Raw genomic sequence first — 165,398 nt, forward strand, 5'->3', positions numbered from 1 at the left:
TCCCAAATAGCTTTTCGAAGTTCTTTTTATTTAATTTTCTTTTGTCGCTTTCTTCTATAGGTAAACCTCTTTGCTTAGCCATTGATAATACTATTTTTTACCTGTTAATAACTTAAGTTTTACTTTTTATTTTGGGTGAATAACCGGCCCAAACGGCGAAATAATTGCTTTTCTTTTTCCCAGAAAAAAGCAAATTGCCCAAAAATAAAACCATATATCAAAAGGAATAACTGATATAATGGCAATACCAATAAAAGGTAAATAACCGTTTTCAAGAAACTCCCTTTACTGGCATCGAAGCCTAAAAAATCAAAAATGGGTTGCTTAATCAATAAAATGGTGAAGCCTGTACAAGCAAACACAACCAAAACCAGCACTACCTGCCAAAGACTTTTTAGCTGCCACTTGGTTTGAAGTTTTTTTAGAAAATTGGATTTGTTTGCTTGCGGCTCACCCATCTACATACTTTTAACTGAAGTCAAACAGGCCATTATTCAGGCATTGTAAGGCTTGATTTTTATGTTTACCGTCAACTAACAAGGACACATTGTGCTTGCTTCCTCCGTAAGAAACCATTCTTAACGGAAATTCTTCCACACTATCAATAATTTTATTGAGGACCTGTTTCTCTTCCATAATAGAATTACCAACAATGCAGATAATAGAGAGGTAATGATCAACTTCCACTTTTCCCAATTTCTGCAATTCAGCAGTAATTTCCTTTAAATGGGTGATATCATCAAGAGTTAATGAAATGGCCACCTCCGAAGTGGTAATCATATCAATTGATGTTTTGTATTTTTCAAATATCTCAAAAACCTTCCTTAAAAATCCATGTGCCAAAAGCATCCGACTGGATTTTATTTTAATGGCTGTAATGCCATCTTTGGCGGCTATTGCTTTAACACCTACCGTACCTTCCCCTTCTCCTGTAATGGTAGTCCCAGCTGCACTAGGCTCCATGGTATTGAGAAGTTTCACAGGTACATTGTGAGATTGGGCAGGCCATATAGAAGCCGGATGTAAGATTTTCGCACCAAAATAGGCCAACTCAGCCGCTTCATCAAAAGACAGTTGAGCAATTGGTCTGGTTTGGTCTACCACCCGAGGATCATTGTTATGCATCCCATCAATATCAGTCCATATCTCCACCACAGAGGCTGACAAAACTGAACCTATCAATGAGGCCGTATAATCACTTCCTCCTCTTTTAAGATTATCTACCTCATTCAGGTGATTTTTGCATATATAACCTTGGGTGATAAAAACAGTTTCATTGGAATAACTCGCCAATATGGCTTGAAGCTTTTCGCCAATCCTGCCGAGGTTGGGTTCATCATTTTCATCAATGCACATGAACTCAAGTGCGGGTAAGAATACTGCAGGAATTTCATTTTCCTGAAGCAAGGTATAAAACAGCTTGGTGGATAGTAATTCCCCCTGAGCCAAAATATCCTTATTAATGGCTTCATTAAAGGATATCTTAAGAATTATATTCAAAAACTCAAAATGCTCATTAATAATTTGCAAGGCCTTGGCCTTTCCTGCCTCTGAGCTCAATAAGTCTTGATGAAATTTAATGTAATGCTCATGAAGACTTTGAATTTTTTCCTTGGCTTCATCCTTTTTCCCTGCAGACAAAGATTCTCCTATCGCTACCAATGCATTGGTAGTGCCAGACAAGGCTGACAGCACCACAATTTTCCTTTCATCATCTACTGTGATCAGATCTTTTACCTGATGCATTCTTTCCGGCCTTCCTACAGAAGTACCGCCAAATTTCATGATTTTCATTAGAATACCAGATTTATGATATATGTTTTTATTAGCTGGCCTTAAAAGCCTAGCATTTTTATCGCCGTAATGGCCGCTTCATCTCCCTTATTACCATGTTTCCCTCCTGCTCTATCCAAAGCTTGCTGCTGATTTTCCGGTGTCAGAACACCGAAAATTACAGGCTTGTCATATTTCAAGCCAACTTGAGTAATTCCATTGGCTACCGCATCACAGATAAAATCAAAATGACGTGTTTCACCTTGAATTACACAGCCCAAACATATCACGGCATCTATTTCTTCGAGTTTTGCCAACCACTGTGCACCTAAAGGCAGCTCAAAGGATCCGGGAACGTTCTTTCTATATATATTCTCTTTTTTTGCACCATAGCCCAAAAGGGTTTCAACTGCTCCACTATAAAGCGAAGAAGTAATTTCATCATTCCATTCAGCCACCACCAGGGCAAAGGTCTTATCACTTATATCCTGAATATTTTCTTGGGTATGCTGACTTAAATTTTTTAATGAGGTAGCCATAAGTTTACTATTAATTCACAAAAAAAGAGTAAAACCAATCAGGTCTTACTCTTTCTTATCAATGATTTAATTCATATCAATTAGAAGCCAGACCTTGGAGGCGGGCTTTATGCTTTCGAGCTTCACTGTATTCATAAGCATTTGAATACTTCGTTTCTATTTCTTCGTAAGTAGCAATGGCTTCATCCAAATCACCTGCTTCTTCATAGGCAAGAGCCAATTTAGCTAAATATTTTGGCGTGAAAAACTCATTGACTTTATAATTGGCAGCATCTTTATAATAGTCGATGGCAGCATCTAACTCGCCAAGCTCCATATAAGCATCCCCAATTAATGAATAGGCATGCGCCTGTACCAAGAAGTCAGAAGATGAAAACTTTTTCAAGTGATCAGCTGCAGATTGAAATTCACCTTGAGATAGATAAATAGAGCCTACATAGAAATGAGCCAGATTAGACGCATCTGTTCCGCTGTATTCATCAATAATGGTGAGAAATCCGGGTTCCACACCATCCCCATTTAAAGCAAAGTCTAAACTATCCTGTTCGAAATAGTAAACCGCTTGAAACATTTCTCCTTGAGCCTTCTCATTTTGATTGGCTTTATGTATCTGAAACCCAACAATCCCGGCGATAATTAAAATTACCGCGCCAATGGCTCCACCAACAAATTTGGCGTTGTCCTTTAAGAAGGTCTCCCCTCTTCCAAGGCGGTCTGCAATCGCTTCCGGATTCTCAAGAAGCTCATTGGATGTATCAGTAGTCGGTTTCCCTTTTTTGGTCTTTTGAGTGGCCATCATTTTTAATTTTGAGTGGCAAATATAGATTATGTTTTAATGAATAACAAAACTATTGTGGCCTGAGCAGTAAAAAATGAATAAGTATGGTTAATCTTGGCAATATTTTTAACCCTTTTACCACGCTCTCACTTCCTTAGCATTGGTTGCCTTATTGTTTTGTCTTCCCAAAATACATCGATTTTAATCCTATTTTTACAGAAGGATTTCCTGAACTTTCTCAGGGAACATCGCAATCGCGAAAAAATCAGGCTGTTTGAGAGGTTTTATCATAGCATCACTATGGTGAAATTGAAATCAACAACGAAGCCCCTGATAGTGAAGCGATTTAAGCACGAAATAGAAGATTTACTGCCTATTTTGGGGTACCGCTGAAGAAGTCTCCTTTCTCAACCTGTCAATAAATAAAAATGCCCCACCTTCAACCATATTCGAAAGTGAGGCATTTGATTAATCTAGCTTATTAAGATTTCCAAGGCCCTGTAATGGCCAAGGTAATTCCCGGTCCTTGAATGTTTACAAAATAAGTTTTTCCGGAAGGTGAAAACACTCCTCCTGCCAACTCAGACTCAAAGCCTATATTCTCTGCCAAGTGATACAATTCTCCTTTCGGGGTAACACCTACTAGGAAAGGATGCTTGTGGTCTTCACATAAAATCACATCTCCCCAAGGAGCCACTGCCAGGTTATCACAATTTTTCAAAATCTCCCTGTCTTCAGACTCTACGAATAGGGTCAACTCTCCGGGGCTGTTTTTTTCCTCCGGTTTTCCTTCATCCGGACTTGGGGTGTAACGAAACACCTGACCTGCGCCAATTTTACCACCATTGGTACAGGCAAAGTAAACCTCCTTGTCTCCATACCATATACCCTCTCCTCTGGCAAAAACTGCGGCTCCTTTGTCAAATCCTTGGAAGCGAAGGTCATCTTCCGGGCTTTCCACATTTTCAATGTCAACCCAAGTCACTTTATGCTTTTTCATTAGCGGAAACTCAGGACCTTCACTGTCTTCCCAGTTTCTGGTATCCCTGCTTTTTTCACCCAAAATAACAAGGGCCTGCAATTTTCCTCCTTTATGAAGTTTGCCCGGATTATTAGGGATGTACCTGTAAAATATACTGTCTCCCCGGTCTTCTGTAAGGTAAACCACTCCTGAAGCAGGGTCTACAGCTACCGCCTCATGATTGAACCTACCCATAGCCTTAATAGGTAGTGGCTTGGCTCTTTTGATTTCCTCAGATGCCGGCACCTCAAATACATAGCCATGGTCTTTTTCCAAACGGCCCTCATAATCCCCTATTTTCAAGGTGCTTTCTTCACAAGTAAGCCAAGTACCCCATGGAGTAATTCCACCTGCACAGTTTCTGACGGTTCCCGCCAAGCTTATATATTGTTTTTCAAGTTCCCCGGTATTCTCATTGTATACAAAGGTTGAAGTACCTCCCAAGCCCGGTAATAAACCTTTCCCAAAATCATAAAAATCTTTGGAACTAATTTTATCCACCAACTCATTGTTTTTTCCAAAACCTGAGTTTTCTAATGAATCAGGGCTAAGTTCATGGTTTCGGACGACTATGGTACGACCATTTTTTCCTTGAAAAGCCCCCATACCATCTGATGCCCCGGGTAGATAAAACCCATCGTCCATTTTATCTCCCTTGGTTGTAAGAATTTTATATGAAAATCCTTCAGGCAAATTTAAAATACCAGCGGGATCTTTCTTTAATGGCCCATAGCCCAAGGTAGCCGGTGATGCAGTTTTACCCAAAACTTGATTGGGGTTAATAAACTGATACAACCCCATAAAGCCAAGTGTAGCCATTCCAGAGGTTTTAATAAATTTTCTTCGTGTGTCTTTGTTAGATGGATTCATATAAAATTTACAAATGGTTATTACTTACTATACGCTAAAATCCAGAATCATACCTCGTTTTTCAAAAAGGATTTCTCCCCTTACAATGGATAAGCAGTTTAATAAATATCAAAAGAAATACCTATCCTTTATCCTTTAACGGTCAAAATCAACCCCTTAGCTCAACCTAATAGAACTTTAGGGGCAATTGAGTACTCCTGACCTAGCAAATTTCTTGTAATCTAAATCTTTTACCATCACAAATATTCAAAATCTTCATTATGTATTTATTATTATTTACCCCCTGAAAAACACCTAAAATTTAACCATTTGACCATGTTTAATAGCGGCAGAAAAACCAGACAAACTAAATTATTAAATCCATTAGACAGGCAAGCCCCTTTAAAAATTACTAGCTAACTGAATCCAATATAAGTTTTCTAGGCCTCTCCTACCTTTTGGGCTTCCAATGGCTAGCAATTACCTTTGTATCTCAACCAACTAATTATGGCACAAATAAAAAATGATAAAAAAGAGGTTTTAATGGCTGCACTGCATCACTGTCAAAATCCATTTGTCATTGCACAGATCGAATACCTATTGGAAAGGGAGAAATTGCTTGCCCCCATAGGGGCAATTTCCGAAGAGTATTCCCTCTTGCTTCAAATAAAATCCTCCCGAGACACCTCATTGCAAACAAACCTCAAGGTTCGCTCAGTGAATCATTTGACCAGTTACCAAAATTGGATCGCCTGGCCAAAATTCATCGTCTCCTTCATCATGCTTATCATCTCCGCGGCCATCATCAACAACTTTTCTTACGAAGAAGGAACCTTACAGTATTCCAACTTTATTTCAGGAATGGCAATAATATACGCATGTCTGTGGACCTTTTACATTTTGGATGCCCTTGTCGTGCTGGTTTTGGCTTATACGGGCAAAGTAAAAATTGCTCAGAGTTCGTTGATTAGAAAACTATTTTGCTTGATTTTTCCGCCAATAGCTATTGGCCAGCGCAACTTGGTTGAACCGGAAAAAATATGGTTACCATTTTATAATTGGTCAAAGTGTAATGAGGGATTATACAATCACTTAAAAACACAATTCTCAATACCCATGATTATTATTGCTTTATTAATTATCCCGGTATTGCTAATTGAGTGGCAATTTTATGAAGAGGTTGAAAATTTTCTAAACACCGACCTTTCTTTACTGCTAGGTTTGATTCAAGGTTTTATCTGGTTTGCTTTTGCCTTTGAATTTTTGCTATTGATTGCGATCACGGATAACAAATTTTCCTATATCAAAAGAAACTGGATTGACTTACTAATCATACTACTTCCATTCGTTTCCTTTGTCAGGTCCATAAGACTGGTAAAGGTGGCCAAGATCACCCAACTTTCAAGAGGTTATAAACTTAGGGCTCTACTGATGAAAGCACGGGAGGGATTTATTTTTGCAAGCTTCTTTTCCAGAATAATGGCTGTAAAACCGGACTTTCAATTAAAAAAGCTAATGAAGAAATTAAATGAAAATCAAAAAGAAAGAGAAATAATTGAAGAAGACCTGGCCAAGTTGTGCAAAACGCTGATTGATAAAAAGCAGATCAATCCATAATTGATCTAATACGGAAATAAACTAATTTTAGGTATATTGTACCTCCTTTCAATTATCATAAAAACTTCAAATGTCACTTAAAACTATTCTCGGAATTCTCCTCTGTGGGATGCTTCTTTCAAACCTTCAAGCACAGGAAACCTTTGAAATTTCTCCCTCGGTAAAAAAAATAGTTTTCCTGGGAAACAGCATAACCTATTCAGGTCAATATGTGGATTATGTAGAAAGTTATTTGAGGCTTACATATCCTGATAGGGAATGGGATTTTATTAATGTAGGACTTCCGAGTGAAACAGTTTCTGGACTCTCAGAAGAAGGCCATGCCGGAGGGAAGTTCCCTAGACCGGACCTGCATGAAAGATTGGATAGGGTACTTAATGAATTGAAACCTGATTTGATTTTTTCTAATTATGGAATGAATGACGGGATCTATCTTCCTTTTGACAAGGAGCGATTTGAAGCCTATCAGAAGGGACAGAAAAAGCTACATGAGAAAGCAAAGGCCATTGGAGCAGACATCATCCACAGCACACCTCCTGTATACGATCCAAAGAAAGGGGCAGCTTATGCTAACGTTTTAGATATTTACGCTTCTTGGTTGCTTAGTCAGCAGTATACTGAAGACTGGAAAGTCATCGATATTCATTGGCCAATGAGAAAATATCTAGAGGGCCAAAGAAAAACAAACCCTTCTTTTGAACTGGCAAAGGACGGGGTGCATCCTGCCGATCTGGGACATTGGATAATGGCCAGTAACCTGTTGTTAGGTATTGGCGAAATAGATTACCTTACGGAGGATAAACCTTCGGATGTTTTTGAGAAATTCAATCATGGGTTAAAAGTGTTATCGCTTGTAAAAGAGAGACAAGCCATTACTAAAGATGCCCTATTGAATCATATTGGTCACAAGCGGCCGGGTATGAGAGAAGGGTTAGCGTGGGAGGAGGCCCAAATAAAAAGGAAAGCAATCCTTCAAAAAATCAACAAGCTTATTCGGGAAAAATAACCGGAAAAGTCTTGACAAATTTGAAGTGATATTGCCAGTATTTATTGTAGGGTTCACCCTAAGATGCTGAAACCAATACAAAGGATTGACAGACCATAAATTTGGGTTCGTGCTGTTTACCCTTAGGTTTAAAAGCTGCGAAATAAGGCAAAGACCTCCTGTAAATACCTGTATTAGACAATATAAGCGCATTACCTACCCCTTAGGTTATTAATCCATTTCCTTAAAATAGGTGTATAAAAAAAGCCGGTTGCGTAAGCAACCGGCTTCTCAAATATTTAAGTGCTCACTTACTATTTACCTTCGAGCGCATTTGCTCCCGCAACGATCTCAAGAATTTCGTTGGTAATAGCAGCTTGTCTGGTTCTATTATATACAAGTTTCAAATCTTTCAATAGATCTGCAGCATTATCTGTTGCTTTGCTCATGGCAGTCATCCTAGCGCCATGCTCGGAAGCATTGCTGTCAAGAATGGCCTTATAAAACTGAATTTTCAAGGAATTAGGCACCAACTCTTCAATGATATAATCCTTGGAAGGTTCAAAGATATAGTCCTGTTGAGATATATCCTTTTCCTCTTCTTCCATTTTAGCAATCGGTAAGAATTGTTCTTTCACAACAAGCTGGGTAGCTACGTTTTTGAACTGGTTATAGACCAAAATCACCTGATCGAAATCCCCATTCACAAAACTTTCCATAACATATTCAGCGGCTTCTTTAACAGGTTCGAAAGTAATGTTTTCAAACAATCCTGCATGATCTGAAACCAAAGTATAATCTTGTTTCTTAAAGAAATCATGGGCCTTTTTACCTACGGGCATCACCGTGATATTTTCGCCTTGATGCTCTTTGATTACAACATTCGTAGCTTTAATAATATTGGAATTAAAAGCACCACACAAACCTTTATCAGAAGTTATGGGTACGATTAAAAGATTGGCTACACTACGTTCCTGAGCATATACAATGTCAGACACTCCTTCAGCTCCTGAAGAAATATTATTTAGGATGGAAGTTAGCTTTTGAGAATAGGGTCTCATCTGCACAATTTTTTCTTGTGCCCTTCTCAGTTTAGCAGCCGCCACCATTTTCATAGCTTTGGTAATCTGCTGGGTAGAGCTTACCGAATTGATCCTTTCTTTTACTTCCTTTAGATTCGCCATAATTATTCTATATCCTTCTTATATACTGTTTAAGACCAGTGCTAATTAAGCTGAGTATTTCGGAGCCAACTCCTCAACAGCTTTTTTAAGCAAATCGCCTGCAGTATTTAGGTCTCCTTTATTGATCGCTGTAAGGGCTTCAGGGTATTGAGCGGTGATAAGATTGTAAAAATCTTTTTCAAAATCCCTAACTTTTCCTACAGGAACATTGTCTAGCAAGCCTCTGGAGGAAGCGTAGATGATTGCAACCTGAAGGTCTACTCGAACAGGAGAATATTGTCCTTGTTTTAGTATTTCCTGATTTCTTCTACCTCTTTCAATTGTTCTCTTGGTAGTAGGGTCAAGATCAGATCCAAACTTAGAGAAAGCCTCCAATTCACGGAATGCAGCTTGATCAAGCTTCAATGTACCCGCTACTTTTTTCATGGATTTGATTTGTGCATTACCACCTACCCTAGATACAGATATACCTACGTTAATGGCAGGACGGATACCTGAGTTAAATAGATTGGTTTCCAAGAAAATTTGTCCATCAGTAATGGAAATAACATTCGTAGGAATATAGGCAGAAACGTCACCAGCTTGCGTTTCAATGATAGGCAGGGCAGTTAATGATCCTCCTCCTTTTACCAAAGGTGCCAAGGAAGGTGGCAAGTCATTCATCTGCTTTGCAATTTCATCAGAAGAGTTAATCTTAGCTGCTCTCTCCAATAATCTGGAGTGAAGGTAGAATACATCACCAGGATAGGCTTCACGTCCCGGAGGTCTTCTAAGCAACAAAGAAACTTCACGGTAAGCTACTGCTTGTTTGGAAAGGTCATCATAAACCACCAAAGCAGGCTTTCCAGTATCTCTAAAAAATTCACCAATAGTGGCACCTGTAAAAGGAGCAAAGAATTGCATCGGCGCAGGATCTGCAGCAGAAGCACTTACAACTACTGTATAAGGAAGAGCACCACCTTTTTCAAGAGCGGCTACCACATTGGCAACTGTTGAGGCTTTCTGACCGATGGCTACATAAATACAGAATACAGGCTCACCTTTGTCGTAAAATTCTTTCTGGTTAAGGATGGTATCAATCGCAACAGCAGTTTTACCTGTTTGTCTGTCACCAATGATCAATTCACGTTGCCCTCTTCCGATTGGAATCATGGCATCAATAGATTTGATACCGGTTTGTAAAGGTTCAGTTACAGGTTGACGGTAGATTACACCGGGGGCTTTTCTTTCAAGAGGCATTTCGTAAAGGTCTCCTTCTAAAGCACCTTTTCCATCGATAGGAACACCTAAGGTATTGACAACCCTTCCTAACATACCATTACCTACATTAATGGAGGCAATCCTTTTGGTTCTTTTGACGGTATCTCCTTCTTTTACCGACTTAGCGTCTCCAAAGAGTACAGCACCAACATTGTCTTCTTCCAAATTGAGAACCATGGCTCTTAAACCATTCTCAAATTCGATCAACTCACCAGCTTGCGCTTTAGAGAGTCCGTAAATACGGGCTACACCGTCACCAACTTGGAGTACAGTACCCACTTCTTCCAATTCTGCTTGAGTCTTGGCTTCCGAGAGTTGCTCTTTCAATATTGCCGAAACTTCATCTGGTCTTACATCTGCCATTATTGTATAGTATTATTGATTACAGCTTAATTTCTTAATATTTTTTCTCATACAGGTTCTGGGTAAGGTCCAGATGCAACTGTTGTAATTTACTTTTGATTGATTCATCAAGTTGTTTGTCACCTATCTTAAGGACAAAACCACCTATTAAATTTGGATCAATCTTTTCAATGAGATTCACTTCATTTTTTCCGGAGACTTCTTTAACAATACCCTTAAAAGAGTTTCGCAATTCGTCATCCAATTGGATGGTGCTTACCACCTCAGCCGTTTGAATTCCCAGGTGATCATTGTATAACCTTAGAAATGCAGTAGCCATTTCAGGGAGAAATTCGGTACGACCTTTCTCTACCACTAAATCGAAAAATTTCAAAGTCAATGCAGAGGCATCTTTACCTATCAAAGACTTTAAAACCGCTAATTTTTTAACAGAACTTATGACAGGGCTTTTAACCATGTCTGAAAAAGATGAATCCCCAGCATTTAAGGATAAAATGGTTGTCATATCCGACTTTACCTGATCCAATTCTTTTTTCTCTACTGCAAGTTCCAGCAGTGATTTTGCGTAACGAGATGCTACTTTGTATGCTGACATTCCGAGTAGATTAGTTTAATTTAATATCTTTCACAAATTCTTCTACCAACTCTTTCTGAGAAGCTTCGGTAGCAAGATTTTGTCTCATCAATTTCTCAGCAACTTTTAAAGAAAGTTCAGCAACTTGAATTTTAACATCTGTCAATGCAGCCTGTTTTTCAGTTTCAATCACAGCTTTGGCCTCTTCGATCATTTTCGCTCCTGCTTTAGCTGCCTCTTCCTTGGATATCTCCATGGTTTGGGTGGCAAACTCATTGGCTGATCGCAATATCTCATCCCTTTCAACACGGGCTTCTTGCAATAAACGCTCATTGTCGGCTACTAGATTTTGCATTTCCAACCTTGCTTTTTCAGCCTCATTAAGGGATGCCTCAATGGTACTATCTCTCTCATCAAGTGCTGAGAGAATTGGCTTCCATGCAAATTTGGCTAAAATGAAAAATAAGATGGCAAAGGCTATTAGTTGCCAAATAATCAAACCTAATTCAGGACTAATCAAATCCATTTTGTGTATTTTTTTAAGCTAAAGATCAGTTTTGTTCAATAATTAAGAAAGGACCGGCCTAATGCCGGTCCAATTTTTTCTAGAAAGTAATATTACCATTAAGTGCAATAAGTAGACAAACTACTACAGCAAACAAGGAAACTACTTCAATAAGAGCAGCGATGATCAACATTGCAGTTTGAATTTTACCAGCTGCTTCAGGTTGACGTGCAATACCTTCCATGGCTTGCGCACCGATTTTACCAATACCCAGACCTGCGCCTATCGCAACAATTCCGGCACCGATACCCGCACCCATAAGTGCAAAACCGGCAGTCAATAATAATGAAGTTAACATACTCGTTTTTATTTAATTTAATTGAACAAAGAATTTCATAATTAATGCTCATGCCCATGCTCAGCTACAGCGGAACCGATATACATGGCAGAGAATAAAGTAAATACATAAGCTTGAATGGTAGCCACCAATAATTCTATCACATTGATAAATACTACCATAAATGTAGATGCCACGCCTACTGCGTAGGATTCAAATATGAAGATCAATCCAATAAAACTTAGGATAACAATATGACCTGCGGTTATCGCCACAAACAATCGAACAGTAAGTGCAATAGGTTTGGTGAACAAACCAATGATTTCTACAGGAACAATTACCAACAATAGTGGAAGCGGTACCCCAGGGGTAGCCACCACATGTTTCCAATACTCTTTATTACCATTAAAATTGGTAATGAAAAAAGTGATTATCGCCAAGGATAACGTTACAGCTATATTTCCTGTAAGGTTGGCTGCTCCCGGCACCAAACCCAATAAATTCCCAACCCATATAAAGAAAAATAGGGTCAAAAGATAAGGGGTAAATTTTTTGTATTTCGGGCCAATATTAGGCTTTGCAATTTCATCTCGGACAAAAAGAACAATTGGCTCAATAAAAGAAGCAATTCCTCTTGGTGCTTTGTTTGGATGCTTTTTGTAATATCCGGATGCAGACAATGTAAGGTATAGCGTCACGGCCAATATCAAAAACAACATGGCCACATTTTTTGTAATGCTAAGATCAATAAAAAACCTACTTTCATCAACTGCCTTAAGCTTATCATGGTCATCTATATAGTACCCATTGTGCTCAACACCGAAATGATGTGTTTCGGGATCTACAAATGAAGAAGAGGAATAAAACTCAATACCCCTGTCAGAAGAATAGATAATAACAGGAAGGGAGAGTGTTACATGTGTATGTCCTATGGTGGCAAAATGCCATTCATGGGAATCCTTAACATGATGCATGATGAAGCTTGTTTTATCTTCATCACCACCGGAGGCAGCCATTGCTGCTGCAGAAATTGTCAGTAAAATTACTGACAATAAGATACTTAACCTGGTTAATTTGCGGACCATCAAAACAATTTTTATTGCCTATTTCGAATGAAGGCGCAAATTAGTTATTAAGCCGTACATATCAAACAATAAGTACAACAAATAAATCACAAAGAAATCAACAACAAACCAAAGTAAATTTTCGTGACCTAGCCATAATATAAAAAAAACAAAGATAATACAGCAAAATAATCTAATTATGGTCATTCCCAAAATGACAGAAACACTAGTGAATGCTTCTAATTTCATCAATTTTTCAGCCAAAAATCCTGTAACTCCTGTGAGAACCGCAAAAAATAAAAGTATTGTATATATTAAGGTATGCAGCCATGGACCTGGAAAGACTTGTTCGATAAGCCAAATAATTGCCAAAAGAAACAATGAAAAAAAGACCAAGCCCAACAATGGGTTTTTAAATAATGTCTTCATCTGAATGAAATATATAGGAAGAGGTTATAAAGACAAATTTGCCCTTATTTATTTTTCTTAGGAGAAATAGACTTGAAGAGTTGATAAAAAGCAATGGCTGTAGAAAGAAAACAGCCCAATAACAGGTAAAGTGGGAATTCCATATTGCTCTTTAAATGTAGCTTATACCCCAAATAGCTACCAAGACCAATGATGGCACACATTTGAAAAGCCAGGCCGAAGTATTTAACATACACCGGAGGCTCAGTTTGAGGAGGCTTGTTTTTTGGTGTCCCCATCTTTTCTTTCCACTTTTAGTTGGTTATTGTTGCCCATATTGCATTTACCATTGAACTCAGCTCCATCCTCTATGATTAATTTTTTTGTATAAATATCACCATAGATCAGGGCTGATTTTTTTAGGTAAAGGGAATCTGAACAGTAAATATCTCCTTTGATCTCTCCGGAAATCTCCACATCTCCGGCCCTAACATCTCCATTAACCTTGGCCGACTCGCCAATGATAATTTTTTGTTGGGAATCTAAGGATCCATCCACAGTACCTTCTACTCGGATATTTCCTTGAGAACCTATATTGCCTACTATTACTGTTCCTAATGCCACAAGATTACTTGAAGTAACCAACTCTGTGGTATTTTTCTTATCGTCAGTATTTTTTGCCATAACTAATCAAATGTAATAAATTCTTGAGGATCTAGTGGATTTCCTCTGTACCACAGCTCAAGATGCAAGTGCTGCCCGGTAGTCTGTTCACCGGTGTTTCCTATTATGGATATTATTTCCCCACCACGAACAGGGTCTCCAATAGCTTTCAATATTACAGAATTATGTTTGTAAATAGAAATCAATTCATTCGAATGCTGTACTGCTACTACATGACCGGTTTCTAACGTCCAGCTAGAGAAAATCACGGTCCCATCAGCAATGGCTTTCACCGGCTCATTTTCGGCAGCAACTACATCCACGCCAAAATGATTTTGGCCGGAAGCAAAACCACTCGAAACCACTCCTTTAACAGGGGGGAAGAAATAGTTATCGGTAAAAGACCCACTACTTATCCTTCCAAAACTCGATTCCTCAAGAGGCAGGGATTCAAACTCCCCAATAATTTCCTTGGTAGCATCACTACTTTTATACAGGTCAATTTCTCCCCTATTTACCACTTGTTTGCTTGCTGTATCGGGAGCATCCGGTGTGTTGTTTTCAAATTCCCCGGAAATAACATTCTGAATATTTTTAACATATTGATCTTTGGCTTCAACCTCCATAATGAGTGAATCAATGGATTCAGACAAGGTATGAATTTTAACCATATTTTCTGTTTCTATATAAACAGGATCGAACCATCTGGCCAATAAGGTCTTTGATAAAAACAAAGATATCACAAAGCAGGTCATGAAAACTAGCACGAACAATAATCCTACCCTAACTTTCGTAATATTAAAGGAGGTAATGACCGAGAAGTCTTCCTCCTTTCTAATTACAATCAGGAACTTGGTTTCTATCCAGTCGTTTATTTTCTGTTTAAGGCTCAATTGACACTTGTTTAAGATATTTATTTTTTACAAAAATAGAATTTAATTCCTTTCGTTTAAATATTTATTCCAAAAGAACTAATTTGGACAAGAATTCAAACTCAAATACATTGCAAAGGGTCATTTTATTTTTCTTATTAATGATAAGCGTGAATTGGTTATCTTCTTGCTCTTCGCAAAAAGACACCTTTACAAATCGGTTGTACCATAACACAACGGCGAGATTCAATGCCTATTATTACGCCAAAGAGAAAATCTTAGAATTAGAAAAAGAAATAGAAAATGAACACCAAGAGGATTTCTCTCAAGTGTTGCCCGTATTTTATCCAATTGATAGCAGTACTATTTCAGCCAAAGAAGACCTTTTGAAGGAGGCTCGAGAAATGGCCTCCAAAGCCGTAGATTGGCATAAAATAAGCAAATGGGTAGACCCATCCTATTTCCTTATTGGTAAAGTCGACTATTATAAAGGCAAACATGAGGAGGCTCAAAACACTTTTAAATTCCTCAATGTCAATAGCTCTCAGGATGATGTAAGACATATCGCGTTGATACAACTGCTAAGGTCATTTATCGACCATGGTCAATATGAAGATGCGAGCTTTGTCATAGATTTTCTTTCAAAAGAAGAAAACATCTCCGATGAAAATAAGCAATACTTATACAAAACATTGGCTTATTATTATGAGGCCCGTGGAGAAATGGATTTGATGGCACCTTCTTTATTTAAATCCCTTGAATACACGTCCAGCAATTCAGAGGCTTCTAGGATAAATTTTATCTTGGCCCAACTGTATCAAAAGTCAGGTTTAGATGCTTTTGCCTATGAATACTATCAAAAAGCACTTTCCGGAAGTCCAAATTATGAAAGAACATTTTTTGCCCAGCTCTATTCCCAACAAGTTGCAGAATTAGAACGAAGCAAAGATCTAAAACGAGTTCGGGAATACTATGACGATCTTTACAAAGACAATAAAAACATCGATTTTAGGGATGTTATTCTATTTGAAAAAGGACGGTTTGAAAAAAAACAGGGCAATTTGGAGGAAGCTATCAGGCTCTACACCTTAGCGGCAAAAGAACAAGGGGAAAATGAACGTCAGAAAGGATATATTTACGAAGAACTCTCGAATGTTTACCTCAATGAAAAAGAGGATTTTCTGAAAACAAAATATTATCTGGACAGTGCCCTATCTAAGTTTAAGGAGACGGATAAAAATCATGGTATCCTTGCCGCCCGTAAAGTCATCTTTGATCAATATGCCACCAATTATGAATTGCTCACCTATAATGACAGCCTGATTCGGCTAAGCCAGCTCAGTACTGAAGAACAAGAGAAGTATGTTGATGATTTTCTGGCATTGGAGGAAGAAAGATTGATTAATGAGGCGAAAATGGCCGAAGAAAATAAGTCCCAAGGGATATTTGAAAACTTGCTTGCCTTTGGAGGGGGCGGAGGTTCTGGAGCTTCATTTTATTGGGACAATCCAGTAGCTATTCAAAGAGGAGCGTTGGAGTTCACCCAAATTTGGGGCAACAGGCCATTGTCAGACAATTGGAGAAGTAGTGACAGGGGGTTCCAAGAGGCTGCCAATTCAATTGAGAATAATATCGATGTCGAAGAGCCGATGGAGGATACAGAAGAAAACAGCTCAGCTACCATCACAGCAAAACTTCCTGACAAATCCTCCCTATTGAGCCAGATCCCCAATAGCCCTGACGCAAGAGAAAAAATGGTAAACCAAATGGAAGAGGCTTACTTCAACCTAGGGAAGTTACTCTATTTTGACCTCAAACAATCTGAAAAATCAATTGAATACTTAGAGGCCTTAATAAAAAAGTATCCGGAAACATTAAAAAAGCCTGAAGCCTATTATACCTTATTCTTAGCCAATCAAGATTTGAACAATAATGCGGATAAATATGCTCAATTATTGAATCAAGAATTCCCAAATTCCCAATTTACCAAATCCTTAAACAATCCCGATAAAGTCTCTGGCTCCCAAGCAAACCTGGCTTCTGGGGAAAATTATAAAGTTGCCTATCGTCTTTTTCAAGACAGAGCCTATGAAGAGGCTAAAGAAATTGTCAGAAAAACACTCGATGAATTCCCATTGACAAAAAATACGGATCGATTATTGTTATTGGATATTATGATCACCGGTCAATTAGAATCATTGGAAATTTATAAAAGTAGACTTCAAACATATTTACAGCAAACCAAGGAAGAAGAGCTCTTGGCCTTTGCTGAGAAATTGTTAAATGCAGTTAGTGAAGAAAGCGAAGAGGTGGCCGTTGAAAACTCTGAAGAGCCTGATGAAAATGAGCTCCCCTCTGACATTTCAGTGGTGAAACCTGAGCCTCCTGCAGCAGCTTCACCTTACAAAGAAGGCCTAAATCAGACCCATATTTTTATTTTACCAATGAATGCAACATTGGCTGAGAACGCCAATGATTTGACCGCTTCCCTAGAGAGTTTTCACAATGCCAATTTCGCCAATCAGAGGTTGAGAACTGGCACCATTTCACTTGGAAAGGACACAAGTATATTAATCATTAGTCCTTTTTCTAGTGCAGAAAAATCTTTAGGCTATAAAGAAGCCTTTTTAAATAGTTTTAATAATGAATCCTTAACTGAGGAAATAAAAAATAGTAGTTTTGTAATTTCAATTGGTAATTTCCAACAACTCAACAAAAGGAAAGACATTGAGGAATACAGGTCTTTCTATGAGAAAGCTTATTGACATCCAGTATGAGTAAAGTAAAAAATAAAAATTCCAAGCCTCTTTACGTTAAAATAATCAGGTACATGTGGCTTGCTTTCATTTTAGGATTGGCAGGATTTGTCTTGTTTGTAGTATCCGTAAACGCAAATTTCTTAGGTTTATTTGGAGAAATGCCCGAATTCGAATCACTAGAAAACCCCGATAGTGAATTGGCATCTGAACTATACTCTGCTGATGGGGTCTTATTGGGTAAATACTTTAGAGAAAACAGAACTCCGGTAACTTACAATGAGCTTTCTCCAAATATTATCAATGCATTAATCGCCACTGAGGATGTAAGGTTTGAAGACCATTCAGGGATAGACCCCAGAGCATTGGGTAGGGTATTTGTAAAATCCATCCTTTTGATGCAAAAAAATGCCGGAGGAGGAAGTACCCTCAGTCAGCAAACAGCCAAAAACCTATTTAAAACACGTTCCGGAGATTCTCAGGGACTTTTAAGTAAAGTACCAATACTGGGTATGGTCATCATCAAAACCAAAGAGTGGATTGTGGCTACAAAGTTAGAAAGTGCCTATACAAAAGATGAGATTTTGACCATGTACCTGAACACTTCAGACTTTGGTAGCAATGCATTCGGTATTAAAACTGCTGCAAAGACATTTTTCAATAAAGACACAAGAGACCTGAATATATTGGAATCCGCTACTTTGGTAGGTTTGCTAAAAGCCCCTTCCTATTATAGCCCTGTATATAATGCAGAAAATTCAACACGAAGGCGGAATACGGTAATGGCTCAAATGAAGAAAGTAGATTTAATCTCCCAATCTCAATTTGACTCTTTAAGCGCAACGCCTATGGCGTTGGAATACCAAGTAGAAAGTCATAATGAAGGTTTGGCCACCTATTTCAGAGAAGTAGTCAAAGCAGATTTACTCCAATGGACCAAGGAAAATCTACAGCCGGATGGAAACAACTATGACCTTTTTGGGGATGGCCTGAAGATTTACACCACAATTGACAGTAGACTGCAGAAATATGCAGAAGAATCTGTTCATGAACATATGTCGGAACTTCAGAAGAAATTTGAAGAAGAAATGGGTGATCGTGACCCTTGGATTGATAGTCGTCGAAGGGTAATTCCAAACTTTATTGAAAATGCTGTCAAAAGAACTCAGGCTTATCGAAACCTGAAAGCTAGATATGGAGACAACACGGACAGCATTGAATACAAACTCAATGAAAAGAAAAAAATGAAGGTCTTTTCTTATGAAGGAAATATAGATACATTAATGAGTACCATGGATTCCATGAGGTACTATAAGAAATTTCTTCAAACCGGTTTTGTATCCATGGACCCACACTCAGGCCACATCAAGGCTTGGGTTGGCGGTACGAACCATTCTCATTTTAAGTATGACCACGTCAAACAAGGAAAAAGACAACCCGGTTCTACTTTCAAACCTTTTGTGTATGCAGCAGCCATAGAAAACGGCTATGGACCTTGCTACACCGTGATTGATCAGCCGGTCGAAATCAATGTGCCCGATCAGCCCACTTGGAGGCCAAATAATGCAGATGGTAAATTTACTTATGAAAGAATGACCATCAGGTCTGCCATGTCTCAGTCGGTCAACTCAATTACGGCTTATATGATGAAAAAGCTAAGTCCTGAAGTAGTGGTAGAAACTGCTAAAAGAATTGGTATCACGAGTGAACTTGAGGCAGTACCTGCCTTGGCTCTAGGGACTGTAGATGTATCCATCATGGAAATGGTGGGAGCCTTCAGTACTTTTGTCAACAAGGGGGAGCACATCACCCCAATTTATATTGATAGAATAGAGGACAAAAATGGCAACGTACTGCACCAATTTATCCCTAGAAAAAGACCGGCAATGAGCGAAGAACATGCCTATATTATGGTTTATATGCTAAGAGGTGGAACCGAGGAAGAAGGAGGTACAAGCCAAGGCCTACCATGGAGCATAAGGGATGAAGGCAACGAAATAGGTGGGAAAACAGGTACGACTCAAAACGCCTCCGATGGATGGTACATGGGGATAACAAAAGACTTGGTCAGTGGCGTATGGGTAGGTGGAGATGACAGAGCCATACATTTCAGAAGCTGGATAAATGGCCAAGGTTCAAGAACTGCTCGGCCTATTTGGTCAAAATACATGAGCAAGGTATATGAAGACACAAGCCTAGGCATCACCAAAGGTCCATTTCCTAAACCGGAAAGACCTATTAGCATAGAAATTGATTGCTCAAAATATGATCTTGAAACGGAGGAATATCAAGAGTTTGACTATGATGCAACATCAACAGATTTCTAGGTTATACTCCTGATAAAATTTTGAGCATTTATTTTTTGCGTACAGCAAATAGATATAGGATTAATTGTAGAATAGAGGTATCAGGTAATGAAAAAATTTCAATTATTCATTACCTGATGCTTGCTACATAAAGGGTAACTCAAATGAGTAACAAATTGAATATTTGATTACCTCCAAACATATTTTAAGAGATCAAATAATAATTCCACTGTCTTTATGGACATGCTTTCCCCTTCATATTTACCGGAAAACCACAATCAATTGCCTGATTTACCCGGGGTTTACAGGTATTACAATGCGGAGGACAAGCTCATCTATGTGGGAAAAGCTAAAAACCTCAAAAAAAGAGTTGGTAGCTATTTTAGCAAAAGTGTAGGCATCAACCAAAAAACCAGAAAAATGGTGAGGGAAATCAGAAAGATTGAAATCACCATCGTTAATTCTGAATTTGATGCATTATTGTTAGAAAACAATTTGATCAAAAAAACCCAACCCAAATACAATATCCTTCTAAAGGATGATAAGACCTACCCTTACCTCCTCCTTACCAACGAGCCTTTCCCAAGGATATTTGCTACCAGAAGAGTGATACCCTCCAAGGGTACTTATTTTGGACCCTTTGCAAGCGTGAAGGCCATGAACAATGTATTAGAGCTTATTCACTCATTATTTACACTGAGAACATGTAGGCTAGATCTTTCCCCTGAAAAAATCAGCAACGCCAAATACAAAGTTTGCTTGGAATACCATTTAGGAAATTGCAAGGGCCCATGTGAAGGCTTACAAAAAGAAAAGGATTACCTGGCAGACATTGAACAAGCAAAAAACATTTTAAAAGGCAATCTGGGAATAGCAAAAACCTATTTTAAGGAGAAAATGACAGAAAGTGCTGCTGAAATGAATTATGAAGCAGCGCAAGGGTTTAAGGAAAAACTTGACTCATTAATAAATTACCAAGCCAAATCTCTTGTCATTAATCCAAACACTGACAGCCTGGATGTTTTTACCATTGTAAGCGAGGAAAAGTTTGCATTTGTAAACTACCTAAGGATAAAAAATGGAGCCATTACCTTAAGCAAAACGGTTGTGTTAAAAAAGAAATTGGACGAGCCGGATGAAGAGTTATTATTAACCGCTATCATAAGGTTAAGGGATCAGTTTCAAAGTGATGCAAAAGAGGTTTTGGTGAACCAAGAATTTAAAGAGAGTCCGGAGGGATTGTCTCTGGTTTTACCTAAAATAGGAGACAAGAGAAAACTTATAGAATTAAGTTTAAAGAATGCGCTCTATTATAAAAAAGAAAAGCTGTCTTTTGCGGATGAAGGTAAGGACAAGAAAAATAGGGTTATCCTTCAACTGAAAAAAGACCTTTCCTTAAACGAATTACCTACTCACATTGAGTGCTTTGATAATTCCAATATTCAGGGAACAAACCCTGTGGCCAGCATGGTGTGCTTTTTAAATGGTAAACCGGCAAAGAAAGAATACCGTCACTATCACATTAAAACGGTGGTAGGGCCGGATGACTTTGCCAGTATGGAAGAGGTAGTCTTCAGAAGGTATAAAAGGTTAGTTACTGAAGGAAAGCCTTTGCCTAAGTTGATTGTGATAGATGGAGGTAAAGGTCAGTTATCTTCCGCTGTATCTGCTTTGAGAGATCTGGAGCTTTATGGGAAGGTCCCCATCATAGGTATTGCAAAGCGTTTGGAAGAAATTTACTTCCCGGGTGATCAATACCCAATTTACATCGATAAAAAGTCTGAATCTTTGCGATTAATTCAAAGAATCAGAGATGAAGCCCACCGCTTTGCCATCACCTTTCATCGTGACCTTAGAAGCAAAGGGGCTTTGAACAGTAAGCTATTGGCCATTGAAGGAATTGGGGATCTAACTGCGCATAAGTTGTTGAAAGAATTCAAGTCCTATAAAAAAATTGAGGCTGCCTCTAAAGAGGAAATAATATCCACCATAGGCAAAGACAAAGGCCAGAGAGTATGGGAGGCCATGCACAAAAATTAAGAGCAGGCACATTGCTGTACCTGCTCTCTTTTTTTTGCGACAATGATTTTATTTTACCATTCCCAAAGGTTGTTTTCCCACTCTAGAAGTTCATACTCAAATTCAACTGATTTTAAATAAGCTTGAAGTTCCTGATTGGGATTATTTGAATCAATCATATCTACAATTAACTCATTTTCCGGGTTGGTATATTTCCTAACAACAGATCGAAAAAGCCTCATATCGAATGCCTGATTATAAGGTAAGTTTTTCGATATATTTTTGAAATTGGTCCACTCTCCATGTTCCTTGGTATCAAAATAATTGTAGAAATCCTTATACCTAATGAAGGCAATGGTCTTTTGCCCAACCCCATAATTGGTTTCATTAGGCATTACCAATTCAAGATATTTGATATCAAACCTTACCTCAGAGCGATGTTTGTCAAAAACAAAGTCTTCTCTAAAGTCAAGGTAATACAAATCCTTTACAAATATTGAATCCCCATTTTCTGCTGTCCAAAATCTAGTTTGAAAATCAGTAATGGAAAGTGGCTCTCTAAACTCTTCATCAGCGAATACTTCGATGGAATTGTCTACCACCGCATTGTAAATATTCATCATGACTCCATCTCTTTTAAGGCCACCTGTTCCATAAAACGGCAGGTTGTATTTCTCCCGAAGATCAATTCTTCTCCACACACCGATTTGGTACATTTTATCAGAATCCCTAATCGGATGTGCAGAATAAACAGTATCTGTATCAAAACCACCATCACCTACATTCATTCCAGGATTACCGGAATTAGGGATATTTTGGGAAAATCCCGGCAATGCAGAGAAACAACATGCAATAATGCCTATTGCCAGTAGCCCAATTACTTTCCTTAATTCTTTCATGATTTCTTTCATTTAAATAAAGAACGATTCACTTGCCCAAATATTATTTTATCGGAATTGGGAATACTTCGTTCACAGCACTTTTAATTTTGGTACCTCTAAAATTGGTTCTTGTCACTTCCTTAACAATTACCACCAAACGATCTCCAGATTGTGCTTGAGCAAGCAAATTCCTTACCGCTACATTTTGTCCTGAAATGGATACACTTTCCCTAGGCACGTCGTTTCGAACAAGCCTTACTTCACCGGCTGAAACTTCAAAGTTGGCATCTCTTGGCATTGTCCTACCAAATGTTGGTTCAGGAACTGCTCTAATCTGCAAATTTAACAAGCCATTGACAGGTGTTGAATTCTGCAGATCTATTTTTCTATCACCATTGTAAGGCATTATTGAAGGTTCCGGAACAGGTTTAATATCATAATCAACTGACCCGATTTTATTGCCTCCACTAGATACACCTATAACTACCTTTCCTGAAGCTCCCGGAATAATAGTAACATCCGAAGGTCTTGAACCTTTGACAGCTTGCCCACCTGATACAGAGAAGTTAGGTGCATAAGTATTGCCCAAAGCAGGAACCTCAATAACCAAATCATTGGCACATTCAGCATACAACTGATTCACCACTTCAGAGCTTACTTTGATCACCGGTTGGGCTACGAAATAATCATAATCTATAGTGAAAACACTATCTTCTCCACCAATAGGGACGGTAATCTCACCTTTAAGAGATCTTGCTGCCAAGCCTCTATCATCATAATTAGATGCCGGAGCTACCGGAAATTTAATTTGACCAAAGCCTTCCTCTACAGGAATTTCTCGTCCATCTGCAGTCATTTTTAACTCGGTGGATGAGGAAGAAGATGCCAAAAACATTTCAGCCTCAAAAGTAGTCCCTGCAGCCACAACATTTGAATTGGCCGCAATTCTTGCTTTCAACTTATCTGCTTCAAAGATAAAGGAGCCCAATGAATTGGTAATCGCTGTTAAGGCTTCACTTTCGATATTCAACACCTCATTTTGATGCTGGCTAATAATAGCTAAAACAGCACCAATAGGAGATTTGACATAATTTAAGTTTACATAATCCTTAAAATTTACATCAACATCATTTTTAAAAAGGTCTATCTCGTCAGCATTCTTTGCTATTCTTTCAAAGGACATATTGATATTCAATCCGGCCAATATTTGTTCAAGCTCTTCCGGAAAGTCATTCAGTTTCTCCTGCATGTCGTATCCCAGACGATTATTATTGAACAAATTACCCGGAATGTCTACATTTTTAAGCGCTGAAGATTTATAGTTGCCTTGATCATCAATGGCATTGGATTCTTCAATCAATTTCGTCTTTGCATCCTCAAGGTAACTTACCAATTCCGCACTCTTTTGACGAATTTCTTTGGCTGCTTCCACCTTAGGAATATCAACTTTGTTATTACCTTGTTGTTCTACCGTAGTAGAAATAATATTTACAGAAAACAGGTTTTTCTGAACATAATTTTTAGAAGTTCTTTCCAACCCATCGTTGATCAATACAAATTTTTGTAGGATTTGGTTACTTACTTGTAAAGCCAGCAGAGCGGTCAATACTAAGTACATCATCCCGATCATCCGCTGTCTTGGTGTTTCTTTACCACCCGCCATAAGCTATTTTACTTTATGAATATATATAAATAAAAATTTGATTGGAATTATGTGTTATTAACCTTTCATGGCTGTTAGCATACCACCATAAACATTGTTGAGGGATTTCACATTTTTGTTGAGTTTTGCCAACTCATTTTTAAATGTTTCTGTCTCTTTTCCTGCTTCTTGAATTCCTTCCATGGCTACACTTACATTAGAATAGAATTTACTGATCGTCTTGGCATGCATGTTAGAATCTTTCAATTCTTCTTCATAAACATTGTTTAAAGAAGCGAGGCTTTTGGTAACATTTACTAATTGGTCTCTGTAAGCCTTTGCTCCCTCAGATGCAGATGACATTTCAGCCAAAGCACTTGCCGTTTTGGTGTAGGACTCATTGATTTCGAGCATGGATTTAGATGCTTTTTTCACATTTTCAGCGTAATCATTTGTAGCAACCGCCGCATCCGAAAGCTTGCCTAATTTCTCTGTTGAACTAGCCAAGTTTTGCATGCCTTTTCCTAGACTTTCGATTAACTCAGGGCCTATTTTTGCTTTAGCTAACATTTCATCCAATTTCTGGGAAGTTTGATCAGTGCTTTGTACAGCAGTCCCTCCTCTTCTTACCGGGGTAGCTCCGGCGTTTTCACCTTCCAATTCAGGATATACTTTTGTCCAGTCTAATTCTTCATTTTTAGGTTCGAATGCAGAAAGAAAAAATATAAGTGCTTCGGTTGACAAACCAACACCAATCATTATTGAAGAAAAACGCCAGTCCAAAATTTTGAACATCGCACCAAGAATTACAATTGCGGCACCAATACCATAAATTTTAGGCATTATTGATCCGTAGAATTTATAAGCGAAAGTGTTGTTTTTTGTAGACATATTAAGTAAAAATAAAAATTTTAAACGGTTTGCTAGTATTTGATTTTAAGTGAGTATTAGTAATTATCGACGGCTCCTTTTGTTTGAATTTACATTCATGGAACCAGATCTTCCAATATAAGTCATCGAAGTTCTAAATCCAATATGAGCTGTCTGAACAAATTGGTATTCATAATTTCTTGAACTAGTTTCTAAAAAATACCCTACATCTTTCCATGATCCACCTCTCACTACTTTTCTGCTTTCTGTAGAATCAATATATGTAGGGTTCATATCCCAAATCAACGAATTTGCAGCAGGATAATAAGCATCTTCTACCCACTCAGCCACATTTCCTGCCATATTATAAAGTCCATATCCATTGGGTGCAAAGGCATCCACAGGAGCCGTATATGCAAAACCATCATCTATATAGTTCCCTCTTCCAGGCTTAAAGTTAGCCATTAAACAACCTCTTCTATTTTTAAGGTACGGACCACCCCAAGGATATTTTGCGATATCTTTACCTCCTTTTGAAGCGTATTCCCATTCTGCCTCTAAAGGCAAACGGAATTTAGGCATGTCAAATTCTGAGTCGTCATTGGCATTCATATGGTACGACTTCCATTCACAAAATTGCTTTGCCTGATCCCAACTTACACCTACTACAGGATAATCATCAAAAGCCGGGTGATCAAAATAATATTCCATCAGGGGATCTCCATAGTGATGTGTGAAACTTTGGGACCATATTGTGGTATCAGGCAACAGTTCTTCCAAAACAAATTCCGGAGGATTTGCTTGTGTAGTAGGAGTGCCTAATGCCAATTCACCCATTCTCACCGCATCGAGAAACTGTCTGTATTTGTTATTGGACACTTCATACTTGTCCATAAAAAACTCAGAGATAGTCACTTGTTTATTGGTAGAAGATCTGCTCACTCCTATGTCTTCATCTGCTTGCCCCATCCAGAACGTACCGGCTTTGATTGGAACCATTTCAAATGGCAGGGATTGCTGCCATCCGGATCTTTTAGGTACACCCGTTACCTCACCTCTTCTATTGAGCTTTTCACTAGCTGTACCCTTATTTCCAAAAAGGCCACAACTTTGAAGTAGTGTCATTATTAACAACCCTGATATCAGGGTCAAAAAGCTATGATTCATTTTTTTTAACATAAATGACAATAAAGTAACTACATTCATTTTCAACCATTTAAACAATCAACTAATTCGAAATTTAACAGATTTTATTAGAAAATAGCAAAGATTTCTTCAATAAAATTCTTAAAGTTAAAACCTATATCTCGGAGTCCTTTGAATAATTCTGTCAAATTGTTTCGATACCTGAGGTATATTATAGGTTAACATAAACTCATGGGATGATGGCTTTTTTGCCTGAACACCACCCACTACCAAGTCAAATGCATACCCCAATCTTAGGGAGTTGTCCTTTAACAAACTATACCCTACCAAAACTGATGCCGATTCTTCTAATCTATAAGCCATTCCTAGACTTATTTTTTTATTATATGTGCCTATAACGCTAAAGTCATACGAAAAATTATTCAAACCAACGGATTTAACCAACATACTAGGTTCAACACTAAACTGGGCAAAAGTGTTTATTTTGTAACCAGCCATCAAATAATTATGATTTTCAAGCTGATTGGCTAAACTACCACTACCAAAATCAAAAGCAGGCTCATTTAGATGCCTGCTACTTAATCCCAAATAAAAATTTCCTTGCTCGTATAATAGTCCAAAAGAAGCTTGAGGCTTCATTTGGTTTTCATCACCTGCAGATGGGATACTCGGATCAGGGTTAACGGGAGAAAATTCATCAAACCTTATTGTGCTAGAAAAAAATCCACCTGAGGCACCAACCCTTAAATTTCCCCTGCCCAACTTCAATCTATAAGCCAAAGATAGGTTAAACTCTTGGTTACTAAAAGGGCCAATTTGATCATTTACTACAACCAGCCCAAAACCCACCGGCAAGCTTTTTAACCTCCCCGAAAAGGAGATTAACTGGGTAGTAGGCGCTCCTCCTGCTCCTGAGCTCGTACTATAATTTAACCATTGACTTCTATGAAGTGCTGTTATAGAATATCCTTCTTCTCTACCTGCAAAAGCGGCATTATAAAACATGCCGTTGTTCATGTAATGCGTAAACTGCGCATCCTGCTGAGCACTGGCTTCCGGAAGTTCCAGAAAAAAAGCCATGCCGATCATCACACAAGTTAACAGGTAAATTCTTTTATTCATGCGTAAAAGATGTTTTGCTTTTCGAAATCTATTCTACACAATTAAACTGAATTTACCAGTAAAAAGATTAAAAGAAATCAGATTTTATTCGCTTTTTTTATATAAAGCTCTAAAGCACCGGTCATACTTGGGGCATTAGGTAAGGGGGCTTCTATGTCCATAATTAGGTTCATATCCTTTACCGCCTGCGCCGTGGTAGGCCCAAATGCCGCAATTCTGGTTTTCCCTTGTTCAAAATCCGGAAAATTCTGAAACAATGATTTGATACCTGAAGGGCTATAAAATGCTAAAATATCATATTTAATATCCTTAAGATCCGATAAATCTGCAGCCACAGTATGGTAGATGATGGCCTCAGTGAAATCTATATTGTTTTTGCTCAAAAATTCAGGAATATCGTCTTTCCTAATATCAGAACATGGAAATAAATATTTCTCTGATTTATGTTTCTTAAAGAAATCAAATAGATCTGCAGCAGTTCTTGTACCTACGAACAATTTTCTTTTCCGGATCACAATGTATTTCTGAAGATAATGAGCTGTTTGCTCTGAAATACAGAAATACTTCATGTCTGCAGGCATCTCAATTTTTAACTCCTGACATATTCCGAAAAAATGATCTATCGCATTCCTACTCGTGAAGATGACTGCAGTATGTTTTAAAATTTCAATCTTTTGCTTCCTGAAATCTTTTATTGAAACCGGCTGCACCTCTATAAAAGGCCTAAAGTCAATTTTGATCTTGTATTTTTCAGTTAACTGAAAATAAGGGGACCGCTTATCGGAAGGTTTAGGTTGTGAAACCAAGATGCTCCTAACTCGATTTAGTCTGTTTTTTGTTGCTTGCGTCATTTTTATTTTTTTTCCTTTATCCTAGGAGTAATTTACAAATAACCAAAAATGGGATCAATTCCGAGGTGCAAAGGTAAGAAAATAAATGATAATTATTAAATCCATTCTTTTTATACAACCATATTGCCAAGCCAATTAATCCCAAAGAATATATTAGGAAAAAAGTATAATACATATAAGAGAAATGCTCATACAAAGAAACCCAATTGTTCGCATACACCAGCACCAGCATACCTATGATGATGAAAAGTGCAAAGCCTCTAACTTTTAATAGGTAGAAAAAATGTGGGAAAGCTATTTTATTAAGGCTAAATAAGAAAGCTCCAGTTCCCAGCCAAATAAATTTAAAAAATGTGATGATGGTCAATAACAGTGAAAAGATAAGCCAAGCAAAGACTAATTTTTCAATACCACTATCGAGTCCCAGCCCAAAGAAATCGATCTCTAAACCATGTACCACCAGAATTACCAAAAGCCCTGTACTCATGTTAATCAATACCAGGTAAAACAATAACTCTGCTGAATAAATTTTTGAAAAACTTCCTGACTCCCAGATGTCTTCAATAGAAAATACACTTTTAGGGTTCCAGAAAATACCAAAAATGGAAGGGAAAAATGCCCTGAAAATGGCTATAAGAAAAAGTACGGCAATCAAGGCAATGAAGAAAAAGTCTCTGATTTCATCTTTTTTGCGTTTTTCTAAAACATTGGCTGTTTCTATTTTTTCAACTGAATTATTAAAATACCCTTTTTGCACAGAAAATTCTTCCGGAGAAATCCCGGGCTTAAATGCAATAACCTCCAATTTCCCCTCATCGTCCAGATAGGGAAGCACTGATTTATTATTGATGACCAATAAGGTATCATGCAAATAATGATCCCACAAAGCTTCATTGAAAAACAAGCTGCTACCTTCCGGTAAACGAATTTGCCATGAGGCATCCTGAAATTGATTGGCATCCACTTGTACAGCTATTGATTCATTGTGTTTGAACCAACCCTCTGACACATTTTCATGGAGAGCCGAATCATAATTCACCAAAACCTGGGCGATCGAATGGAAAGGTAAGCCAGACAATACCAATAAAAACAGTCCCTGAAACACGAATAAACGACCAAACCACCTCATTAAAAACGACCTGTAAAACCAAAATGAATTCTAGAATAATTGAAACCTAAAGGCTGACTACCGGCCTGGCCCATTGCGTACACGAATTTAAATATACCACCGCTAGTTTCCAAGTTTAATCCTCCACCAAAAGAAAAGGGCCATTCCTGTGGAGCATTTTCTACTTTATTTTCAACTTTCCCAAAGTCTGTGAACAACAAAAAATAAGAATAGGTACCAAAATAGAACCTGGGTTCTACATTGATATAGAGGTATCGATTACTGTAAAAATAATTCTCATTAAAACCCCTAATGGTCTGTAAACCTCCTAGCCGAAACAAGTCATTCAATAACAGGTTGGAATTGTCCATATCCCCGGCATTAAACCCAAGCTTTAACCCTAAATTTTGCCTCCACCTGTAATAGTAGGCAGCATTGGTTTGAATAAAATATTGCAGAGAGGTTTTCTCTATCCCTTGGTACAATTCAGGCGAAATTCCGGTATTCTCCAGCAATCGCTTATTACCTAAGCCGAAAGTGGTGGTAGATTGCCAGCCTTGCTTGGGCATTATTATATCATCTACGCTATGGATTGCAAATGTTGCCCCATAACTATTGTACCTAAAGTCGGCAATTTCTGGCAGCTTGGTGGCATTTTCATAGGCACTCACAGCCAATAAATCCCCTGCTTGTCTTTTTCCAAAAAAACTTAAATAAGCTGTAGGGCTTAATTGATAACCAATATTTAGTGAAAAAGCCCGATTTAAGAAAGTGGTGTCTTCTTTAAGCAAATTAAATGAGGCGCTTAAATCCAAATTAGTACCCAATACAAAAGGCTCTTTTGCCTCTACATTTAAATTCTGCGAATACTGACTCAATCGTTGCCAGTTGAGAGCGTAATCTCTTCCCCTGCCGGCTACATTATACAACTGCAAATCAAATTGCCCGGTCACCAACCATTTGTTGGCTTCAATCTCATTCGGCAACAGGCCAATAATGCCGTCTAAGGTATTAATTTTCCGATCATTGACAGGTAAGTAAACAGTCGCTTGCTCATTCTGAAAAGACAGCTCAGCGTTTCCCACAATACTGATATAAGGGATATTTTTAAGCGCTTTGGTGGCGTCCTCTACTTTCTTCTGGGAAAAGGGCTCACCGGGTCTTATGCCTAGTTTTTTCGCTAAATAAATCGGCTTTGTTTTAGAATTCCCGGTAATTTTTATTGTGTCAAAGCTTATAAATGGCCCTTTGTCCATACCAATTATCGCCGATATCCCATTTTCATTTTGCTGTATACTGTCAAGTTTTACAGCCATAAATGGGTAACCATTGTTTTGACCTATTTCTAGCAAATCGTGCATCAGCTTTTGCCAATCCTCAAAACTAAAAGGCCTGCCTCCTGTCAAATGAAAAGGGGAATTAAGCTCCCTTAATAACCAAGGCTCTAAGTTTCCATTACCCAATGCCAACCATCGGGTCTGTACACCTATCTCTATGGATAGCTGAATATCGCCTCCTTCCTTCAAGTCTATGTTGGCTTTCGGATAAAAGTATCCTTCTCGTTGCAAAGAATCCACTATAGCCCCTGTATAGCTAAGCATTTGCACACTATCAACAAAGGATTGGTTCATTTGCTTGATCTCCTTCCCTTCTCGAAGGAGATTTATATTAAGCCTATAGGCTGTATCTTGGGCCATTCCCTTGAAAAAAGCAAATGAGCAAACAGCAAAAAAAATATAGAAGGTACGTTTTACCAAACACCCCTCACCTTCATCTGGAGGGTATATACCGCTTCAGAAGCAGTGATAAATAGCGTTTTTCTATCACCTGCCCCAAAACAAACATTAGCTGTCCATTTTTCATCAACCGGTATATGCCCAATTTTATCCCCCTTGCTATTAAATATAGTGACTCCATCACCTGTAAGGTAAACATTGCCTCTATTGTCAATGGTCATCCCGTCTGAGCCCATCTCAACAAATACTTGTCTATTGGTCAGGTAACCATCCTCCTCAATGTCATACACATAGGTTTTTTTCGCGCCTATATCTGCAACATACAACTTTTTACCATCATAGGTTCCCACAATCCCATTTGGCTTGACAAGGTTTTCATCCACTCTAAAAAACTGTAGCCCATCTTTACCTAAGTAATACAAGTGATTGCCTCCTTGCTGAGATGCCGGATCTCTATCCCAATACTTCCTCTCGTACAGAGGGTCGGTAATATAAATCCCTCCCTTAGGGTTGGGGTTAATCCACAAATCGTTAGGACCATTTAATTTTTTTCCTTTGAAATTCTCGATCAAGACTTTGGTATTTCCTTCTTTGTCAAAAGACCAAAGCTGATTATCCATATCAGCACATGCCAGCAGTTCTCCTTCTCTATTGAAGTACATGCCATTGGCTCTCCCAGACTCATCAGTAAATTCAAGTATTTCTCCGGTACCGAATTTCCATTGGTAAATTTTATTATTAGGTTGGTCCGTAAAAAACACATTCCCTTCACGATCTACTGCAGGTCCCTCTGTAAATCCGAACCCATCAGCCACTTTAACTAATTCAACATTTTTTCCAACCAGACTTTTTTTAACATCCATCTGTGCGGAAACCTGGCTTGACAAAACAAAAGTAATTAAGCAAATCAACGGAAATATTCGATTCATATTCATTAAAGGTAATGGTTAGGGTTCTTTTTTTCTGAGCGTTACAAAAATAAGGCAATTATCACCAAAAACTAAAACCAAAGCCCATTTATCTTTACCTTTGCTACAGAGTTCTAAGTGAATAATCAGCAAAAGCAATCCGTTTTTGAACCCGAATTACAAAACAAAAATTACAACAACACGCTTCCATTTATTAAAAAGCGCATTTTAAGCCTCAAGGCCAAGCATTGCTCTACAATGTGTACCGGACTGCAAAGGCAATCATTACTTATTATCTAACCCTGTTTTATGTCGGGCATATACATTCATATCCCTTTTTGTTTGCAAGCATGTACCTATTGTGATTTCCACTTTAGCACCAATCGGTCAAATCAAAGCGAAATGGTAGACATGATTTGTTTGGAGTTGACCCAAAGAAAAAATTACCTAAACAACAAAGGACCTATTGAAACCATTTACTTTGGAGGAGGAACGCCATCCATTTTGTCTATCCCTCAATTGAAAAAAATTTGGGACACCATTTTAGACAATTTTGATTGTAAGATTCAGGAAGCTACCCTAGAAGCGAATCCTGACGATTTGGATGAGCACAGTTTAACTGAAATGCTTGCATTGGGAATTGACAGGTTAAGCATAGGCATACAGAGCTTTCATGATTCGGTCTTACAATTTTACAACAGGTCCCATAATGCCAAAGAATCCCTGGAAATCATTAAAAAAGCAAGACGGGCCGGTTTCAAAACTCTCTCCATGGATCTCATTTACGGTTTCCCGTCCAAAGACCATGGCCTTTGGGAAAAGGATTTGGCTACTACTCTGGAACAGGAACCTGACCACATCAGTAGTTACTGTCTCACAGTGGAACCTAAAACCGCCCTTGGAGTATGGGAAAAGAAAGGGGAGTTTAAGGAGGCTTCTGAAGACTTTCAGGCGGAACAATTCGAAATCTTACAAAAAACCCTAAATCAGGCGGGTTATATTCAATATGAAATTTCAAATTTTGCCAAAGAGAATGCTTTTTCTCTACACAATAGCAATTACTGGAAAGGCACACCTTACCTAGGGCTAGGTCCGGGAGCCCATTCTTATGATGGTGAGCATAGAGGACATAACCTTAGTCATAATGGGAAATACATCAAACTTCTCAAAAATGGTGAATCCCCCTTTCAAGAAGACTTTCTATCTCCTGAAGACAGGATCAACGAATATATCCTCACTTCTCTGCGTACCATGTGGGGCATCAATGCGCTCTGGTTAAAAAATCACCTTAATTATGAGCTCTTTATTAAAAAAGCTAAGGAGATCAAAACTTTCCAAGAACAGGGGGTGCTACAAATTAAAGGAGAATGCATTACCCTTACAGATAAAGGAAAACTTCTAGCAGATTACATTGCTTCAAAATTATTTATTTAACCTATTCCCACTATCTTTATTTTATGAAAAGATATTCACCTGATTCAACCAGAAGAAGAAGCACTACCCCACTGAAAGAAGTGTTTGAAGAACTGTTGGATGCCTACCGACTTAAGGATAAATTTTCAGAAAAAACAGTGATTCAGGAATGGGGCCAATTGATGGGTAAAACCGTAGCCTCTCGAACACAGAGCTTATCGGTAAAGCAAAAAATCCTCTATGTGAAGATCACCTCCGGTCCTTTGAAAAAAGAAATGATGATGAATAAATCAAAGGTTCTGACCTTAATCGAAGACAAATATGGCAAAGGTGTCATCAAAGACTTGGTCATTTTATAGGTTATTAAATACGCTTTTCACATGGACTTAAAAAGCCAAAAAAAGCTGATTCACAAATCAAACAGGATTTGCAAATCAGCTAAATCATCAATTACCAGGCCTTCGGGTTTCTCCTAAAAAATAGGCTGGATTAATTAAATATTATCTAAGGTATTCACCATCAACCTTTCTTAGTATTTGTAGTGGGTTTTCGTCTTTTAGTTCCTCAAGCAGCAATACTTCCGGCGTGTCTTGGTAAGCAATTGGCCTTGCAAAACGCTTGATGGCAAAACTTCCTACGGAGGTACTTCTGCTATCTGTGGTGGAAGGATAAGGTCCACCATGCTGCATGGCATGTCCCACCTCTACCCCGGTTGGCACCCCTTTGAATAACAAGCGACCGCACCGTTCTTCCAATAAATTGAGAAAAGTTTTATTTCCTGAAAGCTCAGTGGAAGTTCCCCATACGGTACATGTAAGCTGACCTTTTAATTGTACAGCTACTTCCTCTAACTCTGCTATTGAATCATAAACAACCATTATGGCAAATGGACCAAAAACCTCCTCCTGAAAGGCTTCTTCATTTAACCAATCACTCGCCTTAACTTTTGCAAGGGAAGGATTCCCTATAAGCAACTGATTGGCTTCTGTTGTTAGTAGCCATTCAAGTTTTTCTGAAATAGCGAGGTTTTTTAATGCCTCATGATAAGTCTTACAGATCCCTTCATGAAGCATCGGTGCTCCGGCAACTGTCTTTAACTGACTTATTACTTGGCTTGAAAAAGCTGCTTCATGTGATTTTGGTACAAATATTAGCCCCGGGTTGGTGCAAAATTGTCCGACCCCTAACACCAAAGAGTTGGCGTAAGCAGTCGCTGCTGATTCAAGGTTTTCACTTAAATAAGCCTCCAGCACAAATATAGGGTTCACGCTGCCCATCTCGGCATACACAGGAATGGGGATTTCTCTTTTGTTACAGGTATCAAAAAGTGCTTTACCACCTTTGAATGATCCGGTAAAAGCAACAGCTTTGGCCAAGGGATGAGCCGCCAATTCCTGTCCTGTATCAATTCCTCCTTCTATATGTTGAAAAGTTCCTTCAGGCATTTGGCAAATACCAACAGCAGTTTGAATGGCTTTGGCAACCATCCTTGACGTTTCCGGATGAGCCGGATGTGCCTTGTACAATACAGGGCAACCGGAGGCCAAGGCTGAGATGGTATCTCCACCGGCTGTGGAAAAAGCCAATGGAAAATTACTCGCCCCAAATACCACTACGGGGCCTAAAGGCCTAAGCATCCTACGAATATCCGGTTTTGGTACCGGTTTCCGTTCAGAATCTTCATGATCAATGACCGCCTCAACCCAACTCCCTTCTTTGACCAAGCCGGCAAATAACCTGATTTGCCCTACTGTCCTTCCAAGTTCTCCGGTAATCCGGCCTTCAGGAAGATTTGATTCTTTTGCAGCCATTGGGATAAGCTCTTCTTTCAAAAGCTCAATTTGATTGGCTATTTCTTCTAAAAATGTGGTCCTATCTCGGTTACTCTGTTGCTTTAATATCAAAAAAGCTTGCTGAGCCTCTTGAAAACTATTGGCGATCTTACTCATATGTTATTTTCTATTTTTTTTCTCTTTTAAAGACCTATACAAAGGATCTTACAAAATTTTACAGTTAGTGAAGTTAACAGTTATTAGTTATACAAGCAACTTATTCAAATACTAGGCTAAACCTGAGAAATGAACTCATAATTTTATATTTATTAGTGCTGCTTTGAATAATCGATCACCTCATCCCATACTCGGAAGATGTTTTTGTAGCAAATTTTCTCTATATCCTCCTTAGTGTAACCTCTTTTTAATAGCTCAGCAATTAAATTGGGATACATGGACACATCTTTGAGTCCTGTGGGTAAGGTGTCCCCCACCCCATCAAAATCTGACCCGAAGCCTATATGATCAATCCCCACAATATCCCGCACATGATCTATGTGATCAGCTACTTGGCTAACAGATGGATAAGCATCATTTTCATTGTTATATTTTTCAATATATGCCATTGCCACAAGGTCATCCTTTTCATAATTGTTTTCTTTCAGCCAGTGCGCTATATGCTCTCTTACTTTTCTATTGTTGTCCCCAAATGCACCATCGATGAAGTCACCTCCAAAATTTATCATTATGATTCCGCCATTCTGACCCAATTTGGAAATCATTTGATCATCCATATTTCTTTCAAACCCGGGTGTAAAATGACGTGCAGATGAATGGGAAGCAATCACAGGCACTTTTGAAGTTTCTATCACATCATAGAATGTATCATCAGAAACATGAGAAATATCAACCATTATCCCTAATTGGTTCATTTTCTTGACCACCTCCACACCAAAAGTGCTTAACCCACCATGGGTATAGGTTGTGTCATAAGAAGAGTCCCCTATCAAATTATCCTTTCCATGTGTCAGGGTAATGTAACGGATACCCTGATCATAAAAGTACTCGAGGTTTTGAAGTTCTCCTTCAAGTGGAGCTCCATTTTCCATACCTAGGGGAAGGGATATCTTTCCGGCCTCAAAATTACTGCGGATGTCTGCCGGGCTATAGGCCATTGAAAATTTTTCAGGCCAGTTTTCTGCTATTTTCTTAGTCATAAGAATAAGTGAGTCAGCCAATATTTTGGCTTCTCCACTACCTTGATACTTGGTGGAAATATAAATTGACATAAAAGGGGCATCTAGTCCACCCGCCTTGGATCGGGGATAATCAAAATCTCCCGATTTGGTATTTCTCGATACGTTCAAAATGTCTCCATCCGGCTTATAACCTTGGTGATGCATTCTATATGGTAAATCTACATGTCCATCAACAATGATGGTATTCCGTACCATCTCTCTGGCGACTTGTCCCCTTTCTTCATCAGAAAGCTGTTGATAATCTATTAATGAAGTATTGGAAGACGTACAGGATACAGTCATAACCAATAGCACATAAAACAAACAAGAAATCAAGGTTTTCATAGAATGATGAATAAAGGTTAATAGCATAATTTTTGCTCTAGATTAGCTAAAGGTAAGAATCAAAGATCTTTTTACTAAATACAAAAACGTTCATTTTTTAATGAACATTAAGTTTTCACCAAAAAATTATCGAAATTTGAAGTTCAACCAAAAACCACAACAATGAAACCAGTTAACAAATCTTTAATCTACAGTTTAGTTTTAAGTATACTCATCTTTTCGAGCTGTGGCTCTAAAAGCACGAGTACTGAAAATACAGAGACAAGTCAAGAAGAAGTGGTAGAACAAGAAGTTACAGCCTCTTTGGAAAAGGTTTGGGAAACCTCTACGGATCTTACCACCAATGAATCTGCCCACTATGAAGAAAGTGATGGTATGATATATGTGGCCAATATAGAAGGAGGACCTGCTGAAAAAGATGGTGTAGGTTCAATATCTAAGTTGAATACCAATGGAGAAATTATTGAAAGGAATTGGGTCAGTGGCTTAAATGCACCTAAAGGAATGACTGTAATGGGCAAATACCTTTATGTAACTGATGTTGACAGGCTATTAGAAATAGAGTTGGCCACAGGTAAAATCAACAAGTCTTATGAAGTGGACAATGCAGTATTCTTAAACGATGCAGACACAGACGGTGAGCGAGTTTATTTTACCGATATGAAAGCCAACAAGATCTTGTATTTGGAAAATGGTGAAATAAAAACATTTGCAGAAAACCAGCCTAATATTAATGGATTACGTATAGGAAATGGCAACACGCTTTACGGTCTTGATGCAGATGGGTTCAAAAAGTACAAGAGTGATGGAAGTTTTGAGATCCTCAATAATACGGTTACCGGTGGTGACGGTTTAATTGTTTTGGATGAAAACACATTCATTGCTAGTAAATGGGGTGGTGAGATTTACCTTATCAAAGATGGTGAGGCGGTAAAACTTCTCGATACCACTGCAGAGGAATCCAATACAGCAGACATAGGCTATATCCCTGCAGACAATTTAGTCATTGTCCCAACCTTTTTTAAGGATAAAGTTGTTGCTTATAAGCTTTCTTACTAATGATTGAACAATTGTTTTTGATGAAAGTGAATGAATATTCCGGTGCATTCGTTATATTATAGAATGATATTTCAGATTTAAACCCATAAAAAGGTTATGGTTTGCCGGTATTGTTAGTTAAATTGTAGAAAGGTGTTAATATTTGGGGAAATACCAATAAATTGGCATCATAATGCGAAAGCCTAATTTATGAAGAAGTCAGATAATATTAATTACGAACTTGAAAAAAATGCAGAAGTCATCAGCCAACTGAATGACTTTGTGATGGAGACTGTTGGGACCACCCTTATGGACCCGGATGATTGTTGGCAGCCAACTGATTTTCTTCCGGATATGACACAACCTGACGCTTTAGATCAGGTGAAAATACTAAGGGAGAGAGCTGCTGTTATTCCTGACACTATCATCACTTCTTTAATTGGTAATATGATTACGGAAGAAGCCCTGCCGAGTTATCAAACGTATTTCAATATGTTAGAAGGGGTGAATGAAGAAGGATCTCTTACCAGTGACAAAGGTTGGGTTCAGTGGACCAAAGCCTGGACAGCGGAAGAAAACCGACATGGAGACCTGTTAAATAAATACTTATACCTATCAGGTAGAGCTGACATGAGACAGGTAGAACAAACCATACATCGGTTGATTTACAATGGCTTTGACCCAAGGTCTGAAAAAGATCCTTATCAAGCGATTGTTTACACCTCCTTCCAGGAAAGAGCAACCAAGATCTCCCATGTTAATACAGGAAAACTTGCTGACAAAGCAGGAGATCATGTATTAGGAAAAATATGTAAACAAATTGCAGGTGATGAAGCTCGACATGAAAAAGCTTACAAAAGTTTCATGTCCGAGATAATGAAAATCGACCCTAATGGAGCCATTCTTGCCTTTGAAAAAATGATGCGGAAACAAATTGTTATGCCCGCAGTATTGATGGCCAAAGGTCACAACAACCCTTCTTTGTTTGATCAATTTTCTGCAATAACCCAGAAAGTTGGAATATACACAGGTTGGGATTATGCTAGGATAATTGACCATTTGGTAAAACTATGGGATATTGAAACAGCCACCGGACTCAACGATGTGGCCGCCAAGGCGCAAGAATATTTATCCGGATTGTCTTCCAGATACATGAGACTGGCAGATCGGATGAAAACACCTGACGAAATCAGTCTGGCGTGGATAAGTAAATAAAAGGGCTAAAAAAATATTTAAAAAATGCCCTTTTAAAGAATTAAGTAAAACGGAAGCTTAAAAAGTTGCTTAATCACCCATGACAAAGATACTCAATGCGCAAACGTCAAAAAATACCCCAAATGGGGTATTTTTTTTGCATTTTCACCTAAAAAACCATTTTCAATTACCTTATAAATTAATGCTAAACAATAATTAAACTTAATGGGCCTCACTGAATAGGGCTTTATGGAATTACTCTGTAGGTTTTTTCTTCATAGCCAATACGGCCATCATTAGCAATAGCCTCAATAACCAGTACATGTTCTCCAATCACATCTCCATTAAAAAATTCGACTGATGTACTACCCTCATCATCAACAGTAAGGTTAGCGTCCCAATGCACGAGCGACCGGAAATCAGGCCTTCGGTTCGTTAAGGAATCAGTACTGCTGTATTTTGGGGAGTAAAATTCTTTTACTGGAGAAATCACCTGCATTGAAGTATCAAGTGTTCCCGGCGCCGGTTTTTCTGATCCCAATATCCCAACTCCATCCTTGGTATATACGGAGATAATATGCCCCATATAAGGCGCATCTAAAGGATTGGTTTCAGGGAAAACCCTTAAGTATTGCTTTTTAAAAAATTTAGCGTGCTTTATTAATTCAACCTGCTCAACAATCCCCGGAGGCATATATGGTACCAATTCATATTGATCTTTTTCAAGCAATTCCCCATCTATTGCCAATAAGGTGGGTTCGTCTTTTCCTCCGATTATATGTGCCAACATAAACCCGTCAGGAAACTGTTCAACCCATACTTGATCTGAATAATTGAACATTAAAATACTATATAGACCATAAGACCATTTTTCTTCTTTTTCTCGAAGGATGGCTCCGGGAATAATTACATCCGGAAGCCCAAAACTTTTATGAGCTGCTTCCATTTCCGGAGACAAGAGATAATCTTCCACAACTACCTCCTCTAAATCGTTGAAACCATTAAGCATATCAAATCTTTGCTCAGCTTGAACCCTCTTTTTCCCTAACCGAACAACCTGATTAATCGAATGTTCCTCTTCTTTAGATAAGGAATAATTCTTTAAAAAAATTTTTGGCGTTTTAGCTGAATCTAAAGAGAAGGAGAAATTTCTATTCCTACCATTCTTCCCCATGGCTTTAAGCAATATTCTTATTCGCTTCCCATAAGCATCATCCATTTGAAAAAAGAAATTTCCAAGACTATCCGCGGTTTGGGAATATATGGTTGTTTCATTTCCAAAAGTGGCCAATGTCAAGTCCACATTGGAAGCTCCGTTTTTTTTACCTAATAGCGGTGGCATTACTACTCCCTTTAGACTTAGCCCTTGCTCCGGAATAAGGGCCACATTTTTTTTCCGTTGAACAGGGTATTTATAACTGCGCCATCCCTGGGTCAACATAAGCGCATCAAGGTCCTCAAGCCTATCTGAATTTTCTTCATTAAAATAATAACCTGGGTTTTCAATTTCCCCTTTTAATTCGGAACTCAGCAAAAAATAGGACAGAATATTCTCCGACTTTAACTTCCCAGCCTCACCATTAAAAACCATAATGGAAATATTGCTAGCCTCAGCAGCGGAATTATTTCCCGATATTTTAATATTTACATTGGTTGGTTCCCGCTGTTTGTAACTTTCTTGATCAAAATTCGAACTGACAATGAGTTTCTGTTCATGGTTGACATTATAAAACAAGCGTTCAACTATTGGTTGCCGATCGTGGTTTTCTACCTTAAAAGCAATAATACCCTCCGGCAACTGATGATCGGGTAAGCTTACTACAAGCTGTTTATTTTTCAATTTCCCGGCAATCAAGAAGTAATCTACCCCCCTACAACTAGCCTTTATGTACACACTATCTGTTAAGGAATTGGAGGTAAGTGCTAAACGAATTTTTTTATTATTTTTAAAGACGTTCAAAACTGCACCCTGAGCCATCACCCTTGGTAAAGAATATACCGCAAATGGTTCTTTAGCATTAGGTAGAAACACCTTAGCTTGGTACATGCTGAGACTATCCGCTTGAAGAAAAAAAACACCCATTCCGAGTGCATTGCTTTTAAAGTTAGTGACTTTTTTACCTTGCCTATCCACTACTACTCCTTCTACTTTAATTCCTTTCCCGTCCGGCCCAATTGCCTTCACGGCCACCCTACTACTGAGCCCATGAACCAATTGCCCACTTTCAGGAAAGAACTGCAGGTCTGGCAACTGATCATTTAAGAAAACCGTAGTGCTGTACTGTAGATTTTCGCCAATATCCATTGAGACAGAAACCCGAGATTGTTTTTTTGTAAGATCATAGTTTAAAGGATAATCCCCGTCTTTGTTCTTCTTCACAGAAATGGTATCTTGACCTTTGCCCCAATCCAGATAAACCTTGATCCTCCTGTCAGGGTTTTCTTCAGTCTCTTTAAACTTTAATAGTCCCTTTAATTTTAAAAACCCATTGTCTTCCGCAATTGTGAGATTATCTTCAGGATGCTTATTAGGATTCCCATTCACCGAAACCATGTTAACGTAGGAACTAAACATGAAATTTTCAGAAAAATTTGCATTCCATTTCGTATAAGCACGAATCAAATAACGACCAGCAGGGTAACTGTCTCCCAGCTCTAGGGCACCTTCCCCAATACCCTGTTTCAATTTCACCAACTTATGCAAAAGTATTTCTCCATTCATCCCTATTAAATCAACATACAGCAAACCACTAAGGCCTGATGGAACATTGCTTTTAGCATCTAAAACGATGGCTTTGAACCAAATGGGTTGGCCGGAAGCAAATACTTTTGACGAAAGCTGTAAATATATTTTTTCAGGGTTAGGTACTTTAGGAGGCTGTTCCTCCTGAGAATAAACAGCACAGTGGAGTGAAAGAAAAAAAACGAATAAAATTAATCCTATATGCTTATTAATAAACAGGCTAATGGGGCTTCCGGAAAAGCCTAAAGACCTATTTAACGAATTAAAAAATGAGGTTGTGGCCAAAACTTTACCTGTTTTTGAGTTATCGATTCCCTAGTATAAAGCATAACTGGTACACTATAAGTTATAATGTTAAAAATCTACTCAAATTAACTCGGTTTTCAAAATTCTATAAAAAAGAAGGAATCAACATTATTCCCTTAAGCGTTTAAACTTTCCTGTTAGACAATTCCCCTACATCAATTCGCTTCTTGATCATTCCCTGCCAAGGCTACTTTCAATTCAAAATAGGAATACTTTTCCCCAAAATGATCCTTCAGCTTTTTTAAGCCTTGACCGTCTAGTTTTTTGGCAGCTCCCCGTATATCTTCACAACTTTTTTCATCCAAAAAAGTGGCTTTTTTAATTTTATCTTCTTCAATTAACTGAACGATATGGCCTTCAATGGTGGTTTTGGCAAGGGATCTAAATTGTGCAATTTGAAAAATTGTCTTTCCTTGCTGGTACAACTCGAATGTCTCTTGCACAGATCCTGATGGGGCTCTTTTTAACTTTCGCTTGGGTGCCCCGACACTTTGGCCGGGTTTTATATCATGCTCATCAATGTGGGCATTGATCTCTTTGAGAAAGGTCTTCCCATATTTCTCTAATTTTAACTGTCCTATTCCTCCAATTCTAATTAATTCTTTTTCACTTCTTGGGTAACGCTGAGACATCTCAACTAGAGTTGCGTCAGAAAAAACAATGTAGGGAGGCACATTCTGTTGATCTGCCAAAACTTTGCGTACGTTTTTTAGTCTTTCAAACAAAGCTTCATCTTTTTTATTGCTTGGCTCTCGGAGGTTAAATACTTCCTCTTCCATGGCCAAGAGAAATTTTTCCTTGCGCTTCAATTTTTCCCAAGCCAAGTCACTGAGCTTTAAAATAGGCCTTTGAGGATCTTCTTGCAAAAGGTATCCCTCTGCAATTAACTGAAAACCTAATCTTTTCCAGAAATCATCACTTCTATCTTTTCCGATTCCATAAACGGATAATTCTTTTTGAGCGTTGGTGACTTTAGCAGATTGAGACCCTCTTAATACCAAAATAACATGACCCAACCCAAACTGTTGCCCCAAACGGACCACTGCAGAAAGTAGCATCTGAGAAAAAATAGTCATATCTGACTTATTATTTTTTTGAAAACAAACATCACAATTGCCACAATCCTGAGAATATTTTTCACCAAAATATCCAAGCAAATACTTTCTCCTACAGGATTTCGTTTGGCAAAACGCAACCATGGTGTCCATTTTTGCTTTCATGTGCCGGACATACTCCTCATTATCGGCACTTTCTATCATTCTCTTTAGGGTGATACTGTCTCCCAGACTATAAAACAGCAAGGCCTCTCCAGGTAGACCATCTCTACCTGCACGCCCGGTTTCTTGATAGTAGCTTTCAATATTTTGTGGCATATTGGTGTGCACTACAAAACGGACATTGGACTTGTCAATCCCCATCCCAAAAGCGATTGTAGCGACAATTATCTTCACCTCATCCTTAATAAATTTCTCCTGATTTTCTTGTCTATTTTCTTTACTGAGACCGGCATGGTAGGGCAAAGCAGAAAAACCATTGGCATTGAGCTTGGCTGCAGTGTTTTCCACAGATTTTCTGGAAAGACAATAGACTATTCCCGAATCATTGGGCCGGTGCTGTAGAAAATCTACCAATTTACCAAAACCATCAGATCTTAAGGTCACCCTGTAAGTAATGTTTGGCCTATCAAAAGACGAGATAAACCACTCCGGTTTGTTCAGGTGAAGTCTGGCTGCAATATCTTTACGGGTTTGCTTATCTGCCGTAGCCGTTAATGCCAAAAATGGGGTATCCGGAAAAGCCTTTCTCAAGGCACCCAATTTTAAATATTCCGGTCTAAAATCATGGCCCCATTGGGAAACACAATGCGCTTCATCAACAGCTACCAGAGAAAGGTTCATTTCTTTGAGGGCATTTACTAAGGGGTGGGTACCGGAAAACAATCGTTCAGGAGCAACATACAGTAACTTGATTCCTCCTTTCATGACCTGATCAGAAACATACCTTTGCTCACTAATATCCATGGTAGAGTTTAAAAATGCAGCCGGAATACCTATTTCATTCAGTGCGTCTACTTGATCCTTCATCAGGGCAATGAGTGGTGAAATAACCAAGGTAAGCCCTGGCAACACCATGGCAGGGACTTGATAGCAAACCGATTTACCCGCTCCGGTAGGCATTAATGCTATACAGTCTTTTTTCTCTATTACTTGGCGAATGACAGACTCCTGTTGCCCCCTAAATGAATCATATCCATAAAATTTTTTAAGTACATCTATTGGTTGCATGATGGAGGAATTTGCGCAAGTTGTAAAGAGAAAGATAAATTTAATACAATTAGGCGTCCTTTTCAACTTCCTCTCCATGCATTCAATGACAAGCCTTCATGCACTTTACAATGTTTTATTTATAATGCTTTAGGACTCATGTCAATAGACCTCACTACCTAAGACTTAGCTACAATTAAACAAGCCTAACATTTCATCAGCTTGAACATGAAACTTTAATCTCCAAATTATACTGATCCACCATTTATATACAAAAGGGAGCCTCCTGATTTAGAAAGCTCCCTTTGACTGATAAAAAATATAAATACAACCTAACAAAAATCGGGTGACAAACTATATCTTCATTATCTTCATTCGGTAAGCTTCTCCTTCATAAATCACTTCTAATACACCCATCCCTTTGCTTGCATTGTTTACTACTGTCAATAACCATTGATCTAACTCCATTCCCACTTCACCTTCAAAACTGGCAACTGAAGAGGTTTGTAAAAACCTTACATTTACAGGACCTGAAATTTTACCTGAAGCCAATTTAATATTCAAAGAAGACCCATCAGTAGGGTTGGGATAAGCTGTCAATAAGATAGGTTCTTCACCGGCTTCTTCACCTGAGGCTTTTATTGAAACTACATCACTAATCATTTGATTTCCATCAAAATCAATTTGTCTGATTCTATAATAGACCAAACCGGATATCTCACTTAATTCAGGATCTTCAAAAGTATATTTACTTATTGAGTTGGTCCATCCGGAACCGTTAATAGCAGCGATTTTTTCAAAATTCCCAATACCATTGATGGAACGTTCTACCTCAAAATGGCTATTCCCATCTTCTGAGGTGGTTTCCCACACCAATTTTGAAATATTGTTATTCGTCACTACTACATCAAAAGACTTCCAAACCACAGGTAGTGCAAAACAACCCATTCCGTAAAAGGAATTTCCACTTAAATTCACATGACTTGTATTTTCTTTAGTAGAGTTAGGGTAATCGCAAATAAACATGGCTCCATCATCTTTAGCCACCACTGTTGCTCCATTGGTAGCTGTAAATGTACTTCCCAACATTAGTTCACTGCTATTGTTTAGGTAAATCCTACCATTTGTCATGATGACCTCTTCATGGACAGTTCCCCTAGCATTGTCATTTAACTCAATATCAGCTCCCCCGCTAGTAAAATATTTCGATTCAAAAGAAAATTCTGCGTTGTCCTTCAAGGTCATGGATCCCCCTTGCCCCATTTCCACATCTCCTACCAACCTAATATTTGCATTGTCTTCTAAATTAATCGATCCACTACTCCCTGTTGAAGAAGTACCTCCTACCATTAACGTACTACTATTGAACATATTCAATTCTCCATTTCCGATCAGCATATTTCCTGAGACCGAAACCTCACCTGAAAAATCTTTAGAGCCAATGTTGATTTCGCCACCGGATGAATAATTAAGTTCATCCGTTTGAAATTGACCAAACACATTTAATGTACTTTTACTTCTGACATGCGTTTCTTCATTGACCACCAACATGGCCCCTTCTTCAATGGTAATTACCGGTTTATTGTCTCCTATTTCAAAATTGTTAATGGTCAATTTTGCATTATTTGGAACTATAATTTCAACCCCTCTATCAATATCAAATGTTCCATTAACTACCAATTCAGCTCCTTCAGCAAGGATAATTTCGGGTTCTGAGCCTCCCCCATTGATGGTAACATTATCTTCGAAAATTAATTTTCCGTTGGGACCAATTTCTAGGCTGGTAAAAACACCACTTCCAAAACCTGAAATATTGCCGCTATAGGTAACTTCATGATTGATCACAACGGTTACTTTACAACCCCAGCTCTTGGACACCGGAGGTTGCCCATCACTCACATTACTCCATTTTGAGCAGTTTGAAGAACTTTCCCAAGTATTATCTGCTTTCCATTCTCCATCTTTCACACTAACAAAGTCCTGTGAATAGGTATTTCCTGTCACCAAACCAAAAACGACGGTAAGGATAAATAAAGAAACTGTTTTAAGAAGCTGAGTAGAATTAAAAAAAACTTTCATAGCTGTTTGTTTTTATAACAGTATAAAAGTACTCAGGACTATTACCATTTAGTGACTTATTCGATAAACGCGATATATTCGGAGTTAAATGAAGCTAAACTGAAGATAAAAAAAATATAAAAATCAAAAAATCAACTCCGAAACACGAATATTTAGATATGAAAAACAAAAAAACCCGTATAAAACGGGTTTTTTGCAAGTGGCTAAACAGCCTCATATCTATTGAATTATAGGTCTAATTCCCTACTTAACTATTCATGCTTATCAAAAACTCAGCGTTATCTCTAGTACCTTTCATTCTTTGAAGTAAAAACTCCATGGCCTCCTGAGAAGTCATATCAGACATGATCTTACGTAGAATCCACACACGTTGCATTTCCTCTTTGTCCATCAATAAATCTTCTCTTCTGGTACCGGAACCAGGCACATCTATGGCAGGATAAATTCTTCTGTTTGAAAGCTTCCTATCCAAGGATAGCTCCATATTACCCGTTCCTTTAAATTCCTCAAAAATCACTTCATCCATTTTAGACCCTGTCTCCACAAGTGCTGTAGCGATTATGGTAAGTGATCCTCCATTTTCCACATTTCTGGCAGCACCAAAGAAACGTTTTGGTTTATGCAAGGCGTTGGCATCCACTCCACCGGACAAAATCTTGCCTGAGGAAGGTACTACCGTATTGTGTGCCCTGGCTAGCCTTGTAATAGAATCCAAGAGTATGACTACATCATGCCCACACTCTACCATTCTTTTGGCTTTTTCCAAGACCAAAGCAGCCACTTTTACATGTCTTTCGGCTTGTTCATCAAAAGTAGAAGAAATCACCTCAGCTTTTACAGATCGTGCCATATCTGTCACCTCTTCAGGTCTCTCGTCAATCAAAAGAATCATCAAATGAACTTCAGGATGGTTTTCAGCAATGGCATTGGCAATCCTTTGCAATAGCACTGTTTTACCTGTTTTAGGCTGCGCCACAATCATCCCTCTTTGACCTTTTCCAATTGGTGCAAAAAGATCGACTATCCTTGTAGATAAATTGTCGTGTGTAGTGGTTAGGCTCAAACGCTCCTCCGGAAACAAAGGGGTGAGGTATTCAAAAGGAATCCTATCTCGTATTTCATCAGTAGTCTTTCCATTGACAGTTCCTACCTTCAACAATGCAAAGTATTTTTCTCCTTCTTTTGGAGGCCTGATTTGACCCTGAATATTATCTCCAGTTTTAAGACCAAAAAGTTTTATTTGAGAAGGAGATACATAAATATCATCCGGTGATGCGAGGTAATTGTAATCCAAAGAACGTAGAAAACCATATCCATCAGACATTATTTCAAGTACTCCGGAATTTTCTATAATCCCATCAAAATCTTTAATGGTTACAGAGGGCTTTCTTTTAGGGTTATAAGGTTTTTCTGGAGTTGTTTGCTCTTCAGATACCTCTTTTGATGGCTTTCTTTTAGTAAATTCCTGCTCGTTGGATGCAGGAGATGTAGCCTCTTGGTTGGTTTTGGTATCTTCTATATCAACTACCGCCCTTCTCCTAGGCCTAAAGCTTCTGCCTTTATTGTCTTCTCCTTTAACTGGCTCGTTGGATTTTTTATTGTTGGATTTATCCTTTGCCGGTTTTTCGTTGCTTTCCTGTTTTTTTGCTTCAGGCTTGGCAACTCTTTCTTCAACTTTAGGAGACCTCTCTTCAGATTTCACAGGCCTTTCCTTAGGTTTTGGAGCTCTGGAAGGTTTTGTGCTTTTGTCCGAATCTTCAGTATTTTCTTTCTGAATCTTGGTTACATTTTGCCTCTTAAACTTTGGCTTCTCCTCACTTACTGGTTTGCTAGCCTTTTTATTGGTATCTGCTTCAGTTGTATCTTTTTTTACCTCCTCTTCTACTTTGGAAGGTTTTTTTCTTGGAAGAGATTTCTCTGGAGTAATAGCTTGTTGATCCAAGATGGCATAAACCAGATCTTCTTTTTTCAAAGATTTAAAGTTTTTTACCCCCAACTCCTCGGCGATCTCCTTTAATTCAGACAGTAGCCTGATTCTTAATTCTTCTATGTTATACATAAAAAACGCGTGAATGTAATTCTAAGACTGTGTAAATGATAAAATGGTATGTATCTTGATAAGTATAAAAAGGAATACAGACAATTCTGAAACTGCCAGGGTGGCAATCTTCTGCTTTTCGATCCTACAATATTACATCAATCACTAGTAATACGCAAATTTTTATGTAATTGTTATTAAATTAGTGAAAACCAAGCACCTCCGCATTAAGAAATATTTTACTGGCTTTCTGTTTTACTAATTCTTATTTTTATTGTTCCAATCATTTGCATGACTATGTCAGAAAGTAAACTTCATCCTTTACAAATTTTTGCCTACTCTTTAATTTCTATTGCCCTCTTTTTATATCTGATGAATATTGGTGCGTTTATATTGGTTCCTTTGGTCTGGGGTGTATTTTTTGCTTTCGCTTTATACCCTGTCAGCAAATGGCTTGAATCGCATTTATTACCAAGGTCATTTTCAATCGCCATAAGCATTGTAATTGTGACAGCCATTGGAGCGGCGGTTATTTATATTTTAGTAAATCAAATGGTGCTTTTACTATCTGATATCCCTGAAATGAATACTTTGTTACAGGAGAAGATGGATAAATATTGGGCTGAATTGCAAACCACTTTCGGAATTGACAATTACCTTATTAGGGAAAAGTTGCAATCCATTGAATGGTTTGCCGATGGCAATTTTAATGAAACCCTATTCAATACAGGTAGGTCCATCACTTTAATCGGAATCATCCCCCTTTATATTTTCTTATTGCTGTATTACCGAGATTTTTTTGTGGCTTTTTTGTTGAAAGTATCCTCAAAAAGAAATGAAGCTATTTTAAAATGGGTTGCAGATGCAGGTAAGGTGATTCATGCTTACTTAATTGGAATGGTAAAAGTGACCTTTTTTGTTGCCTTACTTTCAGGTATTTATTTTTATTTCTTTGGTATAAAATACTATTTACTTTTCGCTCTATTTATAGCCATTCTTAACTTAATACCCTATATAGGGGTGGCCATCAGCTCAATATTAGTAATTTTTTATGTCTTCCTGACTTCTGACACAATATTTGCCCCCGCTCTCACCTTGGCTGTACTTTGGGGCATACAACTTATTGAAAATAATTTAATCACACCATTGGTAGTAGGAGCGAAGGTTAAAGTAAATGTTTTGGCCGTTTTATTAGCAGTTCTGATTGGTGGGTCAGTTTGGGGAATTTCAGGCATGGTCTTATTTATTCCCATGGTAGGGGTGCTAAAAATCACATTTGATAGTATCCCTTCCCTTCAACCCTATGGCTATTTATTGGGTGATGATTTTCCGCAAGTTGATAAAGGCCCATCTATCTTTCAATACCTAAAACACAAATGGGCTAAAAAATAATTAGGCAACAGATTCAGATTTAACCTTTAAAGTCAGAATGCCTAGGCAGAAATACGCATCCAAACCATTTCTCCAAATTAAGGGGGATACTGCAGCAAAACCTTCAAAGGTATAGCTGCCAGCAACACCTCAAAATAAAGCCTATTTTTTTGAATAAGTTTACAAGAAGAATATAGAAGTTTTTTAGAGAGGATTTAAATTGCCTTATCCCGCTTAGAAATCAACCCATACTTCAATAAATAAAACAAGCCTCTAAGCCTTGGCCTTACCATACCTGGCAAACTAACAACCATTGATGCAAAAAACCTTCTACGCCTCAAATAACTTTTCGGCATACTAAATTGCCTCCGTTGACGAGATGAAACTGCACTCATATGTTAATGATTTAGAAGTTAAAAATAGACGCCAGAAGATTTTCTCCCAACTCAGTCGTATCACCAACCTATTAATAAAGAATAGGTTATTCTAATCTTTGAGTGGATTTCTACTTTTTATTTCTGATTTTCTTCCAATTACCACACTTCCCGTAAACATGAGACAGGCTTATTTTATTGATTTTAAAACCCTTTGCAACTTCTTAAAATCTGCCCCTATAATTAATTGTTTACCATTTAGGTCAAGGACAGGGATGGAAACATTGCCTCGAATTTTATGTTTTTTTAATTTATTAATCATCTCCAATTCTTTTTCCCGGTTTACATCTAGATCATAGAAAGTATATTGCATTCCAGCACTGTCTAAGTCATTCTTGAGTTGAATACAATGATTGCATTTTTCACTTCCGTAAATGATTATTTTATTCCCCGCCTGATGCTTGCATCCAAGGCTAATTACAATTACTATAATTAAAAAAAGATTTTTCATATATTACTTTCTGAAGTATTTAAACGTATAGCCAATACACCTGCCACCATAAATGAACCTCCAGCAAAAAGGATCGCATTAACAGGGTTGTCATTTAGCAAATTATGAATAATAGGACCAAAGGTTATGGTTTGAATAAACATAGGCACCACTATCATCATGTTAACAATCCCCATGTATACTCCTCGCCTTTCATTTGGAATAACTTTGGAGACAATGGAATAAGGGACGCCCATTATGGTTGCCCATCCGATCCCCAATAAAATCATGGGAAGAAGCAATAGAATTTCATCCTGAATAAAAGGAAGTACTAACATTGCAATACCTGTTAAAAAAAGACTAGACACATATACCAACTTATTACCGAACTTGGCAGCAAGTGGTACTAGAGCCAATGCAACAATCATGGTAACCAAATTATAAGTCCCGTTCATTAAGCCTGTTTGGGATAATGCCTGTTCAGACAAACGTTGTATGCCTTCAGCAAATTCTAAATCAGCCGGACTTACCACCGAGCCACTCATGCACAGCGCTTTGATCGTCTCAAATTTTAACATATCATTATTGCTAATTCCATATATAGAGGTTCTCAACATCGGTGTAATGAATTGCCAGTAAATAAATAAGGCATACCATTGAAATAAATAGACTACAGATAAGGTTTTTAACAATTTGGGCATATCGGCTATTGCCCCAATAATCTCTAAAATAGGAGCAGTTGCTTTTTTTATAAAAGGTATGTCATTGTTGCGTTTCAATATATCCAGCTCTTTTTCAGAGGGCGGGATTTCAGGGGTCTTGATTACTGACCAAATAATGGTACCCATTGAAGCAACTGCCCCTAGAAAGAAAGAATAATAAACCCAAGTTGGAATTCCTGAAACCATAGCGGAGGTAGGGTCACAAATTTCTGAAGCTATATCATGGTGAGAAAACCAGTCCTGAAACAGAAATATGGAAAAGTTGGCGACAGTAATTCCTGCCCCTACGAAAAGGCTTTGCATCTGAAAACCATAAGTCAGTTGCTCCTCAGGTAACTTATCCGCCACTAGCGCCCTGTAAGGTTCCATTGCAGTATTGTTTCCCACATCAAGTATCCAAAGTAAGCCTACGGCAAACCAAAGTTCTGAACTGTAGGGGAAAGCAAACAAACTAAGGCTTGCTATAATCGCACCTATCATAAAAAAAGGCTTTCTTCTCCCCCAACCTGGCACCCAGGTTTTGTCAGAAATGGCCCCTATTATAGGTTGGATGATCAGTCCCGTTACAGGACCTGCCAAATTCAATAATGGAAGTTGAGCATGGTCTGCTCCTAAAAATGAAAAAATAGGGTTAACAGCAGTTTGTTGAAGTCCGAAGCTAAACTGGATTCCGAAAAAACCCAGATTCATGTTCCAAATCTGCCAAAACGATAGTTTGAATTTATTGGTCATTGGTTTTTCTAGAATAGTTGAAGCATGGAATTTCCCGTACTATCTGAATAACTTATTCTTAAAATATTCTCCTCAAAATCAACATTAAGTGTTGATTTAAACTCATCCTTGACCCATGTTAGAATAAGTGCATCGGAATCACTTTTTTCAATAATAAAATCGCCTTCAAATGAAGGATGATTGTTCCTGAACTTCATTAGCTTTATCAGGGATTTAACTACATCCCTTTCCAAAGCCATCCTTATTTCCTCATTTTCATAATAGTGCCTATTAATATCACGCCCTACCTTAGTTTTTCTGAGCAGCTCCATGTCATTTTCTCCGGCAAGAAATCCCACATAATACACCTGAGGGATACCTGGGCAGAAAAATTGAATAGCCCTAGCTATCAGATAATCCTGATCATTTTTACCAAGGGCATCATAAAAGGAACAATTGACCTGATAAAGATCAAGGTTAGATGCTGCTTCTCCAGTTGCTTCAAGGCTCTGCCCATTGGCATTTTTATGAATACTCTGAACTAAAAGGTCCACATCTTCATCAGTTAGTAAACCTGGGTTACCATTACTCCCTGTAACATCTATCACTCCTATACCATCATGTGTATCCAATACTGTCACACAATTCCTCGGACTTATTTCCAGCCAGTTCTTTAACTCCGTAAATCTTCTACTTCTTATACTATGAAGCACCAAAGGGGGCAAGGCAAAATCATAGACAAAGTCAACTTTCTGTGCAATCTTAATCTGTTCTCGATAATAAGAATGAATTTCAACCAATACTTCCATTCCTAAACGCTTTGCTTTCCCTGCAAATTTATCGAGAAACTTATAGGTTTCTGGAAGCATGAAACAAGAAGTACCTGCCTTCTTAATTGCATATCCAGCTGCATCCAATCTAATCATCTTAATGCCTGCCTGACTAAATTTTTCAAGTATGGAATTCAGGTAGGCCTCACCCAATGGATGCAAAACATCTATATCCAACTGGTTACTTGTAAAAGTAGTCCATAAATTTATTGATTCCCCATTTGCAATTGTTTTTTTCGTAAATGGTATACTGGGTCTGGGCCTGTAAATAGCCTCAATATCCTCTACCGAAGCCCCCTCAGAGAATACTTTTTCTTTGGTCAGGAATAAATCAAAAAATGGGGAATCAACACCTTTTTCTTCCACATCCTTAAACTCCTTTGATTGAGCAGAAACGTGGTTTACTATAATGTCTGCCAATATACCAAAATCTGTACTCATTTTGGAAACATCCGTCCATGAACCAATCCTCTCGTCTACCCTTGTATGATCAATTGGGTCATACCCGGCATCTACACCGTCAATAGGAAAATAAAAAGGCAATAAATGAATCCCTCCAAATGCATCTTTAAATTCGTTCTTAATTAATTTATGGATTCCTTTTAATCCATTGTCTCCAAGCCTATTGGCATAGGTTATTAGTTGTATCTGGTTTTTCACGATCTAATTCATTAAATTGAAAAGGGCAGTCATTTCTGACCACCCCCCCAATCATATGCCTAAAATTTAAACTTAAGTGTAACAGAGGTTGTACGACCATTGATAGATCTAGCCCTTATCACATTTGTAGCTCCGTTTGTAATGGAACCTTCCTCTGACTCTGTCAATCCAAATGCATTAAACAAGTTATTGGAGTTAACACCAATCGAAAGCCCCTCTACTATATCATAGTAAGCAAAAGCATTCACTTGAGTATATCCCGGCATTACCAAATCGTTATTATCCTGAGCATACATATCGGTAGTACCTATAAGGTTAAACCCTACAGTACCCTTTTTAAAATTATAAGATGGCGTTAGGTAATAAATAAAATCTGCCTGCCTCCTTGGAGTATTCCCCTCTATTTCAGGATTTAATTTATCTTTTGAGATTTCAGCCTTTGTCCAAGTAACACTTCCTCTCACATCAAATTTCCCAAATCTTGCTGCTGTTTCAAGTTCTAGTCCTAAGGCTGTATACTCTCTGTCAAAGAACTGTTGAGTAGTTGCTTCAAAATTTTGTTCCTCGAGATTTGAATAAAAGGCTGTTCCGAAAACACCTATTTTAGGTGATTTATATTTAAAACCAGCTTCCATTTGCGTAACCATATCAGAATTTAATCCACCTACAGCAGATCCGTCAGCAGCTATTCCCGGGCCAAATAATAACCTATCAGCATTAGCCCTACCACCACGGCTATATCTTGCAAAAGTTGCCTGACTATCTGAGATTTTGTAATTCAAACCCAAAGAGTAAGAAAGGTAACTCCAATCGTAATTAATTGGGTTTGCATTTGCATTATCCACGGAGGATACACTTTGCTCAGGCACTGAAATCATCCCATCTCGATTCATATCTATAGCAGATTGTACAGCGCCTGCATAAGTACCAAAAGCGCTACCATAATCATACCTCAAACCCGCATCAAGAGATAGCTCCCCGAATTCAAAACTGGTATTTATGTAAGGTGCATTCACGTCATAAACTGCATCATAATTTCTAGTACAGCAATTATCCCAGAAAGGAACCCCATAAGCGGTAAGTCCATTTTCAGTATAAGTAGTATTACCATCTGCACTCGAAACGTTTAGTAAAGCTGCATTGGTGGAGTTAACTTCCATCAGGTAAGAATTCCACAACCAAGACATATTGATATGTTGGATACCTTTATAAAAACCAAAAGTAAAATTGACATTGTCCATTTCCTTTGACAGTTGTAAGTCATTGGAAAAGTTATTGAAATTATTGAAGTCCACATCAAAAAGGTGTATTCTCATAGCCAGTCCATTGCCATTTAATGCGGATGGATTACTTATTATATTTCCTGCATTTGGACCATTAGCATAACTTAAGACCGAATTATCACCTCCAATTGAGTTAGCCATCGACTGGGCATCAGTCACTTCTGAAGGAAAAGGGGACACAAAACGTCCTGTATTAAATTGCTGTCTGAATTTATTGACGATAGACCAATCATTGCCTAGGAAAAAGTTAAACTCACCTCCAATTGCAGTAGATATAGGATTCATCCCTTCCTGAAGACTACTCCTTCTCAAGTTCCCATCTGCTCCCATACTCAAATTAGTCATTAAATAAGGTGAATGAGGAGTTCCGGTAAGCGCGTTGAAATTATTAACATTCCCTAATACAGGAGAACTATTTGACCCTGTCACTTGCACTGGCATAGGAAGGTAACCAATAGACCTGTCGTTGAGATGCTTAAAATACAGTCTAACAAAACCTTTATCAAATTTCTTAGTAAAATTAGCTTTGATTTGCCCACCAGAATTTGCATTGTAGCCTGCATCCCTAGGGCCTTCTCCTTGTCTCCAAAACCCGCCTATGTGAAAGTTCATATCTTCTCCAATAGGAGCACCATATTCGAAGTCAGTCCTGAATGTATTGTAATCCAGCCCAGCTGTGGTTGCAACTGAACCACCTTCAACTTTACCTGATTTGCTTATAAAATTGATAACACCCGCAGGAGAATTACTTGCAAGTACTGATGCCGATCCTCCCCTTAGCGCCTCTATTCTGTCAATCGTATTATCGGCTCTTAAGAATATATCGGCGTTACCAAATGAAATATCACCAAACTGCATCACTGGAAGTCCATCTTCATGTAATTGTAAGAATTTAGCACCTCCTGTGGCGATAGGTATTCCTCGGACAGTAATATTTGCATTGCCTTCTCCACCTGTTGCCTCTGTTTTCACTCCAGGTAGATTTCTGAAAATTTCTGCAGTGGATCTTGGTGCTGCCTGATTAAATTGGTCTGTCCTTATAGAACTCACAGAAATACTTGATTCAATGGCGGTTTTAGGATCTGTATTTCCTGTTACTATGACTACATCCAAACCAACAAGGTCCGCACTCATCTGGAAATCTCTGGAAATATCACCTTGTCCTAAAACTACAGGTTCCTCAATAGTTGAAAACCCTAAAAAAGAAACCTTCAAGATATGCTCCCCTTCTAAATTTGTTTCCAAATTAAATTTCCCATCAAAGTCTGAAATTGCTCCAAGAGAAGTGCCTTCCAAACTTACAAGGGCGCCAATAATAGCTTCCCCGGTTTGCTGATCTGTAATGGTTCCAGATAGCTTGGTTGATATCTGAGCAAAGGCATTAAAATCATTTATAAAAAAAATTAATGCTCCTATGGCGATGATAAATGTTCTTTTAATATTATTTTGAATAATTGTCATGATTGGGTCATTATTTAAGTAATTGACTTGAATTAATTATCAAACTGATAAGTGAATAATACTCTGGCCAAATATTATTTATGCCTCAAACATGAAAAACATTCGGTTAATAGTCAATAGCAATAAAATATGTAATATTACGTAATCGATTACGTAACCGATTTCGGTTAAAAATTATTTTTAATTTATAATAATTCTAAATTAAAAACACCTAATCTGACATAAATCCTTTCAACAAATAACTCCAAAATTATGCCTAAAATACGTGTAACTTTAAAGACAATAGCCTCCAAATTAGGCATTTCTGTACCTACTGTTTCCCGAGCATTAAAAGATTATCCTGATATCAGTAAGGAGACAAAAACGGCAGTACTAAAGCTTGTAGATGAACTTCATTATATCCCCAACAACCTGGCACTCAACCTGCGCAAAAACAAATCAAATATTATAGGAGTAATCATTCCTGAAGTTGTGCACTTTTTCTTCTCCAGTGTTATTAAGGGAATAATGCAAACTGCCGAAAACCATGGATATTCAGTACTACTCACTCAATCCCAAGAACAACTAAAACTCGAAAAAAAACACGCAAAATTGCTATTTTCATCCCATGTTGATGGGTTATTGGTTTGCCTTTCGGATGAAACCAAATCTTTTGATCATTTTAAAATCTTTGAAGAGTTCAATATACCATTAGTATTGTTTGACAAAGTACTCGACACAGATACGATAAGCCATGTCATTATTAACGATAGGGAAGGTGCTTTTCAAGCCACCGAACATCTGATTCATCAGGGCTGCTCAAACATCCTTTTTCTCAAAGGACCGAAGGATCCTCTTAATACAATAGAGCGCTTTAATGGTTATAAAGATGCCTTAGAAAAATACAACATTCCTCTAGACTCTTCTAATATTAAGAGCTGTCCTCACATAACAAGACCTGAAGCCTACCATCTAGTAGAAAAAGTGATTAAAGAAGGCCAGCTTTTTGACGCAATCTTTGGTGTCAGTGACATTTTATCTATCGGTGCACTGGGTGCCTGCCAAGATAATGGGATTAAAGTCCCTGAAAAAGTTTGCATTATTGGTTTTAGTGATTCTGAAATGTGTGAAATTACAAGACCTCAATTAAGTTCAGTCTACCAACCTGGATTTGAAATTGGTGAAAAATCAACACTAAAGTTAATACAAGAAATCCAACATATCGAAAACGATGGAGAACAAAAAGCAGAACAAATCATTCTAAAGTCCTCATTGAAGATAAGGGAGTCAAGCAACAGGATCTTGAAAACATTTTGTTAGAAATGGTATCATCTATTCCTCTTTGCTCATCAGTAATTACTAATTCATATGCAATTGAACCTCACAATAAAATCTTTGAAGTAAAGCTTTATTTTAAGTTTATTTCTAAAAATTTACTAATCTAAAATTCATAATATTACTTCATCTTCAACAACAAGTCATCGAAAAAAGCCCGATCTACTGTAAACACAGTGCCATGTCTGGTACCTTCCGGAAAACTAACTTGATCCGAAACATCTGTCCAATTATTAAAATCCGGGGACATCACTGCCCCCATTTGATGCTTTCGGTATTTGTCAAAATAAACAATCCATTGACCATCCACCTGGGTCACAGTGGGGCCTTCTGCCCAATAATCACCTGTAATAGGTGGACCGGCTTTACTGTAGGGTCCGGTAAGCACATTGCTTGAAGCAATCCTGATATTTTTCTCCGCAGGTTCCCTGGTTTCATTTTTCACAAAGAGATAATACCGACCATCTTTCTTCTGAAGGGTACCATCAATCACATTAAATCCAGGTTCATAAAACAGCTTCGTTTCTGAAAAGGACTTGAAATCTTTTGTGGTTACATAGTATTGCCTATGATTATGAGCATCGTCCAGCTGAGATTGAGTCTCGGGATAAAGCCCCTTTATTGTAGTGGACCAATAAATAATGTACAAGTCCTCATCCACATCATAAAACACCTCAGGTGCCCATGTATTGCGGGCACCCAGCTCATGCGCCATTACCGGAATAAACTGCTGTTCAGACCAATTGACCAGATCTTCCGAATAAGCATACCCTATGCCCTTCTCTTTCCAACTTACTGTCCAAACCATATGGAACAAGCCATCTCCACCTCTTATAATACATGGATCCCGCATAAGTTTATCTCCACCGACAGTAGGACTAAGCAAAGAAGCCCCATTATTCAAGGCTTTATAACTATAGCCATCGGTAGAATAAGCCAGATGCAATCCATCTTCTCCATTCCCTGTGAAGTAAGAAAAAAGGTACACTTGTTCCTCTATTTCTGTTTGAGCAACTGATATAGCAGTATAAAATACCGAGAACAACAACAGCAGCGGCCCACTAAGCTTTCCAAAATTCATAACTATATATTTTACTCTAAGATAATAATCCTTAGTGCAGATTAAAAATAATTCCAATTGAACCAATATACCTCATGCCTAAATTGAAGAATTTACTCCGGCACTATTTCTCAAAAACCTCGTTTGGTTAAAACCTATCCAAATCGGCATAATAAGCCTTCCACAAGCCCAATAAATCAAGTCCTAAGTAATTGATTACAAATCCATAATATACATTAAACTCAGCAGAGAAACACGGAAAAACCTCGAGTATCTGCAATTACAAAAACCCAAACACAATACTACTTAATCAAGTATAACCAAACTATATTATGAAATATTTGATTTTTTTATGTTTTGATACAATAAAATTTCATTTATAGATTAAACAGGACAGAACAGGATAGCTATTATTAAATTATTGTATATTTTTATAAATAAATATATATTTTATATATGATTAATTTAATTCTATAATTAATTTCCAATTAAACCCAAAACACTATGAAAAGAATTTTTATTAAACCAAACAAATTCCAGATACTGGCTTTTGTTCTCTCTCTTTTCTTATCAACAGGACCTTTAATGGCTCAAGAGAGTAGGACTATTAATGGCTTGGTAAAATCTCTGGAAGACCAAGAGTTGATTCCGGGTGTATCCATCCTGGTTCAAGGAACAAATAGAGGCACTGTCACAGATATTGATGGTAAATTCAGCTTGGAAGTAAGCAATGGTGAGACCTTGGTAGCAAGCTTTATAGGTTATGAAAACAAGGAAGTAACCATTGAAGCAGGAATGATTAATATAGAAATATTACTGAATTATTCATTTGCAGACCTATCCGAGGTGGTCGTTGTGGGATATGGAACCCAAAAAAAATCGGACTTAACTGGTGCCGTAGGATCGGTTAGTAGCGAAGCACTTCAAGAACGACCTTCAGCCTCACTAACCCAAGCTTTGTCGGGGAGAATCCAAGGTGTAAATGTATCCGTTAATTCAGGAAGACCCGGAGGACGCGCCAATATCAGAATCAGAGGAAACACCTCTGTCAGTATTGCCAATGATCCACTCTACGTCATCGATGGGGTCATTATCCATGCAGCCGGCCTTGCAAATGGCAGCACCCCTATTGATTACATCAACCCCAATGACATTGCTTCAGTAGAAGTTTTAAAGGATGCCTCTGCAACAGCCATTTACGGTGCAAGGGGAGCAAATGGGGTGATTTTAGTAACCACCAAAAGAGGTAGCAACAAAGGAGGTATGATCACCTTTGACACTGATGTAAGTGTAGGAGTTTTACCAAAGAAAATCCCCTTACTAAATGCTGAGGAATTTCTTATGGTCGAAGATATTGCTTATCAAAATGCTCAAAAATACGACCCCACCGGCTGGGCAAACGGCATATATAGCGACCCAAAACTAAAACGAACAAATCCACTGTTATTTGATGCCAACGGAAACCCACTTCATGATACAGACTGGCAAGATGAATCTTTCAGAAAAGCCATCACTCAAAACCACCAATTGGGCCTTACGGGTGGCAATGAAAAAGACAGCTATGGAATTTACGTCAATCACAGGAACGAGGAAGGTTTAATGCGTGAATCCTATCTAAAAAGATATGCCGGAAGATTTGTGTTCGACAGCCAAATAAAACCCTGGTTAAAAGTAGGAGGAAGTCTCAGCTATACGGATCAAAAAGAGAGTCAAGTGGACCCATTAGGTGCCGGAGGCATTATTGCCATGCGCCAGGTACTGGAAGCCCTTCCCATTATTCCGGTTCAATACAGCGATGGAAGTTGGGCCGGAAATGAAGATTATCCGGGCATGGAAGGTGGCAACAACCCCCTTCATGTGGTCAATGACCGGGTATATATTGTCAATACCCAAACCATGTTGGGAAACATCTATGCCAATTTCAATTTGGCAGAAGGGCTTGAGCTTCGCTCCGTTTTAGCAAGTAATATTATTAATCAAAGGGTGGACTATTATGGTGGAAGAAGCCTAAACTACATCGCCAGAAATCAACGAGGAGATGCTTCGGTGATGAATGACCGTCTAAATTCTTGGCAATTTGAAAACTACCTAACCTACAATAAGGATCTTGATGAAAATCAATCTATAAATGCACTATTGGGTATTTCATGGCAACATGTGGATCGATTTAACAGTACTGCCAGGTCGCAGGACTTTCAAGACGATTATTTCATGTTCAACAATCTAGGTGCCGGGGCCAATGTTTTCCAGACCCTATCCGGTACTTCTGCCTATGGTTTGAACTCTTATTTTGGTAGGTTTAACTACAACCTGAAAGAAAAATATTTGGTAACCTTTACCGGAAGAATCGATGGATCATCCAAATTCGGGGAAGCCAATAGATATGCGGTATTCCCATCAGCTGCTTTGGCATGGAGGATCTCAGAAGAAGACTTCCTCAAAGACCATAAAACCATTTCCAATTTAAAATTAAGGGCCAGTTATGGGGTAACCGGAAATTCTGAAATATCCGCCTATCAGGCTTTGGCAGGAATGGGCAACTACACCGTCATATTCAATGATTCCAGAAGTATAGGATTGGGCGTTAACCGACTTGCTAACCCTGACCTAAGATGGGAAAAAACTTTTCAAACCGATGTGGGATTGGAACTCGGGCTGCTCAACAATAGGCTAACTTTTGAACTAGACCTGTATAGAAAACTGACAGAGGACATGCTACTAAATGCCCCTGTTCCTTCCAGCAGTGGATACAGTTTGGTCACTAGAAATATTGGTAGCATGGAAAATAAGGGAGTAGAATTTGCGCTCAATTCCGTGAACATCGTCAATAATGATTTCAAGTGGGATACGCACTTTAATATCTCTATAAACAAAAACAAAGTCTTGGAGCTCACAGGTGGAGCCGATATATTTTCAGGTTCCACAATTATCCGAGAAGGCGAGCCTGTTAGCTCATTTTTTGGCTTTGTACATCAAGGAACATGGAATACAGACGAGACTGACCTGGCTGCTCAATACCTCAAACTACCGGGAGATATTAAGTATGAAGATGTAAATGGTGATGGGGCCATTAATGACAATGACAGGGTTATTATTGGTCAGGGCATCCCAAAAGGCTTTGGGACCTTTATGAATACCTTTCAATACAAAAACCTGGAATTAATGGTAGACCTTCAATTCAATTATGGTAATAAAGTGTTGTGGCGAAGCAAACATTCTGCAGAAGACCGACAAGGAATAGCCAATAGTTTTCGAACTGTATTGAACGCTTGGACCCCTGATAATCAAAACACAAATATTGCCCAATTGAGGCCTTTAACTGCTGGGTACAACACCTTCAATGATTCAGATAGAACACAGGACGGTTCTTTCCTTCGAGGTAGAAATTTGCTCCTTGCTTATACTTTCGAGCCTACGCTAATCCAAAAGCTTAAATTAAGCAGGTTAAGGGCCTATGTTTCTGTTCAAAACTTCTTCCTAAGCACCAAATTTCAAGGGTATGACCCAGAGGTATCTACATCCGGATCACCCTTTGATCAAGGAGTAGATTTGTATGCTTACCCAAAACCTAGGGTATTTATGCTAGGATTAAATATTGCCCTATAAACAGTTTCACTTGAATATTTGAATGACATGAAAAAGAATATAAATAAAATAGGTCGTGTGATACTTATCAGTTTGCTAATGATCACTACTTGGGGATGTAATGAATTCCTCGACGAGACAGACAAATCCAATTTTACCTTAGAGAATTATTTCACGCTTCCGGAACATGCCACCAGTGTGGTCAATTCCATCTACGAAAGCCTTAGACCTGTGATGCAATCAGGTTTTGGCGGTGGACCATGGATGATGCTTGAATTTTCCACAGGCTTAGCAAATACAGAACTTGGGCAGGCACAAAACAGTTTGTTTGTAAGAAATTTGATCAACAACTCAGACAATGGTTATGGACAAACTTATTGGACAAGTTACTACAGAGGCATAGCCAATGCGAATCTAGCAATAGAAAAAATTCCGGAAATAGAGATGGACAGTGAAACCCAAAATAAACTATTGGGAGAGGCTCGTTTTCTGCGGGCATTCTATTACTTTAACTTGGTAAGGATTTTTGGAGATATCCCACTGATAACCTCGCCTATTGACTTAACCAGCCCGGAATTGTATCCGGAAGCCGCTTCTACGGCTGCTATTTATGATCAGATTGTAGCAGACCTTGAAGCTGCTGAGAACGCTGGTCTACCTTGGAGAGACACCAGCGGAAGGGTTTCACTTGGCGCAGTTAAAACCCTAATGGCAAGTGTATACCTCACCATGGCCGGCTATCCATTACAAGCAGGAGATCAATATTATCAACTGGCTGCTGAAAAAGCCAATGATGTCATGGAATCCGGCGTCTATGACTTGTTTACAGATTATGACAACCTTCACTCTGTGGAGGACAAAAACCAGGGAGAACATATTTTCATGATACAATACGCTGCTTTTACAGTTCCTTCCACTTGGCAGGTTTCAATTATTCCTTATAACCGTGGCATTTCGGCTTATAGTGCGGAGACTGGTGGAATCTTTTCCAACCAAGAGTTTGTCGACGCATTTGAAGAAGGTGACAAAAGAGCTGATGAAAAGACATTCTTCTATACAGAATACAGCCTGGAGTCAGATAGAAGCACCATCAAGGAATTGGGAGACTATTATATCTGGAAGCACTTTGATGAAGAAGCTCAACTAAACTCTACCAGTAGTGGTTTAAATTGGCCTGTTTTCCGTTTTGCTGAGGTATTACTTATCTATGCTGAAGCAATGAATGAAGTCAATGGACCAACGGACGCTACCTATGAAGCCATTAACAAAATTCGAGACAGGGCGGAATTGCCCGGACTAGAAAACCTTAGCCAGCAAGAATTTAGAGAAGCTGTATGGCGCGAAAAATGGGTAGAAATGTGCTTTGAAAACAAAACTTGGTTTGACATGGTAAGGTTACGAAAAGCCTGGAATGTAGTTTCCGGAGAATTCGAAGATTATGTTGGACATCAATTTACCTATGGCCCTACGGTAACTGAGCGGGAACTACTTTTCCCAATTCCTACGGCAGAAATCAGGAACAATGACAAACTTAGCCAAAACCAAGGATATTGAGATAACCTAGCAAGCTTAACAGATAATTAAGGAAAAGGGGTAAAAAGGATTTCGATCATCCTTTTACCCCTTTTATCCTTTTTTGCTCAGATCTATTTGAATAAATGGAGGATTGTTACAAACAATTTTATTACTTTAAACCCGAATTATACAACAGGCATTTATTTTGCATAAGAGCTATAAAAATTCAGTCAATACAATACAATTTTTGAACAGGACTTACTTAATAGGGTTCACCTCTAAAATTAACTGACTGTCTTGGTTTTCTCCACTAGAAAATAAAGGCCCTCGAATAAAACTTGAAATAACACTTACTATCAATGGATACAATACATCAATTTAAAAACAATAGTCTCAAAGTAGCAAGCCTATTTATTTTCACATTCTTGATCACTGCCGGGTTGACCTTGGCCCAGGAGGACAAATTGCTATTACAATTCGAAGGAGAAAAAGGCATCGGACAAGGCAAAAATGTGGTATTAATAAGCGGTGATGATGAGTACAGGTCTGAAGAAGGATTGCCCATGTTGGCAAAGATTCTGTCCAAGCACCATGGCTTCAATACTACTGTTTTGTTTGCCATCAATCCAGAAAACAACAATGTAGTCCCCAATTACAAAACCAACATCCCGGGAATGGAACACCTTAAGGATGCAGATTTGGTCATAATACTATTGCGCTTTCGTGAACTTCCTGATGAGCAAATGAAATATTTTGATGATTACCTAAAGTCTGGGAAACCATTGATTGCCTTGCGTACGTCGACGCATGCTTTTAACTATGGAAAGGACAGCAAAAGCACTTATGCCAAGTACCATTGGCAAAGCACTGTACCCGGATGGGAAAAAGGATTTGGTAAAAAGATATTAGGTGAAACATGGGTAGCCCACCATGGACACCATGCGGTAGAAGGCACTCGTGCACTTTTAGATGGAATTCAAGTATCGGCTAAAAACCCTTTATTAAATGGAGTAACCGACATTTGGGCAGCTTCAGACGTATATACAGTAAATGGTATTGGTGAAGATGCTGAGGTTTTGATCCATGGTGCTTCTACCTCCGGTATGAATGCTGAGGCGCCAATCAACTGGAAAAAATCATTAATGCCTGTGGTATGGACCAAATCCTATCAAATAGAAGGTGGCAAAAAAGGAAAAGTATTTGCCAGCACTCTTGGTGCATCCATTGACTTGTTAAGTGAAGACTTGCGGCGATTAATCGTTAACGCCAGCTATTGGGGACTTGATATGGAAAACAAGATACCTGAAAAAGCGAATGTGGATATTGTTGGAGATTATGCACCCACCATGTTTGGTTTTGACAATTTCCGACGCGGAATGAAAGTCACTGATTTCGAATAATTTTTAAAGCCTAAAATAATAATAGATAATGAATAAGATTGGATTTAATGTCTTAGCCTGGTCGGCTGCAGTTTCTGATGAATTAAAGCCTATTATCGAAAGACTAAAAACCATTGGCTATGACGGAGTGGAATTTTTTGTAGGAGCACCGGATGAAAAAGCCTATAAAGAAATTGGTAGTTTTACCCAAGGACTAGGATTAGAAAGCAGTACTGTATTTGTAATGGGACCTGATGAAAACCCAATAGATCCTGATGCAAAAGTAAGGGCTAAAGCCTTAGACAAAATGAAATGGACCATTGACCGTTCTCATGACTTAGGGGCAAAAATAATCTGTGGCCCTTTCCATTCTGCCTTCTCAACCTTTGCCCAAAGGTCTCCCAACGAGGATGAATACAGCAGAAGTGCTGAAGTTTTATACCAAGCAGGAGACTATGCCAAGCAGGCCGGAATTGTGCTTACACCGGAAGCACTTAATCGTTTCGAATGTTACCTGTGCAACACCATGGAGCAATTGCTGCATTTGATCACCAAGACAAATCATCCGAATGTTCGAGCCATGTTTGACACCCATCATGCCAACATCGAAGAAAAAAACCTGGGAGATGCCATCAGAAAAATAGCCCCGGTATTAAGTCATGTACATATTAGTGAAAATGACAGGGGCACACCCGGTTCGGGTCATGTTCCTTGGGATGACACTTTCGCTACTTTAGCTGAGATCAAGTTTAACGGATGGCTTACCATAGAAGGGTTTACAAGAAATGATCCTGACTTTGCCAACTCTATTGGTGTATGGAGAGATTTCTCTGAACCTTGGGAAATGGCAGAAAATGGCTACAAATTCATTAAATCCATGGGAGAAAAGCACGGGCTTTAAGTGCCGTATTAATAATTAATTTTAACAATAACCTAAATAACCAAATCAAATGTCTGAACTACCCTTTCGTTTCGGCGCAGAAGTATACACCTGGTTTATGAGTAACAATGGAGAAACTTATAAAGGCCAGCTGGGTCATATGATAGAAGTTATCTCCAAAGCAGGCTTTACAGGTATCCAACCCATATTCACTTGGATGGGGCCATTGGCTGATGCTGATGCGCTCGAAGCCAAGTTAAAAGAACAAAACATTTCACTTGCTGCCGTGGCTTTGGCATTGGATTGGAATGGCACCAAAGAAACCGATGAGGAGAAAAAAATTGCAGATGAAGCCATTAAATTACTTTCTAGGTTCCCTGATTCAGTTCTTTGCACTGTTCAAATTCCTACAGGAAGACACAATCTTACAGAGAGAAGAAAAAATCTTGTAGATATAGTCAATACCGTATCGGCTAGGGCTGCAGACAAAGGGGTTATCAGCAGCTTTCACCCCAACTCTCCCCACACTTCCATTACCAGGACAGAAGAAGACTACAAAGCGATTCTTGAATCCTTGGATTCTAAAGTTACCGGTTGGTGCCCTGATGTGGGACACATTATCAACGGAGGCATGGACCCTTTGACCAAAATGAAAGAGTATCGTTCCCTTATCAACCATGTGCATTATAAAGATTGGGACGGAAATCCTGAATTCACACTTATGGGCAATGGGAAAGTAGCCCTAACAGAGATTACACAGTGGCTTAAAGATGAGAACTTTGATGGATGGATCATTTGCGAGGATGAAGGCCAAGAAGCTTTGGAGGATCCTGATTTTGTAACCCTCCACGATGGAAAATGGATACAGGAATCTTTAATGCCAAAACTAAAATAACCTATGCCTTTCATTAAAACCAATGGGATCAATCTTTATTATGAAGAGCATGGAGAAGGAGATCCCTTACTATTGATCATGGGCATTACTGCTCCTGGGGCAGTGTGGGAAAAACACCTTAACTATTGGAAGCAATTTTTCCGATGTATCATCGTAGATAACCGTGGTGTTGGACAGTCTGACAAACCTGCAGGCCCTTATACATCCTCTCAAATGGCCGATGACTGCGCGGGCCTACTGCAACACCTTGAACTTAAAAATGTAAGGGTTGCGGGTGTATCCATGGGAAGTATCATTGCACAGGAACTTGCTTTTCGGCATCCGGTCTTAGTAAAATCAATGGTCCTTATGTGTCCTTGGGCTAGATGTGACAATACTGCTAAAGATATTTTCAAACATATGGTAGATATTAAGGCCAGATTGAAACCGGAAGAGTTTAGTCGATACATTCAATTGTTAATATTTTCTAAAGCTTCCTTTGACAATAAGGAAACCTATCAAGGAATGCTTGATGACCGAGAAAATGCTAAAAACGACAGCAACCCTCAACCTCTCATAGGCCTTGAGGGGCAAGCAGAAGCCTGTATGGAACACCATATCCTGGAACAATTGAATGAAATAAAACAACCTGTACTTGTCATAGGAGGTGAAGCAGACAAATTCACTCCACTATGGATGACCAAAGAAGTTGCTGAAGCCTTACCAAATTCAGATTTACATACCTATCCAGAAAGTGGACACGCTTTTCATTGGGAAAACCTCGAAGATTTCAACCCGAGAGTAAAACAATGGCTATTGGCACATTAATTTAAAAGCCTTGACCACTCTTTTTTTTATTGGTCAAGGCTTTTTTGGGTAGCTTAACTACGCTATTTTTTGAAAATAATGAATCTTTCATTATCTTAACATCACCCCTACGATACCCATACAAATAACCAAACACTCACCCAATGAAATTCTTCATTCCTACGGAAAAGCTTTTTAAAGCTTTTTTAGTGGCAATTTTATTGTTGCTAATTTTGAATATCCTCAGCATCTTTCTGGCTATAAATCACGATCAAAATGACACCTTGGGCTCGTTCTTAATACTGCTTTTTGATTTTAATCAGGAAGCAAACATTCCCTCTTTTTTCTCTACCCTACAATTTTTGGCCGCATCCCTCCTATTGTTAATCATTGCCCTATTTAAAAAATCAAATGGTAAAAAACATTTGGGTTGGCTAGGTATTTCGCTATTGTTCTTTCTTTTAATGTTGGATGAGGCGGTTTCCATTCATGAGTTTTTATTCACTTATCTCCAAGAGAAGTACCACAATTCGTCTTTATTTTATTATATCAGCTTGTTTGTTTTCGGATTTGTATTGGTAGGAATAGCCTTGATTTACATTCCTTTTTTCAATCATCTCAATAAAAAATTACTCATTGGCATGCTGTCATCTATGGGCATATTTCTGGTCGGTGCTATTGTTTTTGAAAGCATCGGAAACAATATTTTTGACACCTATGGTTTAAGCTTTGGTTACAGGTTGATTTATACAGTAGAAGAGACCCTTGAAATGCTTGGGCTCGCGATTTTTATCAATACATTAAATTGGTACATCGGTATCAAAATGCAAAAAATATCCATTGTGCTAACAATTTAACAATCCTCACTCCCCTACTACACCAAATAAAACAATCCCTTCAGGCTATCAAGCATTTTTGAAGCTTTTACTGGACAGTACAGGACAGTTCTGACAGATAAACTACTATCTTTAAGACATGAATCTAAGCCTAAATATCGCATTAGTATTGGCAGGATTGGCCAATGAGCCCAAGCCTATAACCTTTGAAAAGCAAATTATTGCCATGGAAACCGCTGAGTCAGCAGGCGTTTTCGATGTCGACGCAGATGGTCATTTGGATATCGTCTCCGGCAGCTACTGGTACAAGGGCCCTGAATTTACCAAAAGACAATTGATCGGTCAAATTAAAAGGGTAAGTGAATATTTTGATGATTTCTCTACCATTCCTATGGATGTAAATGGGGATGGAAAGATGGACTATGTTACCGGAGGTTGGTTTGGGAAAACCCTCTATTGGGTAGAAAACCCGGGAAGCAATAAAGAGTGGGAGGTGCATGAAATCACCAAACCCGGCAATGTTGAAACCACACGTGCCTGGGATGTAAACAATGATGGACAATTGGACATTGTTCCCAATACACCTAATCAACCCCTCGCCTATTATACTTTGATTCGTGACGCAGACGGTAAAGGAACCGGTGAATTTGAAAAGCATCCGGTGGCTGAAAAACATGGTCATGGACTTGGATTTGGTGACATTAATGGAGATGGAAGAGGAGATTTTATTGTCCCTGAAGGCTGGCTAGAAGCACCTCAAGACCTAAAAAATGGCACATGGAAACTCCATGAGACCTTTCAACTTGGAGGTGCCAGCGTACCCATTATCGTGACAGATGTAAATAAAGACGGTTTAAATGACCTTATCGTTGGCCAAGGTCATGATTACGGCTTACATTGGTATGAACAAATCAAGGACAAGGAAACCATTGGCTTTAAAAAACATGCCATTGACCCCTATCAATCCCAATACCACACCATGGAATGGGTGGACATTGACAATGACGGAGAAATGGAACTGGTTACCGGAAAACGCTACCGTGCACATAATGGCAATGACCCCGGAGGAAATGATTTTATGGGAATGTATTATTTTAAATGGAATGGTGAATCTTTCACTAAAAACGTCATAAGCTATGGCCCATTTGGAGAAGGCAAAGGTGCCGGACTTTATTTTTCCGTTGCCGACTTAAACGGCAATGGCCTAAAAGACATTGTCGTTGCCGGAAAAGATGGTTTGGTAGTATTCCACAATAAAGGAAGTCGCTAAGAACATTTATTTAGTTTAACCAGGTTGTTAATACCGGGCATTTTAAATTAACTTTTAATTAATAAGCAGCACCGATTCTTGGTTGGTGCTTTCTTTATATTTGGTTTTCATTTCGGAGAGACAATGACAAAATTATTTTTCTCCCTGGTATTTTAAACAAATAATCACTCATGAAAAAACTAATCTGCTTTTGCTGGGCCATCAGTCTCAGTTTTAGTCTACTGGCACAAAACAATGTCGTAGGATATGTCTATGAAGACAGCAATCAAAACGGGAAAAAGGAACGCCGAGAAAAAGGCATCCCAGAAGTGGCTGTCAGCAATGGAAAAGAAGTAGTCCTCACAGACAATAAAGGAAAATACACCTTACCAATAGGCTCCGATAATATTATCTTTGTTATTAAACCGAGTGGCTTTAAAGTGCCTGTTGGTGAAAATCAACTCCCTGACTTTTACTATATCCACAAACCTGAAGGATCCCCAGAACTAAAATACAAAGGAACTGAACCTACAGGCAAACTCCCAAAATCAGTAAATTTTGGTCTTCATAAAATCGAAGAGCCTAAAAATTTTACGGCCATGATTTTTGGTGACCCGCAACCTTATAATACCACAGAACTGGATCAATTTGCTAAAGGAGTAGTGGACAAAGCTAAACATGAAAGCAACATTAGTTTTGGTATTAGTCTTGGAGATTTAGCTGGAGACGATCTGGATTTACATCCTCCCTATGTGGAAATATTGAAAAGAACTAGCTGGCATTGGTACAATGTAATGGGTAACCATGACATGAACTATGATGCAATCATAGATGAGCATTCTGATGAATCTTTTGAGCGGGTATTTGGTCCCTCCACGTATTCCTTCAATCATGGAAATGCCCATTTTATTATTTTAGATGACATACTTTATCCAGACCCAAGGGATGGAAAAGGCTATTGGGGAGGTTTCACCAAAACCCAGTTGGATTTTATTGAAAATGACATGAAACATGTCTCCAAAGACAAATTGATTGTCCTGGCCTTTCATATCCCATTTCTCCACATCAATGAAAATGGTTTCAGAAACAATGACCGCCAAAGGCTTTTTGACATTCTAGAAGATTACCCAAACAGATTGGCACTTTCAGCACATACCCATTTGCAGCGACACAATTTTTATACGGAAGAAGATGGCTGGAAAGGCAGCAGTCCATTTCACGAATACAATGCAGGAACCACATCCGGTGACTGGTATTCAGGTAAAATAAATGATGATGGAGTACCAATCTCAACCATGCGCGATGGAACGCCCAAAGGATATGCCTTATTGCATATTGAAAACAATCAATATAAAATAGATTATCAGGTAATCGGGCAATCCAGAGAGCACCAAATTAAAATCTTTAACCCTAAAGTTGTGGCCAACAATAGGGGAACAGGTTCGGGAATATTTGCCAACTTCTATATGGGAGATAAAAACGACTTGGTAGAATACCGAATAGACAATGGCCCATGGAAAAAAATGAGTTGGGTGGAAGCTCCCGATCCTTCATACGCAGCATCAGTTATGGAATGGGATTTAATGGACCAATTGGAACCAGGAAGAAGACCTTCCAACCCTGTCAATGCCACACACCTTTGGAGAGGTAGTATTGACACCAAATTGGCGGTAGGCAAACATACCATCACGGTAAGAGCGAAGGACATGTTCGGCAGAACTTTTACCGAAACCAGCGAATATAATGTAGCTGAGCCGGTGGCTTATTAAAAACCATTAATCTATACCTCATTTGAGAATGGTGACCAAAGTCAGGAGTGTAACCTCTGACTTTGGTCACCATTTTTTTATATAAGCTCACCTCAATACGGTCAATATGAAAGATCAAAACACCCAATACATGACCTAAACTGATTCCTTTTACAGTTTTTCCCAAAGACGATTCGTTTTTTTTTCTTATTTTGATACTTCGATTAGAGTGAGTAAACCAAATAAACTAATAATTCCCTGCTGTTTCAATAGAAAGTTAATTTAGGAATGACTAGGGCCTAACCTGAAGCAAAGAGTAAAGGTAACTGAATGAAAAAATCGATTGTTAATATTATAGACACTTTGGGTTTAGTAGCACACCCTGAAGGCGGATTTTATAAAGAGACTTACCGAAGTCATGGTGAGATCAATGAGAACAGTTTACCGGACAATTATAAGGGAAAAAGAAATTATTCTACTTGTATTTATTTCCTGTTAACATCAAACAACTTCTCAGCTTTCCATAGAATAAATCAAGACGAGATTTGGCATTTTTATGATGGATCCCCAATCAGACTTCACACCCTATCCGCAACAGGAGTACATGAAGAACATATCATTGGAAAGGATATATTTAATGGTCAAGTACCACAATTTATCGTCCCGGGTGGTTTTTGGTTTGCAGCAGAGGTAATTCATAAAGATTCCTATTCTCTGGTCGGTTGCACAGTTTCACCGGGATTTAACTTCAATGATTTTGAGCTTATAAAACGAGAAACCCTCGTCACTTTTTTTCCTAAACATAAAAAATTAATTGCCAGATTAACGCATATGTAAAAAACTTACCTTAAACTTAAAGGCTGAAAAAGCCCAATCCTAACCCGACCTTACCCTAAAATATTCAATTCTTAAGTTATTGCCTGTCGAAACCTCATCAATATTGTGATATACCGGCAGCATAAAGCTTAACATGCTACTCGTTTTCTTAGGGTTGTGAAAAATTATTTGAAGAAAAATTCATCCTCAGGACAAACCACAACAACGATTATGAAAAATTTAAATCGAAAAATCCATTTAACACTTTTTGTATTAAGCTTCTTTTTTCTCAGCAATTGCAGTCCTCCACAACAGGAAATAAAGGAAAAACCCAACATCTTATTTTTAGCTGTGGATGACATGAATGACTGGGCTGGTTTTTTATCCGGGCACACCGGTATGAAAATCCACACCCCTAATATAGATCGCCTCGCTGCTTCTTCAATGATTTTCACCAATGCCCATACTCCTGCACCTGCTTGTGCACCTACGCGCGCGGCTATTCTTTCAGGTGTGCACCATGCGCGATCAGGCGCTCAAAATGTATACTGGGGAGATGGGCCGAAATGGCGAGAATTTGAAGCCCTTAAAGAGGTCACAACCCTAGAAAAATTCTTCAAAAACAATGGCTATAAAACATTGGGGGCGGGCAAAATCTACCATAGTCAGGCTCCGCCATGGTCTCCAACCAGCCAAGTAGAGCCTGAAAACTGGGATTATTATTACCCTAGCCCCTACATTTCTCACCCTTTTCAAATGAGGGCACCTGAAGAGGTCATCTACCCTGAAGATGTAGACAATGAAAACCGCCCCGGAGGAGGGGCTAATAGTTGGTGGACCTGGGGAGCAATTCCTGTTGCGGACGAAAAAATGGCTGATTATCATGTAGCCGACTGGGGGAGCTACCAACTCGTTCAAAAACATGACAAGCCCTTTTTCTTAGCGGTAGGAATGTGGAAACCACATGACCCTTGGGAAGTACCACAAAAATATTTTGACATGTATCCACTAGAGGACATAGTATTACCGGAGCGCAAAAAAAATGACCTAGAAGATTCATTTGATCATGGAAGAAGATATATCATGAAATGGGTGCTGGAAAATAATCAGTGGGAGAAAATAATTCAGTCCTATGCAGCATCCATCACTTTTTCTGATGCCATGGTGGGACGTCTCCTAGATGCATTTGAAAACTCTGAATATGCAGACAACACCATTGTTGTATTGTGGTCTGACCACGGCATGCACATGGGAGAGAAGGACAATATTGAAAAATTCACCCTCTTCGAAAGATCAACAAGAGTCCCCCTACTAATTTCCTTCCCGGGGATGGCGCACAAAGGAACACGATACGATCAACCGGTAAGTTTAATGGACTTGTATCCAACACTTGTAGATCTTGCCGGGCTGGAAAAACCTGCTCACTTGGATGGGAATAGTTTGGTACCACAACTGAAAGACCCAAGTATAACTTCCGATCCTGTTATTTCAAGCTATAAATTCAAGTCTATTGAAGGTCATGCAGTAAGGAGCATGAGGTACAGGTATATCTATTACCCTGAAATAAATTTGGAAGAGCTCTATGACCATGATAACGATCCCAATGAATGGGACAATATTGCCTATAAGGACGGAAACAAGACTATCATTGAAGAGCATCGAAAGGTTTTATTAGAGATGCTACCGGATTTAACTTGGAAAGAAGGTACACCTGAAGGGTATTCAATTGATAAGGAAGGCAATGTAAAAAAAGATGACTTTGAATCATTTTAAGGGTTCAATTTTGGACCCGGAAGATGCAATTGTTAAATCAAAGATCATGAATTACAGAGTAGGCATTGAAGAGCCCCTATTTTACTTCACCTGAAATAATTCAGATAGTATAAAATTCTATGAGACAGCCATCTTTAGTAGACTTAATTACAGTAATCCTAATGACCTTTGCGATTGTATCCTGTAGGCCAGTAAGTAATTCTGAAAAAAAGGTTAAAACATTACCAGAGGAAGAACAAGCCCCCAACCAAAAAGAAGTCGTTCTTAAAGGCGAAAAGTCAACCGCTAACACCACCATTTCAAACGAACTTACGTTTCTAAAGACTTTCAATGAGAAGTATCCCTATGAGATAAAACTTTTGGAAGAACCCGTAATAAAAAATCGGCTGGAAAAGATGCTGGGGCCTCAATATGCTACTTTGAAAAGCATTTGGGAAGTTGAAACGCCTATTACTATTGTTAACGGGATGTTTTATGCTTGGGGAATGCAAGCACATAGTGGTGGCGACCCAGGTGCCGTTCTAATGGCAGACCTTAATAAAAATGTTTTGTATGTAGGCATTAGAAAAAAGGAGGATGAGCAATTTTATTCCGAAGATGGAAGTCCCATCCCACAAAAACTGCAAGATTGGGCGGATGAACAATAACCTAATCAAAGCATTTTTGGCTTTAATGCGAAGGAGTACAATTTTAGTATTCAACACGTTGGTTGTATATTTTGTCTTTCTTGGTTTCTTGCAAAAAAGAGGTTGCAGAATTTGATTTTTGACGGCTAGAAAAAAAAGGCGGCATTGGATTTTCATGCTATGTAATGGGAATAAAATTGATTAACCCCCACCCTTCACGACACAAAAACCGTATAAAAGGTATTGCTAATTTTAACCTGAATTAGAAAACATTTCGGGATTTTATATTCGACATGAATTAATTAAATTAGGCATTTAAACACCCAGAAAACCAAGTACACCAAGGTTGATAGCAACCTTAAAAAATAAATTCAAACTTTTAAAACCTAAAAAATGAAAAAGGTATTATTCTTAACCGGAGACTTTACAGAGGACTATGAAACAATGGTTCCTTTTCAGATGCTTGAAATGGTTGGTTACACTGTTCACACTGTCTGCCCTAGCAAAAAAAAGGGAGACATTGTCAAAACAGCCATCCATGATTTTGAAGGAGACCAAACATACACTGAAAAACCGGGCCATAATTTCGTCCTCAATTACAGCTTTGATGAGGTAAATGTAAGTGACTACGATGGATTGGTAATTGCCGGGGGAAGGGCACCGGAATATTTGAGACTGAATGATAAATTGATTGAAATGGTCAAGCACTTTTTCGAAGCCGACAAACCTGTTGCCGCCATCTGCCATGGCATCCAAATCTTGACTACAGCTGGCGTAGTTAAAGGTAGAAAATTAACCGCTTATCCTGCTGTTGGTCCTGAAGTAACCTTAGCAGGTGGAGAATTTCAGGATATCCCTGCAGATCAATCCTATGTGGATGGCAACCTTGTTACTTCCCCTGCTTGGCCGGGTCACCCAAGTTTTATTAGAGAATTCTTGAAAATCATGGGAACTAAGATTGAGATCTAGAAAACATCTAATTAGGTAAAGGGGCATATCACTCCTTTACCTAATTACATTTGGCCCCAATTATATTTCTTTAAGAAACCTTTCAATTAAGAACTGAGGATTTCATTTTTAACAATTATTTTTAACCCTAGTGAAAACCCACTAAATTTGCAATACAGCTCATTTGGGAATATGAGTACAGGTACTTTTCTTTAGTATTTTTTCTTTAGCAAATGAGGAGAAAGGTTAGCCCCTCTAATAGTAAACATATGCATAAGCTTTTTTTATTTATTTTAATTCTGGTAATATTACCAGCAAAATCTTATTCACAAAAACTTTATCCCTATTTGATTTCTGGTCAAGGGTGGGGATTTGTAGATCAAAATTCCAAAGTTATTGTTAAACCCAAATTTTCTTATGTACATCCATTCGATGAAGGGATAGCCGCAGTTGAGCGAAATGGATTATGGGCTTTTATCAATGAAAAAGGAAATCTGATAACTAAATTTCAGTATATAGATTTAGGTGAAACAAGTGAAGGGCTTGTTGCGGTTTGCGACAAAAATGGAAAGTGGGGATTTATCGATTTAATGGGGGAAACAAAAATCCCTTTTATTTATAATTACGCACTAAATTTTAGTCACGGACTTGCTCCAGTTGTAATGGACTCCACCTACCGATTTATTGATAAAAATGGTAAGCTAAAGTTTGACTTCAAATTTGCCTCTGCAAGTAGTTTTAATGAAAATGGTTTTTCCCTCGTATCCTTGTCCTTATATAATGCTTATGTAATAGACACCTTAGGAAATACGCATGATTATTTAACTGCTAATCGATATGGATTACCAATTGAAGGTCTATTTCAAAAGGTGAAAAATTCCAAGTACGGATTTTATGACTTAAAGACCAAAGAGAATATTATACCGCATGAATATGACCTAGTTTACCACTTTAACTCAGGATTGGCCCCAGTAAAGAAAGACAATAAATGGGGTTACATTAATAACCTAAATGACTTGGTTATAGGGTATCAATTTGACGATGCGCATCCATTTTCAGATGGTTTAGCAGCTGTTAAAATAAATGGTAAAAAAGGGTATATTGATACAAAAGGAAATTATATTTTTAAACCTCAATTTGATAGCGCAGGAGATTTTCTTAATAATGTTGCGCAGGTAGTAATGGATGGCTCATTTTTCTATGTCACAAAAGATGGTAAAATGCTAAAAGAGTAAGCATTTCAGAGACTTATTCTTCAGGTTCTTCAATCAGAATGTGCCATTTTTTGTGGTAATTGTTTTTTCATATTCGCTATTAGTAGTATAAATGAGGGCTTAGAATTGCCATCTCCATATTGTTTATTTAAAACACAAAATACAGCGTTTGTACTAAAGTACAAGGCTGTATTTTATAAATAGCTGGGGTTTGGGAGATCGTTAATTTACACCTTAGCTCAAATTCTCTGTTTGTTATGATCCAGATACTTATTACCTTAAAGATGAATAAGTTAAACTAGAGATATAATTCATGAGAAATAGCTTTATACTAATCCTCTCAGCACTCTACTTAGTAGGATGCAATGCATCAAATGAAGGGCAGAAGATTAACATCCGAATTGTGGAGGAAGCATCTGGAGAGATAACACCGGTAATGGCTTGCATCACCAGTGTCGACGATGGATTGGCACGTATCCCCCCAGAAGCGGCTATCGCCGATTCGGTTTCTCGTGTTAAGGATTTCTATAAAGGTATCGCATTTGAAAGCGAGAAAAATTGGATAGGCCCCATTCGTAAAATGAATGGCATTGGGGACAATGATGACCGGAGTTTTGTTTATCAAAACCTTCCTTCAATTCCTCACTGGGGAGAACCTGTTGCCTACCAAGTTTCCGGTGACTTTAGCATTACACTTCCACCAGGTACTTGGCGGATCAGTCTGGAACATGGAAATGAATTCATTCCCATCAATGAAGAATTTACTGTTAGCGGTGGGGACAAGGAAATTACAAAAACCTATACCATGAAGCGCTGGATCGATCTGCCGGCGCAAGGCTGGTATTCCGGTGATGTACACGTTCATCATCCCACCACAAAACAAGCCTTCAAGGATTTCCTTTGGGAATATGCAAAAGCTGAAGATGTTCACTTGGTAAATGTCTTAGAAATGGGACATCACAAAGGAACCGATTTTCATCAGGAAGGTTTTGGAGAAAAATTCCGGACTTGCAAGGATAACATCTGCCTTGTCTCGGGACAGGAGGGGCCGCGGAGCACTTATGGACATATCATAGGACTTAACATAAACGTAATGGTGCGTGACACCTCCACTTATAATTATTATGACTTGGTCTTCAAAAAACTACAACTTCAAGCTGGCGCAATCGTTGGTTATGCCCACTTTTCATGGAATGGTTGCGATTTACCAAGAGGTTTTCCCTGGTACATCACCACCGAACAAATAGACTTTGTGGAGTTGCTACAGTTTTCAATGATCAATACCATGGATTACTACGACTACCTTAATCTTGGTTTTCGCATTACGGCTGCAGCAGGCAGTGACATCCCTTGGGGGTCTACCTTGGGCGAGGTTCGTACCTTTGTATACACGGGAGACAATTTCTCAGCAGATGCTTGGTTCGAAGGACTGAAAAAAGGTCATACTTTTGTTTCCAATGGCCCTGCCTTATTTCTTGAGGCAGATGGAGCTCTTCCGGGTTCGGAACTTATTCGAAGCAAGGGCTCCAACACCAATTTAAGCGTAAAGGCAGTTTCCCATCAAGGGATTGGAAAGATCGAACGCATAGAAATCTACAACAATGACGGCTTGCTAAAGGAAAAATTAAACCCTGAAGGTGCTGACGAAATTGAAATCGATCTTGTCCATACTTTGAAAAAAAGCCAATGGCTATCCGCAGCTGTATACTGTGAAAATGGAGCCGTTGCCCATACCACTCCTATCTACTTTATCATTGATGGTCAACCTACCTGGGACACCGAAAAAGCTCCTGGGATTATCGTAAAACAATTGAGTGCTATCCAATCTATAGAGGATGAAACTAGGGCAAAAGAAGAAGTTGATGAAGGGATTATCAGCAGATTGGAGGATGCAAGGACTTTCTACGGGGCAATCATGAATAGTATAGAATAAAAGAACGAAATGATAGGATGGGGAGGAAGAGCACCCTACAATTAGCACAAAAAATTGGTGATACGGGTCGCTTGATGCAAAAAATTCTATTCTGTCAAAGTTATGATCAATACTTAAATGGTCAATGAAATTTTTATTTGCACATGACCTGAAATAGGCAAACCAATGGGTTTCTTTCAAAAATTGAAGCTTTTTTAAACCTAACCTAAAATTGGCCTGAAGTTGACACAGAATTGACGCAATCAAATTCAACTAATTAAGTTAGATTTCGGGCAAAATTAAATTAGAATGATCCATCACATGCTTTCTCAAAAAATCAAAGAATTAAGAACTCAGAAAAACCTAAGCCAAGAAAAACTATCAGAACTCTCCGGCATAAGCTTGAGAACCTTACAAAGAATTGAGAAAAATGAAGGTACTCCAACAGCTGATAGTATTTCAAAATTGTCATTGGCCCTACAACAAAATATAACCGGGTTACTTGAAAAGGATGTTGAACATAAGAAGCAACAACTAAAAATCTTGTTTTTGTCCGCACTATCTTTTTTAATTTTCCCTTTATTAGGTGCAATTGTCCCATCAATTATTTGGGTTTGGAAGAAGGAGCTGTTTCCTGAATCTGGAGATTCAATAAAATCACTGATTAATTTCCAAATAACCTGGAATATTGTTTTTTTTCTTACTCCATTTTTTATCATCCCCACCATTTATTTTCTGTTAAACATGATTTTGACCCTGATCTATACCATTTTAAGTTACAACCCCATTTATTACTTTACCAACAGCGGTGACGGCCATTATTTTGTATGGGCAATATTGTATATATTTAATGTATATGTAATTATTAAAAATACCTGGTTTATAGATCAGAAAAGTAAGATCACTTTTTCACCCAAAATTCAAATTATAAAATAAACGAAGCCCTATTTCAAACGGGGATTTGAAACAGAAAACACCTTAAAAAGCAAAAAACTACGCATGAAAATTAATGTTTTACTAATTACTATCCTCTTACCCCTGCTCATCCAATGTACAGGAAAAACAACCAGTCCAATAATTGAAGCTTCGTTCACTTCCAATGTTATGGTAATGGATGGTAAAGCCAATGAACCCATATGGCAGCAAGCGAAACCAATAACCCTGAAAAATAATCGTACTGGAAAGGAAGTCCAGGAATCAGCACTACAAACCCATGTCAAGGCATGTTATGATGACACCAATTTGTATTTTCTATTTAAATGCAATGACCCGGACATATGGGCTGCCTTCACACAACGTGATGAATATTTGTGGAAAGAAGAGGTTGTGGAAGTATTCATTGATGTAGATAATGTCCCGGATACCTATGTGGAAATTGAAGTCTCCCCTGCCAATATTCTTTTCGACAGTTATATTGTGGATCCTGAAAACATTGATGTTCCGGCTACAGCTAAATTCAACCTACCCGACCTTAGAACCGGTGTGACCATTCAGGGAACGCTTAATAAGCGTGATGACAAAGACAACAGCTGGACCGTAGAAATGGCCATTTCCTTTGAAGATTTAGCCAATGCAACTACTGAAAAAGTAAGCCCTGAGACTGAAATTAGGCTTAATTTTTACCGACTGGATAAAAACCAAGGCCAAGAATTTGCATCTTATGCTTGGTCCCCTACCGGTAAGAGTTTTCATAAACCAGCTGTATTTGGTAAATTAATGTTTAAATAAAAAACCCTGAGAACATATTTGGTCAACTCATTTCTTAAAAAACAATAAGCTGCTTTTCTTTCGTGTTAAATTCATTGGAGTAAATTAATTCGGATTGTGATTAAAACGAAAAAGCACAAAATATTTTTTAGTTTAAAACTTAATACATTTATTTTTCCTTTGCTCTTTTTCTTTATGTTTGTAAAGAAAAATTTTTATAGAAAGACATTTACATACGATAGTTAATGAGGGGTTTTTCGATTTTTAATTCAAAACCCCATTTATTTACAGGACATTAACAATCATTTTAGCAGAATTTTTAAAGTTTAAAAAATAACTTTTTATTAAATATGAGTTTCACAAAGTTATTGGCAACAGCTATTTTTTGTTCGTTTGCCTTTTTCCCTCTTGCTTTTAGCCAAGAGGGAAATCAAGATTACATCGTCAATCAAGAGGGTCACAAAATTTACGGTACCATTAAAAAATCCTTTGATTTTAATCAAACCAAATCAATCCCTTTTGTAAGCACTAAAGGGGAAAAAACCCGGTATTACCCCAATGAAATCAAAGGTTTTGGATTGTCAAACGGCAGGAAGTTTAAAAGCAGGCCCATGCCTAAAAAAGAAGAGGAAGGCATGGTCTTTTTTCAAATTATTTTGCAAGGAAAAGTCAGCCTATTAAGTTATCGGAACCGTTATTTTATAGAAAATGAGGTGCATTTCTTAGAATTATATGTCGTTTCTGAGTCCAAGGATGCCGATGGAAATTTAGTAAGGGCAAAAGACAGGGAGTATATGGGACGATTAAGTTATATCCTTTACGAACCCTGCGGAAATGAATTACAGGAAAAAATTTCCAAAACAAATTTATCTGAGAAAGAGCTTATATCGACGTTTGAGGCTTACTATGCTTGTGAGGAAACACCCTACCAATTGAATGTTGAAAATCTTCCTTTTGTCAAGGCCTCACTTGTCCCCGGAGCAGGCGTACAGTATAGCCAATCCTATTTAACAAAAGATTCCTTCGATGAAATCCCTCATGTTTTCAACACCAACTATAGCCCATTTATAAGCCTTGGAGTTAAGCTGGATCACTGGAGGCGATTGCCACGTTTTGCTTTTGACTCGGGCATAGGTTTTACCAAAGGTGATAATGTGATTAATATGGAATTGTTTAAACCAAATCAGCGATATTCTGCTACAGAGGAGTTTTCTAGTTCAACAATAATTATCCCCATCTTTATCAATTATTTGACATTTCGGACCCGAAATAATGAATTCTACATTGGTGCTGGAGCAGTCATACGCTCCAATACATTAAAAAGTAAATTTAGTATTGTTGACCATAAAATCACCTATGAACCTGTTACAGTAAGGATCTATGAAGAATCTGTTTTAACTTATTCATCTTCTAAATTCTCCCCTGCAGTAAAATTAGGCATCAACTTCTTATTTAATCGAAAATACGGTATTATATCTGAATTTCAATTGGAGCATGTTTCAAAAGAATACACGATCGATTTGAGTAGTCGCCAATCTTACTTCAACTCCCTTGTTGCATCTTACATGATAGGTTTTAGGTTATGAAAAGAAATATAATTTTTATTGCACTTTTAGTTTCATCACTTATAAGTGCCTGTGAACAGGAGGAATTGTCACCAAGGACGAACCCCAGATTTAGTGCTACCTCTATTCAAAGTATTGATGAAACGGGAGTAGAATTTGCCTGCAATATCTACGATTTTGGTAGCGAGAAGATTATTGAATACGGCTTCCTTTATAGCCTAAATGACTATCCTATTATGGAAAATTCCGAGGTTATTTCGCTGGTAGGCAAACCGGGAGATCAGTTTTCGATGAAAGTCGAACAATCTTTAATCAAAGGAGTAAACTATGCCGTGGTTGCATTCATACAAACCACCACTGAAAGGGTATATTCAAAACCCATTGGATTTGTAAGTCAGGGGGCGCCGGGTTTTATTTTTGAAAAGTTTGAATATAAAACACCCATTTTTTATGGAGACACCATCACTGTACGGGGCAGTAAGCTAAGTAAACTCACCGATAAGTATGCAGTGAATTTTCAAAACCAAGAAGCCCAAGTTATTAATATTGAGGAAAATTCTTTCAAATTTATTGTTCCTGAATTTTACGAGTTCAACACCAGTGGAAATGGTCCGGACTACTTTGATGTCAGCCTTCAGGTTTTGGATAAAACGATTTCAATGAATGTAAATATCCCCTTCCAGGATGCTGAATTCGAAGTAAGAGATATTCAATTAATAGATTATGGGGGCAGTGTCGAAATACACGGTAACTATTTAAAAGACGCTAATCTGAAAATTGTCACCAGCGATGCTATTCTGGAAAGCATTCATTGGACCAATGTCACCGTTGAATATGCCGGAAACGATAAGATAGTATTTAAACCCAGAACCTCTTATTCTGAGACCAATCAGTACCTGACCCTCGAAATTCGTGGCAAGACCTATTCCTTAGGCAACAAAATCTATGAATTTAAAACTCCTTGAATAAAGGCTGATTGATAGCATGGTGTTTCAAAATCGTTTAAATCACTGGATTACAAATACAAACGAAAAATATTCGACAGTACCCTCACCTTCCCTGCCCTCATAAAAACAAATCAAGCCACAAAACCATACCCTTTGATCTCTTCTAATACCGGATAAAAATGGGGTGTTTAATTGAAACCCCTCTACTTTTATTAAAACCCAAAATCATTGGACTAAATATTGACGCAAAATTCTTAAATTAAATTTTGATTCGTAAAAAGCCGATATGAGCTCTTTTACGGACGAAAAACTTTGTTAATATCAGCACAAAATCTCAGGGCGCATTAGTCAATATTGAATCGCGTAAAAATCAGACCTCAATGAAATTAAGTATTCTATCAATTCTTATTCTAATTTTCACGAATACCTTTGCACAAAAAGACCCCACTTGGGACAATACTCAAATAGAAAAATGGCCCGAAGCCTGTAAAAAAGTAATGATTACCTCCACTTTGGATGGAGAAAAACAACCCGCCTATTATTATGCTGCTACACAGCCAAACCGACCATTAATTGTAAGTCTACACACTTGGAGCGGTAATTATGAACAAGAAGATGAACTTGTAAAAGAAATTCTCAAGAGAGACTACAATTACATCCATCCTGATTTCAGGGGGGCCAACAAAACCTTTGAAGCCCTTGGAAGTGATTTTGTAATTCAAGACATTGAAGATGCCATAGCCTACGCCATAGAGAACGGCAAAGCGGACCCTAATGATATTCATGTCGTAGGAACGAGCGGAGGTGGACATGCTACCCTACTCACTTATATGAAGACCAATTATCCAGTAAAGACCTTTTCAGCATGGGTGCCCATCTCGGATATTAATAAGTGGTATTATGAGTCTGAAGGAAGAGGAAACAAATATTCCTTAGACATCGCCATGGCAACAGTGAAAGCTGGCGTTGACAAAGATAATTATTTTTTAGATGAAGAGGAAGCTATAAAACGCTCTCCCATTCATATGCAAACGCCGATAGAAAAACGCCAAAACAGCAAACTTTATATCTATGCGGGAATCCATGATGGGTACACGGGTTCTGTACCAATTACACAATCCTTGGATTTCTATAATAAGGTAGTTGCTGATTTTGACTCACTGGAGAAAAAAGAGTTAATCCCCCAAGAGGACATCAAAGAGATGCTTGCCTCTAGGAATTTTGTTGCAGCCAGTAAAGACAGCATTGCCGACCGATTAATTCATTATCAGAAGGCTTATAAGGATTTGGTAAAACTCACCATTTTTGAAGGTACCCATGAATGTCTTACCACAGTGGCGTTGGATCAAATAGAAACGGACAAAATTTTGACCATTGGAGATTCCAACGGCGCCATAGAAAATGGATGGGTGAACCAGTTAAGTAAAGTCAAATTTGATGACTTTATCTACAACACCAGCATTTCGGGAAACACCATAGGTTTCAATAACAATGGTCAAGAAAAGCTCAATACATTACTTAATGTGGATCGGTACATGAATGAGGCAGACAAAACCTTAAATGGGCTAGACAAGGTGCTCATCATGCTTGGCACAAATGACTGCAAAGCAGTGTTTGAACCAAGAAAAAACGAGGTTCCTGAAAATATGGACAAGCTGCTTAAGCAAATAAAATCCCACACGGTGTACCTTAAATACAAACCTCAGATTTTTGTGATTTCCCCACCCCCATGTGGTGAAGATCATATGATGAAAGAAAAATACCATGGCTCTTCCGAAAGGGTGAAAGCGTTAGTCCCTAAGTTTAAAAATGTTGCTGAAATAAATGATTGTGCTTACATTGATATCTTTACGACCTTGGCTCCTCAGTGGGCTTCCTTAGCCAAAGATGGCATTCATCCCGAAGAAGATGGTCAGGTTTTGATATCAAAAATAATAGCGAAACAAATCAATTAAGCCCTAAATAGACCTTTATACTGCGTAGCGCTTGTGTAAGGCAATCGCATACAAGGAAAGCCTAAGTCCTCTTTACCAGTTAATCACAGTAAATTGATGGTGTTGGAGGAACGGAAAAATAAAATCACATTGGAAAATACAAGAAAATCATCTATAGAGATCAGTAAAGAAGAATTTCGGAAAATTGGACATCAATTAATTGATGATATTTCTGATTTCATTGATTCAATCGATCAAAAACCTGTCACCTCTAATGAAAGCCCTGCCCAACTACAAAACTTATTGGGACCCTCCCAATTACCCAAGGCTGGTAAACCTGCAGCCGAATTAATTTCTAAAACAACTGAATTATTATTTAACAATTCTTTACTTAATGGGCATCCTAAATTTTTCGGATACATTACTTCATCTGCTGCTCCAATTGGTGCTTTAGCTGATTTACTAGCGGCCTCAGTTAATCCAAATGTTGGCGCGCATATTTTAAGCCCTATCGCTACTGAGATTGAAAAACAAACCATTACTTGGCTGGCTGAATTTATTGGTCTTTCACCAAACTATGGTGGCCTATTGGTCAGTGGTGGAAATATGGCGAATTTCACTGCATTCCTGGCCGCAAGAACAGCAAAGGCACCAACTACAATCAAAGAAGAGGGTATTGCCAGTTGTTCCAAAAAATTAACCGTTTACTGTTCTACCACAACACATACCTGGGTTGAAAAAGCAGCCGTGTTATTTGGGCTGGGCACTAAAGCAGTAAGGTGGATTCAAACGGATACTTCCAATAAGATGGACACTAAAGTTTTAGAAGCCACCATCGCAGCGGATTTAAAAAATGATTGTAAACCAATAATGGTAATTGGCACAGCAGGTGATGTAAGCACCGGGATGGTTGATAATTTGGATGCTATAGCTGTTGTTTGTAAAAAACATGACTTGTGGTTCCATATTGATGGCGCTTATGGAGTGCCTGCCGCAGTTGTTTCAAAGTTCAACTATCTATTTGAAGGAATCAAAGAAGCCGACTCTATTGCCTTAGATCCACACAAATGGCTGTATAGCCCGCTTGAGGCGGGATGTACATTGGTGAAGAATCCACAGCATTTAATTGACACTTTTAGCTCACATCCTGAATACTATAACTTCAGCAATGGTGAAGACGAAAAAACGCAAAACTTCTATGAATACGGCCTTCAAAACTCTCGTGGTTTTAGGGCGCTAAAAGTTTGGCTTGCCTTGCAGCAAGTCGGTAGAAGTGGTTATGAAAAATTGATTAATGAAGACATTGAACTCTCCCAAATGTTATTTGGCCTTGCTGAAAAACATCCTGAATTGGAAGCTGTATCACAGAACTTAAGCATTACTACCTTTAGGTATGTCCCTCTTAACAATAGCAAAGGCAACGATTATCTGAATGCCCTGAATGAAGCCCTTTTGAATGAATTACAAGCCGGAGGAGAAGTTTTCATATCCAATGCCATTGTTAACAAAAAATATTGTTTGAGGGCTTGCATTGTGAATTTTAGAACATCACAAAAGGACATAAAAGAAATCATTGAAATAATAATCCAATCGGGAAGGAGGGTAAATTTAAACCTATCTCAAACAGAAAAAGATTAATCAAAAAGGGCATTAGAAAAACCCGGACTAAAGTGATTTCACCAATAAAAGCTTTGGAAAAGTTATTTAAATTCACCTCCTTCATTTTTATCATAGCACTAGATTATATTTGATTGTGAGACTTTTGTGATATTTTTTTCCCAATATTGTACAATGAGTGAAAAAAAAATCCTTCTTATCGAAGACGATAAAGACATTGCTGAACTGGTCGCTTTACATTTAAGCAATCTGGGATATACCGTTGAGCATGTCAATAATTTTACTGAAGGCATGCAACAAGCCCTAAACAATCAGTATTCACTTATTTTATTAGATTTGATGCTTCCCGATGGGGATGGTTTGGATATTTGTCACAAATTAAGAAGAGAGAAAGTACAAACGCCAATCGTGATGCTCACGGCCAAGACCGAAGAAATTGACAAGGTCTTAGGTCTGGAGTCAGGTGCAGATGATTACATAAGCAAACCATTTAGCATTAGGGAGTTTATAGCAAGGGTAAAGGCAATTATCCGACGAAGCTCTATTTCTATTATCGAAGATGAGAAAGATATTTTCCAGTTTGATGGTTTAACGATTAATATTTTTAAACGTAAGGTTACATACGGAGAAGAAATAATTGAGCTTACGAAAAAAGAATTTGAACTGCTGTATTTTTTGGCCAAAAACAAAGGTGTAACTTATTCCAGGGAAAAGCTATTAAACATTATTTGGGGCTATGAATACACCGGATACGACCACACCGTAAATTCTCATATTAACCGACTTCGTGCAAAAATTGAGAAAACACCCAATAAACCCAAATACATTATGACTTCATGGGGTGTAGGCTATAAGTTTAACGATGAATTGTAGGGCATATGAAAAATCTTTCGAATAGTTTATTTTGGCGTTTGTCCTTATTTTTTCTCGTCATTCTTTTCGTGATTTCAGGCGTTTATATTTACACCACTCATAATTCATCTTTGGTTTATTCGCAAGAGACTTCTCAAAGGTTGAACAGACCTCTTGCCGAAAGAGTGGCTAAGTTTACCAAACCCTTTATTGATGGTTCAATCAACGAAGAAGAGGTAGAAAAGCTTTTCCACAATGTGATGGTTCTCAACCCCTCTGTCGAGGTTTATTTACTAGATGAGGCAGGTAAAATATTAAGCTATTATGCCCCTTTTGGAGAAGTAAAGCTTGAGCGTTTGAATCTTGATCCCATTCATCAGTTTATTGACAATAAGGAAGTATTCATTAAGGGAGAAGATCCAAGAAACCCCGGGCTTCAGAAAATCTTTTCTGCGGCCGGTATCCTCGACAATGAGCGAACGGTAGGTTACATTTACATTATCCTCGCTAGCGAAGAATACACCAGTGTTACGGATATGTTGGCCCATAACTATCAGATTAAATTGGCTACCAAAGCTGTGCTTATTACCTTTTTTGCTGCCATTATCATCGGCTTTTTTGTGATATGGTACCTTACAAAAAACATCAATAAAATCAGTGTTGCGGTAAATCGATTTAAACAAGGTGATTTAAAGACGCGCATTCGTTTAGAATCAAAAGGAGAGTTATCTGTTTTAGCCAACAATATAGATGCTATGGCAGACACTATTGTAAGCAATATCAATGAAATAAGGTCTGTGGAAAAACTTAGAAAAGAATTAATTTCCAATATTTCCCATGACCTCCGAACACCATTAACTTCCATTCAGGGCTATGCCGAAACTTTGGTTTTACTTGAAGAAAAGTTGGATAAAAAAACCAAGATAAAATATTTAAACACCATCCTATCCAGTACCCAAAGGGTAAAAAAAATGGTGGAAAACCTCTTTGAGATTTCAAAACTAGAAGCCCATCAGGTGGAAACCAAAAAAGAAACCTTTTCCATCAATGAATTGCTTTCAGACATGGTAATGAAATTCGACTTAATGGCAAAAAGTAAGTCCATTGACTTTAAGATTAACGTGGCAGATAACAATATCTTGGTTTTTGCAGACATTGCTTTGATGGAAAGGGTTTTTCAAAACCTTTTGGAAAATGCCCTGAATCACACCCGTGAGGGAGGGACAGTACAAATTGCCATAAAAAACAACTCCGCTTCCTCTATTGAGGTTACCATAAAAGATACCGGTGTAGGTATTTCCTCCGAGGAACTACCCTATATTTTTGATCGATATAAAAAAGGAGCCTATGGAACGCATAAAGGCACCGGATTAGGCCTTGCTATTGTTAAAAAGATTCTTGAATTGCATAAACTAGACATTAAAGTAGAAAGCGAGTTGAATGTAGGCACATCCTTTTCCTTCAGGCTACCCGTCTATTCTTAAAATTTGATTTTTTTGTGATCCTTTCGTGATATCCTATCACTTATTTTGATAAAGACAAACAATGAACCTTTATCACAATGAGAAAACCCTCAATTCCAAAATATTCTAAATCACTTTATCTAGGCTCAGCCAACTGAAAAGATTGGGTAGGCATGTGCTATGCCCTCTGACCGGCTCCCTTTAGCCCGGATTATGCAATAGGATCCGTAAAGCCTACCCCATGTTTATGGCAAAGGATGCAAGCGCCAGAAATTCAGGCTATTTGGAGATTTTAGCACATTATAAATTGTCTATTGCACATTTCGGATTTAAGTAACCCATTAGACAAAGCATATCAAACCATTTCAACCTTAGCTTAGGGTGTGCACTTAGAGGTTCTCCTAATAAATCAATTGTTAACCAAAAACATAATACCATGAAAAATGTAAGATTATTTAGCTTTTCAGCCATTTTCGCTTCAATATTAATGCTCAATGGATGCGACACAAAGGATGATGAAATGCCCGAAACAATGAACAGTACGTTTACTGTTACCATTGAGAATATTTTTGAAGCCAAGGAATATTTTAATACCGGACAAACAGGATTAATCACTCCGGGAAACACTGAATCATTTAGCTTTGACGCGGGAGTAGGACAGTCCGTAAGCTTTGCTACCATGCTCGTTGAATCCAACGATTTGTTCTACGCACCCGACGAAATGGGAATCTCTTTATATGACGACAATGGCGACCCAATAACCGGGGACGTAAGTGATATGATTTCATTATGGGATGCCGGTACAGAAGTAAATGAGACTCCCGGAATGGGCGCCAATCAACCCTTGAGACAAAGTGGAGCAAATACAGGAACAACTGAAAACAATCCCGTACAAATGGTAGACGATAACTTCACCTACCCTAGCAGTAATGCTATACTAAAGGTAGAAATTGAGCATGATGGTGGCACCCTATTTACCCTTACGCTAAGTAACGTTTCCAATAGTTCTACTTTGCCATCACCACTGGCACCAGGAATTTGGGTCATACATGAAACCAATCAAATGCCAATTTTCACAGATGGCACCCTAGCCAAGGAAGGTTTAGAGCCTCTTGCTGAGGATGGAGACAATGTTTTATTCAATACCAACCTAGTAGAAATGACAGGTTTTTTCTCTCCCCTTGCTCCCGGTGCCTATGCTATAGGAAGTGAGAACATGATTTTCATGACAGGGCAATCGTCAAGCACTGCCTTGGAAAAATTAGCTGAAGATGGAGATGCCTCAGGTTTTGAGAGTGTCTTTAATACGCCTGTTGGCGCTGCCTCTGCAGGACCATTACTTCCAGACAACTCCTATTCATTTACCTTTACAGCAGATAATGGCGACAAACTTTCTTTCGCTACCATGTTGGTTCAATCCAATGACTGGTTTATTGGAACAGATAATTTGGACTTATTTACCAATGGTATGCCCATATCAGGAGACATTACAACTAATGTTTATTTATATGATACCGGAACTGAAATTGATGAATATGCCGGTGCAGGGAAAAATCAACCTTTAAGACAGTCCGGACCAAATACAGGAGTTGATGAAGGCGGAAACATTAGTTTGGAAGCCAACCCTTCTGAGAATATCCCGAGCCTAGATAAAATGGTAAGGGTTACAATCACCCCCATGTAAGAGGCCATAATTAGCTTTCAGGCCGAAGTATCCTAGATCAATTGGTGCTTCGGCCTTCTTATCCACTAGGATGAAATTAACCGAATAGGCAACTGTCATGCTATAATATGCAACAATCAATACAATTTTCCGGATCTAAATAACAGCAAGATCGTTACCTTGAAATCACTAATTAACCATTCTTCCTTAATTTTATCCGTTTATACTATGTGTTTTTAATTAGCTATTTGTATATTCAAATACAAATAGCCATATTATTTAAAACCATTCTTAATTATGCCAATATCCAGGGACGCAATAGGTATTAAAGTCGCAAATCAAATACCTGAATTATTGGTCTATTGGGATAAAGGTGAAATTTGCCAATTTGCAAACAAAGCATTCTTAAAATGGTATGGCAAATCTTACGAAAAGGTAATAGGTAAACTAACCCTTAGAGAAGTATTAGGCCAAAGTTATCAAAAGCAAATTCCCCATCTAAAGGATGTATTGGCAGGTATTCAGCAAAACTTTGCTTTAGAAATAGTTAATGAGAATGGGGTTTTGCAATATTTTTCTGTAAGCTATGCTCCCGATATTGAAAATGATAAATCAATTGGTTTCACAGCTTATTACTCCCTGAAAACTGAAATTATAGACAGTATTGAGGAAACCCCAAATTCAAAAAACCTCCTTACAAACATTCTCGAGTTTGCTCCTGATGCCACAATTATTATTAACAGTTCGGGTACTATCCAATATGTAAACCAACAGGTTAAGAATATTTTTGGATATTCTAAACAGGAAACGATTGGCAAGGAAATAGAATTTTTACTACCAGAAAAACTAAGAGAAAAACACAAATCTCACATCAAATCTTTTTTCCGCTCATCCAATTTCAGGCCTATGGGAAAAGGTTTGAAATTATTTGGGCAAAGAAAGAATGGAGAAAAGTTCAATGTTGAAATAAGCCTTAGCCCCGTCCAATCAAATGTAGGTTCCCTGGTAATGGCTTCTATTAGAGATGTTTCAAAACGAACAAGAATTGAAACAGCGTTGGAAGAAAGCAATAAACGAAATAGTATCTTCATTCAGCAATCCCCCTATGCAATCGCCATGTTAGACGAAGACATGCGGTACATTGCCGTGTCTAAAAAGTGGGTCAAAGATTATGTTTCGGAGGGTGAAGAAATCGTAGGTAAATCTCATTTTGAAATATTTCCAAACATAGGAGAGGATCGGAAGAAGATTTATGAATCATGTTTAGCAGGGGGAAATTATTCCAATAAAGAAGAACTTATTATAGACAATGACGGGAGTAAAAAATGGGTTAAATCCGATGTCCGGCCTTGGTATGTTTCAGAAAACAAAATTGGAGGGCTACTCATTCATACAGAGGATATTTCCCCAATTAAAAATGAAGAAAAAGAGAAAAAAAGAATTGAAGCCATATTGGAAAAAACCAATGCTATTTCAAGAATAGGAACTTGGGAATATAATTTAGAAGAAGAAAATTTGATCTGGAGTAAGGTCGTTCGTGAGATCCATGAAGTGCCGGAAGACTTTGTACCGGATGTAAATACAGCCATCAATTTTTACAAAGAAGGAGAAAGCCGTGAATTGATAAGTAAAGCAGTGGCAAATGCTATTGAAAATGGCAGCTCATATGATTTGGAATTTGAATTGGTGACTGCAAAAGGAAATGAAGTATGGGTTCGGGCCATTGGGCAAGCAGAGTATATCGAAGGACATTGTAAACGCATTTTCGGCATTTTTCAAGACATCACTCCAGTAAAAAGGGCTGAAATAAAATTGAATCGGGTCAATGAAGAATTAAATGCCATGTTAAACTCTGAACTGGTTTCAGTGATTGGCACGGACAATCAAGGTACAATCAATCACTTTAACCGGGGTGCTGAAAAGATGCTCCAATATTCCAAGGCTGAAATGATAGGTAAAAAGACTCCCGAGGTATTTCATTCCATGGAAGAAATTGAAAGAATGGGAGAATTATTATTACTTCCTTCAGGAAAAGAAGTTAATCGGTTTGAGATATTTAAGGAAATAGCCAATCAAATAAACTTAGGCGCTATAGAATGTACCTACATTAGAAAGGATGGTAAAAACCTCACTGTTTTGCTTGCCTTAACCACTTTAAAAACTAGCCAAGGAGAAGTTTTTGGCTTTCTAGGAATTGCTACGGACATTACAGAATTGGTGGAAAATCAAAATAAACTTAAAAAAGCCAACGAAAACCTAGAAGTACTGACTGAAAAACTTACTTCCCAAAACCTTCAACTTGCCAATTTCGCTCATATCACCTCTCATAATTTAAGGGCACCTGCCAATAACTTGAATTCCCTACTCCAATTCTATCATACAAGCGAAGGGCAGGAGATAAAAAGCACCATTATCGAGAACTTTGAAACTGTAAGCAAGCACTTAATTAGCACCTTGGATAATTTAGTAGACTTGCTCAAAATTCAACATGAGGGTTCCAAAAAAATTGAAATCCTCACTTTTGATGAAATATTGGGCAAAACCAAAGAGATGTTGGTTGGTCATATCATGGAATCAAAGGCTCAAATAATTGCAGATTTTTCCCAAGCCCCAAAAATTTCTTTTAACCGTATCTTCTTGGAAAGCATATTCCTTAACCTTGTAGGAAATGCAATAAAATACCGATCTCCTGACAGGGAACCAATCATCCAATTAAAATCCAACGAGGAATACGGGCGAATTGTTCTTTCTGTAAAAGACAATGGTTTAGGCATTGACCTTAAGAAGCACGGAAGAAATCTATTTGGTCTCCATAAAACTTTCCATGAAAACAAAGAAGCCAAAGGTATCGGTCTATTCCTAACAAAAAAACACGTTGAGGCCATGGGAGGCTTAATCAGCGCCAAAAGTGAGGTGGGCAAAGGAACTACCTTTACCATAAAATTTTAAATCAATTTAAGAATTTGAGTTGTAGGTGTGATTAATCTCGATTTTCTGGCATTTTAAAGTGAAAATCCTATTTGATTTCCGAGATTTGCAGAAAAAAAAAATGAATTGGATCGTATTAATTTTTGCCGGATTATTTGAAGTAGCCTTTGCTTTTTGTCTAGGAAAGGCCAAAGGCAGTTCAGGAAATGAAATGTACCTTTGGTATGCCGGATTTATCCTTGCCCTGTTCATTAGCATGAGTCTATTAATCAAGGCCACTCAGTCTTTACCCATAGGTACGGCCTATGCCGTTTGGACAGGGATAGGAGCAGTTGGGACAGTATTGGTAGGGATTTTGGTATTTAAAGAACCTGCCACATTTTGGAGAATATTATTTCTTAGCACCTTGGTTGGCTCAATTATAGGACTCAAGGTTGTTTCCAATTAACTATCCTATTTAAATAAAAGGAACCAAATATTTGGGCTAAAGCCCCTTTGAAACTATAAGCAATTCCAATCCCCCAGCTAAAGCTGGGGGCTATTGATTTCAGAGTTCAAATCAAATGGGAAAATCAAAGTGTTTAACAGATCGCATTTTTTTCTGGATCAATTGACCAATACATTCAATTCATAGGCTGTTGTTTTGTCCTTTATCTTCTACAATTTCAAATTAACCCCTCAATAGGAACGGGATTTAGCCCGTTTAAAGATGGTAAAATCATTTCGCCGGCTTTGACCGAAATTTGGATGCGGAAATGGATTTTTTATTAATCATCCCTTTACTAAACAAGGGATTGGAAACCTATGGATTCGTCAGGCTCATCCTCCGGTTGGTTGATAGATTCCTCATAATTTTTAATTACAAGAAATATTGTATATTTTTGCATCATTGTTGCATATGAAACTAAATTGCACATATGGAAATAGCTGAAATTTTAAACTTTCATAAGTTAAAAAGAACAAGCTGTAGAGAAGAAATTCTTGAGGTGATGATGGCCTCAAAACAAGCATTGTCTGAGAGTGAAATCAGAGATAGGCTTAACGGCCATTATGATCGAACTACATTTTATAGGTCATTTAAAACGCTTGAAGCCAAGAGGATCATTCACAAAGTGGTGATTGACAACCTCCCTGTCAAATATGCTTTAGGAAATACCTTAAAACCCAAGAAAAAGCATGCACATTTCTTTTGTAAGGATTGCAACTCAGTAGAATGTCTAAACGATACACCCATACCTACCTATCCCTTACCCCAAGGATACACCTACTCAGACACTGAGATAATTATCAAAGGGTCATGCGCCAAATGCAACCAATAAAATGAAGAAAAATTTAATTCTAATGCTAGCCTTATTCTTGATGTTTGGCTATGCCTTCAGTCAAACTAATGAGGAATTAAAAGGGATTGTCACTAATACAGAAAACATATCCTTAAAAGGAGCCCTAGTTAAAATAAATGAGCTAAATAAAGGTGCCATAACGGACGTACATGGGGAGTTTATAATTTCAGGTTTACAAAAAGGAAGCTATGAAATTAATATTTCTTTTCTGGGATATGAAAATCTAACAACAAGGGTTTCTCTTCCGACGACCACCCCTTTTAGGTTTAGTTTAAGTAAAACCCCAATAAGCCTTCAAGAGGTAGTCATTACTGATAATTATGCAACCAACAGGAAAAAGGATGAACCTTTAGGCATTGAAATTGTAAATGAGGATTACCTTAAGCAAAACCTTGGTGGTAGCCTAATGAAATCCCTTGAAAGACTGCCCGGAATTTCTACCATTGATATTGGTTCAGGCCAATCAAAGCCTGTAATTAGAGGGTTGAGTTTTAACCGCGTGGTAGTGGTAGAAAACAATATCAAACATGAAGCCCAACAATGGGGAGCGGATCATGGTCTTGAAATCGATCAATATGCGGTAGATAATATTGAGATTATTAAGGGCCCTGCTTCTCTAATGTATGGTTCTGATGCCATCGGTGGTGTCATAGACATGAAAAACAATAAACTTCCCGAGAAAAATTCTTTAAGTGGCGCAGTAGATATTTCCGGAAAAACAAATAATGATTTTATAGGCACTTCTGTTTCCGTGGAAGGCAGAAAAGAATGGTTTTTTGCCACCCTCACGGCAACCTTACTGGACTATGGAGACTTTAGGGTTCCTACAGACAGCGTTGACATTTACAATTACCGGGCTGCATTGCACGACAATTATTTGAGAAACACGGCTGGGAATGAACAAAATTTACACCTTTCATTCGGCTTGGTTAAAGACAAGATTCAAAGCAGATTTTATTTAAGCAATGTGAACAGTAAAAGTGGATTTTTTGCCAATGCTCACGGATTAGAACCCAGAAATGTAGATACAGATGTACATGATCGCTCAAGCAGAGACATTCAATACCCTTTTCAAGAAGTAAATCATTTTAAAGTAATCAATAGTACAACGATTTGGCAAGAAAAGTCAAGATTGGAGATAGACCTGGGATACCAGCGAAATCATAGAGAAGAGTGGAGCCAGTACGTGCAACACGGCTATATGCCGGCAGTTTTTCCGGACACGCTTGACTTTGATATGGATTTGGAACGAAAATTTATAAAAGACATCTATTCTGCAAATGTGAAGTTTTTCTACCAAGCTTCTGATAAAACTCAGGTAAACTCAGGAATAAGCGGTGAATACAAAGAAAATCAAATTAATGGCCGGGGGTTTATCATCCCTGCCTACAGTCAAGTGAACATCGGTGGTTTTGTTTTAGGCCGGCATGAACTTTCACCAAGCAAGCAATTTCAAGCTGGAATGAGGTATGATCATGGAAGAATAAAGACCTCCTCCTATTTTGATTGGTTCCCCTCTCCACTGGATGATGCGGTCGACCCTGAAACCAATTTTCTTCAAAGAGCTGCTTCTATCAATCGATCATTTTCCAATTTTACATGGTCTTTGGGCTATAATTATAACCCCGGAAAATGGAATTATAAAGTTAATATAGGCAAGAGTTTCCGAATGCCTATACCTAAGGAACTTGCAGCCAACGGTGTAAATTATCACCGCTTTAGTTATGAAGTTGGTAACCCTGATTTATCCCCGGAAATAGCTTACCAGTTGGACTTAGGTATTACATTTGGATCGGAAAAATTTGCAGCCGGTGCATCACCTTTTTTAAATTACTTTTCCAACTATATTTACTTAAATCCAACCTCTTCTCATGACCGCTTGTATGGGAATGGCAATCAAATTTTTATTTATACAGAAAGTCAGGTATTGAGATATGGAGGAGAATTTCATTCCCATTATGAACTACTAGACTGGCTCCAGCTAGGCCTGATAGGGGAATACATCTATTCCAGACAATTGTCCGGAGAGAAAGAAGGTTATACACTCCCCTTTTCCCCACCTGCCTCTGCCATCATAAATCTTAAATACAACGAGAAAACAGTGGGTCGAATAGATAACCCCTACCTATCGGTGGATTATAAAATCACTGCTGCACAAAACAACATCGTTCCTCCAGAAGTAATAACAAAAGGATACCAAGTTGTCAATGTTGGCATTGGTGGAGAAGTTAACCTCTATAAACAAAAATTAAATCTTTCTATTCAGGTACAGAACCTCTTGAATAAAAAATACTTTAACCATACCAGTTATTACCGACTGATAAATGTTCCGGAACCGGGAAGAAACTTTATAGTTAACATAAACATCCCTTTTCACTCAAGCAAAACACTATAAATAAGCACTAAAAACCATGAAAAAATACAACTCATTTACCCGTAATTTAATAGCCTTCAGTTTAAAACCATGGATAAACTATGCCTTGGTTGCCTTGGTCTTCATTTTCTCAATTTCTTGTGATTCGTCAGACGAAACAGACACCGAAAAACCTGTAATAGACCTTTCTATGGCTGATGCTTACCCCACCAGTTGCGCAACTATATACTTTGACGAGCCTTTCAATTTTAAGGCCTATTTTTCCGACAATTTTACATTAGGCTCTTATAGCATTGACATCCACAATAATTTTGATCACCACTCACACAGTACCGAAGAAGATGACTGCACGCTTGATGACAAGAAAACAGCTACAAACCCTTATGTATTTATTAATGACTACGAAATCCCTGAAAACTTATCTTCCTATGAGGCCAACCTTACAATGACCATCCCTTCAAGCGATGCTTCTGGAATATTTCAAGAAGGAGATTACCACTTTTACATTAGCTTAACAGATAAAGAAGGCTGGTCGACGCAAAAAGGGTTGAGTATAAAAATACTACACAAATAACATTCATCATCCAAGTAATAAACTATTAAAATGGAAAGAAGTTTTATTCTCTTTCCCCATGTTAAAATAATAAAGGGAAAATTCTAAATGGAATTTTCCCTTTAAACTTGGTAACCTTCCTTATTGGGATGCATTCAAATCAACTCTGATTATGCATTATTCTACTAACCAATTGATAAATTACAAAGCGATTTTGGAACAAATTCAAACAGTCCAATTCTACGGAATCAATAGGTATTTTGACTGGGAAATCCGGAGCCCACGATATTAAAAAATTCCTTTCTATAGGCCTCGTTCTCAAAACAGCCACCATATTCCACTGTGGTGGTAAAACTGTTTTTATCCTTGATACCTCTGGACGAAACACACAGGTGTTTACCACAGATCATAACAATCACATCTTTGGTTTCTAAAGTCTCCTGCAGTTCTTTAAGCAGCTGTAAAGAAAGCCTTTCTTGTACCTGAGGCCTATGGGAAAAATAATCAACCAACCTGTTAATTTTAGAAAGGCCAATAACCTTCTGTTTGGGGACATAAGCTATATGGGCATGCCCTGTGATGGGTAAAAAATGATGCTCACACGAAGAATCAATGTTGATATTTTGTTCAACAAGCATTTTAGAATAGCCATATTTATTAGGGAAAACGGACAACTTTGGCTTATTCGCAGGATTCAGACCATAAAAAAGTTCCTTCACATACATTTTAGCAAATCTGTAAGGTGTCCCTGATAAACTTTCATCTGTTAAGTCCAAGCCTAACTCATTCATGATTCCCTCAAAATGATGTGCTATATTTTTTATCTTTTCCTCATCTGATTTATCAAAAGCATCGCTTCGAAGGGGAGTCTCTGAATTGGTCATCACATGATTATCCCCTATTATGTCAAAATTATTATTATCCATTTTTACGGCAACATTTATCGGTTTCACATTTACAATATTTCAAATTATACACATGCAAAAGTGCTAGAAGCATTGCCGCAACATAAATCACCATCTCAGGAAGCAGGTACCAACTATTCTTTTCAATGAGTATCAACAAAAAAAGCAATAGCCAGCTACTCCACAAAGCAGGTTTCATAAAATCCCTAGATGTATTTTGAGAAGAGCGGCTTACAGCTATGAATGAAACGAATAGAAAAAAATAATCCAGGTTACTCCAAAGGCCTGCCACCCCAATACAAGTCTCTGTAGGACAATTCAACAATATAAACACCAACGGTGTAGCCATACAATGGACTACGCACAAAGCTCCCGCAATTGCCCCTAAGGTGTCTGAATTTCTAAAGGTTAGGCTCATCTAACTATATTTATCATATGCAACATTATTGCAAATATATAAAATTCAACACCTTGTTGCAACATTATTGCATATAAATTATTTTGAGAATGCCTGAAATCCATATAAACGGTTACCCTTTTCAATCCCATAGCTGAAGCTGGGGGCTAATGATTCCTGAAATTCCATCGGGTGGAAATAAAATGAATTAAAAAGCATTGGGGCTTTACCTGAATTGATTGATTAACAAAACCACATCAATTGGAACAGGCTTTAGCCGAAATTAAGCTGAAAAAGATTTTTTAATGATCATCCCTATTTTAAAGAACGAATCGGAAAACCTATGGCCTCGACTGACTCAGTCTCCGGTAGGATGCTTTCGCTATAATCATAAATTAGGTTTTTAGTGGATTTATTGATCATCCGGAATTGGTCGAAATTGAAGGCGAAAATGATAACTATATCAAATTATTTTCTCCCTAAAATGCTTAAAATGTTTCATGCAACCGCAAATTTATTTGGCTTCTAAAATCGAGAATTTATCCCTTTCACAACAAATCCACACGCCATTTTTTTAATTAATAGAGAAATAATTTAAAAATACTTCAGCACGTAAACAGCTGTTAATAAACAACTTAAAATTTAATTGCGAAAATAATCCCTTCCTCATTACGTAAATCATCCTATTGATGTTTTTAATAACAAAGAAATAATATTTTGAAGAAGGAATTAGTAATAAAGTTTTTACGGGGTAAGTGTTCCTCTACCGAAGAACAACAACTGTATCAATGGTTGGAAAATCCGGATGAAAGGAAACTATTCAGTAGGTGGATGGAAGAAGAAATTGAAAACCCTACCATTCTTGCTAATGACCTAACGGATTACTCCCACCTGTTGCAAAGGATCCACCAAAAAGCAAATCTACCAATTAGAAAGCCTACTTTGAAATTGACAGTTATTAAAAGTTTGAAGGTAGCTGCTACACTTATTTTAATTCTTTTTACCGGATACTTTTTATCTCAGTCTTGGTTAAAAAAACAAGATAGAGCAATTGGGACATCTGATGTGACATTCATTGATCGAACCACCGGTATTGGAGAAAAGCTAACACTAACCATGCCGGATGGAACGAGAATAATTGTTAACTCAGAATCTACCATCCAATTCAGTTCAGCGTATGGTCATGAAGATCGCCTTATAACATTGAAAGGCGAGGCATATTTTGACGTTGCTCCAGATTCCTTGAAAACTTTTTTAGTTCAAACCAAGGAAGGCATGACCCAGGCCCTGGGTACAGCATTTAATGTTTCTACCAAAAACAATGCTTTTCAAGTCGCCTTGGTTGAAGGCAAGGTAAAGGTAGCCATAGGGCAGAATACTACCCACCTTACTCCCGGCCAGATGGCAGTATATAAACATGCCAAAAACAGCACTGAAATAAAGGTTAAAAAATTCAATATAGAAAAGGTAACCGCATGGAAGGAGGGCAAACTAAAAATTAACAATAAGTCACTTGGTGAAATATTGAAAGAGCTTGAATACCGTTATGGCGTTTCCTTTAAAATAGATCCGGATTTAGATTTAAAGCAGCGGATCTCAGGAACCTTTGAAAACAAAAATCTAACAAACGTACTCACAGGATTAAGCTTTTCTACAGCTTTTACCTTTGAGTTAAACGCAAAACAAGTAATTCTAAAAAAGCGCCTATGAAGAAACAAAAAACAGGGTAAACACTCCATCGCCAAATGAATCTATTTACCCTGAATGATTTTAAGTAATACACCTAAAACAACTAAAATTATGAAAAGAAAATTACTTTACCTTATAAAAATGGTATCGAAAAACATTTTGTATGGTCTGGTGATCCAGTGCCTACTCATGTCTACCTTAATGGCACATGAAATCAGTGCCCAGATTAGACCAATAGATAAAACCTATATCCAGATGGAAAGGACAGAAGGACACCTTCTGGAAATATTCGAGGATATAGAAGACAAATCCGATTACCGGTTTGTTTACCCGGCTGAAATAGTTGAGTATAAATCACAAATTACTATAAAAGACCAACTACAATCGGTTAGTGATATATTGGTGGATGTAGGATTAACCGCTCGCTTGGGATTCAAGCAAGTGGACAACACCATATATGTTGCAAAACTCAGCAGTGACGTAAACCAGTCTTCCGCAGTGATGGCAAAAATCACCGGTCAAGTGACAGATGAAAGTGGAGACCCCATTCCGGGAGCAACCATTTTGGTGGAAGGTACAAATAATGGAACTGCAACAGATCTTGATGGCAGTTACCAAATCGATGCGTCCGAGGGAGCAGTTCTTGTTTTTTCTTTTATCGGCTATAACAGCCAGAGGATCGAGATTGGAAATCAACAGACCATAAATATTGTGTTGGTGGAAGACGCCACCTCCCTCGATGAGGTTGTAGTGATCGGCTACGGAACACAGAAGAAAGTAAATTTAACAGGAGCTGTTTCCTCAATTGATGTTGGAAAAGAAACGGAGACCCGACCCATTACTTCCTTATCATCTGGTCTTTCAGGATTGGCCGCCGGCTTATATGTCAATCAAGGCAGCGGTCGACCGGGAAATGACGGAGCCACACTAAGAGTACGGGGACAAGGCACTCTCAACAATGCAAACCCACTTATAATTATTGATGGAGCTGTTGGAAACATGAATCACCTTAATCCGCAAGATGTTGAAAGCATATCCGTATTAAAAGATGCGGCTTCTGCTGCAATCTATGGATCGAGAGCGGCAAATGGGGTGATATTAATCACTACCAAGCAAGGGGCAGCCGGAGAGTTTAAGGTAAATTACAACACCTTCTTCTCATCTGCCCAGCCATCCAATGTAGTTGAGACCGTTTCCAATTATGCAGACTACATGGAGCTAATCAATGAAGGGTTTAAAAACTCTGATCCTAATGCAAATCCTATTTTCTCTCAGGAAAAAATAAACGAATGGCGTGAAAATGAGGGGGGTGATCCTTTGAAATACCCCAACACACAGTGGGTAGATGAGGTTTTTCAGAAAAACATTGTACAAAACCACAACCTGTCGTTTTCCGGTGGAAGTGAGACAGTAAAGTTCTTTGGATCATTTGGTTACCTGGACAATCCGGGAATCATTGAGCGCTCAGGATATGAAAGGTATACTGCCAGGATCAATTTAGAGGCAGATTTAAAGCCTTGGCTGACCTTAGGTACCCAACTGAATGGAGTGGTGGCGAATACCGATATTGGTACCAATCAAATTGGTTCGGTTTTTCAATATGCAGGAGCAAGCACTCCGGGAATGATCCTTCGTGCTCCTGATGGACGTTATGGAGGCCCAAACAATCCTGAAGATGACCCCCAAGCCAATAATGTGTTGCATAACCTAAACAGTCAAAGAGGTGATATTAAACACAACAAATTGAACTCCAGATTTTATGGGAAATTACGACCTATCAAAGGATTGAGTATTGAAGGTTCCTTTAATTACACCTTCGACGATTATTTGGAATATTCTCAACCTGTTTTTAATAACAGATGGGATTTTTATACCAATACCATTTCTAGAAATGCTGTAGGTAGAACTTCTGTAAGAAATCGAAACACAAAATATAACAATTATTTTATGGATGGTGTAGTTCGATATGAGGGAGAAGTTGCAAGCAAGCTGTCTTACAATCTTATGGTTGGGGCTAGTCAAGAACATTATACCTATTCATGGTTTCAAGCAAGCAAATACGATCTTATAGATCCGGCATTGAGTGTATTAGATGCTGCAACTTTGGATGCTGCTGCCAATGGCAATGCTGCTGAATATGCCATGCAATCCTACTTCGGAAGAATGAATCTATCTTGGGACGACAAATATTTATTTGAAGCCAATATTAGGCGAGATGGTACATCCAGATTCGCTAAAGGTACCAGAAGATGGGGTGTTTTCCCTTCCTTTTCTGCAGGATGGAGAATTTCTGAGGAAGATTTCTTTAATGCATCCTGGCTTCCTAATCTAAAAGTTAGGGCATCTTATGGTTCACTTGGAAACAATGCAGTAGGCAACTACGAATATCAAGCGGTTTACAATGCAGCCAATTATGTTTTAAATGACAACCTATTTGTAGGCTTTGCCCAAACTGCATTATCCAATGCAGCATTGACTTGGGAAAGCACTTATATTTCAAACATTGGTTTAGATTTTGACCTGTTTGATTTCAAATTAGGGGGCTCTATTGAAGCATTCGATAAGGTTACCAAAAACATCCTGATCGATTTACCCGCGCCTCTAGTGGTAGGGAATGCCAGTATTCCTAAACAAAATGCTGCTGAGGTACAAAACCGAGGAATTGAACTCAACTTAAATTACCGCGACCAGGTAGGAGAATTCTCTTATAATATTGGAGGTAACTTTACTTTCGTAGACAACCGCGTAACCCGTTACAAAGGGGAGGAAAGAACAATCAACGGAAGCAACCTAATTCAGGAGGGATATGCAATCAATACACAATATATCTTGCTTACGGATCGATTGATTCAAACTCAGGAAGACCTGGATGTGGTTTCACAGATGATTGCAGATGCCCCTATTGATCCATCTACAGGAAATCAGAGAAATCCATTTGCAGCTTATGGAACCCCGACTTTGGGTGACTTTTTGTACGCAGACACGAACGATGATGGTATCATAAATGACGATGACCGGGTGACTGTGGGGCATGGAACAGCTCCTCGTGTTTCTTACGGCATCAACCTTGGCTTTAATTGGAAGGGCTTTGACTTTTCTGCCTTACTTCAAGGTACATCAGGACTTCACGCTGTTTGGCGAGACATCTATAACACCACTGGTGTAAGGTGGGGATACCAAATCAATCAGGAAATCGCTGAAGGAAGATGGTATGAAGGAAGAACCGATGCCACTTATCCAAGATTACTAAACTATGTAGATTCAAGAAATCTCCGTGCTAGCGATTTCTGGTTGCAAAACAAGGCTTATATGCGATTGAAAAATGTTCAATTGGGGTATACGATTCCTAGAGAAATAACGCAAAAATTTAAAGTTGAAACTTTAAGGGTCTATGGAAGCCTTGAGAATTACCTAACATTTACCCAGTACAAGGGATTTGATCCTGAAGTTAGCGGGACGCAGTACCCCACGCTTAAGCAGGCATTGTTAGGACTAAATATATCATTTTAAAAATTCAGGAGAAGATGAAAAATATATTGATTTTATTTTCGCTATTGATCTTGGGCGGGTGTTATGAAATGGATACCCAGCCATTTGATAAGGTTAGTGCCGGAAGTTTTTGGAAAACTGAAGAACATGCATTACAAGGTATAATGGGGGTTTATGCAGACATGAAAGACCCATATCTTTTTGGGCTATATAACATGTTTGATAACGTCACTGACATTGCAATAGGTTATGATGGACAAGGACTTGGCAATATAATTGATGGGAATTTTACCGATCGAACGAGCATAGTAGTTAATAGATGGAGACGTGGCTATGACGGAATCCAACGGGCTAACACAGTCATTAGAAATGTAAGTGAAATGGAAATTTCCGAAGAGGTCAAATCCACAGTAATTGGGGAGGCTAAATTCTTAAGAGCATATTTCTATTTTTACCTATTAAACTTATTTGGTGGAGTGCCATTGTACGATGAAAGCGTTGATTTAAATAAAGATTTTAATCAACTCAAAGCTCCTAGAAGTACTGAGGAAGAAGTGAGAGCCTTTATTATTGCAGATCTTGATGATGCGATCAACAATTTGCCTACCTCCTATCCACAGGAACATTACGGTCGTGCCACAAAAGGTGCTGCTACAGCACTTAGGGGAAAGGTCTATTTATTCAACAGTGAATGGGAAAAGGCCATTGAAGACCTTGAAGACGTAGTATATAATACCACCAACAATTATGGGTATAGCCTTCATGACAGCTACCCTGAATTGTTTACGCCGGTAGCTGATTCCAGCGATGAAATGATCTTTGCTATCCAAAATAAAGGTGGGGTAGGCTTTGCCTATGGCATGCGGCTGGCATTTTATCTTGGCACAAGATCAACATTCGGATCATGCTGGAACAATGGTATGCCAAGTACAACCTTAGCTGATATGTATGAAAACCTCGACGGATCTCCTTTTAGTTGGGAAGAGCATTTTCCGGGTTTTGATTCTGATAATTCCGTAAAGGAATCGGTATTTCTAGCTTCCCATAATGCAGGTGTTTTCACTTCTTTGCCCGACACGGCAAAATTGGGAGAAATTTATAGAAACCGTGATCCCCGATTGATGCAAAGTCTAGTGGTACCTTATTCTTGGCAGCTCGGATGGAATGCTAATCAGCCTAGAAATATGCAGCTTGTTATCGCCACCGGTGTCAATGAGAATTTTGGTCAAATAAGAAACAATAGGGGATGGCAAACCTATGTTTGGAGAAAGTTTGTCCCGGAAGGAAACATGAACGGCGACCTTACCAACCGTGCACATACACCTATTAATTTCCCTATGATTCGATTGGCTGATGTTATATTAATGCTTGCAGAAGCTTATAATGAGACCAACGCATCGAATAAGGCGATAACAGAAATTAATAAAATCCGGGAACGTTCCGGAATGCCGGGGCTAAATTCAGGACACCCCTCACTGAATGTGTCTGGCACTGATGAAGTGCGAGAGCGAATCATTCATGAAAGAGCTGTTGAATTGGCCGGTGAAGGGCATCGTTATTTTGACCTTAAGCGCTGGGGCTTATTGGCTCAGTATTCTGATGGCGTTATTGAGCAGGGAGTAACCGGTTCCAATCTGTTTACCAGAGGATATCAGGATAGGCACCAAATTTGGCCTATTCCAGCTCAGGAAATTGAAATCAATCCTAGTTTGAGTCAAAACCCTGGTTGGGAATAATCCAATTACAATAACATCTAGACCCGGCATGCCATTATATAAAAGGTATGCCGGGTTTATTTTTTCTAGCAATTCAATAATTATTGGTCAAAGCCGGTTTGTGGTGAGAGCTAACCAAATTTGTTGTCAGAATGGCACCTTTCCCAATCCGATATTTTTGAGGTGGGCAAATACCTTACTGGTCTAAGTTACGCTTCGCTAAACTTAGACCCGAAATGCCGAAAGTTTCCAACTTTCAATAAATAGCCTTGCATTTTTCCAAATCAATTTGATTAACGATTACTCTTCAACCAATAAGAATACCGCAATCCTATATCTCCCGACTTTATCCGAAATTTTGAGAAGAAATGGGTCTTTTACAAATATACCTTAAACCTAGATTTTTGGCTTAATTAATCCTTATCACCTAAATTGGAGAATTTTGGGCTAAAGCCCCTCATAACACCGTATTCCTTTCCGATCCCCCAGCTAAAGCTGGGGGCTATTGATTTTAGGGTTTAATTCAGAGGGTATTACTTTTTATTCGGCTTTATTCGAATTATTATCTCAATTACGATAATACCAAAGTAAGCATCTAAAATACAGCCATTTATTCAGTCAATTCTCCCTAGAAGATATTATAGTTGTAAAGGATTCATTAAATTATAACTTGAACCAATCAGATTTACCCATGCCATTTGTAAAGGTCTATTTTCATTACGTTTGGAGCACCAAAAATCGAGATCCATTTTTAAACTCCAAAGAACTAAGATCTAAGGTTTGGAACCACATTAGAGATAATTCTAAAAAGAATTGGATCTTTATCGATCACATAAATGGATACTCGGAACATTGTCATTGCTTAATTTCTCTTGGAGTTGATCAAACCATTCAAAAAGTGGCACAATTGATTAAAGGAGAATCTTCTTTTTGGATTATCAAAAACAAACTTACCCTAAATAAATTTGAATGGCAGGATGAATACTTAGCTGCATCTGTATCGGAATCCGGTGTAAAAAAGGTTAGGGAGTATATAAAAAACCAAGAGACGCATCATAAACACAAAACATTTAAAGAGGAATATTTAGCCCTTATTAAAAATTATAATTTTGATGAAATAAAGAAGTAAAATTGGGCCAGAGCCTCTAATTACAATATTCCTTTCCAATCTCCAACCTGAAGTTGTAGGCTAATGTTTTGAGATTATCAAACGGTTGAAATTCTTGGGCCATTATTTCATATTTAAGCCATACCTTATTTATTTAATAAACGAAATACCTCTATAGCCAATTAATAATAGAGTTGTGAATGTTTTTCACCCTTATTAAAACCTATAACCCATACCTATTGCCCGACGATTTATAATGTTATGATCAGTTTTATCAGCATTAAATAAATTCCCTCCCATTCCAAATAAAACCTCAAAAGTAACGCTACTTTTAACAACCCATTTGTATCCTATACTTAAACCAAGTGATAAATCTATTACATCAGGGCCTCCATTAACAGTTAGATCACCATTAATATCAGTTAATTGCTTACCATCCGTTGAGCCTAAGGTCGCAAATCCTTCAGTAAAAAAACCTGATGCATATTTTTTACCAAAATATCTCCTATAAAATGGGGATACTTGAAAATTCACATCTTCATCGTATTTTTGACTAAATGAATACAAGCCAGTTATTCCAAAAGATGACTTTTTATTTATATTTCTTTCATAGGTTCCCTCAAACAACCCAATTGTTGTAAAATAGATGTTATTTTTAACTTCATCTTTATTTTGTCCATTTACAATAAAATATTGAAACAGCATAACTATTATTAGAAATGATTTTTTCATGGCTTATAAATTATAGATAATTATATACAAATTTTAACTTTACTTAATTTATTGTTTATGTATACTTGAGTCCTTTCTTTATAAGCCAAATAGCTAAAATAATTTCTTGAATTAAAAGAGGAAATGCTATCATTATATATTCAATTGACACAACCTCAATGAGTTGAAATAAAATTAAAAATCCACCTATCATTATTAATATATTTCCTGACAGCCCCCATATTGATAGCCATATAGGAATGTTTTTTTCAATATAAAGAATAGTGTATAAAAGTAAGTTCCCCATTCCTGTCGCCACAATCACTCCTAAATGGTTAATCAGATCTCTAACGTTCTTTAATATCCCACCAACCGTTTCATAAAAAATTAAATTACCATTTATTCCTGTTACATATTTTTCACTTAAAAAAATAAATGTAGGCAATAATATAATCCCTAATAACTGAAAAGATCCGGCCATAAATCGAAACCCAATAAAGCCAACAGAAAGAATTTTTTGATTTTGTTTAAGGAGAGGGTACAGTATTAAAGAGAAACCAATAAATATAGGAACAAGAAGAAACTGGAAAAGCGCTGAAATTAAAATTTTATTTTTATTAAAATAAACAATTTCAAGATATTTTTCACTTTCTATAGCGGGGGTAACGCTTAGAATACCAACAATAATTCCAATAAAAATAAGCGTTCCGGCTATTTTTGATGTTTGTTTAATTTCCATATACTGCAAAAGTAAATGGATAAACCTGTCACTTCATTGACTAAAGTTAAGAAATTATTTATTGCTAATTATTCTCTTTCTAATTCTGCTTAACGACTCTGGTTTAACTCCTAAATAACTAGCAATCTGGTGTTGAGGAACACGCTGGACTAGTTCAGGTCTGGTTTTCAACATATTCAGGTATCTTTCCTCTGGATTAGAAGTTTTAAATTTAGCAAAGGAGTCTTGATTTTTAGCCATAATAATTTCAGCGATTACTCTGGATAAAGAATCTAATTGTGGATGTTTTTGAAATGTTTCTTTTTCTAATTCAGGATTACCTACACTAACGATGACATTTTCCATACATTCAAAATAATAATTTGATGGGGTAGCCTTACCATAGTTAGATGGTGTAACCACTTGCTCCTCCGTATAAAATTCAATCGTTTTTTCTTCACCATTTTCAATAATATAGCTTCTTATGCAACCTTTTAATAAAAAATAGCATTCAGTTGAAATTTCTCCTTCACTAAGTAGGGTTGTCCCCTTTCCAAAGCTCTTAATAAAAGTATTTTCTTTAATAGCATTTTCTAACTCCCTAGTGATTGTAGTATATTTTGAAAGGTATTTTAATATTTCATTTTTCACGGATAAATCAATTTTGAGTAGGGTGTTATAACATTTTCCAATCAATATTTTAGCAAATGAGTTGCAAAAATCCTGATTATTTAACTCGTATCTAAGCTTAAATCTTTTTGTCAATTTAAGCATTTCGAAGAAAAACTTAACCGAAAACAAAACAAAAATATCTTTTAATATATTAAAACCAGCATCTCAGGTTTATGGCTTAAAGCTTGTTAAAGTTCTCTACAGATGATTATTTGGGCTAAAGCCAAAATTTGGATGCGGTAATGGCGCCTCTTGGAAATCCTCAAAATTTGGAGGTGAACAAATTAAATGTTTATTAGCGCTATCGGGTATATATTTGGGCTAAAGCCCCTCATAACACCGTATTCCTTTCCGATCCCCCAGCTGAAGCTGGGGGCTATTGATTTGGAGAATCGCTTTTTTTGAAATTTAATTCATCTTGAATTTTTCCCTGTATTCGGTAGGGCTTATTCCTTCTTTCTTCTTGAAGAGCCTTGAAAAATAAGGAGGGTATTCAAAACCCAATTCATAGGCCACTTCAGCAACCGTTTTGTTAGGATTCAATAATATATTCTTGGCCTCATCAATCAGGTACAATTGTAAATGTTCTGTTGATGTTTTTCCTGTTTCCTTTTTGAGGGTATCACTTAAGTAACGCTGGGAAACCGACAGGTTCTCTGCAATCAGCTCAATGCTGGGAATTCCATTTTCTTGCAATTGCCCCGAATCAAAATAGTTTTCCAACTCTAGATTAAACTGCTCCAATAGATCATTTGAAAGCGCCTTCCGATTGATAAACTGTCTTTCATAAAACCGATTGGCATACTTCAATAGGGTACTCAGCTGTGAAACAATAATTTCCTTGCTAAATTCATCCTGATTGTTCTGGTATTCCAGGTCAATATTCTCCACTATTGATTCAATCTGCTTTTCTTCTCGAGGAGAAAGGTGAAGTGCCTCATTGACCGAGTAGGAGAAAAATCCATACTTTTTAATTTGATGGGCCAACTCCGTTCCCTTGATAAAATCTTCATGGAAGTTGATAGAAAACCCCTTTTGCTCAAATACAACACTACTATCCCACTGCAAAACCTGCCTGGGGGCGATGAAAAACAAAGCTCCATTGGTGAAGTCATATTTGGTTCGCCCATAATTTAAATCCCCTTTCACAATTTTTTTGAAGCTAATGGTGTAGCAATCGTTGGTGATGGGTGGTGAACTCTCTTTTGGGCAAGGTAAAAACCCATCTCCTATGGCAGAGAACACACTTAGCATGGGATGCTCCGGACGAGGAAGCTCCAGGTATTCCAAATAAGCCGATAATGTCTTAAAATGTTGCATCTTATTTATCCAATTCTATTGCTGCTTGTTGTAATTGTTTATTGTATTTGTCAATCCTTGCATGTGCAGTACCATCGACCAACAAAATCACCACCAACATGGAGATGGAGGTAATCATGCTAGCCCTCCAAATTGGTAAATTAACAAATAGAAGTAGGAGCGCACAAGCTGCAATAATTATCGGAATAGCTGTAAAAACAACATCTTCATATTCCTTTAAAGTGCTTTCAGTTCGCTCAAGTTCAGCTGCCACAAAAGCCTTTGCATCTGCATTGTAAGCTGTCTCAAATTGCGTAATTCTTGCTTTATTGGTGAAAAATAATCCTAAGCCTATGATCAATAGCAAAGCACCCGCCACTAAGGTGGGAATGATGTAGGCCTTGGCCATTTCTGTTTTCCCCAATTGCCAAAAACTTAAACTAGCCACCATAAATACCAGTCCAAAAAGGATGAAAAATGGTGTTGAAAAAAGTTCGGCTTTCGCCCAATCAATTGCTGACTTTAATATATCCATGATATTGTATTCTAAAATTACTCCAATTTATAAATTCCAATTAATACTTGTTGCCTTTTCTGACCACTCCCACAACTTATTTCCAACAGCTCTGTAATTGCTGATTCATAAGCTGTACCGCTTGTGGTTCCTGTAAAAATCATAGGTTTACGTCTTCTAATTATTCAGTCACCTTACCTTACTCACCAAATCCATTTGCTTATCTATTCTTCGCTAAGCATGATATTATTTATGGTACAAAGATAAAACTGTGGACAGTATATACTTTTACACGCATTTTCAAATCTTGTATACTTTTTGGTAAGCTGTATCAAATACTCGTTCATGCCACAGGCAATCTGACTTAACTCTTGATACATTTATATTTTTTCCAAATAATGCCATTTCAGGGACTTTTATTAAAGCCTATTTAATCCAACCAAGCTAATTGAATTGGTTCATGGCGTTTCAGGAAAAGGACGTTTCATTTATAGGGGACATTAACGCGCTGGAAATCACCGTAAATTTTGCCTCAAAATTTTGAAGGGCAAAAATCTCATCGTAATATTGCAATGAAATACAACGAAATATGGGTTTAACAAAATCAGATCTATTTACCAAAGAGCAAAATAACCTGGCACTTGTGGCCAAAGCTTTTGCTCACCCCGCACGAGTGGCCATCATTCACTTTTTAATTAAAACCAATGCCTGTGTTAATGGAGATTTGGTTCAGGAACTTGGCTTGGCTCAACCTACCGTTAGCCAACATTTAAGAGAGCTTAAAGATATTGGGATTATTCAGGGAACTATTGAAGGACCTAGGGTAAGCTATTGTATCAATCCAACAAGATGGAATGAAATCAAGGACTTATTTAACCAAACATTCGAAAAGTTTAAAAACCCTATCCAAGGGGATTGTTGTTAAAAAAAAATTTTACCAGACTTATCGTAATAATGCAATAATACAATATCAAAAATTACAAAAACCAATAAGGATTTATAATAGTAGCAAATCAACAATAGTGCAACCTAAATGAAATGATCAAAATGAAAAAAACCATCTTATCAATCTCAATAGCAATGGTTTTGCTATCGAGTTGCTCTCAAGGAAACAAAGAACAAACTGCAAATGCTCCTGTAAAGGATGTAAAGTTAGTTACAGAGGTCAAAACAGAAAATACTAGCCAACCAAAAGGAGAAGCCATTACCATGTATCCCGAACTAAGTAAATACATCGAAACCGTGAAGGCCGGTATGGAAGCTATACCCCAAGATCGTAAAAATCAACTAAAGAAAATTGCCCTTTTCGTAAAGACCAAAAAGCAATCCAATGAGGATGCAAATTTAACTTTCATTTGTACCCATAACAGTAGAAGGAGTCATATGAGTCAAATATGGGCAGCTACAGCCGCCAACTATTATAATATTGCAAAAGGGATCAATACTTTTTCGGGAGGAACTGAAGCCACCGCCTTTAACCCTAGAGCTGTAGCCGCAATGGAGCGAGCCGGTTTCTTGGTGGAAAACCCGGGTGGAGACAATCCTCACTATAAAGTAACTTTTGCCAAGGAGGGAGCTGAACTGGAATGCTTCTCTAAAAAATACGATGATCCTTCCAATATCAATGAAAATTTTGTGGCCGTTATGACCTGCTCTGAAGCAGACAAAAATTGTCCATTTATACCGGGAGCCACCTTGAGAGTCCCCATCCCTTATGAGGATCCTAAAATCGCGGATAATACCGATCAAGAAGCTTCAAAGTACGATGAAAGATGCTTGCAAATTGCTACTGAAATGTTTTACCTCATGTCACAAGTAAAAGCATAACATAAGCGATGAAAAAAATCTCGATACTTTTAATACTTACGCTTGTAGGAAGCCAAGTCAAAGCCCAATCGGTCTTTGACCAAATGAATGACTGGGTGGGGTCCCAACTGGCTGAAAGCACCGGTATAGGCGCCTATCTTTTCTTATTTATGGGTGGGGTATTGGCTAGTTTACTGCCTTGTGTTTACCCCGTTTACCCACTTACTGTAAGCTTCTTAAGGAACAAAAAAAGTAGCTTGGGTAAATTCGCTCACCCCTTGACCTATTATTTTGGATTGGCCTTGATCTATTTTATTTTTGGGCTAATAGCCTCAGTGACAGGAGGTGCTTTCAATGACATCTTACGGCTTCCATTGGCCAATCTGTCCATCGGCTTATTACTAATTATTTTGGCATTAGCAACTATTGATTATTTGCATTTACCGTTTTTTGGTGGGCAAGTAGACAGTAAACAAGAAGGGCTGGGCGGTACACTACTTATGGGTGCCGGTGCAGGCTTGCTTTCATCTGCATGTGTCGGACCTATCGTGGTGAGCATACTCGTGGCCATTGCCTCCAATGTTGAAGGAGTTACCGTAGGTTTGGCAGCAACAGCCGCATTTAAAATGATGCTTTTCGGTTTAGGAGTTGGTGTTCCGGTTTTACTCTTAGGAGTATTTGGTTTAGCGCTTCCCAAAAGTGGGAAATGGATGCTTTATGTCCAATGGGTTTTTGCTTTATTGATTGGCTATTTTGCCTATGGTTACCTTATTAAAGGCTTTAATGGACTAGGCTTAAGTGATACTGTTGGTTTTTATCTATTCATTGGCTCGGTATTGGTGTTTTTAGCCGCTTTCAATCTACAGGAAACAGGGAAAAGCAATCAGCAAAAGACAAAAATTTCCCTATACATGCTTACCGGAGTAGTTGGCTTCTTTATCATTGGTGCCAATACTCTTCCGGCAGGAAACACAGGCATGGCAGCTAGCCAAATGGCAACAGAGGGTGCTTCTAATGATAATATTGAACAAAAAGGAGAACTTACCTGGTACCTAAACAAGGAAGCTGCTTACCAAAAAGCAGCTGAAACAGGAAAACTGGTCTTTGTAGATTTTCATGGAGACTGGTGCACCAATTGTAAAGCATTTCAAAAAAACACACAGGAAGACGAAGCCTTGAATAGCGCCTTACAAAATGCCATTTTGTATAAAGTTTACGATACTTCTCCTGAATTTGAAAAATACCGAAACGACCCTCGCTTTCCTGAGTTAAAGGTAGGACTTCCTTTTTTCCTCATCACTGATGGTACCGGTAATGTTATTTATAAAACAAATGATTATACCAAAACAGAAGAAATGCAATTGTTTCTCAATTGAGGCTAAAACAGGTATTAAAACTTCAAATACAAGCCACCTAATTTAGGAGTGATATTATAACATCTCAGTTAAACCTGAAAACCAACAATTTTCAGGCTTAACTGAGCCAATTGATTGTTTTTTTGTCAAAATTTAATAAGGAAATGAGCAATAAAAAACTAAGTTTTCTGGATCAATACCTCACCCTTTGGATCTTTATAGCCATGGGTTTGGGAGTAGGTATTGGCTACCTTATCCCATCTAGCGCTTCATTTATTGAATCTTTTAGTAAAGGAAGTACCAATATCCCCATTGCCATTGGTCTAATTCTAATGATGTACCCTCCCCTGGCTAAGGTTAATTACAGCTTACTACCAAAAGTATTTAAAAACGTAAAAATTCTATCCGTATCTTTATTGCTTAACTGGATCATTGGCCCGGTGCTGATGTTTGTTCTGGCCTTGTTGTTCCTCCAAGATTATCCTGAATACATGGTGGGCTTAATCTTAATTGGATTGGCACGTTGCATTGCCATGGTTTTGGTTTGGAATGACCTAGCGGAAGGCAGTAGTGAATATGGAGCTGGTCTGGTAGCGCTCAACAGTATCTTTCAGGTCTTCGGCTATAGTTTTTATGCGTGGATTTTCATCACAGTTTTACCGCCCTATTTTGGTTTCGAAGGTGCCATTGTCGACATTTCCATAGCTACCATTGCAGAAAGTGTAGCCATCTATTTGGGCATTCCATTTTTGGCCGGCATGCTTAGCAGATTCTTTCTAATAAAATACAAGGGCGAAACTTGGTATACCAACAAATTTATTCCGGCCATTTCACCTTTAACCTTGATTGCACTATTGTTTACCATTGTAGTGATGTTTTCACTAAAGGGCGAGATGATTGTGAAAATTCCAATGGATGTGGTACGCATCGCGATCCCACTATTGATTTATTTCACCTTAATGTTCCTAATAGGCTTCTTTATAAGCAAAGCAACCGGTGCTGAATACGACAAGAATGCATCAATTGCTTTCACCGCTGCAGGGAATAATTTTGAACTTGCTATTGCTGTTGCCATTGCCGTATTCGGTCTAAATTCAGGCCAGGCTTTTACCGGAGTAATTGGCCCCTTGGTAGAGGTTCCTGCTTTGATATTATTGGTAAGAATATCCCTTTGGCTAAAGAAGAAATATTATGGTCAACCCGTTCCTACTGAAAAATGAAAATCGCTATCTTCTCTGATATCCATGCCAACCTTCCGGCACTAGAAGTTTTTTTCAAGGATATAGACCAAGTAAATCCGGACGCCATTTACTGTTTGGGTGATTTGGTAGGGTACAATGTGTGGCCCAATGAGGTGGTCAAGAAGATCCGGGAAAGAAACATCCCTACAATAATGGGAAATCATGAAGAAGCCTTACTTAAGCCCCCGGCAAAGGAAGAACAACTTACCAACAAGGGGCTGACAAGATCCTTGCTTGCTGAGGAAAATATAGAATATTTGATCAATCTCCCCAGACACTTGTCCCTATCATTTAGCAATTCTTGGGGGAATTTTAATTGGCTAATGGTTCATGGAAGTCCCAAATCTACTACAGATTATATGGTGGAAGACTATCCTGAATCCGAGGTCTTGGAATTGATGGATCAAAATCAGGCAGACCTGTTACTTTGTGGACATACCCACAAACCCTTCCACAGAATAATAAAATCCGGAGATAAGTATAAGCATGTTATTAATAAAGGTTCCGTTGGTAAACCTAAAGATGGAGACACCCGGCTTTGCTATGCACTCATCGAGTTCAATCAATCCCTAAATTCACATAATTCTGATTCGTTAAAAGTAAACTTTCGCAGAATTGAATACGATATAGAAAAGGCGGCGAGGGCTGTTGAAGTAAGTGGCTTTGACAATTCATTGGCAACCGCCTTAAGGCTTGGAAAATAGAATAACCTATCGTTTCAAGCACAGAAAAATTGTCCAACCCCTTGATTTACTCTGAGACTGAAAGAGAATCTATTTTCATTGTCGGCATGGTTTGGTACCAATTGACAACCTTATCAGTCAATGCTTTCACTCTTTCGGGCTCCATTTCAGCCAGATTTTGATTTTCCCCTTCATCTGCAACGATATTATATAGTTCCGGTCTTCCACCATCATAATCACAAAGAAGTTTCCAATCACCATCCCGAACAGCCAGATCAGGGAGATTTTCGAAACCATAATAATTTTTCCTATCGGGAGGCCTACTATAGAAAATCGGTGATTGACGTGATAAACTAGATTCACCAAGCAGGCTTTCCAATACATTTTCACCATCGGAAATGGTATTTTCAGAAGCTTTCACCCCGGTAAAAGCAAGCAATGATGGTTTCAAATCTATGGCAGAAAAAACCGATTCAGCATTTCGCTTTCCTTTGGCTTCCTCATTTATAAAAGTGGATCCCCAGACAATCAAGGAAGAACGAATACCTCCTTCATACAAATGGGTTTTATACCCTTTCAAATCACCCGCACTTCCGGCCCCTAGCTCAGGACCATTGTCTGAGCAAAAAACAATCAAGGTATTCTCACGTAAGGATTCATGTTTGTTAACAAAGTCGAAAAGCTTGCCGAATTGTAAATCCATTTCTTCCAAAACAGCATGGTACAAATCTTTTTTACTTGACTCCTTAGTCAAGCCATACTCCTTAAAAGAAGGCCAATACGGACTGTGAACATCATCAGGCCAAATATTTACATAAAATGGTTTTTCCTCATTTTGTGCTTTATCCATAAAGCCTATTGCTGCATCAATAAACCCAGTAGTGATTTCAGATCTTTGCATCCAAGTGACAGGACCTCCAAGAATTGCTGCATCTTCCCATATACGCCCCTCTTTCCCGGTTTCATCCATGGTCAAGGGCAACAACTTTGCTCCCATGCCTTCAAAATTGGTTAAAGATTCATCAAACCCATAATCCGTGATGGATGGAGCTTCGGTAACATCCCTTTGCCCACCCATATGCCATTTCCCAAAATGGCCGGTTACATATCCCCCTTGCTTAAGATCTCTTGCTAGCATGGGAGCAGAAGGGTCCAACCAATTTGCAAGGCCTCTTTCCGTATTTACCTTCCGGTAGGCCAAATAGGATGTAATGTTCCACCTTTGCGGATAGGTCCCTGTGGATATGGCCACGCGAGATGGAGAACAGATGGGAGAATTTACGTAAAATTGATCAAAACGAATACCTTCAGCAGCCAACTTATCAATATTGGGAGTTTCAGCATCAAGATTGCCGAAACTAGACAAATCTCCATAGCCCATATCATCAATGAAAATCAGTATAATATTAGGTTTTAAATCTTTTTCAGCTGAGTCACAACCAACTAAAAAAAACAAAATCAATACAGTAAACAGCATTATTGCTTTTTTCAAGGGTAGAAATACAGTTTTTGACATATGTTTCTTTTGGGTTAATGCTATTGGGTAGGCAAAATGCTTAATCACAGACCTAAACTATGAATTTACCGGCTTAAATTAAAAACATAGGCTTGAAATAATGAGCCAGCTAAATTTATTAAACATTCGACAGCCCCCAAAAGCTCTTGTTTATATTAAGACCTATCACCAAATAAAAATATTGTTTTATCCATTCAAAACAATTAAATTCAAACTATTAATCGAATAAACGTGAGCATTCGATAATAATTTCTTCAATCATTCTGCCTTCATGCCAACACAGATCAAAGCAAAAGACACCTTACAGAAATCAATTGCCGTCCTTCCTTTTGTGAACATGAGCTCGGATAAGGAAAATGAATATTTTTGTGATGGAATTACTGAGGAAATTATCAATGCATTAGCTAAAATTGATGGATTAAGGGTTACTTCACGGACCTCATCATTTTATTTCAAAGGAAAGAATATTCCCATTAGCAATATAGGCCAAGAACTAGGAGTAGAAACCCTTTTGGAAGGAAGTGTACGCCTGTCAGGAAATTCCCTTCGAATTACAGCGCAGCTAATTCAGGCTGATGAGGATTTTCACTTTTGGTCAGAAACCTGGGACAGAAAGAGTGACAATATCTTTGCAGTGCAAGATGAGGTTAGCCTTTTAATTGCTGAAAAATTACGTGAGCATTTTGGACACTTTGACATACAAGAGCATTTAGTAACCCAACAGACTGAAAGTCTGGACGCCTATACCCTTTATCTAAAAGGCCGTTATTACTTGAATAAATGGAATCCTGAAGATTGTAAAACAGCCATAGATTGTTTTAATCAAGCTTTGCGCACAGACCCCAACCATCCCAATTCTTTGACCGGATTGGCAGACAGCTATAGCTTCTTGGCCACCACAGGATTCATCTCTTATGAGGAAGGATGGGGGAAATGTGCAGCATTGACCAATCAAGCCCTGGCCATAAACAACCAGTTGCCGGAAGCCTACTATCAACTGGCCAATCTTTCATTTTTCACCGAAGCTGATTTCGAAAAGTCCTTTAATACGATAAAGAAAGGGTTGGACATCAACCCAAACCATGTTGAATCTCAGCAATTTTTATCCTTCCTATACATATTGGCCGGACAGAATGAGGATTCAAAAAAGCACCTGGACTTTGCCTTAAAGATTGATCCTCTTTCCCAAGAGACACAATTTTACAGTGCATATCTGGATTATATGCTAGAAAATTATCAAGAGGCCTTGGTCAAACTCCATAAATGCTTGGAAGTTAACCCAAGAAATATCCCCGCCCATACTGTCATCGCCAACAGCTTGGTAATGTTAGGTGAAGCGGATCAAGTTATTGACTATTTTGACAGGATGCCTTCAGAAATTATAGTTCCTGCCGAGAAAGTTGGCAATATGGCCCTGGCCTATATTCTGAAGGAAGACGAAAATCAGGCCCGCTCTAGCTTCCGGCTTTTGAATGAAATTTCAAAGCAAGAAGGCGGTTTTGCTGCAGAGGTCTATATCTTACTCTACCATGTATATACCGGTCAATTTGAAAAAGCATTTGATTGGATGGTCAATGCCAAAGAAAATAAATATCCATTATTGCTTCTCCGTTTTGCGGACCCTATGATGAATGCAATAAAAGCGGAACCAAGGTACCTTGAATTAAAGCATCAATTATTCCCTCCGGCACTCTTTGATAAAAGAAGACTTGAGAAAACGAAAAAAGCCTTGCTAAATGATGCAACTGTAAAAGCATTTAAAGACAAACTCACTTATTTCATTGAAGAGAAAGAACTGTTTTTAAACCCGGATTTATCCCTACGTTCTCTGGCCGAGGAATTGGATATCCATCCCAATCAACTTTCGTGGATCTTGAACGAAAGCATAGGCAAAAATTTCAACGCCTATATTAACCACTACCGTATTAAGGAGTTCAAACGTCTGGCCAAAGACCCTTCCAAAGCGCATATAACGGTAATTGGTCTGGCTTATGAAAGTGGATTCAATTCTAAAACTGTTTTTAACACCTATTTCAAGAAAGAAACCGGCCTTACTCCCAGGCAATTCCTTAAAAACCTGAAAGTTTAATCCTGTAACTGCAGCAACTTTGTTCGGATTTGTAAACCCGAACATGTGAATGGAATTCGGAACTCAAAACTGCTTCATTTGTAAGACATTTGTTTTGTTAATCAACATAAACAAACAAAAAGATGAAAGCAGTAATCACAACAGCATATGGATCCCCGGAGGTATTCAAACTAGATCAGGTGGCCAAACCAAGCCCAAAAGCAAATGAAGTCCTAGTACGCATCCATGCCTCTTCGGTAACCAAAGCCGACTCTATGATGCGAACAGGGAAACCCTATATTGGGCGACTATTTTTAGGACTCACAAAACCCAAAAATCCCATTTGGGGAAGTGGCTTCGCAGGAGTAGTTGAAGCTGTTGGATCGGAAGTAAAAAACTTCAAAAAGGGAGACAATGTATTTGGAGAAAACATCAACTCCTTTGGCACATATGCCCAATATGTAGCAATACCCGAAGATGGGGTGATCAGCCACTTGCCTAAGTCCCTAAGCTTTGAAGAGGCCGCAGGCATATGTGATGGTGGTGTTACCTCCCTAAACTTCTTGCAAAACATTGGGCATATCCATTCCGGACAAAAAATACTTATCAACGGAGGATCAGGAAGTCTGGGCACAGCAGCCATCCAAATTGCAAAATATTATGGTGCACATGTAACAGCAGTTTGCAGTACAGCCAACATAGAACTGGTTAGATCATTGGGGGCAGACGAGGTCATTGATTACACTAAAACTGACTTTACCCAAAATAAAAATAGTTATGATTTGATTTATGACACTGTGGGTGCAAGGTCGTTTGAAGAATGTAAACAAGCGCTAACAGATAATGGCTGTTATGCTTCTCCTGTATTGGGAATGCCCTTAATTGGACAAATGATAGTTACCTCCCTAATTGGTAATAAAAAAGCAAAATTCTCTGCTACCGGTTCTTTACCCAAGGAAGAAATCAAGCGACTATTGCACATTCTAATTGACATCATTAAAGCAGGGCATTTCGTGGCCCCGGTTGACCGCAGCTATAATTTGGAACAGGTAGTAGAGGCGCACAGCTATGTTGATAAAGGCAGAAAGAAAGGCAATGTGGTTTTAAAGCCTTTTGCACTTACCTAATCTATCACTTCAACAAAAAAGCTTAAGCATGAAAAAGCAAACAATTTCAACCTATTCTCAATTGTTATTCGGACTCTTTGGAATCATCTCCTCATGTTCAGAAGATGGGTTAATATCCACAACGCCCCCAAATCAAAAGCATATCACTGAAATCCCGGATGCGAATTTTGAAGAAAAATTAATTGAGTTGGGAATCGATAGTGACGGATTAATTAACCAAATGCTATTAACTGAAGACGCCAAGAATGTCAGTACATTGGTTTTAGATAGTGATCTTGGAACGCCTGAAGAAGGGAAAATAGCGAATCTTAAAGGTATTGAGGCTTTTGAAGAGCTGGTTTCCTTATCCGCTGGAAACAATTTATTAAGTGAAATTAATTTAGCAGCAAACCAAAAATTAACTTCATTGCACCTTGAAGCCAATTATCTTCAGACATTAAATATTAGCCATAACACGAAACTGGAGGACATTAACCTTATCCTAAACAATCTTACTGAAATCAATGGATTAAATAATGCCGATCAGTTGAAAACCTTAAACCTATCATGGAATCTATTGGAAAGCCTTTCTATCAACCTTCCGGGTCTAAATGGACTGAATGTGGAAAACAATAAATTAAAGGTGCTGGATGTGCAGGGCTGCACTTCCTTAGAGACCATGATAGCAAAATTAAACGAACTTGAAACCCTAGACCTCAGCACCAATATAAATTTGAAATATGTGACCTTATCTGCCAATCAATTAAAAAAGCTAGAGCTTACAAACAATATTAACCTAGAAAAACTATGGCTCTCAAGCAATTCACTCAACGGATTGGATGTCAGCAATCTCATCGGGCTGAACCTACTTGATATCAGCAAAAACACAAATTTAAGCTGTGTGAGAGTTGGCCAAAACCAAAATATTTTGACAATAGCCAAGCAGGAACACCAAGAACTTAGGACTAGCCCCTGTGATTGAGACAAATGTAAAGGGAATACGAGAAAACCGAATAACTGAATCAATTGAAAGGAAAGCTAATCTTTATTCATTGGAACCTTTACCATTTTACCATATATTTATTATATAAAGAATGAAAGAGCCAACTTTTTCAAACCAATAGAGCAAGACATTTCCGAAACCTTGGTATAAAATAAAGAAATCAAGAACCAATTTTGGCCTTAATAATGAGTTGCTTTTCTTCTTATTTATTTATAATTAAAACAAGCTTATGAAAATTAACCAGCTTAAATCAAGACCGGAAATCAATGATAATGCTAAACTTTTAAAGGTATACACCCAATTTGAAAGCCTTATTACCGAATTGGAAGGACTTAGTTTGCCCGATAATGTTGTTGATACCATCAATGAATCCATCGAACAGCTGAATATGACTTCAAATGATAGATTATTGAAAGAAACCAAAAAGGAACAATCAAAAATCATTAAGCTTATCGAAAAGCAATTAAAAATCGTTACCATTAATCATTACCGCAATACCTGGATGGCTTTAGGCATGGTAGTTTTTGGTTTACCCCTGGGTTTAGCTTTTAGCACAAGTCTGGACAATATGGCATTTATAGGAATTGGATTACCAATAGGTATGGCCATTGGCCTTGCTGTAGGCACGGGTATGGATAAGAAAGCTCAGGAAGAAGGCAGGCAACTTAATATTGAAATCAGCATTTAGTCTATTCTCAAAACTTATTATTTATCCAAGTGGAATAATGGAGAAAATAAATTCAAATAGATCTGTTTCATTGGAGAAGTTTAATTGGGTAGATTCAACAAATTACTAGGTTGATAATTTTTACTAGGAAATTCAACAACCTGACTACTAAATCATTAAACCGATTACAAGATCCCTTTTCAGGATATAAATCGTCAACAGCTAGGGCTTGCATACTGATGTATAATATCATCACCAAATAGAAATTTTCAAAAACGTTAAGGGCTCAGGAGAGTGCCAATAGTGGTATTAAGCATCTCTTCTGGCTTGAGAAAAGGTCGATGAACATTTTTCATAAATATTTATAAAACACAAAAATAAATTTAGATTAAACTATAAATTATTTCTCGATAAATGCCTTGATTTTGGAAGCGTACTTTTTTTATTAAAATTTACCACTATGTTTTTGTAATACTTATACAAAACATTAACTTAAGGCTTGGATTTACATTATAGCCTAAATTAAATTTTCAGCGTAATTCGTAAATCCAATTGAACTTATGACAAGATTACAAGATGGTTTGTGATCAATCACTTTTCTACAGGTAATTGAATGTCAATGTACTCTAAAAAATTTCGTGAATTATTAAAACATATTTTTTACGGCCGTAGATCATTGGCTCGGTATTATTCCTTAAAACAAATAAAGAATCACGATTTTACCATAATCTCAGACAACTGCTGGGGCAGGGGAGTATATAAATTTTTAGGCTTGCCTTGTAACACACCTACTGCAGGCATGGGTATTGATAGGGATTATTTGGATTTTATTGAAAATTTAAATAGTGAATCTGCAGATGAAGTCACCGAATTGGATGAGAGCCATTGCGAAACCATCGCCGGAAGAACTTATCCAATTGGAAGGACCCCATATGCAAAACTTCATTTTTTTCGTTACAATAATTATACTGTCGCCCAAAGATTATTTCGGATGAGGTTTAAAAAAATTAATAGGGAAAACCTCTATTACAAGATCGATTTTGATTACTACAATTGTAGAAATAAAGAAGATATAGAACGTTGGAATAAAATGCAGCTCCCCAATAGTGTAGCCTTTTATTCAGACGAAACCTTAAAATTTTATTCAGGTAAAATTCACAATGGGGTTTACATAAAAAAGAAAATGCATCCCCTAAATAATTTCCATTTCGGCTTCAATCAAAAATATTTCGATTTTATAACCTGGTTAAATACCGGAATACCCAATCAGACGCTCAAGTATAAGGTGCTAAATTTCATTTTATTAGACGATGGTATAAATATTTTTATTGCTAAATCTCTTAGATCAACTTTTAAGAAAATATCACCCAAAATTCTCAAAAGAGCTTGATTTTAAACAACTTACTGATTTATTATATTAACTTATCTAAAGTTAGTATAGCATGACCAACAGATCCTAAAATGAAACTTAAATTCAAGAATAAACCAATCGAATTTTTAACTATATTAATTTTAGCCATTTGCACTTCTGGTTTCATTATTAATGAAACCAAGCAGCATCATCAGAGCATCACCCCCCCTGCAGAAGTTGAGATACACCCTCAAAAACTAAGCAATTTCACATTAAAAGAGGGTGAATCGTACCAATTGGTGAATTCTTCTATCAAACAATTTTACACCATCAATTTTAAAGGAACAATTGAGAAGTTTGACACCCTTAGTATTGGAAAAGGAAGCGGAAGGTATCTTACAAGTAACTTAACCATCACACCAGACAGTATCATTTCCACTCGGATTACCAATGTTACCAATCGAAAAGCTATTAAACATGCACTTCAATTAAAAAATGAACTGAGTATTAAAATTGAAAGAGACTTAAGCTCAAGTACAATCACCATTATTAACGAGGGCGATACTTTAAGTTTCTCTTCAGACTTTATCGGGATGAACCATCCATTTATTCGTTCTTCAGGTACACAGATAAAAGTTGATACATTTGAATTCATTTGTGAAGACTACTTTTCTGATGTATTTGTTTTTGGCGACAGCTATGTAAATAGTGCCAGTCCTGCCCGGTGGCCCTATTATACGCATGCTGCGGGATACCAATTTTTGTGTGATGGATTGCCTGGTGGAAGATCTAAAGACTCCTTTGATTTTATAAATGCTGCTTTTTCTATTCACCAACCAAAATACGCCATTTGGTGTTTGGGCATGAACGATAAAAGTGATGAGGGAAGAATCCCTAATGAAGACTGGAAAAACTATGCGAAAAAGGTAATGGATCTCTGCGCCAAACACAATGTCACTTTGATTTTTTCTACGGTCCCTTCTGTAGAAAAAAGAAACAACAGGGGCAAGAATGATTTTGTCAGGGCTTCCGGTTATCGGTACATTGATTTTGACAAAGCAGTTTCTGATGGTGAAGGCAAATGGAAAGAAGGATTGTTGGCCAAGGATGGGGTACATCCTACAGAAAAAGGAGCGGAAGCTATGGCTGATAGATTCCTATTGGATTTCCCTGAAATCAAAAAATACAATAGGTAAAAAAGTATAAGCCAAAAGAGCAATGGATAAATATTTAGACGCAGCACCCGAAGCCGGCATGAGTTTTTTTAAGAACTTTAATGGAAAAGGAAAGGTCGTGATGATGAACCTTCTGAGGTTTAGAGATAAGGCCGATTATGCCAATCTGCAGTCCATAAAGCCTGCTAAATCAATTACCGGATCGGAAGCTTATCAACTATATATGGACAAGACACTCCCCTTGTTAAAAAAGGCGGGAAGTCGCATCATTTTTTACGGGGAATGTAATGAATATCTAATTGGGCCTAATATTGAAAAATGGGATGCTATGTTATTGGTCGAACACGCATCAACGGCTGAATTTATAGCTTTTTCTCAAAACAAGGAATTTTTAGCGCATGCCGGCCACAGGACTGCTGCTTTGGATGATTCAAGGTTATTACCCATTTTGGAAAGCAATCAATACACCTGATTAATTATACCTTTAGCTGCCTTCTTCCCAAACATCTCCATTACAGATCATAAAAAAATCCCATTAACTAATTATTAGCATTGAATTTGAGGCTATCAATAGCTAGGTAGTAAAAGAAACAATGAAATCATTAGCTAAAACAAATTACTAAAAAAATGAACGTTCATTCATATTTATCCGTTAGGTGAGTATTCAATTCGGCAAAAATGAGCAACAATTCTAAATCAAACAACAAAAGAGAAGCCTTGGTAAAGGCAACAATTCAGCTTGTTAACAACAATGGATTTCATGCCACACCAATGTCAAAGATTGCGAATATAGCAGGAGTGTCTCCCGGCACCATCTATCTGTATTTTGAGAACAAACAGGACTTGGTCAATCAAGTTTACATTGAAGTAAAACGTTCATTTACCAGATTTGCTTTCAAGGATTATAAAGAAAGCACTTCAATCCAAAGAGACTTTGAGAAAATATGGAAGAACATTGCAAGCTTTAAATTGAATGAAGTCGAGGAAGCCTTGTTTTTGTCTCAATGCGACAATACGCCCATGATCGATGAACCAAGTAGAAAGGAAGGCTTAAAGCACTTAAGCCCGCTCTTGGAGCTTTGGAAACGTGGACAGGAAAAAGACCTTATCAAACAGGTTTCTCCTTATTTGCTTTATGCCTTCAGTATTTACCCCATATCCTTTTTACTACAACAACGCGAACGGTTTGAAATTAAACCTGAAAACATTAATGAAGCCTACGAAATGGCTTGGAACAGTATTAAAATTTAATTAAAATGACTACTACAAAAACGATTAATTTAAAAAATAGGCCAAAAGGCAGTCCTTCAGTTAAAGATTTTGACTTTACAACAGCTGAAATCCCGGAATTGAAAGAAGGGGAGGTATTGTTAAGTACCAAATATGTTTCCGTGGACCCTTATTTAAGAGGTAGAATGAGTGATGCTCCTTCCTACGTCCCACCCTTTAAACTAAACGAGCCAATATCTTCGGGAATTATTGCTGAAGTCTTGGAATCGAAAAGCGAGAATTTATCCAAGGGAGATAAGGTAATTGGCGCCTTACAGTGGAAAGAAACACAAGTAGCCAAAGCCGAAAACCTCAGAAAAGTGGATCCAGATAAAGCTCCCCTTTCGGCCTATTTGGGAATAATTGGGATGACCGGGCTTACGGCTCTTCTTGGATTAAAGGAAATAGGAAAACCCAAAGAAGGCGAAACCTTGCTCGTATCCGGAGCAGCAGGTGCAGTGGGTTCTGTAGTGGGCCAAATTGGAAAAATACTTGGACTTCGAGTGGTAGGTATCGCAGGAACAGATGAAAAAGTTGACATGCTTAAATCAGATTTCGGATTTGACGAAGGGATCAATTACAACACTACCGAAGATATGGTAAAAGCCATAAAAGAAACTTGCCCCGACGGTGTTGACATCTATTTTGACAATGTCGGTGGAGAAATTTCAGATGCTGTACTTTTCAACATCAACCAATTCGCAAGAATGATAATTTGTGGTGCGATCTCAGTTTACAATAATACCGAAGCACCAAAAGGCCTCAATGTGCAACCTTTTCTCGTTAAAAACAGTGCGCTCATGCAAGGCTTTATTGTAGCTGACTTTGCAGACAAACATGCTGCGGGTATTCAGCAACTGGCCACATGGCTTCAAGAAGGGAAATTGCATTATAAAGAAACCATTGTAGAGGGATTTGACAATATTCCGCAAGCCTTTCTAGGCCTATTTGAAGGGAAGAACAAAGGCAAAATGGTTGTGAAAATTTAAAGACGCTTCTGAAAATCACAAGCGCAATGAATGCCAATCTAGCCTATATTCCGGCTGAATTCTTTGTGTTTCTCTATTAAACAACACACAGTCTGCTTTATCTGAATGGCTACTGAACTTTTATTAAAAAGACTAAGTTAATATTTCTTAGGTATCAGAAGGAAAGCCCTGGATCAAACCTAGGGCTCTCCTTCTGATAATACCTTCAATATTTAGCTAGAGGTAATAATGATTGCCTTAATCGATATCTAAATATCTATTCAATGTTTAGACACCAAGGCAAGAGCAGAACCTTCAAACACAATTTACAAATCGCTACTTTTTTATCATTTGTAGCGGGCATTGTCAATGTAACCGGTTTTTTGTCAATTAAACAATTGACGACCAATGTCACCGGTCATTTTGCTTTATTTATCAATGATCTTTCCAACTTTGAATTCTGGAAAGGAACCATTTATTTTCTATACATTTTCGCCTTTCTTTTTGGGTCTTTTACTTCAAGTTTTTTAATTGAGAACTATCGGAAAAATAAGAAACTAAATGTTTTTGTATTACCAACGTTAATCGAGTGTATTATTCTTATAGCAATTGCCTTGATAAGTAATTTTATAGAAATAAGCCAACCGGATATAATTGCCTGTTTGTTACTTTTTGCCATGGGATTACAAAATTCATTTGTTACAAAAATTTCTAATACAATTGTTAGAACTACCCATCTTACCGGCTTGTTCACCGACTTGGGGATAGAGCTGTCTCAACTTCTTTTCCCCAAATTACATCCCAATAGAAAAAAAATAAAAAAGACAATCATCCTCAGGATTTCCATCATCCTATTCTTTTTCGCAGGCGGACTATTAGGAGGTTTTCTTTATTCCAGAATTAATCTCAAATTAAATACTTTGATTGTCGGAGCTTTAATTTTATTGGCAGGCCTTTTTTACGATGATTTTAAATATAGACTGATCATGACAAAAAGAAAATACCAACAAAGAAAAATTAAGCGCTTGGCGGCCTAACGTTTGACTCATCAACATCAAGAATGGATAATTATTCTCCAAACAATAGCTAACTATAAACGGACAAATGGTTTTGGACAGCTTATTTAGATTAGAACAAACCAAGTGGTCTTTCTATCGTATTCTAATACCATGAAACAAGAGTCAAAGTCCGAATAACATCAAAAGGATTAAGTTTAAAGACTTTTGAATCCTGATTTTAGCAAAGGGATTGGAGACCATAATCTATCTTTCCGATTTGCTCTAAAAAGAATTATTGAAGAATGGGAACAGGCATTCATCGGTGTACCTGAAAGAGGAAAAAGAAAACACCAAAAAATACCTTTTCCATTAATGCAGTAGCTACCTATTTAATTAGCACCTTTGAAGTGTTTGTTGCATTAGAAAACTATTGGACATTGACAGAGTTCTTATTGGGGCTGACCCAATATTTAAGACCTATTTAAGTTACCTAATTGGCAATTGCCCAAACCCATCCCAAACAGCTTGACAACTAATAAAACCGCAAATATGATACTAAAAAATAAGGTAATTATTGTAACCGGCTCTTCAAAAGGAATAGGAAAAGAAATTGCAACACTATTGGCAGAAAATGGAGGAAAAGTGGTAGTAAATTCTTCTAGCAGTATGCCGGAAGCAATTTCAGTAGTAGAGAGCATTACTAAAAATGGAGGACAGGCCATGGCCATCAAAGCAGATGTAAGCAATAGAGAGGAAGTAAGCCAGCTTTTTGACCAGACCATCAAAGCTTATGGGAAAGTGGATGTTTTAGTAAATAATGCGGGGGTGATGATTTCCAAGACCATAAAGGACAATACACAGGAAGACTTTAGCAAGCAATTTGATATCAATGTAAGAGGTGTATTCAACACCTTGCAAGAGGCGGAAAGTAAGCTTTCAGACAATGGAAACATTATCAACCTTTCCTCTAGCACAGTAAAAATGATGTTTCCTACCTATGCATTGTATTCAGGGACCAAGGCAGCAGTAGAACAAATGACCCGGGTATTTTCCAAAGAAATCGGCCGAGGGATTTCAGTAAATGCTCTCGCACCAGGGCCAACAGAAACAGCACTTTTTTTAAAAGGAAAAGCCCCTGAATTTATAGAAAAATTAAAGGGAATGAATGCCTTCAATCGATTGGCCAAGCCTAATGATATTGCTAAGGTAGTATTGTTTTTGGCAAGCGAAGACTCTAAATGGATTTCCGGTCAAGTCATTGGAGCAAATGGTGCTATGATATAACTTTAACAAATAATAAATGAAATTAAACCTACAAACACTTCTAATAATAACTGTGCTTTTCATGTCCTGTAAAGAGCAGAAGGGTTCAGATGAAAAGACTTCCTTTCAAAACAAAGGTCACCAGTTAGTTTATGAAATGGTCCAAACAGTGGGGGATTATTCAAAATTGGCTGAAAAAAAAGATGTAGTCTACACCTATAAATACCAAACACCGGATGGTAAAACAGATTTATCTACAGAAAAGTACATTTTTGATGGTGAACTTTCCTATGGTGCATATAAGCAACATGAAAGAACACTACCGGAGTATGAAGGACTCATAGAACAAGGGTATGATGGTAAAGCCTATTGGCTTAGACATAAGGGAAATTATATCGATGACCCTGTCTCACTAAAAAGGGTGAAGTTTAATCGGCCAACAAATTTCTACTGGTTTACCATGTTCCAAAAACTGCTTGATCCCGGATTAACTTATGAATACTTGGGTGAAAAAAGCATTGAGGAAAAGCGCTATGACATTGTCAAAATCTCATTTGACTCAATCAATGAAAAGCCAACAGACATTTACCAGATTTATATCAATAAGGACACGAAATTGGTAGACCAGTTTCTATTTACTGTTGCTGAAGTTGGTGTGATAGACCAACCATTGCTTATGAAGCTTGAATATGAAGAAATAGATGGATTATTGATCCCCACTCAAAGAATCTATAAGGGGTCAAATTGGGAAGCAGAGGTCACAGATGCCCCATGGATTAAGGTAACTTGGTCCAATATCCAATTCAATAATGGCTTAAGTAGAACAATTTTTGAGAAATAGTATCTCATAAAAACTTTCTATAATAAGGGCTATTTGGAGTAAAATACCAAATAGCCCTTTTTTCTATTTAATCTAAACTTATTGTTTTGGTGAAAACAAAGATTGGTTTCCGGCACTATTTTTTTATGCACCCATGTACGAAAAAGTATAGGGAAATAAAATACAGTTATCCTTACTCAAATTAGCAAATCCCTCTATTGATTTGCCTCTTCAATATGTTTTTGAAGTAGGGCTTTCAATTTGGCTTTTCTATCCTTAAAGGCGGGATTTCGGCTTAAATTAACCATTTCCCCTGGGTCTTGCTCAAGATCAATCAACATTTCATCACCTTTGTCATAGAGAGTAAACTTTAAATTATCTCTTCTTATCATAAAGCCCAATTCATTCTCCATAAACAAATATTTGCGAGAATTATAATCTGATTTTTTATTTTTTAAAAGCGGAGCAAAGGACAGTCCAGGAAGGTGATCGGGGCTAGAAATACCGGCTAAATCACACAAGGTGGGATAAAGGTCTAAACCTGTGGAAATAATGTTTTCTTTGTCTACTGACTGCCCATTGGCCATGCCCTTGTACCACACCACCAAAGGGACATTTGCAGACTCCTCATAAAATACAGTCTTGTGTTCCAGCCTATGCGAAGCACTCATCTCCCCATGATCTGAGGTAAATACCACAATGGTATTGTCAGCAAAAGGTGAAGCTTCCAAAGCATCCAAAACCATCCCAATTTGAACGTCTACCCTCTCGGTCAGCCTATGATAGGCATACCGGTGCATGCGCCAGTCCTTTTCTGTCCAATGTTCCCTTGCGTCTATTGTAAAGGAATGTAGTTCCTTTAAATCATAAATGGCACTCGGTTCATCCGAAGTAGGTTCAAAATTAGCCGGCAAAGGAGGTACATATTTTGCCATAAAATCATCTTCACCAATGGAATCAGGAATGGCAATCGCTTCCAGTAAAGGAACCGGAACCTCAGCAGGAGGCCTGTTATTCGGAGGGAATTGCCTAATGGCCTCATAGCAAATGTCATGCGGGTTGATGAAATTTAAAGCAAGAAGAAAGGGTTTATCCGAAGTCCTATTGGTTAATAATTCAACACTTTCCGCAGCCAGTTCATCCCTTTCATCTTTTGAAATAAAAGTCTCAAAACCATAGGGTTTAACCTCTTTTTTTGCCCCGGGAAGGTGGGATTTCCCACCATAAAAAGTTTCATAACCCGCTTTGGTAAAGGCATTCCCCATGGCCTTAGGAATTATTTCCTGAAGTGCCGCAACATCTAATTTACTTGCATTGTGTCGCATATTTATTGCGGAAGGATATTGTCCTGTAAACAAGCTAAAGCGGGAAGGAGAACAAACCGGGTTGGTAACATAGGCTTTTTCAAACCTCAATCCTTTATTGGCCAGCTTATCCATATTTGGCGTTTTAAGCCATTTATTTCCTGCTGCACCCATCATTTTGGCATTTTGCTGATCCGTTATAATAATCAGGATATTTGGTTTTTCACTTTGAGCCTGCAAAACAGTGGTGGTCAAACACAACACCAACCATACAATACTTTTTTTCATATGCGATTATACTTAATAATATGTTAGCCTTAGAAAAAAATTCCGGAAATTAATTATTATATGGGTATAAAATAATACCAAGGGTCAAATCAGCGACTACAAAAATCAATCCCCTAAAAAAACACAAGTCCAATTTGATTTACTCAATAAAAAGGGACCGCTTTACAAACGGTCCCTGATATCAAAAAATTTATCACCCTAAATAATCTTTAATTTTTCCTCAATGCTTATCTCCAGCGGGTTTCTTTCAAGAATACAGGTTCTCCAGCTTGATGCGTGCCCTTATTCCCTAAAGCATCACGCAACTCAAAGGATAAATCATAAAAATAGGTCGGCTTCCCGGAAATTCTTGCACTAAAAACACCATCTCCTTTTACAGCATCTGCTCCTAGACCATCATCTTTCAATTCAATGGAGAAAGTTGAAGGTATTACGTCCCAGTTTACATGTTTCAAGGTAGATTTTTCCTCATTAGGAATTAGTGTAAGCATTACTTTTCCAACCTCAGCTCCGTCATAGATACGCGCCTCAATTAGATCATCATTTAATACTTGCACCCATTCCACTTCAGGCAGTGTTTTGTCTTTCCCTTCCACCTGAATATTTATTTTCCCTTTATGGACAATGTGTTGACCGCTTATGGGGCCGGGCGTCCAATATTCAACATAGAAAGGTATTTCTTCTCCTTCAGGCGTTTTCGCATCAAGAACCGGCATGGTGTATTTTGCTGTTCCACCAATATGGTCATATTCCTGCCAAGGGTCGGCTATCCGGATACTCACATTTCCCGGGTTGATGTATTCATTGTTGGTATAGGCATGGGTCCGTATATACTTCCCCTCCTCTTCAACCAAAATCACAATCGTTTCTCCAGGGTTTGCTATTCCATCACCATTTCCAACTCCCACTACCATATTTGCTGAATCAACAGCTTCTTTGACTATGGTGAATTCTTTGCCATCAGCAACTACGAAATTGGTGATTTCATCCACCGGATCTTTGAATAGAATTTCGAATTCCTCTTGCCAGGAAGCACCAGAATCATCCGTAAATTCAACTTGAAATTTTGCAATATCATAGCCTAATCGGTTGTTTCTTACTTTGAAAACCCCATTGACCTTTTTCTCTTCCAGTGGTACCAAAGCATTAATCTTACCCTGAGCAGAAATGATATCGAGCCCTTCACTAATGGCACTTATTTCTGTGATGATGTTTTCAGAGGTCGCAAATCCTTTGTTTAAAACTTTCATTGAAAGCTCAACCACCTGACCACTTTCAGCCCAATCCATCTTTTCAATCTTGAAACCCGTCATGGAAAGATTGGGATTGTCTTGCATCGCTGCTATTCCAACTTGATGCGCACTTCCATTAAGGACTAATTTAAGCCTACCGGATCCATCACTTTGAACGGAATATTGGCGACTTTCCATGGTCCGAAGATCTGTGTCGCTGACTTTGTATTCGGTATTTCTTTCATAAATAGGAGCCGTTAATACCTGAACATCTACATTGGGCATCAATTCACCATCCGGTAGAAAATTTCGCACAGCAAGGTTAAATCCATCCTGATTTACATTTTCAAGTATGGTATAGCCTGAACGGTTCCTTGACGTTTCTACTTTATAATCCCACACTTCAAAATAGGGGTAAATATCAATGTAATCCCATTTTTCAGGCAGAGGCAAAGGTGTTTTAAAGGCCTTCATCATAAAGGCAAACATATCCCCCATGCCACAGGTAATGTGAGAGGCTTCATATTGTTTGAATTGGTAATGTGGCACTGCATTCAATAAATACCGGTTCATGTCTTCATGATAAAACCGCAAACGATCACTGTCCCCATTGTGCATCCGCATGCTAATGGCTTTAAAGTTATCATACATGTCGGCATGTGCATACCTCACCGGAAAATCCAACGGCCCGGCAGAAAATTCGCTTGATCCACAAAAATTTCCGGCAGCACTTACCCAATCCGGCAATTTAGCTGCTAGCCAAAAGGTCATAAACCCTCCCATGGAAAGGCCTGAGATACCCCTATGACTTCGGTCTGGAACTGTTTGGTAATGATTATCGATATACCCTATTAACTCCTTAAAATATTCAGGAAACTGACGAAAGGTAGAAACCAGGCTTACATTGTAGGGACTCAGGTTTATCCGTTCAACCTTGAATTGGTTCAAGCCATCCACTTTTACTATGATAACATCATTTTCAGAGACAAACTTTTCCATATTGTCCCCATTGTTTTCATCTCCGAAATCATAATTAGAGTAGCCCCCTCCCATGGATCCAAAATAACGTTGGGCCCAACCGTGAAAAAAGTAAATCACAGGGTACCTTTTCTCCGGATCTTTTCGATAACCCGGCGGTAAAAAAACCCGAAAGTTTCTATTGTTTGAGAAAGCCTTGCTATAATGGTAATCGTCTATAACCTCCACCCCAGAGTCCAATAGATGACCTTGGGTTTGAGACCAGGTGCTACTTGGTTGGAGCAGTAGCATGGCAATAACAATTATAAAAATTTTCGATAGATTCATAGATCGGAAGTTTGGTTTCAGCACCAAAAACAGGGCTTATTTCAGTTGTTGAAAATGCTTGATAAGTTGTTCTGTGATCAAATCTGAAGCATCCTTTTGCACCCTATTCGTGGTTAACCAAGATTCATAGCCTCCAAGCTTGTGCTGCTCAGGTGTTGGCAAGTAACCATAAGAACCATTAGCCAATTCAATGGTAAAGGTATTTTTAAAAGGACTCTGCTCCTTAATATCCAATCCAATTTGAGCAAAAACTTCAAAGGGAATGGAGGCAATTCCAATGTCATTGATGGCAAAAGATTGCAGCACGACCTGTACAGAATCAGGATAAGATGATTCCATATTTAAGATACGGCTTGCATAGGTTTTTTCCAATCTATGAAACAAAGGTTCAGAACCCTTATGATCCCTAACCAAAGCGACATTTTTAAGTATTTCCGGCGAAGCCCTCCTCACAGTAAGGGTCATTTCCGATAATGCTGAGCCTAATTTAACTTCTGACTGAAAATCCAAATCCTTGTATTTTTGATGTACTTTATTGGCAACATCATTGGCCACATAATGCATCTTTTCATAAGGAGGAAGTTTTTCTTTGGGTCTGGGTTTAGAATAATCATTGTTGTTGACATCTCCGGATGTTCCGTTGGTCATGATCCCTACAAAAGCCGGGGAATTGGCTCCTGTTTCCAATAATTCTCCCATGCGATTACCAAAAGCAGCAAAATAATCAGCTGAAATATGTCCTTTAGGCACACCTCCTACATAATGCAAAGAATAGTTAGCCAATAAGGCTATGGGAGTGCCTTCCTGAGATTCTACTGCAATAAATGCAACCTCAGGATCTGTAGGGCCAGCAGGCCTAAGTAGGGCATTGCTGTGTCCCGGATTCATTTTAGCAATTTCCACCTGTCCCAAAGGGTTCACAACTGAATCCTTCATGATCCACCTTCTGTTAAATACATGCTCCGGAACATCTACACTTCCAAAGGCAATTTTAGCTAACTCCTTGTTTTCTCTTGCAATCTTGACTCCATCCACCATTCTTTTTACCGCAAAAGTCTGGTATTCATCAAGCGCCACTCCCACATCAGGAGCTATACTTTTTAACCCTTCCCCATTAAGACTAATTCCTGAATGGGTATGGGTTGAGGCCATCATAATATCCTTAGCAGAAATATTTAAATCTCGGTTGAGTATCGCCTTGGCGGCATCAAACACCTCTCGATTAATATGAACATTATCCACAATTACAAATATCAATTCCTGCATACCATCATCCAGTACTAGCGTTCTTACACTTATCGGATCATGGATATAAGTTGCAGGAGGAGAGTTGTAATTGCCAACGATTGGATGTCCCAGATGAGGAGTAATGTCAGTAATTGAAGCCCCTGCCTTCAATTGCTGGGCCAAGGTTTCTTTATTTGGGGCAAAAAACAGTATGCTTACCAGAAACAATCCACCCACTATCTTTTTCATTTCTTTCATAGTCAAATTTCGTTAAAGTATATTATTGCAATCAGGTCTTTCATCTAATAGGTAATTTTTCAAGGAGCTTTTTGATTGCTCAAGTCCTTCGGCAAACAGTCCCGAAACTGCACAAGCACCTTGTTTGCTTAAATGAGTATTGTCCTCCATTCCTTCCGGCAACTTCTCAAATACCCCCGGCTTTATGTGTAAAAACCATTCCTTGGACTCTTCAGGCCCCAATTGATTTAAATAATCCGTGGTCATTTGATTTAAATCTATCAATGGAACACCTGCTTCTTTAGCCGCTTCGCGAGAGGCCAATACATAGTCACCGTGCGTATCTACGAGATGATCTTCTGCATTAAATTTCCTGCGCGCTATAGAGGTAGCTATAACAGGAAAAGCACCATATTCTTCCGCTTCCTTTGCATACCGAATTAAGTTGTCTTTAAACTCTCCAAAGGCTTCAGTATATCTTGTGGTATCTTCTACTTTTTCATCATTGTGTCCAAATTGGATGACAACAAAATCCCCTTCCTGAATCTCTTCCAATACTTTGTCCCAATAACCTTGGGCCCTAAAGTTCTTGGAACTTCTGCCACTTACCGCCATGTTTCTTACTTCCGCATTGTCATTCAAGTATGCCGAAAGTGCCATGGCCCAACCCCTTCTCGGAAAATCAGAACCACCATAACTTTCCTCCATCTTTTTTAGGTCATAATGACTCATTGTAGAGTCTCCAATACAAAAAACCTTGACTTTTTTTTGGGCGCAACTGCTCATAAAAAACAAGGTTAAGAAAAAGAAAGTAACTACTTGGAGAGGGAAATTGAAATGAGGTAACCGGGCGATAATGCCCGGATACTCATTCATCATTTTTGGTTTTATCATATCTATGTTCTAAAGTAAGTCAATCAAAGTTGAATTAAGTAGTAACAACAACTATCACCAGCCGGGGTTCTGATCCAGATTCGGATTTAGTGTCAACTCTGTCTGCGGTACGCTTTCCAGATAATTCCTGCCGGGTAAAAAATTATACCCATTTACCAATTCGAGTTGCAGAGGATCTAGCAATCCATTTTCATCTACTACCGGGCTTTCACCAGGAAATTCAGCACTACTAAATGGATAACCTCTTGGACGTTTATTTAAAAACAACTCATGTGCAGCCCATCGTTTCCAGTCCTGCTCTCTCAACACCTCAAAGGCCAACTCAACCCTTCTCTCTCTTCTTATTTCATAAAGAGCATCTGAGATTTCGTATCCATAATCCACTTTGTTAGGGTCAGCATCCTGAGACAACACTTCAAATTCAGGCATACCCACTCTTGCTCGGAGTTGGTTCAGCTGATCATAGGCAACTGTACCATTCAATTCTTCTAATGCTTCAGCGTAATTCAACAATACTTCGCCATACCTGAAGATAATCCTTCCCGCGTCATTTGCATTCGCATAATCTAATTCTTGCTCAGGGTTAGTGTATTTTTTAACCTGAAAGCCAGTAGGATTATTTTCTCGACTTCCTGCAAATATGGGAGGGAAATCAAAAACTACATTTGAAGGGTAATGCTGAACGTCCCCAGGAATCCAAATACTTTGTCGCAACCTTAAATCCACATCACTTGCCAGCATTTCCAGAAAATCATTTCCTTTCACATCTTGGGCAATAGATATATAATCAATAAACTGTCCATCATTTCCTAAATGGGAACTCACATACGCCCAAGTAGCTCCAAGTTCAGAAGGGGTAGTGGTGCCATAATAATTTTGATTGTGCCCAATAAATTCACCTACATTATAAGCCCTGTATAATAACACTTCGTTTACAGGGCCCATGTCACCTGTTTTAAATAGATCATAATAATCTTGATCAGGATTTCCTGTGGAGTAAATGCCCACATTGTAATCCCCATTGATTAATTCGTTTCCGGCATCTACACAGGCTTGAAAGTATTTATCAGGGTCAGCACCTGCTGTACCAAAATCATCTCCGGCATGGTACTTTTGCCAGGTTCCTTCAAACAAGGCTACCCTACTTTTAAATGCCAAGGCAGCCTCCTTATTGATGGAATTGTTTCCCCAAAGCGCTTCGTCTCTTTTGTCTAGATTAATGACTGCTTTATCCAATAAGGACAATATCGAATCCATCACTAAAACACGAGAGTCTCTCGGCTTAATTAATTCAGCTTCATCATCAGGTGTCAGAGCATGGGTATACCAAGGCACATCACCATAGGTTTGTACCAAATCAAAATAAATCCAGGCCTTAAAGAATTGTGCTTCACCCAAATATTGTTTCCAAGAACTGTAAGGGTCTTCGCATTTATCATAATTATCTAGAAAGATATTAATACTTCTTACCGGCGCAAAACCACTCTGCCAAGAACCTGTAGACAAAGTCGTTTCACCATTTAAAATGGAATTAGCTGTCCGATAAGTTACATTTGTAGCAGCCACCTCACGACCTGCGGTAGAAAGGTTGTTTTCATGGTAAGGTAAGCTTTCATAAAACCTAGCCGTATAATTTTTAAGGTCTACTGATGATTTCCAATAATCATCAATACCTATTTGATCCAAAGGAGGTTTGTCTAGAAAATCTGTACAAGACCAACCTGAAAAAAATGTCAATATAAAGAATATTTTTATAGTGTTTTTCATAGTAAATAAGTTTTGTAAAGATGAGATTAAAAGGTCACATTCAAGCCCATGGAATAAATTCTATCCGCTCGATAATCCTTCCCTGTACTCGTACGATACCCCCCGGAAGGCAAGGTTGGATCCATTCCCACCGGCAAGTGATCAAAAGTCAAAAGGTTGGAACCTGAGAGGTAAACCCTCACTTTACTCAAACCAAATCTACTAATCACATTATCACTTAAACTATATCCCAACTGGACATCTTGCAATCGGATATATGCAAAATTCCCCAGATAGCGAGAGTTGTATGTTTGGTTTTTAACATTCGACAAATTGTCTTCATAAGGACGTGGGTAAAATGCATCTGTATTTATATTGGCATCACCTTCATACAAACCCACATACTTGGTTCCCGGCGTGTCTCGGTAATAATCTAAATGATCCCATTTTGGCTGCGACCAATTTGCACGTCTAAATCCATAATACGCGTAATCATTATAGTTCATGCCCTTGTCTCGCTTGGCGGTCCCTTTCCATAACATAGAAAAGTCGAAACCTTTATAATTGGCACCCAGGTTGATCCCAAACTGATAATGGGCAGTTGAATTACCCAATAACATAAGATCGCCATGGTCATCGATAGTATTTTGACCATTGTTTATTACGCCATCTCCATTCAGGTCATCATATTTCACATCCCCTGTATTCCAGATATTGTAAATAAAGGACTGATCCGCGTGGTTATCAATTTCCTGCTGAGATTGGAACAAACCGTTGGATGACCATCCCCAGATATCTCCCACTTCCTGACCTACTACCCAAGAACCAAGATATCCTGTTGGATTATTGTATTCTGTAATAACTGCCTTCGCATCATACAGGTTGAATCCTACGAAATAACTTAAATCAGAATTGACATATTCTTTCCATTTTACAGAAAGCTCCCAACCTCTGGTCCTTAATGAAGAATTATTGGATCTTGGAACTGAAGCTCCAAGCACACCGGGAAGTGCTTCTGATGGACCAATCATATCGGTCGTATTCCGCTCAAACCAATCAAAATTAACTCCTAGCTTATTCCCCAAAAAGGCCATATCCACACCAATATTGGTAGTGGCTGCCTTCTCCCAAGTCAATGATGGACTGACCAATGAAGGGGTCAAAGTGTAACCTACCTGTCCGGTCTGATTGTATCCAGGAAGCCAGTTTAAAAGATTCTTAGACAGTTGAATCAAGGCAAGATCTTGATAAGCAGAAACATTCTGATTACCTAACTGCCCCCAAGAACCACGAACTTTTAAACTACTAAAGAAATCTGATGTCTGAACCCAGAAGTCCTCATTACTCACTACCCATCCTGCTGAAAAAGAGGGAAAGAATCCCCATCGCTTGCCTTCCAAGAAACGGGAAGTGCCATCATACCTTACATTTGATTCTAAAAGGTACTTTTCTTTATAATTATAAGTAAGTCTACCAAAATACCCTTCAGTGGCCCATTGACTGAGCCCTTCCCCAAGAGAAGGATCACCTGTAGCCGTATTTAGTGAAATAATGTCCGGAACAATTAAATTCCTGGCTTGTGCATCTAAAGAGCGGTATTTTCCCGTTTCGTATTGGCCACCGACCATGGCCATAAAGTTGTGGGATTCATTGAAACTCCACTCGTAGGATGAGAAAATATTAGAGCTCCAATAATAATCACTGCGATGGTATTCATTGACCTGACTGGCCACCCAAGAACCAGTTTGTTCGCCAGTCAACCAGTTTATTTGACCAAATTCTCTACCATCATGAAGTCCATAAAAATCTGTAGACTGATAAGCAAAATCAGCATTGATTTTCCATCCCTTTAAAGGTCTCAATTCTGTTCCTATAATTTGCCAGTTCTCGGTGGTTTCATCATTACTTGCCCCTGCCTCAAAAAAGCTTTTCACACTACCCTGTAATTGATTTCCATAGCTGTCATATACTGCTTGCATTGGGGCAGTATTGTAAATGATATGCAAGAGCGCATTGTATGAATCAATTGATTCAGGCCTAGCACCTGATGGGAAACTTCGATTGTTTTTCATCAAGCGGGTTTCAAATCTCAAATCCCACCAATCGGTTAAAGAAGTCTTGATTTTAGCTGTAAGATTATAGCGTTTGTTATAATCATCTGCCCAGGTGAAAGAACTTGCCTGGTTGGTAAATCCCGCAGACATATAATAAGAAGTTTTTTCTGAACCTCCCTGCACGGAGAGATTGTGCGACTGACCCATATTAGCACCTGTGGCAAGATCCCAAAAGTCATTATTGGCATGACCTTCTCCATTACCTCCGGCCCAGCCTCCACCAACTGTTGGAAATGCGGCCCAATTGGTTATATTTTCTGCAGGAAAATCAGCAGGAAACTGGGATCTAATATAATCATAATCACCATCTTGATAAGCGATAATTCTATCAATTGTAGGCTCGCTGAACTTTAGTGTTGTACCTTTATTTAGAGCGGCCTCATTAAGTACTCTAGAATAAGTATAGGAGTCAAGTGTTCCTGGAAGTTTCGCCGGGGTAACCAAACTCACACTTCCCGAATAATTGACTGTTAATTTAGAGTCTTTTTTTCCGGACTTTGTGGTTATCATCACCACGCCGTAAGGTGCTCTGGCTCCATATATGGCTGAAGCAGCTGCATCTTTTAATACAGATATAGAAGCAATATCCTCAGGATTAAGCGAGTTCATATCTCCCGGAAAACCATCAATCAGGATGTATGGGGCCCCTCCGTTCAATGAGCCTATGCCACGGATATCAATAGAAGCCTTTGCGCCAGGTTGATAACCGTTGGCGTCAAAACCAAAATTCAAACCCGGTGTTGTACCAACCAACAACTGAGAAACATTTGCAGCATGGCGATCCTCTAACATATCACTGGATATCACATCCACAGACCCTGTTAAGTTTACTTTCTTCTGTGTACCATAGCCTACAACTACCATTTCATCCAGAGAAGCCACTCCTTCACTTAAGATGACATCAATTACACTTCTAGAACCAATGGTAATTTCTTGGCTATCAAAACCTATAAATGAAAACACCAAAACACCATCTTCCGGAGCAACTATAGAATAATTTCCGTCTATATCCGTAGCAGTACCTTTTGAGGTACCCTTCACATATACCGTTGCCCCAGGAATAGGGTCACCATTGACATCGGTTACCTTACCAGATACGGTTACCTCAACGGCAATTTCTTTAACTTTGACATGTTTCTTTGCGATTTTAACACTAATTCTATTGTCTACTTGCTTAAAAGAAAGGGTATGACTGGCTGCAAGGGACAATAAAACATTTTCTAAGCTTTGGTGCTCAACTTGAAGATCAACCGGTTTAGAATTTTTCACCAGTTCTTGGTCATAAATAAACGAAAATTCGGTTTGACTTTTGATCTTACTAAAGGACTCGGCCAAGGACGCACCCTTAAGATCTAAGCTCAAATAAACTTCGCTGATATTCAACGAGCTTTGCCCCTTGGTAGGGGATGCGTACATTAGGTTTAAAAACAACAGCTGTAATAAAAAGCCGTATAGGTAATATTTCCCCACCATACTAAGTACATGTAATGATTTTTTCATAAATTTGAAAGTTTTACTGTTATCAATGGCATTAAAACGATAGTCAGAAGGTAACCTGAGAGCTTTCCTTCTTTCTGGAATTGGCCAATGAACTGCTATTCATTGGCCTTTTTTTTTCATAGGCTATTCACTTTTTTTAAATTGAATTTTAACTGCTTTACTTTTTATTGAGAAATCGAAATTATAGGCATAACCCAAACTCTCTAAAACATCTTTGAGATAGGTGTTTTTTTTAAATTCAGCAGAAATTCTTAAGTCTTTTGGGGCGGAATTATTGATTTCTATTTCAGCAGCATACCAGCGTTCTAGTGTCCGAACAACCTCTTGAAAAGGCATATTATTGAACACCAAAACCCCATCTTTCCAAAAGAAGGCTTTGTCTAAGTCAAATTTCCCTTTCTTCAACTGACTATTCTCTCCAATCACCGCCTCTTCACCCGGAATCAATTCTACGGATTGATTGTCCTTGGCGACATTTATCACCCTCACCTTACCAGTGGCCAACTGCACCTGAACCCAATCATCTTGATAAGAATTAATATTAAAAGATGTTCCCAATGCTGTGGTAATTAAATCCCCACTGTGCACACGAAAAGGCATGCTGTCAGAAGCAACCTCAAAAAAGGCTTCTCCTGACAAGTACAACTCCCGATGAAGTTGACCAAAGCCACTTTTGAAACGCAATTCACTTTCCGCATTTAAAACCACATTGCTACCATCGGCAAGTTGCAAGGTAGACTTCTGCCCTTTAGGGTTTGACTTTATTATCCATTCGTTGGCTTGTGGCACTACACTAATAGCTTCTTTATTCTCTTCTGTCACAAAAACATAAAACAGTGCAAATGAAAATGAGACAATTAGTGACAAGCCCAAAATAAGCCTTATCCTATTTTGAATCCCTAAAGTATCAGGTTTGTAGGTATGGACTTTTGTACTTTTTCTCTTTTCGTCAGAAATATCAATTCTATCTTGAATGGCCAGAAATGTCTTTTCTTTCCCCTTTTTAGTCCAATTTGAAGTTGAGGCATCTAATTCCAGAAGTATGGTCTTGGCCTGTCTTAATAACTCAACCTTAGAAGGATTTGAGGCAATCCATTCCTGCCAGAATTTATCCTGCACAACATCCTCTTTAAGCACCCACTGCTTAAAAGATGTATCTTCTAAAAAGTCTTCAATTTTTTCGTAGAACTTCATTTACCAACGATCTATATATTAAAGAGGAAACTTGTTGGTAAATCTCATCATGCAAAGATGATTTTTTTATTAAATAATTATAAAATTTATGATGAATCGAAAAATATCTTGTGATACTACACAAAAACACCAAACAATAATATCACTTTGGCTGTATAATTAGAAGAGGTTAAAAATTGCTTCATGGACTTAAGTCCTTTTAAAACCAGGTTATAAAGGGAGGGCACCTTTATCCCCATTAATGATGAAATCTCTTCATAGGACATGTCCTGCATGTATTTTAAATAAATTGCCTCTTTCTGACGAGTAGACAAATTATCCAATGCAGAAGAAATTTTCATGCTGGATTCTTGAGTTATCTGGTTTTCAATCAAAATCTCCTGAAATGAGTCCTCCCAGGTTACACTAGAATGATAATCTTCCAGTAACTGATGCTTTTGATTTTTTTTAAGCCTTCTGACCAGCTCCCTTCGGAAAGTGGAGAATAAATAAAACCTTATGGAGGAATGGATAACTAAGGAAGATTTAATTTCCCAGATCCTTACAAAAGTATCCTGAATCACATCTTCGATAAGCTCACAGTCGGTCGTGAACTTTTGCCCATACTTAAAAATATCGTCAGAATTGGTGGTGAAAATGTAGGCAAAAGCTTCCTGATCGGCTGACTGAATCAAACCCCACAATTCATAAGAACTTAGTTGTTCGTATTTCATTTTATTTGGATTATAGGGTTTAAAACACTTAAAAATGTGTATAAATATTTTAACTTCCAAATATCAAAATACATTACCTTAAAAAATTGTAATTTTTTCAATCATAAGAGGGCCAATTAAAGACAGATTTCTTAACCCCTTAATCCACTATTTGAAGGCTTGAAAATAAAGTTTCAAAGCCATTTCTGTGGGTTAACTATATCATAAAAAAAAGATAAAAAAATATTATTGTGTAAAGGCCCTCTTTATAACTTAGCACTAAATTTTACATCCTACCTATAGAAAAAGAAGTGGGCTTCCTGCCCGGAGGAAATATATTAAAATTAAGTTAAACAAGGCAATTATAGGTTTTATCCGGATCCATCAAATGTCCCCAACCATATATTTCTTCATTTACTATTCCTTTTTGAGGTTTCAAATAGCCACACTCTACCAGACCGGCAACATGAAAATATACCGCATCAATATCAGAGGGACCACTATCGGGATAATGGCTGAACCCTCCATCCTCATTTTGACATTTTAATATCCAGTTCTTGGCTTTCTGAAAAGCTTGCTTAATCTCCTTTTTACGTTGTTTATTACCCACTTGCTTTAAAATAAACAGCGCATCAAAGACTGCATGAACGTCCCAATCAGGTGGATTTAAAGACCAAGAGCCATCTTCTTTTTGATCATTTAATACTCGACTCACCATTTCTTCCGCCATGGGGGTTTCCTCTCCTATTAATCTAAAATAATGGGCGGCGTGAAAGGTAGAAGCCACATGATTGCCTATGTATCCGTCTTCCGTTTGATTCTCTCTCAAATAACGCCTCATTTTATTGTCTATATGAGCGGGCATTTTTTCGTCCCAAGCACTAAAAAAAAGCGCAAAGAAACTGGTTGTATAGAGCGGTAGTTCTTGAAAATCACTTCCCTTAAAGAAATATTCAATAACAGGCATGGGGTCATATTTTGGCTCCACACCCAATATTTTTAATGCCGCCACACTTTGAACCGTATTGTAGAGTTTGGCTAGCGGTGTTTCCATATCCCCCTCCCCACTGGGTGCATAAAATGCGCCATCTTCCTTTTGACAAGAGCGGAAGAAATTTATTGTTTCTTGTTCATAAGGCAACTCCCAACCAAAGGTTTTATGGATTACCACCGCATAGGTAGGTGCTGCAATTCCGGAAAATTTCGTATCCGAATTCCCCTCATAACCCTTGGGCAAGCCGGGACTAAAAGTTCCATCATGGTTAGCTGTTAGCTTAAAAAATGAACGCACTGCTTCAAGAATTTTTTTTTGATTGTCCAGGGCTAAAAACTCCAAGTCCCCCATAGCTACACCTCCTGTGACCATAGGAATTAATTGCAAGACTTTTCTTCGGCTAATGCTCATGTTTGTATTTTTATCTTTTTTAAAAATATTGATCAAGAATCTTTATGCTACCTCTTATGAAATCACAGCCAAAATATGCAATTTTTTCCTCACATTGGAATACTAATTCAGTATATTTTAACTGATAAGGAAAATACTTTTGTTCACAAAAAACATTGAAGTATAAACAAAAAATGGTGCCATCTTCCAACAAAGATGACACCTAAGCACTCAACCCCAACTAAAAAATTTTATTGCTTATGCCAAGAACAAGGATGCTATCCCCAATACTTGATCTTTGTTTAAAGGTTCATCCCAACCTTCTGTAACAGCTCCGGAATCAATTCCGGTCAATTGGGTAACATCTACTCCTCCATGCATGACATTGTCTTCCCCAGAATAGATGGCTTGTGTGGCAGCAGGCAAGGTCCCTATGGAATCTTCGGTTATCCAGCCTTTTATACTGTCTTGCCCTTTTTTGGTACGCAGCCTTCTCACCATAGATGCATGTCTTGCTTCTACAGAATGAATAGACAAAGCCGCGGTAAGCACTACATCATTTTCCATCACATTTCCGGCTTGCCCTTTATAGGCCCTCACACCTGTATCTTCAAACGCCTGCGACAAGGCCAGAAAAGTTGGATAATCAGTGAAAGGAGAAAAATTTCCATCTGCTGTAAAATCAAATTCCGGTTCCATTACAGGGTCTCCGCCCAACACATTCCCTACTACTTCTGTAAGAAAATTAACGTGCGCCAACTCATGATCCCTGATTTTTTCAAAGATTGCAGTATCTGCCCCATCGATAACTCCTGCATCAATCCCCATCTGGTAATACCTGTATTCCAGATGTTCCAAAGTCAAAGCATAATTTAATACTTCGATCAAGCTCGCAGTATCTGCTTTAGCTACTTTTGGCAAAGCAGACAATATTCCCAAGGGAACGGCAGCCATAGCCATTTTTTTACTCATGTCACCAAATCGGTGGAAGGCTTCTCTTCTCGAGAAAAACAATTCTTTTTCATCCGCATTTTTAGTATCCGGACACATTTTATCTAATAAATTCAATAAGTTCATGTCTATTTCTGTTAAGGTTGAAAATTAGCTTGGCAATTGACTGAAATCAATTGGTGTGGTCACATAATTGCTGGCGGCCGTCAATACTTCTGAAAAGCTGAGCGTACGCTCCAAACCATTTCCATCAATTATGTCATCTCCTGCGAAATCCGTAGATCCGGGATTTAGCAAATCCCTAATCGCAGCTGCATGCCTTGCTTCTACAGATACAATTTTTCCTGCGATAAGTAAATAGCCTGCATCTTGAATATGCTGTCCGGCTCCATTATAGGCCGCTACTCCTAAATCTTCAAAAGTTTTGGCTGCATTCAATACAGACATTCTATCATCAAAATTAATGGCGCTGAAGTCCACTTCTAAATCTTCAATGGCTGCACTTCCTAATGCTGCTTTAAAAAATTCTTTATGTGCTCTTTCATGTTTTTCAAGATCCCCCATAATCTCCTTCTCCTCAGCACTGGCATTGGCAAAATAGCCACCTTGCATCACCGTTGCGTAAAAAGCTGCTTCCAATTGTTCAAGTGCATAGGCATAATTTAATATCCCAATATCTCCGGACCCTAGCATCACCCCTTCTTTTTCCATGGGGGGCATGATGTCATCATCATCATTACATCCCACCATAAACAATCCTGCTGCCGCAATGGACAATGAACCCTTTTGAAGGAACTTGCGGCGGTTGGCATTTTTCACCAACCCTTGCGGTTTAATCAAATCCTTTTTCATTTTTTTAAAGTTTAGGTTAATAACTCAGTTTCGTTTTCATCATTTTAGGCCAATCGAAAATTGGATTGCTTCCTATGACTTATTTGACTAGAGTTACGAAGCTACTTTACAGCTTGGATCGAGCAAGAGTGAATTTTCTTTTGAAAATCAGCAAAAAAACCAACGAATTATTCTATCAATGACAGCCAAAATCCTTCAGCACCTGGTTTTAGAGGCTATTTAATAAGGAAATAAAAAAAATATTTAAAGAATGAAAAAGTTTATATCACGAGAATAAAGTTAAAAATCAACCCCTCATTCAAAACCATGATAAAGATACAAGGCGCCATATGTCCAGTTAGGCCCAACCATTCCCGGATAGTTGATCCTATCCATCATCAAAGCCACATAACGGAAAGGATAACCTTCCGGCAATTGAACAACATTGGGCCAAACCCGAGTTCCGGAAGACTTATCCCAAGGAGGCAAATCCATTTTTAAAGTGCCAGCTTCCTTTAAGTCAGGATAAGTATAAATAAAAATTTCTCTTTCTGAACTACCGGAAAAACAATAGGGTTCATTTCCAATTTTCTGAATAGAAGTTCCTGTGGAATTGTGTGATACAGGTCCGGCAATTTTGACATAGCCCTTGTCCCATTCGTCGGCTTCCATTACGATGGCTTTATAACCACCCTCATTCACACAGGTTAACATCCTCCACTTTTTCGCCTCCTCATCATAGAGTATATGCGGATCCTCTATATCCCCTACGACTCCGAAAGCCTTGGCTTCCATAATTGAAAAACCAAACCTAGGATCCCTTCTACTCTGAATGGCCAATAGTTGTTTTTTCTCCAATTCAGGATTGGCATAAGCACTAAAACCTGTAGTCAGCCCTTTCCATAAATTATCATTTCTATCAAAAACCAGATGAGAGGCAACTTCATTTCTCAACAAACCATCTCCCCTATCGAAAAGAATGACTCCCTCTAACTTGATGTCAAATACGGAGGGATTCATACTGAAAACCCCCTGAATATGATGAGGCAAAGCGCGGCCTCTGATAGACATGGTGTACCAAAGGCGCCCTTTATCCAGTAAAGGCGATCCATCTTCATAGGTAATGGCACGAATATCCGCCAAGCCAACCCCTGTGCTTAACCCCATAAGTACTTTATCTAACTTTATCTCCCCTGAGTCAAGGGCCACAAATAGGTGAGATTGGAAGCTGTGCAAATACTCTTTTTTTCGCAAATCAATTAAATGGTTGAAATCCGATTGAGCTATTACCTGTGGCAAATCACCGTCTTTCAAATACAGTACCAAGCCACTTCCTAACATCTGCAAGTATAGCTTGCCATTTAATCTGGCATTTTGGGGGAAATTAACTTCAATAGGCGCTTCCTTAGAAAGCCCTTTCTTGTCCGTATAGTGCAGGCTTACACCTACCGGTTTTTCATCATTGAAAAGTACTTTGATGGTAAATTTTTCTTTTGACCCTTTACCAAAAAATGTAAAGCCAAGCGCCCCCTTGCCTTTACAGGAAGCCAAATCCAGAGAATAAGTAGCTACCGGATTAAAGCCTCCAAACCAAATATTTGTTGCTGTTTTTGACAAGGATCGGATGGCCAATTGACTGGAGACTATCTCAACTTTTGCACTGTCCTTTAATTGGTGAATCACCGGGTGCATGATAGAAAAACCAATGCTTTTCTCCGGCCAAATCCCCGCTAAAGGAATGGTCTGGTCTTCATCAAAAACCAACCTTTTTGAGGCTTGACGAGTAAATTTTATTTGCTCAGGAAGGACCTGAGACTGTAGAGCAGACTGAAAAGTAAATAAAAATAGGCTAATAATACAAGCACGTTTGGTTAGGGGCATAGGGCAATCGGTTATCTTTAGGTTTACTGCAAATATTAAGACTTTTGTTTAACATTAAATCTTAATACGGTTTTTAATTTTTCTTCGGGCACTTTCCTGAAGTCCGACAGGTAAATTTCACGGTGTGTTTTGGAAAGCCTGATTAGCTCATTTTCTTTTGCATAAGTTTCCATTATTGAAAAAGTTTCATCCTCCTTGTCATAACTTCCAATATGAAGCATTTGTACACATAAGCCTTCTTCAATTGTTTCGAATTTGACCTTATCTAAAAGGGCATGGGGTTTTTTACGATGGGTTAAAGCATGCATCTCCAGGTAGAATGCTTCTGTTACAAAATCAGGCTGGCGAATCATAAGGTTAAACACCAAATCATCTTTGTTGATGCTGCTATTAAAATTTTCCTTGGCTTCCTCATTGATATCCCAGATTCCTTCGAGCGGATAAACGGTATAATCCAGATAGCCTTCCGGTGGGTTTTTGCTTTTTTTCAAGGTCATTTTTATGGCATAGGACAAGGAGTATAGCACAGCGATATATTCAGCAAACTGGCTACTGTTGGGATTTCCTTCACCTGTAATGGTTATGAACTTTAGCGCCGGGACTTTTAGCTTTTCCGGCTTGGCTTTCGGTAAATAAAGCGCTTTTTCAGATTTTCTCCACTCATATTTCATGGTTAAAAAGAATTAATTGCTGATGCTTCAAATAGTTAATAGACGCTATTTTGAAGGGATAGTGAATTTCCTTACAATTTACCCAAACTGCCTTAAAAACATAGCTTACATACAGCATAAAAAAAGGCCTAAAAGAGTGCGCAACTCTTTTAGGCCTTATCTAACCAATGGATTATAACCACCTACTTTTATTAAGTTGGTTAATTAATCCAGTACAGTTACTAAATCCTCTTTGCTTTTTCTTACTTTCTTAAGATTAACCAACCAGTCTTTTTCGCTGTCTCTATATCCCAAAGGAAGTATCACACAACTTCTCAGTCCTTTTTCCTTCAATCCTAAAATTTCATCCAAGGCATCAGGATCAAAACCCTCCATCGGTGTGCTGTCCACTCCTTCAAAGGCTGCGGCAGCAATGGCTTGAGAAAAGGCAATATAGGCTTGCTTGGAGGTATGGTTAAAATTCTCTTCAGCAGACCTGTTTGGATAGGTAGCTAAAAGTTGCTTTCTATAGTTCTCCCAACCCTCATTGGTAAATCCCCTTTTCTCATTGGTAAGGTCAAACATTTTATTGATTCGTTCTTCGGTATAGGTATCCCATGCCGCAAAGACCAATAAATGAGAGCAATCAGTTACCACGGATTGATTCCAGGCAATGGGTCTAATTTTCTCCTTAATTTCTTGGTTTGTTATTACCAAAACCTCAAAAGGCTGCAAACCACTTGAGGTAGGTGCCAATGATATGGCCTCAATGATATTGTCCACCTTCTCCTGCGCTATTTTTTCACCATTCATGGCTTTCGCAGCATATCTCCAATTCAATTTGTCAATTAATTCCATTTTTACTTTTACTATTTAATCTTATTATCATTTTTATTGTCTGAAAGCGCCTTTATCCAATTATTCAAGGTGTTTCTTAAATTCGATATCTCTTCCACCGTAATACCCTCATGGGCTAACCCCTCCAGCATTTGCTCAGGGATGGGAGAAGCCAATTCTTTTAATTCTTTCCCTTTTTTGGTTAAGGTTACAATCACACTCCTTTCATCTTCATTGGACCGAGTCCTGTTGATTAAACCCATGGATTCAATTCTTTTCAGCAACGGAGAAACGGTATTGGTATCCAAAAATAATTTCTCTTTGATTTCATTGATACGCATACCATCCGACTCCCATAATACCATCATGACCAAATATTGAGGGTAGGTCAAGCCTATTTTACTCAAAAAGGGTTTGTAAGCCTTGGTAATCAGTCTTGAAACTGAGTAAAAGGGAAAACAGATTTGATTTTTTAATTCAAGTTGTGAATATGTCATCAGTCCTTATTTTTCTTCGATCGGTAATCAGCCCAAGATCCTGCGGACCATAAAGCCCAAGCGATTAGAACAGGTTGAAAAAACAAGCGAATTAGCCTTGCCCTATCAGAATCCAATGCTCCAAATGCATCTTTACTATCGAGGTATTGGGCTATATTTCCAGGGAAAATCAGTAGAAAAAAAGCAGCTAGTGCCCAACCAAAGTTCACTCGCTGACTTTTCCAAAAAGCCAAACCAAGCGCTAGAACTATTTCTACATAGCCGGATAATACCACTACCAAATCTTTACTCATCGGCACCCAGTCAGGCACCTGTGCCTGGAAATCAACCCTATTGAAAGTTAAATGACTGATACCCGCATAAAGCATAAATGCGGCTAAGAGTAGCCTGAATATATTTTGTAGCGTTGAAGTCTCCTTTTTCATGATGGTTCTTTTATATCTTGCAAGTTTATATCGTAAACGACATAGTTACATGAAAAGTTTCTTCCTTCCCAATTTTTTTAAAAAAAATGCAGTGAATTAAGAGAGGTAGGGATCTTATAGATCGATCAATTCATCTCTAAGCAACTTGGCATCAGCCAATAATTGCTTGATAGCAGTTTTATTTAGGCCATTGTAAATCCCTCTGATGTGTCGTTCATTGTCAATCAGTAAAATATTTTCGGTATGTAAAAAATCATCAGGGCTCTTTTGGAGTCCCATATCTTCTTCCACAAAGAACTGATTTCTTCCCAGTTCATAAATAACCTGCCTTTCGCCGGTCAACAAATACCAATTTTCACTACTGATGCCATTTTTTTCGGCATAGGCATTAAGTTCAGGCACACCGTCCATATCCGGAGTTACAGAATAAGAAAGCAGTTGAAGGCCTTTATCCTCAGACAATTCCTCCTGAACCAGATCCATATTGGCCATCATCTTAGGACATATGCCCGGGCAGGTGGTAAAGAAAAAATTTACAATGGTGATTTTATCATCAAAGACATCAGCAGTTACTGTATCCCCCAATTGGTTGTAAACCTGAAATTCAGGGATCTCGTGAAAAGTTTCCGGCACTTCGTCCTTGTTGGCAAACCAACGAGGTGTAAAGGTTGATTCTTCGTAATAGGGCAATTCCATACCTAAAGTCCCCTCCACTTCACTTTGCTGTTTGTCTGTATTACAGGCTACAGCAAATACTGCAATTAGTATAATTATTAATTTATTCATCAGTAACAATGTTTTCTCCCTCCAATTCATAGCATAAATTGGCCCTATTGAGGCCAAAAATCCTTCCATTTTTTGCTTCATAATTGACGAACAATTCCCCATTTTCTCTCCAGGCCCTTTGTAAACCTTCCTCTTTACCATTCACAATATTTAGCTCTTTAAAAGGCTGTCTACTGGCATACCATTGCTTTTGCGAACCATGAGCCATGCCTTTACTATAATTAGATGCTGAGCGCAAATGACCATTGATCCACCAGGACCTGACCTTTCCATCCAACCTGTTATTTTCATAAAAAGCTTCAAAGCTCAATTCTCCATTTTCAAACCAACGCTTGAGCACACCATTTCTCTTTCCACCCAAGTAGGTGATTTCCTCTGAAATTTGCCCATTTGAATAGGTGGCCACAGCTAGCCCATTGAAGGGTTTTCCTTTGTAATACACAATCCCTTCATTAGGATTAAGTTCAAGCATTTCTTTGGCTACCCGCTCTACTATTTCAACCGTAGACTTGTCTGTTTCATTACTCCCAAAAATTGCAGCAAAAACCCCTAGAAAAAGCCAGGAAAACCAATAATAGTGTTTAATGAATAGCATTTGGGCTTCCTTGGTAATTTCCCGGAAACAGAATATAATACCTATTCAAATACAACTCATTTTGAATATGGTAATGATAGGTTGCCGTCGTATTGTATTTGGTGGACGACACATGCCCACCGGAATCATCCAAATCGGTGGGATAAGTCCCTGTCGTTGCACATTTTCTTCCATACAAGAAAAAGCCATCCGATATTATTCCGATTAGATTGTCATCATCATCAGAAAAAGCCAAGGGCTCAAGATGGTAATGGTAACTCTGAGGGCCCGTATGGGCGCCGTTGAAGTCCAAAGATGGCGCAGCGTCATCCAAAGGTAGGTTGGGACCTTCTTTATCATTATAAATCATGGATCCACTCACGGCAATTCCAATGGGGCCTAATCCGGTAGAAGATGGTGCAGCAGCTTTTGTCGGAACAGCAGGTACTATTAGGCTATAAGCCCCATTAAAGTCATCAATATTCCCCGGAGCCATTTGACCAAATGAAGTATAGGTGGGATTTACAAATAAGGGATGGTTTACTTCCGCAGCTTCGGTGACCAATACCCTTCCTCTTGGATCTGTTGCTACGCGCTTGGTGGTATTGGACCAGTATGGAGACCCATGATTAGGAAGACCATTGGATTCAATAATGATTTCGTCTCCATCGAGCATAATTGTGGTATTTTCTTTGTCAAAAACCTCAAATGCGGCAGGTAGCTCGGTAATTTTTTCCGCGGAATTGGCCTTTCCCGCATTACAAGACCAGGAAAGTAATACTGCCAAGGCAATAAAAACTTTATCGATGCCAAATCTTTCCATGTCAATACTTAATTTCTCAGTGGATCAATTACCCCTAGGAGGAGGTAGGTTATTTCCACCTCCTCTAACCAATACTTGCTGTAAATTTTTTACGATGTTCTCAAAAGCTTCTTGTTGCTCTTCGTTGCAAATTGCTTTCAACTCCTCAAAATGCTTAAAAGTAATTTCAGCTTTTCTTGACTCCGTCTTGGCAATTGCTTCCAATTTCTCGTTCTTTTCCTGTTCGTCTATATCCGATAATTTCAAAAAATCGAAATATTCCTTCACCAATTTTCTATGATTTTGCTGCAACGCAGACATTTGCTGTTGGTGCACCATAGCAGAAGCAAAATACTTTTTTTCTTGCTCTTCTGAAAGTCCCAAATCTTCGCTGATCCTATTTTTAAAATCCGCATCCCCGCCTCCCTGTAAAGGCGGTTTAGGCCCTCTCCAAATGACCAAGGTCAGCAATATGTTTAGCACCAGAAGGCTGATAAATCCAATCTTGTATACCTTATTACCCATTATTCATAAATATTAAAGTCAGAGATAATCTCGCTATAGGAACCGGATACCTGTTCTGTGTCCTCTTGGTATTCAAAATAATTGCTAACCACAAACACATTGGCACACAAGAGCATCACAATCACTGCCGCAACAGGCATCCATTGACTTTGTTGCTTTTGTAATTCCTTGCCTTTCCGCTCTCTAATTTTTTCTTTTATTTTCAACAAATTACCTTCCGGAGGTCGGACTTCTCCCACTCCTTCGAGGCTATTTAATATTTTATTTTTCCACGCTTCCATAATTACTTTGACGTATTTTTTTTGAAATTCCCTCGCTCAGGATAAAATTTTTCTAGTTTTTCACGCATAGATGCCTTTGCTCTTTGCAACAATGATTCTACAGATTTTCTACTGACCTCCATAATATCAGCCACCTTCTGCTGTGGTAGGCCATCGATCTGCGTCAGGATAAAAACTGTTTTTTGATTTTCTGTTAACTCATCCAAGACCTTGAATAGCAGTTTACCATCTTCGGCATTTTCAAGTTTCACTCCGGGATGAACGAAATCTACCGGCTCTACAATGGTCTCACCTGTATCTTTACTGAAAATAGACGAAAAAATGCCTTTCCGCTTTAGACTATTTTTCTTTCGCAGAAAATCCAGAGATTTATTGACGGTAATTCTATAAATCCAAGTACTGACAGAGGCATCATTTTTAAATTTACCTGCGGCTTCAAAAAGTGTGATAAAAACATCTTGCAGTACCTCTTCAGCATCTTGTTCGTTTTTGGTATAACTTATGGCTGTAGAATAAACTCTAGGCGAATACTTATTGTAGAAATAGTCAAGAGGTTTTTCATTTCCTCCTGCCATTTCCAATAGCATCTGGTCTTCTTCATAAAGGGGCCTGTCCTTAGTCATTCTTTTTAATCTGGACAAAATTCATTTTACTTAAGGAAATCAATAATCGCAAATAATAAACCCATTATAGTCGCTCGTCACTTTTATAAACAGTATTTAAATGACTTTGTTGCTGAAGCCTTGGGTCTTTAGACTTTATTAGTACAGGTCTATTTTCGAAAATTTCTTCGCATCTATCTAAGGTTTCAGTCTCCAAACGCTCCAAGGCCTCATTCGTGTAAAAGCTAAGGTGGGGAAATAGCAAAACATTTCCCATGGTATAAAGCTTTTTTAATGGGTGAAACTCCTGATTTAAAGGCTCATTGCTATAAACATCCAAAGCAGCACCTGCCAACTGCTCTTTTTCCAATGCCTGCAACAATTCCTCTTCATCTATCAGGGCACCTCGAGCTGTATTAATAATAATAGCAGTCTTTTTAATCTTTGCCAACTCTTCCCTACCAAGCATATGGTGGGTCTCATTGGTCAACACGGCATGCAATGATATAAAATCACTCTCTTTCAATAAAGTATTGAGTGCCTCAACTTTAACAATCCCTTTTTCTGCCAATTCATCCCTGGATTTATAAGGATCATATCCAATTACTTTGGCATTGAATCCCAAACCGGCCATCCTTGCCATACTCGAACCTATTTTGCCACAACCTATTATACCCAAGGTTTTGCCTGAAACATCCTGTCCTAGCCACCTTTGTGTGGGCCATGCCCAAGCATAGCTGCTCATCTGATGTTGGATTGTAGGGATCTTTTTTATCAAAGCCAACAACATGGCAAAGGCACCCTCTGCTACAGTTTCTTCTGCGTATTCAGGAACATTCACCACCACAACGCCCTTATTATTGGCCGCAGTTATGTCTATGGCATCTATACCCACTCCATATTTGATAATGGCCTTTAGCTTGGTAGAAGCTTCTATAACTTGTTTACTTATCGTAGTGTAACACATCAACAACAGGTCACAGTCCCTAACCTCTTCCAAAAGCAACTCTTCACTTAATCCTTCAGGTAAAAGAACAAGTTCATGCCCTTTTGCCTCTAGTTCTCTATCGACCAGTGGAAGTTCAAGCTCTTTATCTGTCCTTACAATTTTCATACATTAAAAAATTCTAATAAGAAATCTCGCTCCAGGGGGACCCAATTATCCTTCATCTCATTTACCTACTTAAGGTGTCACATGACCCTAACTTTATAAATTTTCTTATCTGTTAGCGCTAAAGTATCTTTCTTCGGTAGGTGCATATAAATATGATGGGTCCACCAACTTATCTCTCCTTTGGTGTACACAAGCTCACCTGTTTGCGCGTTCAAATTTACTGATTTGACATGATGAACACCTTCAAGTGCCGGAAAAGGAGAAAATATTGAACGATTAATATCAAACTGCCACACACTATTGGTAGTGGACAATAGCAACCGACTATCATCGGTAAGAAACAAATCATGACCGCTTTCATCAGGGATTTCCCATTCATTGACTTGCTTTAACCAAGGCGCTGAACTGTCCCAGTCCTCGAGCTTATACTCACGCAACAGATCGAATCCCAAAGCAAACAAACTATTATTTTCCTCATCCCATACCACTCCGTGGCCTGAGTATAAACTGTCATTAAACAATATGCTATCAGAATGATCCAAGTCATATAGTCTAATGGAATTTCCATTCTCTGCTGTAGACAAAGCCACCACCAATTTATTTCCGGGCAGGTATTCTGCAGAATGGGCATTGGGGGCATGCGCATAAAAAACGGTCTTCTTATCGTCTCTGTTCACTAAGGCCACACCTCCACTAGAAGAAGTTATTAATATTTGATTTTCCCCCACAGGTTTGCATTCATCTGTGGTTTTAAAATAATCATGAAAGTTTTCAGGCAGCCCTTCAGACATGGATGCTGTCCATTCCCAAACCTTAGCAAACCCAAGTGAATCAGCCGCTTCCTTTTCAAATACTGCCACTTCCTCATCTCCACAAGTGATCAACTGTGAAAATCCGTGATTAGTGTTTGTATTATTATTCCCTGTGCAGGAATAGAGCCATAAAATTGATATAAGAAGGGGAAATAGTTTCATGGTTTTCAAAGCTTGAATAGGCATATCTAGTAGGAATAGCAATTTTTATGAATGATTGATGATTTGTCGGGTGATATTAATTCAATTTTTAAGCTTGGGCACCTACATTACTTTTTCCCCTATAATTCCTACCAAAAACCCCAGTATAGCCCCCAAAGAAGAAAGGTAATTATTTTTCAACTTACTTTCAGGAATAATGTCTTGGATTAACAAATATAAAATACCTCCACTTGCAAAGGCCATCAATTGTGCGGTCAAATCAGGATAATCACTTAAGTAAAAATGACCTACCAAAGCACCAGCAATTCCTGAAAAGCTTAATAATGAAAATATCAGCAATGTTTTGGTGACTGTAAATCCGCTCAAAACCAAATCTCTAAAAGAATTAAAAGCTTCAGGAAGATTTTGTAAACCTATAAAAACAGCCAAAAGGGTAGCCATTTCCGGGTTAATGGCAAAGGTAGCCCCCAAAGCAATCGATTCGGGGATAAAGTCCATCACCATGGCCAATAAAGTAGCCATTTGTCCACCCTTTTTGGCCAAATACCAATCAATCGCCATAAACAATATTGCTCCAATTAGGAAGGAGGCCACCATTGGAAGAAGCTCCAGTTCTTCCATGCCTTTTGGAATAAGCACCAAAGCCAATGCAGACAATATTATTCCTGCACCAAAGGACATCAAGGCATGAATTATCTCATATTTAATGGGCTTCTCTTTGATATGGTGACTAAAATAATTGGCTAAAAGACCACCAATAAAAACAGTAATCCCCGAGAATCCCGAAAAAAGAATGAGTTTTTGTATCATCATCTATAAACTTAGCCTGACCCAAATAATCTATGACACACAAATTAAGCAATCATTCTACCAAATGAAAACATCAAAGCCTTTGTTCTGTTTCCCAGCTTCCTTTCTGATATTAGTTGAAGACTTAAAACCAATAAGCCCATAAAATTTAAGAGGACTCAGCACCTTAAGGCAAAGGAATTTTACAAAGTTTTGACATGGTCATTAACTCCTCAAGGATCATATGATGCACAGGAATACCTTGTTTCATCCTTGAAGCAAAAGCTTCTCGCTCAGGATCTCCGGGAACCAGCACTTTCCCTTCACTTTTCTGTGGTACAGCATTTCTCATGGTAACAATCCAATGATCCATACTCTCTTTGAAAGCCTTTAAATCCCTAAATCCTTCAATATCCCAAGCCATAAAGAAATGTCCAATTCCTTTCCCCACCTCCATTACTGGAATAGCAGAATGTATGGCGAAGGGCGTGGCAAAGGGTCCCCAATTGGCTCCACTTAAGACTGCAGTAAGGATATCAACTGCCGCTGCCAAACAGTATCCCTTATGCCCTGAGCCTTCTTTGGTACTTCCAAGTGGCAATAATGCGCCTCCATTGATCATCTTTTCAGGAGCTGTGGTGACCTCCCCTTTTTCATCCAGACACCAATTTTCAGGTATTGATTTCCCTTCCCTATGTGCAATTTCCACCTTTCCATAAGCCACAGTGCTACTGGCAAAATCAATCACCACCTCCGGTTCATTTAAAGTGGGAAAGGCCATTGCCAAAGGGTTGGTTCCCAGCATTTTTTCCTTACCATTAAATGGGGCCACGCCTTTGGTGGTATTGGTCATGGACATTCCTATATAATCCTTTCGAGTGGCCATAAGTGGATAATAACCGGCTGCTCCATAATGGTTGGTATTACAAACTGCTATGGAGCCGGACCCATGTTGGCTGGTTTTTTCAATGGCCATTTGCATGGATTGAGGACCTACCACCAATCCCAAACCATTGTCCCCATCTATGGTGGCAACTGCATGTTTTTCCCGAAGGACCTTCAGCTTTGGTTTTGGGTTGATCCTGCCTGCCTTGAGTAAATCAAAATAGGTTTTCAATCTGGCTATTCCATGAGAATCAATCCCATGTTCATCGCTGTAAGCAAGCACATCTGCCGCAAGGACGGCCTCTTCGGGGGGCACATCAAGTGCTATAAAAACATTCCGAGTAAAGTCCCTTAGCGCTTGATGATTTATAGTAGTATATTTATTTGTCATTGCTTCATTTGTTATTTCAACACCTGCCCATTTTTTATTGAAATAGCCCCTTTTAAAAAATTCATGTGAATCGCTAGGCATAAAAAAAATCCGATCAACCAAAAGGTCAACCGGATTTTAAAAATTTTTTAATGATATATAAAAACAATACTCATTAAGGCAGGGGCTTAATCATTATGTCTTTGTAATAAACCACGCTTTTGGGATCGTGGGCCTGAAGTGCCACGGTTCCATGACTTAACCTTTTACCACTGTCACCAATTTCTCCTCTATCTGTTTTTTCATTGAACTCATTGATCACTTCCCCATTGATTTTAACGGTTACATCATCACCCTGAACGATGATGTGTTGGGTATACCATTCGTTATCTTTAACAAAAGTTTCTTTTACATCTTTAAAGCTGTAAACACTACCGGTTTTCCTCCAATCACCCTGCGTTTGATTGACCTGAATTTCATAGCCTTTACTTGGCCATCCGTCTTCTTCAAACTCAGTATGAACAAAAATTCCGGAATTAGCCCCAGGCATGGTTTTTACCTGCATCTTCAATTCAAAGTTTTTAAAATCATGCTTTTTGTATTTGCCGGTGTAGAACATGTGGGACCTTGGCCCCTCCACCTTAATTACTCCATCCACTATGCTGAATGATTCAGGATTTTCACTAAAAGACCAACCTTTAAATGATTTGCCATTAAAAAGCTCCTTCCAGCCTTTATCTGCTTTTTGAGCGGACACGTTTAAGGAGATCAATGCACATATAACAATTGCTAAGATTCTTTTCATCGGATTTAATTTGGATTAGTATTGTTTAGGCGTTCAAATTAATACTTTCTTAGGGATATTTCAAGTATAGCATGTGAATCACTTTTCAAAATATTTTCAAACCAACAATTCAAAATAATTTGATTGCAGAATGAGAAATAATAAAATATAAAAGTCAATTCTATCTCTTTCATCTCTTCTTTTTAAAATTAAATTCACCTAAAATGAATTCATGTAATTTTATCTTGAAAATAAAATTTTTGATTTCAGAATACTCACTGTATTTTAGGGAAATTTTAAAGTAATGTTTTATGAGCCAGGTAGAAAAAACCAGTTATTCCAGAGAAGAGCTTCAGGAATTTGAATCGCTTATTAATGAAAAACTGTCCATCGCTAAAGACGAGTTGAATCAATTGAAACGTTCTTTAAGTAAACAAAATGACAGTGGAACTGAAAACACGGCCTCCACATCAAAGCTACTTGAAGACGGAGCTGACACGCTTGAAAGAGAGAGCCTAAGTCAATTGGCTGCGAGGCAACAAAAATTTATTATTAATCTCGAAAATGCCCTGAGAAGGATAAAAAATGGGACTTATGGGGTATGTGTAGACACAGGAAAACTCATAAGCAAGGAAAGGTTAAAGGCCGTCCCCCATACCATGCACAGTATTGAAGCAAAATTAGGCAAAAAATAAGCGTGGACTTTTTACCCAGACATATAGAAGCATTAATATTTTGTTCTCCGGAGCCCCTTGGCATCAAGGAAATTCAAAAATGTCTCGCAGAAATGTTTGAGACAGAAATTCCTATGGCGCACTTAGAAGAAGCACTGGAGGAACTGACCAACAAATACCTTTCTGATGATTTTTCATTCAGCTTGGAAAATTTGGCAGGAGGCTACCAGTTTTTGACAAAGCCGGCCTACCTCAGCAGTGTAGCCATCCTGCAAAAACACCAATCACAAAAGAGACTTTCCAATGCTCAATTGGAAACCCTTTCTATTATTGCCTATAAACAGCCCATCACTAAATCTGAAATGGAGCAAATTAGAGGTGTCAATTGTGATTATTCTGTACAAAAACTCCTTGAAAAGTCGCTGGTAGCCATAAAAGGAAAGTCTGATGGACTGGGAAGGCCCATTCTATATGGCACCAGTCCAAAGTTCATGGAATACTTTGGCATTAATGATTTAAGCGAACTTCCACAACCTAAGGATTTCAAAGCGGAAGAAAATGAAATTGGAAATCAATCGGATTGATTTCTCCTGTTTGATGTAATTATTTAATAAATAGCACTAAATTTGCATCCGCTTTGAAACTTAAGGTAAAGTCACCTTAGGCTCAAGCCATTACATTCGTATATTTTAATACAGCAGAGATGCTGCAAGCTTATGAAAAAATTCAACAATAGGTCCGAAAGGTCTCCTAAAAATTCAAAAGGAGAGTCGACCAACTCCGGGAAACGTAGTTCTTACGATAAAAAAAAGGAGCCTAGCTCCAAAATCCCTGAAGAAAAAACTGAATACAAAGGAAGGGGACGCAATCAAAAACCCATTTTTGGCAAAGCCGAAGACAAAGAAAGGAAGAAAAAGCCTTTCAAAAAGCCTTTTTCACCTCTCAAGAGCGGAAAAAATAAATCAGAGGCTCAACCGCAGTACAACCTTAAAAGCATTCAAAAATCCGGGCATAAGGAATCTGATGAAATCAGATTGAATAAGTTCATTGCCAATGCCGGCATTTGTTCCAGAAGAGATGCAGACAAACTCATTGAAAATGGGGAAATCTCCGTGAATGGGAAAGTGGTAAATGAAATGGGTTATAAGGTGCTTAGAAAAGACCGTGTGGTATACAAGGGAAAATCCATACGTCCTGAAAAACCTGTTTATATTTTACTTAATAAACCAAAGGATTTTATTACCACCACTGATGACCCCTTTGAACGAAAAACAGTCATGCACTTGGTAGAAAATGCCTGTGAAGAACGACTTTTCCCTGTAGGCAGGTTGGATAGAAATACCACCGGACTTTTACTTTTCACCAATGATGGAGAACTATCTGCCAAACTCACCCACCCTTCTTATGAGATCAAAAAAATCTACCAGGTAACCTTGGATAAACCCATTGCCAAAAATGATGTGGAGGCGATTCTTGAAGGGGTTACATTAGAAGACGGACTTACTGAAGTTGATGATCTTCAAGTTTTGTCTAAGGACAGAACCATCATGGGTATAGAAATTCATTCCGGTAAAAACAGAATTGTACGTAGGATATTTGCCCATTTCGGTTACGAAGTCATCGCCCTAGACAGGGTAACCTTTGCCGGATTAAGCAAAAAAGACATTCCAAGAGGTAATTATCGATTCCTCGAAGAAAAAGAAGTGATTAATCTTAAATTTCTCAACAAAAGAAAAAATAAAAAGCGACCTAAATAGTCGCTTTTTTTCTAGCATGGTTTTGGCTGTAATTGATCAGAAATAAAACTGATTAATTATGAAAGCCATCTGGAAAGGAAAAACACTCGCAGCATCTGATGAGACGGTATTTTTGGAAAACAACCATTATTTTCCGCATGCGTCTCTAAACAGGCAATTTTTTGAAATCTCTCAGACTACCTCTGATTGCCCTTGGAAAGGAAGAGCGAATTATTACCATATCCGTGTTGGGGAGGACACCAATCTTGATGCTGCCTGGCATTACCCTGAACCAAAAGAAGCTGCAAGGGAAATAAAAGACCATGTGGCTTTCTGGAAAGGCGTAGAGATCAAAGAATAATCCCCATGAAAAAATACGATGCAATCATCATAGGTGCCGGGCAATCGGGAATGCCCTTGGCAAAAAAGATAAGTGCAAAAGGTTTGACTGTGGCCTTGGTGGAAAAAAGAGTAATAGGCGGGACATGCATCAATGATGGCTGTTCACCTACCAAGACCATGGTAGCCTCAGCAAGAGTGGCTCATCTGGTGGGCAGAGCTGAAGACTTCGGTGTAAATGTAAAAAGTTACACTATCGATCAAAAGGCCATCAAAGCCCGCAAAGACCACATTGTTACTACCTTTAGGGGAGGGGCTGAGAAAAGCCTTAAAAAAGCAGAAAACGTAGACATCATCTTAGGCAAAGCAACTGTCCTTTCATCCAACAAAGTAAGCATATCCCGAGAAGGAGCTGAAGTTCTTGAAATTGAAGGGGATAAAATTTTCCTCAATACTGGTGCTTATCCCTTTATTCCTGAGATTAATGGTTTGAAAGAAACACCTTACCTGACCAGCACAAGCATCATGGAGCTTGAGAAGACCCCGGAACACCTGATTATCCTTGGAGCCGGATATATAGGGCTTGAATTTGGGCAGATGTTCAACAGGTTTGGGAGTAAAGTTACCATTATAGACAAGGCCCCAAGGCTGGTACCCAAGGAAGACAAGGACGTTTGTGAGGAAATTTCAAAGATCTTTGCTCAAGATGAAATTAACACCTACCTGGACACCTCGGTCACTAAGGTGAATTTCGAAAATGATCAATTTAAAGTTTATCTGGAAGGTAAATCAGGACCAAAAACTATTGAAGGCAGCCATTTACTGGTAGCTACCGGGAGGAAACCCAATAGCAAAGGCTTGGGGCTAGAGGACATCGGTGTAAATCTTACGGAAAAGGGTCATATAGCAGTAAATGAGACCTTTGAAACCAGCGTACCAAACATCTATGCCCTTGGAGATGTTGCCGGATCACCACCTTTTACCCATATGGCATATAATGATGCGCACATTGCCTTTAGAAGTATCTATGAAGGAGATAAAGAGATTTCATCTAAGGGCAGACTGCTTCCCTACTGTGTGTTTATTGATCCTCAATTGGCAAGAATTGGAATCAATGAGCAAGAGGCTATAGAGAAAAACATACCCTATAAAATTGGTAAATTTTTCATGAAGCATGCCGGTAGGGCTCTGGAAACGGACGAAACAAGTGGTTTTTTCAAGGTACTTGTAGCTCCAGAAAGCAAACAAATTCTGGGAGCTACAATATTGAGTTTGGATGGAGGAGAAGTGATGGCAGTACTACAGATGGCCATGGTAGGGAAGGTAACTTATGATAAAATTCAAAATCTTCCCATTGCGCATCCTACTTTGGCAGAAAGCCTGAATAATTTGATGATGCAAATCGAGTAAATTTATTTGCAACTAATTGTTATAATGACGGTTACGATAGAAAATCCCCCTGCGCCCCCTTCAATGGGGAGTTGCGATAATATGAATTTGATTGCTGAATTGGTAGAATTGAAACGGGCTGAGGAAATGGAAAATCAGGTACGCACTCGTGCCTCCTGAAAAAATAAAATCCCCCTTAAACCTTAGATTTATGACATGTAAGATCTTGGGAAATATTTCATAAAAAAGTAGTAAATTATTTTGGTTAAGAAGGAAGCAAGCGATCCGTCCCTTTGTGTGAGAATGATTCGTCCCCTTTCGTGGTGCTTGCTTCCCTTCTGAACCCAGACCTGTATAAGAGATTGTAACCATTAAGGTTTTTAGGCTCCGGTTCAGATTCTTAACCTTTTAACTATTTCTCATTTTAAATTTACAAAAAGCGATGGAATTTGAAAACTTTATGGGTATCGATCTAAGCAAAGACACACTGGATTATGCTGGTGTTAACATTGATGGAGAACTATTAGAGTCGAAGGGCGTAAATGACCGTCAAGCCATTGAAAAAGAGCTTCTTAATTTTAGTAGAGACTTCGGGATTGATTTGAATAAAACCCTGATTTGCGCAGAGTTTACGGGCCATTTTGGCAATAAATTAATCGATGTTGCCTTGAAAATGGGCCTGAACCTTTGGATGGAATCAGCTTATAAAATTATTCATTCTCAAGGATTGATAAGGGGGAAAAGTGACCCGATAGATGCATTCCGTATCATGGAATATGCAAAAAGATTCCAGGATAAAGCTGTATTACTCAAACCTTCTTCTTCCAATGTGCAGCTTTTAAAAAGGCTTTCTACAGAACGAGATTTAGTAGTTAAGGATATTGCTAAATACAAATCACAATTAAAACAAGAAGAGGGCTTCTTTGACAAAAAATACTTCTCCCAAAAGACAAAAAGAATTCAAAAGGTGAAAAAAATTAATGAGAAAGTATTGTCCGAACTCGAAGAGGAAATAGATAGGATCTTGGATTCTGATCCTCAGATTAATAAAAATTTCGAACGTATACTGGCTATTGAAGGAGTAGGAAAACAAACGGCGGTAGCAACAATTGTCGCTACAGAAAATTTCTC

General features: G+C 38.3%; 138 protein-coding genes (1 of these 138 running past the window's edge). 67 read left to right on the forward strand and 71 right to left on the reverse strand.

Annotated elements, in window-relative coordinates; translation table 11 throughout:
• From Q4534_RS09935 to Q4534_RS09960, 6 genes are all read right to left on the reverse strand, one after another.
• Positions 1 to 82: the 5' end (the start) of an ABC transporter ATP-binding protein gene (locus Q4534_RS09935; protein ID WP_303613018.1), read on the reverse strand. 1,730 nt of this gene lie to the left of the window's left edge; the window shows 82 of its 1,812 coding nt (coding positions 1-82); the start codon lies at positions 80 to 82; its stop codon lies off the left edge, out of view.
• A gap of 37 nt (positions 83 to 119) precedes the next feature.
• Positions 120 to 458: a DUF6787 family protein gene (locus Q4534_RS09940; protein WP_303613019.1), complete on the reverse strand. Its 339-nt coding sequence runs from the start codon at positions 456 to 458 to the stop codon at positions 120 to 122.
• Positions 459 to 468: 10 nt separating this feature from the next.
• Positions 469 to 1,794, reverse strand: coding sequence for an aspartate kinase (locus Q4534_RS09945; RefSeq protein WP_303613020.1), 1,326 nt, complete (start codon positions 1,792 to 1,794; stop codon positions 469 to 471).
• A gap of 41 nt (positions 1,795 to 1,835) precedes the next feature.
• The gene (gene ribH, locus Q4534_RS09950; RefSeq protein ID WP_303613021.1) at positions 1,836 to 2,312 is read right to left on the reverse strand and encodes a 6,7-dimethyl-8-ribityllumazine synthase; all 477 of its coding nucleotides are present in this window, start codon (positions 2,310 to 2,312) and stop codon (positions 1,836 to 1,838) included.
• A 76-nt stretch (positions 2,313 to 2,388) separates the two neighbouring features.
• Positions 2,389 to 3,108, reverse strand: a complete 720-nt coding sequence (locus Q4534_RS09955; protein ID WP_303613152.1) for a tetratricopeptide repeat protein — start codon at positions 3,106 to 3,108, stop codon at positions 2,389 to 2,391.
• A gap of 463 nt (positions 3,109 to 3,571) precedes the next feature.
• Positions 3,572 to 4,981, reverse strand: coding sequence for an alkaline phosphatase PhoX (locus Q4534_RS09960; RefSeq protein ID WP_303613022.1), 1,410 nt, complete (start codon positions 4,979 to 4,981; stop codon positions 3,572 to 3,574).
• 486 nt (positions 4,982 to 5,467) lie between these two features.
• Here Q4534_RS09960 and Q4534_RS09965 point away from each other — a divergent pair, with 486 nt between their 5' ends.
• The gene (locus tag Q4534_RS09965) at positions 5,468 to 6,577 is read left to right on the forward strand and encodes a hypothetical protein (RefSeq protein WP_303613023.1); all 1,110 of its coding nucleotides are present in this window, start codon (positions 5,468 to 5,470) and stop codon (positions 6,575 to 6,577) included.
• Between the two features lie 70 nt (positions 6,578 to 6,647).
• Positions 6,648 to 7,583 carry an SGNH/GDSL hydrolase family protein gene (locus tag Q4534_RS09970; RefSeq protein ID WP_303613024.1) on the forward strand — a complete coding sequence of 312 codons (936 nt, stop codon included), beginning with the start codon at positions 6,648 to 6,650 and terminating at the stop codon, positions 7,581 to 7,583.
• Between the two features lie 293 nt (positions 7,584 to 7,876).
• On the opposite strand, the gene atpG is transcribed toward Q4534_RS09970, so the two are convergent.
• The 10 genes from atpG to Q4534_RS10020 form a co-directional block, all read right to left on the reverse strand.
• Positions 7,877 to 8,746, reverse strand: coding sequence for an ATP synthase F1 subunit gamma (gene atpG / locus Q4534_RS09975; protein ID WP_303613025.1), 870 nt, complete (start codon positions 8,744 to 8,746; stop codon positions 7,877 to 7,879).
• Positions 8,747 to 8,791: 45 nt separating this feature from the next.
• Positions 8,792 to 10,369, reverse strand: coding sequence for a F0F1 ATP synthase subunit alpha (atpA, locus tag Q4534_RS09980; protein WP_303613026.1), 1,578 nt, complete (start codon positions 10,367 to 10,369; stop codon positions 8,792 to 8,794).
• A gap of 34 nt (positions 10,370 to 10,403) precedes the next feature.
• Complete coding sequence (gene atpH, locus Q4534_RS09985; RefSeq protein ID WP_303613027.1) at positions 10,404 to 10,964, reverse strand: ATP synthase F1 subunit delta; 561 nt, start codon at positions 10,962 to 10,964, stop codon at positions 10,404 to 10,406.
• A gap of 10 nt (positions 10,965 to 10,974) precedes the next feature.
• Entirely contained in the window at positions 10,975 to 11,469 is a 495-nt protein-coding gene (gene atpF, locus Q4534_RS09990) for a F0F1 ATP synthase subunit B (protein WP_303613028.1), read from the reverse strand.
• A gap of 79 nt (positions 11,470 to 11,548) precedes the next feature.
• Entirely contained in the window at positions 11,549 to 11,806 is a 258-nt protein-coding gene (atpE, locus tag Q4534_RS09995; protein WP_014019206.1) for an ATP synthase F0 subunit C, read from the reverse strand.
• Between the two features lie 41 nt (positions 11,807 to 11,847).
• A complete protein-coding gene (gene atpB, locus Q4534_RS10000) occupies positions 11,848 to 12,870 on the reverse strand; it encodes a F0F1 ATP synthase subunit A (protein WP_303613029.1) in 1,023 nt (340 codons plus the stop codon).
• A gap of 18 nt (positions 12,871 to 12,888) precedes the next feature.
• Positions 12,889 to 13,278, reverse strand: coding sequence for a hypothetical protein (locus tag Q4534_RS10005; protein WP_303613030.1), 390 nt, complete (start codon positions 13,276 to 13,278; stop codon positions 12,889 to 12,891).
• A 44-nt stretch (positions 13,279 to 13,322) separates the two neighbouring features.
• Complete coding sequence (locus Q4534_RS10010; protein WP_303613031.1) at positions 13,323 to 13,556, reverse strand: AtpZ/AtpI family protein; 234 nt, start codon at positions 13,554 to 13,556, stop codon at positions 13,323 to 13,325.
• Positions 13,522 to 13,941 (reverse strand): polymer-forming cytoskeletal protein, encoded by a 420-nt coding sequence (locus tag Q4534_RS10015; protein WP_303613032.1) that lies wholly within the window; start codon positions 13,939 to 13,941, stop codon positions 13,522 to 13,524. The genes Q4534_RS10010 and Q4534_RS10015 overlap by 35 nt, the downstream gene beginning before the upstream one ends.
• A gap of 2 nt (positions 13,942 to 13,943) precedes the next feature.
• Complete coding sequence (locus Q4534_RS10020; protein ID WP_303613033.1) at positions 13,944 to 14,813, reverse strand: M23 family metallopeptidase; 870 nt, start codon at positions 14,811 to 14,813, stop codon at positions 13,944 to 13,946.
• A gap of 140 nt (positions 14,814 to 14,953) precedes the next feature.
• Here Q4534_RS10020 and Q4534_RS10025 point away from each other — a divergent pair, with 140 nt between their 5' ends.
• The 3 genes from Q4534_RS10025 to uvrC all read left to right on the forward strand — a co-directional run bounded on the left by Q4534_RS10025 (position 14,954) and on the right by uvrC (position 21,894).
• Complete coding sequence (locus tag Q4534_RS10025) at positions 14,954 to 17,557, forward strand: tetratricopeptide repeat protein (RefSeq protein WP_303613034.1); 2,604 nt, start codon at positions 14,954 to 14,956, stop codon at positions 17,555 to 17,557.
• Positions 17,558 to 17,565: 8 nt separating this feature from the next.
• Positions 17,566 to 19,875 carry a penicillin-binding protein 1A gene (locus Q4534_RS10030; RefSeq protein ID WP_303613035.1) on the forward strand — a complete coding sequence of 770 codons (2,310 nt, stop codon included), beginning with the start codon at positions 17,566 to 17,568 and terminating at the stop codon, positions 19,873 to 19,875.
• Between the two features lie 222 nt (positions 19,876 to 20,097).
• A complete protein-coding gene (gene uvrC / locus Q4534_RS10035; protein ID WP_303613153.1) occupies positions 20,098 to 21,894 on the forward strand; it encodes an excinuclease ABC subunit UvrC in 1,797 nt (598 codons plus the stop codon).
• Positions 21,895 to 21,947: 53 nt separating this feature from the next.
• On the opposite strand, the gene gldN is transcribed toward uvrC, so the two are convergent.
• The 9 genes from gldN to Q4534_RS10080 form a co-directional block, all read right to left on the reverse strand.
• Positions 21,948 to 22,772, reverse strand: a complete 825-nt coding sequence (gene gldN, locus Q4534_RS10040) for a gliding motility protein GldN (protein ID WP_303613036.1) — start codon at positions 22,770 to 22,772, stop codon at positions 21,948 to 21,950.
• Positions 22,773 to 22,815: 43 nt separating this feature from the next.
• On the reverse strand, positions 22,816 to 24,417 hold the full coding sequence (gene gldM / locus Q4534_RS10045) for a gliding motility protein GldM (protein WP_303613037.1): 1,602 nt from the start codon (positions 24,415 to 24,417) through the stop codon (positions 22,816 to 22,818).
• A 57-nt stretch (positions 24,418 to 24,474) separates the two neighbouring features.
• Positions 24,475 to 25,287, reverse strand: coding sequence for a gliding motility protein GldL (gene gldL, locus Q4534_RS10050; RefSeq protein ID WP_303613038.1), 813 nt, complete (start codon positions 25,285 to 25,287; stop codon positions 24,475 to 24,477).
• 63 nt (positions 25,288 to 25,350) lie between these two features.
• Positions 25,351 to 26,445 carry a gliding motility lipoprotein GldK gene (gldK, locus tag Q4534_RS10055; protein WP_303613154.1) on the reverse strand — a complete coding sequence of 365 codons (1,095 nt, stop codon included), beginning with the start codon at positions 26,443 to 26,445 and terminating at the stop codon, positions 25,351 to 25,353.
• 114 nt (positions 26,446 to 26,559) lie between these two features.
• Positions 26,560 to 27,534 carry a type IX secretion system membrane protein PorP/SprF gene (locus tag Q4534_RS10060; RefSeq protein WP_303613039.1) on the reverse strand — a complete coding sequence of 325 codons (975 nt, stop codon included), beginning with the start codon at positions 27,532 to 27,534 and terminating at the stop codon, positions 26,560 to 26,562.
• 77 nt (positions 27,535 to 27,611) lie between these two features.
• Positions 27,612 to 28,385, reverse strand: a complete 774-nt coding sequence (locus Q4534_RS10065) for a uroporphyrinogen-III synthase (protein WP_014019220.1) — start codon at positions 28,383 to 28,385, stop codon at positions 27,612 to 27,614.
• Between the two features lie 16 nt (positions 28,386 to 28,401).
• On the reverse strand, positions 28,402 to 29,514 hold the full coding sequence (locus Q4534_RS10070) for a DUF4271 domain-containing protein (RefSeq protein WP_303613040.1): 1,113 nt from the start codon (positions 29,512 to 29,514) through the stop codon (positions 28,402 to 28,404).
• A complete protein-coding gene (locus Q4534_RS10075) occupies positions 29,514 to 31,190 on the reverse strand; it encodes a POTRA domain-containing protein (protein WP_303613041.1) in 1,677 nt (558 codons plus the stop codon). Before Q4534_RS10075 ends, Q4534_RS10070 begins: the two co-directional genes overlap by 1 nt.
• Before the next feature lie 53 nt (positions 31,191 to 31,243).
• Positions 31,244 to 32,158: an SMP-30/gluconolactonase/LRE family protein gene (locus tag Q4534_RS10080; RefSeq protein WP_303613042.1), complete on the reverse strand. Its 915-nt coding sequence runs from the start codon at positions 32,156 to 32,158 to the stop codon at positions 31,244 to 31,246.
• Between the two features lie 288 nt (positions 32,159 to 32,446).
• On the opposite strand from Q4534_RS10080, the gene hemW reads away from it, so the two are divergent.
• Together hemW and Q4534_RS10090 are read left to right on the forward strand one after the other, a co-directional pair.
• Positions 32,447 to 33,571, forward strand: a complete 1,125-nt coding sequence (hemW, locus tag Q4534_RS10085) for a radical SAM family heme chaperone HemW (protein ID WP_303613043.1) — start codon at positions 32,447 to 32,449, stop codon at positions 33,569 to 33,571.
• A 23-nt stretch (positions 33,572 to 33,594) separates the two neighbouring features.
• Positions 33,595 to 33,909, forward strand: a complete 315-nt coding sequence (locus tag Q4534_RS10090) for a DUF721 domain-containing protein (protein ID WP_303613044.1) — start codon at positions 33,595 to 33,597, stop codon at positions 33,907 to 33,909.
• A gap of 141 nt (positions 33,910 to 34,050) precedes the next feature.
• Here the strand turns inward: Q4534_RS10090 and Q4534_RS10095 are convergent, their stop codons facing one another.
• Positions 34,051 to 35,499 carry an aldehyde dehydrogenase (NADP(+)) gene (locus Q4534_RS10095; RefSeq protein WP_303613045.1) on the reverse strand — a complete coding sequence of 483 codons (1,449 nt, stop codon included), beginning with the start codon at positions 35,497 to 35,499 and terminating at the stop codon, positions 34,051 to 34,053.
• A 152-nt stretch (positions 35,500 to 35,651) separates the two neighbouring features.
• A complete protein-coding gene (locus Q4534_RS10100) occupies positions 35,652 to 36,905 on the reverse strand; it encodes a dipeptidase (RefSeq protein ID WP_303613046.1) in 1,254 nt (417 codons plus the stop codon).
• Between the two features lie 162 nt (positions 36,906 to 37,067).
• Here Q4534_RS10100 and Q4534_RS10105 point away from each other — a divergent pair, with 162 nt between their 5' ends.
• Complete coding sequence (locus Q4534_RS10105) at positions 37,068 to 37,964, forward strand: YncE family protein (RefSeq protein WP_303613047.1); 897 nt, start codon at positions 37,068 to 37,070, stop codon at positions 37,962 to 37,964.
• Between the two features lie 189 nt (positions 37,965 to 38,153).
• The gene (locus tag Q4534_RS10110; RefSeq protein WP_303613048.1) at positions 38,154 to 39,158 is read left to right on the forward strand and encodes an acyl-ACP desaturase; all 1,005 of its coding nucleotides are present in this window, start codon (positions 38,154 to 38,156) and stop codon (positions 39,156 to 39,158) included.
• A 226-nt stretch (positions 39,159 to 39,384) separates the two neighbouring features.
• On the opposite strand, the gene Q4534_RS10115 is transcribed toward Q4534_RS10110, so the two are convergent.
• From Q4534_RS10115 to rho, 4 genes are all read right to left on the reverse strand, one after another.
• Positions 39,385 to 42,165, reverse strand: a complete 2,781-nt coding sequence (locus tag Q4534_RS10115) for a hypothetical protein (RefSeq protein ID WP_303613049.1) — start codon at positions 42,163 to 42,165, stop codon at positions 39,385 to 39,387.
• A gap of 176 nt (positions 42,166 to 42,341) precedes the next feature.
• Entirely contained in the window at positions 42,342 to 44,471 is a 2,130-nt protein-coding gene (gene recQ / locus Q4534_RS10120; protein WP_303613050.1) for a DNA helicase RecQ, read from the reverse strand.
• 333 nt (positions 44,472 to 44,804) lie between these two features.
• Positions 44,805 to 46,529, reverse strand: a complete 1,725-nt coding sequence (locus Q4534_RS10125) for a hypothetical protein (RefSeq protein WP_303613051.1) — start codon at positions 46,527 to 46,529, stop codon at positions 44,805 to 44,807.
• A 247-nt stretch (positions 46,530 to 46,776) separates the two neighbouring features.
• Complete coding sequence (rho, locus tag Q4534_RS10130; RefSeq protein ID WP_303613052.1) at positions 46,777 to 48,588, reverse strand: transcription termination factor Rho; 1,812 nt, start codon at positions 48,586 to 48,588, stop codon at positions 46,777 to 46,779.
• A 276-nt stretch (positions 48,589 to 48,864) separates the two neighbouring features.
• On the opposite strand from rho, the gene Q4534_RS10135 reads away from it, so the two are divergent.
• A complete protein-coding gene (locus tag Q4534_RS10135; protein WP_303613053.1) occupies positions 48,865 to 49,959 on the forward strand; it encodes an AI-2E family transporter in 1,095 nt (364 codons plus the stop codon).
• A gap of 543 nt (positions 49,960 to 50,502) precedes the next feature.
• Here the strand turns inward: Q4534_RS10135 and Q4534_RS10140 are convergent.
• From Q4534_RS10140 to Q4534_RS10155, 4 genes are read right to left on the reverse strand one after another with little or no spacing between them, the layout of a single operon-like run.
• The gene (locus Q4534_RS10140; protein WP_303613054.1) at positions 50,503 to 50,823 is read right to left on the reverse strand and encodes a glutaredoxin domain-containing protein; all 321 of its coding nucleotides are present in this window, start codon (positions 50,821 to 50,823) and stop codon (positions 50,503 to 50,505) included.
• Positions 50,820 to 52,256, reverse strand: a complete 1,437-nt coding sequence (locus Q4534_RS10145; protein ID WP_303613055.1) for an MFS transporter — start codon at positions 52,254 to 52,256, stop codon at positions 50,820 to 50,822. The genes Q4534_RS10140 and Q4534_RS10145 overlap by 4 nt, the downstream gene beginning before the upstream one ends.
• A gap of 8 nt (positions 52,257 to 52,264) precedes the next feature.
• A complete protein-coding gene (gtfA, locus tag Q4534_RS10150; RefSeq protein ID WP_303613056.1) occupies positions 52,265 to 53,725 on the reverse strand; it encodes a sucrose phosphorylase in 1,461 nt (486 codons plus the stop codon).
• Positions 53,726 to 53,784: 59 nt separating this feature from the next.
• On the reverse strand, positions 53,785 to 56,469 hold the full coding sequence (locus tag Q4534_RS10155; RefSeq protein WP_303613057.1) for a TonB-dependent receptor: 2,685 nt from the start codon (positions 56,467 to 56,469) through the stop codon (positions 53,785 to 53,787).
• 252 nt (positions 56,470 to 56,721) lie between these two features.
• Between Q4534_RS10155 and Q4534_RS10160 the strand changes: the two genes are divergently transcribed.
• Complete coding sequence (locus Q4534_RS10160; protein ID WP_048640962.1) at positions 56,722 to 57,768, forward strand: LacI family DNA-binding transcriptional regulator; 1,047 nt, start codon at positions 56,722 to 56,724, stop codon at positions 57,766 to 57,768.
• Positions 57,769 to 57,904: 136 nt separating this feature from the next.
• On the opposite strand, the gene Q4534_RS10165 is transcribed toward Q4534_RS10160, so the two are convergent.
• Positions 57,905 to 58,864 carry a glycoside hydrolase family 43 protein gene (locus tag Q4534_RS10165; protein WP_303613058.1) on the reverse strand — a complete coding sequence of 320 codons (960 nt, stop codon included), beginning with the start codon at positions 58,862 to 58,864 and terminating at the stop codon, positions 57,905 to 57,907.
• Between the two features lie 483 nt (positions 58,865 to 59,347).
• Here Q4534_RS10165 and Q4534_RS10170 point away from each other — a divergent pair, with 483 nt between their 5' ends.
• The 29 genes from Q4534_RS10170 (at position 59,348) to Q4534_RS10310 (ending at position 97,969) form a co-directional block, all read left to right on the forward strand.
• Positions 59,348 to 62,449, forward strand: coding sequence for a TonB-dependent receptor (locus Q4534_RS10170; RefSeq protein WP_303613059.1), 3,102 nt, complete (start codon positions 59,348 to 59,350; stop codon positions 62,447 to 62,449).
• A gap of 27 nt (positions 62,450 to 62,476) precedes the next feature.
• Positions 62,477 to 63,982 carry a RagB/SusD family nutrient uptake outer membrane protein gene (locus Q4534_RS10175; protein ID WP_303613060.1) on the forward strand — a complete coding sequence of 502 codons (1,506 nt, stop codon included), beginning with the start codon at positions 62,477 to 62,479 and terminating at the stop codon, positions 63,980 to 63,982.
• A gap of 320 nt (positions 63,983 to 64,302) precedes the next feature.
• On the forward strand, positions 64,303 to 65,343 hold the full coding sequence (locus tag Q4534_RS10180; RefSeq protein WP_303613061.1) for a ThuA domain-containing protein: 1,041 nt from the start codon (positions 64,303 to 64,305) through the stop codon (positions 65,341 to 65,343).
• 28 nt (positions 65,344 to 65,371) lie between these two features.
• Positions 65,372 to 66,223 (forward strand): sugar phosphate isomerase/epimerase, encoded by an 852-nt coding sequence (locus tag Q4534_RS10185; protein ID WP_303613062.1) that lies wholly within the window; start codon positions 65,372 to 65,374, stop codon positions 66,221 to 66,223.
• A 49-nt stretch (positions 66,224 to 66,272) separates the two neighbouring features.
• Positions 66,273 to 67,097 (forward strand): sugar phosphate isomerase/epimerase, encoded by an 825-nt coding sequence (locus tag Q4534_RS10190; RefSeq protein WP_303613063.1) that lies wholly within the window; start codon positions 66,273 to 66,275, stop codon positions 67,095 to 67,097.
• Positions 67,098 to 67,100: 3 nt separating this feature from the next.
• A complete protein-coding gene (locus Q4534_RS10195; protein WP_303613064.1) occupies positions 67,101 to 67,904 on the forward strand; it encodes an alpha/beta fold hydrolase in 804 nt (267 codons plus the stop codon).
• 143 nt (positions 67,905 to 68,047) lie between these two features.
• The gene (locus Q4534_RS10200) at positions 68,048 to 68,740 is read left to right on the forward strand and encodes a hypothetical protein (RefSeq protein WP_303613065.1); all 693 of its coding nucleotides are present in this window, start codon (positions 68,048 to 68,050) and stop codon (positions 68,738 to 68,740) included.
• Between the two features lie 118 nt (positions 68,741 to 68,858).
• On the forward strand, positions 68,859 to 69,989 hold the full coding sequence (locus Q4534_RS10205; RefSeq protein WP_303613066.1) for a VCBS repeat-containing protein: 1,131 nt from the start codon (positions 68,859 to 68,861) through the stop codon (positions 69,987 to 69,989).
• Between the two features lie 170 nt (positions 69,990 to 70,159).
• Positions 70,160 to 71,737 (forward strand): calcineurin-like phosphoesterase family protein, encoded by a 1,578-nt coding sequence (locus tag Q4534_RS10210; RefSeq protein WP_303613067.1) that lies wholly within the window; start codon positions 70,160 to 70,162, stop codon positions 71,735 to 71,737.
• A 309-nt stretch (positions 71,738 to 72,046) separates the two neighbouring features.
• On the forward strand, positions 72,047 to 72,553 hold the full coding sequence (locus Q4534_RS10215; protein ID WP_303613068.1) for a cupin domain-containing protein: 507 nt from the start codon (positions 72,047 to 72,049) through the stop codon (positions 72,551 to 72,553).
• A 210-nt stretch (positions 72,554 to 72,763) separates the two neighbouring features.
• Positions 72,764 to 74,305, forward strand: a complete 1,542-nt coding sequence (locus Q4534_RS10220) for a sulfatase (RefSeq protein WP_303613069.1) — start codon at positions 72,764 to 72,766, stop codon at positions 74,303 to 74,305.
• A 119-nt stretch (positions 74,306 to 74,424) separates the two neighbouring features.
• Positions 74,425 to 74,952, forward strand: coding sequence for a hypothetical protein (locus Q4534_RS10225; protein WP_303613070.1), 528 nt, complete (start codon positions 74,425 to 74,427; stop codon positions 74,950 to 74,952).
• Positions 74,953 to 75,324: 372 nt separating this feature from the next.
• The gene (locus tag Q4534_RS10230) at positions 75,325 to 75,900 is read left to right on the forward strand and encodes a DJ-1/PfpI family protein (RefSeq protein WP_303613071.1); all 576 of its coding nucleotides are present in this window, start codon (positions 75,325 to 75,327) and stop codon (positions 75,898 to 75,900) included.
• A gap of 248 nt (positions 75,901 to 76,148) precedes the next feature.
• Positions 76,149 to 77,114, forward strand: coding sequence for a WG repeat-containing protein (locus tag Q4534_RS10235; RefSeq protein ID WP_303613072.1), 966 nt, complete (start codon positions 76,149 to 76,151; stop codon positions 77,112 to 77,114).
• Positions 77,115 to 77,406: 292 nt separating this feature from the next.
• Positions 77,407 to 79,026 (forward strand): CehA/McbA family metallohydrolase, encoded by a 1,620-nt coding sequence (locus Q4534_RS10240; RefSeq protein WP_303613073.1) that lies wholly within the window; start codon positions 77,407 to 77,409, stop codon positions 79,024 to 79,026.
• Positions 79,027 to 79,314: 288 nt separating this feature from the next.
• The gene (locus Q4534_RS10245) at positions 79,315 to 79,941 is read left to right on the forward strand and encodes a helix-turn-helix domain-containing protein (RefSeq protein WP_303613074.1); all 627 of its coding nucleotides are present in this window, start codon (positions 79,315 to 79,317) and stop codon (positions 79,939 to 79,941) included.
• 63 nt (positions 79,942 to 80,004) lie between these two features.
• Complete coding sequence (locus Q4534_RS10250) at positions 80,005 to 80,733, forward strand: carbohydrate-binding family 9-like protein (protein WP_303613075.1); 729 nt, start codon at positions 80,005 to 80,007, stop codon at positions 80,731 to 80,733.
• Positions 80,734 to 81,062: 329 nt separating this feature from the next.
• Positions 81,063 to 82,298, forward strand: a complete 1,236-nt coding sequence (locus tag Q4534_RS10255) for a hypothetical protein (protein ID WP_303613076.1) — start codon at positions 81,063 to 81,065, stop codon at positions 82,296 to 82,298.
• Positions 82,295 to 83,242: an IPT/TIG domain-containing protein gene (locus Q4534_RS10260; protein ID WP_303613077.1), complete on the forward strand. Its 948-nt coding sequence runs from the start codon at positions 82,295 to 82,297 to the stop codon at positions 83,240 to 83,242. Before Q4534_RS10255 ends, Q4534_RS10260 begins: the two co-directional genes overlap by 4 nt.
• 362 nt (positions 83,243 to 83,604) lie before the next feature.
• Positions 83,605 to 85,179, forward strand: coding sequence for a GDSL-type esterase/lipase family protein (locus tag Q4534_RS10265; RefSeq protein ID WP_303613078.1), 1,575 nt, complete (start codon positions 83,605 to 83,607; stop codon positions 85,177 to 85,179).
• A gap of 129 nt (positions 85,180 to 85,308) precedes the next feature.
• A complete protein-coding gene (locus Q4534_RS10270; protein ID WP_303613079.1) occupies positions 85,309 to 86,796 on the forward strand; it encodes an aminotransferase class V-fold PLP-dependent enzyme in 1,488 nt (495 codons plus the stop codon).
• 153 nt (positions 86,797 to 86,949) lie between these two features.
• On the forward strand, positions 86,950 to 87,648 hold the full coding sequence (locus Q4534_RS10275; RefSeq protein ID WP_303613080.1) for a response regulator transcription factor: 699 nt from the start codon (positions 86,950 to 86,952) through the stop codon (positions 87,646 to 87,648).
• 5 nt (positions 87,649 to 87,653) lie between these two features.
• Positions 87,654 to 89,111, forward strand: coding sequence for a cell wall metabolism sensor histidine kinase WalK (locus tag Q4534_RS10280; RefSeq protein ID WP_303613081.1), 1,458 nt, complete (start codon positions 87,654 to 87,656; stop codon positions 89,109 to 89,111).
• Positions 89,112 to 89,526: 415 nt separating this feature from the next.
• Positions 89,527 to 90,774: a spondin domain-containing protein gene (locus tag Q4534_RS10285; RefSeq protein ID WP_303613082.1), complete on the forward strand. Its 1,248-nt coding sequence runs from the start codon at positions 89,527 to 89,529 to the stop codon at positions 90,772 to 90,774.
• 276 nt (positions 90,775 to 91,050) lie between these two features.
• Positions 91,051 to 93,702, forward strand: coding sequence for a PAS domain S-box protein (locus Q4534_RS10290; RefSeq protein ID WP_303613083.1), 2,652 nt, complete (start codon positions 91,051 to 91,053; stop codon positions 93,700 to 93,702).
• Between the two features lie 100 nt (positions 93,703 to 93,802).
• Positions 93,803 to 94,129 (forward strand): multidrug efflux SMR transporter, encoded by a 327-nt coding sequence (locus tag Q4534_RS10295; RefSeq protein WP_303613084.1) that lies wholly within the window; start codon positions 93,803 to 93,805, stop codon positions 94,127 to 94,129.
• Positions 94,130 to 94,598: 469 nt separating this feature from the next.
• Positions 94,599 to 95,000, forward strand: a complete 402-nt coding sequence (locus tag Q4534_RS10300) for a Fur family transcriptional regulator (protein WP_303613085.1) — start codon at positions 94,599 to 94,601, stop codon at positions 94,998 to 95,000.
• Between the two features lies 1 nt (position 95,001).
• Positions 95,002 to 97,416 (forward strand): TonB-dependent receptor, encoded by a 2,415-nt coding sequence (locus Q4534_RS10305; RefSeq protein ID WP_303613086.1) that lies wholly within the window; start codon positions 95,002 to 95,004, stop codon positions 97,414 to 97,416.
• Positions 97,417 to 97,432: 16 nt separating this feature from the next.
• Positions 97,433 to 97,969: a DUF4625 domain-containing protein gene (locus Q4534_RS10310; protein ID WP_303613087.1), complete on the forward strand. Its 537-nt coding sequence runs from the start codon at positions 97,433 to 97,435 to the stop codon at positions 97,967 to 97,969.
• A 227-nt stretch (positions 97,970 to 98,196) separates the two neighbouring features.
• Here Q4534_RS10310 and folE read toward each other — a convergent pair whose 3' ends face one another.
• On the reverse strand, positions 98,197 to 98,874 hold the full coding sequence (gene folE / locus Q4534_RS10315) for a GTP cyclohydrolase I FolE (RefSeq protein ID WP_303613088.1): 678 nt from the start codon (positions 98,872 to 98,874) through the stop codon (positions 98,197 to 98,199).
• Positions 98,867 to 99,271 carry a MerC domain-containing protein gene (locus Q4534_RS10320; RefSeq protein WP_303613089.1) on the reverse strand — a complete coding sequence of 135 codons (405 nt, stop codon included), beginning with the start codon at positions 99,269 to 99,271 and terminating at the stop codon, positions 98,867 to 98,869. The genes folE and Q4534_RS10320 overlap by 8 nt, the downstream gene beginning before the upstream one ends.
• Before the next feature lie 696 nt (positions 99,272 to 99,967).
• Here Q4534_RS10320 and Q4534_RS10325 point away from each other — a divergent pair.
• The 4 genes from Q4534_RS10325 (at position 99,968) to Q4534_RS10340 (ending at position 107,272) form a co-directional block, all read left to right on the forward strand.
• Positions 99,968 to 100,960, forward strand: a complete 993-nt coding sequence (locus Q4534_RS10325) for a FecR family protein (RefSeq protein ID WP_303613090.1) — start codon at positions 99,968 to 99,970, stop codon at positions 100,958 to 100,960.
• A 90-nt stretch (positions 100,961 to 101,050) separates the two neighbouring features.
• Entirely contained in the window at positions 101,051 to 104,449 is a 3,399-nt protein-coding gene (locus Q4534_RS10330; protein WP_303613091.1) for a TonB-dependent receptor, read from the forward strand.
• Positions 104,450 to 104,463: 14 nt separating this feature from the next.
• Positions 104,464 to 106,164 carry a RagB/SusD family nutrient uptake outer membrane protein gene (locus Q4534_RS10335; RefSeq protein WP_303613092.1) on the forward strand — a complete coding sequence of 567 codons (1,701 nt, stop codon included), beginning with the start codon at positions 104,464 to 104,466 and terminating at the stop codon, positions 106,162 to 106,164.
• Between the two features lie 670 nt (positions 106,165 to 106,834).
• Positions 106,835 to 107,272, forward strand: coding sequence for a transposase (locus tag Q4534_RS10340; protein ID WP_303613093.1), 438 nt, complete (start codon positions 106,835 to 106,837; stop codon positions 107,270 to 107,272).
• A gap of 195 nt (positions 107,273 to 107,467) precedes the next feature.
• Here Q4534_RS10340 and Q4534_RS10345 read toward each other — a convergent pair whose 3' ends face one another.
• The 5 genes from Q4534_RS10345 to Q4534_RS10365 all read right to left on the reverse strand — a co-directional run bounded on the left by Q4534_RS10345 (position 107,468) and on the right by Q4534_RS10365 (position 111,186).
• Positions 107,468 to 107,983 (reverse strand): DUF3575 domain-containing protein, encoded by a 516-nt coding sequence (locus Q4534_RS10345; protein WP_303613094.1) that lies wholly within the window; start codon positions 107,981 to 107,983, stop codon positions 107,468 to 107,470.
• 55 nt (positions 107,984 to 108,038) lie between these two features.
• Positions 108,039 to 108,701 (reverse strand): DUF4386 domain-containing protein, encoded by a 663-nt coding sequence (locus Q4534_RS10350; RefSeq protein WP_303613095.1) that lies wholly within the window; start codon positions 108,699 to 108,701, stop codon positions 108,039 to 108,041.
• A 54-nt stretch (positions 108,702 to 108,755) separates the two neighbouring features.
• Complete coding sequence (locus Q4534_RS10355; protein WP_303613096.1) at positions 108,756 to 109,331, reverse strand: Crp/Fnr family transcriptional regulator; 576 nt, start codon at positions 109,329 to 109,331, stop codon at positions 108,756 to 108,758.
• Between the two features lie 429 nt (positions 109,332 to 109,760).
• Positions 109,761 to 110,672, reverse strand: coding sequence for an AraC family transcriptional regulator (locus Q4534_RS10360; RefSeq protein ID WP_303613097.1), 912 nt, complete (start codon positions 110,670 to 110,672; stop codon positions 109,761 to 109,763).
• 1 nt (position 110,673) lies between these two features.
• The gene (locus Q4534_RS10365) at positions 110,674 to 111,186 is read right to left on the reverse strand and encodes a hypothetical protein (protein ID WP_303613098.1); all 513 of its coding nucleotides are present in this window, start codon (positions 111,184 to 111,186) and stop codon (positions 110,674 to 110,676) included.
• A 568-nt stretch (positions 111,187 to 111,754) separates the two neighbouring features.
• Between Q4534_RS10365 and Q4534_RS10370 the strand changes: the two genes are divergently transcribed.
• From Q4534_RS10370 to Q4534_RS10390, 5 genes are all read left to right on the forward strand, one after another.
• On the forward strand, positions 111,755 to 112,090 hold the full coding sequence (locus Q4534_RS10370; RefSeq protein ID WP_303613099.1) for a helix-turn-helix transcriptional regulator: 336 nt from the start codon (positions 111,755 to 111,757) through the stop codon (positions 112,088 to 112,090).
• Between the two features lie 122 nt (positions 112,091 to 112,212).
• A complete protein-coding gene (locus tag Q4534_RS10375; protein ID WP_303613100.1) occupies positions 112,213 to 112,992 on the forward strand; it encodes a protein-tyrosine-phosphatase in 780 nt (259 codons plus the stop codon).
• Between the two features lie 8 nt (positions 112,993 to 113,000).
• Positions 113,001 to 114,347 carry a protein-disulfide reductase DsbD gene (locus Q4534_RS10380; RefSeq protein ID WP_303613101.1) on the forward strand — a complete coding sequence of 449 codons (1,347 nt, stop codon included), beginning with the start codon at positions 113,001 to 113,003 and terminating at the stop codon, positions 114,345 to 114,347.
• Between the two features lie 143 nt (positions 114,348 to 114,490).
• Complete coding sequence (gene arsB / locus Q4534_RS10385) at positions 114,491 to 115,546, forward strand: ACR3 family arsenite efflux transporter (protein WP_303613102.1); 1,056 nt, start codon at positions 114,491 to 114,493, stop codon at positions 115,544 to 115,546.
• Positions 115,543 to 116,271 (forward strand): metallophosphoesterase, encoded by a 729-nt coding sequence (locus tag Q4534_RS10390; RefSeq protein ID WP_303613103.1) that lies wholly within the window; start codon positions 115,543 to 115,545, stop codon positions 116,269 to 116,271. The genes arsB and Q4534_RS10390 overlap by 4 nt, the downstream gene beginning before the upstream one ends.
• 46 nt (positions 116,272 to 116,317) lie before the next feature.
• Here the strand turns inward: Q4534_RS10390 and Q4534_RS10395 are convergent, their stop codons facing one another.
• Complete coding sequence (locus tag Q4534_RS10395) at positions 116,318 to 117,766, reverse strand: sulfatase (protein WP_303613104.1); 1,449 nt, start codon at positions 117,764 to 117,766, stop codon at positions 116,318 to 116,320.
• Positions 117,767 to 118,037: 271 nt separating this feature from the next.
• Between Q4534_RS10395 and Q4534_RS10400 the strand changes: the two genes are divergently transcribed.
• From Q4534_RS10400 to Q4534_RS10455, 12 genes are all read left to right on the forward strand, one after another.
• Positions 118,038 to 119,855: a helix-turn-helix domain-containing protein gene (locus tag Q4534_RS10400; protein ID WP_303613105.1), complete on the forward strand. Its 1,818-nt coding sequence runs from the start codon at positions 118,038 to 118,040 to the stop codon at positions 119,853 to 119,855.
• Between the two features lie 122 nt (positions 119,856 to 119,977).
• Complete coding sequence (locus tag Q4534_RS10405; RefSeq protein WP_303613106.1) at positions 119,978 to 120,961, forward strand: NAD(P)-dependent alcohol dehydrogenase; 984 nt, start codon at positions 119,978 to 119,980, stop codon at positions 120,959 to 120,961.
• Between the two features lie 28 nt (positions 120,962 to 120,989).
• The gene (locus tag Q4534_RS10410) at positions 120,990 to 121,922 is read left to right on the forward strand and encodes a hypothetical protein (protein WP_303613107.1); all 933 of its coding nucleotides are present in this window, start codon (positions 120,990 to 120,992) and stop codon (positions 121,920 to 121,922) included.
• A 250-nt stretch (positions 121,923 to 122,172) separates the two neighbouring features.
• Positions 122,173 to 122,631 carry a hypothetical protein gene (locus tag Q4534_RS10415; RefSeq protein ID WP_303613108.1) on the forward strand — a complete coding sequence of 153 codons (459 nt, stop codon included), beginning with the start codon at positions 122,173 to 122,175 and terminating at the stop codon, positions 122,629 to 122,631.
• Positions 122,632 to 123,229: 598 nt separating this feature from the next.
• Positions 123,230 to 124,000, forward strand: coding sequence for a DUF1919 domain-containing protein (locus Q4534_RS10420; protein WP_303613109.1), 771 nt, complete (start codon positions 123,230 to 123,232; stop codon positions 123,998 to 124,000).
• A 71-nt stretch (positions 124,001 to 124,071) separates the two neighbouring features.
• On the forward strand, positions 124,072 to 125,157 hold the full coding sequence (locus Q4534_RS10425) for an SGNH/GDSL hydrolase family protein (RefSeq protein WP_303613110.1): 1,086 nt from the start codon (positions 124,072 to 124,074) through the stop codon (positions 125,155 to 125,157).
• Positions 125,158 to 125,179: 22 nt separating this feature from the next.
• Positions 125,180 to 125,608, forward strand: coding sequence for a DUF1330 domain-containing protein (locus tag Q4534_RS10430; protein WP_303613111.1), 429 nt, complete (start codon positions 125,180 to 125,182; stop codon positions 125,606 to 125,608).
• 206 nt (positions 125,609 to 125,814) lie between these two features.
• Positions 125,815 to 126,387, forward strand: coding sequence for a TetR/AcrR family transcriptional regulator (locus Q4534_RS10435; RefSeq protein WP_303613112.1), 573 nt, complete (start codon positions 125,815 to 125,817; stop codon positions 126,385 to 126,387).
• Positions 126,388 to 126,392: 5 nt separating this feature from the next.
• Entirely contained in the window at positions 126,393 to 127,394 is a 1,002-nt protein-coding gene (locus Q4534_RS10440; RefSeq protein WP_303613113.1) for an NADP-dependent oxidoreductase, read from the forward strand.
• Between the two features lie 263 nt (positions 127,395 to 127,657).
• Positions 127,658 to 128,410: a YoaK family protein gene (locus Q4534_RS10445; protein WP_303613114.1), complete on the forward strand. Its 753-nt coding sequence runs from the start codon at positions 127,658 to 127,660 to the stop codon at positions 128,408 to 128,410.
• Positions 128,411 to 128,920: 510 nt separating this feature from the next.
• The gene (locus Q4534_RS10450) at positions 128,921 to 129,655 is read left to right on the forward strand and encodes an SDR family oxidoreductase (RefSeq protein WP_303613115.1); all 735 of its coding nucleotides are present in this window, start codon (positions 128,921 to 128,923) and stop codon (positions 129,653 to 129,655) included.
• 16 nt (positions 129,656 to 129,671) lie between these two features.
• A complete protein-coding gene (locus tag Q4534_RS10455; protein WP_303613116.1) occupies positions 129,672 to 130,475 on the forward strand; it encodes a DUF6503 family protein in 804 nt (267 codons plus the stop codon).
• Between the two features lie 194 nt (positions 130,476 to 130,669).
• On the opposite strand, the gene Q4534_RS10460 is transcribed toward Q4534_RS10455, so the two are convergent.
• The 27 genes from Q4534_RS10460 to Q4534_RS10590 form a co-directional block, all read right to left on the reverse strand.
• Positions 130,670 to 132,046, reverse strand: coding sequence for a sulfatase (locus Q4534_RS10460; protein WP_303613117.1), 1,377 nt, complete (start codon positions 132,044 to 132,046; stop codon positions 130,670 to 130,672).
• Positions 132,047 to 132,273: 227 nt separating this feature from the next.
• Entirely contained in the window at positions 132,274 to 134,583 is a 2,310-nt protein-coding gene (locus Q4534_RS10465) for an esterase family protein (protein WP_303613118.1), read from the reverse strand.
• Positions 134,584 to 134,619: 36 nt separating this feature from the next.
• Positions 134,620 to 136,059, reverse strand: a complete 1,440-nt coding sequence (locus Q4534_RS10470) for a hypothetical protein (protein ID WP_303613119.1) — start codon at positions 136,057 to 136,059, stop codon at positions 134,620 to 134,622.
• Positions 136,060 to 136,080: 21 nt separating this feature from the next.
• Complete coding sequence (locus Q4534_RS10475) at positions 136,081 to 136,941, reverse strand: rhamnogalacturonan acetylesterase (RefSeq protein ID WP_303613120.1); 861 nt, start codon at positions 136,939 to 136,941, stop codon at positions 136,081 to 136,083.
• Between the two features lie 54 nt (positions 136,942 to 136,995).
• Complete coding sequence (locus tag Q4534_RS10480) at positions 136,996 to 138,708, reverse strand: RagB/SusD family nutrient uptake outer membrane protein (protein ID WP_303613121.1); 1,713 nt, start codon at positions 138,706 to 138,708, stop codon at positions 136,996 to 136,998.
• Positions 138,709 to 138,734: 26 nt separating this feature from the next.
• Positions 138,735 to 142,301, reverse strand: coding sequence for a TonB-dependent receptor (locus Q4534_RS10485; RefSeq protein WP_303613122.1), 3,567 nt, complete (start codon positions 142,299 to 142,301; stop codon positions 138,735 to 138,737).
• A 123-nt stretch (positions 142,302 to 142,424) separates the two neighbouring features.
• Positions 142,425 to 143,495: a FecR family protein gene (locus tag Q4534_RS10490; protein WP_303613123.1), complete on the reverse strand. Its 1,071-nt coding sequence runs from the start codon at positions 143,493 to 143,495 to the stop codon at positions 142,425 to 142,427.
• 116 nt (positions 143,496 to 143,611) lie between these two features.
• Positions 143,612 to 144,208: an RNA polymerase sigma factor gene (locus Q4534_RS10495; protein WP_303613124.1), complete on the reverse strand. Its 597-nt coding sequence runs from the start codon at positions 144,206 to 144,208 to the stop codon at positions 143,612 to 143,614.
• A 328-nt stretch (positions 144,209 to 144,536) separates the two neighbouring features.
• Positions 144,537 to 145,592 (reverse strand): prenyltransferase/squalene oxidase repeat-containing protein, encoded by a 1,056-nt coding sequence (locus Q4534_RS10500; protein ID WP_303613125.1) that lies wholly within the window; start codon positions 145,590 to 145,592, stop codon positions 144,537 to 144,539.
• A 237-nt stretch (positions 145,593 to 145,829) separates the two neighbouring features.
• Complete coding sequence (locus Q4534_RS10505) at positions 145,830 to 146,648, reverse strand: ferritin-like domain-containing protein (protein ID WP_303613126.1); 819 nt, start codon at positions 146,646 to 146,648, stop codon at positions 145,830 to 145,832.
• Positions 146,649 to 146,672: 24 nt separating this feature from the next.
• A complete protein-coding gene (locus Q4534_RS10510; RefSeq protein WP_303613127.1) occupies positions 146,673 to 147,374 on the reverse strand; it encodes a ferritin-like domain-containing protein in 702 nt (233 codons plus the stop codon).
• A gap of 294 nt (positions 147,375 to 147,668) precedes the next feature.
• Positions 147,669 to 149,234 (reverse strand): hypothetical protein, encoded by a 1,566-nt coding sequence (locus Q4534_RS10515; RefSeq protein WP_303613128.1) that lies wholly within the window; start codon positions 149,232 to 149,234, stop codon positions 147,669 to 147,671.
• Between the two features lie 35 nt (positions 149,235 to 149,269).
• A complete protein-coding gene (locus tag Q4534_RS10520) occupies positions 149,270 to 149,905 on the reverse strand; it encodes a GyrI-like domain-containing protein (RefSeq protein ID WP_303613129.1) in 636 nt (211 codons plus the stop codon).
• A gap of 204 nt (positions 149,906 to 150,109) precedes the next feature.
• On the reverse strand, positions 150,110 to 150,742 hold the full coding sequence (locus Q4534_RS10525) for a nitroreductase family protein (RefSeq protein WP_303613130.1): 633 nt from the start codon (positions 150,740 to 150,742) through the stop codon (positions 150,110 to 150,112).
• An 11-nt stretch (positions 150,743 to 150,753) separates the two neighbouring features.
• Positions 150,754 to 151,218, reverse strand: a complete 465-nt coding sequence (locus tag Q4534_RS10530) for a MarR family winged helix-turn-helix transcriptional regulator (protein WP_303613131.1) — start codon at positions 151,216 to 151,218, stop codon at positions 150,754 to 150,756.
• On the reverse strand, positions 151,218 to 151,643 hold the full coding sequence (locus Q4534_RS10535) for a DoxX family membrane protein (RefSeq protein WP_303613132.1): 426 nt from the start codon (positions 151,641 to 151,643) through the stop codon (positions 151,218 to 151,220). Before Q4534_RS10535 ends, Q4534_RS10530 begins: the two co-directional genes overlap by 1 nt.
• A 114-nt stretch (positions 151,644 to 151,757) precedes the next feature.
• A complete protein-coding gene (locus Q4534_RS10540; RefSeq protein ID WP_303613133.1) occupies positions 151,758 to 152,429 on the reverse strand; it encodes an SCO family protein in 672 nt (223 codons plus the stop codon).
• Positions 152,422 to 153,024 (reverse strand): toxin-antitoxin system YwqK family antitoxin, encoded by a 603-nt coding sequence (locus Q4534_RS10545; RefSeq protein WP_303613134.1) that lies wholly within the window; start codon positions 153,022 to 153,024, stop codon positions 152,422 to 152,424. Before Q4534_RS10545 ends, Q4534_RS10540 begins: the two co-directional genes overlap by 8 nt.
• The gene (locus tag Q4534_RS10550; protein ID WP_303613135.1) at positions 153,011 to 153,826 is read right to left on the reverse strand and encodes a YHYH protein; all 816 of its coding nucleotides are present in this window, start codon (positions 153,824 to 153,826) and stop codon (positions 153,011 to 153,013) included. Before Q4534_RS10550 ends, Q4534_RS10545 begins: the two co-directional genes overlap by 14 nt.
• 24 nt (positions 153,827 to 153,850) lie before the next feature.
• Entirely contained in the window at positions 153,851 to 154,330 is a 480-nt protein-coding gene (locus Q4534_RS10555) for a Spy/CpxP family protein refolding chaperone (protein ID WP_303613136.1), read from the reverse strand.
• Positions 154,330 to 154,611: a hypothetical protein gene (locus tag Q4534_RS10560; protein WP_303613137.1), complete on the reverse strand. Its 282-nt coding sequence runs from the start codon at positions 154,609 to 154,611 to the stop codon at positions 154,330 to 154,332. The genes Q4534_RS10555 and Q4534_RS10560 overlap by 1 nt, the downstream gene beginning before the upstream one ends.
• A gap of 2 nt (positions 154,612 to 154,613) precedes the next feature.
• A complete protein-coding gene (locus tag Q4534_RS10565) occupies positions 154,614 to 155,234 on the reverse strand; it encodes an RNA polymerase sigma factor (protein ID WP_303613138.1) in 621 nt (206 codons plus the stop codon).
• Between the two features lie 64 nt (positions 155,235 to 155,298).
• The gene (locus Q4534_RS10570; protein WP_303613139.1) at positions 155,299 to 156,327 is read right to left on the reverse strand and encodes a 2-hydroxyacid dehydrogenase; all 1,029 of its coding nucleotides are present in this window, start codon (positions 156,325 to 156,327) and stop codon (positions 155,299 to 155,301) included.
• Positions 156,328 to 156,404: 77 nt separating this feature from the next.
• Positions 156,405 to 157,301, reverse strand: coding sequence for a DUF6528 family protein (locus Q4534_RS10575; RefSeq protein ID WP_303613140.1), 897 nt, complete (start codon positions 157,299 to 157,301; stop codon positions 156,405 to 156,407).
• 102 nt (positions 157,302 to 157,403) lie between these two features.
• Positions 157,404 to 158,114, reverse strand: coding sequence for a ZIP family metal transporter (locus tag Q4534_RS10580; protein WP_303613141.1), 711 nt, complete (start codon positions 158,112 to 158,114; stop codon positions 157,404 to 157,406).
• A 163-nt stretch (positions 158,115 to 158,277) separates the two neighbouring features.
• A complete protein-coding gene (locus Q4534_RS10585; protein WP_303613142.1) occupies positions 158,278 to 159,366 on the reverse strand; it encodes an Ldh family oxidoreductase in 1,089 nt (362 codons plus the stop codon).
• 154 nt (positions 159,367 to 159,520) lie between these two features.
• Positions 159,521 to 160,150: a DUF1080 domain-containing protein gene (locus Q4534_RS10590; protein ID WP_303613143.1), complete on the reverse strand. Its 630-nt coding sequence runs from the start codon at positions 160,148 to 160,150 to the stop codon at positions 159,521 to 159,523.
• Between the two features lie 290 nt (positions 160,151 to 160,440).
• Here Q4534_RS10590 and Q4534_RS10595 point away from each other — a divergent pair, with 290 nt between their 5' ends.
• From Q4534_RS10595 to Q4534_RS10620, 6 genes are all read left to right on the forward strand, one after another.
• Positions 160,441 to 160,824, forward strand: a complete 384-nt coding sequence (locus Q4534_RS10595) for a TraR/DksA C4-type zinc finger protein (protein WP_303613144.1) — start codon at positions 160,441 to 160,443, stop codon at positions 160,822 to 160,824.
• Positions 160,825 to 160,826: 2 nt separating this feature from the next.
• Positions 160,827 to 161,387 (forward strand): SMC-Scp complex subunit ScpB, encoded by a 561-nt coding sequence (scpB, locus tag Q4534_RS10600; protein WP_303613145.1) that lies wholly within the window; start codon positions 160,827 to 160,829, stop codon positions 161,385 to 161,387.
• Positions 161,388 to 161,519: 132 nt separating this feature from the next.
• Positions 161,520 to 162,560, forward strand: a complete 1,041-nt coding sequence (locus Q4534_RS10605) for a pseudouridine synthase (RefSeq protein ID WP_303613146.1) — start codon at positions 161,520 to 161,522, stop codon at positions 162,558 to 162,560.
• Positions 162,561 to 162,618: 58 nt separating this feature from the next.
• On the forward strand, positions 162,619 to 162,900 hold the full coding sequence (locus Q4534_RS10610; RefSeq protein WP_303613147.1) for a DUF427 domain-containing protein: 282 nt from the start codon (positions 162,619 to 162,621) through the stop codon (positions 162,898 to 162,900).
• 5 nt (positions 162,901 to 162,905) lie between these two features.
• Positions 162,906 to 164,288, forward strand: a complete 1,383-nt coding sequence (locus Q4534_RS10615; RefSeq protein WP_303613148.1) for a mercuric reductase — start codon at positions 162,906 to 162,908, stop codon at positions 164,286 to 164,288.
• Positions 164,289 to 164,709: 421 nt separating this feature from the next.
• Positions 164,710 to 165,398 (forward strand): transposase (locus Q4534_RS10620; protein WP_303613149.1); only part of this gene is annotated, 689 nt, incomplete at its 3' end.

It is taken from the genome of Cyclobacterium sp. 1_MG-2023 (assembly GCF_030546805.1).
Lineage (GTDB): Bacteria > Bacteroidota > Bacteroidia > Cytophagales > Cyclobacteriaceae > Cyclobacterium.

Excerpts from the sequence above, each read along its gene's own strand:
- Q4534_RS09940 (WP_303613019.1), bottom strand. The coding sequence starts at position 458 with ATGGGTGAGCCGCAAGCAAACAAATCCAATTTTCTAAAAAAACTTCAA.
- Q4534_RS09945 (WP_303613020.1), bottom strand. The coding sequence starts at position 1,794 with ATGAAAATCATGAAATTTGGCGGTACTTCTGTAGGAAGGCCGGAAAGA.
- ribH (WP_303613021.1), bottom strand. The coding sequence starts at position 2,312 with ATGGCTACCTCATTAAAAAATTTAAGTCAGCATACCCAAGAAAATATT.
- Q4534_RS09955 (WP_303613152.1), bottom strand. The coding sequence starts at position 3,108 with ATGGCCACTCAAAAGACCAAAAAAGGGAAACCGACTACTGATACATCC.
- Q4534_RS09960 (WP_303613022.1), bottom strand. The coding sequence starts at position 4,981 with ATGAATCCATCTAACAAAGACACACGAAGAAAATTTATTAAAACCTCT.
- Q4534_RS09965 (WP_303613023.1), top strand. The coding sequence starts at position 5,468 with ATGGCACAAATAAAAAATGATAAAAAAGAGGTTTTAATGGCTGCACTG.
- Q4534_RS09970 (WP_303613024.1), top strand. The coding sequence starts at position 6,648 with ATGTCACTTAAAACTATTCTCGGAATTCTCCTCTGTGGGATGCTTCTT.
- atpG (WP_303613025.1), bottom strand. The coding sequence starts at position 8,746 with ATGGCGAATCTAAAGGAAGTAAAAGAAAGGATCAATTCGGTAAGCTCT.
- atpA (WP_303613026.1), bottom strand. The coding sequence starts at position 10,369 with ATGGCAGATGTAAGACCAGATGAAGTTTCGGCAATATTGAAAGAGCAA.
- atpH (WP_303613027.1), bottom strand. The coding sequence starts at position 10,964 with ATGTCAGCATACAAAGTAGCATCTCGTTACGCAAAATCACTGCTGGAA.
- atpF (WP_303613028.1), bottom strand. The coding sequence starts at position 11,469 with ATGGATTTGATTAGTCCTGAATTAGGTTTGATTATTTGGCAACTAATA.
- atpE (WP_014019206.1), bottom strand. The coding sequence starts at position 11,806 with ATGTTAACTTCATTATTATTGACTGCCGGTTTTGCACTTATGGGTGCG.
- atpB (WP_303613029.1), bottom strand. The coding sequence starts at position 12,870 with ATGGTCCGCAAATTAACCAGGTTAAGTATCTTATTGTCAGTAATTTTA.
- Q4534_RS10005 (WP_303613030.1), bottom strand. The coding sequence starts at position 13,278 with ATGAAGACATTATTTAAAAACCCATTGTTGGGCTTGGTCTTTTTTTCA.
- Q4534_RS10010 (WP_303613031.1), bottom strand. The coding sequence starts at position 13,556 with ATGGGGACACCAAAAAACAAGCCTCCTCAAACTGAGCCTCCGGTGTAT.
- Q4534_RS10015 (WP_303613032.1), bottom strand. The coding sequence starts at position 13,941 with ATGGCAAAAAATACTGACGATAAGAAAAATACCACAGAGTTGGTTACT.
- Q4534_RS10025 (WP_303613034.1), top strand. The coding sequence starts at position 14,954 with ATGATAAGCGTGAATTGGTTATCTTCTTGCTCTTCGCAAAAAGACACC.
- Q4534_RS10030 (WP_303613035.1), top strand. The coding sequence starts at position 17,566 with ATGAGTAAAGTAAAAAATAAAAATTCCAAGCCTCTTTACGTTAAAATA.
- uvrC (WP_303613153.1), top strand. The coding sequence starts at position 20,098 with ATGCTTTCCCCTTCATATTTACCGGAAAACCACAATCAATTGCCTGAT.
- gldN (WP_303613036.1), bottom strand. The coding sequence starts at position 22,772 with ATGAAAGAATTAAGGAAAGTAATTGGGCTACTGGCAATAGGCATTATT.
- gldM (WP_303613037.1), bottom strand. The coding sequence starts at position 24,417 with ATGGCGGGTGGTAAAGAAACACCAAGACAGCGGATGATCGGGATGATG.
- gldL (WP_303613038.1), bottom strand. The coding sequence starts at position 25,287 with ATGTCTACAAAAAACAACACTTTCGCTTATAAATTCTACGGATCAATA.
- gldK (WP_303613154.1), bottom strand. The coding sequence starts at position 26,445 with ATGTTAAAAAAAATGAATCATAGCTTTTTGACCCTGATATCAGGGTTG.
- Q4534_RS10060 (WP_303613039.1), bottom strand. The coding sequence starts at position 27,534 with ATGAATAAAAGAATTTACCTGTTAACTTGTGTGATGATCGGCATGGCT.
- Q4534_RS10065 (WP_014019220.1), bottom strand. The coding sequence starts at position 28,385 with ATGACGCAAGCAACAAAAAACAGACTAAATCGAGTTAGGAGCATCTTG.
- Q4534_RS10070 (WP_303613040.1), bottom strand. The coding sequence starts at position 29,514 with ATGAGGTGGTTTGGTCGTTTATTCGTGTTTCAGGGACTGTTTTTATTG.
- Q4534_RS10075 (WP_303613041.1), bottom strand. The coding sequence starts at position 31,190 with ATGGCCCAAGATACAGCCTATAGGCTTAATATAAATCTCCTTCGAGAA.
- Q4534_RS10080 (WP_303613042.1), bottom strand. The coding sequence starts at position 32,158 with ATGAATCGAATATTTCCGTTGATTTGCTTAATTACTTTTGTTTTGTCA.
- hemW (WP_303613043.1), top strand. The coding sequence starts at position 32,447 with ATGTCGGGCATATACATTCATATCCCTTTTTGTTTGCAAGCATGTACC.
- Q4534_RS10090 (WP_303613044.1), top strand. The coding sequence starts at position 33,595 with ATGAAAAGATATTCACCTGATTCAACCAGAAGAAGAAGCACTACCCCA.
- Q4534_RS10095 (WP_303613045.1), bottom strand. The coding sequence starts at position 35,499 with ATGAGTAAGATCGCCAATAGTTTTCAAGAGGCTCAGCAAGCTTTTTTG.
- Q4534_RS10100 (WP_303613046.1), bottom strand. The coding sequence starts at position 36,905 with ATGAAAACCTTGATTTCTTGTTTGTTTTATGTGCTATTGGTTATGACT.
- Q4534_RS10105 (WP_303613047.1), top strand. The coding sequence starts at position 37,068 with ATGAAACCAGTTAACAAATCTTTAATCTACAGTTTAGTTTTAAGTATA.
- Q4534_RS10110 (WP_303613048.1), top strand. The coding sequence starts at position 38,154 with ATGAAGAAGTCAGATAATATTAATTACGAACTTGAAAAAAATGCAGAA.
- recQ (WP_303613050.1), bottom strand. The coding sequence starts at position 44,471 with ATGCAACCAATAGATGTACTTAAAAAATTTTATGGATATGATTCATTT.
- Q4534_RS10125 (WP_303613051.1), bottom strand. The coding sequence starts at position 46,529 with ATGAAAGTTTTTTTTAATTCTACTCAGCTTCTTAAAACAGTTTCTTTA.
- rho (WP_303613052.1), bottom strand. The coding sequence starts at position 48,588 with ATGTATAACATAGAAGAATTAAGAATCAGGCTACTGTCTGAATTAAAG.
- Q4534_RS10135 (WP_303613053.1), top strand. The coding sequence starts at position 48,865 with ATGTCAGAAAGTAAACTTCATCCTTTACAAATTTTTGCCTACTCTTTA.
- Q4534_RS10140 (WP_303613054.1), bottom strand. The coding sequence starts at position 50,823 with ATGAAAAATCTTTTTTTAATTATAGTAATTGTAATTAGCCTTGGATGC.
- Q4534_RS10145 (WP_303613055.1), bottom strand. The coding sequence starts at position 52,256 with ATGACCAATAAATTCAAACTATCGTTTTGGCAGATTTGGAACATGAAT.
- Q4534_RS10155 (WP_303613057.1), bottom strand. The coding sequence starts at position 56,469 with ATGACAATTATTCAAAATAATATTAAAAGAACATTTATCATCGCCATA.
- Q4534_RS10160 (WP_048640962.1), top strand. The coding sequence starts at position 56,722 with ATGCCTAAAATACGTGTAACTTTAAAGACAATAGCCTCCAAATTAGGC.
- Q4534_RS10165 (WP_303613058.1), bottom strand. The coding sequence starts at position 58,864 with ATGAATTTTGGAAAGCTTAGTGGGCCGCTGCTGTTGTTGTTCTCGGTA.
- Q4534_RS10170 (WP_303613059.1), top strand. The coding sequence starts at position 59,348 with ATGAAAAGAATTTTTATTAAACCAAACAAATTCCAGATACTGGCTTTT.
- Q4534_RS10175 (WP_303613060.1), top strand. The coding sequence starts at position 62,477 with ATGAAAAAGAATATAAATAAAATAGGTCGTGTGATACTTATCAGTTTG.
- Q4534_RS10180 (WP_303613061.1), top strand. The coding sequence starts at position 64,303 with ATGGATACAATACATCAATTTAAAAACAATAGTCTCAAAGTAGCAAGC.
- Q4534_RS10185 (WP_303613062.1), top strand. The coding sequence starts at position 65,372 with ATGAATAAGATTGGATTTAATGTCTTAGCCTGGTCGGCTGCAGTTTCT.
- Q4534_RS10190 (WP_303613063.1), top strand. The coding sequence starts at position 66,273 with ATGTCTGAACTACCCTTTCGTTTCGGCGCAGAAGTATACACCTGGTTT.
- Q4534_RS10195 (WP_303613064.1), top strand. The coding sequence starts at position 67,101 with ATGCCTTTCATTAAAACCAATGGGATCAATCTTTATTATGAAGAGCAT.
- Q4534_RS10200 (WP_303613065.1), top strand. The coding sequence starts at position 68,048 with ATGAAATTCTTCATTCCTACGGAAAAGCTTTTTAAAGCTTTTTTAGTG.
- Q4534_RS10205 (WP_303613066.1), top strand. The coding sequence starts at position 68,859 with ATGAATCTAAGCCTAAATATCGCATTAGTATTGGCAGGATTGGCCAAT.
- Q4534_RS10210 (WP_303613067.1), top strand. The coding sequence starts at position 70,160 with ATGAAAAAACTAATCTGCTTTTGCTGGGCCATCAGTCTCAGTTTTAGT.
- Q4534_RS10215 (WP_303613068.1), top strand. The coding sequence starts at position 72,047 with ATGAAAAAATCGATTGTTAATATTATAGACACTTTGGGTTTAGTAGCA.
- Q4534_RS10220 (WP_303613069.1), top strand. The coding sequence starts at position 72,764 with ATGAAAAATTTAAATCGAAAAATCCATTTAACACTTTTTGTATTAAGC.
- Q4534_RS10225 (WP_303613070.1), top strand. The coding sequence starts at position 74,425 with ATGAGACAGCCATCTTTAGTAGACTTAATTACAGTAATCCTAATGACC.
- Q4534_RS10230 (WP_303613071.1), top strand. The coding sequence starts at position 75,325 with ATGAAAAAGGTATTATTCTTAACCGGAGACTTTACAGAGGACTATGAA.
- Q4534_RS10235 (WP_303613072.1), top strand. The coding sequence starts at position 76,149 with ATGCATAAGCTTTTTTTATTTATTTTAATTCTGGTAATATTACCAGCA.
- Q4534_RS10240 (WP_303613073.1), top strand. The coding sequence starts at position 77,407 with ATGAGAAATAGCTTTATACTAATCCTCTCAGCACTCTACTTAGTAGGA.
- Q4534_RS10245 (WP_303613074.1), top strand. The coding sequence starts at position 79,315 with ATGATCCATCACATGCTTTCTCAAAAAATCAAAGAATTAAGAACTCAG.
- Q4534_RS10250 (WP_303613075.1), top strand. The coding sequence starts at position 80,005 with ATGAAAATTAATGTTTTACTAATTACTATCCTCTTACCCCTGCTCATC.
- Q4534_RS10255 (WP_303613076.1), top strand. The coding sequence starts at position 81,063 with ATGAGTTTCACAAAGTTATTGGCAACAGCTATTTTTTGTTCGTTTGCC.
- Q4534_RS10260 (WP_303613077.1), top strand. The coding sequence starts at position 82,295 with ATGAAAAGAAATATAATTTTTATTGCACTTTTAGTTTCATCACTTATA.
- Q4534_RS10265 (WP_303613078.1), top strand. The coding sequence starts at position 83,605 with ATGAAATTAAGTATTCTATCAATTCTTATTCTAATTTTCACGAATACC.
- Q4534_RS10275 (WP_303613080.1), top strand. The coding sequence starts at position 86,950 with ATGAGTGAAAAAAAAATCCTTCTTATCGAAGACGATAAAGACATTGCT.
- Q4534_RS10280 (WP_303613081.1), top strand. The coding sequence starts at position 87,654 with ATGAAAAATCTTTCGAATAGTTTATTTTGGCGTTTGTCCTTATTTTTT.
- Q4534_RS10285 (WP_303613082.1), top strand. The coding sequence starts at position 89,527 with ATGAAAAATGTAAGATTATTTAGCTTTTCAGCCATTTTCGCTTCAATA.
- Q4534_RS10290 (WP_303613083.1), top strand. The coding sequence starts at position 91,051 with ATGCCAATATCCAGGGACGCAATAGGTATTAAAGTCGCAAATCAAATA.
- Q4534_RS10295 (WP_303613084.1), top strand. The coding sequence starts at position 93,803 with ATGAATTGGATCGTATTAATTTTTGCCGGATTATTTGAAGTAGCCTTT.
- Q4534_RS10300 (WP_303613085.1), top strand. The coding sequence starts at position 94,599 with ATGGAAATAGCTGAAATTTTAAACTTTCATAAGTTAAAAAGAACAAGC.
- Q4534_RS10305 (WP_303613086.1), top strand. The coding sequence starts at position 95,002 with ATGAAGAAAAATTTAATTCTAATGCTAGCCTTATTCTTGATGTTTGGC.
- Q4534_RS10310 (WP_303613087.1), top strand. The coding sequence starts at position 97,433 with ATGAAAAAATACAACTCATTTACCCGTAATTTAATAGCCTTCAGTTTA.
- folE (WP_303613088.1), bottom strand. The coding sequence starts at position 98,874 with ATGGATAATAATAATTTTGACATAATAGGGGATAATCATGTGATGACC.
- Q4534_RS10320 (WP_303613089.1), bottom strand. The coding sequence starts at position 99,271 with ATGAGCCTAACCTTTAGAAATTCAGACACCTTAGGGGCAATTGCGGGA.
- Q4534_RS10330 (WP_303613091.1), top strand. The coding sequence starts at position 101,051 with ATGAAAAGAAAATTACTTTACCTTATAAAAATGGTATCGAAAAACATT.
- Q4534_RS10335 (WP_303613092.1), top strand. The coding sequence starts at position 104,464 with ATGAAAAATATATTGATTTTATTTTCGCTATTGATCTTGGGCGGGTGT.
- Q4534_RS10340 (WP_303613093.1), top strand. The coding sequence starts at position 106,835 with ATGCCATTTGTAAAGGTCTATTTTCATTACGTTTGGAGCACCAAAAAT.
- Q4534_RS10345 (WP_303613094.1), bottom strand. The coding sequence starts at position 107,983 with ATGAAAAAATCATTTCTAATAATAGTTATGCTGTTTCAATATTTTATT.
- Q4534_RS10350 (WP_303613095.1), bottom strand. The coding sequence starts at position 108,701 with ATGGAAATTAAACAAACATCAAAAATAGCCGGAACGCTTATTTTTATT.
- Q4534_RS10360 (WP_303613097.1), bottom strand. The coding sequence starts at position 110,672 with ATGCAACATTTTAAGACATTATCGGCTTATTTGGAATACCTGGAGCTT.
- Q4534_RS10365 (WP_303613098.1), bottom strand. The coding sequence starts at position 111,186 with ATGGATATATTAAAGTCAGCAATTGATTGGGCGAAAGCCGAACTTTTT.
- Q4534_RS10370 (WP_303613099.1), top strand. The coding sequence starts at position 111,755 with ATGGGTTTAACAAAATCAGATCTATTTACCAAAGAGCAAAATAACCTG.
- Q4534_RS10375 (WP_303613100.1), top strand. The coding sequence starts at position 112,213 with ATGAAAAAAACCATCTTATCAATCTCAATAGCAATGGTTTTGCTATCG.
- Q4534_RS10380 (WP_303613101.1), top strand. The coding sequence starts at position 113,001 with ATGAAAAAAATCTCGATACTTTTAATACTTACGCTTGTAGGAAGCCAA.
- arsB (WP_303613102.1), top strand. The coding sequence starts at position 114,491 with ATGAGCAATAAAAAACTAAGTTTTCTGGATCAATACCTCACCCTTTGG.
- Q4534_RS10390 (WP_303613103.1), top strand. The coding sequence starts at position 115,543 with ATGAAAATCGCTATCTTCTCTGATATCCATGCCAACCTTCCGGCACTA.
- Q4534_RS10395 (WP_303613104.1), bottom strand. The coding sequence starts at position 117,766 with ATGTCAAAAACTGTATTTCTACCCTTGAAAAAAGCAATAATGCTGTTT.
- Q4534_RS10400 (WP_303613105.1), top strand. The coding sequence starts at position 118,038 with ATGCCAACACAGATCAAAGCAAAAGACACCTTACAGAAATCAATTGCC.
- Q4534_RS10405 (WP_303613106.1), top strand. The coding sequence starts at position 119,978 with ATGAAAGCAGTAATCACAACAGCATATGGATCCCCGGAGGTATTCAAA.
- Q4534_RS10410 (WP_303613107.1), top strand. The coding sequence starts at position 120,990 with ATGAAAAAGCAAACAATTTCAACCTATTCTCAATTGTTATTCGGACTC.
- Q4534_RS10415 (WP_303613108.1), top strand. The coding sequence starts at position 122,173 with ATGAAAATTAACCAGCTTAAATCAAGACCGGAAATCAATGATAATGCT.
- Q4534_RS10420 (WP_303613109.1), top strand. The coding sequence starts at position 123,230 with ATGTACTCTAAAAAATTTCGTGAATTATTAAAACATATTTTTTACGGC.
- Q4534_RS10425 (WP_303613110.1), top strand. The coding sequence starts at position 124,072 with ATGAAACTTAAATTCAAGAATAAACCAATCGAATTTTTAACTATATTA.
- Q4534_RS10430 (WP_303613111.1), top strand. The coding sequence starts at position 125,180 with ATGGATAAATATTTAGACGCAGCACCCGAAGCCGGCATGAGTTTTTTT.
- Q4534_RS10435 (WP_303613112.1), top strand. The coding sequence starts at position 125,815 with ATGAGCAACAATTCTAAATCAAACAACAAAAGAGAAGCCTTGGTAAAG.
- Q4534_RS10440 (WP_303613113.1), top strand. The coding sequence starts at position 126,393 with ATGACTACTACAAAAACGATTAATTTAAAAAATAGGCCAAAAGGCAGT.
- Q4534_RS10445 (WP_303613114.1), top strand. The coding sequence starts at position 127,658 with ATGTTTAGACACCAAGGCAAGAGCAGAACCTTCAAACACAATTTACAA.
- Q4534_RS10450 (WP_303613115.1), top strand. The coding sequence starts at position 128,921 with ATGATACTAAAAAATAAGGTAATTATTGTAACCGGCTCTTCAAAAGGA.
- Q4534_RS10455 (WP_303613116.1), top strand. The coding sequence starts at position 129,672 with ATGAAATTAAACCTACAAACACTTCTAATAATAACTGTGCTTTTCATG.
- Q4534_RS10460 (WP_303613117.1), bottom strand. The coding sequence starts at position 132,046 with ATGAAAAAAAGTATTGTATGGTTGGTGTTGTGTTTGACCACCACTGTT.
- Q4534_RS10465 (WP_303613118.1), bottom strand. The coding sequence starts at position 134,583 with ATGAATCTATCGAAAATTTTTATAATTGTTATTGCCATGCTACTGCTC.
- Q4534_RS10470 (WP_303613119.1), bottom strand. The coding sequence starts at position 136,059 with ATGAAAAAGATAGTGGGTGGATTGTTTCTGGTAAGCATACTGTTTTTT.
- Q4534_RS10475 (WP_303613120.1), bottom strand. The coding sequence starts at position 136,941 with ATGATAAAACCAAAAATGATGAATGAGTATCCGGGCATTATCGCCCGG.
- Q4534_RS10480 (WP_303613121.1), bottom strand. The coding sequence starts at position 138,708 with ATGAAAAACACTATAAAAATATTCTTTATATTGACATTTTTTTCAGGT.
- Q4534_RS10485 (WP_303613122.1), bottom strand. The coding sequence starts at position 142,301 with ATGAAAAAATCATTACATGTACTTAGTATGGTGGGGAAATATTACCTA.
- Q4534_RS10490 (WP_303613123.1), bottom strand. The coding sequence starts at position 143,495 with ATGAAGTTCTACGAAAAAATTGAAGACTTTTTAGAAGATACATCTTTT.
- Q4534_RS10495 (WP_303613124.1), bottom strand. The coding sequence starts at position 144,208 with ATGAAATACGAACAACTAAGTTCTTATGAATTGTGGGGTTTGATTCAG.
- Q4534_RS10500 (WP_303613125.1), bottom strand. The coding sequence starts at position 145,592 with ATGAGCATTAGCCGAAGAAAAGTCTTGCAATTAATTCCTATGGTCACA.
- Q4534_RS10505 (WP_303613126.1), bottom strand. The coding sequence starts at position 146,648 with ATGAACTTATTGAATTTATTAGATAAAATGTGTCCGGATACTAAAAAT.
- Q4534_RS10510 (WP_303613127.1), bottom strand. The coding sequence starts at position 147,374 with ATGAAAAAGGATTTGATTAAACCGCAAGGGTTGGTGAAAAATGCCAAC.
- Q4534_RS10515 (WP_303613128.1), bottom strand. The coding sequence starts at position 149,234 with ATGCCCCTAACCAAACGTGCTTGTATTATTAGCCTATTTTTATTTACT.
- Q4534_RS10520 (WP_303613129.1), bottom strand. The coding sequence starts at position 149,905 with ATGAAATATGAGTGGAGAAAATCTGAAAAAGCGCTTTATTTACCGAAA.
- Q4534_RS10525 (WP_303613130.1), bottom strand. The coding sequence starts at position 150,742 with ATGGAATTAATTGACAAATTGAATTGGAGATATGCTGCGAAAGCCATG.
- Q4534_RS10530 (WP_303613131.1), bottom strand. The coding sequence starts at position 151,218 with ATGACATATTCACAACTTGAATTAAAAAATCAAATCTGTTTTCCCTTT.
- Q4534_RS10535 (WP_303613132.1), bottom strand. The coding sequence starts at position 151,643 with ATGAAAAAGGAGACTTCAACGCTACAAAATATATTCAGGCTACTCTTA.
- Q4534_RS10540 (WP_303613133.1), bottom strand. The coding sequence starts at position 152,429 with ATGAATAAATTAATAATTATACTAATTGCAGTATTTGCTGTAGCCTGT.
- Q4534_RS10545 (WP_303613134.1), bottom strand. The coding sequence starts at position 153,024 with ATGCTATTCATTAAACACTATTATTGGTTTTCCTGGCTTTTTCTAGGG.
- Q4534_RS10550 (WP_303613135.1), bottom strand. The coding sequence starts at position 153,826 with ATGGAAAGATTTGGCATCGATAAAGTTTTTATTGCCTTGGCAGTATTA.
- Q4534_RS10555 (WP_303613136.1), bottom strand. The coding sequence starts at position 154,330 with ATGGGTAATAAGGTATACAAGATTGGATTTATCAGCCTTCTGGTGCTA.
- Q4534_RS10560 (WP_303613137.1), bottom strand. The coding sequence starts at position 154,611 with ATGGAAGCGTGGAAAAATAAAATATTAAATAGCCTCGAAGGAGTGGGA.
- Q4534_RS10565 (WP_303613138.1), bottom strand. The coding sequence starts at position 155,234 with ATGACTAAGGACAGGCCCCTTTATGAAGAAGACCAGATGCTATTGGAA.
- Q4534_RS10570 (WP_303613139.1), bottom strand. The coding sequence starts at position 156,327 with ATGAAAATTGTAAGGACAGATAAAGAGCTTGAACTTCCACTGGTCGAT.
- Q4534_RS10575 (WP_303613140.1), bottom strand. The coding sequence starts at position 157,301 with ATGAAACTATTTCCCCTTCTTATATCAATTTTATGGCTCTATTCCTGC.
- Q4534_RS10580 (WP_303613141.1), bottom strand. The coding sequence starts at position 158,114 with ATGATGATACAAAAACTCATTCTTTTTTCGGGATTCTCGGGGATTACT.
- Q4534_RS10585 (WP_303613142.1), bottom strand. The coding sequence starts at position 159,366 with ATGACAAATAAATATACTACTATAAATCATCAAGCGCTAAGGGACTTT.
- Q4534_RS10590 (WP_303613143.1), bottom strand. The coding sequence starts at position 160,150 with ATGAAAAGAATCTTAGCAATTGTTATATGTGCATTGATCTCCTTAAAC.
- Q4534_RS10595 (WP_303613144.1), top strand. The coding sequence starts at position 160,441 with ATGAGCCAGGTAGAAAAAACCAGTTATTCCAGAGAAGAGCTTCAGGAA.
- Q4534_RS10605 (WP_303613146.1), top strand. The coding sequence starts at position 161,520 with ATGAAAAAATTCAACAATAGGTCCGAAAGGTCTCCTAAAAATTCAAAA.
- Q4534_RS10610 (WP_303613147.1), top strand. The coding sequence starts at position 162,619 with ATGAAAGCCATCTGGAAAGGAAAAACACTCGCAGCATCTGATGAGACG.
- Q4534_RS10615 (WP_303613148.1), top strand. The coding sequence starts at position 162,906 with ATGAAAAAATACGATGCAATCATCATAGGTGCCGGGCAATCGGGAATG.